Here is a 230,686-nt window from a genome sequence, read left to right as displayed (position 1 = left end):
TTCTTCTACTCCAAACATCCGAGCGTATCGGAACAACTTATTTACATCTTTTTCTTTGTCTGTAGCATAGCGCTTAAATGCAGGTATAACTTGCTCGAAATCTGCATCATACTTAGGTTTTAATAATTCTGCCAACACCCGTTCGATTTCATAGACCTTTACTAAGGTACCTCCAGGGCGTTTCGCTTCAATGATTCCCATCTCATACTGTTCATTTTTGCTGATGGTTACTGGTCGGATATTATCAGCCTTCATCCTTGTGGTTGAGGTACCTTGCTTAAAGGTCATTACAATCTGTATAGGCACTCGATCTGAATACCCTAACAAATAAAGAGCCGTTTCATGCGAAAAAATCCCCTTTGGATATCTTTGTTGCAACAGAAAAAAATCATCTGCATAGCCATTTTTGGTAACATAAATACCTCGTTGAACTGGAAATATTTTTTCTAGCCTCTCTAAATCTTGTAATACCCATCTGCCTACGCCAAGTTTCTTTAATTCTTTAGTAGTAATAATTCCATTATTTTGATTGGCAAATCTTAAAACTTTTTCTACTTGAGTCATAGTTATCACCTACTTCTATGCTAATATCCTGTGTTTATTATAGCATATTAGCAGGTTTCACTCTACTTACTTTTTCCCGGTATTTTTTTCAAGCAGCACAAAAAAACGCCCCTAGAAAGGAGCGTGGTGGATAGCGCAGCAAGAAAGAACCTGATTCGTTAAAAGTGAAATGTCGAGATTTTCTGCGTTCTGCACTATCAAGGAGCGGAAAGCCGTTTCGAATAATTGGCAAATAAACGGCTTCCCGATGAAAAAGATTTCGTACCTAAAGTATACGTTTAGCGAAAGAAAATTGAAAATGCGTATCGGGATATTTTTCTATTTGTAAAACGGGTGACCCTTCCCGCTGTTCAACTTTCTACTAAGCGTATCTGCACCTATATTAACGATGTTGTCATCCATGCTAGAGAAACGAATTTACAAATTTCCTAAGATTTCTTCCTAACCTCTAACCTTTTTCGCTGAACGCAATTTATCGATTTTTTTCTCTAACGCATGGATGGTGAAAAGAAAATCATTGTAAAATGCGTGGAAAAGCTGTGCTTGGGCATGATATTCGCCGCTGAGTTTTTTCTTGTTTAAGGAATCAGAGCTTTCATCAAAATAGTGTTTCATCACTGTTAACGGTTCTGCCCACGAAGCTAATTTTTCCAACTCACTTTTTAATAAGTAAATTTCTTGATGGGTAATAGCTTTAATCGGCTGCTTATTCTTTGTCTGATATTTTCCTACCTTTACAATATCCATCTAACCTTCCTCCAATTAAGTGAAATTTATTTTTTACATCTTTGCTATCAAAAAATCCATAAAAAAGAGGTACCGGACGACTGTCCAATACCTCTGACATAGCAAATAAACGAGCAGCGGTCTACCTTGATAACTTCCTAACTTCAAATAAAAATTGCACTAAACCGATAGAAATCCAGCATAAAATTAGGTACAATTAACAAGGTTAGTGCTTGCACTAACTATGGCAACTTGATTGATCAGTTCGTCCTGATTTTTCAAGGCCTTGTGGTTTAGCGTCAACTAAACTGCAAGGTGCCTTTTTTTATTCGATTTATCCCGTCAAACGGAAAATATTAAAGAGTACAAATCTAATACAACAATTTCACTTTAGCCACGCACTCATTTATTATCTCTAGAGGCGCTTTTTCTACAAATGAAAAGCCCCTAGATGCTATGTCGATCATTCGATGATGTTCCAAAAGTATTTCACCCTTGCTTTTAAGATCAGTAGTTAAAGGAACATGCAATGGAAAACTTTTTTCTTTAGTAGTTATAGGTGCAATTCCCACCATATAATTTAGGAACTTATTAGGCTTGGAGAGAATAATACAAGGACGTTTCCCCATCTGTTCATGTCCCTTAGTTGAATTTAAGTTCACATAAATGATATCTCCTTGTTCTAAATCACGATAATCCTTTTTAACGACCATTAAACTATTTCCCTTCCCACAGGATTTCCCCAATCAAATTTCTCCTCTTCCCCTAGCGGAGAACCTTCATAGTCTTCAAATAATTCATCCAATGTACTAGGAATATCCTTCTTTGGTGTTAAAACAATTTTTCCATAGTCGATGACCATGTCAAATTTTGTGGCAGAAGGATCTCCCAGTTCACTTAGTTCTTCTTTACTAATCCTAAATCCCTGTGAATTTCCCCATTTCTTTAATTCAATCTCTTTAGCTAACATGGTATCAACTCCTCACTTAAAGTATATACATGTATAAACTCATTGTCAATTAAAAAATTCCTTGTAGAATTTTTTATTTTTCTATTTGTAAAACTGTCGTGGTTTCCCGCTCTCCAACTTTACGAATCCCAACCCCTTTTGGAAAAACAAATTGCAGTATTGTCTGTTTCGGTTTGGTAAGTCCGATTTGAAAACGAATACCGTTCATTTTTTCGCCCTTTAATTTCACCGTATACAAATTTCCCGGTAAGTTTTTAAAGATCACTTTTCCATTTTCATCTGAGTTCACGGCATAAGGCACATCATTTCGCAGCAACGTTTGTTTTCCCTTACGGTCAAACAGCACAACTTGTTGATTTTTTAGCGGTACGCTTTGAGCATCTTCTAAATAAAATACCACGTCGATGGTTTTTTTTCGCAAACGGTAATTTTGACAGACCCGATAAAAAAGATAGCCCAACACCCCTAGCAACAAAACAATGCCCAGCATAATCAACACCTGCTGCAACAGACGAGATTCATTGGTTTTCTTGACGGTTGCCGCCATTTCTTCGGTGTAAGGTACCCGATGCCCACGAACCAGCAAACGGTGGGAATTAATCATATAAGGCGTACAGGTAATCAGTGTCACCAAATCTTCGCCGGACACCAGTTTCAGATCTTCCGTGACGTTTGGTTCCACCACCTTGATCTGATCCACTTCGTACGCCAATTTTTCTCCAAGAATTTCCAAAACAAAAATATCCTTAAGCTTCACATCCGGCAAATCCGTGAACAACTGTCGCTGAGGCAACCCACGATGGGCAGAAATCGCTGAATGCGTATTTTCACCGCCGGTAGGATAAGACGTTCCCTGCAAAACCGTGGCACCACGTTCCAGCAACCGATCATTCGTGGTGTCAAACACCGGCATCACCGCTTGAATGCTGGGAATCGTCAGCGTTCCAATCAAATGTTTTTCGATGTACTGCTGACTGGCAGACTTTTCTTGCGAGGCTTCTTCAAACGGATCGGCATTCGGTGCCGTCCCTTTTTTTGCAATTTCCTCGTTTGCCTGCTGCATCGCCGTTAATTCTTGTTCCTTCGCCTTTTTTTGATACCGCTCAATCATCCGCTGATCGATAAATCCATTGATCGCATCCGAATAAAACGGATAAAGTGCCGTTAAACTTCCCACCAGAAAAAGGAAAATCATGATAATTCTTGTAATCAGTTGTTTTTTTACACCCTTTTTCATACCATCCCTCCATCAAAAAGAACGGTTTGTTTTTCCCGAGATTTCACAACCCGCACTCGTTTTTTTCGGCTGGATAAACGAAACTCTCGGTCACGAACCCGCCAGATTTTCGCTTTTAGTTTTGGTGCCACCTCTCCTTCAGCGACTACCCAATAAATGCCGCCGGGAATTTCTGAGAAAACCACTTCATTTTTCTCCATTGCCGTTGCAAAAATCGGTTCATCCTTTCGCAAAAACGGTGTCCCGTTTTTTGATAATAATTGAAAACGTCGGGGGGATTTCTCCTCGACAAAAAAGCGCAGCGTATACGTTCGTTTTGAAGCCTGAAACAGAACTGCCTTTCGCCACAGCCAATAGCTGAACAAACTAAGGACAGCTACTGCGGCGGCTGACAATACCGCCAATCGCCAAAATTGAAAACGTCGGGTTTGCGTGATGACCGCCCCCATTTTTTCCTCGTAAGGAATACGAAAACCCGTTACCAATAAACGATGAGAATTTACCATGTAGGGCGTACAGGTCAACAACGTTACCAAATCCCGATCCTCTTGAATCGCCAGCACTTCGATATTGTCTGGCAAAACTACCTGAATCTCATCCACCTCATAGGCCAACCGTTCTCCCAGTACATCGATATAAAATTGATCCCCTTTTTCCAGTTTTTCCAAATCAGTAAAAATCATTTTTTCCGGAATTCCGGTGTGTCCGGTAATCACCGAGTGGGTATTATCGCCGCCGATGGGATAGGAGGTTCCCTGCAGCAAAGTCGTTCCTTTTTCCAGCAGTGCTTGATTCGTTTCGTTGAAAATCGGCAAGCTGGCACGGATTTTAGGAATATACAACGCCCCTAATAAATGCTGCTCATAATAATCGGCAGAATAATTTCCATTAAATTCTGTCGTATCGAACAATTCCTCCATCAAACCAATCCCGGCAATACTGTTGGCTTCCTGTCGCTTCGCATTTTCTGCCGCCATTTTTTCCAACGCCTGTTCCCGATTCTTTTGATTTTCCGCCGCCGCTTCCCGCTGATGCTTCTCCACCATTTTTTGATCGATATAATTATTTAAAGAATCCACAAAGAAAGGATAGGAAAAAACGCCGATGCCGGTTAGGAACATCAACACGATCAGACCTTTAATCACTAGATTGGTTCGTTGCTTTTTCGCCTCTGATTGCTGCGGTTTTTTCACTACCGTCACCTCCGTTTTGCTTTTTTTGCTATGTAGATGATTTTAAAAACAGGCTGAAACACTTCTCAACTGAGTCTCTCAGCCTATTTTTATGATAAAAATTAGTCGTTCGTTTGTTTTTCCCGCTTATACCAAACAAATGCCCCCAGCATCAAACCAAGACCAATTGCTAAAAAGGCTAAAATGCCGTTACCGCCAGTCGCAGGCAGAAGCCCCTTGGGTGTGTTGTAAATCGTTGTGAATTTTTTCGGATCAGAGTAGTCGCCAACGTTCACGGAAAAATGTGTTTCTTTTTCGGTGATGATGAAACCTTCTGGAGGGGCGATTTCTTCGAGGACGTAGCCAACTTCAAAACCTTCAATAACCGGCACGGGTGCTAATCCTAAAATTTTTATAACGCCGTTTTCGTCAGTTGTAAGTATCGTTGCCTCGTCTTCATTTTGTGTACCGTCAATAATAAATCCTTCATCCGAAAATATGATGTATTCTTTCTCCTCACCAAAGAAGTAATACATTCGAAACTCGACCCCTGGTAGTGGTGCATTAGTATGCGCGTTTACCTTTTGGAATTTATGACCTAACATGACAACTTTCTCTGAAACCACTGTATCTGGACCAGAACCAAAATCAATTTCTGCTTTATTTTCTAATGCTTTATCAGCTGCATCGGGTGAAATTTTCATATCGTAAAAAATAACAAGCGTTGCACCCTCTAGGCTTCGTACCTTGTCACTTTTTAAATCAAATTCTATTTTAAATCCACCATCACCTTCCAGTGAAATTTGATAATCCTCCCTCTCAGTCAGGCCTCTAATAGATATACTCTGACTTCCATCTTCTTTCAAAATATATTCCAATCCTTCATCAGGTCTATCCGTTACTTCAAATCTTTCTTTATTCTCTAAATTTTTTGGTACATTGACCCAAATACGGTACTCAACCCTATTCCCCAAATTTGGATACGCTAGTGCTCCTCCGATTTCTACAGCAGTTATCCCTTCCGAAACATACAAATACTTTTGATTCCTCCGCTGTATATTCTTCGGATACAAATGAACATGGCTAAGTTCATTCTCTGTATAACTTCCATCTTCCTCCATCTCATAAGCCGGCATTGGAAGAACCATTGGCACCGCCATTTCGGTCACATTCGATGGTGCTTGGGTTTCAATAAAGAGATAAACCGCATCAACACCACCAGATTTTTTCGCCAACTTTTCAAACGTTGCAGTTCCTTCCGTTCCCTCGGTTGTTTTCTCACCAACCTTCGTACCATACGCAGAGACTATTTTTCCTGTGGCATCTTCTTGAATTTTTTTAATTGCTTCCTCACTGGTCATTCCTGTGGCAAATGGCAGAGTTGTCAAATCACCCAAAACATATTCTTGATATTTTTCGGTGACATCATAGACAACAAAGGTTGCTCCCGCCAATTTTGTTCCACCGAAATCTTCCATAATACTTCCGGTGTTTTGTTGATTTTCTGGTCGTTTGACTCCTTCTGTATCGATATTCCACGCTCGTTTATGGATAGTCACATCCACCGTTTCTGATTCTGCCGCCTGTGAAGACCCATTTCCAGTAAATAAAGCTCCTAAAAACATTGGCAAAAGCATCAGAATGATTGCTAAAAGTTTTGGCACTTTCTCTCTTTTCATATTCCCCTCCATGTTCACGTATTTGTTCATCCACAACGTTTATCCTTTTGAGTAAAATGAGCTGAGACAGTTTTACAACGACTGCATCAGCTCATTTCTATTCTACCTTGACTAAAATCTCTTAAACTTGTGCTTGTTTCTTAGAATTTTTGTACCAAACGAAGGCACCTAGCATTAAACCAAGCCCGATTGCCAAGAAGGCAAATATTCCGTTACCACCAGTTGATGGAAGGAGACCTTTAGGGGTGTTGGCTACATTAGTTGCAAGAGTAGTATTACCGTATTTACCATACTCTACTTTAAATCCCACATTTTCTGTTAATAGAACATAACCTTCGGGTGCTTTTGTTTCTTCTAAGAAATAGTTACCATTTTCAAAACCTTTAATATTTAATACACCGGCAGATCCTGAAGTAATCTTTGTGCCAGTTGCATCCTTACTATCTGCCCAAACTCCAGTAAAGGTATACTCCCCAGTTGTGCTTGCTCCAAAAACAGCGTACTTATCTCCATTTTTCACAACAAATTCTGCACCTGCTAAACCTGCACCGGTATGAGCATCCGTTTTCTTGAATTGATATCCACCAGTTACAACACCGGGACCCTTGATTTCATTCGGTTTGCTACCAATAGTAAACAATGCCTCATTTCCATGGATGTCATTTGGATTAATATCCCCTGTTAAGGTCATTTTATAGGTAATTGTGATTGGCTCTCCTGCAAAATCTCTAATACCTTTTTCTGTATCAAATACAATTTCAAAACCATTTGGATTTGAAGTTCCACCTACAGTAAGTGAATAATCATCTGCTTCCAGCGTATTTGGAAGACTAATTGAACCCTGTTTAAGAACTAAGCCTGCACTTGGCGTATCTTTTACACTAAATGTGTTAAAAGATGCAATATCCTTAGGCACATGAATAGTAATTTTATAATCAATTTCATCACCAATGTTTACATTCATACCAACTAAATTTCCTTTATCATCTTCAACTTTAGCTGTAATATTTGTAATTTCTTTCGTATCCTCCATAGTTACATTTTTTGGATACAAGTGAATGTCTGTGTTTAAGGTGGAGTCATCTCCTACAGTATAAATCGGCATTGCTAAGACGATTGGAGCCGCTTTTTCACGAACTTCGACTGGTGCATCTGTTTCTATAAATAGATAAACAGCGTCTTTGCTAATACCTCCAACCATTTTTTTCAGAGGTAAATTTCCAAATTTAACTTCTCCAGTAGTACCCGTAGTTCCTTTTGTATCTGTATTTTCACCGTCTACAATACTAGCTGCATAAGTTGGTTTACCACTTGTTGAGTCATTAACAATGGTATTCACTGCTGATTGCTGTGGGTTCTCTGCTGTGCTTGCGAATATTAATTCATGATATTTTGCAGTCACATCATAGACGGTAAATTCAACTCCACTTAACGTCGTTCCATCCTCAGCAAACTCTGGCATCTGTTTCCCGTCATTCGGTAACTCTCCGGGCATTTCATCTTTCCACGCCAATTTATGCAACGTCACATCTACATCTTTCGGAACCTCTGCTGCATCCACACTAGTTCCTGCTCCCATTGCCCCAAAAAGTAGTGGCAATGCCATCATACCTGCGGCTAGTAAGCCGAATATTTTCTTCGCTTTCATCTCTTTTCCTCCTAATATTTTTAGTGTGCTTGTACCCGAAATCTTGCGCTCAGGTACAAGCCAGTTAATTATTTATCTTCTGAATTCGACTTAATTGCCGCTTTGCGACGATGCCAAATCACTAATCCAATTCCTAGCAATAGGACACCAATCAATGAAATAAATGATTTTGCTTCACCAGTCACTGGAAGAAATGGCTTCTTCGGTGGTATTGGCTCACCCGGTTGTTGCGGTGTTGCTGGATCTTCTGGATCAGTTGGTGGTGTTGGTGTTTCATAGTTGTATACACGGGGTTCTGCTTTTTGATAAGCAGAAGCCGGTACTTCACCACTTTCCAATTCATCCATTTGTTGTCCGTTAACTGTTACATACAACGGATTGCCGTTCTCATCTTCCCAAGAATCAGGAACGACTACCGGAATATCCGTTTTTTCGATCTGATAGCCTTCAACGGATTGAACTTCTTCAAAGAAGAACTCTCCCGATGGCAACAAACGTCCACCTGTAGTAACAACTCCATCTTTATCTGAAGTAAACTTGCTAACATCCGGATTATTTAGCGGATCATCGGATGGAATCCAACTATTTTGTAAATCGGAAACTGGACTTAGATCAAGATAAAGTTTTTGATTGCCTACCATTTGGTACAAGACGAAAATCGCGCCTTCTAATGGAACACCAATTTCTGGTGATTCTGCATTTTCTTTTCCATATTTAAAGAAATACGGATCACGCAAGTACCCGATGTTTTTCGGATAGATGTGAATTTCATCTAATTCTTCTGTTTGATTGGTGGGATTCATGATTGGTAGTGCAACAATGATTGGATTTGCGATTCGCTCCAAATCAATATTGAATTCCACCGTGTCGTTCACCACTTCATTTTCAAAAATCAGATAAAGTGCATAACGTCCATCTTTCTTCCGAGAAACAGGAACACGAGCGGTACCTCGAGGATTATCCTCTGCACCAGTTGAAACTGTTGCTATTTCCTGAATTTTACCGCTCTTAATCAACTCTTTAGCTGCCGTTCGATTACCATACTCTTTCATCAACTCTTCTAATGATTGATCTGCTTTTTCTGCATAGAAGTAATCTGAAATATCGTAGACAGTGAACTCCGCACCATTTAATGGTGTCGGTCCAGTAACGATGTCAAAATCTTCGTCCAATTCAAGTCCGTTATTTTCATACGTGACCTCATCTTTGTTGATATCTCGTATGATTCGTTTATGAAGCACCAAGTCTACGGTATCACCTTGTGCATCCGCCTGTGTTGCTAAACCAAATACGCTAATCATCGGTAGCAGAAGTAAAAGTGTTAGGAGAATTCCTTTTAGTCGTTTCATTTACTTCGCCCCCTTTCGATTGCGGTACACATAGTAGACGGTCGTTCCAATCGCAAAGATGATGAGTGTCGCCGCGGCAATCATAGATGCTTTCCGCCCTTGCCCACCAGTTGATGGCAGTTGACCTTTTGGTTTGTTTAGGACAGTTAACTCATGCGAGACAGTTAACGAATTTGAAGAATCCGAGTTAGAAACTGAAACATAAGGAGATTCGGTTATGGAAATATCCCCATTGATATCAACAGTGAAATCAATCGTGTCAATTAAACCGATATATTTTTCTGGAACTATAGTTTCTCTTAATTGATAAGACTTTCCAATTTGAAGTTTTTGGTTTTCTTCAAAATTGAAGGTTACTTTCCCATCAGTAGTAGATGTTCCAGAAGCAATTGCGGTGGTTAGATTTTCCTTATCGAAAATCTCAAATTCAACATTTTCAATTGGAAGATTGGAATGCTCGTCTAGTTTCAAAACATCAAGAGTTAAGGCTTTGGTTAAGTTATTGATTGTCAGTTCAAAGCTGTTCAATGATTTTTGAACTACATTTTGAGATACACCTTCCAATCCATCAATATCAACTAATATAGAGAATTTTGGATCACCAGATAGTGGATCTTGTCTGACGTTGATCGTCCATGAAATAGGAACTTGAACGCCCCCATGTTCATGCCTTTCAGTTAGTTTATACGTTCCTACACCAAGAGATTCAAAATTAGCTTCCCCTGGAATACTAATTTCATTTGAATAGGATGCTACTGGATTTTCCGTTTTCCCCTCTTCAGATAGACCTGTTAACTGAAGTTTAAATGTTGCTTTAAAGCCTTCCGGCAATTCATTTCCGTCCAGTGTCTTATCAATTTCCAACTCAGCAGTCAGAACTTCTACTGTATGAGTTGCATCTGCTGATTGTTGATTGTTACCGGGATAGTTAGACAAACCGGTTGTATTATCGAATCTCGTTGTTCCATAATTCGTTACATACTCACTAGCACCATCGTCTTCTGATGCTATTCCTGCTTTCGCAGTTAATGGTGCTTTATACTCAACCCTACTTTCAGGATAAAATACATGATCCTTTGAGTATGTTTCATCACCAATAAATTCACCCATTGAGAATGCAGGTTCTACAACTAGTAACTCACCTGCGAAATCTGTCTCCCAAGTGACTTTATCTTTCCATCCATCAAAAATAGTGGGGCCTTCTTCATTATCACTTACTGGTCTTGGCATTGCTTGTTGATTTAGTAAGATAGTTTCCTTTGTGTCTGGACCAATAATCGGTAGAAGTTTGACATCTACATATGGAGTAGAGAGACCTATATACTCTGGTCTTACACCTTCTTCATTTTCTTCACCGACTACAGTAAATTGTTGCAACGTATCTACACCAGGAATTGTAATACCTGATTCAGCACCTATATTCGTCGGAACAACATCAGCACCAACAAAATTTTCTTTTGCTTTGACTAAAATTGTTGTACTCCATGAATAGTGGACAATTTCTCCTCCTTCAGGATCTCTAACTCCCTCTAACTCTATATCCTCAATAACAAAAGAACTTGTTCCGTCAGCATGGGGGGTTAACTGACCAATATCATTCTTTTCTACTTTAAAATATGGACTGATTACATCTTGTAATTGAATTTTTTCAATTTTGATCTGACTTATCAGTGAATCAATCATCAATGGTATTATCTGACCGATATCAATTGGATTCCCATACTCATCTTCTTTTCCTTCATAAAAATAATTTTCTTCTGTAGTCACAGAATACTTTGTCCAATGTGAAGAATCACCATCTGTTTGAGCAGCGAAAGTATTTTCCTTAGAAAGGTAGGATGATTTACTCATAAGCGTTCCAACGTCCTCAGAGTCTGTAATCTCATCTCCAACTGTGAAGACAACAAAAGCCTGATTATCACGGTCTTTTAATAAGTTATTTGCATATGTGACAACACTTAAGGCATCTTTGCTCCCTTTCCTATGTGTCAAAATTGTACTAACTTGAGTATTAAGATTTTTGTAATCCTGATCTTTCCAATATGTCATCGGTTCAAAATGTGTCACAATATTCCCCATTGTGGCGTTAAAATGTCCAGAAGGTCCTAAAGCTGGTAGAACCGCAATATTAATGTTATCTGCAGCCTCACCTAGTTGTTCTGCCAAATAGGTAATCGCATTGATGACATCACCTGCTCGAGTTCCACCATTTGCAGAACTACTTCCATCCACAATAAATACAATATCCGCCGCACCATGAATCAACGGGGCATCCGCCTCCAAATCAAACGTAATTTCATACAATCGCTGATCCCACGCTTCTTGTGGAGTAAGACTAACCCCATTCGCATCTTCCGTCGCCAATCGTGCGCGTTTCGTTGCAGTAACCGGTGGCAACTCTGGTTCCGCCGTACTTCTTCCCAATCCAGCAGCCGGTAAAATCACATTTTCATCTATTGCGACTTCTTCTTCCACATCTGTAGCTTCTGTGGCTTCTTCCGCAACTTCATCCTCCACAGCCGTTTCGGATTCCACAGGTTCTTCCACTTGTAACTGTGCTGTTACTTGGTGAGGGCCCTGTTGCGTTGTTGACAGAATGTTTTCTGTGATGACTTCTTCTGTAACCTGTTCAATTTCCGTAACTGCTTGGGGTTCAGTCACTTCCTCTGTTTCTTCCTCTGTAGCTTCTTGAACAACTGGCATTTCCACCACTGTTTCAATTTCCTTGGTAATAATCTGCTGTTGGTCTAACTGAATATCGATAGCTAAAGTCGCTTCCTCCTTTGGAACTTCGGCTAAAAGCTGTCCTTTAGATGTTGCAGAAAAATCATTTTCTACCAGCCAGCCATCTGCCTGCATGGTCATTCCCGGAGCGTTGGCGTTGTTTACTGTACCAACTCCCGTCGCCGCTTTGTCTAATTTTAGTTTCATCAAACGCTGCACATCATTTGATGAACCACTTTGATACTTTTGATAATCAATTGTCCATGCAACAGTTGCTTCCTTTTCTTCATAGGAAACCTCTACACGTCCATAATTTTCATCATCAAAAATTACTTCTCCCGTCGTGATTGCCTCTGCTTTATCCGGCATTGATAAGGCAATCGTACTAATATAGGGAAGAATGATTGTCAAAATAACCAAGAATGGCACAAGCGACCGCCATTTCTTCTTCATTTTCATTTCATTGTCCACTTCCTTTCCTCTCAATAAATCGATTCCTTCTGCTCCTCATTTAACAGACATCACTTCTTTAAACGAATGAACGCTTGCAATCGATAACCCCCTTATTTTTTCAAACTGTTTTCTAATTTATTACACTTCAAGAGTAACAATTTAATCGTTTTCTCACAAACTATAGAAAAGTCAGACAACTTATTAATTAAATAACGTTAACAAACGTATGAATAGTATGATAAAAGGTAAAACACGGACTTAAATAATTTATTATCACAAATAAATCGTTACATTTATCACAAAACAAAACTTATTTTATGAAAAAAGATTATAAAAACGCACTATTTTACTGACCTATGTAAAAACAACTAGAATTATAATATAATAAACAACGTGCATTATATTAGATTAAGATTATAAAACATCCTGTTTTTTTCGATAATTATTTGATAACAGCAAGCCCTTTCTTTATAATTAAAGTAGAAAGAGGTGGGGTTATGCTGGCGACAATCATGTTATCGAAAAAAGAACAGAAGAAAATCTAAATTTTTCAATTTTTAGAGACATTGCCTGCTGGTGAACATTCTGTGAAGTCAATTAGCGATAGTTTGGGCTTCGTTTATAGCAGCACCCAAAATTTATTAACGGAAATGAAGCTGGAATTTGATGAATTAAGCGAAGATAATATCACTTTTTTTACATTACAAGGACAGATTCATTGGCCAATCATCGGAATAACCTACGATCAGTATTTCTCTCATTTAATCCAACAAGGAGTGCCTTATCAAGCGTTGCTTTATATGCTGGAACGCCCCCGCCATAATTTAAAGGATTTTTGCGCTTCTCATTACATAAGTATCGCTTCAGGGATGCGGCATCTGCAGCCCCTTGCGGAATACCTGCAACAGTTTAATCTCCTATTTAACCGCACCAAGCTTTCATTAAAGGGAGACGAGCGTTTGATTCGTCTGACTTTTTTTAATTTTATTTGGGCAGTATCAAAAGGAGATGAAGAATTATTTCAACATTTTCAACGAGGCGAATTAATGGCAACTTTAGCATCTCTTAGCAAGGAAGTGCCTATGGGTCGAGATTACGTTGGTGCAAAGGAAGTCTATTTGTTTGCGGAAATCACTTATTTGCGAATCAAGGGGGAGTTTTGGGTGGAAGATGATCCGCAGTATGACCCGGTCTTGATTCATTCAAGTTCACTGACCGCTCAATCGTTGCAAGATTTTTTTCCGATTAAAGAAGAACATTTGATAGCAGAATATCGCTTCATGCAGTTTATGCACTTTTATGCGCCGACCTACGCAGATGAACAGGACCCGCGACTGCCAATGATGCAGGAACATTTTCAGCAAAAAAATCAGCTAACCACGATTTTGCGAAACTTTGAAAAATTTTGGAGCAAGGAAATTCTTCGAGGTGATTTTAATCTTTTTGAAAAAAATCCGGCGATTCACGGAAATCTTTACAATATTCTTTTTTGCTACTACGTGTTTCCCCAACGCATTCCGACATTGTTTAATTTGCTGAGCTACTTTCGACAAAACCAGTCTGTACTTTTTGAAGCGTTGCAAAAACAAGTTGCTTCCTTTTTCCAACGTTTCAGTCGGCGACAAGGTTTTGAATGGCTGCAAAGTTGCCAGCAGTGCATCACTGATTTATTTACCTGGTTAACCTTGGAATATTTTGAGGAATCCGGACAACGACAGTCCTTGCTCGTTGCTTTGGTGATGGAATCCAATCAGCTTTTTCTGCAGGATATTAAAAATCACTTGAAGGATCTTTCCTTCATTAAACTGGTCCCCTACTCTATTTACGAAAAAGAGCACTATGACTTTCTGATTTGTTCTTCCGCGCTATTGCTCCCAGAAGAAAATCAGACACCCTTTTTCGTTTTCAATTTTTTCAGCAAGAATACCGATTACGTTACTCTTTACCGGGAATTGCGTTATTGGCACCGGAAGAAGAATCTTTCCTATAAAAACCAGATTCCTGTAAATAGTTAACGTTCATTTGTGTGTAACCAAAAAAAGCTGAACTCACTGGTTTTTCCCAGTGAGTTCAGCTTTTTTCGACTATCATAATTTTCTTGATTCTTACAGGTTTCTAGGTTGCTTTTCTGCCAAAAAAGAAAGACACGATGGCAACTAAGATGACTGCGCCGATAATTGATGGAATGACTGCCATTCCTCCGATGACTGGTCCCCATGTTCCTAACAGTGCTTGCCCGATAGCAGAGCCCACCAAACCGGCGATCACATTTGCGATGATTCCCATTGAACCACCTTTATTTGTGATTGCTCCAGCAATTGCGCCAATAACACCACCTACGATTAATGACCAAATAAATCCCATAATTTTTCTCCTCCTTTACTGAACGTTGCGTTCCTTTTTTTCAACTTCCTACAATAAGATATTTATGAAAAGCAGACATATCTCATGATAAGATACCTTGCTTATTCCCAAAAAATTTTTGTTACTTTGTAAAATCTTTTTTACTCAGATGGACCGCAGCAATCACTGCCAAAATCACAGAAAGCACGATCACGACCCAGAAACCTACCTGTGAACCCTTCCCAGGAAGTCCACCGGTATTCATCCCCCAAATACCTGACACGAGGGCGGGAATCGAAATCACAAGTGCCGCTGAATCCAAATATTTCATCAGATGGTTCAGATTATTGTCCATCATATCGGTGAATAACCCACCGATTGCCTCTAAAAGATCGCGATAAATAGCAATCAATTTATTCACCTGCCGATGGCGCAGCTGAACATCATAGACCAGTTCTGGGTTATCGATTTTTTCGAGAAATTTGGTTTTTTCCCAGAGATAAGTCAGTGTTTCATCCTGATCCTGCAAGGTATGATCGATATACACGATATCCCGTGTCGTATCAGCCAAATTAAACAATTCTTGATTCTCAGTAGTTTTCCGAGCGGCTTTATCCAATTGATCAATCCGCACCTTGATTTCTTCTAAATCTATCAAGTAGTGGTCGTAGATCGACAATAGTGAATAAGCAATTACTTGTTCAAAACAATTGAATTCTCGTGAATACTTGGCGATCATCGAGGGAATAAAATCAGAATCCCGGCAAGAATAGGTCAGCAGCATTTTCTCAGCCACAACAAAAGAGATCGGATGCAGTCGGGATTCAATTGATTGCTCTGTTTGATCCGATAGATTCAAAACCACCAATGAGTAAACCTCTCCTAATTTCTCTGATTGCAGATGTTCTACTCGTGAAACTTCTTCCGGTTCATCAATCCCTGCGAATAAGTCGATTGGTAAATCATATTTTTCTGCGATGTCTTTGATTTCATCCTCAGATAAATTTTGAACATTCACCCAATTCGCTTCTGCAGCATCACTCTTGAGGGTTCCAGCAGCATTCAGCTTGTAGTACTCAATCATTTTGCCCTCCATAAAGATTAATTTTTTCTCATCTTTAATATAATTGTCCTCTTTTGCGGATTTTTTGTCAAAAAATAACTATTATTTTATTTTTATAGAAAAAAATACAACTATAATTAGATTTAATCCCTTGAGTATGAGCATTTCTTTTGAATAGTCGTAAAAAAAAGTAGAAACTAGGAGTAAGAATGAATTTCCCATCACTGGAGGTGTTTCTTTGTTAGTAATCATTGACATGCAAAACCATATTCTTGATCCTGAAAGTGAATTTTACCTTCCAGATTCGGAAGAGCTGGTAAAAAGAATCCAACATCGACTGGAAATAGCTCGAGAAAATCAGGAATACATTCTCTACACCCGAGATATTCCAATCGAGTATAAAAACACTGCCAATGAAGAGCAAAAATCATTGCAACTTATTCCAGAGCTTACGCCAAAGAACGGTGAGCGGGTCGCCAAAAAATATTACTTTAGTATTCCTCCAGAAACTTTGGTGGAAATCAAAAAAGCTCTGTTTGACAGCAAACAAGAGCAAAAAAATATCGAAATTACCGGTGTAGAAACCAATTTGTGTGTTCTTTCAAATGCCATCGAGATACAAAGTGCTTTTCCGGAAGCAGATTTTTTGATTGATCCAGCTTTGGTTTCCAGCAGAAAACACGGAGCGAAGGCACTGGAGTTGTTGAAGGCATTTAATATGCAGGTTGGTGGTAGGGAAAATTAAAAATGAGCGCTATAATTTCTAGGACTGATAGAAATATTCTATCGGTCTTAGTTTTTTTGTAAAAAAACTAAAGAACATACAAAAACCCCCGACAAGCCAAACATCACCGTTTGCCTTATCAGGGGTTTCCTTATTTCTTATTTTTCAAAAAAATCAAAATTAGCGATCTTCTGAAGTAACACCAACTGTTGCCCAAACATTGTAGTCGATGTCGTATGCCCAATCCCAACCAGTTACACGTTCTGAGATAGGTAATACTTCATTACGGTAAAGTGTTGGAATAACGAAGGCTTCATCAGAAGCATATTCTTGCCATGCATCGAAAGCTTCTTTACGTTTGTCATCATCAAAGGAAGCTTTTGAATCGATTGCTTGCAATAATTTTGTGTTTTCTTCTGATTCGAAACGAGTGTAGTTGAAGGCTGAGTTAGGACCATACAATCCGGTTGGTGAAGGATCAGCTCCTGTACCCCAAGCACCTTGGTACACATCGATTTCAGGATCATCATTTTCTAATTTGTCGTAGAATGCTTGGAAGTCGATCAAACGGCCAGTCGTATATTCAACATCTAAACCGATTGCTTTCCATTGTTGTACATAGTAATCTGCTAATGGTTGTGCGGTTTCACCACCGGACATAGAAGCGAAGTTGATGGTTAATTTTTCGCCATCTTTGTTTTCACGGATTCCATCGTCATCAGTATCTTTGTAGCCAGCATCATCCAATAATTTGTTTGCTTTGTCCACATCTTGTGTATAGCCTTTTACTTTTGTATCATGCAAAGTACCAAATACTGGTGGGATTAGGGTTGTCGCATTGCTACGCAAACCGTTGTAGAACTTGTTACCCACGGCATCGTTGTCGATGGCATAACCCATTGCTTGGCGTAGAGATTTGTCAGCCATTTTTGAGTTTTCATCGTATTCAACTTTGTTTTCATCAGCATTCCATTTACCTAATTTGAAACCAAGGTAAGTATAAGATTGTTCTGGACGACCTAAGATTTCATAGCCTTCCACGTCTTTATACGTTGCATAAGCATCTGTTGGCATAGAAAGTGCGATATCGTATTGTTTTGATTTCAACGCTTCTACAATTGATGCAGATGGAACAGATTTAAAGACCATTTTTGAAAGTTTTGGTTTTTCGCCATAGTAATATTCATTTGGCGCAAATTCAACTGATTCGCCTTTTACAATGTTCTTCATGTAGTAAGGACCAAAAGTAACTGGGTTCTTACGAACAGCATCACTTGATTCCATGTCTTTGACTGCAATACCTTCAAAGCTGTGTTTTGGTAACGCGTTACTCCAAACACCACCACCAGCTTGCATCATACCTGGATGCACTTCTTTATAAGTGATCGTTACTGTTTTGTCGTCGTCTTTTTTAATACCGGAAATTGTGTCAGCTTTCCCAGCGTGGTAATCTTCCATCCCTACGATATTCGTAAAGTTGGCATCGTAACGGATACCGGTATAGTCTTTGTCTCCAATTACTTCATAAGAGAAAATCACGTCATCTGCTGTCACATCTTCGCCATCTGACCATTTCAAATTGTCACGCAAAGTAATCGTTGCTGTATTGTTGTCTTGATCAAGTTTCAAGTTTGCGGCACCGCCGTCAACGATTTTGAAGTCATTATCTGTTACAAATAATGATTCAACACTTGCTTGCATAAATTGATAATCATAGTTATCTTGATAGAATTCTTGTTGGAACAAACCTTGGAATTGCGTATCCATAACTACCGCTACATCCAATGTTCCGCCGTCGATTGCTTTTTTGTCATTTGATACTTTTAGAGGTAATTTGCTTGCATCCTCTGTTTCCGTCGCTGAATTTCCACCTGACGAATCTGTTCCCCCGTTACCGCCGCCACATGCTGCCAGTAAAGCAACAGATGCTAAAGCGATTACTCCAAAAATCTTTTTCTTCATCCTATATCCTCCTCTAATCTATTAACCTAGTCGTTGACGGGCATCCGCAGAGCGCTTGAATGCTTGTCCAACGTAATTAATGCTCAACATCAGTACCAAAATCAGTATCGATGCTGGCAACCAGATCCATTGTTTATTCACCAGTACGTCCCCGTTGCTGGCGAAGCTGATCAATGTTCCCAAACTTGGCACATTGGTCGGTAACCCGAAGCCCAAGAAGGTCAGGGTCGTTTCAATTCCGATATTCGCCGCAAAGTTCATGGTCAAGTTGGTAATGATCAATGAGCTCAAATTCGGCATGATTTCCCGGAACATGATTTTAAGATCCCCTGTTCCCATCGTTTTTGATGCAGAAACATAATCTCGACGACCTTCCGATAAGGTTTTACTGCGGAAGAGCCGGGCTTTTCCTACCCAATAAAAGGCACTCATGATCCAAATAAAGGACCAGACATTGTATCGAGGAATAATCGTTACGAAAACGATAATAATCAACATAATTGGTAGAATCATGACAAAATCTACGATTCGCATCAAAATATTGTCAATCATCCCGCCATAGTAGCCAGAAATAATTCCCAAGCCAACACCGATAATCGAAGTAATGATTGTGATGGCAAAACCAATCAAAATCGAATTTCTTGCCCCGATGATCAATTGACCCCAGACATCCCGACCACCTTCATCGGCACCTAAGAAGAATTTTACGCCATCCATGGATACTGAACCAGGAGGAGCGTATTTATCTAAAATACTGACATACATAACCTTGTCTTGATCGATAACGATTGCCGCAATAAAAACGAAAAGCAATACGGCGATCAGTAAAATCAGCGAGAAAATCGCTAATCTATCTTTTAAAAATTCACGAACGATCATTTGAAATCCCATAGGTGGGATACTTTCTTGTTTCAATGCTTCTTCTTTTTTTTCAGCCATTTTCTTTCTCCCTCCCTATTGAATTCTGATCCGTGGATCGACGATACTCATAATGATATCTGATAATAGTGTACCGATCAGTGTTGCGATCCCTAAAATCAGCACCAAGGAGGTGATAACGGCGTAATCCCGTTGAGAGATACTATCGATAAATAATTTACCAACACCAGGATAAGCAAAGATTTGTTCAATAACGACTGATCCAGCAATTAGGGAAGTAATTTCATACCCCATTTGGGAAGCAATCGGTAAGGACGCATTTCTAAAAATGTGTCGAGAAAAGACTTTCTTTGTTGGTACCCCTTTTGATCGCGCTGTCCGTACAAAATCCAGAGATTTCGAATCGATGACTTCGCTTCGCAGGTATTGGATCGTGACTGCGGTTCCTAAGAAAGCTTGTGTTAAGGAAGGTAAGACCAAATGATACGCCTTATTCCAAAAGGCCGCCATGCCAGTCAAACCAGCATTCACAGAGCCGCTGGTTGGGAACCAACCTAGACGATACCCAAAAACAAAAAGCATAATCAAAGCGAAGATAAACAATGGTACAGCGAAACTGAAAAAGTTGTAAACCACTACGACTTTATCCAACCAAGAATTTTGGTAACGACCAGCTAACATTCCCAGCGGTACAGCAATCAAGTAAGTAATGATGACTGTCAAAAGTGACAACCATAATGTATTTACGATCCGACCGGCTAATAAAGAAGCTACTGGCAATTTGTAGATAAAGCTGCGACCGAAGTCTCCTTGCAGTGCATTACCGATCCAACGGAAATATTGGGTGTACCATGGATCATTCAAACCAGCAGTTTCCCGTAATTGTGCAATAACTGCAGGGTCTTGGTTTGGATTGATCAACCCAGTAAACGGATCCCCAGGCATCATTTTTGCCAAAACAAAAATCAAAATACTCAAAATAATTACTTGAGGGATCATCAATAATAAACGACGCAGAATTGTTTTCCACATATTATTTTGCCCCCCCATCTTTTAATGCAACTTGGTGTGTGCCGGTCAATTTTCGCAAATCATAGACACGTCCCGTATTGTCATAATATTCCTTTTGACGTCGAATGTATTCTTCCTCTACCCGGCGGCGTTCATCTTTATGGGCTTCCCGGTTTGGTACATCGATTTGTGGAATAGCAGATAGTAGGCGTTTGGTATAAATGTGGCGCGGGTCATTATAAATATCTTCCCGACTGCCGATTTCAACGAAGCGGCCTTTATACATGATAGCGATATTGTCACACATGTGTTTGACAACACCCAAGTCATGGGAAATGAACAAATAGCTCAAGCCGTATTCTTGTTGGATTCGTTTCATAAAGTTCAAAACCTGTGCTTGAACGGATAAGTCCAAAGCAGAAACCGGTTCGTCAGCTACGATCAATTTTGGATTGGAAGCTACTGCTCGAGCAACTCCTAACCGTTGTCGTTGTCCGCCGGAAAATTCATGAGGATACTTGTACAACGCATCCCCGGGCATCCCAACGATGTCCAACAATTCCCGAACCCGTTTCTTTTCTTCTTGATCGCTCAAGCGTTCAAAGTTGCGTAATGGTTCGGCAATGATGTCGATAACCCGTTTTTTAGGATTCAAACTGGACATGGAATCTTGGAAAATCATCTGTACATCTTTGTTGTAGTTCATTTTCCGGCGATTCGCCCGTTTGGTTACATCTTGTCCGTCAAAAATGATTTCGCCGCTGGTTACTTTTTCTAACCCGACGATGGCTTTTCCGGTAGTCGATTTTCCTGAACCGGATTCGCCAACTAAACCATATGTTTTTCCTTTTTCAATCACGAAGTCCACGCCGTCCACAGCATACACATAATCGGTTACTCGATTGAAGAAACCGCTACGAATCGGATAGTGGATTTTCAGATCTTTGATTGTAATTAATTCTGACATTTACACTTCTCCTTCGTCTCTAAAATGGAAATGCTGATAGCACGTACAACGTACTAAATGATTAGGCGCCACTTCATGAAGGGTTGGATTTTCTTCATGGGCACTTTCCGGAATCCAAGAAATTCGAGGAGCAAAACGGCACCCGGTACGAAGCATATTTTTCAATGAAGGTACTACACCTTCGATAACGTGCAATTCATCATTTTCTGAGTCATCCTGTGGAATCGAGTTCAACAATGAACGTGTGTAAGGATGTTGCGGATTAGCAAATAATTCTTCTGCTGTTGCCACTTCAACAAATTGTCCAGCGTACATTACCGCCACCCGATCTGCCATCTCAGCCACGACCCCTAAGTCATGGGTGATCAGAATAATTCCTGATTGGGTTTCTTCCTGCAAATCTTTTAGCAAATCCAAAATTTGTGCTTGAATGGTTACGTCTAGTGCCGTCGTTGGTTCGTCTGCGATGATGATAGGTGGTTTGCAGGCGATGGCAATGGCGATGATTACCCGTTGCCGCATCCCGCCGGATAATTCATGGGGGTATTGACGACCCACACGAGCCGGATTTGGGATTCCTACTTGACCCAACAATTCCAATGCCCGTGCTTGACGCTGCTCAGCATTCATGTCGGTATGGTAAAACAACCCTTCCTTGATTTGGTCTTCAATTCGCATCAATGGGTTTAAGGCAGACAATGGATCTTGGAAAATCATTCCAATATCATTTCCGCGAATTTTATTATAAAGTGTCTCATTTAAGTTTGATAAGTTCAAATCTTTGTACAAAATTTCGCCGGTGATTTTGGTGTTGTTCGGATCATGGAGCCCCATGATGGTCGTAGCCAATGTACTTTTGCCACAACCGGATTCGCCTACGATCGCTAAAATCTCATTGCGGTCTAATGTAAACGAAACACCGTCTACTGCATCATAATACTCATCTTTAATACGAAAGCCTGTATGTAGGTTTTGAACTTCTAGCAATTGATTATCTCCTGACAATCGAATACCCCTCTCTGCTTCGGATGAAGTTTTTTACTGAAAAATGATTCAAAAAAAGCTGTCCGTTTTTTGCCCATTGGTTTCTTAACATTGTGTAATATTTTCTTAATAATTATATAGAATGAAACGGTATATTGCAAGTTTTATTATTTAAAAAGCAGAATTTTCAGAATACTTTCACTATATTTCCACACATGATTTGCGGGTAAAAAAAAACGCGCCTAATCAGAGCGTTCTAATTAGGCGAAATACTTAGGCTAAATGGCTTGCAATGTAGTCAACTGCTCCGCCAACAGTTTGGATTTGTTCAGCATCCTCATCAGAGATTTCGGTACCAAACTCATCTTCTAATTCTAATACAAACTCCATTACACTAATGGAATCCGCGTTCAAGTCATCTTTAATACTCATTTCATCGGTAACTTTATCCGCGTCGACCTCAAAATGATTGGCGATCACGACGGCTACTTTCTTAAATACTTCATCACGTGTCAATTGCATTCACCTCCACGCTTTTGACCAAAGTTGAAAAGTTAGCTAATACAGATTTTACGTCTTTCTGTTGCGTTTGTCTAGACTTTTTTGCAGTTTCATTACAAAAATGTCAGACTAGTTTCGAATAAACATTCATTTTTCGTCATTTTTTTCATAAAATTCAACCAATTGATTCACAACATCCGTTTCCAACATGGTGTGAATTTGGTGGATTGTATAGGCGACCGCTTCTGGTCCGGTAGCTCCGTGGGTCTTGATGACCGGTGCTTTTAAGCCAAACAAAACGGCACCGCCATGTTTGGAATAATCCAGTTCATTTTTTAGTCCCCGTAGTGAATCTTTCAATAAAACCGCACCTAATTTTCCTTTAACGCCGGCAGATAAAATCGATTCTTTTAATAATGCCATTAAATTCAGCGCTGTTCCTTCGATGGATTTCAACACGGCATTGCCGGTAAATCCATCCGTCACCACAACATCGGCTGCGCCGGTCAATAATTCCCGTGCTTCTACATTGCCGATAAAATGGATGCTTGGTTCGTTTTTCAACAAGTCAAAGGCGGCTTTCGTCAGCTCACTGCCTTTGGTTTCTTCCGTTCCATTGTTCAACAAGCCCACTCTCGGCTCTTGAATTCCCCGAACATTTTTCGCATAGAAGGAACCTAAAATACCGTATTGCAGTAAATGTTCCGCTTTGTTTTCTGCATTGGCACCCAGATCTAGCATATCAAAACCGGTCTCTTTGCCCATCACTGGCAGTGTCGACATCAAGCCGGGGCGTTCCACGCCTTTGATTCGTCCGACGATAAACAGCCCTGCTGCTAATAGCGCGCCTGTGTTGCCGGCAGAAAACACGGCATCCGCTTCTCCTTGTTTCACTGCTTGTGCTGCCAAAACCATCGAAGCATTTTTCTTTCTGCGGATTGCTTTTACTGGTTCATCATCACTGTTGATTTTTTCATCGGTATGGATGATCGTCACATTGGCGTGATCTGTCACGTATTTTGTTATTTCGCTTTCTTTTCCATAAAGTTGAAAGTGGATGTCTGGAAATTCTTTTTTCGCCAGCATGACCCCTTCAACGATTGCTTTGGGGGCATTGTCGCCGCCCATCGCATCAACCGCAATTCTCATCATAGGTATCGTTCCCCGCATTCTTAGGTTAAATTTTATTTTTTCTCTGCCGATTTTCTGAGCAACAAAAAGCAAAAAAGCGGCGATTTTTTTTCATTCTTTTTTAGTATAGCATATTTTTTTAGTCGAAAAACTGGTTTTCTGCCGCTTGCTTTTCGAGGTAATCTGCCAGTGGTGCATAGTCTGGTAAGACCTGCCAATTCTGCTTTTTCCAAATTTCTTGGGCTTCTTGTCGGGCAACTTCCAAAATCGTTGCATCCGCCACAATATCTCCTGCCATAAATTGAGGCAAGCCGGATTGTCGAAAGCCGAATACTTCTCCGGGGCCTCGCAACTCCAGATCTTTTTCGCTCAATAAAAAGCCGTTGTTGGTTTCTGTCATGATTTTCATTCGTTCGACACCCATCTCGTTTTTTGGATCAGCGACCAAAATGCAATAAGAAGCCTGCGCCCCACGTCCCACCCGGCCCCGTAATTGGTGCAGTTGGGCCAAACCAAAGCGATCCGCATCCATAATCAGCATGACGGTCGCATTCGGTACATTGACACCGACTTCAATCACGGTTGTAGAAACCAAAATCTGCGTGTCGTTGTTTTTGAAGGTTTCCATGATGGTTTCTTTTTCTTGGTTTTTCATTTTTCCATGAAGCAAATCCACCTGGTAGTCCGGGGCAAAATACGCCTGCAAGCGTTCATAGATTTCCACAGCATTTTTGACATCCAAGGATTCAGATTCTTCAATCAGCGGACAGATCACATACATTTGATGCCCCTGCTGCAATTCACGAAAACTCCATTCTAAAACCGAATCCAATTGCGGCGGACGAATCCAGCGAGTCTCGATGGGAACTCGCCCGGCCGGCAATTCATCGATGATCGAAACGTCCATTTCTCCATATGCTGTGATTGCCAACGTTCGGGGAATCGGCGTTGCTGTCATAAACAACACATCAGGATGCAGCCCTTTTTCCCGCAAAACCCGCCGTTGGTTAACGCCAAAACGGTGCTGTTCGTCCGTGATGACCAAACCGAGATAGGCAAAATTGACCCCTTCTTGGATCAACGCGTGGGTCCCAACAATAATATCAATCTCCCCATTTGCCAATTGTTCCAAAATCACCCGCCGCTCCTTTGCTTTGGTAGAACCTGTCAGCAAAGCTGTACGAATTTCCAGCGGATCAAAAAGTTGATTCAAACTTTCCATATGCTGCTGCGCCAAAATTTCAGTTGGCACCATCAATGCGCCTTGAAATCCAGCCGTTACCGTCGCGTAAAGAGCAATGGCGGCGACCACGGTTTTGCCGCTGCCGACATCCCCTTGCAACAAGCGCTGCATGTGTCTTGGACTGCGCAAGTCACTGCAAATTTCATTGGTGACTCGTTTTTGGGCATTGGTCAATTCAAAAGGCAGTTTCTGGGTAAATTGCTTTAATCGTTGCACGTCGTATTGAATGGCGATTCCATTGACCTCTGCTTTTTCCTTTTGTTTTAACCCTTGAACCTTCAATTGAAATAAAAAGAATTCTTCAAAGATCACTCGTCGTTTAGCCTGATGGTTTTCTTCGGGATTTTCCGGAAAATGCATCGCAAACATCGCCTGTTTTCGATCGATCAAGCGATATTTTTCCCGCAAAGACAAAGGTAGGTTTTCTTCGATTTCCTCACCAAATTGTGCAAAAGCCTGACGAATCAATTCGATTAAAGTTCGTTGTTTGATTTTCTTATTCACGTGATAAATCGGCGCAAAATCTCCCTGACTTTGACTGCCAAGGATTTTCATTCCTGTCAACGCTTGGCGTTTGGCATCCCATTTGCCATAAACAGCCAGCTCTTCTCCCATAATCGCTTTGTCCTTCAAATACGGCTGATTGAAAAAAGAAACATTGAACACGCCATGATCCTGCATCATCCGAAACTGCAGACGGGATTTTTTATAGCCGAAACGGTTGAGTACTGGTGGAGAAACGACAACACCTTTGATGGTCACCTTTTCCTGATCTTGAATCTCCTGCAAGTCCCGTTCTTGAATGTCTTCATACCGAAACGGGTAATAGCTCATTAAATCCTCGACGGTCAAAATTCCCAGTTCCGCCAAATCCTGTGCTCTTTTTTCTCCGACTCCCTTTAAAAACTGAACTGCGGTCGTTACCATCCAACTCCTCCTTCCCGATGATTTCTCTCTTTGCAAAAAAACAGGATGGTCCATAACTTATAAGTGAAGTTATGGCTCATCCTGTCAGAATCATGTAAAAAACTGCTGATCCGTCTTATTCTGCGGCAAAAAGATAAGGATATACAGGTTGATTTCCCGGATGGATCTCAACTTCCAATTCTTCATGTGCTTCTTGTAATGCGGCGCCTAATTTTTCGGCATCGTCTTGTGTAGCATCATCACCAAAAATAATCGTAACGATTTCGGTTTCATCTGAAATCATTTGATTCAAAGTAGTCAAAGCAGTCGTTGACTGATCTGGATCAGAAACGACAATCTTACCGTCGATCATTCCCAAAAAGTCTCCTTCTGTGATCGTCACTCCATCGATGGCGGTGTTACGAATCGCATGGGTAACGGAGCCGCTGACAACATTTGCCAAGGCATCGCTCATCGTAGTTTTGTTTTCTTCCAGTGTTGCTTGGTCATTAAAGGACAGCATTGCCGTCATCCCTTGTGGAATCGTCCGACTTGGAATTACCGCAACAGGGACCTCTGCGACTTCTGCCGCCTGATCTGCTGCCATAAAGATATTTTTATTATTCGGTAAAATGATAACCTGTTCTGCATTGACTTTATTAATCGCAGTCAAAATATCTTCCGTACTTGGGTTCATCGTTTGACCACCGCTGATAATATAATTAGCACCCAGGCTCTTGAACAATTCGCTCACACCTTCACCGGCTGCGATTGCGATGATTCCATAAGGAACCCGAGGTGCTTCTGCAAATTCTTGAACCTGTTCGTCATGTTCCAAAATCGTTTCGTGTTGTAAACGCATATTGTCGACTTTGACTTTGACTAATGAACCAAATTTTTGCCCGTAGTTCATCACTTCGCCGGGATGCTCTGTATGCACGTGGACTTTGATGATTTCATCATCGTTGACGACAAGCAAAGAATCGCCGATTTCATTTAGATAATTACGGAAAGTTTCATAATCAAAAGTACTGTCGACAGTTGGTCCTTCGCCGATATTTACCATGATTTCGGTACAATAACCGAATTTGATGTCTTCTGTTGCTAATTGTCCTTGGACGCTGCGGTGATGCTCGGCATTTACCATTTCATCCATGGCAGCTGGGGAAGGTTCAAATGTTTCATCTGCTTGATACTCTCCTGTCAAAGCAGCCAAAAAGCCTTCATAAATATAAATCAGTCCTTGACCGCCGCTGTCTACTACGCCGACTTCTTTTAAGACCGGCAATAAATCCGGCGTTTTTGCCAAGGCACGTTTGCCTCCGCGTAAAACCGCCGTCATCACTTCGATACAATCATCACTTTCGCTGGCTTTGCGTTCGCCGTATTCCGCCGCCACTCGGGCAACCGTCAAAATCGTTCCCTCAACCGGCTTCATGACAGCTTTATAAGCAGTTTCTACGCCATGACTAAAGGCTTGCGCTAATTCTTGTGGGTTTAATGTCGTGACGTCAGGGATTTGTTTTGAAAATCCGCGAAACAATTGCGACAGGATAACACCGGAATTTCCTCGCGCCCCCATCAATAGTCCTTTAGATAAAACCGTCGCTAAATCGCCGACTTTTTCAGAAGCGGAATCTGCGACCGCTTTGGCACCGCTGGTCATCGATAAATTCATATTCGTTCCAGTGTCCCCATCAGGAACCGGGAATACATTCAACGAGTTGACATACTCCGCATTTGCTTGCAGACGATTGGCACCAGCCTGGACCATTTCTTGAAATTGACTCGCGCTGATATTCGTTACTTTCACTGATAATCCTCCTTCGAATCGCTGTAGTTACACAGCATCGCTGCCTAATCAGGCAGTACACGTACACCTTGAACAAACACATTTACTGAATTGGCGGCAACGCCCAGCATTGTTTCAAGATTATATTTGACTTTTTCTTGGACATTTCGCGAAACTTCCGAAATTTTTGTCCCATAGCTTACGATTGTGTAAACATCCACCGCAATGCCGTTTTCTTCTTGACGTACAACGACGCCCCGTGAATAATTTTCTTTTCTTAAAATCTCATTGATGTTATCTTTGATTTGATTTTTGCTTGCCATCCCTACGATACCAAATACATCGGTTGCTGCACCGCCGACGACAGTTGCGATCACTTCATTTGTAATTTCGATAGTTCCTGATGCCGTTTTAATTTTTACAGCCATGATAAGCCTCCTTAACAGGCAATTTTGCCTATTTTCTACTACAATAGTTTATCATAGCTGACCCTTAAATAAAAGAAGGATCTACAGAAACAAAAACAGGCGCACCCTTTCACAACGTTGTATAATTTACATGGTTTGCAGGAAAAAGTCAATGTTTCACAGAAAATAAGCTTGCAAAATTACTGCGTTTATGGTAAATTCGTTTAGTATGAGCCAAATAAGCGCTCCAAGATCAAGGCAAAGGAGGAAATAGTCACATGGCAAAGGTTTGCTACTTTACAGGTCGTAAAACAACAAGTGGAAACAACCGCTCTCACGCAATGAACTCAACAAAGCGTACCGTAAAACCTAATTTACAAAAAGTACGTGTTCTTATTGACGGAAAACCTAAAAAAGTTTGGGTGTCAGCTCGTGCTTTGAAATCAGGAAAAGTTGAGCGCGTTTAATCACACAACTACTCAAACCGTTCGTTCATCGAGCGGTTTTTTGTTTTCTCAAAAATCAAAACAAGGCGGCCTCTTTGAAAAGGATCGCCTTGTTTTTTCTTAAATTTTCTATGTGCCGCTTCAACAAAAGCGAGGAAATATGTTCTTTTACATCTAATAAAAAACTACATTATTGATAACAAGGTGTCAATACCATAACGATAATTTATCTGATATTGTTTATATTTTACCAAATAAATTAAAAACTAAAAATAACAACATGAAATAAATTATTAAAAACTTTGGTTATTTTTTAATCAAAGACTTCCTTCTTCTTTTTTCATTGTTTTTGGAACTATGGTAAAATAAAAATCATTATGAAAGAAATTTGGTGGACTTATGTTTTTGACAATCAAACAATTTTGCAAACAACACGCCCGATATATGCTGGCTAGCTTTTTTATCCCACTGGGTATTATGGCCTTCATCTATTTGACGATTGGAATTTTCCCCGGCAGCAGCCGCAGTATTTTAGCCAGTGATGCCTTTTCCCAATTTTCGAATTTCCATGCGAGCTTTCGCAATGCATTACTGGGGAAACAAAGCTTCCTTTACACGTGGAATGCTTCTTTAGGATTGAATTACCTTTCTTTGGTTTCTTATTACCTAGGCGGCCTTTTCACGCCCCTTGTCCTGCTGTTTCCCAATCAATTGATGCCAGATGCCCTATATTTTTTGACTCTGCTGAAAATCGGCAGTGCCGGACTGGCTTTTTGGTTTTATGCTCGACAAACTTTTCACATCGAAAAATGGCAGCACGTGACTCTTGCCGTTTCTTATGCCCTGATGTCTTTTATCACTGCTCATTCTGAAATCATTATGTGGCTAGATGCTTTTGTTTATTTACCTCTTATTATCATGGGTATCGACCGCTTAATCCAACAGCACAAACCGAAGCTGCTGTTTTTCAGCTATCTGCTATTGTTTCTCTCCAGCTTTTATATGGGTTTTATGATTGCCATTTTTTCGGCACTGTATTTTTTGGTCCGCTTATTGGACAATTGGCGACAAACAAAAAAAGTGATTGTTCCTTATGGGCTAACGGCTTTGCTGTCGGGCGGCGCCTCCATGATTATCATTTTGCCAGCAATTTTAGATCTGCGGGCAAACGGGGAGGAATTAAGTAAAATCACCACCCTAAAAACCGAAGCAACTGATTTTCTCGATCTTGTCCTAAAAAATCTCGTGGGCGTTTACGATACCACCAAATACGGTTCGATTCCCTTTATTTATGTGGGTTTGCTGCCGTTGGTCCTTTGTCTTTTTTACTTTGTCTCTAAAGCACCCTTGAAACAAAAACTGCTGTATGCCGGCTTTTTTGCCCTATTGACTGCTAGTTTTTATCTGGTACCTCTGAATTTATTTTGGCACGGTATGCACGCTCCAAATATGTTTTTATTCCGCTATGCCTACCTGTTTTCTTTTCTTGTTATCATGTTGGCAGGTTACGGGTGGGAACGAGTGGATCAAAAATCCAACGGCAAACTACTGGGAGTCATTCTGATTCAAATGGCGTTGTTTTGCTTGGCCTTTGGAATTCGTCCTGCTGGTAGTTATGAATATATCAAATTTTCTTCCTTTGCCGTCAGCATTTTTTTCCTATTGCTCTACTTATTGGCCTTTGGTTTGTACCGACTACGAAGCTATCCTAAGCATTTATTCGTAGTGTTAATTCTGCTTGTAGTAAGTTTTGAAGCCATCGTGAACACCAATGGCATGGTGCGGGGAATTTTGAACGATTGGAATTATGCCTCCCGCAGTTTGTATACCGAACCTTATCCTGCCATCGATGAATTGGTTCAAAAAACCAAATCTGCGGATTTTTCTCGAGTGGAAAATCTTGATCCGGTTTCTTCCAATGACAGCTTTAATTATGGGTACAGCGGTGTCAGCATGTTTTCTTCCATCCGCAACCGCCATTCTTCCAGCTACTTGGATCAGTTGGGCTTTCGTTCACGGGGAACCAATCTAAACATCCGCTACCCCAACAATACGTTGTTGATGGACAGTTTTTTAGGAATCAAATACAATCTCAGCAAAACACCGATTAATAAATACGGCTTTACAGAAACCGCCCGCTCGAAGGATTATCAATTGTACAAAAACGAAAATGCACTGCCTCTGGCTTTTCTAGCGAATCCGGACGCCGCAAAGGTTCCTCAACCGTCAAATGACAATTTGACCAGTCAAACCAATCTAATCAACGGTTTAGCTGATCTGCAACAGACTTATTTTCAATTTTGGCCGCTGACGATTTCAGAAACGGATAACACAACGGTCACCTATGACGGAATGTACACGATTTTTACCGAAGAAAAAGGCAATCTCGCCAAGGAAGTAACATGGAAAGTCGCCGTTCCCGCTCATTCTCAGGCATACCTTAGTTTGTATCCGCAAGATTTTGCACAATTGGAAAGCTCGACAGCCACGATTACTGTCAACGGAGAACAGCGAAAGTCTCAAATCAACATTACGGGGCAATATTACGACCTCGGGTATTACGAACAAGCAACTGAAATTGAATTTACCGCCAGCTTCTATGGCACACAAAAAGTCGGCTTCCAAAATCCACAAGTGGTCACTTTGAACACCAAAGCCTATCAATCCGCTATGGATCAGATCAAGGAACAAGGTGTGAATCTAAATGTCGGCAAACGCTCCGCAGAGGGGCAGGTAACGACGAAAGAAGAACAACTGCTCGTTACGACGATTCCATACGAAAAGGGCTGGCAGGCAACCGTAGACGGCAAAAAAGTCCCTGTCTCCGCCTTTCAAGATGCTTTTGTCAGTTTGACGCTTCCAAAAGGCAAACACACCATTCGCTTGTCCTATTTGCCACAAGGATTTTTACCGGGGGTACTGCTCTTCTTCAGCTGTCTTCTTCTCTTCTTCCTATTTGATTATTTCTACCGCAAACAAAAAAGATAAAAAAATACCGAACAAGCCCTCTGACTTGTTCGGTATTTTTTAGGCTTTTGTTTCATAGCTAACTTTCATTAAGTAGAGCCCTTCTGGATGAGCAGTGGGTCCTGCCAAATCACGGTTTTTCGCTTCAATAATTGCTGGAATACTGTCGGCCGGCATCCGACCATTGCCGATTTTCAGCAACGTACCCATCATGATCCGAATCATTTTATACAAAAATCCGTTTCCACGAAAAGTAAACACCAACTCATCATCTGCTACCTGTTCCACCGTCGCTTCATAAATCGTTCGCACCTTGTCCTCCACTGAACTGCCGCTGGCGCAAAACGATGTAAAATCGTGAGTACCCAAAAAATCTGTCAATGCCCGCCTTATTTTTTCTAAATCTAAAGGATAAGGATAGTAGCTGGCATAGTGCCGCAAAAATGGACTACGGGGTTTGCCAATATTCAATCGAAATTGATAGGTTTTTTCCTGTACAAGATAGCGGGCGTGAAACGTGTCATCCACGATTTCCACCGATTTGACCGCAATATCCTCCGGCGATTGGGTATCCAAGGCAAAACGCATTCTTTCTAACGGACGTTCTTGGGGATAATCAAAATGGATGACCTGTCCCACTGCATGGACTCTTGCATCCGTTCTTCCTGAACCATGGACTTCGATAAATTGCCCATTCGCCATTTTTTGTATTGTTTTTTCTAATTCTCCTTGGACTGTCCGGCCAGTTTCCTGTCGTTGAAAGCCATTAAAATTTGTTCCATCGTAAGCAATGATTGCTTTGTAACGCACCACTGAAATTCCCCATTTCCTTCTTTTACTAAAACAAAAAGAAGCAGAAACGCTGCATCGCTGCTTGTTTCTGCCTCACAAAATCAGCTCTTTAAAAAAATCAAGATTGCTGTAACTGCCGCAAAAATCACTACGACCCATGTATCACGGGTATGCCAAGCCAGCTTGCGGTATTTGGTCCGTCCTTCGCCGCCAGTATAGCCGCGAGCTTCCATGGCGGTAGCCAGATCCTCCGCCCGATTAAAACTGCTGACAAACAGCGGAATCAGCAAAGGAACCACTGCCTTCATTTTTTGGATCAAACTGCCTTCCCCAAAATCGACCCCGCGAGCTCGTTGTGCGTTCATGATTTTTTCCGTCTCATCCATTAACGTAGGAACGAAACGCAACGCAATTGACAGCATCAAAGAAACTTCATGAACCGGAAATCGAACCGCTTTTAACGGTCGCAAAATATATTCGATTGCATCGGATAACTCTAAAGGAGCAGTGGTCAGTGTCAGTAAGGTAGACATGAAAATAATCAAAATAAAACGGCAAAAAATGAAAATCCCATTCATCACGCCAAACTCCGTGATATTAAAAATTCCCCATTGCCAATAAACCGCCCCACCGGTAGTAAACAGGACCTGCAATGCAACGGTAAATAAAATCAGCCAAATCAGCGGCTTGACGCCACGGATAAAGAACTTCAGCGAAACCCCAGACAAAAGAATACTGCCCAAAGTAAAGATACCTAAAAACAAATAGCTTTGCCAATTATTTGCTAAAAAGATAATACCAATAAAATAGAAACTGGCAAGTAATTTTACCCGCGGATCCAGATTGTGAATAATGGAGTCCCCAGGAATATAACGACCAAAAATCAATTTATTCATCATGGGCAATTCCTCCTTGCGCCACGATTTGATTTGCCAATTCATCAGCGGTTATTGGTAACTGCTCAAAGGAAAAGCCCTTTTTCGCTAACTCTAAAGCAAAGGATGTCGCAGTTGGCACACCGATTTTTTTCTCATTTGCCCACTCGACTTCTTGAAAGACCGCTTGCGGTGTTCCGCTTTTAACCAGGTGGCCTTTTTCCAGAATGTACATGAAATCTGCATATTCAGCGACATCATCCATTAAATGAGTTACCAAAATGATGGTCATTTTTTTGTCTCGATGAAGACGATCAAACATTTCCATCATATCCTTGCGGCCTTTAGGGTCCAAGCCGGCTGTTGGTTCGTCTAAAACGAGAACTTCCGGTTCCATTGCCAAAACACCGGCAATCGCCACCCGTCGCATTTGTCCCCCAGATAGATCAAAAGGGGAACGATTCAAATACTGGTCATCTAATCCCACCAGATTCAAATATTCCTTCGCTAAAGCCATCGCTTTTTCTTCCGGTACACCAAAATTCTTTGGTCCAAAGGCAATGTCTTTAGCCACTGTTTCTTCAAACAACTGTGCTTCAGGAAATTGAAAAACAATCCCGACTTTTTTTCGAATGGGTTTCAAATTTTTATTATCGGTTTCCGGTGTAATGGTGCGTTCACCAATCGTCACTGTTCCATCTGTGGGCTTTAACAAAGCATTCAAATGTTGCAGTAAGGTAGACTTGCCACTGCCGGTATGGCCAACAATCGCCGTATAGGTTCCTTCTTTGATAGCTAAATCAATCGCAAACAATGCCCGCTGTTCAAAAGGTGTGTGGGGCTGATAAGTAAAATCTACTTTTTCAAAACGGATGTCCATAACCAGTCCACCATCCTTTCTTCAGTCAAGTACTCGCTTGGCACCGTAATGCCCCGTGCTTTCAATGCCGCCTTTAATTTTTCAGGAAAAGGCAAATCCAAGCCCAATTCGATCAATTTCGGTCCCGCAGAAAAAATCTTCTCCGGTGTTCCTTCATCCACCAATTGTCCCTGACGCATAACCAAGACACGATTGGCATTGGCAGCTTCATCAATATCGTGAGTGATGGATAAAACAGTCAAATTATTTTGTTCCTTTATTTTTTTGATAGTAGCCAATACTTCTTCCCGACCTTCCGGGTCCAGCATACTGGTGGCCTCATCCAAAATAATGATATCCGGACGCAGCGCAACGATACCGGCAATTGCTACCCGTTGTTTTTGTCCACCAGAAAGACGGGCAGGTTCCCGTTTCTTGAATTCCGACATTCTTACCTGTTCTAATGCTTCTTGTACCCGAACCAGCATCTCTTCCCGGGGGACGCCCTGATTCTCCATACCAAAGGCAACATCATCTTCCACTGTTGATCCGACAAACTGATTGTCAGGATTCTGAAAGACCATGCCCACCATTTTGCGGATATTCCAAACGTTTTCTTCATTTAATGCCAGCTCACCGACAGAAACGGTTCCTTCTTGAGGTAAAATCAATCCATTGATGGTCTTAGCCAAGGTGGATTTTCCCGAACCATTATGACCAACGATCGCCACCCATTCCCCTTTCTCAATCGAAAAAGAAATGTCATTTAAAGCCGGTTGCGGTTCATCTGGATCATAGCTGAACTTGATATTGTTTAATTCAATAATTGGCTTCATGTTTGCTCCCTATCTCTGTTTTCATTCTTACTAAATCTATCAAAAAAACTTAGAGATTTCAATCATTCTTATCCTTTGTTTTTCTTTTACGCGCCATCAACTGTCAAGACAGTTGATCGAGGGTAAAAAAAAAGCACTTTATGATGAGTGCTTGCACCCCGAAAGAATCGGGATGCAGCGCTGAGCTAGACTCGGAAGTTGCCCTCCAACATCATAACACTCTTAAAAGAACATCTATAAAGTGATGAAAAGTGTGATTTTAAACAAGTTCTAGGATAACCATTGGTGCAGCATCTCCGCGTCTTGGTTCTGTTTTCAAGATACGAGTGTAGCCACCTTGGCGATCTGCATAACGAGGTGCGATATCACTGAACAACTTTTGTAAAGCTGATTCAACGACAACTTCTTCGTTTTCTTCACGAACACTTGCTACTTCGTTACGAACGAAAGCTGCAGCTTGACGACGTGCATGTAGATCTCCGCGTTTTCCTAAAGTGATCATTTTTTCAGTAGTTGAACGAACTTCTTTCGCACGTGCTTCAGTCGTCACGATACGCTCGTTAATGATTAAATCAGTTGTTAAATCACGCAACATCGCTTTACGTTGGCTAGATGTACGTCCTAATTTACGGTAACTCACGTGGGTTTCCCTCCTTCGTTTTCACTCCGTATACAGTTTATCCTTTGAAAAGGGCAAACTAGCATCCTTCGTAAACAATCTTAATCGTCTTTGCGTAAGCCCAAACCAAGATCATGTAATTTTGCCTTCACTTCTTCAAGTGATTTACGGCCCAAGTTACGTACTTTGATCATTTCTGGTTCAGATTTGTTTGTCAATTCTTGTACAGTATTGATACCTGCACGTTTTAGACAGTTGTATGAACGAACAGATAAGTCTAATTCTTCGATTGTCATTTCCAACATTTTTTCTTTTTGTGTTTCTTCTTTTTCAATCATGATTTCCGCGTTTTTCGCTTCATCCGTCAGATTCACAAAAATATCCAAATGTTCAGTCATGATTTTCGCAGCTAAACTCATTGCTTCCAATGGTAAAATGGAACCATCTGTCCAAATTTCCATTGTTAGTTTATCGAAATCATCTCGACGACCGACACGAGTGTTTTCTACTTGGTAGTTAACACGGCGAACAGGCGTATAGATTGAATCAACTGGAAGAACACCGATCGGCATGTCTTCTTTTTTGTTTTCATCCGCTTGAACATATCCACGGCCAGGTTTTACAGTTAAACGAGCATGGAATGTCGCACCTTCAGAAACATTGCAGATGTACATATCTTTATTCAAGATTTCTACATCGCTGTCAACAATAATGTCGCCAGCTGTTACATTGGCTGGACCGGTAATATCGATTTCAAGGGTTTTTTCTTCTTGCGTGTACATCTTTAATGCAAGACCTTTAATATTCAAGATAATTTGAGCAACATCTTCTCGCACACCTTTAATGGTTGAGAATTCGTGTAACACACCATCGATTTGAATACTAGTGATCGCTGCACCAGGTAAAGAAGATAACAAAATACGACGTAGGGAATTCCCTAAAGTAGTCCCGTAGCCTCTTTCAAGAGGTTCGACGATGAACTTGCCATAATCTTTTTCTTCATCAATTTTTACGATTCTTGGTTTTTCGAATTCAATCATTCTTATCTTTTACCCCTTTCAAAACGAAAAGTGTCTTGTTCAATGACGTAATTGTAAAACTCAAAATGAGCAGCACTCATTAAACACGACGGCGTTTTGGAGGGCGGCATCCATTATGAGGAACTGGAGTCACGTCACGAATTGCAGTCACTTCTAAACCTGTTGCTTGTAAGGAACGAATTGCTGCTTCACGTCCGGAACCAGGTCCTTTAACTGTTACTTCAACAGTTCTCAATCCGTGTTCCATTGCTACTTTTGTTGCAGTTTCTGCTGCCATTTGAGCGGCAAAAGGTGTTGATTTTTTGCTTCCTTTGAAACCTAATGCACCAGCTGATGACCATGATAAAGCATTCCCATGAGTATCAGTGATCATTACGATTGTATTGTTGAATGTTGAATGGATATGCGCGATACCCGCTTCAATATTCTTTTTCACACGGCGTTTACGACTCACTTTTTTTGCTGCCATGAAGTTTTAACCTCCTTCACTTAGGAATTATTTTTTCTTGCCTGCCACTGTTTTAGACGGGCCTTTACGAGTACGTGCATTGTTCTTTGTGTTTTGTCCGCGAACAGGCAAGCCACGACGATGACGGATGCCACGGTAAGAACCGATTTCCATCAAACGTTTGATGTTCAGGTTGACTTCACGACGAAGGTCACCTTCAACTTTTAATCTATCTACTTCCGCACGGATCGCGTCTGTTTGTTCATTCGTTAAATCACGAACGCGAACTTCTTCAGAAACGCCAGCGTTTGCTAAAATCTTTTGAGCAGTCGTGTTACCAATACCATAGATATAAGTAAGTGAAACGACTACTCGTTTATCACGAGGAATATCTACTCCTGCAATACGAGCCATATTTTGTTACACCTCCGATTATCCTTGACGTTGTTTGTGTTTTGGATTTGCTGGGCAAATCACCATAACGCGCCCTTTACGACGAATTACTTTACAATGTTCGCACATTGGTTTTACTGATGGTCTTACTTTCATGATAATACCTCCTGTGGTTTTACGGAGTACAATTATTTAAAGCGATACGTGATACGGCCACGAGTTAAATCATAGGGAGATAACTCAACGGTTACTTTATCGCCAGGTAAGATACGGATGTAATGCATACGAATTTTACCTGATACGGTAGCAAGAACTTGGTGTCCGTTTTCTAGTTCGACTTTAAACATTGCATTCGGCAAAGTTTCGACGACTGTACCTTCGACTTCAATCATATCTTCTTTTGCCACGCACAGTACCTCCTTGTACTTGTGATTTTCACACGATAAAACGGCGGAAACTGTCTGTTCCCACCTAAGTTTCTCAAAAAATGCTTCTAGGTGAAAGCCTAAAAGTCGGACTGACACATTTTATCATAATTTGTCATACTTAGCAAGAGAAAGTTTCAGCGCTGCAAGTCGGTTACGGGCAATCATTTCGTTACTCGATGATTTTCTTAACATCTGAAAATACAGCATCGATCTCACGATTACCATCAATAGACTGCAGCAAACCTTTTTCTTTATAGTAAGCTAAAATTGGTTCACTACCTTTTACATTGACAGCTAGACGATTTTTGACCGTCTCAGGCTTATCATCTTCTCGTTGGTAAAATTCGTGTCCGCCACAGCGATCACAAGTTCCTTCAACTGTAGTTGGGTTGAAGATTTTATGATACGTTGCACCGCAATTGCGGCAGATAAAGCGACCAGCTAAACGTTCAACGAGTATTTCTTCAGGGACATGGATTTCAACAACGTGATCCAATTTCTTTCCAAGTTCATTAAGCATTTGGTCCAGCGCTTTGGCTTGTTCCAAAGTCCGAGGAAAGCCATCTAATAGAAAGCCTTTGTCGGTATCCGGTTCAGCCAAGCGTTCTTTGACGATGCCGTTCGTTACTTCGTCAGGAACTAGTTCTCCATTGTCCATGTATGATTTTGCTTCCAGGCCAAGAGTTGTTTTGTTTGCCATTGCGGCACGAAACATATCACCTGTTGAAATATGCGGAATTTGGTAAGCAGCGACGATTTGTTCTGCTTGCGTTCCTTTTCCAGCTCCGGGTAATCCCATTAAAACGAGGTTCATACTTACTCCTCCTGTAAAGTTGTAGAATGGTGTTGAGGAGAGCCTCAACACACCTTCTTCACTCTAATTGATAAAACCAGTATATTTCCGTTTCAGCATTAGTCCTTCTAGCTGTTTCGCTGTTTCAAGAGCAACACCGATAACGATCAATAAACTCGTTCCGCCTAATCCGATTGATTGCGGCAAGTTCCAAACCATTTGCGCAACGATTGGAAGCAGTGCAACTAGTCCTAAGAACAGTGCACCAACAGCACTTAAACGCATCAATAGATGTGAGACGTATTCTTCCGTTCCTTTACCAGGACGGACACTTGGAATGTAGCTTCCTTGTTTTTGCAAGTTTTCCGCTAATTTTTCAGGATTGACCTGAACAAACGCGTAGAAAAATGTAAAGGCAACGATTAATACAGTATAGATTGCTGCACCAGGAATAGTGCTGTAATCAAAGATCTGCATCAATGTATCATACCAGCCAACTCCACGGTACGAACCACCCAATGCTTGTAAAATCGCATTAGGAGTTGCAATAAAGGAACTAGCAAAGATAACTGGGATCACTCCGGCAGCATTTACTTTTAACGGTAGATAACTGCTTGTTGGCGCCCCTGCCACTCGTTTAGTATATTGAATCGGAATTTTGCGTTCTGCTTGTTGCACAAAGGTTACCAATGTCACAACGACCAAGATCGCAATCAGCAAGACGAGGATAAAAATCGCCGACTTCCAGATTTCAGATGATTCAATATTGATAAAGTAATCTTCTACTATTTCTTTTACGCCGTTTGGCAAACCGGAAATGATCCCTGCGAAGATGATCATCGATACGCCATTACCAATACCTTTTTCAGTGATTTGTTCTCCCAACCAGGTAACAAACATGGTACCGGCAGTCAAAACCAAACCAATAACGAAAAATGTATTGATGCTAGGATTTTCAACAAAACCTAATTGCGTCCACGCATTAAATCCTGCGGTAATCCCGATTGATTGAACAAAAGCAAGAATCAGCGTTAATACGCGGGTCGCTTGATTTAACTTCTTACGACCGACTTCTCCTTGTTTTGACCATTCAACAAATTTTGGTACAATGTCCATTTGTAACAATTGGACGATGATCGAAGCAGTGATGTATGGTGAAACTCCCATTGCAAAGACAGAGAAATTTTGCATGGCGCTTCCGCTGACCATGTTCAACATACCTAAGAATGGCAAATCAGCCAAACTCAGCAAACGGCTCGCATTTACGCCCGGCACAGTGATCTGCGCACCCAGACGAAACACGAACAGAGCAAATACGGTGAAAAAAATTCTTGATCGAATGTCTTTTACTTTGAAAGAATCTTTCAGTAATTTAAACATTAAATCACCTCGATTGATCCACCAGCAGCAACGATTGCTTCTTCGGCTGCTTTAGAGAATTTAGCTGCTTTCACAGTTAACTTCTTAGTTAATTCTCCATTGGCTAAGACTTTGATTCCAGCTTTTTCGTTTTTAACGATTCCAGCTTCAACTAAAGCAACTGGTGTTACTTCAGCTCCATCTTCAAAGCGATTCAAAGCATCTAGATTAACGACTGCATAGTCTTTACGGTTCACATTTGTAAAGCCGCGTTTTGGTAAACGACGGAATAATGGAGTTTGACCCCCTTCAAATCCTAAACGAACACCACCGCCTGAACGTGCTTTTTGTCCTTTTTGACCGCGTCCAGATGTTTTACCGTTGCCAGATGATGTCCCGCGTCCAACACGGTTCCGTACTTGACGAGAACCTTCTGCAGGTTTTAATTCATGAAGTTTCATAGGTTTGGCACCTCCTTAATCAGAGTAACTTTTTGTTGTTTCTTAGATTTCTTCAACGTCCACTAAATGAGAAACAGTGTTGACCATACCTTTGATTGCTTCATTGGCAGGTTTCACTACACTGCTGTTCATTTTTTTCAGACCCAACGCTTTAACTGTGTCCCGTTGGTTTTGAGGACGTCCGATAATACTGCGCTTTAAAGTAATTTTTAATTCAGCCATTATTTTTGTCCTCCTTATCCGATTAATTCTTCAACTGATTTGCCGCGAAGTTCTGCAACTTCTTCTGCACGTTTCAATTGTTTCAATCCTTCAACAGTTGCGCGAACAACGTTGATTGGTGTGTTTGAACCTAATGATTTAGATGTGATATCAGCTACTCCAGCTAATTCTAAGACGGCACGAACTGGTCCACCAGCAGCTACCCCAGAACCTTCTACAGCAGGTTTCATCAGGATACGTCCACCACCGAATACACCGATGACTTCGTGAGGGATTGTTGAACCAACCATTGGCACTTCAACTAAATGTTTTTTCGCGTCTTCGATTGCTTTACGGATTGCTTCTGGAACTTCTTGGGCTTTCCCAGTACCGAAACCAACGTGTCCGTTTTTGTCTCCTACAACGACTAAAGCTGCGAAGCGCAGACGACGTCCACCTTTAACAACCTTAGTGACACGGTTGATCGCAACCACGCGGTCTTCTAATTCCAAGTGTTTTGGATCAATATAAACCATGAATGGTGTTCCTCCTTTTCCTAAAATTCTAGTCCATTTTCGCGAGCTGCTTCAGCTAAAGCTTCTACACGGCCATGGTAAAGGTATCCACCACGGTCAAAGACTACTACTTTAACACCTTTTGCTGCTGCACGTTCTGCGATTAATTTACCGACAGCTTGTGCTTGTTCTGTTTTTGTTCCACCTGAAATTTCTTTATCCAAGGCAGAGGCACTTGCTAGCGTCACACCCGCTACGTCATCAATGACTTGCGCGTAGATGTTTTTGTTAGAACGGAAAACGTTCAAGCGTGGGCACTCAGCAGTACCAGAGATTTTGTTACGGACACGACGATGTCTCTTTTGACGTGTTTTGTTTTTATCTGGTTTTGTAATCACAATTGTCACCTCTTTATTTAAGCTGGCCTAAGCCGCAAATCGTAGTTGCCTACGATTATTTACCAGTTTTACCTTCTTTACGGCGTACATATTCGCCAACATAGCGGATACCTTTGCCTTTATAAGGTTCTGGAGGACGAACGGCACGAATGTTAGCAGCTAATTCGCCAACGTTTTCTTTGTTTGCCCCTTTAATCATTACTTGTGTATTTGATGGAACTTCGATCGTTACGCCTTCTGGAGCTTCGATCTCAACTTGGTGAGAATAACCTACGCTCAAGACAAGTTTTTTGCCTTGCAATTGCGCACGGTACCCAACCCCGATAAGTTCTAATCCTTTTTGGAATCCTTCGCTGACTCCGACAACCATGTTGTTGAAGTTTGCACGGGTCGTTCCGTGGATTGTTTTCATTTCTTTGCTGTCATTTGGACGAGTGAAAGTTACTTCATTTCCTTCGATATTCATTTTGATATCTGCAGAAAATGTACGAGTTAATTCCCCGTTAGGTCCTTTAACTGTAATGACATTGCCATCTTGCTTGACTTCAACGCCAGCAGGAAGAACGACGATTTTATTACCGATACGACTCACTTGAAGACACCTCCTTGTGTATTATTTAAAATTACCATACATAAGCGACAACTTCGCCGCCGACATTTTTTGCTCGTGCTTCTTTGTCAGTGATAACACCGTCAGAAGTTGAGATGATTGCGATACCTAAACCATTCAATACTTTAGGCACTTCGTCAGCTTTAACGTAAGCACGTAAACCTGGTTTAGAAATACGTTTCAAGTTAGTGATAACACGTTCACCATTTTTTCCGTATTTAAGGAATACGCGGATCACGCCTTGTGTGTCATCTTCGATATATTCAACATCGCGGACAAATCCTTCTTTTTTAAGGATTTCAGCAATGTCGCGTTTGATTTTTGAAGCAGGTACTTCTAATGCTTCGTGTTTTACCATGTTGGCATTACGAATGCGAGTTAGAAAATCTGCGATTGGATCTGTCATGACCATTAGATGATTTACCTCCTTTATGCGAGTTTACTTGTTTACCAGCTAGCTTTCTTCACGCCGGGAATTTGACCTTTATAGGCAAGTTCGCGGAAGCAAATACGGCAAAGTTTGAATTTACGATAAACTGAATGTGGACGGCCGCAACGTTCGCAACGTGTGTATTCTTGTGATGAGAATTTTGCAGGACGTTTGTTTTTAGCAATCATTGATTTTTTAGCCACGTAGTTCGCCTCCTTTTTTTATTTTTGGAATGGCATGCCTAATTGTGCCAACAATTCACGAGATTCTTCATCTGTGTTTGCAGTTGTTACAATAACGATATCCATCCCACGGACTTTATCTACCAAATCATAATCAACTTCTGGGAAGATTAATTGTTCTTTGATACCTAATGTGTAGTTTCCACGTCCATCGAACGCTTTTTTACTTACACCATGGAAGTCACGTACACGTGGTAGAGAAACTGATACCAATTTATCTAAGAATTCAAACATTCTTTCTCCACGAAGAGTAACTTTTGCACCAATCGGCATTCCTTCACGCAAGCGGAAGCCGGCGATTGATTTTTTAGCTTTAGTGATCAATGGTTTTTGACCGGAGATCAAGGTTAATTCTTCAACAGCTTTATCTAAGTTCTTTGCATTTGAAACGGCATCACCCACACCCATGTTGATAACGATTTTTTCAACTTTTGGTGCTTGCATGACAGAACTGTAGCTGAATTTTTCCATTAATGACGGAACAACTTCTTTAGTATATTTTTCTTTAAGGCGGTTCATTCAGTAAGCCCCTCCTTCCTTAATTTGATTATTTGTCTAACACTTCGCCGGTTTTCTTAGAAACGCGGACTTTTTTACCGTCAACTTCTTTGTAGCCAACCTTAGTAGCTTCGCCGTTTGAAGGATCAATCACCATTACATTAGAAACATGAATTGGTGCTTCCATTTCAACGATTCCGCCTTGAGGAGCAGCTTGAGAAGGTTTTTGGTGTTTTTTAACGATGTTCACACCTTCGACAACAACTTTATCTTGCTTAGGAAACGCTGATAATACAACGCCTTCTTTGTTCTTGTCTTTGCCAGTGATAACTTTTACTTTATCGCCTTTTTTAACAAACATTATTGTTTCGCACCTCCTTTGATAATGAACGACTGGTTATAATACTTCTGGTGCTAGGGAAACGATCTTCATGAAATTGTTTTCGCGTAATTCGCGGGCAACAGGTCCAAAGATCCGAGTTCCACGTGGGCTCTTATCGTCACGGATAATAACCGCAGCATTTTCATCAAATTTAATATAAGAACCGTCAGTACGACGAGCTCCTGATTTTGTACGAACGATAACGGCTTTTACAACGTCACCTTTTTTGACAACCCCACCTGGCGTTGCTTGTTTAACCGAAGCAACAATCACGTCTCCGATATTCGCTGTCTTACGGCCTGAACCGCCAAGAACTTTGATCGTCAAGATTTCACGAGCGCCTGAGTTGTCAGCAACTTTTAATCGACTTTCTGTTTGGATCACGATGTGTATCCTCCTTTCAGATTTTGCAATTCAATCTACCTAGGAAAATCTCGTGTGATTAAATAATCACTGCTTTTTCAATGACTTCTACTAGACGGAAACGTTTAGTAGCTGATAATGGACGAGTTTCCATAATTTTCACGATATCGCCAATTTTTGCTTCATTGTTTTCATCGTGGACTTTGTATTTCTTCGAATAGTTCAGACGTTTCCCGTAGATAGGGTGGTTTTTCTTTGTTTCGACAGCAACTGTAATGGTTTTATCCATTTTGTCAGATACCACGCGACCTTGGTAAACTTTGCGTTGATTTCTTTCTTCAGTCATACGCTAATGGCCTCCTTCCACTTTTACTTAGCTTGTTCACGCAATACAGTTTTGATGCGTGCAATCGATTTACGTACTTCTTTGATACGTGCAGTGTTTTCTAATTGACCTGTTGCTAATTGGAATCTAAGATTAAACAATTCTTCTTTTAATTGTTTTTCTTGATCAAGCATTTCGGCAGTGGTTAATTCTCTGATTTCTTTAACCTTCATTCGATTCACCACCCATTTCCTCACGTTTTACGATCTTAGTTTTCATTGGTAATTTGTGAGAAGCAAGACGTAATGCTTCACGAGCAACTTCTTCAGGTACACCCGCAATTTCAAACATGATTTTTCCACGTTTAACTGGTGAAACCCAACCTTCAGGAGCCCCTTTACCTTTACCCATACGTACGCCGATGGCTTTACTTGTATATGATTTATGAGGGAAAATTTTAATCCATACTTTCCCACCACGTTTCATGTAACGAGTCATAGCAACACGGGATGCTTCGATTTGACGGTTTGTAATCCAGTGTGATTCAACTGCTTGTAAGCCGTATTCACCGAAAGCTACTTCTTTTCCGCCTTTGGCTTCTCCGCGCATTTTACCGCGGAATTCACGACGGTGTTTTACACGTTTTGGTACTAACATGTTTATTTCCCTCCTTTCTCAGTGTTCTTTTTAGTTGGAAGAATTTCTCCACGATAGATCCACACTTTAACTCCTAGTTTTCCGTATGTTGTATCTGCTTCTTCCCAAGCGTAATCAATATCTGCACGCAAAGTATGAAGTGGAACTGTTCCTTCTGAGTAACCTTCTGAACGAGCGATATCTGCGCCATTCAAACGGCCTGAAACTTGTGTTTTGATTCCTTTAGCGCCTGAACGCATCGTGCGTTGGATTGCTTGTTTTTGAGCCCGACGGAAAGCAACACGGCCTTCTAATTGGCGTGCAATTCCTTCGCCTACTAATTTAGCATCTAGATCTGGTTTTTTGATTTCCACGATGTTGATGTGGATACGTTTGCCAGTCAATTTATTTAATTCTTTTCTTAGGTTTTCGACTTCAGATCCGCCTTTACCGATAACCATACCTGGTTTAGCTGTATGGATTGAAACATTTACGCGATTTGCTGCACGTTCGATTTCAACTGTTGACACAGCGGCATCAGCAAGTTTCTTCGCGATAAATTTACGGATTCTTAAATCTTCGTGTAGAAAGTCGGCATAATCTTTTTCAGCATACCATTTTGCATCCCAGTCACGGATGATGCCTACACGCATTCCAATTGGATGTACTTTTTGCCCCACTGATTGTCCCTCCTTATTTTTCTGATACGACTACAGTAATATGACTTGTCCGTTTGTTGATAGGAGAAGCTGAACCTTTTGCACGTGGACGGAAACGTTTCATTGTTGGTCCTTCGTTAACATAAGCTTCAGAAACAACTAAATTTTCTACATCTAAATCATAATTGTTTTCTGCATTCGCTACTGCGGACATCAAAACTTTTTCGATGATTCCAGCAGATTTGTTTGGTGTGAACTTCAAGATAGCAATTGCTTCAGCAACGCTTTTCCCTCTAATTAAGTCAATTACAAGACGTGATTTGCGAGGAGAAGTACGAACTGTTTTCGCAACTGCTTTAGCTGATGTGATTTGTTCTGCCATTTGGTTATCCTCCCCTCAAATTAGCGTTTTGTTTTCTTATCGTCGGCAGCGTGGCCACGATAAGTTCTTGTTGGTGCAAATTCACCTAATTTATGTCCTACCATGTCTTCTTGGATGTAAACTGGTACATGTTTACGACCATCATAAACTGCGATAGTAAATCCAATAAAATTAGGAAAGACTGTTGAACGGCGAGACCAAGTTTTGATAACTTTTTTCTTTTCAACGCCTTCTTGTGCTTCGACCTTTTTCATCAAATGCTCATCGACGAAAGGTCCCTTCTTTAAACTACGACCCATGGTGAACCTCCTCTCAAAATATGCGATACATGGTCAGAGAAATTATTTAGTCTTACGACGAACGATAAGCTTGTCTGATTTTGCTTTCTTGTTACGTGTTTTGTAACCAAGAGCAGGTTGACCCCAAGGTGATACTGGAGCTTTACGTCCGATTGGTGCTTTACCTTCACCACCACCGTGTGGGTGATCGTTAGGGTTCATTACGCTACCACGAACTGTTGGGCGTTTACGCATCCAACGAGAACGGCCAGCTTTACCGATATTGATCAATTCGTGTTGTTCATTTCCAACAGCACCGATTGTTGCACGGCATGTTGCCAAGATCATCCGAACTTCGCCTGAATTCAAGCGGATCAATACGTATTTACCTTCTTTACCAAGCACTTGTGCGCTGGTACCAGCTGAACGGATTAATTGTCCGCCTTTGCCAGGTTTCATTTCGATGTTGTGGATAACAGTACCAACTGGAATGTTTTCTAGTGGTAGTGCATTTCCGACTTTGATATCCGCATCTGAACCAGAAACGACAGTCATGCCAACTTCTAATCCTTTAGGTGCTAAGATATATGCTTTAACCCCGTCTTCATAATGAACTAACGCGATGTTAGCAGAACGGTTTGGATCGTATTCAATCGTTTTAACAGTTGCAACAACATTGTCTTTGTTACGTTTGAAGTCGATCACGCGGTATTGACGCTTGTGTCCGCCACCTTGATGACGTACAGTGATACGACCGTTGTTGTTACGACCGGCGTTGTTTTTCAATGGTTCTAACAAAGTTTTCTCTGGAGTTGCTGTAGTGATTTCAGCAAAGTCAGAGCTTGTCATGTTACGACGACCATTTGAGGTAGGTTTGTACTTTTTAATCGCCACGTCTGTTTCCCTCCTATTTAATAGTAGAATTCAATGCTTATTCCGCATCAAAAATTTGGATTTCTTTTGAATCTTCAGTTAATGTCACAACAGCTTTGCGACGTTTTTTGGTATAACCTGTATATTTGCCCATGCGTTTGAATTTAGGACGCACGTTGATGATGTTCACGTTAGAAACCTTCACATCAAAGGCTGCTTCGACAGCTTGTTTTACTAAAGTTTTATTTGCTTTTGTGTCTACTTCAAAAGTGTATTTCTTGTCATCCATGGCAAGCATTGACTTTTCAGTGATCACTGGGCGTTTGATTACGTCTAGTAAGTTCATTATGCAAGCACCTCCTCAATTTGAGTAAGAGCAGTTTGAGTTGCTAACACTTTCTCGCTGGAAACAAGATCTAAAACACTCATGTTCGTAGCAGTCGTAACAGAAACGTTTGGAAGATTACGAGCAGATAATGCTGCAAAATCATTTTCGTTTTCTAGAACTACCAATACTTTAGAGTCAATAGACAAGTTTGCAAGAACTTGTTTGAATTCTTTTGTTTTTGGTGCGTCAAAGCTTAATGCATCAACAGCAACCAAGTTGTTTGAAGCAACTTTTTCTGACAATACAGATTTCATTGCTAAGCGACGAACTTTTTTAGGAAGTTTGTAGCTGTATGAACGTGGTGTTGGTCCGAAGACGATACCACCTCCACGCCATTGTGGTGAACGGATTGAACCTTGACGGGCACGACCTGTTCCTTTTTGGCGCCATGGTTTACGTCCACCGCCACGAACAGCGCTACGATTTTTCACAGCGTGCGTTCCTTGTCTTAATGAAGCGCGTTGCATTAGAATTGCATCATACACAACACTTTCATTTGGTTCGATTCCGAAGATTTCTTCATTTAATGTCAATTCGCCATTTTGGCTTCCATCTTGTTTAAATAATGCTACATTCGGCATTCCTTAGTTCCTCCTTTCTACCTATCTCATTATTTAGCTTTTACAGCTGATTTGATTGTAATCAATGATTTTTTCGCGCCAGGCACGTTACCTTTGATCAAGATAACATTACGTTCAGCATCAACACGAGCGATTTCCAAGTTTTGGATCGTTACGCGATCGCCACCCATACGGCCAGCAAGATGTTTGTTTTTGAATACACGGTTAGGTGCAACTGGACCCATTGATCCAGGACGACGATGGTAACGAGATCCGTGAGCCATTGGTCCGCGGCTTTGTCCGTAACGTTTGATAACGCCTTGGAATCCTTTACCTTTTGTAGTTCCGGTAACATCAACGACGTCTCCAGCTTGGAAAACATCTACTTTAATTTCTGATCCTACTTCTAACCCCTCAAGCTCAACATCTTTGAATTCGCGAATGAAGCGCTTAGGAGCCGTGTTTGCTTTTGCAACATGACCTTTCGCAGGTTTGTTCGATAAAACTTCACGCATATCTTGGTAACCGACTTGAACAGCTTCATAGCCGTCGTTTTCCATTGTTTTCAATTGTAGAACTACGTTTGGCGTAGCTTCAACAACAGTTACTGGAATCAATTCCCCAGATTCAGTGAAGATTTGTGTCATTCCCACTTTTTTCCCTAAGATTCCTTTGGTCATGATTACACCTCCATCTTAATTTAGTTTTATAGTTTGATTTCGATATTCACACCGGACGGCAAGTCAAGCTTCATTAAAGCATCAACTGTTTTTGGTGTTGGGTTCACAATGTCGATTAGACGTTTGTGTGTCCGCATTTCGAATTGTTCGCGTGAATCTTTGTATTTATGTGTCGCACGGATCACAGTGTAAAGACTGCGTTCTGTTGGTAATGGAATTGGACCAGACACGCTAGCTCCAGTTCTTTTTGCAGTTTCTACGATTTTATCCGCGGATTGGTCTAAAATACGGTGTTCATACGCTTTTAAACGGATACGAATTTTTTGTTTTGCCATTTTTTTCCCTCCTTCGCCTATTTTGAAAAGTAGACATAGCTCCACGAAAATTTTCCGTCACGCTCGTCCATGGCAAAGCGTCCGGGCGTGTCGCAACCTCTCGTTTCGTAGCCGGCAGAATTTTTCTTTTCTACCAGTGTGATTTACACTTGAATGTAAACAGCACCTTTATGATTATAGTATAGATGAAACTTGATAGCAAGCATTTTTTATTGAAATTCCAAGGTTTTTCTACTTTTATTTTGGGAGGGTTTTCAAAAAGGACGAAAAAAAATCTCAAGAAATTTTTCTCGAGATTTTTTCTTCCTAGACAAAGGAATGTTTGAACGTTCGATCCATTGCTTGCTTCAGTGGAAAATACAGCAGTGTCACGATAACAATCGTGGTAGCCGTATTGATCAGCGTTGCAGGCAATTTCGTCAACGCCGCCGCAAAGGCACTGGTAAAATCACTACCGACAATCAGCAGCATCACGGTATTTTTGATTTGAGTCATGATAATTTTAGCGATTCCCGTGCCGAATGCGATGACAACAATCTGCCAAATTTTTGTCGGACGCTTTTTAAACAACAGAATCAATCCGTAGGCCACACCGCCAACGATAAAACTTTCTAAAATAAAATAAGGGGCCTCGGTCACATAGCCATTCAACACATCAAAAATTGCAAAACCAAGTCCACCCGCCAACGCACCGCGGAAATACCCCAGCAGCAAAACAGCTAACAGCAAAACAGCATTCCCTAAATGGACAAAGGCTCCCGGCATCGGAATCTTGATGGTGGTGGCAACCACCGTCAAGGCAGTAAATAAAGCAATAAGGACGATACTTTGAATTCGTCGATCCATTTTTACGCCTCCATTCTTTTTTCTGCGTGATTGTATGCTCCGTGCCAAACGTGACCAACATAAGGATTTACCCGCACACCTTCTTGAATTCCTTTGGCAACGAAGGCTTTGGCAGTCGTGACTGCTTTTTCAACAGAGAATCCTTTGGCTAACCCAGCTGTGATTGCCGCTGCAAATGTGCAACCAGCTCCATGATTAAAATCAGTGGCGTACAATTCATTTTCCAATACGTGAAAATGAAGTCCATCAAACAGCACATCGATGGCTTTTTCCGTCCCTAAACGATGTCCGCCTTTGACTACGACATTTTTCGCTCCCAATTGATGGATTTTTTTCGCCGCTTGTTTCATCTCTTCCACCGAGGTCAAATCTCCCATTTCTGACAAGATTCCGGCTTCCACTAAATTCGGCGTCGTTACCAACGCTTGAGGCAAAAGATATTTTTTAATCGCCTCCACACTTTCAGGCTGTAAAATTTCAGCGGTTCCTTTGCAGGCAATTACCGGATCAATCACGATATTCGCAACTTCATACGGTTGGATAAATTCACTGGCAGTTTGAATGTTTTCTTCATTTCCCATCATTCCGGTTTTCAAAGCATCGACTGCTCCACCAGCAAAAACAGATATCAGTTGTTTTTTTAGCAAGTCTGCCGGCAATTCTGTCACTTCATGGGACCAGCCAGCTTCCGGGTCCATCGTCACGACGGAAGTAATACTTGAAAAACCGAAGACCCCATATTCTTCAAACGTTTTTAAATCAGCTTGCAGACCAGCGCCACCTGTTGAGTCAGACCCAGCAATCGTTAATACTTTTTTCATTGCACAACACTCCTTAAATTCAAAATCCCCATAAAATTTCGGATTTTTCTTCTTTAGAGTAGTATAGCGAAACTTTTTCTTGACGAAAACGACCAATTGGTTTATTTTCAAACCAACCAATTAATTTTTGAAAGGAAGGATTCTATGTGGCTTTTAGACAAAAAAGAAAAATTGCCCTTATTTCAGCAGATCATCAATCAAATTATCGAGTATATCCAAAACGGTACTTTGACTGCTGGTGATAAACTGCCGCCGGAACGCAAATTAGCAGAACTGTATCAGGTCAATCGTTCAACAGTCAATCACGCCTTAGAAGAACTGGTCAGTTTAGGCTGGATCACTCGTCGTCAAGGAAGTGGAACTGAAGTCGCAGCAGGGCGTTGGGGAAGTCGTCAACAGCCAATCCAGCAATGGCGCAAATTATTGACGCATTCCATTAAACCTGATCCTTTTATTGAAGGACTTAATTTGCTAAAAAATACTCCGGATGTGCTGGATGTTTTCACTGGAGATTTACCAATGGAATTGATTCCGGATTTTCAATTTCCTGCAATTACTTGGGAGCAAGTGATTGGCGAGGAAGCCATCCTCACCACCACCGGCTATCCTCCACTAAAAGAATACATTAAAAAAAATCTGCAGGAAAATTTTTCCCTTGACTTGAAAGGACAGGAACTTTTGATTACCTCCGGCTCGACACAGGGAATCATGCTGTTATTGCAGACCTTACTGCAAGCAGGCGATCGTATCGCAACAGAGGAACCCTCTTTTTTATTTTCTTTGCCGCTTTTTCAATTTTTAGGAATTCGCGTAGAAGGGATTTCTTGTGATAGCGAGGGCATTCGTCCAGAAGTTTTGGAAAAACAAATTTTGGCAAAAAAAATAAAGTTGCTTTATTTAAATCCCAGTTTTCAGAACCCCACCGGTGGCAGTATGTCCTTAAAGCGACGACAAGAGGTTTTGGCACTTTGCCAAAAGTATTCGCTGCCGATTGTCGAAGATGATGTTTTCAGTGAATTGGCTTTTGATGAACAGTTGCCAAAATTAAAAAAACTTGCTCCCCAACAAGTCATTTACCTTGGTTCCTTGTCCAAAATTTTTGGTGCTTCCATCAAAATTGGCTGGCTGTCAGCACCAGCTCCGCTTATTGCAAACTTAGCAGATGCCAAACAGCGCATCGATGCCGATACCACTATTTTTTCACAATTATTGGCAAACACCGCTTTGCGTGCACCGGATTATCAGCAACAACACCAGTTCCTGCTGAAAGAATTGCAGCACCGTAGTCAGCTTTTTTATCACAGTATGCAACAACTTTCCGAGGACTGGCGCTATCAGCCGATCCACGGCGGCTTGTATTATTGGCTAACCTGGAAGCACAAGAACCTCACCCGTTCTTCTTGGCAAAAATTTCTTGACGAAAAACTGCTGGTGGCGCCGTCTTTTCTTTTTAGCGACGACAGCCTATCGATGCGGATCAATTATACCCGAATGAACGAAGCCCAACTAAAGATTTTTACTGCCCGCCTTCAAAAAATTTCTCAAGAATGGAAAAAGAATAAATGAAAAAAAGCAAAATCCGCAAGGGATTTTGCTTTTTAATTTTCTTAATATAATCTGAGATTAGCTTAAGATTGAAGATACAACGCCTGAACCAACAGTACGTCCGCCTTCACGAATTGAGAAACGAGTTCCGTCTTCGATAGCGATTGGGTGGATTAATTCAACTTCCATTGTTACGTTATCGCCAGGCATAACCATTTCAGTTCCTTCTGGCAGATCAACAACACCAGTTACGTCTGTTGTACGGAAGTAGAATTGTGGGCGGTAGTTAGTGAAGAAAGGAGTATGACGTCCGCCTTCTTCTTTAGTTAAAACATAAACTTCCGCTGTAAATTTTGTATGTGGAGTGATTGTTCCTGGTTTAGACAATACTTGTCCACGTTGGATGTCTTCACGAGCAACCCCACGTAGCAATGCACCGATGTTATCCCCAGCTTCTGCGTAGTCTAACAATTTACGGAACATTTCAACACCAGTAACAGTTGTTTTTGCTGTTTCTTCAGCGATACCAACGATTTCTACTTCGTCCCCAACGCGAACTTGTCCACGTTCAACACGACCTGTAGCAACGGTACCACGACCAGTGATTGAGAATACATCTTCGATTGGCATCATGAATGGTTTGTCATGATCGCGTTCTGGAGTTGGGATATATTCGTCAACTGCAGCCATCAATTCTAAGATTTTTTCTTCGTATGAAGGGTCGCCTTCTAAAGCTTTCAATGCTGAACCAGCGATAACTGGAGTGTCATCTCCTGGGAAACCATATTCAGTCAATAGGTCGCGAACTTCCATTTCAACTAATTCTAATAATTCTTCGTCGTCAACCATATCCATTTTGTTTAAGAAAACAACAATGTAAGGAACGCCAACGTTACGTGACAATAGGATGTGTTCACGTGTTTGAGGCATAGGGCCATCAGCAGCAGAAACTACTAAGATAGCTCCGTCCATTTGAGCAGCACCAGTGATCATGTTCTTAACGTAGTCCGCGTGTCCTGGGCAGTCAACGTGAGCATAGTGACGGTTTTCTGTTTCATATTCAACGTGAGCTGTTGAAATAGTGATTCCGCGTTCGCGTTCTTCTGGAGCGCCATCGATTTGATCGTAAGCTGAAGCTTGAGCCAAACCTTTTTTAGATAGTACAGTTGTGATAGCAGCTGTAAGAGTAGTTTTACCATGGTCAACGTGTCCGATAGTTCCGATGTTTACATGGGGTTTAGAACGGTCAAATTTTTCTTTTGCCATTTTAAAATGTTCCTCCTAATAAATACATTTTTGTTTTTTTCTGATAGGTAAGCAACCGTTGCCGATTGCTCGCCCTTATCATTCGTTAATTATTGTACACGAAACTTTTCAAAAAATACAGTTCTTTTAAGAAAATCTAAGCTTTCAAACTATTCAGCTTTTCCGCCGTTTTTCTTAATGATTTCTTCTTGAACAGATTTCGGTACATCTTCGTAGTGGTCGAAAGTCATTGTAAATACGCCACGACCTTGTGTTGCAGAACGCAGTGTCGTTGCATAACCAAACATTTCAGCCAGAGGAACCATCGCACGGACAACTTGCGTATTACCGCGAGCTTCCATACCTTCAACTCGGCCACGACGTGCGGTTACGTGTCCCATTACATCACCTAAGTAATCTTCAGGGGCAACGATTTCTACAGACATGATTGGTTCAAGGATCACAGGGTTTGCTTTTTTCGCAGCGGCTCTCAACGCCATCGAAGCAGCAACACGGAAAGCTGTTTCACTTGAATCGACATCATGGTAAGAACCATCATGAAGTTTTGCTTTGATATCAACCATAGGATAACCGGCAAGAACACCGTTTTCCATAGAATCTTTCAAACCAGCTTCAACAGCAGGGATGTATTCACGAGGAACGACCCCACCGACGATGGCATTTTCAAATTCAAATCCAGCGCCTTCTTCATTTGGCGTAAATTCGATCCATACGTGACCGTATTGACCTTTACCACCAGATTGGCGTACGAACTTACCTTCTGCATCCGTTGAAGAACGGAATGTTTCACGGTAAGAAACTTGTGGTGCACCAACGTTCGCTTCAACTTTGAATTCGCGACGCATACGGTCAACGATGATATCCAAGTGAAGTTCACCCATTCCGGCAATGATTGTTTCGCCAGTTTCAGGGTTTGTTTCGGCACGGAAAGTTGGATCTTCTTCAGAAAGTTTTTGCAAAGCGATACCCATTTTATCTTGGTCAGCTTTTGATTTTGGTTCAATAGCAACTTGGATAACTGGTTCTGGGAATTCCATTGATTCAAGGATAACTTGATCCTTTTCATCACAAAGGGTGTCCCCAGTTGTTGTATCTTTCAAACCAACTGCCGCTGCGATATCTCCAGCATATACTTCAGAGATTTCAGAACGAGAGTTAGCATGCATTTGCAGGATACGACCAACACGTTCGCGTTTGTCTTTCGTTGCGTTACGGATGTAAGAACCGGATTCTAGAACACCAGAGTACACACGGAAGAATGTCAAACGACCAACGAATGGGTCTGTCATTACTTTAAATGCTAAAGCTGAGAAAGGTGCGCTGTCGTCGGCTGGACGTTCAACTTCTTCGTCAGTTTTAGGATTGATCCCTTTGATTGCAGGGATATCTAATGGAGATGGCAAGTAATCAATAACGGCATCCAATAATAATTGAACCCCTTTATTTTTGAAGGCTGAACCACAAAGAACTGGGTAGAATTCTACGGCAGTCGTCGCACGACGGATACCTTCTTTAAGTTCGGCTTCGGTGATTTCTTCACCTTCCAAATATTTCATTGTTAATTCTTCATCAGTTTCAGCAACTGCTTCAACTAATTTTTCACGCCATTCTTCAGCCAATTCACGGTATTCTTCAGGAATCTCAGTTTCTTCGATTTCTGTACCAAGATCGTTGGTGTACATTTCAGCTTTCATCTTCACTAAATCAATGATTCCTGTGAAGTCGTCTTCTGCACCGATCGGAATTTGGATTGGATGCGCATTGGCTTGTAGACGGTCATGTAACGTTGATACAGAATATAAGAAATCTGCACCGATTTTGTCCATTTTATTGGCAAATACGATACGAGGAACGCCGTAAGTTGTTGCTTGACGCCAAACAGTTTCTGTTTGAGGTTCAACACCAGATTGTGCATCAAGAACGGTAACCGCACCATCAAGTACGCGTAATGAACGTTCTACTTCAACTGTGAAGTCTACGTGTCCTGGGGTATCGATGATGTTGATTCGATGACCTTTCCATTGTGCCGTAGTCGCAGCGGATGTGATCGTGATTCCACGTTCTTGTTCTTGTTCCATCCAGTCCATTTGTGAAGCTCCTTCATGAGTTTCACCAATTTTATGGATTTTACCAGTATAGTACAAGATACGTTCTGTTGCAGTCGTTTTACCAGCATCGATGTGGGCCATGATACCGATATTACGAGTGTTATGAAGAGAAAATTCTCTGGTCATGCTCCTTTTGTCTCCTCTCTTTTTATAAGGTACCTAGAGTATTGCTTGCCTTCTGCTGACAAAAATGTCCCACGCAGAGAGGATCTTACCAGCGATAATGAGCAAATGCACGGTTGGCTTCTGCCATTTTGTGTGTATCTTCGCGTTTTTTCACAGAAGCACCAGTGTTATTGGCAGCATCCATGATTTCTTTTGCAAGACGTTCTTCCATTGTGTGTTCGCCACGCAGACGTGCGTAGTTAACCACCCAACGAAGACCTAAAGTCGTACGACGTTCAGGGCGAACTTCAACGGGAACTTGATAGTTTGAACCCCCAACACGACGAGCTTTAACTTCTAAAACAGGCATAACGTTTTTCATTGCTTGTTCGAAAACTTCCAATGGATCGTTACCTGTAGATTCTTTGATAATGCCAAATGCATTATAGATAATGTTTGAAGCAATCCCACGTTTTCCGTCAACCATTACACGGTTGATTAAGCGAGTTACTAATTTTGAGTTATAAATAGGATCTGGTAAAACATCACGTTTTGCAACAGGACCTTTACGAGGCATCCGTAACTCCTCCTTCCGAAATATTTCTTCTATAAAATAGTTTCATTTGAATAATTTTTTGAAGCGAATTAAGCTTTAGGTCTCTTCGTACCATATTTTGAACGAGATTGTTTACGATCATTCACGCCGGCAGTATCTAATGCACCACGAACGATATGATAACGTACCCCTGGTAAGTCTTTCACACGTCCACCACGTAACAAGACAACACTATGTTCTTGCAAGTTGTGGCCAATACCTGGGATATAAGCTGTTACTTCAATCAAGTTAGACAAACGAACACGCGCATATTTACGTAAAGCGGAGTTCGGTTTTTTAGGCGTCATAGTACCCACACGTGTAGCTACCCCACGTTTTTGAGGTGAGTTCACGTTTGTTTGAGTCTTCTTGAAGCTGTTATATCCTTTGTTCAATGCAGGTGAATTTGATTTTTCAACCTTGGATTTACGAGGTTTACGTACTAATTGGTTAATTGTAGGCATCCCTAGTTTTCCTCCTTCCTTGATTCGCTAGTCTAGTCCCACACATCCAGGTGGTCCTTTTTTTGCGATAAAAAATAATGCAATCGCTGCATCTATTATCAGTTGTACTTTTCTCACAGTCAGCACGTCCCAAAATCGGAACCTGTATACAAAGCACCTTTGATAGAATATCATGATTAAATCAAGGTGTCAACTGACTTTCCTTATTTTTCTGGTTTTCTTTTGGCAAACTTTTTTCTGGTTTTCTGCATTTAGCCACTGTTTTTTTTTGATGATTACCATTAGAATAGAAGCGACTCTGAAAAAAGGCGGGAAAACGATGAATTTGAAAAAAATGGTAGGGATCGAAGCGGCACGACAGATTGAAGACGGCATGATCGTCGGATTGGGCACCGGCTCCACAGCATATTATATGGTAGAAGAAGTTGGGCGTTTGGTAAAAGAAGAAGGCTTATCCATCACCGGAGTGACTACCTCCAACGCAACCAAGATCCACGCACAGAAATTGGGAATTCCCTTAAAAACTATCGACGAGGTTTCCCATGTCGATTTGACGATCGACGGTGCTGATGAAATCAGTCAGGATTTTCAAGGAATCAAAGGCGGAGGTGCAGCTTTATTGTTTGAAAAAATCGTTGCTACCTATTCCAGCAAAGTGATTTGGATCGTGGATCGTTCAAAAATGGTTACTGATTTAGGGGCTTTTCCCCTACCCGTAGAAGTAATTCCTTACGGCAGCCAACAAATCATGCGGATTTTTGAAGAAAAAGGCTACCATCCGGTCATGCGAATGAATTCAGATAGTGAATACTTGCGCACTGACAGCAATAATTACATCATTGATCTGCATCTAGAAAAAATCAGTGCTCCCCATGCTTTGGCCGCAGAATTGGAAAAAATGGTAGGCGTCGTGGAACACGGACTATTTTTGGATATGGTGGACACGGTTATTGTTGGGAACGAAGATGGGCCGAAACTCCTTTACCGTCCATGATTTCTTTTTTAGAAAAAAGATAAACTGGTTATTTTAGTCATAATAAACAAAAAAAATAGATTTTTTTGCGCTAAAAGGGTACCTTTTTGGCTGAAATTATGCTACATTCTTCTTAATTGAAAAAAGGTAAGAGGGGACAGATAATGAAACTTATTGGCTACGTAAGAACAACAATCAATGATGCTGTAACAGATACACAAACCGATATTTTATCAAATTACGGCTGTGACGAAATTTTTCTGGATACCTTTGAAAAAAATGAAACCGATGATCTCCACTGTGATTTAGATACGGTTATCTCCCAATTAACTACTGGGGATACTTTGGTGGTTTCAGATTTGCATCGTCTTGGACGTTCCACCCGGCAATTAACTGACTTGACCCGGCAGTTTCAAGAACGCGGCATCCACTTGGTAAGTATCAATGAAGGTATCGATACCCGCGAACCGATGGGAATGATCTATTTCCGATTGATGGACGGTTTAGCCAACATGGAATGTGCGTTAATCAAAGAACGGACCCTTGTCGGTTTGGATAATGCCCGTAAAAAAGGAAAAATCGGCGGACGGCCAAAGATTGATCCAAAAACCGTTAGAAAAATTCGCCGGCTTTATTATGAAAAGAAAGAAACGATTCAATACATTTCTGCAAAATGCGGCGTTTCTGTCGGTACTTGCTACAAGTACATCAATTTACCGGACGAAGAAGTTTTGAAAATCGTCGACTAAATAAGCAGCGGATTTCTCTCACTATCCTGTGAGAAATCCGCTTTTTTTCTGTTTTCAATGGAAATCTCCCCGAAAACATTGTACAATAAACAAGAAATTGAAAATTTCAGAAACTAGAGAGATAAAGGAGAGTTTTTTCATGCCAAAATTAGTTTTTTCTCGTCATGGATTAAGTGAATGGAACAAATTGAACCAATTTACTGGCTGGGCTGATGTTGACTTAGCTCCAGAAGGTGTCGAAGAAGCCATCGAAGGCGGACGTAAAATCAAAGAAGCCGGCATCGAATTCGATGTTGCGTTTACTTCTGTTTTAACTCGTGCCATCAAAACATGTAACTTGCTTTTAGAATATTCTGATCAATTATGGGTACCTCAAATCAAATCATGGCGCTTAAACGAACGTCATTATGGAAAATTGCAAGGCTTGAACAAAAAAGAAACCGCTGAAAAATACGGTGACGAACAAGTTCATATCTGGCGTCGTTCTTATGATGTTTTGCCTCCATTGATGGATGCAGAAGATGAAGGTTCTGCAGCTCAAGATCGTCGTTACGCAATGTTGGACCCTCGCGATGTACCTGGTGGGGAAAACTTGAAAGTAACTTTGGAACGTGCCTTACCATTCTGGCAAGACCAAATCGCTCCTGCTTTGAAAGACGACAAAACTGTCTTAGTTGCTGCTCACGGTAACTCTTTACGTGCTTTAGCAAAACATATCGAAGGCATTTCTGATGAAGATATCATGGATCTTGAAATTCCAACAGGCAAACCACTTGTTTATGAATTGAATGATGATCTGACCGTTATCAAAAAATATTACTTATAAGAAGTAACTAAAAAACATTCGTCTGCTGGCGGGATGTAAGACTTTTGTCTTGCCTCCCACAGCGATGAATGTTTTTTTAGCTGTTGATGTCTTTATGGCGATAATGATACCACGTGATTCCCAGAAATAGTGTACAACCCATAAGAAATAGCAGCAAATACACCCCTTGGATTTTTCTTTCGACCACCAAATCCTTGGTATTAAAATAGCTGAAGGGTGTCAAAAAGCGGAAAAACGCCAACTTTTCTTGCAACGCTGGAATCAGGCTGATGACATATAAAACCAGAATGCTCCCTAGAACAAGGGAAAGACTCGTTTTGATTGAAATCGTAAACCCAGAGATAAAAAAACCGATACAGGCAAAGAAAAGGTGTAGCAACCAAGTGCCCAGTGTCAGCCAAAGAAAGCTGTCCATTCTAAAATCCGTAAGCTGAAATAGACGCAGTAATACAAAGTTACTGAGTGCAAATATCCCGTTGAATAGCGTGACTAACACAACGACACTGGCAAATTTTCCCATCAGAATATTTCCTCTACTGATAGGTTTAGCCAACAAAAATTCGCTTGTCTGCTCACTTTCCTCTTTCGTAAGCATGGTAGCTCCCAAGATTCCTGCAAAAGCACTCCCTAAAATAGCAGTCAGTAATTGAGCCCGACGGGCATAAAAATGCAGCACATCTGTCATCTCCAATACATCTAAATGCAGTGCTTGGATAAACTCTTGCGGGTACTGCGCCAAAAATGCCTCTGTTGATTGCGCCAGCTCCGCCGTTGCCTGAAAACTGGTCAACAGCAAGATGTTACAAACAATCAGCAAAACCAGCCAAATCAGCGTTGAAAAATAATTTTGTTTCAATTCCTGAACAAAAAGTGTCATCTTCCCTCCCGCCCTTCATAATACTGCATGACAACTTCTTCAAGAGACGGCTCCGTAATCTTTAAATCAAGCAGTCCGGGTTGATTGATTGTTGCTAAAAGAAACGGTAGTTCTCCTTCATATAAGAAAGTCGCTGAATTTTTTGTTTGTTGGAAGTCGCTTTTTTTCAAATCAGAAAAATCCGGTAATTCCTGGTACCTCACGTAAATTCGTTTAAATCGACTCCTTGTCAATTGTTCCATTCTCTCGACTTTCAACAACTGACCATTTTGAATAATCGCCACTCGATCACAAATCCGTTCCACTTCGCTCATCACATGTGAGGAAAACAGGATCGTTACCCCTTTTTTCTTCTCCTCTGCCAACAAATCAAAAAATTGATTTTGGATAAAAGGATCCAGCCCACTGGTGGGTTCATCAAAAATCAAAACATTTGGTTCATGCTGCAATGCTTGAATAATTCCGACTTTTTTCTTGTTGCCGCTAGATAAGGTTTTGATTTTTCTTGTTAGATCCAAATTCAGCCTTTCAGCCAATACCATCATTTTATTGGCGCAGTCTTTCCGATAAAATTTTGCCGAATACCGCAATAGTTCTTCCGCCGTCATCTGTTTATAATAATTGACCGTTGCCGGTGTGTACCCTATCAATTGTTTTACCTCACGACTTTGTGTAAAACAATCTTTACCGTCAATCATTGCCGTACCACTGGTAGGAAAAAGCATCGCCAACAGCAACCGGATCGTTGTAGATTTTCCTGCACCATTTGGACCAATAAAACCAAAAATCTCGCCTTTCTCCACGGATAAGGTGATATCTAAAATCCCCCGCTGTTTCCCATACATTTTTGTCAGCTGTTGCGTCTGAATCATCGCCATAGTTTACACCTCCGTTTTCTTGACACCAAGGAAAGCGTTATCTATTTTAAGTATACGTGCTCTGTAAGGTCTCCGGCAAAAATCGTGCTTACAAAAAAAGCCGGAATCAGGATTCCGGCTTTCTCTCGTACGTTCCTTTAGTTGTTACCCAGTTGCTGTTTCCAATCCAACTTCGATCATTTCATTAAAGGTGGTTTGACGTTCTTCCGCAGATGTTGCTTCGCCGGTCACAATATGATCACTGACGGTGCAAATTGCCAACGTTTGTACATGGAATTTTGATCCTAGGTAATACAAAGCTGCGGCTTCCATTTCCACTCCCATGACACCCAATTCTGCCAGTTGCAAGGTTTCCGTCATATCATCTTTGTAGAACGTATCTTCAGACAAAAGATTTCCTACATGTGTCGTATAGCCTTTTTCTTTTGCGATTTCGTACGCTTTTAACAGCAAATTAAAATCAGCAATAGGGGGGTAATGGAAACTAGAAAAGTTTTTAGCAACCATGGAAGAACTCGTTGCTGCTGCTTGTCCAATGACCAAATCCCGAACGTGGACATCTTTTGAAATTGCACCGCAAGTACCGACACGAATCAATTTTTTCACCCCATAAGAAGTGATTAGCTCTTGCGCGTAGATACTTGCAGAAGGCATTCCCATCCCTGTTCCTTGAACCGAGATGCGCTCTCCTTTATAAACACCGGTATATCCCAACATCCCCCGGACATTATTGTAACAAATCGGATCTTCCAAAAATGTTTCAGCAATATATTTTGCCCGCAATGGATCCCCTGGTAATAATATTTTATCGGCAATCTCGCCTGCTTTTGCTTCAATATGAACGCTCATAAAAATCTCCCTTCTACAATGCCGCCAAAGTTTCTTTGACCAACGCTTTGAATTCTGCCTTCACACGAGTGGTTGTTTCCACAACTTCTTCATGATTCAAACTTGCCTGCATACCGGCAGCTAAATTGGTAATGCAAGAAATCCCAAGAACTTTTAGTCCACTGTGGACCGCAACAATAACTTCCGGAACAGTAGACATCCCAACCGCATCTGCTCCTGCGATTCGGGCAAAACGAACCTCTGCCGGAGTTTCATAAGTTGGTCCAGAAAAGCCCATATACACACCTTCGCGAAGATGTAGTTGGCGTTTTTCAGCAACTTTTTTTGCTGTTTCCCGGTAAGTCAGCGTATATGCTTGACTCATATCAGGAAAACGAGGGCCGATTTTTTCGTCATTACTGCCGATCAACGGATTATTTCCGGTGAAATTGATTTGATCGGTAATCAGCATCAAATCTCCCGGTGTGAAGGTTTCATTTACACCGCCACTGGCATTGGTTACTACCAATGAGTGTGCGCCCAGCGCTGCCATCACGCGAACCGGATAAGTCACTGTTTGCATCGAGTGACCTTCATAATAATGGAAACGTCCTTGCATAGCTAAAACTTTTTTCCCTGCTAGTTCACCATAAACCAATTGTCCGGCATGTCCCACGACTGTTGAGACAGGAAAATGTGGGATTTCTTGGTAAGGAATTTTGATTGGATCGGTGATTTCATCAGCTAATTCACCTAAACCCGAGCCTAAAATCAAGCCAAAGTCTACTTCTTTGACTCCCGCTTCTCGGATAAATTCAATTGTTTGTTTAATCTGTTCAGACATTGCTCCACTCCTTGTTCATTTTAAAGTATTCATTTTTCTGATAGAAAAATGAGTTTGATTTTCACGCCGTATATCATTTCGCTAAACTGCTTAGTAAAAGCGAAACTGACATCCTTGTTCAGTTTAAAGTATTCATTTTTTTAATAGAAAATTGAGTTTGATTTTCACACCGTATATCATTTCGCTAAACTGCTTAGTAAAAGCGAAACTGACATCCTTGTTCATTTTAAAGTATTCATTTTTCTGATAGAAAAATGAGTTTGATTTTCACGCCGTATATCATTTCGCTAGACTACTTGGTAAAAGCGAAACTGACATCCTTGTTCATTTTAAAGTATTCATTTTTCTGATAGAAAAATGAGTTTGATTTTCACGCCGTATATCATTTCGCTAAACTGCTTGGTAAAAGCGAAACTGACATCCTTGTTCATTTTAAAGTATTCATTTTTTCTGATAGAAAAATGAGTTTGATTTTCACGCCGTATATCATTTCGCTAGACTACTTGGTAAAAGCGAAACTGACATTTTTTTCTTAGCTAACTATAGTTTATTTCAAAAATTTCAGGAAGCTGTTGCCGTTTTCTGTAGCTGGTACGCCAAAGTTGTCAGCGATAGTTGCTGAAATATCTGAGTAAAACCCTTGAGGTAATGCTCCTTGTTCTGTCATTTTTTTACTGTAAACCAACAAAGGTACATATTCGCGGGTATGATCCGTTCCTGGGAAGGTTGGGTCATTGCCGTGATCGGCAGTAATCATCAACAAATCATCTTCTGCCATGGAATCAAGCAATTCTGGCAGACGCAAATCAAAATCTTCAATTGCGTGGGCATAACCGACAACATCCCGACGATGACCATACAATGCATCAAAATCAACAAGGTTGGTAAAACTCAAACCAGTAAATTCTTGCTTCATCACCTTCAGCAATTGATCTACACCATCCATATTGCTCTTCGTGCGGATTGCTTGGGTCATTCCTTGTCCATTAAAGATGTCATTGATTTTTCCAACAGCAATCACATCATTTCCGTTTTCTTTTAAAGAATCCAAGACGGTTTTACCAAAAGGATCCAAGGCATAATCGTGGCGATTGCTGGTGCGAGTAAAGTTTCCTGGTTCACCTACGTATGGACGCGCAATAATACGACCAATCATGTAAGGTTCATCTTTCGTAATATCACGCACATATTGGCAAATTCGATAAAGCTCTTCTAAAGGAATAATTTCTTCGTGGGCAGCAATTTGCAAAACAGGATCGGCTGACGTATAAACAATCAGATCTCCAGTTTTCATTTGATGTTCGCCGTAATCATTAATCACTTCTGTACCAGAGTAAGGTTTGTTGCAAACTACTTTACGTCCAGAGAAGTCTTCGATTTGTTTTAATAAATCATCGGGAAATCCATTTGGAAAGACGCGGAATGGTTTCTTGATGTTCAAGCCCATAATTTCCCAGTGTCCCGTCATCGTGTCTTTTCCGACAGAAATTTCTTCTAATTTTGTTGCATACCCTTTATGGCTGTCGACTGCTGCAACACCTTCTAAAGGACGAATCGTTCCTAAACCTAGATTTTCTAAATGAGGGATCGTTAAGCCGGCCTTTTCCGCAATGTGTCCTAAAGTATCTGCCCCAACATCACCGAATTTTTCCGCATCTGGTGCTTCACCGATTCCGACTGAATCCATTACAATCAAATGTACACGTTTAAACATTCTATTCCCTACTTTCTTTATTTGTTATACGTCTATCTTACTAAAGATTGACGAAATTGACTTGTTTGACCATTTACCTCGTACTTGTTCGCTCCGCATACCGTGCAACTAATTTCTTCTTTAAAGTTGCACTTGCAATCCTCTACTCTGCCTTGCTCTGCAAGCCAATCGTAGTGATTCACAGCAAAAGGGCAGGACGAAGAAACATTGTCCCTTAGTCCCACCCTTGAATACGAATTGCTTATTTGGATTTGATATAATTTTTTCCGTTGGCTTTTGGTCCGGAGGCTTTGCCTAGGAAGATGACCAACACTAAAATCGTTAATACATATGGTGCTGCTTGTAAATAAACATCTGGGATTGAGGAAATCAGCGGCAGTTTTGAACCGGCGATACTGATGTTTTGCGCAAATCCGAAGAAGAGGGCTGCACCCATTGCACCTAATGGATTCCATTTACCGAAGATCATTGCAGCCATTGAGATAAATCCTTGTCCGGCAATCGTAGTTACCGCAAAACGACCAGAGATTGATTGGGCAAATAATGCGCCCCCCATTCCTCCTAGAAAACCAGAAATCAAAACGCCGGCGTAACGCATTGCATAAACATTGATTCCCAACGTATCTGCTGCTTGAGGATGTTCTCCCACAGAACGCAAACGCAAACCAAATTTTGTTTTAAAAATAATGAACCAAGCAATCACTGAAATCAAAATTGCTACATAAGCTGGCAATAAAGTATCCGTGAAGAAAATACGACCGATGATTGGGATGTCCTTCAAAATAGGGAAACTATAGTAGCCAAAAATTTCCGTGATATTATCCGTTTGACCTTTGCCATAAATCGCCTTGACTAAGAAAATTGCTAAGGCTGGCGCCATCAAGTTCATTACGGTCCCACTGATAATATGATCTGCTCGGAAATTGATTGTAGCTGCTGCGTGGAGGATTGAAAAAATCATTCCCACAACACCGCCGACCAACACACCAACCCATGGTGTCCACGAGCCTAATTGATCCGCCATTTCGATGTTGAAAACAATCGCGGCAAAAGCTCCCATAACCATGATTCCTTCCAAACCAACATTGACGATCCCGCTTCGTTCTGAGAAAACTCCCCCCAAAGCCGTTAAAATCAATGGTGCAGCGTAAACCAACGTTTGGGTCACAATCGAGGCAATTAAATTAATATCCATTAGATAGCTCCCCCTTCTTTATCTTGGTCGCTAGGTTTTGCTTCTACTTCTTTTACAACGGCAACTTCTTTTTTCGTACCGAAAATTTTTGCCAAAGCAAAACGAATCACAAAACTGATTCCTACAAAGAAAATAATGATGGCGATATCCACGTCCACCAATTCAGACGGAATACCGGCAAATTGCATTCCTTGTCCACCAAGTTTCAAGACACTGAACAACAATGCAGATAACAAGATTCCGATTGAGCTGCCGCTTCCCAACAAGGAAACCGCCATTCCATCAAATCCGATACTCAAAGAGGTTCCTTGAACAAAGAAGTTTTGGAAAGTTCCTAATCCTTGAACAACACCGCCAAGACCCGCCAACATTCCTGAAATAACCATCGAAACGATGATCGTTCGTTTGCTGCTCATACCGGCATATTCAGAGGCAAATGGGTTCAGCCCTACTGAGCGGATTTCATATCCCAATGTTGTTTTCTTCATCAAGAACCAAACAAGAACGAGAAAAATAAGTGCTAAGAAAATACCCATATTTAGTCGTGAGCCATTACTCAATTGACTTAACCAAGATGCCCGCAATGATCCGTTGGCACCAATCATTTTGGTAACACCTTTATTGCTCATCAGATTTTCGTTCATCACATTATTTACAATATGAGTACTGGTATATAACAAAATGTAGTTCATCATAATTGTTACGATGACTTCACTGGTTCCAAATACCGCCCGTAAAATCCCGGGAATTGCTGCTGCAATCGCTCCAGAAACAGCGCCGGCAATAATCGCTAAAGGCAATACAATAGCTTTTGGTGCATCCGGCATCGCTAGTGCGACCCAAATACTTGCTACCCAACCGCACAACGCTTGCCCAGAAAGCCCGATATTGAAAAAACCGGCTGAGTTAGCGACAGAAAAGCCTAATGCGGTAAAAATCAGCGGTCCAGCTGTAACAAAAATTTCACCGATATTTTTAGGATTTAATGCTTTCGTCTGAGGATTTAAAAAGACGGTTTCAATCATTCGTTGATACCCGGCAATCGGACTGTAACCAAATGCCGCCATAATGATTCCACCAATCAAAAAGCCCATTAAAACAGCGATGACCGGGACAAGAATATTTCTAATTTGTTCTGAACGTTTATTCAACTGGCTCACCCGCTTCCGCTTTTTCTAATTCTGCACGAGCTTCTTCTAAGGAATATCCTGCCATCAATAAGCCCAATTCATTTTCGGTGGTTTCTTTCGGATCAACAACTCCGACGATTTCTCCGGCATGAATAACTGCAATGCGGTCAGAAACATTTAAAATTTCTTCCAATTCAAAACTGATTAGTAGAACGGCTTTAAATTTATCCCGTTGTTCAATCAACCGTTTATGGATAAACTCGATTGCTCCCACATCCAGCCCTCGGGTAGGATTGGCAACGACCAGCAAATCAGGATCACGATCAACTTCTCGAGCGATGATAGCTTTTTGCTGATTTCCGCCAGACAGCGCTTTGGCTGGGACTAATTCGTTGGTTGTCCGAACATCAAATTCGGCAATCAAGTCACGTGCCTTTTCATTCATTTCACCATAATCCAGCACACCATGTTTGCTGATTGGTTCACGATAATAGGTTTGCATCGCCATATTTTCTGACAAAGTCATTTCTAAAACTAAACCGTACTTGTGACGATCTTCCGGTACGTGACCGACGCCGCTTTCCGTGATTTGTCTTGGTTTTTTATTGGTGATGTCGTCTCCATTGAGCTTGATCGTGCCACTTTCAACTTTTCGCAGTCCTGTCAATGCCTGAACCAGTTCTGATTGACCGTTGCCATCAATTCCGGCAATTCCTAATACCTCACCAGCACGAACTTCCAAACTCAGGTTCTTCACTGCTTCCAAACCACGGCTTTCCTTTACAACCAACTGATCAATTGCCAACACAACTTCTTGCGGATTGGCTTCTTTTTTCGGTGTTTTAAAGGAAACTGCCCGACCGACCATCATATCCGCCAATTGTTGAGAAGTCACATCTTTCACATCAACAGTACCGATGCCTTTTCCGCGACGGATAACCGTACAGCGATCAGCAACTTTTTTGATTTCATCTAATTTATGGGTAATTAAAATAATCGATTTACCTTCTTTGACCAGTCCCTGCATGATATCGATCAATTCTTCGATTTCTTGCGGCGTCAATACTGCAGTTGGTTCGTCAAAGATCAAAACATTAGCACCACGGTATAAAGTTTTCAAAATTTCTACCCGTTGCTGCATCCCCACGGAGATATCCCGAATGTACGCATCTGGATCAACGGAAAGCTTGTACTTTTCAGAAACCCGTTTGATTTCTTCCCGTGCTTTTTTACGGTCGATAAACCCTAGATGACTCGGCTCACTTCCTAAAATAATGTTTTCAGTGACCGTAAACGCATCCACTAACATGAAATGCTGGTGGACCATCCCGATTCCCAGTTTATTGGCAGCCGTCGGACTTGTGATGGCAACTTTTTTGCCATCCATAAAAATGTCACCGGAAGTTGGCTCCAATAAGCCTGACAAGACATTCATCAAGGTCGATTTTCCGGCACCATTTTCTCCCAGCAGTGCGTGAATCTCACCAGGTCTTACCTTTAGGTTGACATCATCATTGGCCTTGAATGTCCCGAACGCTTTGGTGATGTGTTGCATTTCGATGACATAGTTCTCTTCTTGAGCCAAATTTTTCACATCCTTACTTTTTTCTCTATTCACAACGGTCAAACGTCTAATTTTTGGTTCGTTCTCAAGGAAAATAGTTTCCTTATGAAAAAGCGTTCCGCTCGTTCTTTCATAAAGAACGATTTTCATGAGAACTATGATCTTGCTTTTACAAGCAAGACCATAGATACATGTTGATTCTTAAGGTTTTTCTGGAACTTCAACTTTTCCATCGATAATTTCTTGTTTTGCCGTTTCAATGGCTGATTTTGCATCATCTGAAAGGTAGCCTTCTGTTAAATCAACACCGCCGTCTTTCAAACCATAAATAAGATGTTCCCCACCAGGGAATTTATCTTCCAACGCACGCGTTGAGATATCTTGTACAGCTGCCCCTACTCCTTTAAGAGTAGAACATAAAGTGAAGTTATCGTCTTTGCCATCTGCTGTTTTGTATTTTCCTTCAGCATCTTGGTCGCTATCTACACCGATAACCCAAACTTTCTTTTCGTCGCCTTCATTTAGTTTTTGGTTGATAGCTTTTGCTTCTTGGAAGACACCCGCACCTGTACCGCCTGAAGCATGGAAAATCACGTCCGCGCCACCTTGGAACATTGCTGCGGCTAACGCTTTCCCTTTAGCAGGATCACCAAATGATGCAGCGTATTCAACGCTTACTTCAATTTCTTTGCCTAATTTTTTCGCAGTGTCTTCAACACCTAAAACGAATCCAGCTTCAAAACGGTCGATAACGACCCCTTCTTCACCACCGATAAAACCAACTTTGTCCGTTTTTGTCGTTTCAGCTGCCGCAACACCTGCTAGGTAAGAGGCTTCATTGTCTTTAAATGTTGCAGATACAACATTGTCTTTGTCAGGAATTTCTGAGTCGATGATCCCGAAGTTTGTATCTGGGTTAGCATCAGCTGCTGTTGCGATTGAATCTGCTAGCAAATAACCAATACCAAAGATGGTATGGAAACCATTTGATACAGCAGAGTCAATGTTTGTTGTGTATTCTGATGCATCATTTGATTGGATATAGTCATATCCGCCAGTACCGCGAGCGATATCATGATCTTTCCCCCATGCTTGCAAACCTTCCCAAGCAGATTGGTTAAAGGAACGGTCATCAACACCACCGATATCGGTAACGATGGCTACACTGTGTTCAGCATCTGATTTGCCTTCTGTGTCGCCGCCGCCTGTTGAATCTGTTGATCCGCCGTTACCGCCGCCGCATGCGCCTAGAACTAATGCACTTGCTAAAGCGATTGTCCCAAGACCAAATAATTTTGCTTTTTTCATTTCTGTAAAGCCCCCTAAAATAGTTTTTTATTTTTCAACAGCCATGATGACTGAATGAACCTAGGTTATAAATCTTTGTCTGTAAATGCGTAAGGTAGTAACCCTCTCACGGTCGTTTCTTTTGTCGCGCCATCATCACCGACTAAAGTTACCGGCATCTCCGGGTCACAAAATTCTGCCATCACTTGGCGGCAAGCACCGCAAGGAGAAATAGGATGTGGGGTATGCCCCGCAACAACCAAATGGCTGAATTCCTTTTCGCCTTCAGAAACGGCTTTAAAAAAAGCAGTCCGTTCTGCGCAATTTGTCAAGCCAAACGAAGCATTTTCGATGTTGATTCCCTGATAGGTTTTTCCCTCTTTGGTTACTAGACAGGCCCCCACTGGAAAATGGGAATAAGGAACATACGCTTTGTCCAGTGCATCGGTTGCAATCTCAATCCATTCTTTCTTTGCTTCCATCATTTTCTCCTTCAATACATTTGTTTAATAGCCAGTACCCGTTGATCCAGTAACGATTGCCACACTGGCACTCACACCTAAACGGGTTGCTCCAGCTTCTACCATTGCCATTGCTTCTGCTTCACTGTGGATTCCGCCAGAGGCTTTCACACCCATTTCTGGACCAACCGTTTGACGCATCAAGCGAACATCGGCTGCAACTGCTCCCCCCGTAGAAAAACCAGTCGATGTTTTAACAAAATCGGCACCAGCCGCTTTGGCTAATTCACAAGCTTTTACGATTTCTTCGTTATCTAACAATGCTGTTTCAATGATGACTTTGACCAATGCACGATCTTTTGCCGCTTGAACGACTGCTTCGATATCGCTTTGTACTTTTTTGTATTGTTTTGATTTTAAAGCACCGATGTTGATGACCATATCTACTTCATCTGCACCGTTATTGATAGCGTCGGTGGCTTCATAGGCTTTCACTTCAGAAGTGTTTGCCCCTAAAGGAAATCCGATTACCGTACATACCGCAATTGGTTCGCCGGCTAATTTTTCAGCGGCTAATTTTACCCAAGTTGGATTAATACATACAGAGTAAAAATGATATTTTTTTGCTTCCTCGATAATTCGCAATACGTCTTCTTCTGTTGATTCTGGTTTTAAAATTGTGTGGTCGATCATTCTGTTTAATTCCATTTTTTCCACTCCTATTCTGTTATTATATCATGGATCAATGGTGGTTCATCCCCATTTTCACCAATTTCGATATTTTCATACAGTAATTTTTCTACTTCGCTGATTGTTTCCCGATTGCTGTAAATCGTCAGCAGTGATTCGCCCTTTTTGACAGCATCGCCAATCTTCTTATGAAGCTTTAATCCAACTGCGTGATCAATGCTGTCTTCTTTGGTCTGACGACCAGCACCAAGCATCATCGCCGCAATCCCAATTTCATTGGCAACCAGTTTGGTAACTACTCCGTCTTTTAAGGCAGGCAGTTCTATTTCATAGCTTGCTGTCAAAAGTTCTTCTGGATGATCGATTACCCGTGTATCTCCGCCTTGGTTGCGAACCATTTCTTTGAATTTTTCAAGGGCTTTCCCAGAGGTCAATGCTTCTTCCAACCTCTTCCGTGCTTCTTCCAGATTTGCCGCTTTTTTCGCTAAAACTACCATTTGACTGCCTAATGCATAACACATTTCCACCAAATCAGCCGGACCTTTGCCTTGCAACGTTTCGATTGCTTCCACGATTTCCAAACTATTTCCGATTGCTTCGCCTAATGGTTGAGACATGTCAGAAACCACTGCCATGGTTTGCCGCTCCGCAAGTTTTCCGATTCGAACCATGGTATGCGCCAATCGCCGGGCATCTTCAATGTTTTTCATGAAGGCGCCGTCACCGGTAGTCACATCTAGCACGATGGCATCGGCTCCAGCCGCAATTTTTTTGCTCATAATCGAGCTGGCAATCAGCGGAATCGAATTAACGGTTGCTGTAACATCTCGCAAGGCGTAGAGTTTTTTATCCGCAGGGGCCAAATCACCGGACTGTCCAATGACTGCTACCTTGCTTTCGTTCACGATTTGGATAAAGCGTTCTTCTGAAATTTCTATTTTAAATCCTGGGATCGATTCTAATTTATCCAACGTACCACCGGTAAATCCCAATCCTCGTCCTGACATTTTTGCGACCGGCACGCCGACACTTGCCACTAACGGTGCTAAAATCAAGGTTGTGGTATCGCCTACGCCACCCGTTGAATGTTTGTCGACTTTAATTCCTTCGATTGAAGAAAGATCGATGACTTCCCCGGAATAGGCCATTGCCAACGTCAAGTTTGTGATTTCCTCATCCGTCATATCTTGATAGAAAATTGCCATTAATAACGCGCTCATTTGATAATCAGGAATCGTTCCCGCCGTATATTCAGTAACGATAAAATCAATTTCTTCTTTAGATAACACTTGACCGTCACGTTTCTTTTCGATCAAATCCACCATTCGCATTTTTTTGCCCCCTACTCTTCTTCTCTAGTATACAACAATATTTTATCCGGTAAACCACTTTAGTAAACTAGTTTACCTAATATATTCTTTTTGTTAAAACGCTTACAAAAGGACTATACAGGATTCTTATTCGGTTGTCAACACCGCTACGCTCTCACGAATAATTAATTTAGTATCGAACACTTTATTGGGTACCCGTTTTTCTGGAAACTCAATGGCATCTACTAAAAATTTTGCTGCGTGAAAACCAATGTCAAAACTCGGTTGAAAAACAGTCGTTAATGGCGGAATCACATACTCGGAAAGGCTGAGACCGTCAAACCCCACAACGGAAATATCTTCGGGAACTTTTTTCCCTAATTCATAAATCGCTTGGTAACACCCAATCGCCATCGCATCATTTCCGCAAAAAATCGCCGTAATCTCTTTTTGTTTCAATAATTCTTTAGCGGCTTGGTATCCGCCGTTTACAGTCAAACTGTTGGCAACGATATATTTCCCTTTGTAAGGAATGCCATGATCTTTCAAGGCATGGCGATAACCGTTGTAGCGCTCTTCTAATTGGTAATACCCGGTGCTTTCCTTCAACATTCCAATATGGCGATGGCCGCTTTTTATGAGATACGAAACAGCTTGATAGGAGCCTTCATAATCTTTGACAATCAATCGCCCACTTTCCCGCTGATTGATTCCCCGATCGATCAAAATCATCGGCATTTTATGATAAAACGGACTGCCCAACTCATAGCCTTCCGCTAATTTATTTGGGGTTGCCAGTAAAATACCATCCACTGAACGGTGACTCAATTCTTCGAGATAACTGATTTCTTTTTCCTGATCGTGCTGAGAATTGCAAAGAACAATCATGTACCCCAACGGATTGACGTAGCGCTCGACCCCTTCAACAATTTTGGAAAAGAAAAAATCCGTTACATCCGGTACGATCATTCCAATCGTTTTTGAATGACGATTAATCAAATTAGACGCAAAAAAATCCGGCTTGTACTGATACTTATTAACGATTTCCCAAACGCGTCGCCGGGTATCATCACTAAATCGCGTGCCTTTATTATTTAAAATCTGTGAGACCGTTGTTACGGAAACGCCTGCCATTTCGGCAATCTGTTTGATTGTTAATTTCATTGATTCACCCCTTTTCTTCACGCATTCAGTGTACCAAACTTCTTTCAAAAAAAATAGTTGCTTTTGAAAAGCAACGGGACTGTTGGCGTTGAGAACAAAATTACGTCAACAGTCCCCCAAAGTGTCTTTTCTGTCTTTTCATTGAGCTACTCTTTTACGCTTTGGATGATGTAATAGCCCTTATCTTTATGGATGATGGCCGCATTTCCAAAAACTTCGGTCATTTTTGCTTTGGCGCTGGGTGCCCCTTGTTTTTTCTGGATCACGATTGTCAAAGTTCCTGCTGGCTTCAACAGGTCATACGCTCCTTGTAAAATCTCGTGGACGACTTGCTTGCCGGCACGAATCGGCGGGTTACTGACAATGGCTGCGTAATCTGTTTGATGCAGTGTTTCATAAATATTTGATGAATGAATATCAACGGAATCGATGCCATTGCGCTTAGCATTTTCCTGGGCTAAATGGACTGCTCGTTCATTGATATCCACCATTTCTACCGGACGCTGAAAAGCAGCCGCCAAAGCCAAACCAATCGGTCCGTACCCACAGCCCACATCCAACAATGTCCCATCTGGCAACTCTTCTGCCGTCATCGCATCAATCAGCACCCGTGACCCATAATCCACCGTTTTTTTTGAAAAAACACCGCTGTCGGTAACAAAGTGAAACAGCTTGCCTTTCAATTCAAATTCCCATTGATCAAAATTGTGCGCCGTGTCCGGACGCTCCGTATAGTAGTGATTGTTCATTTTTTTATCCTACCCATTTATTTTTTATATTACGAGCGATCAACGCCCCTAGTAATTCATACCCAAATTTTGACGGATGCAACCCGTCTTCTTGCAAATATTCTGTTGGCGCCGGATAAACCGTCATGTGGTGATACATATCGATGAAATCCACGGCGGTATTTAAAGCCACTTTTTTAGCCGTTGCGATATACGTTTGCAAAATTTCAGAATCTGCCTGTGTTTTCTTACGACTATCCACAAAGCTGGGACCAACAAAAATAACTTTTTCTGCTGGAAAAGCGGTGAGGATTTTTTGTAAATTTTGTTCATACTGTGTTTGATTGTCCCGCAGATTAATGGCATCATTGATTCCCACGTTTACGACGATACTATCCGGTTCTTCTTGCACAGCCAGCGAAAGTTCTGCCAAAGCAGACGCAGTGGAGGCACCACGTTTTCCAAGATTGACGACTTGAAAATCAGAAACGCCCATATTATTGAGGGTCTTTGCAATCGACGTATCTAAAAGAGTCGATTCTCTCCCTTCAAACAATCCGGCGGCAATGCTGTCACCGTAAATTACGATTTTTTTCATTTACTGCCTTCCTTTCTTTTGCTTTTATCTTAGCACGAAGACAATTTCCCTGCATTAATTTCCTGTTCCAAGTCATGTTGAAGGACTTTTTGTGTTAAAATATTCGCGAGTATGGGTAGTGAGAATCGGAAGGGCTTTGAAAAATCCTTTCCTTAGACGAACGAAGGAGCACCATTTAATGGATGATAAAATGAATTTTTACCGGATTCCCCGCGAACAGTGGCAAGGATTTTATACTAATGGCAACATGCCGCTGACACAAGCCGAGTTAGATAGCATCAAAAGTTTGAACGACCGCATTTCCATGCAGGATGTAGAAGATGTTTACATCCCGCTGTGCCATTTGATTCACTTATATATGAAAGAATTTGAATCACTGACTTTAAGCAAAGGCTTATTCCTGCATCGCTACGTCAAAATGCCACCCTTCATTATTGGCATCGCCGGTTCTGTCGCTGTAGGAAAATCAACCACTGCCCGTTTAGTCCAAACATTATTGGATCGCTTATTTCCCCGTCGCAATGTTCAACTGATTACAACAGACGGTTTTTTGTATCCAAATCATGTTTTAGAAGAACGGGGCATCATGGATCGCAAAGGATTTCCCGAAAGCTATGACATGGAACATCTGATCCAATTTTTAAATGAAGTCAAGTCCGGTAAACCAAAAATCGATATTCCGATTTATTCTCATAGTGTGTATGATATTATTGAAGGCGAATATGAAACCATCGAACAACCGGACATTTTAATTGTTGAAGGAATTAATACGTTGCAATTACCGGCAAATCAACAAATTTATATCAGCGATTTTTTTGATTTTTCAATTTTTGTTGATGCCGAACCAAAACTGATTGAGCATTGGTATTTGGAACGGTTTGAACAGCTATTGGATACTGCTTTTCAAGATCCGGAGAATTATTATTATCAATTTGCCACTGGAGATCGCCAAGTTGCGTTGCAAATGGCAGATCAAGTGTGGAAAAATGTGAATTTGAAGAATTTAAAGGAGTATATCTTGCCTACTCGCAGCAGAGCCGATATAATTTTGCATAAAACCACGAAGCATTTGATCGATGAGATCTATCTTCGTAAATACTAAGCTGTTGAGAAAGAGTCATCTTTCATTCAATAAATCTAATAAGGAATAGAGGTAATCATTGTGACAAACGTTGACAATTTGCCAAACGTTGAAAAAATTATCGTACTTGACTACGGTAGCCAGTACAACCAGCTGATCACTCGCCGCATTCGTGAATTTGGGGTTTTCTCAGAATTATTAAGCCACCGAATCACCGCCGAAGAAGTCAAAGCCATGAACCCGAAAGGAATCATTCTTTCTGGTGGACCAAATAGTGTCTACGATCAAGACGCATTTGGTATCGATGAAGAAATCTTCAATTTAGGTATTCCAGTATTAGGTATCTGTTACGGAATGCAACTGATCACCTATAAACTAGGGGGGAAAGTTGAACCGGCAAAAAACCGGGAATACGGCAAAGCAGAGCTTGAAGTTCTTTCTGAAAATGCAGAATTATTCGCCTCTACACCAAAAAAACAAACGGTTTGGATGAGCCATGGTGATTTAGTTACTCAAGCACCAGAAGGGTTTGACGTGGTTGCCACCAGCAAGGACTGCCCAATCGCTTCTATCCAAAACCATGAACGAAAAATGTACGGTATCCAGTTTCATGCCGAAGTTCGTCATTCAGAATACGGCAATGCTTTGTTGAAACACTTTGCCATTGACGTGTGCCAATGCAAAGGCGACTGGAGCATGGACAATTTTATCGATATGCAAATTGCAAAAATCCGAGAACAAGTCGGCACAAAAAAAGTCTTGCTTGGTCTTTCCGGCGGAGTAGATTCCAGCGTAGTCGGCGTCTTGTTGCAAAAAGCAATCGGCGATCAACTGACGTGTATCTTTGTTGATCATGGTCTGTTGCGGAAAAATGAAGCCGATCAAGTAATGGAAAGCCTTGGCGGAAAATTTGGTTTGAATATCATTAAAGTGGATGCCAAAGATCGTTTCCTTAATAAACTAAAAGGCATTTCCGATCCTGAACAAAAGCGGAAAATTATTGGGAATGAATTCGTTTATGTATTTGACGATGAAGCAACCAAGCTAGCTGGACAAGAAGGTGTCTCTTTCTTAGCACAAGGTACTCTTTACACCGACGTGATCGAGTCTGGAACCGAAACTGCTCAAACCATAAAATCCCATCATAATGTGGGAGGACTGCCTGAAGACATGCAGTTTGAACTGATCGAACCTTTGAACACTTTGTTCAAGGATGAAGTTCGAGAATTAGGTACCCAACTTGGCATGCCCGATGCCATCGTTTGGCGCCAGCCTTTCCCAGGACCTGGTTTAGGTATTCGCGTACTTGGTGAACTGACCGAAGAAAAATTAGAAATCGTCCGTGATTCTGATTTGATTTTACGAGAAGAAATTGCTAATGCCGGTCTTGACCGTGATATTTGGCAATACTTCACTGTTCTGCCTGGTATCCGCTCGGTTGGTGTTATGGGGGATGGTCGTACCTATGACTACACGGTCGGCATCCGCGCAGTCACTTCCATCGATGGCATGACTGCTGACTTTGCCCGCATTCCGTGGGATGTCTTACAAAAAATCAGCGTCCGCATCGTAAACGAAGTCGCTCACGTAAATCGTATCGTGTATGATATTACGAGTAAACCACCTGCTACGGTGGAATGGGAATAAAGAGCTAACATAATATGGACGGGGAATGCCTATAAATCAGCACTTTGTTACTTTTAAAATGCTTGATTTCTATTAAAAATAAGAAGGTTCCCTACCTTTTCCCTACCAAAAAGCTTTAATTACAAATTGTAATTAAAGCTTTTTTTGTGAACTACTATGGTTATTGTCATATTTTGATATAATGACATTAGATTAAGTAATATAAAGTAGAAACGGTGTGATATTATGGCAAATTCTCGTCAGAAACATTTAACAAAAGCTAAAAAAGGAAAAAATGATGAATTTTATACGCAATGGTCTGATATTGAAAAAGAAGTAAATGCTTATATTGAATATAATCCGAATGTTTTTAGAGATAAAACAATATTACTTCCAGCTGATGACCCATTTGAAAGTAATTTTTTTAAATTTTTTGCTACAAAATTTAATGAATATGGGTTGAAAAAACTTATTGCAACTTCTTATGCGCCTAGTCCAATTGTTAATACTCAATTAACCTTACTACCGGAGTTGGTACCTGAAAAAGAAATTGAACAAACACGAGATAAACAAATAACTGAAGCCTACAAAATAGAATTGAATGAAGTTGTGGACGAAAACGGAACTGGAACAGTCAATATCGATGATGTTATTACAAGGTTATTAAAGGAAAAGGAAGTAATTGACTCAGGCGGGACTAGCAGTATCCTTTCTTACTTAAAAGGGGATAATAATCCAGATGGAATTAATAATTTTTCAGCAGGCGACTTTAGAAGTCAGGAAGTTTCAAAACTTAGAAAAGAAGCGGATATAATTATTACAAATCCTCCCTTTTCATTATTCCGCGAATTTTTAGAGTGGATAGCTCCTAACGAAAAGCAATTTTTAATTATAGGCAATATGAATGCTATTACTTATAAAGAAGTTTTTCCTTTAATAAAGGATAATAAGATATGGTTGGGAACTGGAATGGGTAGATGGATTTCAGGATTTATTGTTCCTGATAGCTATGAGTTATACGGAACAGAAGCCAGAATTGAAAAAGGACAACGCATAGTATCAACTAATAATGCGTTATGGATGACTAACCTCGATCATGGAAAACGTCACCAACCATTATCATTAATGACCATGGAAGAAAATATTAAATATAGTAAACATAAAAACATTAAAAATATTGGTTACATGAGATATGATGATTATGATGCTATAGAAATTCCATATACTGATGCGATACCAAGCGATTATGAAGGAATAATGGGTGTTCCTATCTCATTTTTAGATAAATTTAATCCGGCGCAATTTGAGATTTTGGGTCTAGATAATCCAACTAATAAATTTATTGGCCATGGCCCTGTACTGAAAGGAAAAACAAAGTATAGAAGAGTTTTTATAAGGGCGATGAAGAGATGAAAACAATTTTAAAACAATATAATGTTGAAGAAATTACTAAAGGATTTGTATACAATGAATATGAAGGAAAAGGTTTATTTGGATTATCAGGTAAGTTAACAATTCAGCCAGAATACCAACGGAACTATATCTATGCAGATGGCAAACGCGATGTTGCATGTATAGATTCTATTCTTAAAGGCTATCCTTTAGGTTTAATCTACTTTAATAAAGTCTCGGATGATTCCTTTGAAGTATTAGATGGACAACAACGAATTACATCGATAGGTCGATTTATCACAGGAAAATTTGCCATTATAGATTCTAATAATAATAGAAATTATTTTTCTGGACTAAGCAAGGATCAACAACAGAAAATTTTAAACTATGAACTTCTAATCTATGAGTGTGAAGGAAGCGAAAGTGAAATTAAAGAGTGGTTTAAAACTATTAATATTGCTGGTATTCCACTTAATGAACAAGAATTACGAAACGCTATTTACTCTGGCCCATTTGTTACTGAAGCAAAACAGGAATTTTCTAACTCCGGTAATGCCAAACAGCAAAAATGGCAAAGTTATATCAAAGGTGTAGTGAATAGACAAGATATTTTACAAGAAGCTCTGAATTGGGTTAGCAGAGGTAATATTGATACCTATATGTCACAGCATAGGTATGACACAAATATTAGTGATTTGAAGAATTACTTTAATACGGTTATTGAGTGGGCTTCTTCTGTATTTGTTAATATTGAAAAGGAAATGCGCGGTCTTAATTGGGGATTATTATATGAAACTTATCACCGCATTTCATATAATCCAAGTGACGTAGAAATACGTGTAAGAGAATTACTTGCAGACCCTGACATCACAAAAAGGGCTGGTATTTTTGAGTTTATCTTGGGTGGTGAAAAAAATACTAGTTTATTGAATATAAGAGCCTTTAGTGAAACTGATAAAAAAGCCAAGTATCAAGAACAAACCAATAATGCTAAAGAAAACGGTACTTCAAATTGTCCAACCTGTAATACTGATTTAGAATATCAACATACTGACTATATCTGGAAATATTCAGAAATGGCTGGCGACCATATTGTGCCTTGGTCTAAAGGTGGGAAAACTGAACGTGATAATTTACAAATGTTGTGCAAGCATCACAACAGCAAGAAGTCTAATAATTAATATAGAGCAAACGTCTCCTCAACAAAAATTGAGGAGACGTTTTTTATTTACTCTTAATTCCATTTTGAAACCCACCGTTGCACAGTCCGTTTACTCACATCATAATATTTTGCAATATCATCCATATCTCTCACTTTTTCTGAAGCAAGTAATTCATTTATTTCTTTTTTTAAAGCATCATCATTTTTTGACCTTTTCGTTAGAACGTGTCCGCATGATTTACATTGATAAACTTGTTCACCATTGTGAGTTCCATACTTAATAGTTTTTGAACCACAGAGATTACATAGCATAACAATCCCCCCTCTATCTTTATTATAAGCAAAGTTATTTTAAATACCAATATTTTTGTCACAACCGAATTTCAATTCTTTTTAGTTGATGAGATACTATCACCATAAGGCGAACCCCTATATTTATGAGTAAAATAATCTCAAAAAAATATACCAATATTTTTGTCACAACCGAATTTCAATCTAATTGGGTTGATGAGATACTCATATCATAAGGCGGAAACCTTATACGAACTAGCTAGTTCAAACAAAATATAATTGAATGGAGGGTTTCAAAATGAAACCATTATTTACAGAAGTAAAGATTAAAGACCAAATTTCAAATCCAGCAGTTCAAGACGCGTTACGGGATAAGGTAACTGTTCCGAGTGTGGTTATTATTAAACAAGTACGTAATCCTTTTGAAAATCAAGATACCCATGAAGTTACACAAAAAATTCACGCTGTCTCAGGCAACTCACTTATAGACATGGTTGAATTAGATTTCACTTTAACCGGTGGACAAACAATTGATGGAAAATCTTCAATCAATAAGAAATTTAAAATTGTAGATTATAACTTTACACTCAATGCTAATATGCGCGGTGGAAATTTTAATGGATATTCTGCGACTGGATTGAAATTGCTAGTAACAAAGATTGAACCTGTTGAAGAATCTAAGTAGGTGAATAGTTATGAAGCGATTACGTATTCGAGTTTCTAACACCGAAAAGATGCAATGGATGGTAATGATTATGTTAGTGGCGTTTTCAATGATGTTATTACCACTATTCATTAATTGGAAATTACCGAATTTATTTCCAACCAAATTATTGCTTACTATTACTTTGATGGGAGTAGTAATTGAATCTGTATGTATTGTTGGAACAATTTTATATTCACGGTTTAGTCCGATCAGAAGTTTGCGTCTTCGCAAGCAATTAATTAGATTTACCGAAATGTTAACTAAACAAACGGAGGATGGAAAAATGAAATATTCTATTGAATGGCGTTATAAGACTGATACTAATAAAACTGTAATTCAATTTTTCTCTGGTGGCTTAGTATCAGATAAAAAAGTGGTTGCAAAGCAATTACAAGAATTTCTTCGTGCAGACCTTTTAAAATATATTGAACATAATAACCATGTTCAATTAATTCTAGGAACTGCTCCAAAGTCCCTTAATGGAATCGAGGTGTTACTAAATGACAAGCTATAAACCTATTCCTTTGTACGATGAAATCGTGTGGAACCTTATTACGGAAGCGTGCCATATTCTATTGCTGGCTCCAAGTGGCGCTGGTAAATCAATGTTACTAAGCTATTTGGCAGGAATGGTCTTAAAACGTGGACATAACCTCTTATTGATTGATGCAAAGAAAACAGCATTTGGTGAAACATATAAAAGTATTGGCGTGCCGGTTGCATCAGATGTAGATGAGATTATCAAAATGTTAACGGAATTAGTTGAATCTATGGAAGACGATTATAACAATTATTTTTCTTCGGATGAAATCTCGTTAGATACTAATTTTGCAACACTTAAATTACCCGCTCATGTCTTGATTTTTGATGAAGTACTTTCTGCTCTAGAATCAGGCGATAAGAAACAGAAAGCAGAAATGGAACGGTTACTAAAATTATTAGCTCTGAAAGGCCGTATGGCTGGATATATTATTGTATTAACATCACAGCGGTTATTAGCTACTGATTTACCAAAAGCAGTTACCGAACAATGCCAAACGCGGATTATTATGGGGGCAAATGTTTCTGATGAGTTATTCCACGTTGCAACTGGAGTATATAAAAAAGATATTGTTACGAATTATGATGGTGGTGTTGGAAAAGGTTATATCCTCACGCCAAAAAATGGATTGACTGCATTTAAAGCACCATATATGGATTTCAGTAATGTTGACTTCCGGAGTTTAATGTATGAATTAAGAAAAGAAGGTGCTAGTTATGGTCCAAGCTATTAAGAGTTTTCAAGTATTAGAATTAGATGACGGTACGGTTCGGGTAATTAGTTCGGATAAACGACAAATGGCGCGTTGGTTTGGATTAGATTACTTGCAAGATAAAGCTAAGCAAACTCAAAATGGTAATTATATTGCTTTGATGTCTTCGAAATACAGATTTACGCCAACTTTCCGGAAGCGTAACTAGAAATTGGCGGTGCGTGACTGAATGGTGCATAACTGCGACAGCCACAGCCCGCCTAATGAGGGCTGCGCGCGTGGATTAATTCAACCGCTTGGACTGGGACTTGTCACAGCCAAGCGGTTACAATCCGCAAGCGCGCATCCTTGATTAGGCGGAGCTGTAGCACTCGCGGTAGTACTTAATTTAGTCAACGCAACCTACTGATTTCTAGCGTCGCCTTACTCGACAATAGGCGACGTTACGACGAATTGCAAAAAATCATAAGTTTTTGATTGGTGGAATTAGAAGATGGATTTGAAAGAATATACGAGAAAAACAACTGATTTTGGAAATGGAATGCTTGAGGTTGTTGCTTACAATCAGGTACAAACTCGTTTAACTGGTGCAAGTCATTTAGGTGGTGCTACTGATAAATCAGAAATTAGTGATGAAGCTCAAGAGGCGCGAACTAAAAAACAAACATATGCTATAAAAAGAAAAATTCGAGGTTACGCTTTGTCTAATCCATTTGAATGGTTTGTAACACTAACGATAGACCCTGAAAAATCTAATAGTTTAGATTACGAGACTGCAAAAACATTACTTTTAAAATGGTGTCGATGGATGAGAGATAAGTACAAAAAATTTGATTATTTAGTAATACCTGAACTTCATAAATCTGGAGCGGTACATTTTCATGGATTATTAGGTGATGTCCCTGCCAATTTTGTTGAAGCTACTAATCCCAAAACTGGACAAGCCATTATTAGAAGTGAACGACAAGTATACAATTTAAGCGATTGGAAACATGGTTTCAGTGATTGCGAGAAAATTATTAGTCGTGAACGAACTGCTAGTTACATGACTAAATATATCACTAAGGAATTAATGACAGATAAATCAATGTTTCGCAAAAAAAGATACTTTAATAGTATAGGTCTAAAAAAACCAGAAGTGAGTTTAGATTTGGTTGATAATGATGATTTAACTAATTTCATTCCTAATTTTGGTGTTATCGGAACAGATGGGTTAGGCAATAATCATCTTGCAAAAGGAATCTATAATCTCACTGTAGATAAAGAAACAGGCACAATTAATCAAACAAGTGATACCTATTTATTAGTAGCAAAAAAAGTAGATTGATAGAAAAGAGGAATGAGAATGAACATTTTTAAGGGTTCATTGGGTCAGGCACTTTTAGCTGCCGAAATCCACAATTTAAAATATAGTAATATCACACTAAAAAGTGTTTGTGATAGTTTGCAAGGATCAATAACTACAGTAGATGTAGCTTGCGAACAAGAGCCCGAGTTAGCAATGTTAGAATTACAAAAGCGTTTATCAAAAATGATACAAGAATTACAGCAACAAGCTAGTGAGTGCTTGGAAATTGAAAAACAAATTAAGTCTGTAATTCCTAAGGAAATTTTTGAGAAATAAAAAGTCTGCCATCTCCCCCGCTAAAGGATAAATGACAGACATTCCTATATAAGTAGCAGACGGCAATCTGCTACTTTCATTATAAGAGTAGTGAAAGGTAGTATGCAACTATGAAAAATTCAAATATGATTTCAAAAGATGAATTAATCGAGATGGGATTTAAGAAACATCAAGCTGAAACGATTATTCGGCAAGCTAAAATTTTAATGGTAAATGACGGGTTCAGCTACTATAATGGAAAGCGAGTGGCGGTAGCCCCTCGTTTCAAAGTGGCTGAGATAATAGGTGTTCCTTTATCAACGGAGGAATAACTATGTCAAAAACAAAATATCCTTGCGTATACCAAGATAAAAACGGTCGAATTTACTATCTAGTTGAGTTAGGAACAGACCAAGTAACAGGTAAGAGGATTCAGAAGAAGGGAACAAAAGATTCGCTAGGCAAACGATTTTCATCAGCTCGTGAAGCACATAAAGAAGTTATGCGTATCAAAAATGAATACATGTTACTGAATGGCTATGCTAACTATGAGCTAACTTATAAGGAATTTATGGAAAAATTCTATACTGCTCATTATAAAGCAAGTGTTCAAAAAAGTACGTGGAACTCAAGAGAATGCGGATTGACTCAAATTACAGATTTCTTTGCAGAAAAGAAACTTCGTGATATTAGTGTTCGTGACTGTGAGAATTATCGAATTTGGTTACTAAACGAGAGTGGTTATTCACAAGCTTATAGCTCTCTTATGTACGGTATGTTCCGTAAAACGCTTGATTATGCCGTTACTCTCCAGTTCTTAAATGAAAATATCTCCAAGAGAACTAAGGCAATTCCAAAAGGCAAAGCCATTGTTCCTTATTGGACGAAAGAAGAGTTTGAAAAAGTTTTAGCAAAAATCTATAAGCATGACTTTTATGAACATATGTGTTTCGTCTTGATTTGGCTATATTATATGACTGGAATTCGGGTAAGTGAAGGCCTAGCGCTGAATTGGAATGATGTCGATTTTAAGCGGAAAAAGCTAAGAATTCACCACACTTTGGAAATGACTAATCAAGAAAACTTCATTCGAAAGCCTTACACGAAAACTGAAAGTGGCCTGAGAATTATTTCATTAGACGATGATACAATTCAAGTTCTCCAAGAGTGGAAGAAAGTTCAAAAGAAACATGGTGTAGAACAATTTATTCTTAGCTACACTGACCTACCGCTCTATCGGTCTACTGTTCAGAGAATCATTCAACGCTACGCTAAATTAGCTAAAGTTCCAATAATCCAAGGAAAAGGATTACGTCATTCTCACGTCAGTTACTTAATCAATGAGTTCAATGCAGACATTCTGGTTGTATCTCAACGGTTGGGACACTCTAGCCCAGAAATCACTCTAAAGCACTATGCTCATCTGTGGAGTCGAAATGATGAAAGCATCGCTGAACAAATGACTGGGAATATCAGTTTTACCTATGCTAATAAATCGAGCGTTGCAAACTTTAACGGAAATCAAGCAGTAAAAATTTAACCCTACCATTTTCCTACCTAAATGAAGAATATGCTGAAAGAAAGCTGATATAACAGCATTTATACGAAGCTACTTACATTGAGTGGGAATAAAAAGTACATGTAAATTGAACCCGGAATGTTGATTTAACGGCATTTTCGGAAGATACAAAGGATACGATTGGCGGGGGAATTATTACGTTCCCCGCCAGAATCCCCGCCAAGTTTGGGCCGATTTAGGGCCGAGCTGGCGGGGATATTTTTGTGCGACGTCTTACAGTCAGCGGCATATTAGGTAAGAGTGTGAAATTTTCTTCGCCGTCCTATCTAGACGATGAAATCTTGTTGTGCTATGCTGTACACAATCAAGGGCTCTTATGATGTAATTACGGACAACTTGTTCGCTATAATTATTTCAAAGGAGTCTTTTATTATGCCTATTAAATCTTCCAATCGATATTCACCTGAATTTAAGTCCCCAATTTTAAAGTCAAGTGCAACGATGATAACGAATCCTTGATAGTGGTCTAGGCTGTTACGCCATGCATCGGTAGTAATCGCATGGGCGAAGATAGTTCAGAATACGTCTTGGACGATGGTTCAGTGCGGATTGGACTGCTTGAATTTCAACCAGGGTAACTGCTCTGAGAGACTTCCCTTTCGGGAAGAATTCCCTAAGCAGTCCATTGGCGTTCTCGTTTGTGCCACGCTCCCAAGGCGAGTACGGATGTGCGAAGTAAATCTGGGTTCCAACAATCTCTGATAACTTGGCAAACTCGGAACCATTGTCAAAAGTGATACTCTCAAACTCCTTGGCCCCGTAGTCGTCGATCGTGTCCTGCAAGGCTTTAAGGCAGGTGCCCGCATGATAGTCAGGAATCTTGACGATGATCTCAGTCCGGCTGTACCGTTCTGTGAGCGTCATTAATGCTGGCTCATCAGCTAAGCGAATACCTTTGACCAAGTCGCCTTCCCAATGTCCCACGCCTGTGCGGTCATTCACGGCCGCAGGACGCAACTCGATTGAGTCGCCGTATATCTTCTTATTCTTGCGCTTGTGGGCGCTCTTATAGCCTTTGATGCGGCGTCGGAGCTTCTTGGGAAGTGTCATGTTGTCTAGCTCAAGCAGCCCGGCGTCGATGTAGCGATACACAGTTGTCGTTGAAGGGCAAGCCTTGCCCTGGTCGCGATAGAAGTGTACGAAGCTATCAACGCTGTGTACGCGCGGCTTACGAGTAAGCTCCCTGGCGAGAGCCTTGAAGAACGCACGGCCGGTCTTAAGAAAGGCGTAGTGACCGGTTCTATCGCGTTTACGGTCGTGCATGGCTTGGGCAGTTTCCGCAAGATAGACTTGATGCGAGTGACACTTCGAGTCGAGCTGAGTTACAGATCCACGCGTGATTTCTCGTGAGATTGTCGCTTTACTGCGATGAAGCTTCTGTGCAATCACGGTCGCGGTGTCACCAGCAGCCCGAAGGGCCTGAATTGTAGCACGGTCGCTAAAACTGAGTTGTTGGTAATGCTTGTGGGTGTTAGTCTGAGAGTGGGTCATGAAGATTCCTGCTTTCTTGTTTAGCTAGCACTAACAAGAATAGGTCTTCATGGCCTTTTTGGTCTAGTCGTCAGGGTGTTGCACTTGAATTGTAAACTGGGGACCTGAATTTAAGTCATCTATCGTGTCATTACACAAAAAAGGGCGCTCTTCTAATTCCTTAGCTAAGGAATACAACGTTAGTGTCTCCACTGTTACTAAATGGATTAACCAAGCTGATCCCAATAATACCCAGGTCCTTTCGGACCATGAACGAGCCCTAATCAAGGAAAACCGCCGACTTAAGGAGGAACTTGATATTTTAAAACGAGCAGCGGTGCTGTTGGCAAAAAACTAATAGCTAAAGGACGAGCAGTCGTTTTAGAAATTGTCCAAGCTAATTTGCAAGCAAAGCACCGCATTACTCATATTTTAAGAATGCTAAAGATTCCCCGTTCCACCTATTACAGTTATCGTCATTGGCAACCCAGTAAAACTGCCTGCCGACATCAATTAATCAAAAAACAGTTATTATCACTTTGGTTAAAATATCCCATGTATGGTTATCCTAGATTAACGGTAGCGCTCTACCAAATGCTTGGTTTAAAAGTCAGTCAATGGCTGGTCTACCGCTTGATGAAAGAATTAGGGATACGATCGCGGATGGTCAGAAAGATCAGTAAACCGAAAACCCACACTGAGTATCCGCAACGGCCCAATCTGATTAAAGACTTAGCTGATCAGACCAGGGTACTCGTAACCGATATTACCTACATTCCGCTTCAACGTTCATGGCTCTATTTAGCCAGTGTTTATAATCCGACCACCCGGCGGGTGATCGCTTATAATATCGGATCTGAGATGACCCAGGAACTGGCTACTGCACCAATTAAAACTATTTTAAAGCGTTCAGATCAACCAGTCATCATTCATAGCGATATGGGAAGTCAATACACCAGTGCCTTATTTGAAAGCACTCTGGCTAAAGCTGGTATTAAACATTCTTATTCCCGCCAAGGATGTCCGGGAGATAATGCCCGGATCGAGAGTTTTCACTCACTTTTAAAACGCGAATATGTGAATAACCACTCCTTTAAAAATGTTCATGAAGCTATTGCTGGTATTGATCGCTATATACGCTGGTACAATCAGGACCGTATTTCGTCAGTCGCGTAGCGACTAAGTCTTTATAAGTAGGGCTGAGAAAAAATAATCTTTTTTCGGCTTTTTTGGCATACCCCTAAATCTGTCAGTTCACCATTTTCAACGTAGCACCAATGATTCTCTAAAGATAGTTAGTTGTACCACTGACTATTCGCATTTATTTGTCCGAAATCTTGACATAAGAACCTTATTACCAAGGCGTCAAAGTTGTATCAAATTAACTACAAAGTTACTGGGGATTCGTCATTTACGGCAGCCTAGTTCAGCATTCACTAGCACAACGGGTTGTGGTTATGTTATTATGCGTATATAAATAAACATTTTTTAGTAGAGGTGACAATATGTTTTTAGCTTGGAATGAAATAAAACATGCTAAATTAAGATATAGCTTGGTAATGGGCGTAATGTTCTTAATCGCCTATTTGGTGTTTTTCTTGACAGGACTTGCTTATGGACTTGCACAAGACAATCGAACAGCTATTGATAAATGGCAGGCAGATACGATTTTATTGAGTAAAGAAGCCAATTCAAATTTAAATATGTCAATGATTGCCAGAAAGGAATTAGACAATGTAGATGCCAAAAATAAAGCCTTACTTGCACAAACACCTGGCGTAATCGTTGACAATTCTTCAGAAGATAATGAAAAAATTGACGTTAGTTTTTTTGGGATTGAGGCAGACAGCTTCTTAGCACCTAAAATAGTTGAGGGAAAGATGTTTGCTTCAAATGATGAAGTGGTTGCTGATAGTAGTGTGAAGGAGCAATACGGCATTAAAATAGGTGATGAGCTTTCGCTTTCGGGGAATGAAAAAAAGCTCACAGTAGTTGGTTTTACAGAAAATGCAAAATTTAGCGTTTCACCAGTGTTATACACGAGCATTAACGCGTTTCAAGAAATTCGCTTTGAAAAAGAGGATACGAGTGAGAATGCGCGAATCAACGGCATTGTGATTAGGGGACCTCTTGCCGCATATCCTGATGATTTAGAAAAAATTTCAGTGGGCAATTTCATCAATGATTTACCAGGGTACAGTGCACAAGTACTTACTTTTGGCTTTATGATTGGGTTTCTTATTGTTATTGCGGCAATTGTTATTGGTATTTTTGTGTATGTCTTGACCATGCAAAAGCAAAAAATATTTGGCGTCATGAAGGCACAAGGAATTTCGAGCGGCTACATTGCTAAATCTGTCATTGTTCAAACATTCTTATTGGCTTTTGTGGGTGTTGTAATAGGTGCTTTAACAAGTATTTTGACATCTTTTCTATTGCCAGCCGCGGTTCCGTATCAAAATAATTACTTATTTTTGATAGGTGTTAGTATTTTGATGCTATTGTTCGCAGTTTCAGGTGCGTTATTCTCAGTTAGGACGATTGTAAAGATCGATCCTCTAAAGGCGATAGGTTAGGAGTGATAGTGTGAGCGCAATAGAATTCATTGATGTTAAAAAACAGTTCAAAGACGGCGACACAACAATCGAAGCATTAAAAACAACAAATTTCAAAGTTGAAAAAGGCGAATTTGTCGCAATAATTGGCCCTTCTGGTTCAGGAAAAAGTACCTTTCTTACGCTTGCAGGGGGACTACAGTCACCTACTGAGGGTCAAGTTAAAATCAACGGTGAAAACTTTAGTGAAGAAAAAGAAAAAACGCGGGCCAAGTTGAGGTTTAAAAAAATTGGCTTTATCTTGCAAGCTTCAAATTTGATTCCGTTTTTAAGTGTCGAAAATCAGCTGAAATTGGTCGATAAAATTAGTAGCAAGGAACAGCACTTATCGAAAGATAAATTATTTGATCAACTAGGAGTTTCTAAGTTGGTAAAAAAATATCCAGAGGAATTGTCAGGCGGAGAACGTCAGCGTGTGGCGATTGCACGTGCGTTATATAATGATCCTACAATTATTTTGGCAGATGAACCAACCGCTAGCTTGGACTCAGAACGAGCTTTTGAAGTTGTAGAAATTTTGGCTAAAGAATCAAAGGAAAAAAACAAAGCGATCATCATGGTGACACACGATATTCGCTTGGTTCAGTACTGTGACCGGATTATTGAAATTAGAGATGGGCTGATGGTTGAAAAAGATGCGGAAAAAATAAAGCAAAAATATGCCCGTGAAGAAGACAATGAAAATTAGAAAAAATAAAAACTATGCACGACAGATAACTTTCCAAACTAGAATTGTTGGATTAAGCAAATCAGTGTCGTGGATAGTTTTTTATTGATTTAACCACTCATCTATTCGGTGTGTTGATTCTGTGTATATAGTAAAACCCGTTGTGCTAGTTAATTTTAAAAACGACCAAGTGAATATCTAAGTGTTCCAGAAACGCTGACCTGCGCCTTTTTCAGCATAAAGCTATAGGTCAATAGAATTGCTTCTAAACGTGCTTCAAACCCCGCCAGAGATCGATTTTTAAAGTTTTGAACACCTATTAAACTTAAACTGGAAATAACGGTTTCTACTTTCTTCCGAAATTTCCTTAATAAGCTGTTGTCGATAGTATCATTTGCTTTCTGATTTTTCTTTGAAGGAGTCCATAAATCTACGCCGATGGCGTGACAAGCCTGCTTCAATTTTGTACTAACGTAGCCTTTATCCGCCAATGGCTCTTATGATGTAATTACGGACAACTTGTTCGCTATAATTATTTCAAAGGAGTCTTTTATTATGCCTATTAAATCTTCCAATCGATATTCACCTGAATTTAAGTCATCTATCGTGTCATTACACAAAAAAGGGCGCTCTTCTAATTCCTTAGCTAAGGAATACAACGTTAGTGTCTCCACTGTTACTAAATGGATTAACCAAGCTGATCCCAATAATACCCAGGTCCTTTCGGACCATGAACGAGCCCTAATCAAGGAAAACCGCCGACTTAAGGAGGAACTTGATATTTTAAAACGAGCAGCGGTGCTGTTGGCAAAAAACTAATAGCTAAAGGACGAGCAGTCGTTTTAGAAATTGTCCAAGCTAATTTGCAAGCAAAGCACCGCATTACTCATATTTTAAGAATGCTAAAGATTCCCCGTTCCACCTATTACAGTTATCGTCATTGGCAACCCAGTAAAACTGCCTGCCGACATCAATTAATCAAAAAACAGTTATTATCACTTTGGTTAAAATATCCCATGTATGGTTATCCTAGATTAACGGTAGCGCTCTACCAAATGCTTGGTTTAAAAGTCAGTCAATGGCTGGTCTACCGCTTGATGAAAGAATTAGGGATACGATCGCGGATGGTCAGAAAGATCAGTAAACCGAAAACCCACACTGAGTATCCGCAACGGCCCAATCTGATTAAAGACTTAGCTGATCAGACCAGGGTACTCGTAACCGATATTACCTACATTCCGCTTCAACGTTCATGGCTCTATTTAGCCAGTGTTTATAATCCGACCACCCGGCGGGTGATCGCTTATAATATCGGATCTGAGATGACCCAGGAACTGGCTACTGCACCAATTAAAACTATTTTAAAGCGTTCAGATCAACCAGTCATCATTCATAGCGATATGGGAAGTCAATACACCAGTGCCTTATTTGAAAGCACTCTGGCTAAAGCTGGTATTAAACATTCTTATTCCCGCCAAGGATGTCCGGGAGATAATGCCCGGATCGAGAGTTTTCACTCACTTTTAAAACGCGAATATGTGAATAACCACTCCTTTAAAAATGTTCATGAAGCTATTGCTGGTATTGATCGCTATATACGCTGGTACAATCAGGACCGTATTTCGTCAGTCGCGTAGCGACTAAGTCTTTATAAGTAGGGCTGAGAAAAAATAATCTTTTTTCGGCTTTTTTGGCATACCCCTAAATCTGTCAGTTCACCATTTTCAACGTAGCACCAATGATTCTCTAAAGATAGTTAGTGGTACCACTGACTATTCGCATTTATTTGTCCGAAATCTTGACATAACAACCCGCAATATGAACCATTTGCTCACTGTAAACCATTATCTTTGTGTCTGTACCATGACTCTAGTTGCCATGGTGTACAGGCCTTTTTTGTTACATGTGTCTTGTTTCAGCGGAAATCGTGTAAAATGGCTCGTCATTTTGCACCATGCAGCTGATATTGTTAGCGAGTGAATTTTCATAGCATGGCTTCGGGGCAGTAGTCACGTAATTCGGTAATGAACATTAAGATCCCGTTACAGTTCAACTTTCAGTTTCAAAACGCGTCCTACAAACCGTCTGTATATGTTGAGAGCGAAAGTTCTCACAGACCTTCCGGAAGGGTCTTGCAACGTACGCCGCCGTGCGCGGCGTGCAGCGCGAAAGCCGCTAGCGCGAGCGGTGGCGGTCAGCGTTAGCCGGCCGCCACAAGCCCCCGGTCTCTAATAGGGGGGCAAATATTAGAGACAAAATACACGTAAGTAGGACGAAAGCGCCGGTGGCAAGCCACTTTGCGTAAGCAGAAAGGCGGCTTTGCTGTCAGGTTGCTTCGAAAGGAGCTAACATGCTGAAAGATTTGAACTTAGTCGGCGGGATGACGAATACCGACTGGCTAAACCAGTTTCATGATGAGATGCGCACGTATAAGATTACTCAAGGTCAATTAGCGAAGACGGCTGATTACAGTCGATCACATCTGAATCAGTTGCTGACAGGGAGGAATCCGATTAACAAGCAAGCACGATTGCGGTTGACGTTAGCGCTGCGGTCACTGACCGGCCAGAACAACATTGACGTATGTATTGATTACTTGGGCGTCACATTCAAGTCGCACGACTATGAGGAACTGGTGACGGAATTGTTCCAGATCAACCCGAATCACTTCAACCTTAAGGAAGGAGCGCGATACGGGTACGCGGCGACCTTGAAATGCGGTGAGATTGACGTGCTACTGTCGCCATATCAAGATGTGAATGCAGACGGTTATGATCCAAGCGAAGACAGCGGCACGATGATTGAGCTGAAAGGTCAGGGTTGCCGCTACGTTGAATCTTATTTGCGCCAGCAGGATCGCACCTGGTACGACTTCTTGGAGACCTGCATTGCGCTTGATGGTCACTTCACCCGCGTTGACCTTGCTATCAATGATCGTAATGGTCTGCTCGATGTGCCGACCTTGATTGAGAAGTGTGACCGCGATGAATTCACCTCGCGTTTTCATGGTTTTCGTGATAATCGCACCAAGCAGTGGGAGGTATCCGGCAGAACTTTGTATCTGGGGTCGCCGCAAAGTGAAGTTTACTTCTGTATTTACGACAAAGCCTTTGAGCAACACCAGAAGCACCCTGAGATTGCGATTGAAGACCAGCCGATACGCACGCGCTTTGAAGTCCGGCTACGTCGCAAGCGCGCCGCTGCGGCAATTAAGAACCTGTTGGCAGAGCGTGATCCAGAGAAAGTTGTGTTCGGCATCATCAACCGTTATTTGCGATTCTTGACGCCGAGCCACAAAGCCAAAAGTCAGTGGGCGACAGATCCGCGTTGGGATGCTTTCATCGGCAATTATCGCGACAAGCTGCGGTTATCTACTAATCCTGAACCATTGAGTTACGCGCACATTACCCGCTGGCTGAAGAAACAGGTCGCGCCGTCACTGAAGATGTTGCAGCTGATTGATCAATACAATGGCACCACCGAGCTGAAGGCGATTATTGACGGCGGCAAGCTGACGCAACGGCACTGGGATTTAATTCACCACTATCAGCACCACCGCAATGGCGTTTTGACGGATGCAGCACCAAGTGAGATATCAAAAAAGAGTGACTACGCCGACCAAAGCAAGTAGCCACCCTTCACAGATAAGATATGGGTTCTATCTGGTTTGATTATCTCACTTCAATCAACGAGAAGGAAGTGACGTAATTGGATAAGAGTTTTGTCTGCTATCAAGATCTGATGGCATTAGGCTTCAAGCAGCACACCGCGCGCGATATCATTAGACAAGCGAAGCAAAGGATGGTACAAAAGGGTTATCCCTTGTATCTCAACCGAAACTTAGGGCGCGTGCCGCGTTCTGTCGTTGAGTCCATTCTCGGATCACCGATGAATGGAGCTGTTGAGAATGAGTAAAACCAAATATCCAGGCGTATTCATAGACGCCAAAGGTAACTTCTACTATGAAACCGAGTTAGGTACCGACAAGATGAGTGGCAAGCGCGTCCGCAAGAAAGGGCGGAAGGACAGTCAAGGAATGCCATTCAGTACCGCGTTTGCTGCAAACAAGGAGCTGACACGGGTAAAACGTGAATATCATGAGGCGCATGGATTTACGAACTTCCGCATGACTTACCGCCAATTCATGAAGGACGCGTATATCCCAGCGTACAAAACTGACGTGGAGGAAAGCACCTTTGCCGTCCGTAATCGCAGCTTTGACATCTGTATTGCACGGTTTGGCGACCAGTTGCTGCGCGATATCGACATCACTGACGTGCAGAACTTCCGCACGTGGTTGCTCACGGATGAGAAAGACGGTGGTGCGGGCTACTCGCAAGGCTATGCTGGATTAGTGTTCGGCTGTTTCCGCAAGTCCCTTGACCACGCGGTACAGATGCAGTACCTGTCCAGCAATGTGTCAAAGCGAGTTAAGGCGATTCCTAAGGCCAAGAGCAGTGTGCCGTTTTGGACGAAAGCTGAGTTTGAACAAGTTATCGCGCAAATCTGCATTGATGATGTATACGGGCACCTGAACTTCGTGATGTTGTGGCTGTACTTCCTGACTGGCGTGCGGGTCAATGAAGGAACTGCGCTGTGGTGGCGGGATGTTGATCTCGCCAAGAAGCAGCTACACGTTGACCACATGCTGGTGATGAAGAACCGGCATGACTGGGAACGCCACGACTACACGAAGACGGACAGCGGCAAGCGGATCTTGACGCTCGATGATGACACTGTGGCGATTCTGCGGCGATGGCGCGAGATACAGACGAGTTTCGGGCTGGGTGGGATTGATGACTTCATCATGACCTATGACGGCTTGCCGATGACCAAGTCGACGATTTCGCGGATTATCCACCGCTACGCCAAGTTGGCGCAGGTGCACCCGGTCGAAGGCAAAGGGCTGCGCCACAGTCACGCGTCGTATCTCATCAATGAGTTCAACGTCTCGGTGCTGGTGTTGTCAAAGCGCTTAGGCCACTCGTCACCTGAGATTACGCTCAAGCACTACTCGCACTTGTGGGGCGGGCTGGATGCTGACATCGCCGAACAGATTGCAGGCAACATCACGATCAAAACGGCGGGTCAGAATCAGGTGCGGTTCGTGGGGAATCAGGCTGTTAAGTACGATCAATTAAGCCCCGCCAAACTCCCCGCCAAAATGGCAGTCGAGGCATAGAAAACTAGTGATGACGCGGGTTAGCGCCGCTGAAGATACGCTTGAGTGGGAATAAAATCCTAATATAATAAGATAGTTTCCTACCAAAAGGGCTACAAATCTACTCCATACTTCCCCGAGAACAATTATTCGTCTTTTTGAAAAAATCATGGTAAAATCCTGACAAGTTAAAAATAAAAAACCATCTATTTTAGATAGAGATCAAAGGAGGTCAATTAGTTTGAAAAAAATCGGATTTTTAAGTTTTGGTCATTGGATGAACCAAGGATCACTTGTTAAAACGGCGCAAGATGCCTATTTGCAATCGATTGAATTAGCGGTTGAAGCAGAAAAAATCGGGATCGACGGTGCGTATTACCGGGTCCATCATTTCGCTCCGCAAATCGGTTCTCCTTTTCCGCTGCTTTCAGCAATCGGTGCAAAAACCAGCAAAATCGAAATTGGAACAGGACTTATCGATATGCGTTATGAAAATCCTGCCTACATGGCGGAAAATGCTGGATTGACGGATATTATTACACAAGGAAGAGTCCAATTAGGGGTAGGTCGTGGTTCACCAGAGCAAGTTCTGGACGGTTGGAAATATTTTGGCTATGACTACAGTGAAGAAGAAATCAAAGAAATCACTCGTGAACGAACCCTTGAATTTTTGAAATTGATTGAAGGAAAACCATTTGCGGAACCCAATCCACAGCCAATGTTCCCACAAGGATCTGGAAAATTACGTATCGAACCTTATTCAGAAGGCTTGCGTCAACGAATTTGGTGGGGTGCTGGTTCGCAACAAACTGCTGTTTGGGCCGCACAACAGGGAATGAATTTACAATCTCCTACGTTAGTAAACTATGAATCCAACGAACCGTTCCATATTCAACAAGCCAAGCAACTGCGGGCATATAAAGAAGCATGGAAACAAGCGGGACATGATTTTGAACCAAGAACCCTTGTGACCCGCTCCATTCAGCCAATTACAACAGATTTGGATCGTCGCTTATTCGGTCAAGATGGACAACCTCAACAAGATCAAGTGGGTTATCTGGCTTATCATCGAAACCCAACAATCTTTGGCAAAACCTTTGCCGGAGAACCTGACAAACTGGTTAAAGAATTGGCAGAAGATGAAGCAATCAAAGAAGCAGATACCGTTCTGATTACTATTCCAAATACCTTGGGAGTAGAATATAACATTCATTTGCTGGAAACTCTTGTAAAAGAAGTTGCACCTGATTTAGGCTGGCGCTAAAAACCGGGAATGCTCCGCAAACAAGCCTCCTGCACCACTATTTTGTTGGTGCAGGAGGCTTGTTTTTTAACAGAATATTGATTCTTCATTTTTAAACCGCCAAATGACACAAATTTCCTTCTTTGCTGTACAGTAGAAGTAGTTTCAAATCAAAAACTGGAGGGAATTCCATGAAAATTTTTGTAGTAGGTGGTTCTGGTCGGGTAGCAGCCGACTTGATTACTGCGCTGAAAGAACAAGGCCATGAGGTGATTGCTGGTGCTCGTCATCCAGAAAAAATCGTTTCTCAGGAAGTCACTGCTGTCCACTTGGATTTGCATGAATCTGTAGAAAAAATTGCCGAAATCATCGGGTCTGTAGACGTCATTTATTTTGTTGCCGGCTCTCGGGGAAATGATTTATTGCAAACAGATGCTTTTGGCGCAGTCAAAACCATGCAAGCCGCTGAAAAAAACGGTGTGTCTCGCTATATCATGCTTAGCTCGATTTTTTCCCTGCAACCGGAAGAATGGTATCGTGAAGGCTTAAAGCAGTTGATGGATTATAACATTGCCAAATTTTTTGCCGACAATTACCTAATCACCAACACTTCTTTGGATTACACCATTTTACAGCCTACAGGTCTGACCACTGAAAAAGGAACAGGAAAAATCCATATTGGTGAAGGTTCTGTATCGACGAATCCGATTCCTGATGTAGCCAAAACGCTTGCGGCAATCATCGACCATCCAAATACCAGCAAAAAAATAATCATGATGCGCAGTGGAGATACTCCAATCCATGATGCCTTAGCTCAGATCTAATTTTTAATACGAATCATAAAAAAATCCGAACATTGCAGAAAGCATGTTGTGCTTTTCTGCATCGTTCAGATTTTTTTCTTTATTTAGTCCTATCATGTTAGGACTTTTTTCCCCGACTTTTTTCCACCGGATATTTCTGTGCGTTCTTTTGCAATTTTTCTTCAATGATTTCATCGATATCAAAGTTGAGATTGTCCGCCATCATGTACGAATAAATCAGCACATCTGCCAGTTCCTCTTTTAAACGCTCTGGATTTTCTTTGGCTTCCTCTGAGGTTTTCCATTGAAACAATTCCAGTAATTCTGCTGCTTCCAAGGAGATAGAAAGGGCCAAATCTTTTTCATTGTGAAATTGCCGCCAGTCCCGTTCTTCGCGGAACTGATTAATTTTTTCCATGCTGTTCATTGTACTCATCTCTTTCTTTACTCTGTCAGATAATTTTCAACGATTTTTAGCGTTGGACCCTCCGCAACAAGATTCAATGAGGCTTTTTTCTCCTGTGAAGGTGGTGCAAAGCTACTGTCAGGTACCAGCAAAACGCCTAAACCGGCTCTTGTCGCAGCTGTTGCACCGATGATGGAATCCTCCACCGCAAGGGCTTCCGTGGGGTGTAATTGACTTTTTGCCAGAGCTGTCAGATACACGGTTGGTGCTGGTTTATGCTCCATCACTTCATCGCCAAAGGTCATTTCATCAAAATAGTTCAGCAAATCAAAGTGGGTCAGCAAATCCACCGCACGTTTTTTAACAGTTGACGTAGCCAACCCTACTGCTAAATTTTTTTGTTTACAAAAAGCAAGGGTTTCTGCTGCAAAGGGTTTTGCCTTTAAGGTGCCGCTTGCCAACTGACGGTAAATAAATTCTTCTCGTTTCCTGCGGATCTCAGGTACCTTTTCTTTGCCGACGATGGACGCAATATATGCTGCCGTCTGCAACCAGCTACGACCGCTCCAAGAATCAACTTCGGTTTCTGAGATTGGCAGATCATACTGCTTAAAGGTCCACAACCATCCCTCCCGATAAGTCTTTTCTGTATCGACAAGCAAGCCGTCCAAATCAAATATGATTCCCTTAATCACCAAATCCCTGCTTTCTGTTTTTCTATCGTTACTCTTTTTTTGAAACGGCATGCCCGCCGAATTCATTTCTTAAAGCGGCAACGACTTTTCCGGTAAAAGTATCTTCTTCCAATGAACGGTAACGCATCATCAATGAGGTTGCAATGACCGGCATTGCTACTTCTCGCTTCAAGGCTTCTTCGACGGTCCATTTGCCTTCGCCGGAAGAATACATGATTCCTTTGATCTCATCCAGCTGACCATCTTTTTGGAAGGCATTCGCGGCAAGTTCCATCAACCAGCTGCGAATAACTGATCCATGGTTCCACATTTCAGCTACTTTTTCGTTGTTATAATTGTAGGGGCTGTGTTGCAATAAATCAAACCCTTCCCCGATTGCCTGCATCATACCATATTCAATTCCATTATGAACCATTTTCAGGTAATGACCACTACCGGAAGGTCCAGTATACAAATAGCCTTTTTCAGCGGCAATTTTTTTAAATAAGGGTTCAATTACAGGAAAAATCTCTGCTGGCCCACCAATCATGAAATTGCCGTCCTTCAAAGCGCCCGCCATCCCGCCGGAGGAACCAACATCGAAGAAATGGATTTGTTTTGCTGCCAATTCTTCTCCTCTTTTGATGGAATCCTCATAAAAAGAATTTCCTCCATCGATCAAAATATCTCCCGGTTGCAAAAGATCCCCCAATTTTTTTACGGTTTCTTGTGTTGGGGCACCCGCTGGGATCATCACCCAAATGATTCTAGGTGCTGACAGTTTCGCTACCAGCGTTTGAAAATCTTTTGCTGGTTCTGCGCCTAATTGTTCCGCTTCCTCAACAGCCTTTGCAGTAACATCGTAAGCCACTACCTCTACTTGATTGTGCAACATATTCTGGGTCAAATGCAACCCCATTTTTCCTAAACCGATCATCCCTATTTTCATAACTAGTCTCCTTCCCTTTTTTTATTCACTCTCAGTATATGTAATTTATTTACAAAATACAAGTGCAATTATGTATATTTTTTACATATACGTTTTATTTTGTTGTAACTCGTGGTATGATAGGCTTAATAAAAGTCCTTCTATACCTGTTCCAGTCACTTTTTGGTAACAAAAGAAAGAATCAGACTTGAAAATTCAGTGGAAAATAAGAGGAGGAGAACGAATGGGCGCCGCATTTCGAAGCCGTATTAAAAGTTACTATGATGATCTCAGCAAAGGAGATCAGCGATTAGCTGATTACCTTTTAGAAAATTCTAAAGAATCCAGCCGCTACTCCATTCAAGAATTAGCGGAAGCAACCGCCTTATCTACGGCTACGATTTCACGTTTCGCAAAAAAAGTCGGCTACCAGAATTTTCAAGAGTTGAAGCTGACCCTGAATCAAGCCGGAGAAGAAAAAAATGATTTCTTTTTATCCCTGACTGCAGAGGATTCTTATCTGACAATTGCTGAAAAAACCTGCCAAACCAATATTCATTCCATTGAAGCCACTCAGGCGATGTTAACTGAAAAAGATTTACAAAAAACTATGGCAATTTTGTTACAATCAACCACCTGCGGCTTTTTTGGGATGGGGGGCTCTGCTGTCGTTGCGCTAAATGCCTACCATAAATTTTTGCGGATGCCGATTCATTGCTTCCATCACGAAGATTTTCATATTCAATTAATGCAAGCCGCCAAAATGACCAAAGAAGATTGTGCATTAGTCATTTCCCACACCGGACGCAACAAGGATACTATGGAGTTGATGGCTGTTTTGAAAAAAAATGGCGTACCAATCATCGGCATCACCAGCTATGCCGGCTCTCCCGTTGCCCAAGCCAGTGATGTTGCCTTGATTTCAATCTCGGAAGAAACCTTCTACCGTCCCGAAGCAATTTCTTCTGTCGTCTCTCAACTGAGTATTATTGACACACTCTTTTTGATTTATGGAATCAAAATGAAAAGCGCCGCTAAAGAAACCATCAACGAAATCCGCGAAGTCATTCAAGACACGCGGATGTAAAAAAGAGCCGAAATTAAAACGAACCCTAAGAGTTAGATTTTTGGTCTGACTCTTGGGGTTCGCTGTTTTCTATAAAGATTCCTTCCCAATAATCACTTCATAAGGAGCAAGAAGTAATTCTCTTGGTAACTCTGTTTGCTTTTCTGCATCAATCAGTGAACGTGTAATCTCAATCGATTGAATTTCTGTCGAGAAGTTCATAAAAAAGTGATAGCTGGCTGTTTTACTGTAGCGGCTTTGTATGGATACCACAGGTGACATTCGTTTGATCAACGTATTTTTCAATTGTAGTTTCTCAATAAGGTCCTCATAAAAAGCTCTAAGAAAATCGGTATTCGTTCGAGCCGCCAAATAATACGTATCGCCCTTCCCAAAAGCGTGCGTAACTACTGCTGGGGTTCCTTCATAAAATTCTTCATGATACCGTCCCAAAACCTGAGCCTCTTTAATAGCTAAAATAGCTGAATAATCCTTTGTTTGATACATTTTCCCCTGATAATCCAACATATTATGCTCATTTTCGTATAAAGTGTCTAATTCTAAAACATCGATTCCAAATAACGCTTGGAGTTTTTTTGGTAGTCCACCTAAATAAACAAGATCTGTTTCATTGACCATTCCTGTAAAATAACTTGCTATCAAAGTTCCTCCTGCAGCAACATACTCCTGCAATTTTGTCATCGTTTCACCAGTCATCAAATACAACATTGGAGCAATCACTAAATCATACTTAGAAAAATCTTGCGTGACGGAAAGAATATCAACAGAGATATCTTTTTCCCAAAAAATAGAATAGTGTTCTTGCAGTGTTTGGGGGTAACGGCGTGTAGGTCGACCAAAGCCGCCACCACGTTTCAACGCCCAATTGCTCTCCCAGTCAAAAAGGATTGCCACTTTCGATTTTTTTGTTGTACCTTTGACTTCACTCAGTTTTTCCAATCGTTTTCCATATTCGGAAACCTCTTGAAAAACTCTATTTTTTGCAGAACCATCATGCCCAACGACTCCACCATGAAATTTTTCTGAATTTCCACGTGATTGTCGCCATTGAAAATACAAAGTACTGTCTGACCCATGGGCAATTTGCTGCATGGCGCTCAAAATGTGCATGCCTGGTCGTTTTGATTTGTTGAATGGGTGTGAATTAACTTCACTCGGTGTTGATTCCATCACTAAAAATGGTTGTTGTTTCAACGACCAGTATTGATCATGAACATAAGCTGATTTCATTGCCGTTTTTTCTAGTGACTCATAATTATTGTGCCAATCAGGATAACTATCCCAACTGACGATATCTACGTACTTAGAAAACTTTCCATAATCCAATCCTTCTAGTGGAATGAAGTCACGTGTGTCATACCCTTCTGCCATAAAGTTCGTTGTTACCGGTATATTTGGTGTTATCTCCCGTAGTGGTTCAATTTCTGCTTGATAGAAATCAATCGTCCTATCCGTAACAAATCGTTTCCAATCTAAATCCATTCCATGAACTTTATGTTCCCCCAAAGGAGAAGGTGGTAAAACTTGTGCCCAATCTGAATACGTGCTTCCCCAAAAGGACATCAACCATGCCTGATTGATTGCTTCAAGAGAGCCATATTTTTTCTGCAACCACTTACGCCAGCTTTCCTGACAATAGGGACAGAAACATTCTCCAGAGTATTCATTGGATACGTGCCACATAGAAAGCGCAGGATGAGAACCATAGCGTTCTGCTAATTTTCGGTTAATTCGTTGAACTTTTTCCCGATAAATAGGCGAAGAATAGCAATGATTGTGTCGAAACCCATGAGTATGCTTTTGTCCCAATGCATCGGTACGATTCACTTCTGGATACGCCTGACTTAACCATTGGGGACGTCCGCCACTCGGAGTTGCCAAAATAATATTTCCACCAAATTCAGAAACCTGATCAAAAATTTCATCCATCCAATCAAAACAAAATTTACCTTCTTTTGGCTCTAGGGCACTCCAAGCAAATACTCCTAGTGTAACCGTGTTGACATGCGCCTGTTGCATCAGCTCGATGTCCTTTTTTAAAATATCCGGATAATCGAGCCATTGATCGGGATTATAGTCGCCGCCATGCAATAAACGATGATCAAGATCAAATCTGACCATTTTATTTTCCTCCCGCTACTTTACTAATTCAATTTGATAAATATAGGATTGAAAGTCTCCCTTGACTTGTGCTTGTTCATGATTTGCTCCGTTAAATTGATACGGTTCTCGAATACCGATCTCCCTTAATACTTGACCGCTAAGTACCTTTCCGTTTACTTGATACTTTTTGTGAGGATTCAAGAAAGGTAGTGGTAAAAAGGCATCTGCTGTTGCATTTGGTTTTGCCAATATACGGTAAAATCCTACAATAGCTTTTCCTTTTTTATGATCGTAAACAGCCCAAGCTACTTCATTTTTATCTCCCGTATTTAGTTGATAGAAAGTGCCAAAAGTCAGCAATTCACGATGTTCCCGATAAAACGCGATCCGGGTACGAATCTCCTGTCCTTCTTCTTGTGAAAGTTTTGTGATATCAAGTTCATACCCTAAAGGACCAAACATTGCGACGTCTTGACGCATTTTTAATGAGGTATTTCGCAAAACTTGATGGTTCGGACTAGCAGAAACATGATTACTAAAAGAGGACAATGGATAAGCCAGCAGTGTTCCCGTTTGAATGGCTAAACGTTCGACTGCATCGCTATCATCGCTTGGCCAAATTTGCGGACTATAAAAAAGAATCCCCAGATCATACCTGCCACCACCACCTGCGCAACCTTCAATCAAGATAGCGGGAAAATCAGTTAGAATTTTGGTGTATAATGCATAGACGCCCAAAATATAGCGATGGAAAAATTCTGTTTGATCAACCTTGTTTTGCTCAAGATACATCGAATAGGCTTCTGTAATATTGCGATTCATATCCCATTTTATATAGTCTAATTTCGTAGCCTGAATAATCTCCTTCATTTGTTTATAAATCGCTTCGACAACTTCCGGATTGGCAAAATCCAACACATATTGTCCACGACCAATCGAAATTCTCTCAAATGGATGTCTTACGACCCACTCTGGATGATTTTGATACAATTGGCTGTCGGGAGAAATCATCTCTGGTTCAAACCAAATACCCAATTGTAGATCTAACTCATGAATTTCAGCAGCAAAAGCCGCAATTCCTTTTGGAAATTTTCGTTTATCTACTACCCAATCTCCGAGAGAACTACGATCATCATCTCGCTTACCAAACCAACCGTCATCTACTACAAAACATTCCATCCCAAGTTTTTTTCCTGCTTTGGCTAGAGAAACCAGTTTATCATGGGTAAAATCAAAATACGTTGCCTCCCAATTATTGAAAACAATCGGACGCGGTTTTTCTAACCACTGCGGATCAATCACGTGTTGTTCAATAAATGCTGCTGATTCTTGCGCCAAGCCGTTTAGCCCATTATTCGAATATGAAAGCATCGCTTCCGGTGTTTCGAATTCTCCTCCAGGCACCAATTTCCAAGAAAAATAATTTGGTTGAATGCCTAACAACAAACGGGTATTTCCCCATTCATCCACCTCTGCTTGACCTAGGAAGTTCCCGGAGTAAATAAGATGTGCACCATAAACAGCACCTTGATTGATGGAACTATTTTTTTCTTGCAAGGCGATAAAAGGATTGTGCTGATGCCCGGAAGCCCCCTTCAAAGAAGAAATCGCAACGGTCCCTTGTGCCAATGAATGTCGGGTCAAATGTCGTTCTTTCAGCCATGCGCCTGCGAGGTGCAAGAATTCATAATTGTCTGTCGGCAATTCTAAAACACCGCTCATCATTCGTTGAACTGTTCTGTCTACATTTCCCAAATTCTTAATGACCTGATTTTTAACAATCACACCACTATTCTCAAAAATCGTATAATTAAGCATCAATACTAGGCGTCGTTCTTCGTCAATCAATCGTAATTGGATCGTTTCAGCTTTTCCTTTGTCAGCAAAGGTGGCGGGTTTTGCTAATACTCGTTTTTTCTCATCCGTTATCTGATAGTCACAATAGCGAAAATCCACATACAACGGCGTAGTATTTTCGGTAATCTCAATTGCGCCTTCCCTAAAATCACTACTGCCGTACACTGGGTATTCTTGCAAGTGATCGGCTAAAGTAAATTGTCCATTTTCTTCTGAAAATTTGACCGTTCCGGCTGACTTGTTCTTTTTTTGTGAAAGATAGAAAAGGTCTGTCTCGGAAAGTTCACCGAGGGATTTTCCAAAATACAGATGTCCGATTTGATGATTTGGCATGACATAAAACAAGTAGCTTATCTTGTCATTTTTTAAGTGAAAATATCGATTGTCTGTTACTGTAATCATTCTCTTTACCTCGTCCTTTTGTTTCTTATCAAACAACGGTCAAGGTCAGTGATTTTCTTGACAGAGCTGTTCAATGTATTGCATTCTTTTTTTTATTCCATGATTATAAATGACTTTGTAAAAAATACTTATAAAAAGAAAACTGAATTGATACCTCGGTTGGTTGAATTCATTGCGTTCTGAATAGCGCACCTCCGCTTTTTCTTTCCCCTGAGAAAATTCATATGTCTGCAAAATAGTTCCTTTGTCATAACTAGTTTCCAGTTGAAGACATTTATCAGGTACTAGCTCAGTGATTCGCATCGCTGCTGGAACAGGTAATTTTTCGGTTTTTGTAAAAATATCATGCTGAATTTCTGATCCTTTCTCCAGTTGGGAAACTGAAGGATCTTTACTTTGAAAAAATTTTTGTTGTTCAGCCAACAGGACTTGATACATTTCTGCCGCAGTTACTTTCGTTTTGAATTTAAAACTCAAGGTATCAATTCTCATCTTCAATTCCTCACTATCTAATTTGTTTCTGCTTGATTTTCAAGTGCTTGAGCTTTTTCCTCTTTCAAATATTCACGATCCATTACCAGCAAGAAAGGTATCCAGATCAAAGTCATTACAACTACTGTTACTAATTGTAAAATCGCTCCCGCAATCGAACCGGTACCTAACCAGCCAGATAAAAAGACGGGTGTCGTCCAAACAACTGTTGCGCCGATTGGTCTTGGAACTAACCCAATGGCAATTGCAAAGTAAGAAATTGCTGTACTTACTAATGGACTGACAATCCACGGAATAAAGGCAATTGGATTTAATACGATTGGCAAACCAAATGTCATTGGTTCAGAAACATTGAAAACAGCTGGTGCAATAATTGTCTTCATCAGTTTTTTCATACGAATCGAACGGGCGATGAAAAATGCCATAGTAACTGAAATACCTAATTGTAATCCTTGATTGACAAATACACCCATGAAAGTTGTATTGATGATATGAGGCAATTGTTCTGCCCCGTTTTTGTAGGCTTCATAATTTTCAATTGCTAGCGCACTCATGATTGGATCGATGACTGCATTCACAACTAATGTCCCATGAATCCCAAACCACCAGAAAAATTGCGTAAAGAAGACTGCTATTAGAACAGCTGGTAACGTTCCGCCTAATCCCATCAATGGTTTTTGTAAAAGTTCATAAACAAAATCAACTGCATTTCCCCATGTTGTAAAAGTAAACAAGTAACGAACGACGTTAAAAAGAAATAACGGTGCAGCACCGGGAATGATTGCAACAAAAGACTCGGAAATCATTGGCGGTACAGAATCCGGCATTTTGATAGTTAATCCAGCAGCACTGATTTTACAATAAATTTCTGTAGCAATAATCGCAGTTAGAATACCAACAAACATTCCTTCCGCTCCTAGCTTAGCAACTGGAATAAATGTACCCATGCTTTCATCTTGACCAAATGGCAACAGTAAAATGAATGAAGACAGTGAAATAGCACCCGCAAAAATTTGCGATTGCTTATAATGTCCTGCCAATTGATACCCAATCCCATAAACAATAAAAACGGCAGAAATACTCATTGTTGCATTACCTATTGGACCAAAGAAATCATTTAGGAAGGTATTCACTGCATCCGGCAAATATTTTGCAAAGCCAAATGTCGTTGGTAAATTCTGGATAATGATCATGATCGAAGCAAACATTGTAGCTGGAAACGCCATCATAAAACCGTCCCGCAAACTTAGCAAATATTTATTGTTTGCGATAATCTGTGCAACCGGAACCATTTTTTCTGATAATTTGTCAATAAATTTCATCGTGTGATTCTCCTTTTTTGTATTGCAAACGTTTACGATTTCATTATATTTGTTTAGTTAATGTTTACACAAGAGACAAATTAAAAAAGTTTACAAAAGATTTAGTAATCCTGAATAATTCATAGCTCTAAATTTAAGCTATTTTTTTGAACAAAGTGCCTACATTTAAATTAGGCAGATACATTCTTCCAAAATAATGTGTTTTCGAACAGGATATATACGGAAGAAGGCTATAATAAAAATTATTTGTCTATTTAAGGGCAGACTGACCCCTTGGAAAAATAGGTTAAAAATTTTTACGATAACTAGCCTAAATCCATTGCCTAGATCGCCGTAGGCGTTCAAAAACCTTATAAAATTCAGTTTGATACACATGATAACTCGACAGTTTGAGATAGACTTGTCTACCTGTTTTAACGAGTTTTCCGGCAACTTTAAGCAATGTCAATCGTATAGAATGAATCGTCATCCCCCGATTCACTTGTTCAAATCCAATGGTCTTTAAAAAATTGACGAGGTTGTAAGCCAGGACACTGATCATCATTCTGACATGATTTTCCAGGAAACGCGGACTATCTGTTTTGTCAAAATAAAAGCCTAATTTCGCTTCTTTGATGAAATTTTCCATTGTTCCACGCTTGCCGTAAAGAGAGAATATGACTTCAGGCGAGACATTATCGGATAGATTCGTCACAATGAATGCGTGGTGAAAAAGAAGCTCTCCTGCTTCACGGATTGATCGAATACAAACGCGACGGGGTTTTGACCAGGATTGTGCTTGATAAGGGAGTGAAAAATACTGTATTTCTCGGTCTTCCCATTTTTTATTATCCCCATAAAGAACAGAGTGTTCAGCTAACTGACTTAACCTCCGATTGCTCTTTAATCGGATAACGTACTGGCTTTCAGTTGCTTCACAAGATTCATACACCTCTGGTGTGGCGAAGCCGCTGTCACCCCGAACCAATATCTCGGTATGAGGTAACGTGCTCTTGTAGTGGTGTAACAGCGGGTCGATAAAGGCTTTTACCCCTTTAGACGTGTACTGATTGCCTGAACGCAGTTCAGCTTTTAGGAAATCTCCGGTCAATCCGTCAAATGCAACTAATGGGTGATAGCCGTAGGTTTGATAATGGGCATTATAATCTGTTTGTTCTTGGCGTCCAAAGGTATCCGAATGTGTGGAATCGACATCAATGATTAACTCGGTGTCATTGCGAATCAAACGCGCTTTATCAATCAGCGACTGATTTAATGCTTGGAGTTGATCCATGTTCTCCTCGGTGAAACGATCTAAAAACCGTGAGATTGACGATTGTGAGGCCAACTCTTTTTTACCGAGTACAGCTTGAAAGACTGGATCCTGTCTTAATAGATTAGCTGATGAGTCTGCCGAGTACCCAGCAATTAACTGCATAATGAGTTGTTCTAATATCGCTAAGTTATCATGTGTGAAGTAAACACGTTTGTCTTTAATATGGAGCCACTGTTTAGCTACGTGTGAAAAGTCGAAGGTATTCATCACCTCTTTAACTAAGACCAAACCCGAATCACTCGATAAGCGACCACCTGTATGTGAAATAGTCAAATTTGAATTGAATTTTACCTGGTTTTTGTGTAAGCTAGTCATGAGAAGAACTCCTTTCTTATGGTTGGTTTCGACACCTTTACCATATCAGAATGGGGTTCTTTTTGCATCACTTAACAGGTGAAAATGAAAAAGTAAATGAAGACTGCCGTTAGGCAGTTTCAGACGGTTTGAAGTAAGCGCCGAATAGCTAAAAAAATCTAGCGTACAACAAATAGCCGCTAATCCAAGTGATTTTGGACGAACGGCTATTTTTTACAACAATTTTCAACAACTTTTTGCGACCAAGGTAAATATTCTCTCAGAAATTCCTCTGTCATTATGGGTAAATTAGGAATCTCAACGAACAAATAATTGAGATATTTTTGAATATCTAAACCGTTGAGTTCCGCTGTTTTCATAATGCTAAGGATAACGCCCGTAGAGTAGGCGCCTGCTAGGCTGGTTGAGAAGAGTTGATTTTTTCTACACATGACAAGTTCTTTAATCATACGCTCGGCTTTATTATTTGATAATTCCAAGCGCCCATCTTCGATGATGTTATAAACGTTCTCACGCTGCTTTGCAGAATATTCCACGGCCAAAGCCAGTTTAGATTTATTGAGAGCGTCAAGCTCTCCAATCCAACTGTAAAAGTCATCAAGAATTGGTTTTAACAGAAGTTGTCTCTGTTTGAATCGATCAGAAGGAGATAATTTTTTCTCCCGGAAAGTCAATTCAACCTTAAACATCCTATCCCAAAACTTTAAGCCTTTATAGGCCGGAGACGTTTTATTAGGTTGCTTTTTATTTCCCAATGCTTCATAAAATTTCCTTCGGATATGCGCTCCACAAGCCATTAGTGTAATATCCGGAACTAATGGATAGGCACCCCATCCGTCACAATGCAAGTATCCTGAATAACCTTCTAAAAACTTTTCAGGAATCTCGTGTCCTCGTGATTCGGCATGATGATACAAAACAATTTGTCTCTCTTCAAAATTTCCAGAACAGAACATCCAATAATAAGTTTTGGCCTTTTCGCTTTGAATTACTGTATAACTTGTTTCATCGGCGTGGAGTACTTCTTGTTTAACTAGCTCCTTTTGCAGAAGGGTAAACAAAGGCTGTAAAACTTGCTGAGAAGCAATAATATGCCAATTACAAATATTATCTCGACTGATAGGTAATTGGTGATTCGCCCAAAATTTTTCTTGCCGATAGGCAGGTACTTTTTGCTGGAATTTTTGAATTATTGTCTCTGTAACAACACTTGCCGAACCAAGACTATTGGGAATTAAGGCTTTTGGCACAGTGGCTTTTTTTATGGATGTCTCGCCATGTCTTTCGCAATCCTTACAAACATAACTATGCTGGCGATGGATAAGTTTTTGGATTTTAGCTTGGAGAAATTCTGCCTCTATCCGTATTTCTTTAGATCCCATGTCGACCATGCTTCCTCCACAGTGGTCACATACTCTCTCAGATTCGGACAATTCATGCTCCACATTAACTCCTGGAAGACTCGCTAGTATTGCAGCCTTAGCACCTTTCTTTTTTCTGCGGTGTGCTACAACTTCAGTGGATTCTACTAGTTCTTCATGAGCCGCTGGAATAGACTCTTCTTCGAATAGTGAAAGCTGTCCGTCAATCGTTTCTGAGGAAGATTCTTTGGAACGACCGAACATCCTTCTATTCATTTCTTTTATTAGCTCTGTTAAGTATGACACTTCGTGTTGAAGTTGTTTGTTAAGCTTTTCAGATTGTTCATTCCGTTTGTTGGCTTGTTCAAGTTGGACCATTAACATTTGGTTGTTTTTTTCTAATATTTCTTTGACATCCAACTTAAATCACCTCAATTTCGTATAACTAATTATACCATAAAATAACGATGAATAAGCAGTTTATATTAAATTATCCCTGTGTTTGCAGGCTTTATTGCTCTAGGCTGATCAATATTTAAGCCTTCCATAAGCCAACGCACTTGCTGAAGCGAAAGCTTTTTAACTTCTTCTTTTTTTCGTGGCCATTTCAACTTTCCATTTTCTAATCGTTTATATAATAACAGAAAACCATCACCATCCCAGCAAAGCATTTTAAAGCGATCACTTCCGTTTCCACAAAACAAAAAAACTGCATTCGAATATACGTCTAATTCATATTCAGACACGATAATGGACGCAAGTCCATCAATGCCACGTCTAAGATCAGTTTTCCCACACACAATATAAACATTTTGAATTTGCTGGTAATCAACTAACATAATTTGAACCTCTTCCAGTCAAATGGTTAAAGATTAAATTTGTTTGACTGATCATTCTAGAATTTTCCAATATAAAAAGCCCTCCAATTATTCTTGATAAATCAAGTATAATTGGAGAACTAACATGTGAGTAGGTACTATATTATTCGGCGCTTACCTAACTGCAAATAAAATAAGCGATTACCTTAGATTTGTCTAAAGTAATCGCTTATTTGCCGTACCCCCCAAAAAAAATTATATTGACTTCTCCAAGTTGCATTGTATTCGAGAAACATAAAGTTTGATACCTACTCTATTACTTCCCGCTTACCTTCTTACTATGAGGATACACCATCGCCGTGAGATAAGTCGAGTTAAATCCGCTTGTAATACGGTAACAAGATAACCAGAAATTTTCCACATCCTAAAATTGTCCCTGCCACATATTAATTCGCTAATCAAAAAGAGATGCCGAAGTTATCTCGACATCTCAATAAAAGAGCTACTATTTATTGGAAATAGTTTCCTGGTTTTTAAACCAACGTGCTTGAAAAGCTTGCCACAAATTTTTTTAACCGTTCTAGAATTTCTTCATCAACTACAAAATTTTCTACATATCTATTTTGAGGCACATAGGTAACTGCCTGAGCATCACCTTTAAGCACATATTTCAACCAAATTAAAGAGGCCAAATACTTTCCATAAAAATCAGAGAGGTGATGTTCATCGGTATTCATTATAACCGGAGTCTCTACAAAAAATGGCAACTTCCGGATTGCCTGAACAACTTCGCCGGTTGGAATTAGCGGGAGATTTAATTCTCCACCTATTAGCTGATAGCATTGTGTTAATTTCTCATACATTTCATCTTGGCTATGATGGTAAAAGGCAAAACCCGGATGAGTGCTGGCAGTGCCGTATGACCATGTTTGATGCAAAAATAATTTAGCTTGCGGCGCATTTTCCTGAAGATAATTAAAAATGTTACGAGCAAAAGGTTCATATGAACTCAAAATACCGCTATCGTGGCTCGCTTGCTGGAAAACAACAATATCCCACTTTTCCGAATCAATAATATCCGGGATACTAACTAGCTCACTAGTTTCATTGTAATAACCATTTAATTCATAGCGGTAACTGTGTGCACCAGCTATAATATTTTGCCAATGTTGTGCCATTGAGCAACCACCAATGAATAAATTAACTACTTTGGTAACAATACCTACTGATGCTGCAACTTGGTGCAGATAAAACGTTGCATTTTCTGAGAAGCTATTACCTATTACTAAAATTTTAGGCATCGGATTCTTCCACCCTCAACTGTACTATATTAAAATTTTATTGCAAATCTTCCCAAACCCACTCTTCTACTTCCGGAATATCCGTACCGTTCTCGCGAATAAAATCGTGATGCAAGGCAAGTGTCGCGTCCATTTTAGCGGTGAATGCTGCAGCATCAGCGCCGTATACACGTTCAGCCACATCTTTAGCAATATGGAAACGATCCATTTCACTTAACACGCGCATATCAAACGGCGTCGTGATATCACCATTTTCGCGATACCCATGAATGCTGACATTGTGATTGTGGCGATCAAAGAAAATATCGCGCACTTGACCTTCATACCCGTGGAAAGCAAAAATAATCGGCGTGTCGGTCGTGAAATAATTATCGAACTCGGCGTCAGTTAGGCCGCGCGGGTCAACACTTGGATGACGTAATTTCAACAAATCAACCACATTAATGAAGCGAATTTTCAGCGTTGGGAAAGCTTTGTGCAAAATCGAAACAGCGGCTAAACTTTCTAAGTTTGGCTCAGTCCCTGCTGTGGCAATCACGATGTCTGGTTTTTCATCGGCTGCTGCAGTTGAGGCCCAGTCGATAATTTTCAACCCATCATGCACTAAAACTTCAGCTTCTGCTGCTGAATAAAATTGTGGCCGCGGTTGTTTAGAGCAAACAATCAAATTAATTAATTCTTCAGAGGCAAACGATTTGTCCATGACCGCCAACATCGAGTTGGCATCAGCTGGCAAATATTCGCGCACAAACTCCGGTTTTTTCTCAGCTAAATGAGTTAAGACACCAGGATCTTGGTGCGTGTAGCCATTATGATCTTGTTGGAAAACAGTCGAGGTTGCAATTAAATTAAGTGAAGGATAATGATTCCGCCACGTTTGTTCGCTGGCTTTTCTTAGCCATTTGAAATGCTGGGTAATCATTGAATCCACCACGCGCAAGAAAGCTTCGTAGCTAGCAAAAAAGCCATGGCGCCCAGTCAATACATAGCCTTCTAAAAACCCTTCAGCTTGGTGTTCAGAAAGTTGGCTATCAATCACTCGACCACTTGGTGACAACCATTCATCCGTTGGGAAAGTTGTAGGCTCCATCCATTGCCGATTCGTCACTTCAAAAACATGATTCAACCGGTTAGATTTTGATTCATCAGGTCCAAACACCCGGAAGTTTGTTGGGTTTTTAGTGATGAGTTCAGCGGCATAACTCCCAAATTCAATCATATCTTGCGCAACACGTTTCCCGGGTTTTTCAATTTTCAAAGCGTGCTGTTTCCAATTGCCGTTGTCCAATTTTTGCGGATTAATCCCGCCGTTTGTAATCGGATTTTTTGCCATTCGTTTGTTTCCAGTTGGTGCCAATGCTTTAAGTTCCGGAATTAATTTGCCATCTGACGTAAATAACTCTTCCGGGCGATACGATTTTAACCAAGCAACGAGAGCATCGACGTGTTCCATATGTTTTTGGTCAACCGGAATTGGCACTTGATGTGCACGGAAACTGCCTTCGATTGGCTCATTGTCCCAAACTTTTGGCCCCGTCCACCCTTTTGGCGTGCGGAAAACAATCATTGGCCAACGTGGCATTGTGACTTTCGTTGCGTCATTTTGACGCGCGTCGCTCTGAATTTTTTTAATTTTTTCAATAACTGTATCGAGCACTTTAGCCATTAGTGGATGTACTTCAGCGGGATCAGTCCCCTCAACAAAATAAGGTTCCCAACCCATACCAGTGAAGTAAGCCGTCAAATCTTCATTAGATTTTCGCGACAAAATCGTCGGATTAGAAATTTTTGCCCCGTTCAAATGAAGAATGGGCAATACTGCGCCGTCTGTCACTGGATTGATGAAGGTGTTAGAAAACCACGATGTTGCAAGTGGCCCAGTTTCTGACTCACCATCACCAACAACAGTTGCGGCAATGACCTCTGGATTATCGAGAATCGCGCCAGTTGCGTGCGACAAAGAATAGCCGAGCTCGCCACCTTCATGTATTGAACCTGGCGTTTCAGGTGCCGCGTGTGAGGCAACCCCACCTGGAAATGAAAATTGTTTAAATAATTTTTGCATGCCGGCCGTATCTTCAGTAATCTTTGGATAAATTTCTGTATAGCTACCATCCAAATAAGAGTTTGAGACCATCACTTGTCCGCCGTGACCGGGACCTTCGATGTAAAACATATTCAAATCATATTTATTAATCACGCGATTCAAATGCGCATAAATAAAATTTTGCCCGGCAATCGTGCCCCAATGGCCGATGGGATGAACTTTCAGGTCGGCTGGCTTCAGTGGCGTTTGTAAAAGTGGATTATCTTTCAAATAAAGTTGGCCCACTGAAATATAATTGGCTGCGCGCCACCACGCGTCAACCTTTGCTAAATACTCTTTGGTGTCAAATTGCGTTTGTGTCATTTGTGAATGCTCCTTGCTAAATGTATTTTGTTGAATCATTGTGCTTCCGAAAAAAAGTTGAGTTCTGTTGCAGTGATGCTTTGTTCGTTGCTTTGTTTGAGTAAAATTTACCTAAACAAGTTTGATAAAAAACGGCTAGCTAAGTAGCCGTTTTATTTCTACTATCATTGTACAACTATTCTGTTTAAGACTCTAGCCTATTCCACTTAAAAAAAGTATTTTTTACTAAATCTTTTTTTACTCCTACTAAATTCTCATTTTTATATCATAAATGCCAATGAAATAACTTGGTAAGGCGTTGAAGCAACAGTTACCCAGCTGTCTTCTTCTGCCAAAGTTTCCTTTTCAGTTTCAGCCAAATTGGTCATCGCCACACTCTTATGGGCAAAATTACTCTTAACTTTCACCTGACTTGATTCACCTGAGTAATCATGGAAACGCAAAATAATAGCATCACCTTGTTCACTCAGTTTAATGGCATCAACTGCGATTGGATTTTTTTCATCGGTAAAGGTAAACAGAGCTGTTGGGTCAACATATTTTCCATTAATGAGTTCAACCGAATTATTGAGCTCACTGGCTTCTTTTTCAACTTGTCCGATTACAAAATCACCTTCGTGTGGCAGCAAACTATAAGTGAAGTAATGCTCACCCTGGTCTGCGTTGGCATCAGGCCAAGTGCCAGACTTAATTAAAGACAAGGATAAAGTTTGGCCGTTGACATCGTAGCCATATTTTGAATCATTCAACAATGCCACGCCATAATCGTGTTGCGAAAGATCCGCCCATTTATGGCCGACCGTTTCAAATCGTGCTTCATCCCAAGACGTATTTTGATGCGTTGGCCGACTTACATTTCCATATTGAATATCAAATTGAGCTTTCTCAGCTAAAACATCTACTGAAAAGGCCGTCCGCAAAAGTTCATGATGCTCCTGCCAATCGATTTTATTTTCAAAATCAATTCGGCGTGACGTTTCAGAAAGAATCATTTTTTGTTGAATGGTTGACTGATGATAGTGGTAAGTGAATGTCACTACTGTTTGAAGTGGCGAATTTTCAGTGACCTCAATCGTATCTGCAGAAACTACCGCGGCCTTCGCTAGATAATCTTCATCAATATTCCAGTTATCCCAATCTAGGGGATGATCTTCGTAGATGGTCAACACATTTCCAGGACCCTTCAGTACATTACGAGCATTCACCTTGTCATAGATTTGTATCAGTTGTCCGGCGTCATTCCAACTTATTTGATAATTTTTTGTTGTAATGGTTTGGCTTACAAAATGCTCTACTGACTCAACTTGACGTTTTTTCTCAGCAACAAAATGAATGGTGCTCGTCCCAAGTGCTGCAATACTAGGCACGTTCACTAAATAATTATCTGCTAGCAAGGTGCTCGCCAATTTTTCTCCGGTGGCAGTTTCAAAATAGCCCGAAGTACTTTGTTTGATTTGAACTTTGGCCTCCACATCCCAAGCTAAATTATTTCGTAGCGAATAGTAATTTTGTTCAAGGACCACTTGTTGGTCGTCTAATTTTTGGTTCAACTCAGCAATTTTACTAAAAGCTGCCGTGTATTCCACCAAATTATCTTCATAAACTTCTTTAATTGAGGAGCCTGGCAAAATATCATGGAACTGATTGCGCATTAAAATTTTCCAAAGCTCGTGTAACTCAGTTGTTGGATACGTCATTTTATTAAAGACATAAGCTTCAACACAACGCATTTCCAAATTTCTTAAAGCTGTCTCAAACTGTCGGTTTTGTTTTTTAACACGTGCTTGAGAGGTATAAGTCCCCCGATGGAATTCGAGATAAAGCTCACCTACCCACTCCGGTACTTTTTCTCCACTAGCGGCAATATTTTGATGAAGTTGTTCAAAATAATCATCCACTCGAGCAGCTTTAACAGTCGGCAAACCTGGCAACTGGTTCATAATCTTAATATTTTCGACCATTTCTCGCGTTGGACCACCACCACCATCGCCATATCCAAAGCACAAGAGAAGATTATCATTCAGCGCCTTATCTTGATACATGTGATAGCTTCCTAAAACCGTGTGAGGCGTCAGCATCCCGTTATAAGTCGTCCCAAAGCTTGAATTGCTGTGATAATCATAATTTTGTTCCACCGTGGTAATAAAATATGTCAGCACTTCACTGCCATCAATCCCGCGCCAATTAAACGTATCATGAGGCATGTGATTGGTGTCATTCCAGCTAATTTTAGTCGTCATAAAATTCTTGATGCCAAAATTTTTCATAATTTGCGGGAGAGCAGCTGAATAGCCAAAAACATCCGGCAACCACAGCACCGATTGCTCCGCGTTAAAATTATCTGCAAAAAATTGCTTCCCGTATAAAAATTGTCGCGTTAAAGCCTCCCCAGAAGGAATATTCATGTCCGGTTCAACCCAAGCAATGCCGTCCGCTTCCCAGCGCCCCTCTGCCAAGCGCACTTTAATTTGCGCAAAAAGTTCCGGATAATCTTCTTTAATAAAATCATAAACTTGAGGTGTGCTGTGCATAAAATAATAATCTGGAAATTCCTTCATTAAACTCAGTTCCGTCGAAAATGAACGCGCCGTTTTTCCTCTCGTGTGTTGCAAACGCCACAACCAAGCCACATCAATGTGCGTGTGCCCAATCGCAGAAATTTCGAATTTCTTTTTTTCACCTTCGTGTTCAGCGATAAAAGTATTAATATTTTTTTGAATGTGTTGTACTGTTGTTGAAAATAGCACTGGTGTCATTTGGCCCCAGTCAAACTCTTGAGTCGCTTTTGACAAGAATTTTAGATAGCTATATTTCAGCGGCTCATCATCATCAAATTCCTGCGCTGCTTGAGCCATAACATCTAAATAGCGGTAACAATAATAACCATCCGCGTCAAAAATCCCACCTTTTAATGTGCGGTAAGTGAACGTTGGCTCAGGATAAAGCTCACTGCCCTCAAGCCCCGTCCAAAAACAAATTGCAATTTGTACAGTCTGGTCGGAAAAGTCATTATCCAAAAAAATATTCCGATGATTACCATCCACAGCTTGAGTCGGTGTCCCATTCACAAAAACTAGGCCTTCAGGAATGGAAGTCCCATTATCATTATTGCGCAGAACCCCCACATTAATCATGTAGCGCTGACCGGAAATCAGCTTAGGTACTGGGACAGCAAAGCGAATCCAAAAATAATTATCCCGCCCAGAAAAAATATCATCGACCTCAAAAGCTTCCCACCGACCATCTGCAGGAATAGTAATATGTGTGGGCCGCTCATCATGATAAATATCAATAGCATAGTCATCAGTGAGCTGGTTAAACCAAAAATCATGAACCTGATTAATTTGTTGTTGGATTTTTTTTAGTGTGTACACTTTAATCCTCCTAAAAAATTAGAATTGTTAAAAGATAAATAGCTATCCAGAATTGGATAGCTATTTGAATACAAAAGTTAAAATTTTATCTTCAAAAAATTATCTTGGCTATAGTTAAAAGTAAACTCACTATTAAATTACTTCTAATTCATCGTGATTATCTAATAATTTATTTCCAAAATCAGGGTGGTCTAAATAAAAGAATGCCACCGAAGCAATATCATCTTGGAGCGGTAAATATCTACCTTCAGATCGCCATCCAAGAGCTTGGATTTTTACCGAAATGTCCTGAGTAAATACAAATGGATCAACAAGATGCCAACGATACATCCCAAATCTTTGTTGGCTGAGATATAATCCATCTGGCTTAATAATTTGTGACAAACCAGTATAAGGGGTCGAGTAGTAACAATATTCGCCTTTGGGTTGTTCAAAATCCCAAGCACCGCCAAAATAATCCTCTGTTCCTGTACCACAAATCGTTGGATACTCGTCATCGCCATCAAGATAAACTTTAAGTTCTCCTTCGCCCCACCAACGATTGTTATTAGTCTGATATGCCATATACGTCCCAACATAATGGCCACTACCTGATATTTTATCTAAAATAGTGTGCATCTTCTTATATTCTAATGGGTTACTACGATTCCATTTTGCGCAGAAGTAACAAATATCATCATCAATTTTCTCTTGAGAATAATCAATTTGGTAATATAATGGGAACTCGTCGTTGCCAATATTTCTAATTCTAATCTCAGCAGATTTTTTAAAGGGCATCTCCCAATAACAATTCATTCCCCCAGCCGGATTTACAACAACTGGTAACGAATTCACATTACTTCTTTCGCACCAACCATTACAGAAAAAGTCACCATAAGGAACACTAATTGAAGGTTCAAGAGATCCGTCCCAATAAAAGTCTAATATTAGTTCGCGCCAATGTGCTGGAAAGCAAGTCATCCAAATATGGCGAATTTTCCCAGAATGATTAATCTTGGCAATCACACGATTACTTTGTGGTTGAACCATTATGGATGGAGAAACCTTCCAACCAACACCTAAATCTCGTGCCGCTTCTTTTCCAGTTCCTTCCAAAGCACGAGCCCCACCTGATTTTACGCCCTCAAAATTTTCCGGACTAATTGATCGTAAAGTAAAATTTTGTTTTTTGCTTAAATTATCTAACATTTATTATGCCTTCTCTCTTTAAATTTCTCTCAAGTTCTTCATATGATGTAACCGCTCCACCAGAACCCCAGGAATATATTGAAAATTCTCCTAAAAAAGACAACGTATGCTCACCATGAAATGCATTTTCCATTTCAAACCCATAATCATTTTCATTGAAAAAAGGAAACATTTTTTTATATATTTTACAAACTTTGTCATTCTCTGGTGCAAACATCATGTTAAATGACGCTTTCAATGCCCAAACTCCACGGTAAAGATAATTTTTATCTAGCGTCAATTCATACATCTGATAGTACATTACAGCAAATAAGCTTTGCCGAGCATCATTCCATTCGTCATCAGAATTCATCACACCAAATCCACCTTTAACCGAAATTGGTAAATAAGGAGGATCCCATATAGCCTGATATAAAGAAATTTCTGCAACAATAGATTTAAGATTATCAAGTAATTGTTGCATTGGTTTAACTTTATATGCTTCAATAAACGCCATTGCGGACCAATACATAGATAAATTATTCTGATAATACATACCTGAACGAGATTCTACAACTCCTTCTTGCTTCATTCCCCATTCATGGGAACATGACCAATAGAGCTCAAAATCCTCCCATCGTCCTTCTGGCATCACTTGATTACTTATGAAATTTAGTCCCTTAACAGCACTCTTATAGAAATAATCATTAGTATTAAGTCTATTTACAAGTAAAAGTAACCAGGAATGAATTCCTGTTTCCGCGCTTTCAGAAAGTTCTGAGAGAATTGTCCCATCCTTGCTATTCACCCAAGCAGGGAAACTACCATTATCGCTTTGATAAGTTAATAATTTATTGCAATATTTGAGCACATAATTTAATATCTGAGGATTTTGCTCACAGTCTTGATAATATTTTATCAACCAAATACATGTCCACGACATATCCGCCAAATGATAATTTAAAGTAGCATCACCCGGGCCACGATTGGAGTTCGTCCAAATCCATCCCTCTTTAGACTTTTTAAATACTGAGGGAAATAATCCATCTTTCATAGGCGCTCTCAGTGCTAAATTTATCATTTGTTGAGAACGAATGATTAGTTTTTCATTGTTAGTTTTATTGCCATAGAGAAATAACCCATACGCCACTCTAACGTCTGAAAACCACGCTTGATTCCATATCGATTTTGGCTCGCGCCACTCACTTTTCTTCTTATTATTAGGCGATTGATACCCTGTCACAATAAAACTTGTTCCGCCAAAAATTCCATTTTCATCTTCAAACTCGTTCCATAACAAATTATTCCAACTATCATTTGCCCAACTAACACTGTATCGTTCAAACTGTTCAAAAGGGTATTCTGTTAGTTCTTTCGTCGGTGTGAACTTCTCTTGCGCAAACAAGCTACTGAGGATTATCTCCGCATTACTAAGTGAACGTTGGATTGATTTGGGGCCTTTTACAAGGTAAAAAGAAGCGATATCAGAATTCTTTTCAACCCAAAAATTTTCACCAGTAAATTTATGGTAGACGTGTTTTTCTTTTCTGTAATCTGCTATGCCAAAATAAAATGAATACGGATTTACTGATAAGTCCATAACTTGTCTTAAATTTTTATTTTTTTGTGTGAAGCTTATATCCGGGATTAAATACCATTCCCTATTAGACTGATCTTTTGCAACAATAATTGGAGATCGAAATACCATATCACCAATGGTCATGCCCTCATTAGGCGACAGCAGTGGCTTCCATACACAACTTATATCTCCTAAACCTTCAGGAAGTAGATTAACAATTAATCGATCGATATTTTGACTTTCTCCCATCCACTTCATAAGATAGTGTGAAATATAAAAATCACCTTGTACTCTCGTGTTTATCAACTGTACCTCTAAGTCACTATGACTAGGCTTTAATTTAAACCCGACCAATATAAGATTTCCTCCTACACACCTAAATAATTTATATTTCCAATTACTTTTACCAATATACATTTATTCCCTAATTTACTTAAGACCGCTCAACGCCATGCCTTCAATAAAATATTTCTGTGCGCTAAAGAAGACAATCATAATTGGTAGGGTAATAATTACCGTTGCTGCCATTACTAAAGGCCAACTTTGTACATATAGACCTGAAGATAAAGAAGACAAAAATAGCGGCAAAGTTTTCATACTTTCTTTTGTAATTAAAATTAACGGCCTGAAATAGTCATTCCATGATCCCATAAATGTGAATATAGCTAATGCGGCTAATGGTGCTTTTACCATTGGTAAAATCAATTGGAAAAATATTCTTATTTCGCTTGCCCCATCCATTCGTGCAGCATCAAGTAGCTCATCTGGAAGTGACACCATAAATTGCCTCATCATAAAAATACCAAACGCAGATGCAATACCAGGAATAATTAACCCTGCATAGCTATTTAAAAGATGCATTTCGCGGAAAAGTAAGTATATAGGAATCATTATTACTTGGCCTGGGATCATCATCGTAGCAAGTAATATAATAAACAATACATTTCTGCCCTTAAATTTGAATTTCGAAAAAGCATATGCTGCCATACTATTAAAAAGTAACGCCAGAATTGTAGTAGCCAATGCTACAAAAGTACTATTAAAGAATATTCGTCCAAAATTTCCAATCTGTATTGCCTGTTTGTAATTTTCCCACTTAAAAGATTTGGGTATCCAAGTAACAGGGAAAGTAAAAACTTCAGCTTCTTCTTTCAACGAAGTTGAAATCATCCAAAGGAAAGGAATCAGCATTGATATAGCGCCAAGAATAATTATAACAATGGCGAGTATTTGAGATATACTCCTTTTTTTCATAATAACAAGTCCCCCTTTTTCCAGTTTATTAATAATCAAATTTTCTATTCAACCAGTTATATGCAAGCGTAATAGCTAAAATACAAACAAATAATAATACCGCCAAAACTGAGGCATATCCAAAGTTTGCTTCCTGGAATCCTTTTTGATATATATAGAATACGATTCCATAAGTAGAACGCGCAGGTCCTCCACCGGTCATAATATTGATTTGATCAAATACCTGAAATCCGTTGATGATTAACATTGCAACAACGAAGAAGGTAACTGGAGTTAAAAGTGGCCAGGTAATATCTTTGAATACTTGGAAGCTATTTGCACCATCCATTTTAGCTGCTTCATACATGCTATCATCAATTCCTTGAAGCCCTGCCAAATAGATAACTAGATTAAAACCGATAGATTTCCAAATATTGATAAAAATTAGAATAGGTAGTGCTTGACTACTACTACCCAAGAATTGTTGTGATGGTATTCCTAATTTTATCAATATAGGATTAATCGGTCCCATTTGAGGGTTAAATAGCCATAGCCACACAAAAGAAATAGCAACCATTGAGATAACCGTTGGCATAAAATAAATTGATCTAAAAAGATTAACAAAAGGGAACCATTTTTGATTCAATACAACAGCAATGACTAATGAAATGATTACTGTTGGAATCAGTGATCCGAATGCGTATACAAAAGCAACCCACATCGAATGAGTAAACAAACTATCATTAAGTGCTAATTTATAATTTCCAAGCCCCAAAAAATCTAGAGTACTCGTTCCATCATACTTAAAAAAACTTAAAGCAATACCCATAATTGTTGGTAGAATTACAAAAAGAATAATTATTATTAAAGCTACAGATAAAAATGCCCATGGGGTAAACATTTTTTTTAGTTTGTTTTTTGAAAATTTACTTTTTTTATTAACGATTGCCTGTGAATTAACCATTAAATTTCCCCCTCAACTATTACTGATACTTGCCCAAAAATCTATCACTTTGAGCAAGTATCAACTTGAAATTCTACTTGCTTTGCTCTATTGATTTATTAATATTTTTCGCGGCATCTGTAAGGGCTTTTTTCGGTTTCGCGCCATCAACTAATACTGACTCAATCGCATTTGTTACTTCAGTATGATAAAAATTCATATAAGGGCTAACCCAAGTTTGGTCAATCCACTTATTGTTAATAATAGTTTTTATTGCTGAAGCCTTTTCAGTAAATTCTTGTTCGGAATCGATACCTGGTACTCCAGCGCTCTTAACTCCAACAATGTTTTTAAACGCCTTATCATCATTTAATGACGACAAACGTGCAGGTGCTGCCACCCAAAGATCTTGCCAATATACATCTAATTGTTCTTTGGCTGTTAGGAATTGTACTAATTTCCAAGCAGCTTCTGGATTCTTAGAATCTTTAGAAACACCAAAAGATGAAGACTGAGAACGATCTGTTTTAATTTCTCCTTTAGGGAAGCTTGTAACTTTAAAATCTAATTTTGGAGCGGCCTTTTTAATCGACGGTGCCATCCAAGTTCCACTCATAAACATTGCTGCTTTCCCAGATTGGAAATAAGCATCTGGTCCCATTTGTTTTTGATCGGAAGAACTAGGCGTTAATTGAAAATCAACAACTAAATCTTTCCAATAATCTAATGCTGCAATTGATTCTGGACTATCAACGGCAGATTTACTTTTATCATCTTTATCCCATAAGTTCCCACCCATTGATAATACAAAGTTAATGAAATTATCTGAGTCCCAATATGTTACAAAACCATATTTATCAACATTCCCAGATTTATCCTTCTTCGTTAATGTCTTGGCATCCTTCATCATCTGGTCTAGCGTGTAATTATCATCAGGTTCTGCCAACCCAGCTTCTTTAAAAGATGCTGGATCATAATAAAGTACCATAGCATTAGCATCTTGAGGGATTGCGTATGTTTTTCCATCTTCGCCCTTCATTGCAGGCCAAATCTCTGCTGGAAAATCAGCTGTATCAAAATCACTTTCTTCCATATATTTATCTAACGGAGTATACATCCCGCGATGAATATATTCTTGAACATCTCCACCTGGCGCTCTCATTACATCAGGCAAGTCATTTGCTGCATTTAAAGTTATATATTTATCTCTCAATTTATCAAAGTTGTTAAACTCAACTTCAATGTCTGGATTTTCTTTTTCAAATTCAGGGATATAAGTTTTGGTGTACAAATCACTTTCAAAAGGCATTCCCCAAACTGACATGCTAATTTTGGTTTTACCCTTATCATCTCCATCTTTCTTTCCTGAATCTGATTTACCGCCCCCACAGCCTGTCAACAACAATGCAGAAACTAAACCAATGAAAAGCACCGACAAATTTCTCTTAGTAGTATGTTTCATTTTAACTCTCCTTTAAAATAATATATATCAGGATCAATCACTCGGTCTGTTAATTTTTTTAGTATAAAAATTGAATGTTAAAACTTAGGCGATTCGTATTCTTAAGGCTTTATTACATAAAACAATCAGCCATACTAATCTTGCGCGACTCATCCAATTTGAATGTTCAGTTAGTCTAGCGCCTTACAACCCGCAGAATACTAACAACCCGCTATTGTTATATTTCCCCCTCCAATTCAATTGAGTTTTACTAAATAAAATTTCTGTTTCAGACGAATCCTTTAACCTGATTAATAACCTTGAATTTTTCATTACACAATCTGTAAGTAATATATGCATATATGCTAAAAATTATATACACACAAAACGGGAACAAATATATCAATATTCCTGAACCAACTGCAGTCATCACCATCACTAGTCCCGTAAGTAAGAACTTAAACGAAACTTTTAAAACGGTTACAATTAAACCTTTATTACTAATCTTATACGTTGCAATGATTGGAAATGCAAACAGACTAACCATCAAAAATACCGTAGTAACAATAATTAAAAAAATAGTATCAATTTCTTTTATTGCTCCACTTAAGTTTTTACTAAAAACCCAATCTGCATAAATTAATGTTGCCATCACTAGCCATTGGAGTTCTAAAATTATGCCTTTCTTTAAATTACTTTTAAAAGCTTGAATATATGGCTTAACGACCTCGGTTACTTGATTTTTTTCCCAATCTCGCACTACCGAATACATCGCAATAAAAGCTGGAAAAATTGTAACAACAGGAATACACGAAATTGCAAATAATATATTCAAAATGAATAAATTAAAAATTTTTTCAAAGAAGGCCATAAATAAAGCTTTAGGTTTATTCATTTTAGTTCCCCCCATCAGACACTAGTATCTTGCGCAAGTGCTTACATTTTTTTAGTTCGTCCAATTAGTTATTTAATTATTTTTAATATTTGAGTAATCAAACTAATAATTAAAAAACTGATCAACATCACCCGCTGCATCAGGTGTGATGTTTGGCAGTGGCATTCTGTCTTCCACTGGTAACAAACTGCCAAATTCTTTGTGTGGTTCTGTCTGATACCAATAGGCAGTACTTGAATAATCATCACTTCGATGATTATTATGCCCATGCTCAATCGTGACGCGAATTGACTTATCAAACATTACCGGATCTTCAATGTGATATCTGTACGTAGAAATTTTTCCACCCCAATTCTGGTCTCCCCCCATTAGTAATCCAAAATATGGACTTTGATACTCTTGCTGTGGACACCAGGCAGTATTAAAATAATCTTCCATGCCTGTGCCATGTAGAGATGGTGGCCATTTTTCACCATCAATAAAAATCATGTCATCTCCTTCTCCATACCAATTCCAAGAATCAGTACTTCTTAAATTATGAATATTTAAATTGCAGCCAACATAATGGCCTTTCCCAACAGCATCCAAGATAGTGTAATTATTCGCTCCAGTAATATTCTTACCACCAAATTCATAAAATGGATTCGTAACTTTACTTCCATCAATTCCTTTAGTGATTTCTCTATGCCACTGTGCATGGAAACGTAAATTTGATTCATTCATATTGTTATGAAGCTCATAGTCTATATAAAAGTAAAATTTTATAGGATCATCGGCCTGAGACTCAATTTCAAATCTTGCGCCATTAGAAAACGGCATCGGAAACAAGCAGTTCAAGGCTTGTCCGTCTTCTGGACCCATTTGTAATGGCGCAGAACTATAATTTTTTGTAATGCCATGTCCTATGCCGAAGAAGTCGCCAATTGGCACCTCAACGCTCGGCTGTTCCTCATTATCCCAAAACATTCGAATAACTATTTTCCGGTATAAGAATTCTTCCTTTACTTCCTCAAGTGGCGCCATAGTCATCCAAATATGTGCAACTACTCCAGCACCATCAATTTTTCCGAGCTGAACTTTGTCTCCTGGAAAAATTTTTAGGAAGTCGCGATTTCCCCCAGTCGTATCAAAGCTGGACAATCTTTTTCGTTTGGAATCTTTTGGTTTGCATAAATCCCTTAGTGAGCTGCTACCCAACATTCGTTTTGTCACCCTCTCCCAATTTTTTCCCTAAAGCTCCGCCAGGATGGAATACCTTGAAATCTTGTTTTTTGAATCCTTTTAGCTCTGACAAAACGACACCAATACTATCCCCAATTGATAGCATAGCAATTGCGCTAGTTGTTGGAGCCAAATTATATTGATCGGCCTCTTTTCCATAGCTGTATCCCAAAACATAGTCAGATTCCAAAGCCAAAGCTGAATTTTTGTTGGAAGTAAAAGCAATCAATGTTGTTCCAATTATTCTTAGTGAAGGAATAGTATTTAAAACTTCCTTTGTTGTTCCACTATTAGATAGTAAAATCACAACATCTCCTCGTTCAACCATGCCCAAATCCCCATGAACTGCTTCTGTACTGTGAACAAATATTGCCGGCGATCCCAAACTTGAAAAAGTTGCCGCTAATTTTTCGCCAATGTGGCCAGATTTGCCAACTCCTGTAAAAACAATCTTCCCTTGCCGGTCTTCAAGGACCTTAATACTAGCTAGGTAACTCTCATCTAGAAGATTAATATTTTCTTTTATAGCTTGTTGTTCTTCAGAAATTACTGTTCGTGCGCGTGCTAGAATATCCAACCCCTACTCCTCCTTTAAAATACTTGCTTTAACATATTTTTTTCCCTCGAGTACTTCATTCGTATTCTTATTTTTTTGAAGTATTTTTGCCGTTTCAACACCAATTTGATAGGGATATTGTTCGACAAAGTAAACAATATTACTTTTGAATAAGCCTTGAAGATTAATACGGCCATACGACGAAATTAATATTTCACTCCGTTTTTCTTCTGGGACTTCGGAGTAAATATAATCAATCATCCCAGATGTCATCGCATTATTAAGTGAAATGATGCGACATCCATCCGGAAATTTTTGAAGAATTTCCTTCATGGCTCTTTTCCCACCCTCAGAAGTAAAACCACCATCAATAAATATTGACTCGAGCTTAAGATCACTGATTGCCTTTTCAGCACCATGTTTTCTTTTTTTACCCACAGAAAGGTTAAGAAGTCCACCCACAACAACAACCTTCTCCATTGGAAATTCTGAAATAAATTTATTAGCTAATTCATACGAATTGTTATAATTATCTTCCCCAACGAAGCAGAACTTATCACTTTGCAAGATTCTTCGGTCGATTGAAATAATTTTCTGACCCATAGCTGCTAATTCTTGAATAAAATCTTCATTTCCTCCGCTCGTCGCAATAATTAATCCTTCCGTATTATTTTCAAATAATTTTTGAAGAATCCTTCGTTCATGTTTAGGACTATCATTAGAGCTCACAATGTAAAGGATATAATCTTCATTCTGAAACTGATCCTCAATCCCCTTAATAACCTCCATAAAATAGTTATTGGTGAGCGTTGGAATAACAACACCAACAACATTACTACTATTTCTTTTTAGGTTTGATGCGGTGGTATTTGAATAATACTTAACTTTTTTAATTGCCTCAATTACTTTTTCTTTATTCTCATCAGTAACGGTTCCAATGTTATTAATGACTCGAGATACTGTAGCAATCGAAACATTTGCTTCCTCAGCAACTACTCGAATTGTAGGCCGTGATTGCATTTTCCTCCCCCCAATTTTTTCTATTTTCTATCATTCTCGTTTTGAATAAATGCACGAACATCATTCAATGTAGGCAACGATTGAATAGCACCATTTTTGGTTACTGTCAAAGCCCCTACTGTATTTGCTAAATCTAAAACTTCTCGTTTATCTAAACCATCAATAATGCCACATGCCAAAGCACCATTGAAAGAATCACCTGCAGCAACCGTATCCACAGCTGTTACTTTCTTAGACTTAGCAATAATTACTTCACCATCTTGCGATACCCAAACACTACCCCGATCGCCAAGTGTGACAATTATATTTTTTGTTCCTTGTCGAATTAGTGAATTTGCTGCAGCTTTAACATTTTCAATTGTATCTGTTGGCATACCTGATAAAATTTCTAATTCTGTTTCATTTGGCGTCAAATAGGTTACCTTTTTATAAACATCTCGGCTAAGCTTCCTTGCCGGTGCCGGATTTAATAAGATTAGGACCTGATACGCATACGCCATGTTAATGGCTTCTAATATTAGCGAAAAATCCATTTCAAGTTGTAAAATTAAAATTTTTGCTGACTTAATAACTTTTTCAACTTCATGTAAGTTAGCAGAAGAAAAGGCCAAATTTGACCCAGGAATAATAATAATACGGTTATTCCCATCTTCATCAACCCAGACACTTCCTATTCCAGTTGAAATGGAACTGGAATTTAGTAAATGCTCAGTATCTACTCCAACTCCTTTGAGTACATCTTTAGCCATTTCCCCAAAATCGTCTCGGCCAACCATACCAATAAATGAAACTTCTTTCCCTAATTTTGCTATTGAAGCAGCTTGATTGGCGCCTTTCCCACCTGCATTTCTCTCAAAGGTATTCCCGACAATCGTTTCTCCATTTTGCGGTAAACGTTTACTTCGTGCGACTAAATCCATCATAAAACTTCCCAATACTACAATATCTGCCATTTCCCACACTCCTAGAATCAAAAATCCATTTTTAAAGTAAACGTTTAATTGGTAGGGGCTCCATCCTGTAAACGTTTACTTTTGATATTCACATCATATATTCGAGAGAAAACAATTACAATAGTATCTTTTTGTTTCTTAGATGTTTCTTATGGATAGATTTATTCTCAATAAGATACGTTTGCCCGGAATGAGGAAATTTCGTATCAGCTAATATATTGGTAAGCAAACTAGTCAAAAAAAATCATTTGTACTATTCGCAAAACAATGCTTACTAAAGGATTGTTTTCCGAACAGTACAAATGACCTGTATATAAATTACAAAAGATAGATTTGACTTAATAGAACTCTAGTTACCTGAATTATTCATACTTCTAGATTTTTAACATTAATTTTGAAAAACCATCGGTTTTTCTTTTTCCGTTATTACATTTCAAATGTCGCTAGCGCTATTAGCTCAAAATATGATCTATTCAAGGAATGACGAGTCATTTTTCTTATTTTTGAGCGCAAATATCCCTTAGAATTAATAAGTTTTTAAAATTTCAGTTAGCTCCCAGTTCTACCAGCAGAGTTGCTGAATTTTTTCCAATAGATAATAGAACAGGTTCTGGTAAACATGGGAAGAGCTCGTTTTCAGAAACAATTTTCGACCGCTACGAATTAGCTTACCAGCCACTTTGAAAAGGCGAAGACGTAAGGTGTCTACTTGGAAAACTGCTTCTTTCGCAGGTAAACAGATTGTTTTCATGAAGTTGACCAAGTTGTAAGCCAAGAGGCTTATCATCATCCGAGCGTGGTTTTCCAGAAAAGTGGGACTATCCGTTTTATCGAAATAGAAACCATTTTTGGCTTCCTTGATATAATTCTCCATGATACCACGCTTATGGTAAATACCGAAAATCTCTTGAGGTAAAAGGTTGTGGGAAAAATTGGTAACCAAATATTCATGCCGAAACAACAATTCATTGGCTTCTCTGGTTGATTTGATACAAATCCGTCGTTCTTTTGACCATTTTTCAGCTTGATAGGTAGTTGAATAATAGTGAACTTCCCGTTGATACCACGGATGATCATCTCCTACAAGAACGAGATTCTCTGCAATTTTTTCTAGATTTCTATTCGCCTTCAGGCGAATAACATAGTAACTATCATTGGCTTCACAAGTCTCATATACTTCTGGTGTCGCGAAACCACTATCCCCTCGAACAAGGATATTCGTACATGGAAGAGTCTGTTGATAATGTTCAAGCATTGGTTTCAGAAATTCTTTCACGCCATTTGAAGTGTACACATTTCCAGAACGAAGTTCTGCTTTGAGAAAATCACCCGTCAGACCATCAAACGCTACTAACGGATGATACCCGTTCGTACCATAGTGGGCATTGAAATTAGCATCTTCTTGGTTACCAAAAGTATCCGAATGTGTGGAATCCAAATCAATGATCATTTCTGTAGCGTTCCGTTTTAAACGAACTTTGTCGATTAATGCTTGGTTTAAGAGTTGAAATTGGACAATTGTCTCTTCACTCACGCGATTCCAAAAGCGGGAAAGCGAGGCTTGTGAGGCCAAGGATTCCTTAGCCAGTACCAAACGGAAAATTGGGTCTTCACTCAGAATGTTGACAGAAGAATCCGCAGGATAACCTGCGATGAGCTGAAAAAGTAGTTGTTCCAGAACAGAAATATTGTCATGAATCCAATAGCGACGATTTTCGTTGAAAGTTAAGAGTTGCTTTGCCAGTTTTGTAAAGCCGATGGAATCCATAAATTCTTTAACCAAAATTAAGCCAACGTCTGTGGATAGATTTCCTCCTGTATTAGACACTATCATTTTTGAGTTGAAGTTTACTTGTTTTTCCTGTAATGTAGCCATTGAGAAGAACCCCTTTCTTTGGTTAGGTTTTGGCGATTTAACCATAGCAGATTGGGGTTCTTTTTGTACACTCAAAAGGTGTTGGGTAATAAAACAATAAACAGCGTTAGGACAATGTTTAAATAGCATTTCAAAAAAGCTATGAATTATTCAGGAGTAATCTTTGTAAACTTTCTTTCAATCCTTGCTAATTCTACCAACTGATTCTCTTGCTATCAGTTGGCTGGAACAGATAACCGTGATTGGCATGGTTCGTGTACCTAGAATCCGTTCTTTCGCCATATTGACTGCAATACGTCCCATCTCTTGTGCATTCATACGAACTGTCGACAGCGCTGGACTCATATAACGCGCCATCTCAATATCATCAAAACTGATAACAGAGATATCTTCAGGAATACGTAAGCCATGATCGTTGATTGCGCGATAGACACCCACTGCCATTGGATCGCTTGCCACAACAACCGCCGTCGGTCTTGGGTTTAATTGCAACATCTCTTCGGTGAGCTGTAAGCCGCATTCCGGTGTCCAATTTTTTTGAAAACTATGACTGTATTGTTCTAAGTCTTTTAATTTCATCCATTGCCGATACTGTTCTGCCCGTACTTCCTCTTGATAAAAGCTGACATCCCCTATACGATCCACCTTACTACCAACGCCGCCGATAAAAGCTATATTCCGATGTCCATTTTCAAATAATGTATCCAAAATTTCATGGGTTTTCCATGCAAAATCCGTTTGAATACAATCAAATTGTGAATGGTTTTGGTAATTGTCGACTAAAATGATCTGATCGTTATACTTCTTTACTTCTTCAAGTGCATCCGTGTCCATTTCGCCAATCAAAATCACCGCTTTATATTTTTTCAATTGTTGCCAATCCTTTAGCTTATCTCTCATTCGAAACACACGAACGACCTTTAAGCGCCATTTTGCGGCTTCTTTTTCAATTCCTTTGCGAATATGCTGAAAGTACGGATCATCAGATTCACTTTCTTCACTGTGACGAGTAATCAAAGCAATAGAAAGATCATCTCCTACATTGCGACTTCCCCGTAAATTCTTTTCTTTTGAGTAATTTACTTGGTTGGCAATTTCTATTACTCTTTGACGGGTATTTTCATTGATACTGAAGGTTTGATCATTGTTTAATATTCTTGAGACACTGGCAGCTGATACACCAGCCATCTTAGCAATATCACGAATACTTGCCACATCTCCAACTCCTCTGTTTACTGTTTACATTTTAAACAATAAATTGTTTTGCATGAGAAGTCAAGTTAGGAAAAAATAAGCCGCAAAATTTTACAATTTCACGGCTTATTATTAATCAAACACCTCTAAATTTTTCCTCTTCATAAACCCATACGTAGAGATGCTGAAAAAGAGCAGGACAAAGGCAGCTAGGACCAGCAGATTAACAATGATTTGAGAAAAATCAGCGTTATTTTGCAGTTGTTTGATGGCATCTAATACCCAATATTGCGGTGTGATACGGGCGACTTTTTCCATAAACTCCGGCATTACCTCGCTGGGAATCAATGCCCCGGATAAAATACTTGTAACGGTAAATAGAATACTTTGGACACCGGAAGCAAAATTACTGCTGGGGGAATTCACGCCGATTGCAATCGACCAGGCGACAGCAACCAGTCCAAAGACTGCGAGAACCCCAATCAACTGTATCGCAGGTAACCCGATATCGATACGAAATGCCACCGTCATCAATAAAACCGTAAAAACCACTTCAAAAATCATCGCTAGGAAAGCGAAAATCGCCGTGCCCGTGAAATACGCCCCTTTAGAAACTGGTGTTGTCATGAAGCGATGGTAAATTTTATTTCGCCGTTCATTTTGAATGGCATTTGCCCCAAAAACCCCGGATTGATAAAGCAGCATCATGAGCATAAATCCAAGAATCTGGATACTCATTGCTTTGCTTGTCGCATCCTTTTCAAATTGTTCAAATTTGATTGTTGTATCTCCTTTTACAAATTCAAAGGCTTCTTTTTCACTACCGTTAGCCGCAAATTTTGCAATGGCTAATACTTCATTGTAGGTAGTAAGGGCAATATTTTTGATGGAATCAATGGCCTGCCCTTCCTGAAGGGTACGAAACTTCAACGTTGCCAATTCTCCCTCACCAATTTTTTCTGAAAAATCTGCGGGAATCACAAGATTGGCGGTCACAGATTGGGCAGCCAATGACTTGTCACCGGCTTCCTCATCCTTTAATTCCTTCACGGATAACCGTTTCCCAAGCGTTGCAACAAATTGCTGACTGTACTTGGATTGATCCTGATCAACGACCCCTACCGTCAAAGAGTTAGCGATACCTGTATTGCTGTAGATAAAGAAATACAACGCAATACTCATGATAGGAACCCCCAAAAGAAACAGCACCTGCATAGGATGGTTCCGCCAAAGAATAAACCGTTCCCGAATAATCCATAGTATATCCTTCATTTAGAATTCCTCCCTGCGATTTAATACAACCGACATGCCAATATATAAAACCAATGTACTAATCAAACAATAAAGGACACCTTGCCACTGCAACGCATTTTCGGTCCATAAGGCTTCACGAATCGGTCCCATGACCCAACCCATCGGTGAAAAACGCATCATTTCTTCACCAACTGGGAAGTATCCGCCCCCGAGAAAGGCTGCCACTTGAATGATAACTTGAACCAATGCCATGCCCACACCTTTTCCAACCGTTTCTAAAAAGGCGCCCAAAACTAGAAACAACAGCATTAAGGAAGACAAATTGGCAAAGGAGAAGAACCACTGCAAATGCCACGGAACACCGAAAAGAACTTGCGTGATCACCATCAATGCGAAAACCACACACACGCCCAACAAAGCATGTCCAATAAAAGTAGAGTTGATCAATTTTTGTCGACTGACCGGACTGATTAATTCCCGCTGCAATGTTTTTTGTCTGCGACCTTTATCAAACATCTCCAACCCGTTTTGCGACATATACAAAATAAACAATGCAATCATCGCAACGGAATAATATTGGTAGGAGGTTGCCGGTTTCTTCATTTGACTTTGATCGACCACAATGGCTTTGTCCAACTCAGGTGGTAAGTTGAAGAGCTCTTGCGGTGCTACACCAAATTGTTGCGCTCCTTCCATCAGGCGCATCACCTGAAACATCTCCGCCAAATAACTTTTTAAGAGAGTAAATTGTACGTCTGACAGACTTTCGATTTGAACGGTAATATCTTTTTTAATGAGAAAGTAGGCATTTGCCTGCTTTTTCTTCATCGCTGCAACAGCACTTTCTTCATTCGGACTTTCTTCAAAAATAAGTTTGTCCGAATCGATTTCCTGCAAAACAGCTTCAAATTGCGTTCCCATCGCTGCATCATCCACAACATAACGGACCTGAATCTCATCGATTTTATCTTCGATATCGCCGCCATCAAAAGCTCCCTGCAAGACCGAACCTAAAATCAGCATCAGCGTTAACGGAAACACCAAGAAATAAATATAGGTGGCTTTGTCCCGTATTTGCTGGATAAATGTCCGAATAATAATTGGTAAATTCATTTTCTCACCTACTTATCCCTTAAATTGCGTCCGGTCAGATTCAAGAAGACCGTTTCTAAATCGATTCGTTGCTGATCGACACTGTCGACTTCGACCCCTTGTTTAATCAACTGCATCAACAAGCGGTTCAATGCATTGCTTTCTACTGACACGGTGACCACCAGTTGTTGTTCCTGTAAGCTTGCTTGGATCACACCGGACTGTTCTTCGATTTCTGCCAAATTCACTGCTTGGGGATTTGCCACTGTAATCGTGATATTTTTTTGGTCTGTCACGAGATTGACTAATTCGGCTTCAGTTCCGGTAGCGATAACCTTGCCGTGATCGATCACGACGATTGTATCCGCCAAGCGCTCTACTTCTTCCATATAGTGGCTGGTATAAATCAAGGTTTTGCCCTCTGCCCGCATTTTTTCAATAGTTTCAAGAATATAATTTCGTGATTGGGTATCGATTCCTACTGTGGGTTCATCCATAATAACAAATTCCGGTTCGTGAACGATTGCCATAGCAATATTCAAGCGCCGTTGCATCCCGCCGGAAAACGTGGCTGATTTATCTTTCTTCCGTTCCCATAAACCGACTGCTTTTAACGCTTTTTCAGTAGCATCTTTTAATTTTTGTCCCCGTAATCCATACAACCCGCCAAAATAGCGGACATTTTCTTCCGCGCTCAAATCATGATAGATCGCCAGTTCTTGTGGTACTACCCCGATTTTTTTACGTAAGTCTCGATTTTTTTCGGAAGCTTCTTTGCCAAAAAGTTTGATTTCACCTGCTGTTTTTTTCAATAATCCAGTAATCATATTGATGGTAGTTGATTTTCCAGCGCCGTTTGGTCCCAATAATCCCAAAATCGTTCCCTTATCTACAGAAAAACTCACTTCATCCACTGCTACCTGTGAGCCAAATTTTTTCGTCAGCTGATTAATTTCTACGATACGTTCCATGTTTTCTCCCTCCAAATCTTATCTATATCAAGCATACAAAAAAAAGAGAAACCACACTAGTGTAGTTTCTCATCAGTTAGACATGAGATTTCTCATGTTGTTGGATTGGTAAAATTGTCGTCACGGTAAAATTATGGGAACTGTCGATGAGTAGTTGTCCGGAAAGCATGGCGGTTCGTTCCTCCATCCCCAAAATTCCCAGGCCTTTTTTATATGTCACTGCCTGTTTGCCGTTGTTGCTGACTTCAAACCGCAAAAAACCTTTAAACACATGCAATTTCACCGAAACCTCGGAGGCTTCTGCATATTTTAAAGTGTTGGTCAATGTTTCCTTTAAATTTCCCAACAAGACCTGCCATTGAAAATTGCTCAACTGATCGACTTTTCCAAAATATTGAAAAGAAGTTTTTATCTGATAGCGTTGCATAAAGGTCTGTAATTCCGTTTTAATACGATTAATATTCAGTGTTTCAACTGGCGGCGCTTCGGAATGAAGGGTTTTACGAATATCGTTGATTCCCTCTCGAGTCGTAGCGATAGCTTGCGCCAACAGTTCTTCTGCTTGTTGAGGATTGGAATGATAAACTGCTTTGGCGGCTTCCATTTGGATCAATCCCCCAGACAATTTATGCCCCAGCTCATCATGGATTTCATGAACCAGACGCTGCCGTTCAGACAAAACCGCTTCTTTTTCCCGAGCTTCGCTGTTCATTACACTTTGTTCAAAAAGAGTCGACAGCCGATTGCGTTCGATTCGCAGCATATCGGAAGAATCGCTTAATCCGCGTTTTTCTTGGGTCAGTTTTTCTACCGTCAGATAAACAAAGAACACAAAAACCGTCCATAGCAGTCCACCTAACTGCATGTAGCGATCCGGCAGATAAATGCCATAACTGACTAACAGAATACTACCGATCATCGCTGAGAAAAGTTGATATTTCCCTAAAACCAGAAAATTGGCTACAGTGCCCGGCAACAGGTAAAACAACCATGTCTGGACAAAAGGTGCCACAAGCGCAATCCCCAATTGGCATCCTAAAAAGACCCACTGATACGTGGGAAAACTGATGCTCAATAATAAAAAACTCAACCATAGCAATAATAAAATAATGACTGCTGTCAAAGAGCCGGTCACCTGCAAAAACAAAATCCCTACGATACCCAGTACCGTTAAGACACTGATAAAAAGTTTAAAGGTTTTCATCTGCATTCCCTGCTTTGCCGGTCAAATAATAAATCGCTACCTGTGTTCGATGTTCCAACTCTAATTTGTGGAGGATCGTAGACAAGCTGTTATTAATCGTTCCTTCTGTCAAAAAAAGTTGATTGGCGATTTGCTTGTTGCTTAATCCCGCAGCCACCAACCGTGTAATCTCAATTTCTCGAGGAGTCAATTCAGATAAATCGGCACTTTTTTGTTCAGGATGAAATTGTTGCTTGGCTTTTGCCAAGACATCTTGGGACAAAATACTCTGTCCCTTCATCACGGTGCGAATCGCTTGAGTCAACTGCTCCGGTTCGGTATTTTTCAGCAAATAACCGGAAGCTCCGTTTTTGATTCCTTCCACAATGTACTCATCTTCATCAAAGGTTGTTAAAATAATAACTTTTGCAGCGGTCGTTTCAGTAATTTTTTTTGTCGCTTCTACCCCGCTCATCCCAGGCATCCGCACATCCATCAGCACGATATCAATGGGTTGTTGCTGACACACCGCCACCGCTTTTTCGCCGCGATCCACACAGGCAACGATCTCAAAATCTGCTTCAATTCCCAATAAAATTTTCAAGCCGCCGGTAATTAGCTCACTGTCGTCTACCAATAATAGTTTGATCATGGCTTTTTTCCCATCTTTGTTTTTCTTTCATTGTATCGAAGTCCAGAGAGTTTGCCAACCGCTTCGCTGACATTCAATCACTCACTCTGCTTGCGCTTTCTTCAACATTTCGCAATACACCATAAAAGCGGCGATTCCTTCCAGTTGCTTTGCCAGTTTCTCATCGATCTTGACTTTGGTTTCCAGAAAGTGATGCTTCAATTTCTGAATCGTTTCCGGTTCTTTATTTGCCAGTAATTTTTTGATTTCTTCAATGGCATAGATCGTCTTTCGCAAGGAAGTGACAATCAATGTTTTTTTGATTTCTTTTTCTTCGTAATACCGATACCCGTTTTCTCCCCGTTGGCTGGTAATCAGCCCCCGTTCCTCCCAGTAGCGAATCGCTGACGTCTCCACCTGAGCCAGTTTTGCCAATTCGCCAATACGTAAACGTTGCTGAGGCAACTGTTCTTGCGGGAGAGAAAGAATAAATGTCCGATTTCGTTGCAGAGCTTCTTCATCGGCCACCAACTGCTTTTGGGAATGGGCAATCAGCCAATAGCTTTCGGAAAATGCCCCTGCTTTTGCAAGACGCATTAACGCATAGGCCGTTGTGATTTCAAATCCTTGCAACAATTTGCGAATCGTCAAAAACGCCTGCCGATGGATTTCTTGGTATCTTCGTTGCCCCCCTACCGTTTTTTTGACTTCCGGCAGCAAGTCAAAGTTTTCATAACGCTTTAAAGTCGTATCACTGACCTTAATCAGTGTTGTCATCTGCTTCATAGTGTAGTCCACTCGTTTTACAACCTTCAAGTAATAGTTTTAAGACCTTTGTCTGATTTTAGCGAAAATATTCCCTTTTTCATAATATTTAGCAGAAAAAAACTAGAATATTGCTTCAATCTAGTACACTAGAAATGAGGTGAAGAAAATGAAGATTGAAATTCGTAATGCGTATGAAAAAAATCTTAAACACATTGATGTCGATATTCCTAGAAATAAATTCGTAGTGGTTACCGGTCTCTCCGGTTCAGGGAAAACCACACTAGTCAAAGACACCCTCTACATGGAGGCTCAACGACAATACTTGGAAGCCATGAATTTTCAAGGAATCCAAAAACCCAAGGTCGATGCCATCCACCATTTGTCACCGGCAATTTTGATTGATCAAGAAGATCGTAACGAAAATCCCCGCTCTACTCTAGGTACCCAAACTGATCTTTTTACCGACCTGCGAATGATTTTTGAAAAGCTCCACACCCGTGAATGCCCTGCTTGCCACCAGTTGATCACTGCCAGTGAAGCAAAGGAAACGACTGAAAAAAAAGATGGGCAGTTTAAAGTCTTTATGGATTGTCCCAACTGCGGTCATCGAATGGATAAGCTGACCCGTTCCCACTTTTCCTTCAACACAAAAGCTGGTGCCTGCCTCACCTGTCACGGCTTGGGAAAAACGCTGGCAATTAAAGAAGACGTCCTATACGATCCAAAGAAATCCTTGGAAGAGGGTGCCATTACCATGTGGCCTACGGGATACAATGCCTACCAAGCCGATATCTATTACAAATTACTGGCATTTTTAAAACTACCGGTGCCGAAAAAACTACCTTTAAAGGATTTCTCTGCTGAACAATGGACCTTGCTAAAAGAAGGAATCACCAATAAAGAGTTGCTGGAAAATAAAGCTTTGCCAAAAAAAGTCCAAGAGGGTCGTTTTGAAGGAGTCGAAACTAAAATCTGGCAAAAAATCTCAGAAAATAAAGGCGTACCTGCCACATTGGCTCCTTATATCGGCGAAACGCTTTGTCCTGCCTGTCAGGGGGGAAAATTGAATCCTGAAAGTCGAGCTGCCACTGTTTTGGGTCAATCTTTACCAGTCATCGAAACTTGGGATTTGATTCAATTGATGGACTGGCTGCATAAACTTGATGCTGCCATGTCTGAAGGACAACAGCAAATGGTACAAAATTACACTGGGGATATGCTGACCAAAATCCAGCGCATTCAACAAGTTGGCTTAGCCTATTTGTCCTTAGATCGTCCCTATACAACCTTGTCCGGTGGAGAAGCACAACGAATCAAACTGGCAGCGGTTTTAGCTTCTCCCATGACAGAATTGATTTATTTATTGGATGAACCGACGATTGGTCTGCACACGGCAGATACTCAAGGTGTAATCGAAATGATCAAAAAAATTCGTGACCGCCGCAACACGGTGGTAGTCATCGAACATGATGATGCCGTAATCCAGCAAGCTGATTGGATCATTGAAATTGGACCAAAATCCGGCGAAAAAGGTGGAGAGATTCTATTCACCGGTACTTACCAAGACTTGATGAACAATCCCGATTCGCTGACCTATAAAGCCCAACAAAATCGCTACCAGCAAAACAGCCGACAACGCCCAGTTGCCACGGCCGCCTTGACGGTCACAAATGCAACGAGCAATAATTTGAAGAATCTTTCGTTAACGTTACCTGCAAATAGTTTGAGCGTGGTCACTGGTGTTTCCGGTGCTGGAAAATCCAGTTTGGTTTTTGGCGAAATCGCAGAAGCCAACTTGAAAAATACCGCGACAACCCAATGGGACACGCCGTTTCGTCAGTTGGTCACCATCAGCCAAAAACGCCCCACCCGTAACCGCCGTTCGATTATTGCGACCTATTTGGATCTTTTTGATAAAATTCGCGGTCTCTTTGCCAAAGAAGCACAAAAAAAGGGGAAACTCTTCAAAGCTGGAGATTTTTCTTTTAACTCTGGCAACGGTCGCTGCCAAAATTGCCAAGGCTTAGGTACGATTGAAAACAATCAACTCTTCTTCCAAAATGTTGAAGTCACTTGTCCTGAATGTCACGGTACTCGCTATCAGGAAGATATTCTGGCGGTAAAAATCGGTGACTGTTCAATTTTTGACGTCTTGATGATGGATGTGGCTGCGGCCGAGGATTTTCTTGCAAAACAAGGATTGGACACGAAACCTTTACAGCTTTTGGCAAAAACCAATCTTGATTATGTAACACTTGGACAATCCACCGATACCCTTTCCGGCGGTGAGATGCAGCGGCTGCGGCTGGCGGCAACCATTGCAAAAGAAAAACAGAACAACAATTTATTTCTAATGGACGAACCAACAACCGGAATGCATAAAATCGATGTTTACCATTTTATGACTCTGATCCAACAATTAATCGATGAAGGCAATACATTTATTTTCATTGAACACAATTTAGATGTGATCCGACAAGCCGATTATCTGGTTGAATTAGGGCCAGTTGGTGGTAAAGAAGGCGGGCATTTACTATTCAGTGGAACGATTCAAGAATTTTTGACAAGCACTACAAAAACAGCCAGTTACTTGCAGTAAAGCAAAACAGCGGTCCCCATTTGCAGGACCGCTGTTTTTTTGTTCGTTTAAAAGACTTTTTGGTATTTTCGATAAGATAGGATACCAAAGACCACGACTAACGCAATCAGCCAGATAAAGGCGCTTAACAGATCGCCGTTTTTCAGGGCGATATTTTCCATCAGCAAGCCGCGAGTTGTTTCAACAATCGGTGTCATTGGTTGATGATCGGCAAAAATCGCAATCGGTTTTGCCATCCCACTCGTTGGTACAAATGCTGAGCTGACAAATAGGAGCATAATCAACAGGTAAGAAAAACTACCGGCACTTTCCCAGCTTTTAGCTGAAATCGAAAAGGGAATGGAAATCATTGTCATGGCAAAGGCAAACAGGATGGAAATCAGCAAGAACAACAGCAGATTTCCCGCCGAAAATTCTGGACGAAAGCCCATGATCATTCCCACAACAAAGGTTGTCAGTTCAGACAACAACATGAAAATCACAGAGGCAACGATATGAGAGCCAAGAACAATCCAGCGTTTGATTGGCAAAGTGTGCAAGCGATCTAAGAAGCCGCTGGTTTTATCCATGTTGATCCGCAGAGAAGTATACGCTGAACCCATGGTCATGGTAATCAACATAAATCCTGGCAAGGCGTAGTTCAAGTAATCCACCGTATTGGTTTCTGTTCCATTTAAACTGATGCTGCCTCCAAATACATAGACAAAAAACAGCAACATAAAAATCGGTGTCCCAAAAACGGTGATCAAAGTATCGGTATTCGTTAGGTTTTGTTTTAAGATCCGCTTCGTTAAAGCAGATAATTGAATTAAAGTTTTCATTTTTTCTCCTTTGTAATCGTTAAGAATATTGTTTCCAGACTGACTTCTTCGGCTTTCAAAGCAGTAATCGTTATCTGATGCTCCACAAACAGTGCCAATACTTGTAACTGATCGCTTTCTTCAATCGTCACACCCGTGGCTTGAGCTTCAAAAGAAATCCCAGCTTGAGTCAACAAGGATACTGCTTGGCTTTGTTGCGCCGCTTCTACTGTAATTTCAACTTTTTTATTGGTATTTTTCTTTAATTCTGCCGGTGTGCCGGTCAACACGATTTCTCCTTTATGCAGAAAAGAAATGTGATCTGACAGACGATCGGCTTCATCCAAATATTGTGTCGTTAGAAAAATGGTTTTGCCGGCGTCACTAATTTCCCGAATGATGCGCCAAATTTCTAAACGATTTTTAGGATCAACACCAGTGGTCGGTTCATCTAGAAAAAGAATTTCCGGATCGCCGACTAGGGACATGGCGATATCCAACCGACGACGCATCCCGCCAGAATAATCTGCCACACGTCGATCAATAAATTCTTCCAAACCAAGTCGTTTCGCTAATTGTCGAATCTCCGCTTTTTCATTTTTTACTCCACGTAACTGGGCAATCAACCGCAGATTCTCGTAGCCGCTAAAAAACATATCTACTGTCGCTTCTTGTGAATTTAAACTAATTAGTTCCCGGACTTCATTGGGCTGTTTGGTGACGGATAGTCCGGCAATGGTGATCTCGCCGCTATCCGGCTGCAAAAGTGTCGTCATCATTTTGATCAGTGTCGTTTTTCCAGCACCATTTTCTCCTAATAGAGTGTAAATCTCCCCTTTTTGGATGGTCATGGAAATATCTTTTAAGACACTGACGTTGCCAAATTGTTTTTTTGCGTGATCAATAGTAATCACTGGTTTTGTCTGAAATGTATTCATTTTATTTTTCGATCCTTTCAAATTCATCTTTTAATTTTTTTCGCGTCTTGCTGTACCATAGCACCTCCGGATATTCTGCCATGATGTCATCCGCAAATTTTACTGGATCGTTGCCGACCAACTCGTTGATAGAACGTCCTTCAGCAGCGCCATCGGCAAACAATTGCAGCAAGTCTTCAAAAATTCCCATAAATTCACTGTTGCCAACAAAATTCATCATGTAGTGATCCAGTGCGGTCAGCGCTTTTTCATAATCGTCAGGCAACTGTGCCTTTGCCTTCACATAAGCTTTGTATCTTTTTTTATCGTTACGCATCGATGTATACCAGTTTTTCATATTAATTCTCCCCTTTTAATTCCTGCAAACGGGCCTCTAAAAATGACCACTTCTCCCAAAATTCTGCCAAATAGAGACGTCCAGCTTCATTCAATGTATAAAATTTTCGCGGCGGTCCCATTTCCGATTTGCGTTTTTCAACTGCCAACAAGCCTTTTTTCTCCAACCGTAATAAAACGGTATACACGGTTCCTTCGACGATATCTTCAAAACCCAGATCAACCAAATAATTGGTGATCTCATAGCCGTAGGTCTCACCCTTGGCAATTTTTTGAAGTACGATTCCTTCCAAAACCCCTTTAAGTAATTCCGTTAGTCCTTTCATAACTTTTCCTTTCTCAATTGCTATTTTATCTTGTTATCGTACGTAGTAATACTAGGTAGTCTACAAATAAGAAAACTTTTTTCCACTGGTTGACTTAGGTACTTGTTATCACTAGGTTCTAGTACATATTAATACTATGTAGTGAATTCGTCAAGCAGTTTGTTTGAATTTTTTTAGTTGCCTCCTAAACAACATGCTATAATAAGAAAAACCTTTCTACGATTGGATGATGTCTATGTATGACCAACTAGCGGATGCAATGACTGTTTTTTCAGAGGCCAAGAATATTTTTCCCTATTGGCAAAAGGAGGCCTTGCGCCAATGGGAGGACTGGTTTGAAGGCTTTTTGCCTCAAATTGTTGAGGGAATGTCGGAAAGAGCTTTTTATTTACACCTGATGAAAGGAACCGCCCAATTAAATGATGGCCACACGACTGTTTATCCGCCACAAGCCTTAGCAAGAACGACCTTTTCCCCCATTAGTTTTTGCTGGATTGAGAATCAGTTATGTATTTCAAAGGCCACCGCGGCTTACCAACAATTTCTTTATCAACCGATTCGTTTGATAAACGGCCTGACACCAGAAGACTTCTTGGCAGAAAAAGTCTTGCCGTATTTTTGGCATGAAAAAATTAATTTTGCTTTGCAGGAATTTACTGATTATGCTTTTTTTATTTTGCAGGAAAACTATACGTTAACTTTTACCTCAGAATCGATCGAAATTCCCTTTGAATCGGAGTTTCCAAAATTTGTGGAAAGAAATACTCTCCCGAAAACGGCCAAATGGATTGCAGAAAATTCATCTGCTGCCTTTTATCAACTAGCAGACAAAGCCTATATCCAATTGAAGAATTTTGCTTCAGAAGCAGTCGTTCGCAGTTTTTATGGCCAGCTTCCTTGGCTTTCAAAGCAAACGGCTCTCATTTTTGATCTACGAAACAATCCTGGTGGAAACTCTGGGTATGCCGATCAAATTTGCCAAGCCTTCTTTACTGAAAAGTTCCCCGTTGAGGGGGCCTTTCGCCAAGTCATCGATTTGGAAAAATACGCAAACGGCTCCCAACTTCTTCATCAACAGAAAGAAACATGGGAGGATTCCGAATTAGAGTGCCTGCAAACTTTTCAACATCAGTATTTGGAAAAAAGTGAGGAATACTCCTTTACCCCAGAATATTGTGGAAAATTAGCCGATATGCCGGTAATGATTTTACAAAATGAAGGAACCTATTCTTCTGCAGAAAATTTTTTGATTGCCTTTGATACGCAGCAGCGGGCCACCCTCATCGGAACAGCCAGTGCCGGTTCCACCGGACAACCTGCTTGGATTTCGTTGAAAACGGGCGGTATCTTTCAAATCACAGCAAAAAAAGTTTGTTATCCTGATGGACGTCCCCATCACAATATTGGCGTTTTGCCCCAACGAGTAATCCAAACCGCCCTTGCTGATTACCAGGCCGACCGCGACCCTGCGTTGGAAGAAGCCACGAGAAAATAGTTTTAGAAAGGAAGTTTATCCTGAATAATTCATAGCTTTTTTGAAATGCTATTTAAACATTGTCCTAACGCTGTTTATTGTTTTATTACCCAACACCTTTTGAGTGTACAAAAAGAACCCCAATCTGCTATGGTTAAATCGCCAAAACCTAACCAAAGAAAGGGGTTCTTCTCAATGGCTACATTACAGGAAAAACAAGTAAACTTCAACTCAAAAATGATAGTGTCTAATACAGGAGGAAATCTATCCACAGACGTTGGCTTAATTTTGGTTAAAGAATTTATGGATTCCATCGGCTTTACAAAACTGGCAAAGCAACTCTTAACTTTCAACGAAAATCGTCGCTATTGGATTCATGACAATATTTCTGTTCTGGAACAACTACTTTTTCAGCTCATCGCAGGTTATCCTGCGGATTCTTCTGTCAACATTCTGAGTGAAGACCCAATTTTCCGTTTGGTACTGGCTAAGGAATCCTTGGCCTCACAAGCCTCGCTTTCCCGCTTTTGGAATCGCGTGAGTGAAGAGACAATTGTCCAATTTCAACTCTTAAACCAAGCATTAATCGACAAAGTTCGTTTAAAACGGAACGCTACAGAAATGATCATTGATTTGGATTCCACACATTCGGATACTTTTGGTAACCAAGAAGATGCTAATTTCAATGCCCACTATGGTACGAACGGGTATCATCCGTTAGTAGCGTTTGATGGTCTGACGGGTGATTTTCTCAAAGCAGAACTTCGTTCTGGAAATGTGTACACTTCAAATGGCGTGAAAGAATTTCTGAAACCAATGCTTGAACATTATCAACAGACTCTTCCATGTACGAATATCCTTGTTCGAGGGGATAGTGGTTTCGCGACACCAGAAGTATATGAGACTTGTGAAGCCAATGATAGTTACTATGTTATTCGCCTGAAGGCGAATAGAAATCTAGAAAAAATTGCAGAGAATCTCGTTCTTGTAGGAGATGATCATCCGTGGTATCAACGGGAAGTTCACTATTATTCAACTACCTATCAAGCTGAAAAATGGTCAAAAGAACGACGGATTTGTATCAAATCAACCAGAGAAGCCAATGAATTGTTGTTTCGGCATGAATATTTGGTTACCAATTTTTCCCACAACCTTTTACCTCAAGAGATTTTCGGTATTTACCATAAGCGTGGTATCATGGAGAATTATATCAAGGAAGCCAAAAATGGTTTCTATTTCGATAAAACGGATAGTCCCACTTTTCTGGAAAACCACGCTCGGATGATGATAAGCCTCTTGGCTTACAACTTGGTCAACTTCATGAAAACAATCTGTTTACCTGCGAAAGAAGCAGTTTTCCAAGTAGACACCTTACGTCTTCGCCTTTTCAAAGTGGCTGGTAAGCTAATTCGTAGCGGTCGAAAATTGTTTCTGAAAACGAGCTCTTCCCATGTTTACCAGAACCTGTTCTATTATCTATTGGAAAAAATTCAGCAACTCTGCTGGTAGAACTGGGAGCTAACTGAAATTTTAAAAACTTATTAATTCTAAGGGATATTTGCGCTCAAAAATAAGAAAAATGACTCGTCATTCCTTGAATAGATCATATTTTGAGCTAATAGCGCTAGCGACATTTGAAATGTAATAACGGAAAAAGAAAAACCGATGGTTTTTCAAAATTAATGTTAAAAATCTAGAAGTATGAATAATTCAGGTTTATATGAATACCCGCATTTATCAAGAAAAAAAGGAAAGAATAGTTTTTGCCGAACCCGAAAAAATCATTCAAGATTCGCAGGGTGCATTAGATCTTGCTTTTTCTCTTTCCTTTGCCCATGATACGAATGCTATTATCTTAAAAAAAGAAGCCTTTACGGAGGACTTTTTTGATCTGCGAACCAAATTAGCGGGTGAAATTTTACAAAAATTTGCCCAATACGCTATTCGTTTAGCCATCGTCGGAGATTTCAGCTCCTATACCAGCAAAGCACTGAAGGACTTTATTTACGAGTGCAACCAAGGCACACAGGTTTTCTTCGTTGCTACTGTTGAAGAAGCTGTCACCCGATTGAAATAAGCGGAACTTATTTACTTTTAAAGGAGCTTGCTATGATGAAAATCGAACTATTTATCGGCATTTTCGCCGTTTTGCTGCTAGGTGTCTCCTTCTTCAGCCTGATTGCTCAAGACGTCCTTACGGCGGTGATCACCGGCGTTTTAGGCCTAATTGCTTTTTTCTATTGGTACCAAAAAAGCAAAAACAAAAAACATTGACTAAACACCAAAAAATCTTTGCAAATTTCAGCTATTTCGATTATCCTATAACATGTGGTCTTGAATGAGACGACTTGCGGGAATGGCGGAATGGCAGACGCGTGCGCTTCAGGTGCGTATGAGCTTAGCTCGTGTGGGTTCGACTCCCATTTCCCGCATAGGCAAACCCCTATACAGGCAGCTTTTGATAAGCTGTCTGTATGGGGGTTTTTGGTTAGGATAGGTACTTTTTTGGCTCTTTGTCAATAAGGACTGATGAGTTGTGCAAAATCAAATCTGGGTCAGAATGAACCTCATTCTGGCTCAGATTTTTTTGTTATCTTACATTGATTAATTGATTGATCAAAAAGATTCTAATTCTCATGTTCTCAAATGATTTAAATCCGTAGGATACTCGTTTCATTGTCTTTATGTGGGTATTCTTCGCTTCTATTTTTCCATTGGAATAAGGATAGATCATCGCGTTGGTGATGCCTTCTTCATAGGTCAGAAGGTTTTGAAGCTTCTCCCGAAAGCCGTCATCTAATGTTTCGGGAAGTTCTGCCAATAAGGAGAAAAACAAGTCAGGGTCTTTGTCTCGAAAGGTTTCAACTAATTCATGAAAAATGGGATATGCCTCCTTAAGGGGCGTGGAAAAGCCAAGCAATCGATCGATCATCATCGCTTCAGTAAGAAACGGGTATTTTGGCGCTCGGAAACTTTTCCATGTTTTGTATTCATAATGGTTAATGTTTGCACGATTTTTTAGCAAAAAGCGCCAGTTCTTTTTCAGTTTTTCTGCTTGGCTTTTCTGTCCTGCTTTACGAAGTTCATTCATTTCACGGATACGCAACTCATTGAACGCCTGATTCATGTGTTTGACAATATGAAACCGATCAATCACTACTTTCGCATTTGGTAGAACACGTTTGGTGAGCTGGAAGTAGGCGGCGTTCATGTCTGTAACTAAGAATTCTACTTCTTCTGGATTGGTACAGCCTAAGAAATAGCTTGTTAATCGAGGCAATTTACGCGTAGGCAAGACATCAATTAATTTTCCTGTTTCGCCATCTGCACAAATAAAACTCATTTTATCTTCTATGGAAGTGTGCGAACGAAATTCATCAACCATCAATACTCTGGGGAGAATCTTCTTAGATTGCTTTGGTAAATAGCTTTTAAACTTTTTCAATGTACGAATAACGGTGGTCAAAGATACCTGACAGCTTTTCGCAATAAAAGATAAAGATACTTTTTCAGTCAGTAAAGAAGCAATTTTATATCTAACATGATCTGCGATTGAATGTCTGGGTCGGACAAAATAACTTTGAGCAGTCCAATGGGTTCGACAGTTCTTACAGGTATAGCGCTGCTTTTTTAGGCGCATAACCATTGGCATATGATTGTATTGTTCAAAACGGACAATAGTTTCCTTTTTTCCATTTTTCACTATAATTGCTTTCCCGTTTCCATCTACCACAGTAGAACCACAACTTCTACAAGCACGAGGAGCAGGCGAGAGAACAGCATCGACGATTAACGTCTTTTCCTTCTGAAAGGTCTCGTAAGAGACCTCTTTAATCATCAAATCTTTATCTATTATTCTCAGCATTTTTTTGATAGAATCATTCATATAGCATATCGTCCTCTCAGTCTGTTTATTTTGTGGTGATTTAATCATACTAGAGAACGATATGTTTTTTAATACCTAAAATGAAAATGGGACTGAAGAATCAATTCTGATTCATCAGTCCCATAAATTATAGAGCCACTTTTTTCAGTTCAAGAACCCAATACAAAATCGTTCCTCTTCAATGAGAAACTTATTTTAACAGCTAGCAAATTACTTCTTGAATTCTTCTAAAATGATTTTATTCTTCTCATTAATTCTATAACAGAAAATTTCCCTATACCCCTCTTCCACTTGATTGAACCCTCAAAATAACAAAGCTTGAAACTGAGATCATGCGGCTACAAAACAGTCCTGCGAACAGATTACCATTGTTTAGAAGGAATAATACTTTAGCATCAAAAAGAAAACCAAAATAATCAAACTAGGTAAAAAATTAGATACACGAATATTGGTCAGTTTAATAAGATTTAATCCAATCGCAATAATCAGAAGTCCACCGATCTGACTGATTCCTGCCACTAAAATAGTCAATAATTCTTGTGGCACATACCTAACGACTATACTAGCAAACAGTGTGATGATTCCCTGATAGATGAAAACCGGCAAACTAGAAAAAAGAACACCGATTCCTAATGAGGCTGTCAGCATAATCGCTAAGAATCCGTCCATAACAGCTTTGGTGTATAGCGTCTGGTTGTCGCCGGAAACGCCGCTTTGGATTGCACCGATGATTCCCATGGAGCCAACTACAAAAATCAATGAACTAGTAACAAATCCTTCCGCAAAATTCCCATTAGATTTTGCAAAATGTTTCTGCAAAAAAAGCCCTAGCCGGTTCATGCCATCTTCAATTTTTAGCCCTTCACCAATCAAAGCTCCTACGCATAAGCTGATGATAACCAGTGTGAAGGAATCTGTTTTGATCGCCATTTGAAGTCCCAAAGCAATAACGCCGATCCCAATACCTTTCGTGACGGTATCCTTTGTTTGTTCACTAATATTGCGTAGGACAGCCCCTAGCAGACTGCCGCCAATAATTGCCAATCCGTTGACCAACGATCCCAATAAAATCATACTTCCTCATCTCCCGTTGCTAGAATTCTATCATAGCAAGGAAAAATAACAAGAAGACACGGCAAAGAAGTTAAAAAACGTATAAAACGAACGATTTCTCGTCATTTTATACGTTTTTTATGTTGGTAGTTTTCAAAACAACATAGCTCTAAAACTTACATAAGGGTAAAAAAAGCCGTCAACATTCTGGCTATTTCCAAAATAATTTAGTACTAGCTTAATTCAACTTTGCACCAATTCGTTGCACATCTCTGGCAATCATAACTTCTTCGTCAGTTGGAATAACAAACACTTTGACTTGTGAATCAGGAGAAGTGATTTCTGCTTCTTCGCCGTGGATCAAATTATTTACTGTTGGATTTAATTTAATACCGAACCATGTCATTGGTTTCAAGACAGCTTCACGAACGTAAGCAGCATTTTCCCCAACACCGGCTGTAAAGACAATCGCATCTACACCGTTCATAACAGAAATGTATTGTGCGATATATTTACGGATACGGTCTGCGTACAATTCGATGGTCAGTTCGGCAGCTTCATTGTGGCTGGCAGCCGCTTTTTGAACGTCTCGCATGTCACTGGAAATACCGGACAATCCTAAAATTCCTGATTTTTTATTCAAAATGTCAATCATTTCATTAACATCTTCAATGCCTTCTTTACGCATTAAATAAGGAAGAAGAGAAGCGTCAATGTCCCCAGAACGAGTGCCCATCGTTACACCGGCAAGAGGCGTAAAGCCCATGGATGTATCTACTGATTTTCCACCCTTCACGGCTGTGATCGAAGCGCCGTTTCCGATATGGCAAGTGATGATTTTAGTTTCTTCTGCTGGTTTATTTAAAAATTGGATTGCCCGTTCTGAAACGTAACGATGGCTAGTTCCGTGAGCTCCGTATTTACGGGCTGCATATTTTTCATAATATTCTTTTGGAATACTGTACATGTAGTTCACTTTTGGCATCGTTGTATGGAAAGACGTGTCAAAAACCGCCACACTGATAATATTTGGTAAAATATGTTTGAAGGCTTTAATTCCCATTGCATTTGCTGGATTATGCAATGGTGCCAATTCTGCTAATTCCTCGATTTTTTCCAGAACATCATCCGTAATAATCGTAGAATCCTTGAAGTACTCGCCACCTGCTACCACCCGGTGACCTACACCGGTAATTTCATCGTAGGAACCTAAAATGTGTAATTCAATCAAGTGATCCAATAACATTTGAACTGCGATTTCATGGTCATCGATGTCAACGACCGTTTCGAATTTTTCTCCCTCGCCATATTTGATCGTAAAGATTGAGTCTTTCAAACCGATTCGTTCAACGATTCCTTTTGCGATAACGGTTTCTTCTGGCATTTGATACAATTGCCATTTCAAACTTGAACTACCTGCATTGATTGCGATTGTTTTAGACATAGTACTCTCCTTCATCCGATTGATTTATTTTGAACCCCTTACGACACCTGTCACGAGGATCTTGCAAATTATAGATTTGCCGTTTTCCAAGCTTCAAATTCTTTAAAGAATTCCGCTACTTTTGCCGAATCTTTCAATGTGGCAAGTTTTGCCACTAAAACTTCCGCCTGTTTGGCGTGTTCGCCTTTTTGCTGCAAAATAATAATGCTTTTTCGAGACACTTCATTTTTGAACAATTCATCTGGCAGTTGAATAATTGCTTGCAGATAGACTTTTTCAATAAAAAGCTGCTTCAATGCCTGACTTTGCTCTGTTTCCAAAAAGTTGCTGGGTACCAAAAAGAACCCGAAACTGTTTTCTTTTACATAATTCATTGCTTGTTCCATCAATAGATGATGGGCAAAACTATGATTTTCCTTTGCTGCCGTCAAAAACTTTTCAGCTTTTTCATCATGGGGATAATAGCCCACAGGCAGATCACTGATAACTGCATCCATTGGATCAATCAACAGCTCTTGCAAACCGTCTTGATGAAACAACTGCACCTCTCCATGGGTCCAATCGCTAGTCGCTGCTGCAACCGCTAAAAGAGTCTCATCGATGTCCACGCCGTATCCCTTCATCCGGTATCCGGCATTTTGCAAATTCAATAAAACTGTCAGCAATAAATTCCCCATGCCAACACTTATATCTAAAACAGTCAGATCCCCTTTTTTTGGATAAAGCTGTTCCAGCAAATAGACAAACAAAAAGCCGATACCATCGGGAGTCAATTGGTGGTTTGGTTGAAGTTGTTCAAATTTCCCGCCCTTTAGTAGCAAAAGTTGGGCCAATTTCCGTATTTCTTCGGCTTCTAATGGGATTTCTTGAAGCTGTTGATAGATGGCTTCGACCTTTTTTACAGTCTCTGCATTGGGAACGCCATCAATTACACGCACTTGAAAATGATCAATCATGTTTTCGGCATTCTCGATATAGGCATCAAGAAAAGATGATTCCAATGCATTTTGTAATAATTGAATCGCTTCGAGGGTCAACTCAAAACTTTTTTCGATTTTTTCTGGAAACATCCCGCACCTCGCTTTGTCTTAGTTATAACAACTTTTATACCTGTTTAATTCTAGCTGATTCGCCACGATTTATCAATTGGTTTCACGGGAAATTTTTTAGAAGTACTCCCTGCATTTTTTCTTTCAAGCCAAAAAACAACAGCCGAAAAGCACCAATGAAAGGCTTTTCAGTCTGCTGTGTCAGTCATTTTCCAGAACTGTTTTATCTGTGTCTTTTTTTAGCGATTCCTCAAAATAAAAAGTCCCGCCGCCATGATCAATCCAAATCAGCAGATTCCCCGCCGTCGTCTGATACCGGACAGCCCCCACATTAAACGTCACTACACCTTTTTCCGGTGGATTTTCCTGCTGTTCATACTCATACCAAAACATTTCTTTAATCGTTTTGGCGATATATAATTTTTTCGTTCGGATTGCAAAGGTAACCGCCAAGCGATGATTTTCCAGGGCGGTCAGTAACAGCATGCTAAATAAAGAAACCAGTAAAACTGTCGAAAACATGATACTGCCTTTAGGTTTTTGGAAAAATCCATTTGCCATAATTAATATCTCCATTAAAGAACCACACTTTGATGTCAATTCCCGTATCTGTTTGATGGAACAAAACTTTTTTAACATCTACCAGCAACGGATGGTACCCGCCATTTTCATTTTTGATAATCATCTCATTTTGTACTTTGATCGTCGTACGAATCACCGAAGGAACCGTATCAACAACATACGTCCTAAAATTTATTTCAGTAGCGGTACTTTTTTCAAAGGTTCGTTCCTGTAATTCATTTTCCAGCTGGATTAAAAAAACTTCAAACTCCTGTCGGTTCCGCCGCATCAACAATGGGGCGAGCTGCTTGTGGTGGTGAATCGTTCCGTTTGTTAGCAATAAAAAACCGCTGAGAATTAGCAACGCAAATAAACACTCCAACAGTGTAAAACCGCGATGAATTTGGCGCTTCTTTTGGTTACTCAAAGGAAATCACCAACTGATCCGCGGCTGAACGAACCTCGACTTGCTGAATTCGGTGATTTTTTTGAATAACTACTTGATAGGGATGCTCATATTGAACTTCACGAATCATGGAACCACCATGGTTTGCATACGCCTTCGTTTCCTCATACATGATTCGTGCAGTACGGGCCTTTTCCAACAACCGATCGCTTTGCGCCAGCATCTTCATCTCCCCCAAAAGATAGAAAAACAAGCAACTGCTCAATAATAGGAGAGAAAAAAGTGTTTCCAGCAAAATGAAGCCTTTATTTAACGATTTTTTGATAGTGACCACTCCCAAATTGAAATTTATATTGAATCGTCTGCTGTTGTTTTGGCCAACGAAAAGTGATGGTTCTCATTTCGCTGTTATTTCCTTTTCGGGCAGAAAATGCCATTGGAGTGAAAATGTCTACGGTTATCTCGTTAGGAATTGTCAGCTGCGGCAACTGACTTTCCGGCAGTTTCGATGTTCGGAAAAAAATCGCCGTGTTGTCCCAAGTCAACGCAAACTGTGTCTGGATCTTATCAGTAATTGCTACTTGCTGTGTGACTAAAATACTTTTTTCCAATCGAGAAAAAAATTGATCCACTGCCATCATCTGTTGCCACCGCTGTAAAGCAAAAGCGGGCAAGAGTGAAAAAAAACTAAAAATCAATAACACCAGCAACGTTTCTGCAATAGTGAAACCACGTCTAGTCATGTTGCTTTTCTTTGGCTATTTTGTATTTTGCTAATTGCTCTGAGGTAATATACCTCTCTTTTTCCAGTTCCTCCGCAGTGGGCTTTGACTTATCCGGGAATTCAATCTGATACAGCTCCATTTGAGTCTCCACCACCTGAATGACTGCCCGCTCACTTTCTTTGTTTGCGACTTTTTGGTGTTTTGCCAAATTTGGAACGAATAACAATACCAGCACGCTGATAATTAGCAATACAATCAGCATTTCTATCAACGTAAATCCAGAATATCTACCTTTTTCCTTATTAAAACTACTCTGTTTTTTTAATGTCCATTGCCATTTTTTCATCCTGAAATTCCTCCCATATTACTGTAAATTGGTAAAAACATCGCGCCATATACGCTGATAATCAGCAACGCAACGATCAGAAAAATAATTGGTTGAATCCACTGCAGCATGCGTTCCACCCGTTGTAAAAGCAAATCTCGAGTCAATTCGCTATAAATCAATAATTCCTCTCCCAGCTTGCCCTTAGCTTCTCCTTGAAAAACAATCAACGAAAATTCCCGTGTCAAAAATGGGTATTCTGCTAATTTTTCCGAAAGGGATAGGCCATGATGCAAGGTTTGATGCAGTTCAGCAGCCAACTCATTCATGAGAGAATCAGTAATCGTCTGCCTCATTAAAGAAATAATTTCGCGAATCTCTACACCTTGGGTAAATAACTTCCCCCACTCCAAGGAAAAATAAGCTGCCATGTACAACTGATACAACGTTCCAACAAGAGGCAGTCGGCTCCACATGACAGCCTTTGCTAGTGCAGAGCGTCGTCGATTTTGCCGCTGAAAATAAAGTAGACCGATAGTCAAAAAAAGGACTAGCAACCCCAAACTGTAAGGGGCGACCCGCAAAAATAAGATGCCGGGATGATCGGCTTTCACCATTTCTGTTGCAAGAAGCTGTGGCAGTAAAAACTGCCGCATACTGAGAAGGACTGTCAGTACAAAGACAATCAATAATAACGGATAGGTCGCAACTTTCCGAAAAGCCTGCTGTTGTTTCCGCCAAAGGGTCAAGTGGGTTTCGATCGTTCGCAATGTTCCACAAACATTGCCATGTTCTTCTGCCAATTGAATTTGAGCAATCTCTTGCGGCGAAAAACCAAGCTGACGAAATCCTTCTGCCAGCGATGCACCGGTCACTAAACAGTGTTGAAATCTCTTAATCAAGTGTTGTTCGATTCTTTGACTGCGATCAATTACGCCTAATGCTTCCTGCAGAGTAAACCCATTTTCCAATAAATCTGCCAACGTTTTAGTAAAAAGCAAGCGTTGGCTCGTCTCCCTACCCCAACTGCTTTTACCCTTCCTTTTGAAAAATTGCTTCATCGATTAGACCCTCTTGATAGATTTTCGTTAACGTTTCCTGCCAATCCGTTTTGATTTCAGGTGACTTTTTAAAATCATAAGCCAATAATCCCGCGGTTTGTCCTTTTTGATCCGGTAATAATCGTTGGTAGATGATACCTGTCAAACAATGATTCAGCTCTTGATTTTTACCGATAAAATCCTGCATACGATCCATTGTTTCTGCTACTCCACGCGCATGAACCGTCGCAAAAACTTTGTGTCCTGTCAGTGCAGCCCGAATCGCTGCCTGTGCCGTCTGTTTATCCCGAATCTCACCAATGATCAAAACATCTGGGCGATGCCGCAAAGAAAGCTGAATCAGCCGATCATAGGTCTGCAGTATTTTTTCATTGGTTTGCAGTTGTAAAAATTGCGGTTCCTCGATTTCCACCGGATCTTCAATGGTAATCACTTGTCCCCGTTCTCTTTTAGCCAAATGATACATCAAGGTTGTCTTACCACTGCCGGTGGGACCACTAAAAAGATACAGCCCATTGCGTGTCGTTTGTTCCTCAACCATCGTTAGCTGTTGAGGCAGAAAAAAATGCTGACTTTCCTTTAACGGATACAAGAAACGAATCACCAAACTTTCCCGTTGACGATAATCTCCTACAGTGGAAAGTCGCAGTCGTTGAAAGGTTTCCTGTAAAGGATAAGTGATTGCGCCTAATTGAACTTTCCGCTTCTCTCCCACATCCATTGCTCCCAGATATTTAAAGCGGCTGATAAGTTGTTGAGCAATTTCATATGTCGTTTCTTGATAGGACAACAACTGATTATTTTTACGAAAAACAATCCGAACCTCCTCTCCCCATGGATGGATTGCCAAATCCTGCATTCTTTTCTCACGACCAAAACAGATTAATTCATCAGAAAATGTCTGAATATCCATAAACGTCTCCTTTTTTTCCTTCTCTATTGGTAAATACGCGGTTTGAGCAAAATCATTTTTTAGAAAAAACTTTTTCAATAGGAATAGACGAAAAAAGACCAGAAAACTTCCGGGTCTTGGAATACACAGAGAAATCAACACCAAAAAACCCCCAGGCACGCACCTGAGGGTTTTTGATCCATCAAGAATCTCTTATTGAGGTTTGGTTTCGAAAAGTGGACTTACTGGTTTGTTTTCATGAATTCGTTTGATTGCTTCTCCCATCAAATCGCCAACGCTGATTTCGTCGATTTTTTCTGTTCGACGGTCTTCTGGAAGATAGATTGAGTCAGTAACGACACAACGTTCGATCGCTGAATCTTGGATTCGCTGCAAGGCTGGACCTGATAAAACAGGATGCGTACAAGAAGCATACACACTTTTTGCCCCAGCTTCTTTCAGTGCATTGGCAGCCAGAGTGATCGTGCCAGCTGTATCAATCATGTCATCAATCAAGACACAAATTTTGCCTTCCACATGCCCAATGATGTTCATAACTTCCGCAACATTTGCTTTAGGACGGCGTTTGTCGATGATCGCAATCGGTGATTTCAAAAATTCAGCCAATTTACGAGCGCGGGTCACGCCGCCATGGTCTGGAGATACCACCACTACGTCATCGCCTTTGATTCCTTTTTCTAAGAAATAATTAGCAATAAGCGGAGCTCCCATTAAATGATCAACGGGGATATCAAAAAATCCTTGGATTTGGGCTGCGTGCAGGTCAAGTGTGACCATTCGCGTAGCACCGGCTTTTTCTAACATATTTGCAACTAATTTTGCGGTAATTGGTTCGCGGGAGCGTGCCTTGCGGTCTTGACGAGCATAGCCGTAATAAGGCATGACCACGTTGATTGTTTTTGCACTGGCGCGTTTTAAGGCATCAATCATGATCAATAATTCCATTAAATTATCGTTTACCGGACTGCTGGTTGATTGGATCACATAGACGTGTGCACCACGGATACTTTCCTCGATATTGACTTGGATTTCACCATCGCTGAATTGTTTCACGGTACATTTTCCTAATTCCACACCAACGGCTGCCGCGATTTTTTCTGCCAAAGGACGATTTGAATTCAATGCAAAAATTTTCAATCTTGGATCAAAATAATGATTTGACATGAGAACCTCCACTTTCTTTTCGTACAATAAGAAAACTACTAGTTACTAGCAACTCTTCCTAGTAAATAGTAGTCATTTTTGTCTGAGAAATCAAGTTATTTACCGTTATTCATAAATGTTTCAGCTAAAAAAGGTAATTTTTTGGCATAGTCTGCTTTGTTTTCTTGACGAACCCGACCGATTGCCATCGCAAATTCAGGAACATCTTGAGTCACCGTCGTGCCGGCAGCAATCGATGTATGAGGCGCTACTTCCACTGGTCCGACTAGGTTTGCGTTAGAACCGATAAAGCTGTGGTCGCCAACGTTCGTATGGTATTTTTGTTTGCCGTCATAGTTCACGAACACCACGCCGCAACCGACATTGATTTCTTTGCCAAGGGTCGCATCCCCAACGTAAGTCAAATGACCCACCTTGGTTCCTTCACCGATTTGGGCATTCTTGATTTCAACAAAGTTTCCGATATGGGCTTTTTCATGAATTTCCGCTTTTGGACGCAGGTGAGCAAACGGACCGACATCCGCACCTTTTTTCACCAGACTTTCCTCAATGATCGATGACTTGATGACTACATCGTCTTCAATTGTGCTGTCAACAATTTGTGATTGCGCCGTGATAACACACCCTTCACCGATTACCGTATTGCCTTTTAAATAAACACCGGGTTCAATGACCGTTTCAGCACCGATTTTGATATCTGCATCAATATAGGTAGCTGCCGGATCAATCAAGGATACACCGTTTAACATGTGTTGATGATTGATTCGTTCTCGCATCAAACGATTGGCCTGTGACAACGCTACTCGATCGTTCACACCAAGGGACTCTTCAAAATTTTTGGTTTGATAGGCCGCAACCGTGTTGCCATTGGCCTTCAAAATTTCAATAATATCCGTCAAATAGTATTCTCCTTGGGCATTGTCTGTATCCAGATGTGCCAAGGCATCAAATAATAGTTCATTGTCGAAACAATATGTACCGGTATTGATCTCCGTCACAGCTGCTTCTTCTGGATTTGCATCTTTTTGTTCCACGATTTTTTCAACAATACCGACGTGATCGCGAATAATACGTCCGTACCCGGTAGGATCTGCCGCATCTGCCGTTAAAATTGTCGCACTGGCGTTTTTTCCTTGATGGTATTCAAAGAGATTGTTCAAGGTCTCCGTCGTCAATAACGGGGTATCTCCGCTGATAACCAGCGTAGTGCCCTTCTTGCCTTTTAGAAAAGGTTCTACCTGCAAGACAGCATGTCCAGTGCCTAATTGTTCTGCCTGCAAAGCATACTGGCTCCGAGTGCCTAGTTGTTCTTTCACTTTATCTGCGCCATGTCCAACCACTGTGATGATTTCCTGAGGCTGTGTTTCTGACACTCGATTGATGATATGCTCCACCATTGGTTTACCACAGACTGGATGTAAAACCTTATATAACTTGGATTTCATACGGGTCCCTTTTCCCGCTGCCAAAATAATTGCAAAACGTGCTGTCACACTGTTCACTCCTTACTCCTTTTTATGAATTAAATTTTCTTTTTAGAAAATTTAATTTGATTGTCGTGCCGCATACCATTCCACTACTCAACTTGTATTTAGAGGAACTGGCATCCTTACTCCTTTTTATGAATTAAATTTTCTTTTCAGAAAATTTAATTTGATTGTCGTGCCACATACCATTCCACTACTCAACTTGTATTTAGAGGAACTAGCATCCTTACTCCTTTTTATGAATTAAATCTTCTTTTCAGAAAATTTAATTTGATTGTCGTGCCGCATACCATTCCACTACTCAACTTGTATTTAGAGGAACTGGCATCCTTACTCCTTTTTATGAATTAAATTTTCTTTTTAGAAAATTTAATTTGATTGTCGTGCCGCATACCATTCCACTACTCAACTTGTATTTAGAGGAACTGGCATCCTTACTCCTTTTTATGAATTAAATTTTCTTTTCAGAAAATTTAATTTGATTGTCGTGCCACATACCATTCCACTACTCAACTTGTATTTAGAGGAACTAGCATCCTTACTCCTTTTTATGAATTAAATCTTCTTTTCAGAAAATTTAATTTGATTGTCGTGCCGCATACCATTCCACTACTCAACTTGTATTTAGAGGAACTGGCATCCTTACTCCTTTTTATGAATTAAATTTTCTTTTTAGAAAATTTAATTTGATTGTCGTGCCGCATACCATTCCACTACTCAACTTGTATTTAGAGGAACTGGCATCCTTACTCCTTTTTATGAATTAAATTTTCTTTTTAGAAAATTTAATTTGATTGTCGTACCGCATACCATTCCACTACTCAACTTGTATTTAGAGGAACTAGCATCTCTTCACTTTTTTACTGTCTAAGTGTAGCCCAATTCGCAACTGATTGCAACTGCATCAGCCATTAAACAGCCATACCAATTTAGAAAAAAACGCCCAGTTAAGTAATGGACGTTTCGTTTTGCTTTCTTTATTCGGTGAAATAATTTCCCGGCACTACCGAGATTGTTTTTGTCTGAGTATCTACATCCTGTACGTAAAGCAAAGAGGTATATTCCGTAATTGCCCGGGTTCCTTTGAATTTGGCTTCTGCAAAAACCGTCACGCCCACCAAATCACATTCAAATTCTTCAATCAGGCTTTGCATACCGTTGATTGTGCCGCCGCCCTTCATAAAATCATCCACGACTAAGACCCGAGAGCCTCGTTTTAGACTACGTTTGGACAATTCCATTTTTTCGATTCGTTCAGAAGAACCGGAAACATAATTAACACTAACTGTTGACCCTTCAGTAATTTTGGAGTCCCGCCGTACAATCACAAAAGGTACATTCAAGTAATAGGAAACTGCTTGAGCAATCGGTACGCCCTTTGTGGCTACCGTCATCACCGCATCGATTTTTTGCCCTAGATATTTTGAGGCAATGATTCGTCCCACTTGCCGCAACAAATCAGGCTCTCCCAATAAATCAGATAAATAAACATAGCCGCCTGGCAACAATCGATCTTGTTCCGATAAACGAGCAGCCAACGCCTCAATATAGCGCTTGGCTTCTTCTTTCGGAATCTCAGGAATAAATACCACCCCGCCAGCCGCACCGGGAATCGTTTCTAAAATTCCCGTTCCCCGTTTCTTAAAGGTTTTTTTTGCAATGGCAAGATCCTCACTGATGGAAGATTTCGCAGATTCATAGCGTTTGGCAAAAAAGGTCAATGGAATCAACTCATGAGGATGATCCAATAAATAATGTGTCATGTCGATCAATCGTTCACTACGACGTACTTTCACAAACTTCACTCCTTGTTTAATTTTTAGTCGCTTTATTATAAGGCTTTAGAAGGAAAAATTCGAGTGTTTTCCACTTATTTTAAAAAATAGTTCGTAAATTATCTGTGAAAGCGCAAAAAAAAGGCGAAAACCTTCGCCTCTTGTCACTTTTATTGATTGATTCGCTGCTTGCGCTGCACCACAATGATGAGTCGCTTGAATAAATTGACCAGTAAGAACAATGCGATAAACACAAGAGTGATGGTCGCCCCTGGTGGTGTATCCAGATAAAAAGAGCTGGTCAAGCCCCCCAACATTCCGATCAATCCGATCACAATACTGAGCAAAATCACCGCATTGAAACTTTTTCCAATCCGCATGCTGATTGCTGCAGGTAAAACGATGATTGCTGAAATCAGCAACGCACCGGCAATCGGAATCATTACCGCAATGGCAACCCCAGTCAACACATTAAAGAGCATCGACATCCCGTGGATAGGTAAACCGTCCACGTGAGCCGTGTCTTCATCAAAGGTCAACACGTACATGGGGCGTTTAAACAAGAAGAATAAAATTTCAGTGACTACAAACAAAATGCCCAACAGAACCACCTGTTGTGTCGTGATAGTCACGATAGAGCCAAACAAGTAGGACTGGATGCTGGTAGCAGAATTGCCACCGCTGAGATTCATCAGCACCAAAGCCAGCGCTAAGCCCCCCGCCATCAAAATTGCAATGGAGATTTCTGCGTAACTGCGATACATCGACTGCAAATATTCTAATAGTATCGCCGCAATAACCACTACAATCAGCGTGGTCAAATTAGGGTTCAAATTAAAGAAGAAACCTAGTGCCACCCCGGCCAACGAAACATGGGACAAGGTGTCTGCCATCAAGGATTGTCGGCGAATCACCAGAAATACTCCCAGCATCGGTGCAATTCCGGCAATAAAAATGACTGCCAAGAAGGCTTTTCTCATGAATTCAAATGAAAGCAACGCCATTGAGAATCCTCCTTTCGTACCAAGCGGATCTGCCGATCACAATAGGATTTGATGTCTTCATGGTCATGGGTAATCATTAAAATTGATTTACCATGAACGTGAGCACTGTGGCGCAACAACCGATAAAAATCCATCCGTGATTGTTCGTCCATTCCTGTTGTCGGCTCATCCAGAATAAATAAATCCGGGTCGGTTGCGAAGATTCGTGCCAAACTGATTCGCTGTTTTTGCCCGCCGGACAATTCGCCGATTCGTTTATGACGCATCTCCCACATTCCCACTGCGTCCAATGCTCGTTTGACATGAAGATGATCTTTTTCAGTCAAACGTTTGAACCAGTGACCTCTTGGATAGCGTCCTGATCGAACCAATTCCAACACGGTGCTGGGAAAGCCGACATTGAAAGACGCAATTTGTTGGGGAATATATCCGATACTGATTTTTTCCCCCGCCGCATTGGTTTTTGCCAACGTGACCTCCCCTTTAGTAGGCTTCAGCAAGCCAAGTGTCGCCTTGATCAGCGTTGATTTAGCTGCCCCGTTTTCTCCCGTCAGAATGACAAACTCACCATCGTCAACAGAATAAGTGATGTCTTCTAACACCGGTTCGTCATCATAATAAAATGTTAAATCCTTTACATCGATGTAGCGCAATGTTGCGCCTCCTTTAGTTGATACTTTCTTTTAATGCCTCTAAGTTTTCCTGCATGATGGAAAGATAGGTCTTACCATCTTCCATTTGTTGTTTCGTCAAGCTTTCTACTGGATTCAGCACCGCCAATTTCACACCAGTTTCTTTTGAAAGAGTCTCTGCCACTTTGCTGCTGGCATTTTCTTCAAAATAAATCACTTTCACGCCATGATCCTCAACAAAATGTTTTAATTCCGCCAAACGACTTGGTGAAGGTTCCTGATCTGGTGAAATTCCTGCAATCGATTCTTGGGTCAAGCCGTATTGATTGGCTAAATAGCCAAATGCCGCATGCTGAGTGACGAAGGTCTTGTTCGTTGCATTCGCAAAAGCATCCGTGAAGTCTTGATCTAGTTTCTGTAATTTCTCAATATACGCTGCAGCATTTTTTTCAAAGGCCGCTTTTTTATCAGGGAATTTCTCACTTAGTTCATCCCGGATGGTCTCCACTTCTTTGATCGCCATTATCGGGTCTGTCCAAACGTGGGGATCTTTGTCATGATCGTGATCATGGTCTTCCTCTTCATGGTCGTGGTCATGACCGTCGTCTGTCATTTCCAACAAATCGATTTGATCTGCCGCTTCAATGACCAGTGTTTTTTCTTCATCCAGACTATCTTCGATACTTTCGACCCAAGTTTCCATTTCTTCACTATTATACACGAAGGCATCCGCTTGGGAAATTTTTGCGACATCTTTTGCGCTTGGTTCATAATCGTGAGGTTCCGTTCCAGCAGGAATCAGCAATTCCACCGTGCCCTCATCCCCAATTACTTCTTTTGTAAATTCATACATTGGATAAAAAGTTGCAATCGCCTGTAGTTGTCCCTTTTCGGCTGTTTGTCCATTTTCAGCAGTTCCGCAGGCAGTCAATGCAAACCCGCTCAATAAAAGTCCTAAACCCACTAAATATTTTTTCATTTTCTGTCCTCTTTTCGTTTTGATAGATTAAATCGGAAAACTTCCGATTTACCGGCAGGAATTAATGTATCAAACAATTGAGGAAGCGTCAACCGAAATCGGAAAACTTCCGATTTAAACTGGAAATTTCTCGATAAATCGGAAGATATCGGAGCTTCTGTTCATATTAAAGCTCATTTTCATGAAGACCTCAAATAAAATCAAATGGCAGGATGCTATCTAAAATTTGTACCAATTCTTCTGGTGTTTCCTTTTACCCGCTGTTAATTCATTCCTGCAAAAAAAAACCAAAAACGTATGGCTCAAAAAACGAATCAAATACCGCTTTTCCTGTTCACCTTACTGCTTGATAGCCGTATGAGGGAAGAAATGCCGCAATGTGCGTACCTGCATAAACTTTTTTAATTGGTTCTGAATCTCGACAGAGCTGCGACTGTTACCGGCTCGCAGCTCTCGCTGATCGTACTACTAATTTTATTGTTAGCAGTATTACTTGTCTGATCCATTTTCGCAAAGCCCCCGTTCGCGGCTGATTTTAAAATAAAATAAACCGAACCGCAAAAGTCAGTTTAATAGCTTTTGCGGTTCGATTTTTTATGACTGTTACTCTTCACAACCGGCTGTTTCATTCAAAGAACTCGGCGTTTCGCTTCTTTTCACTTGCACGATCAAAAGAATCGCTAGTAAAACAATCGCTGCACCAAAAATCGGTGTGTAAGCAATGCCCATTTTCCCTGTGACTTGTGCACCGACAGTCGAGCCTAACGTAATCCCGACATTGAAAGCAGCGATATTAAATGCGGAAGCCAACGTAATGTCTTGCGGTACATATTTTTCAGCCAACTGCACAACATATAACTGCAATCCCGGCACGTTCATGAAAGCAAACAGCCCTAAAAGGATCGCTGCCAGCAAACCGAGAAGCGTATTTCCAAGCATGATCGTGATAAACAAGAACAGCAAGGATGCTAGTAAAAGACCAAACATCTTGATCAATGAAGCAAGTGGTTTTTCATTTGCCAAATGTCCACCGACAGTATTGCCAATCGCGACCATCACACCATAAACAATCAAAATGATCACGACTGCATTTGCGGAAAAACCAAAATTTTCTAAGATTGGTGAAAGGTATGTGTAGGCAGCAAACGTCCCGCCGTAACCGAATGCGGTAATCAAGAAAGACATCACTAACGGTTTATTCGTAAAGATTCGAACAAAACCTTTCAAATCGACTTTGCCAGGAATCGGTAATTGACGCGGAACTAAGAAACTGCTGGCGATCAAACCAAGTAAACCAACTGCTGCGATAAAAATAAAGGACATATTCCATGTTGTTTGTTGACCAATAAATGTTCCCAATGGTACTCCTGTTACAGTTGCGACAGTCAAACCGGTAAACATGATGGCGATCGCACTTGCACGACGCGACGGCGCAACGACATCAGCAGCAACAACTGTTGAAACTGACATAAAGATTCCATGTGCCAATGCTGCTAAAATACGACCCAGTAATAAAATCATAAAGGTTGGGGCAAATGCGGCTAATACATTCCCGCCAATAAATAAAAGCATGATCCCGATCATCAAATTGCGCCGGTTCCACTTGCCGGTCAAAATAGTTAATAACGGGGCGCCGATTGTTACGCCTAACGCGTATAAAGAGACGGTCAAACCTGCTTGTGCGAGTGTGACATCGAAACTTTTGACGATCATCGGCAACAATCCGACGCTGATAAATTCAGTCGACCCGATCGTAAAGGCATTGATTGCGAGAGCCAGTAAAGTTAAGTTTGGTGAGAGTTTCTTTTCCATTTTTTTCCTCCAAAAAAATTATTTGTAAGCTACAAGAAGATACTATATACTGTTGATGAACTTTTGATAAGTACCCACTTTTTTGTATCATAGGTACCTTTTAGTGACTTTTGAATTGTATCAAGGGTTTTAAGGAGGAATTTTTTTTGGAAAATCGTGCATATATGATCGGCGTAGAAGCAACAATGGATGTTATCGGTGGAAAATGGAAACCAATCATTCTTTGTAACCTACACCATGGACCCATGCGTCCTAGTGATTTGAAACGCGGCATCACCGGCATCAGCCAAAAAATGTTAACGCAACAACTCCGCGAATTAGAAGATGACAAAATCATCGACCGGAAAGTGTACCAGCAAGTACCGCCGAAAGTTGAATATTCATTAAGCGAATACGGGCGTAGCCTTTCAGATATTTTAGACAGTTTATGCAGTTGGGGTGAACAGCACGTCGCTCATTTGCAAGAAGAAGGACAAGACGTTTATTTGAAGGCAAACTAAAAAGGAGGTGGCAGAAATCTTGTCACCTCCTCTAATTTGATCCAGCATTTAACCGACTGGTCATAAAACCGAAAGGATGTTTTTATGTCGAAACCAGATTTTTCCGCGATTCATCACGTCGCTATCATTGTGTCAGATTATCAAAAAGCGCGACATTTTTATGTGGATATCCTCGGCTTACCGATCATTCGCGAAAATTATCGCCCTGAACGAAACGATTATAAATTGGATTTGCAATTAAATGATGCTGAACTAGAAATTTTTGCGATACAAAATCCGCCGCAGCGTCCAAGTTTTCCTGAAGCAGCCGGACTACGTCATCTAGCATTCAAAACAACTGATATCGCAGCGACCGTTGCTTACTTAGCGAGTTGCGGCGTTGCATGCGAGCCGTTGCGAACGGATGCCTTTACTGGCGAAAAGATGACGTTCTTCTTCGATCCAGATGGACTGCCCTTAGAATTACACGAATAATTAGTAAAGAGGGTGTGACGGATCTGACTGAAGCAACGATACTTGCTCGTCCAGCAGCCTCTCATCCTTTGAAAATTTTGAAACAAGCTAAGCTGATGGATTAGCGCAGTGATGGAACCAAAAATGATTATGACTTATCCCGTGACACGACTGAGATTGATAAACTGACAAACCTATTGATACTTGTCAGTCAAATCGTTGTCTTCAAAAAAACCATTCGCCCTCAAAGACTGACTTTTGAGGACGAATGGTTGTTTAATTATTTTTTTCAAACTCTGCTAAAATTGCGCGGACTTCTGCGGTAGTTTTTGTATTCATCAAGCGAACACGCAAATCATTCGCTCCAGGAAATCCTTTGACGTAGATTTTGAAAAAGCGATGCAAGCCGACAATAGAACGCGGAACTTGCTCCGCATATTTATCTTGCAGATCAAGCTGTAACCGTAATAAATCGATCAAATCTTTTGGCGTATGCGGTTGCGGATTTTTTTCAAAAGCATACGGATTTTTGAAAATCCCGCGGCCAATCATCACACCATCGACCCCATATTTTTCAGCCAGTTCCAGCCCCATCTGGCGATCCAAAATATCGCCGTTGATCGTGATCAGCGTCTGTGGTGCGAGCTCATCGCGCATTTTTATGATTTGAGGAATCAATTCCCAATGAGCCGCCGCTTTACTCATTTCTTTTCGTGTTCGCAAATGGATCGAAAGATTGGCGATATCTTGTTTCAATAAGTGACTGATCCACTGCTCCATTTCAGCCAGCTCCGTAAAGCCGACCCGTGTTTTCACACTGACTGGCAAGCCCCCCGCTTTCGCCGCTGCGATCAATTCCGCCGCCACTTCAGGACGTAAAATCAAACCGCTGCCTTTGCCTCGTTCGGCAACATTTGGAACCGGACACCCCATATTCAGATCAATTCCCTTAAATCCCATATCCGCCAAAGCGATACTCATTTGACGAAAAAATTCTGGCTTGTCGCCCCAAATATGAGCGACCATCGGCTGTTCATCTTCCGTGAAAACTAACCGTCCACGGACACTTTCGATCCCTTCCGGATGACAAAAACTATCTGAATTCGTAAACTCCGTAAAGAAAACATCCGGTGCTCCCGCTTCTTTCACAACATGACGAAACACGACATCTGTCACATCTTCCATCGGTGCCAATATAAAAAAGGGCTTCGGCAATTCTGCCCAAAAATTACTTGCCATTATGTATACTTCCTCCTAGTTCAGCACTTTTTACCGAAACAACGCTATTATACTAAGCTTTGAAAGAAGAAGCAAAACGAAAGATTCATATTAGAGCTGAACCTGTTTATCTATTTGACCAGCAATGATAAAAATTAAAATAATCGTAAATAATCTATCGGCTAAATTTCAGTGTAAAAAATGATAATATTTAATCGAATTCTAGTATTTCTTATCCAACACGACTTTCCTGAAACAACCAATCACATCCTAATAATACTGAAAGATTGGACAGAGATACTTATCACTGGGTTAACCATTCTACTATTTCTTTTTAATCTCTATTTTGAAGGTTTTAAATAGCTTCATAACTTATGATTCTACTGATTCTCTAGTGATGCCGTATCATGCAACTGAAATTTCTCCAACATTTCCATCAGTAACCTCTTACGCTTATGAACCACCACAAACTTTTGGTATTGCACTTCCCATTGTTTTTCTAGATGAAGTTTTTTCATTGTCTCGTGAATTTCTTCTAAAAGATTTACCACATAGGAATAATTATTTCTCTTTCCTTTTTTAGCATAGTAATCAACTTCTTGCCAGTAAAGTGCAAGAATTTCTTGAGGATATTCCTTTATCAGTTGCTTACTATACCGATGATCCTCATCAATAGTACTGTAACTGTAGTAAGAACTGTTTGGATTTTGTAATTTTAAAAGAACCGTAGCTAACTGCCCTCTTTCGATACAAATATCTAGATAATAAGAAGGTTTTTTCTTTTTAATCACTTCAATAAATTGTGGTTCATATTGTGCTAATTCATCTGTCGTTAGCTCTTCTTGACAACGTTCATACCATTTTTTAACATCATTTGTACAGACCATCAGCTTGATTAACATTTCTTTTTGTTTTACTGTCTCTCTTTTTTTCTTGTAATAGTTATACATCTGTTCTGTCATCACATCTATATCCCTCTTTTTCATCAAGGAAAACTGATATAATTTTAATAACGAAGCCTCATCATTTTTTTCTTGATAGTAGGAAAATAAGAATTTGTATAGATCCGTCCAATTATATAAAGATTCATCTAATCCTTTCCAAGCAAGTTGGATAGCTTCGTTTTCTTTTCCTTCTTGTTGATAAAAGGTTGCTAGCTCTACATAATCAGAACTGTACTCCAAATTTTCTTGGAGAACAATTAAATACTTAGTTTTTTCCCCATTTTCTTTATACAGTTGCGCAGCCGCTTTTTTATAATAAGAATTTCCGTACTGTACAAGACAATTCGCTAAATATAAGTTTTCTTCTTTTGTTTGACAAAGTTCAACCGCTACATCCACCAAATTATCCGTGAAACCGCTGTTGTCTATATGAACCTGTTCCATGATTTCATCTAAGATTTTTTTCCTTAGCTTCCAAGAAAAATTCGTTTCTTGTAATAACTCCGCAAGCCGATCTAATTCCAAATACGCATCATATTCATCGTTTTCTGAACCACCTCCGTATTCATTAAATTCATCGATAATATTATAGGCATTTATCCAGGCATTATTTAGTTGTTGCTCAAGAATAAGTAGCTTGTTTTGATTGGGCTTTTCTTTTTGACAAAAAGATAACAATTGCTCTTCTGCTTCTTCATTTTGTGCGACTAGAGTACAGATGAGTTGAATCAATTCTTCTTGATTGAATTTACCGACTAGTTTTTTTGCAGCTTGTTCGTCCAAAGATCTCACTCTTTTCTTTTTGCTTATTATAGCAGATGAAAAATTTCTTTCATCAAAATGTGTAAAGACTGGAATTTTTTATCTTCCAAATTAAATCTGTAGTATTGATTTTAGTTATAAGATTTTTTAAATCAACAGGGAGATTGAGAATGAGTTATTCGACAATCATTTATATTCGTGAATTTTTGTTCGTATATTTAGCAAATTCTGCCTGAGTGACAGTTTTTTCAACTCTTGATAATTGCAGTCTTTCACCGCCATCACCTCTTTTCTCCGTCATTTTTTTTATTTGGTGGAGAAAAGTTGCCAATAAAGAAGACACCTTCCCACAATGAGAAAGTGTCTTCTTGAAGTTGCTGATATGAATGGTACTCGATTTCCAAGAAAATCTCCGTCCCATACTGTTATTCGTAAGCGAATAAATTCGCAAAGACTTTGGCAATTAACGTTTTGAAAATTCCCAAAAGAAAATTAAAGAATACTCAATCCACTTATATCCTTTTATAGCAACAATTCAGAAAGTTGAATTTGCTTTTTCAATGTTACAAATTGATAAAAAAGGAAAGAATTGACACCAATTAACACCATAAAATAGACTAGTCATTTTTTAATTTATTTGTTTGAAACCGTATCTAGTAGCACGATGTTTAAACGCGTCATCTCCACCTTCCATAACTCGACAAATCCTGTTTTTCACTTTTGGCTCATCTACTGAACCACACAGATCAGCTGTTACATTTCTTGAATCCCCCATACAAATTAGCCATTCGGAATCCCCATTCACAGGAATATTTGCGTTATGCGTAACTACGATTATTTGTCTATTCTCTTTTCGTTTCAATATACTTTTGACAATTAAATCATTAATCAGCTGACTATCCAGGTCATCTTCTGGCTGATCCAATACTAGTGGAGAGTTTCCGTATGCCAGTATCATAGATAATATTGCAGATGTTTTTTGACCTGCCGAAGCATTGGACAGATTTACCATCCTTCCATTTAACTCGATTGTTATCGTGATTAAGTCATTTGGGGTCAGAACCTGGATATCAGATAATTGAGTTTTAGACAGCTTTTTAAGAAAATTAATCAACTTTTTGTCTGAAAATATTTCACTTGTACTTTCAACACCAGAATTAACTTTTTCAATATCTTTATAGATTTCTCTATAAGAAAAATTGGTTCTACTCATTTTTTGAAGAAGATTATCAAATTCTGTTTCGAATGTATCTTCTTTACCTAGAATCTCCCTCAATTTCTTAATATAATCCGAAAAATCTCTGTTTGGTTGAATTTGTGCTTTTATTCCGTCAATATCTGAAAAAATTTCATTACAAAAATCTCTTCTTGCACGAGTTAAGTTACCAAGACAGGTATCAACTTGTCCACGATATTGTTTGATTCTCAACTGATTATTATCTAGCTCTTTTTCTTTTTCAATGATTTCTTTCAACAAATTTTCTTTTTCTTCCAACTCATTGTAGAGAACATCTAAATTATCCATCGTCGCAAAATCTTCCGGATCTAACTGTGTCTTAAGTTGAGAATAGGCTTCGAGTGTTTTCTTAAAAGCTTCAATCCATTTTGAATCATTCAGCTGATCTTTGTAGTCCTCAACACTTTTTGATATATTCTTAATACCAATAGATATCGTCTCAATATCTTTCCTCACCTTGCCTATTAAACTATCTCTAAGCAGATCAATTTCGTCAGAAATTTCAAGCTTATTTTCTGGGACCGAAACCAAGTTAACTACATCTTGTAACTTCTTAGGAATACTACGAAAATTCTCTAAATCGTCAGAGATAATTTTTTTGCTCAGTAATTCTTCCTTATTACTTTCAAAAATCTGTTTTATGCTTTCATTTGTTAGCTTTGACTCTTTCTTACGGAGATCTTCGATTTTTAATTCAATAACTCTTTTTTGACTGACAGATTTTTTTAACTCATCATTATCTAGATTTATTTTTAATATTTCACTCTTATAGCCTTCTAGCTCATCATTTATTTCTTCTATTTCTACCGAATTAAATGTATCTACTAGATTAAGAATACTTTTCTGATTTTTTGATATTTCATAAATTTGTTTTTGCATATAAAGGTCAATTTTTGAAGAAACCATATTTAGTCGTTCAATACCGACCTCAACTTCATTATCAGCCTCATCAACAGAGAATACTTGATGTGAATTAGTAGTTCTAACAATTTTGAATTTAGTACCCTTATACAATACCTCAAGGCTGACTCGTGTATTATCCGTAAATATACCTGATTCACCATTCGACTTTTTTGCAAAATTCTTATATTCAGACTCAATTTCAGGATAACTACTCAGAATTTCTTCTTTACCCAACACAAAAAATAGCAATCGAGTAATACATGATTTACCAGTACCTCGTCCTCCGATGATTGTCGTTAAATTTCGGCTAAAATCCACAGTAATTTCCTCATTACTAAGAGTAGTTCCCGAAAATACGAGCGAGTTGATTATTGTTGGCTCCATATTCTTTTGAAATTCAAAAAAATCAGCACAAGTTCTTTCTTTACCAAGCAGCAATGCGTCTCTTAGAGAAGATAAATCCGGATTTTCCTTCATTTTTATAAAAGTACATCGCTGACCTATACCCCAAAGTCCATGTTGACTATTCCCTTCTGCATGTGGATTATCAGAGAAGGTAAGCAAGTTCATCCCATTATCCTTTGCTTCTCTTGCTGATTTGAACCAATTCTTAAGGCTATCATCTCCTAATCCATTGTACCTTTCCATGACCTCATTAAATTTATTTTGTTTTTCTTCACCATTTATATTATTTTCTAAAATATCAAAAAATTCTTTTTGAACAACCTGTACTGCTGGAATATTAGGTGATTCAAAAATGTCTTTCCGAGCACTGTGGCTCAATGAAGATAGCCCGTTGTACTCATCGATATGAGCTGGAATAACAATATATCCGTGTTCCTCAGCGTATCTTACAACATCAATAACAGTTTTTGGGGAGTTTGCTTCTGAGGAGGCAAATTGATTCCTGGAGATTTCCATTGCAAGTATAAAGTCCTCTACCTCCGTGGTTCCCGAATTTCTATCAAATATTACTAACAAGTGTACTTTACTTTCACTACAAGTCAGCTCTACTCCTGGAAAAAGCACAAGATTATTTTTTTCCGCCACTTCCTTGTATTCATCGATGTTTGCGCCAGTATTGTGATCAGTCAATGCAACACAATCCAGTCCTTTTTCTTTACATTCCGCAACCCATTGTTCTGCGGTAACTGACTTATCTCGAAAACACTCACTAGCTGTTGAGTGTAAGTGAAGATCACATTTAAACCATTTATTTCCAACCATTTATTTACTCCTTTTCAAGTGCTATATTGTCTTAACCTTTAATTTGGACATGAAAAAATTTGTTATTCAACCACTTCAAACTCTGGTAGTTCATCAATCAATTCTAGCGTCTTCATACTGACTGTGATAATTGAAAGTAATAGATTCAATATATATTTAGGATCTTCGCTGAAATCATTAGGATCATCCGTAATACCTGACTTCTTATCCGTTTTAACACGATACTGGTCGATAATCCATTCAATTGCTGGACGACCATTAACCACATATTCATATGCCTTTTCAGGAATATTAGTGACAGTTAGCTGATCATTATAAATAATTTTGTCCAACAGGTCTTTTTTTGGATGTTTCATTTTTGATACCTTATAACTAGGATAATCAGTATTGCTTACTACTTCAACGCCCTTCCAGCTTTCTTGTAGCTCATAGTTCAAATGTAGGTCTGCCAATTTATGACCAACCTCAATGTATTTTTCCTTATTCTTAACAAGTGGAATTCGGGGAAGTGCTTTTTGTAAATCAGCTGAATACAATTCGATAAATTGCTTTGAATTCAACAATCCATATACATAATAAAAAATTTCATCCATGTCAATTCCAAGGTGACTATTCACATTGTATATATGAGCCTTGTTCGTATTGTTGATAGCTTCATTATCATATAACGGATAACCTTGGCCACCAGCCGACATCATATTGGCGTCAGGAATTTCTTTTAAGAGGATACTTGAAAATCCTCCCTTTGCACCTGTTCCAGTTGTATATATAACTTGATTCTCTTTGGAAAAAATTTCAGCATATCTTCCTGGCCTAGCAACTACAGCTCTATCATAGTACAACCATTTTTTTGTAAAGGGACGATACATTGTTAACACTAAGTTATCATCATCAACCGTTAAATTCTCGCCTCGTTCAAATTTTCTTTTTAATTCATCGCTCCACTTAATCTTTTGTTCATTTTTAGAAACCATTGAGAATCGGGTATTACCATCAATTATATGGACTAATTTTCCTAATTCTTCATTGTAATTGTCAATCATCCGATGGATATTATCTCTAACTTTTCTTTTGTTAAAACCAATAGCCCATGAATCTCTCTTTGTCTGCACCCCTATTGCTTTGTTACAAAAAATATCCGGGGAAATTGCTTTATAATTCAAGTAATTTCCATCTCGTTGATTAACCCAATCATCGTTCATATCTGGCTCTATTTTATGCCAGTTAATCCCACTGATAGATTCTGAGTCACTCAAAATTTTCAATTTTTCCGTTCGAGATAAATAATCTCCAATATCATGGTAATAAACATTATGGTTATCACTGCCATCTTTTACTAAGATTGAAATAGCAATCGGTGTCCTACTTCCTGAACCGAAAATTTTCCCGCCTTCTCTACGAGAAGTTTCGCCTTGAGTACGCTGATCACCGCGTAAATTAAAAATGTATAAATGATTAAATTCCTCAAATAGTGCTTTTCTAAATCCATCGGTACTTTGATTATCGATAAAAGAACCATTGCTTACAAAAGCAACCACTCCATTTGATATTCTATCCGTTGCCCATCTAAAAGCCTTGATATATGAGTCGTACAATGTATGTGTTGCATTTGCCTTGGATAAACGTACATAAGTATCGTGTATTCTTTTATCTAGATTAATATATCTTAAATTTTGATTATCATCATTTTCACTCCCCTGTTTAGCCGAATAAGGGGGATTCCCTAAGATAACTGTTATAGGTAGTTCTTTCTGTCTTTTCAACCGTTCATCATTGACGCCAAAATATGAATCTTCTAATATGTCCTCTTTCTCTGTACTCTCAAAAGTATCCGTTAATACGATTCCTTCAAATGGTTGATATCTCTCATCCCGGTTACTAATATCATAGAATACTGATTCGATATTGATTGCAGCAATATAGTAACTTAACAGGATGATCTAATTAGCATGCAATTCTCGCGTAAACTTACGAGTAATATCAGCTAGTGAAATTTCACCATGGTTCATTTGCTCATACAAATATGTCAACACGCGCACGACAAATGTCCCTGTACCAGTAAAAGGATCAAGCACATGAACATTCTCACTTGCCACTGACTTTCCAAAATGTTCTTTTAATACATCGTCAACTGATTTAATAATAAAATCCACTACTTCAATCGGTGTAAAGACAATTCCAAGTCTCTCAGTAGTTGATTTAAACGCTGTACTGAAGAATTTATCATATAGCGTCACAATAATTTTCTGCTTATCTTCTGATTTTTCTACTCCTTCGGCTCTCATTCTTACAGACTCATATAGCGGCTCTAAATTCTCTTGTTCTTTCGCAAAACCAGCTTTTTCAAGTTCTCTTATAATGTTTTCCATAGCAGCGGATACAGGATTACTATTTACAAAGCTGTATTCTTCAAACAATGCCTCAAAGATAGGTTTAGTAATCAAATGCTGTGATAACATTTCCGCTGCCTGGTTTTCATCTATACTCTCATTGATATTATGTTGCAATGAAGATATGAACTTTTTAAATTCAATAGTGATAGGATCGTTTTTATCTTTAAGCTTGTTCTTAATCCAGCTAATTTGTCGTTGGGCAATCTTTGCAACATCCGTTGACCAATTTTCGAGATACTTGCGATCCCCAACCTTTTGGACTATCTTCCCGAAAATAGCACCTTCAAATTTGTCCCATTCAAGATCCAGTTTTGTTTGCGTATATGAGTTATCCGAATCTTCATTGATTAAGTCGTTACCTTTAGCCGGTGCACTACCCACACCGATAACTTTTAATTGCTTCGGTTTTGCGATATTAAGTTTATCCACCATCGCCTCAAAACGTTCATCCACAGAGCGCAATGCATTGATTACCTGCCAGACTACCTCATAGTTTTTATTATTGTCTAAAATTGTTTCCGGTGTCTCATCAGCTGGGATTACTATAGGAAGAATAATATATCCGTAATCTTTTTCCTCAGCTTTGCGCATAATACGGCCTACAGCCTGAACAATGTCCACTTGTGATTTTTTTGGTGCTAAGAAAATAACCGCGTCCAAAGTTGGAACATCAATACCTTCTGTTAGGAATCTTACATTTGAAACGATTCTTGCCTCATCAGATGGTTTTTCTGAATCTGCCAGCCAATCTAATATTTCACCTTTTTGTAAAGCGTTCATTGTTCCATCCGCATGACGCATTGATAAATGGATAGATTCATCCTCTATTTCTGATCCAATATAATCATTAACAACTTCTTCAAATTGTTGTGAGACTTTCTTTGAGTCAGCAATTGTTCTTGTAAATGCAATAGCTCGCTCTAATGGTGCTCCGTCGTAAGGAGAATTTTTGATAGGATTCTTGTAACCGTTCCGTCTCATCATCCCATTCCAAATACCAACAATTCGACCAACATCATCAATATTTAACCCATTCTCTGGATCAGCCAAAGTTCGCTGCATATCTTTTTGAATTGCAGTTTCATCTACAGCAAGAACCATAACTTTATAGTCAGTCAAGATTCCATGAGAAACCGCCTGCCCAAAGCCCATACGATAGAAAACTTCACCGTACTTACTGTCATCATCCATCGAAGAAACTAAGATACTTTTCTCCTTAGCGTTCTTTTTAGCACTCTCGCCATAAATTTTAGGGGTGGCGGTTTGATAGATTCTCTTTCGTCCTTGAACATATGTGTTGCTATGAACCCGGGAGAATATACTAGCTTCTTTACTTGATTCATGTGCTCCTGTAGTCCTGTGAGCTTCATCAGAAATAATTAAATCAAACTCTGGAAAGCCTTCTTTTTGTGCGCCGCCAATAACATCAATACTTTGATAGGTACTAAACACAACAACCATATTTGCGGTTTGCTGTGTTTTTTTCACGTCTTCCCAGTTTTTCAACAATTTTTCTTTTGAAGTTGTCGCTGGATAGCCAATATCGCTAGCTTTAATATCTTCAGTTCCGTCCTCGCCTCGGGAGGCGTCACGGTCGGAGGTAACCGCCATACTTGTGATTTTCAATTCGGTATCATTATTCCAGCCACGTAACGTCTGCGTTAATAGCTGAATACTTGGGACTAGATACAAAACTTTGAACTGTCTATTTTCTTTCTTAGCAAATGTCTCTGCAATCTTTAAACTGGTAAAGGTCTTACCTGTTCCCGGTGCCATAATCATTTGTCCACGGTCTTTTGTTGCAAAGTGCTCCAACGCATGTTCTAAAGCCGTTTCCTGATAAGAACGCAACTTCTTAGGTTCCTTGATTGTAACCACTTCTGGACGTTCAAAACTGTATTTAGTCCAATCAATTTGTGAATTTCGTAAATCGGATAACCCGATAATCTCAATACCTTTTTCATTGTGATCAATCGTTTCTCTAGCGTTTTTATTCCAATCGTCAACTGTAGAGACAATTAAGCCGCGCTGGTAGTAGTTTTTCCCTAATTCTGCAACAAATGAGTTAATTTCATTTTTACCAACTTTATTTTGGTAAAACTTCGCCTGAATGGCCACTAAGTCACCATTAAATTGTTCAGCAACAAGATCAACACCAGTATCCTTTTTAGGAATACCATACTCAGAGGGTACATTCCCTAACGTCCAAACATTCTTGTATAACCGTTGATATGTCGGTTCATTACGCAAATAAGATAGAACCAACTTTTCAAACAGAGTGCCTCTTTCCCGTTGTATATCTCCAGCAGTTTGATTTATCTGCTGGATTAAATCATCAAAAGTGTGACTTTCCTTCTCGCCCATAGTTACCTCCAGATTTATATATATACATTAATTTTAGAACAATGATTACTTAAAAGAAAGAGGGAAAATCTTCCTACTTAACCCTCGCACATCTCAAGCCGTCCATAACTAAATAATGATCTTTAATCTCCGACTGAATATATTTTTTTAGCGCTTCTCCAAATTTGTGCCGTATTTGGCCAGATTGAACTAGGAGCTTGTTATCCTCCATTATAAATGTTTCTACCTTTGTACGATTATATATTTCAGATGAATAAATTATCCGAGCTATTTTCGCAGAAGGTGGAAGTTCGTCCTCAGATTTCAGCTTATTTTTTATCTTATTTCTAATCCTTTTAATATCTTGTTTATATGAAATGTCTATATTCAGAATACTTAGCATACTCCGAAAATCTTCGCATAACCCTTCGTTTTTTAGTAGCCGCAGAATTTCGTCAAACTCATTTCTATAAATCTTGCCCCACTCATTAATAAATCCTTCAATCTGATTGAATCGCTGGCGTTCCACGTTACGAGCGGCAATATGTCGAGCAACTAATTCGTTAACCTTGTAGTCAAATTCATCAATTAACTCATCTACAATTTGTATTTTCAAATTATCATCAATCTCACCATCTAGTCGCGCCACCATGTCTGAAGGAGAATGAATATCTAAATAAATATTTTTACTGGGATATTTTCTTCTTTCAATTTCGTGTTTTAAGGCAAACAGGTATGGTTCCGTCATTATGTACGGTGTTTTACCTTTGTTTTCAGTCTTATGGATGCCTTCATATAAATCTCGCATATTTAACTTATCCATATCCTCCAGTTGTTCATCCCAAATTGACAAAACTATACTCTCCTCTCCTTCTGGAAACAAATTGTCATACTTGGGGAAAACATGTACAACTTCTTCTTCGGTAATATAAACATAAGAATCTGTGGCTTTATCTAACGTTAGCAAAGAGGGAATAATCTTTTGTTCCCATCCGTACAATTCTCTGAAAAGCCATTCTTCTTCACTGTAATCTTTTTTGTCAGTATGGATTCCATAATAAGATCCGATAATATCCGAACGCAAAATTGTTTGCAATTGACGCCTTCCTATCTCCAAATAGTCACCATTTATGTCATTCTCTGGTCTCCAGTGTTTTTTAAGTTCCTTTTCTACCTCTTTAAAAGTAAACCACTTATTCATATTTATTTTTCTTTTCATTTCTTCCTTATCCATGATTGTATTCACCTCTACCCAGTTTTTCTAATGACTGCCATAATCCACATTTGCTTTTCTAATCTTATATCATAATTATACAAGATACGTTCTTGAATAAAAAATAAGTCCCTGCGGTGCGCACCAAATGGACGGATTGAAACCAATATGACGACATGTATCTATTTTTGGTCGTACAAAATATTGTTTCTCCGTTTATTTCGTGTGCTCTCAATATTTTTCGTATTAGTTTCTTTTCGTCCTTGGGCGAAAGGATTTATCATGACAAAAACTGATAAAAAACGTGAAGAAGAAATTCAATATTTTGCAAAGAAAGGAGACTGGGATCAAGTTCAGCGTTTACTCGAACAACCATTAGAGAACAGTATGCGAAAGGATCGATATCACAAAACCTTGAGCTTAAATTACAATAATGAAATTAGTGGAGAATTTGGAGATTTCATCGCAGACCCTACGCCAATCGCACTCGAACTTCTTATTCACCGAGAGAAAATTAGTACCTTAAATGATATTCTTGAGCATTTTAGTCCTGAAGAAAAAGCTCTTTTGTATGGTTCTGTAATTTTAGAAAAATCATACTTGCAGCTATCACGAGAATTCAATATCAGTGACAAAACTATTAAAAAGCGTCTCATTACTTTAAAATCTACACTCAAAGAGGCTTTAGAGAAATAAATTAAGAAAATAAGCCAGAGACTTCCGAGTTTCTGGCTGATTTTCTCCTTACATACGAGGAGGCAAATACAACGAATATTCTTTGTTAATGATCAACAAAGAGAAAAAAAGAAATCAAGGAGCTGAATTAGTATGAAAACTAAATATAAAAAAGGTGGATATTCAAGCCAGACAGCCAATGAGTATGTTGACATTAAACAACCTATTCATTCTCTAAGCGCCGAATTAGAAAAACAATTTCGGTTTGAAGATGGCAAGCCAACAAAAGAAATCACCGGTTACAAAGCTTGGTTTACACAAGAAGGACTTCCACCCTTAGTTGTGAAATTTACGGAAGAAATTAAACTTCCTGACTATTTGTCACTCGTACAATTTGATAATTTAGAAGCCGTTGAAGTCAATTATAACGTTTACTTTCGTGCAGCTGGGCTTACTGAGGTCAAATAATGACTAATAAAGAGCTGGCACAATACCTTTTACAAAGTTTGAACATGGCATTAGGTTCTTTAATGCAGGGAGAGACAAGCTATACAAATAGTTTTGATTGTCAGGTTATGGAAGAAGGATTTCTCTTTCTTCCTCGCCTGCCAGCGGGATATATCATTGATGACGATCTATATCAAAAAATTTTCTTGATCGCTAATGCGTCTTTATATCCGCGATTCACTTTACTCAAACAAAATTCTGCTTATTTCGTTCCAATTGATACAACTGACATCCATATCCAGCGCGGTTTGTTTTTTCCGTGGAAAAAAGGAATTTCAGAACGACTTGTAATTTCAAATTTAGACAGTTTCGCTGCTTCAGTAAATACTACACTAATCCCCATTATGAAAAACTTTTCGATCGACTTTAATAAAGTTACTTCAGTTGTAATCGCAGAAAATTCAGGATCTGGAAAATCGTATACACTGACATATTTTCTGAGTATTTTAAAAAATATCTCCGAGTTGATCATTGTAGATCCAAAATTCGATACCCCCAGTCGGTGGGCACGGGAAAACAATATTCCCGTGATTCACCCTCAGAGGAACCGTTCCAAGTCAGACTTTGTATCTGAAATCAACGAGAACTTGAGTAACTGCATGGACGTTATCCAAAATCGCCAAAGTATTCTCTATGATGACCCAGAACATAAGTTTAACCACTTAACCGTTGTTATTGATGAGATTCTTGCTTTATCTGAAGGTGTAAACAAAACTATTAAAGATTCATTTTTCTCATTACTGTCACAAGTTTCCTTACTTGGAAGGGCAACTAAAGTACATCTACTTCTCGTTAGTCAGCGATTTGACCACTCAGCAATTCCGGTATCAGTTCGCGAACAAGCAAATGTGTTAATTCAAATTGGGAATATTAATCAAAAGACAACGCAGTTTTTATTTCCCGATTTAGATCCTGAGGGCATTGTGATTCCAATTGGAAAAGGTACAGGACTAATTCAGGTAATTGATAATGAACACCCTTACCAAGTATTACCACTACTGTGCCCGACCTATTATACAAAGAAGGGGATTTTATAATGAAAAAAAATTATTTTATTCGTAGCTTTAATCTAGTATTAACATTTAAACTCACTTCTATTTTTCTGATTCTTTTAGGTGGGGCAGTGAAATATTTTGTGTCTCTAACCGCAGCCGATCACGCTGGATTATTTCATACGTTAACCATCACATTAAATTATTTTGCTAGCGTTTTTATCCTGGTTGGGTTCTTACTTATTATTGCTGTAATTCTCCTTGTTTCCTTGGAATTAATAAGTCGTTTACTAAATGATAAGGTAGGCAACTACTTTAGATCAGTTTACCGAACTCTCTTATTACGACATTTTCTTTATCAAAGTGAACACCAGGAAAAAATTGTAACCATTGAAGGGCAACCAATTACCACTTACAACCCAGTAAATGCAACATTCAATCGAGCAGTCAGGAAATGCGTGGTAGACGTCAAACAAGACGGAGTAATTGTCTTACTAAAAAAACCAAAGACCCAGCAATCTCAAAAATTGCTAAATGATATGATTGAACAGATAAAGGAAAAAATTTCAAGCCAGAATGAGGATTATTTTTTCTCATCGGCTCAGGGAACAGATTCCATTATCTGGTTTGAAGGAAAAAGAAGATAAGAATTTCTGGCGCCGCGGCTCACAAGGTGAAAGCCGCAGGCGCCATTATTTTTACATACATACTTACAAGTTGGAATGGGGTACTACGACCCCCATTCCAATCAATAATCAATAATCAGAAACTCCGAACTATTAGGGGAAATTCTCCCTATAGATAGAACGATAATTAACTCAAGTCGAAAGGAGAAAAGATGGCAAAAGAAAAGCGGTCAAATAAATGGGCTTTCTTGATTTACAAAGAAAGCGCACCAGACAATTATATAGAAGTATTAGAAGGATTACACGTTCCGTTTGTATTGAGTCCTTGGCACGATAGGGATATTCATTCAGACACCGGTGAAATTAAGAAAGCACACAAACATGGCACTCTTTACTTCGAATCGCTCAAAAGTTATAGCCAAGTTTCCGAACTAATTGCCGAAAAGCTAAATGGCCCTGCTCACGTAGAGGCAGTGATGTCACCAAAAGGTATGTACGATTATTTCATCCACGCAGAAAATCCTGATAAGACACCTTACAACATCGAAGATATTGAATCCGGTGCAGGTTTTGAACTTGAGAAATTTTTACTAGATCAAAATTCAGATAACTTCATGAATGAAGTCATTGATGTGATTGAGGAAAATAATTTCACGGAGTTTGAAGATCTTGTCCGATATGCTCGAGAAAATAATTACTTATTGCTAGGGCTAATTGTCGAACGAACATATTTTTTTGCAAAATATCTTGATTCGCGTCGATATAGTCCCAACAAGAAAAAGTATTCTAAGAAAGAAGCTGATTCAGATGAACTATGATCCCATTTTATTAACTCGTCAGCAGGCTGCCGAATTTCTAGGAATTGACCCCAAATCTTTTGACAAATATATCCGAAACCATCCAGACTTTAAATGTTTTATAGTTGGGCGGCAAGAACGCTATATCAAAACAGAACTTCTAAAATTCATTGAAACTCATTGTGTAAATTAACGTAGTGATTGATAAAAAATGATTTCTCGATTATCCTTTATTCGACTAGTCTATTTTATCAATCACTTTTTAAAAGGACGGATGATAAAATGGCAACAATAACCAAAAGAGGAAATTCTTATCGAGCAACCATCTCACTTTACCAGAAAGGGGAGTATAAACGAGAAACGAAAACATTCAGGGAGAAAAAGGACGCAGAACTTTGGACTTTAGAAATGGAGTTAGAAAAAGGCCGTGGCAAAAACATTGCTGAACGCTCTACCCTTTTTACAGACTTTTATTCTAATTGGGTTGAAACAGTAAAGAAAAGTGATGTTCGCGAAGCAACTTATATCAATTACATGCGAACAATTACTGTTGTTAATGGCTTATTTCGAGGAATAGCTCTAAAAAACTTGGATGATATTGTCGTTCAAAAGAGAATTTATCATTATGCTGAAGATCATTCTAAGAAAACAACAAAAGAATTAGTTCTTAAAATTCGTGGCTCACTAAAATACGCTTATGCCCGTGGACTAATTACAAATGATTTCGGTCACTTGGTAAAAGCTCGGGGAAAAGAATTACCTAAAAGAAATGTTGCTCTTTCTATTACAGAATTTAAAAAACTTAGACAATATTGCCTAAGCAACCAAGAAGAAGAATTTAATATCTTAGTATTACTCGCCTTAGAAACCGGCGCCCGGCGTGGTGAGCTTCTTGGAATTACAACAGAGGACATCTTTGAGGATGGTATTTACATCCGACGCTCTATCAGTCCTACTAACAATGATACTCAATTAAAGACAAAGCACTCAAAACGTGATATTTCTATCAATCATGACGTATATGAAGCTCTAAAAAACTTGGCAAAAGAAAACTATGTATTTGATTGGAACGGATTCCGTCAGGCAGGGCAACTTCAAAAATTACTTAAGAAACTCAATCTAAGTAAAACGACCTTTCACGGTCTGCGTGATACTCACGCTTACTTTCTTTTTTCAAAAGAAATTAGTATTGATTATATCAGTCGCCGACTAGGTCATAATTCTATTCTAACCACACAGAACTATTACCTTGAATTAATGCCAGAAAAAAAGCACCAGCAGGACGCTGACGCTTTAAATCTGTTAAATGAATTATCGTAGCCATTAACACCAACTGACACCAGAAAGTAGCAGTTGAGCTTGACAATACAATAAATTGATTAACGTTTTGAGAATTGTGAAGCTTTACGGGCTTTTTTAAGACCTGGTTTCGCTTATAAATAACGCAAACAGATTGTTTATTGTTTAATTTCAAGGGTTTTATAAATTTTTAAAAGTCTTTACATCAATCAGTTTCAACTGATTTCAAGCAACTCGTACATCACAACGTACATCAAAAAAATACGCAAACCAGAACACGACTACTCAACATAAATAACGAACTAATAATTATTTATGTTTGACATATCATACCTAGAAATATTCAAGATTAATTCTCTACAGCCGCCTTAAACAACATTATATCTCATCAGCTTTCTAACTCAGACGAGTGATATTTCTCAATGACTATTTTTAAAATCTCAACAATTTCAATATTTCCATCTACATATTCTTCTACTAATTTCATCGTCTCTTCGGAAGGCATTACTGCATCTAATGCTGAGTATGCCAAAGCAGTATCTCGAAGTTTTTGCCGCTCAATTTTCGTGGTGTATCTTACATTATGTTCGTCATCAGTCATACCCTACGACTCCTTATGGGTTGCTTACTAATAAAATGCTGACACATTTTTTCTGTATTAAACTACTCCTTTTTGATTACATAATAGTTTAAAATCATTAAAACCATGACAGATCCTTTGAGGGATGGAATTATTATTTAGATTGCAGCAATACTGTTAGCATCTCGTATGTCTGCGTTTTATCAAAAGGAATATCCTCATTTTGAGGAATTTCATTTATTCGTGTCTGTAATTCATCTAAGAACTCCAGCATGTCTTCTTGTACATGTTCATTAACGGACAACGGATCGAGATTTTTCAAAGAACCTAATAGTCTTGCTATATCGTTTAAATGCTTCTTGATGTTTCTACTATCCACGCGCATGGTTCCCTGTTCACGTTTTTTAGTTAAATCCAACCAGGCTTTTGCTTTAAACACAATAAGATATTTACTGTCCAGCACTGAATAGCCATCTACAATAATTTTTCCTTTTACGAGAAGATCATAATAGTCTTCATCCAGTAATAACGCAGATAAACTCGTATCCTCATCAAAATGTACTGGGGCTGTTCTTAATGTACTACTAAACCAATTTGGTGTTACACAAAATAGCTCTATAATTGCTGGATAATCTGGATTATCTGTTTTAGAGCGATATAGTTTTCCCTTTTAATCCATTTTATTTGGTGTGTACCCACCTACATGAATAAAGTCAACAAATGCCTGATAAAACAACCGATCTTTCTTTTCTTCGATAATCACTAAGTCATAATCTTTTGTTGAACGACTGTTCAATCCGTTTTGATGTAAAACAAGTGATGTAGCAGTACCACCAATTATCACATAACGATCCGAATAATCTTTAAAGGCTTCTAGAAATGCACAGTTACTATTTGCGACATGCAAGATGGCATTGCAAGCTTAGTTCCTAGCTACCACCTACATTTTTTTGGCGAGATTTCCACAGGGCTTCAACTTCATCGCTTCGATCAGCGGTCAAACGGTTTTGGTTTGACGGCTGGTCGAAACGATGAGATACTCACCCGCTGGAATCTCGAAAAAATTCTCACAAATCGTGTCCGAGGTATTGACTCAAATCCACTTCATACCTTCTCCTTGCTTATTCTAAATTTCACTTAGAACTATTTTTTTTATAAGTTGAAAAATTTAATAATGGAATATCAATCAAAGAAATCACCTGTATAAAAATTTTCATTACCTAGTTTTTTAACGGTCAGTTTAAACATAACACAACCATCAGGGCATACAAGGTCTTTAGAGAACTCATCTTGACCGCCAATATTTATTAAATTCCCGCCACTTCTAACAGCTTCCATAGTTGGAAACATAATCATCATCATTTTAGAACAGATACCATAGCCATCTTGATTAACAGGACATCCATATGTGCAAGAATAGGTATCTCCAATTTCTTCTCCATTTCTACAATATCGTTCCGTTTGATTTCCTCTTAAAAATCCAGTCACTTCAATGTTAAATTCATATTCTTCTTCGTACCATTTTTTCATTATTATCTCCTTTAGAAATCTCATTTTATTTTTTTTACGGGACGAATATATTTCCAGTATTTACTCGGGTCAAAGTAAAAATACATAATTCGTCCGACAGAAGTGTCATAAGTATAGCCTGTTTCATTAAAATCAAATGTCTCCATAGCTATTTCCATTTTTTCTTCAACACTTCTATTTTCTTGTTCATAATCAAATTCACCATGTTCAAAGACTAAATATTCTGATTCAGGAATATCCATTAATTTCATTTGTGAAGGGATAGCCTTTTGATAATTAGAAGGGAGTCGAGCACCATAACACTCTGTTCTAGAAAATCCCCAATCACACAACCGTCCCTCAGGATTACTGATATAAGCCATGAGTTGTCCACTTCCACTATTTGCTTCTTCACCACTATAATCGTCGAGCTTTCCCTTTACACTATCTAACAATCCACAAATAGTTTCATAATCTTGTCCTTTAATATCTTTTTGCTTATCCCAAAAATCCCAATACCCATTACTTTCTTTATTCTCAATGTATAAAAATTTATGTGCGGAAATTGTAACAAAATAAGTCTTTACGTTATCTGATTTTTTAATTTTACCAATTTCCTCTAAGCCTAAGAAATAACGATCATATGGCGTTAGCTTTGTTCGAAGTACAATAGGTATGGGGTCTTTTCGATAATCGCTAGGAGTTATTCCAAAAGTTGATTTAAAAGCCCTAGTAAAAGCTTCATGCGACGAAAAACCATAGTCAAAAGCAATTTCTATAATAGATTTATTGTTATCTCTAACTTCCTTAAAAGCAAAAGCTAATTTTCTCTGTCTAAGATAGTCCCGAAATGTCATCCCTAGAATCTCTTTAAACTTTTTGGTTGTGTAAAATTCAGAATACCCTAATTTTTTGGAAAGAAATCGAAGTGTTAAAGATTCATTGCTATAATTTGAAATAGATTTATCAATCTCATTAATAATCATTTGAAATGATTTTTCCCACTCATACACTCATCATCACCTCTTTCTAATACTTTTCATTATACTAAGAAAAGAACTTTAATACTTGACTTTATTTGTTAATTTTGTAAAGGGCCATGATAAAATGTAGGAAAAGGGCCATCGAAAATGTAGGTTAGATTTAAAATCTGATATTCTTTTTCATGAAACATTCAAGGAGAGTGACTCATGCGAAAAGATGTCTTAGAAGGAGTCTTACGACACATTATGAACGATATTCAACCTAACTATGCAGCCATGGCCAAGCAATATAATTGTGATTACCGAACAGTCAAGCGTTACTATGAAGCTGGAACTAAAGGGGAAGTAGAACAGATCAAAAAGAGACAATCTTCTGCTCCCCTTTTATTAAGCGGTTTTGAAGAAATTATTAAAGATAAAATGGAGTTAAGCTGTTCCGCTTCTTCAATTTATTATTTTATTAAGAAAAAAGGATATCAAGGTGGCTATACCACCGTCAAACGATATTGTCGGAACTATCGAGAAAAGCGTGTAAAAAAAGCAACCATTCGAATTGAAACGACGCCAGGTCTTTCTGCTCAAGTCGATTGGAAAGAAAATATTAAGATGGTGAGTAAACATGGTGAAGTCTTTTACTTCAATCTTTTTCTATATATTCTAGGCTATTCTCGCATGAAATACTTAGAGGTAACCTTTGATCGAACCCAAGCGAATGTCTTCAATTGTTTGGTCAATGCGTTTGAGTACTGCGGGAATGGTATTCCTCAAGAAATTTGGTTTGACAATATGAAAACAGTTGTTGACAGAAGTAAAAGCCAATTTAGTCAAACCGTTTTTAACGAAAAATTTCGTCAATTTGCTAAAGATGCTGGATTCAATCCGATTGCTTGTCGCCCTTTTCGTCCACAAACCAAAGGCAAAGTTGAAGCTTTAGCTCGTACTGTTAACCGCTTAATGGTCTTTAACTACGAGTTTGAAAATGAGCAGGAGCTAAAACGAATCGTCTATGAGTTTATGAATGACTTAAATAATGAACGTTCTCAAGCAGTGAATAATCATCCCTCTAAGCTTCTTATAGATGAACAATCGGTGTTGCGTCCTTTCAATCGTTTAGAATTAGTCAGATATGTTTCTAGAACCCAACACGTAATTAGAAAAGTTTCCATTGAATCCATGGTCCAATATCAAAACTCAAAGTATTCTGTTCCCGTGAAATATATTGGTAAAGAGGTAACTTTAGATGTCCGTAAGGACAGTCTATTCCTTTGGTATGGCCATCAATGTATTCGCTCGCACCCATTAAGCAAAAAAACCTTAAATTATCAACGTGATGACTCTCTTGAGATTCTTCGATCTGATGTCTTCCAATACTTAGAAGACGAAGAGTTGGAGCGCTTTGTAGAAGAAAATTTAAATGCTTACGATGAATTATAAGGAGGCTCATATGTCAAATTACCATCAGTTATTAAATCAATTATCAGATTTAAATCTTACCTGTATCAAAGAAATTTTACCTGCCCATTTAGATGAAGTAGCTAAAAATGAACAATCTCTAGTTGATTCTTTATTTGAATTAACACATCAAGAAATATTGCTCTGCCAGTTCCTCGACCGATTGGCCAGACTGGTTTAAATCTAAGATCGTCTTCTTAAAGTCTTCATCAAATTTTTTCTTGGCTTTTGCCATCGTGGACACGTCCTTTTCTTAGTAGTTAGATTCTACCAAATCGTGTCCATGAAATCATCCTAACATCACACATACCATGAGAAAAACATTCGGATATAAGTATTATCGACAATTCAGGGATATTCCCACATTGATGAAAATTTTGAATCATTCTAGTCAAGCAGTGACTATCCGATACATCGGATTAGAAGAAGAAATACGAGCTAGCTTGGATAAGTTCAATCCCTTAGATTAAATTGGTGGTTACAAGATATTTTACAACTCACTTAAAATAACGTATAGTTGGATAGTAATCAAAATAAATAGTTAAGAAAGGAGAAAGAATGTCAATATTATCAACAGTATTGATTGTTTTAGTAGCTTTGGAATTTTTCTATATCCTATATTTAGAAACATTTGCTACAACTTCAGACGCTACAAGTCGAGTATTTAACATGACAAAAGAAGAGTTAAAAAGCAAAGCTTTAAACACACTTTTTAAAAATCAGGGTATTTATAATGGTTTGATTGGTGTTGGGTTATTATATAGTGTTTTTCTTTCAAGTAATCCAATCGAAATTAGTAGATTACTATTAATTTATATTATTTTAGTGGCATTATATGGCAGTATTACAAGTGATAAAAAAATTATTCTAACCCAAGGTGGTTTAGCTATTTTAACACTTATTTCAACATTCTTTTAAGCAAATAAAAAGCACAGTCAATTAAGAGTGTGCTTTTTGTTTGTTTCTTTTTATCTGAACCGTATTATATTTCCGTCTATTTGAATCAAACTTTATCATATAACATGATAATTCGCAAAAATATGATAATTATGCTGCTTTTATATATTGTAATTCTTTTGATAATATTCTTTAAAGTAGACTAAATCTCAATATCATAGTAGCTAGTATTGAACAATTATTTCCACTTAATGACTTTTACTCGTCCATTATAGATTATTTTAACTGCCTATATTTCAAGAATACACAATTTATGGCGAAATACCTTTTATCATAATTTAATATCCCATATCGATGCTATATTTTCCTCAGTACTAACGAAGATGGCAATAATTAACCTTCTATTTTTTATACATTTACATTTTTTGAATTATTGTTGTTTCATATCGATGTGATCAACCTGGTTAAAACCCCAAGTTGTTCCAAACAAATTATAGAAAGTTGGAAGAAAAATGAAAGTACAAGTGTTGAATAAGTCTAACTTTATTTGTTTAGGAATGACCTCTGTAGTAGCTTTAGGATTATTCGTCAGTACAGGTACAAGTGTATATGCTAGCGAAATCAATAATACTGTCAAAGCTGACTCTTCATCTCTATCTCTGCATGACATGACAAATCAAGCTTTACCCACCACGGGAGAAGTGTACTTTAATAATTCCGATATTTTGAATTACATCAAAGAGAATGATCCACAAGGTTATAACACGTTATCACAAGATGATATTAACTTTCTTTTGAGAGAAGATATGCTTAGAGCAGGTAGTAATCGTATCACATTTAGTGTATCTGGCTTTAAGATTTATTTAAGCTCTAGTACAGCAAAGTGGGCTAAGGACGCTGGAAGTGTTGCTGTTGCGATCCTATTTGGTGCTATTACAATAGCTACTGGTGCTGCTCTTACCATCACAATTACTAATTGGGATGGTTCAAGTGGAATCTGAATATCACTTAATTGGATAGGTGGAATTACAGGTCAGAGGAACACAATAAACATTTAAAAAATGTTATACAAGCATCTGTTTTGTAATCAATTTACGCTAGAGTAACTCATCCACCCGTGAAAACGGATGGATTTTTAATACCCCTAGAAGGGGGCAACACTCGTGGCCCCTTAAAAGGGCTTTTTAACAGACTGCCACTCGCTCACCTTCGCTCATTTACTTCTCTTCACTTTTTAAATGGGTCTACGTACTCTCTTTTACTTATACTATCCCGAATACGATTATCCGCTTCTTGTTCACGAATATATTTCTCAATTGTCTTTGGATTCAATCCTACTGTGCTCACATAGTATCCCTTTGATCATAAAGATTTGTTTCCATATTTGTACTTGAGATTTGCATATTGTTCATGGGTTAGCATGGCACTCCGACCTTTCAGATATCCCATGAAACTGGATATACTCATTTTAGGAGGGACCCGAACTAGCATATGAATATGGTCTGGCATTGCATGTGCTTCGATGATTTCCATATCTTTCATTTCACATAACTTCCCTAGTATTTTTTCAATGTCTTTTCGTAATTATCCATAAATGACTTTCCGTCTATACTTTGGTGTAAAGACAATGTGATACTTACAATTCCAACGAGTATGTGCTAAACTTTTATCGTCATTTGACATAAAAAAACTCCTTTCCATACGATGAGCGGTTGGTAGCCACTCACTAGTCCATCGAAAGGAGTTTTTTATCGCTAAAGCTACTTCATCCACGCGTAGAAACGCATCGATGGTGCCAGCTTGATACCTGCTAGAGGCTGGCCACAAGAACTAAAAATCAACTGCCCGAGAACAGAGTCGACTAAGCCAGCTACGATACTGGCAAGTCATCCCATTACTTCTCCGGTAATCACACCGCTGATAATGGTCCCATTGATCAATGTATCAAATAATCGTTATACTAATCCCCTTTAGGTTTCTTGCATCAATCTGTGATAACTGTCAGGCACAAGTAGAGTTACATCCTTGCTTTCTTCTTTAATCCAGATTTCTTATCAGTAGCAGGTTTAGGAACTTCTCATAAGCTTATTTACAATCTATTAAAACGATTGCTGGCTGGTTTTACGTAGTAAGATTCTGAAAAAGTGAATTCTATTGAAGAACGTATGGAGCGTTTCATTCGACCATTGTCTTTACTTAATAGACCCTAGGTTCATTATTTTTATCGATTTTTTCTTGGGCTTTGTTGGTTCCCCGATTGACCACTTGTTTGGCTTTATCCGTCTGTTTTGCGGCAAAGCGGCCGGTGGTTTTCGCGGCACTGGTTACTTTGTCTTGCACGGTCTCGCTGTCGGCTTCGTATTCATTTTTGGTTTTGATGTCGACCACATGCACATTGACTTCGATAACATCTAAGTGGGTCATGTTGTTCACTTCGTCATGAATCACTTGTTTAATCTGATTGGCAATCTCGGGGATATCCCGGCCGTATTCGATGACCACGTCCATGTCCACGGCAACTTGTTCTTTGCCCACTTCGGTTTCGATGCCGGAAGTCACATTGTCCGTATTGACTAATTTTTCGGCAATGTTCGAGAAAAAGCCGCCATCCACGGTTAACAAGCCATCGATTTGATCCACGGCGGTGCCGACGATTTTTTGGATAACTTTGTCGTCATAGGTCAACTCGCCACGAATGTCACCGGAGTCGGAAGTAGGCCCGTCTTTTTTCACGCCTGGATGGGTTTCATGGGCGGGTTGCCGGTTTTTTTCGAATTGTTTTACTGTTTCATGTACTTCTTGTTCGTAGTCGTTAATCCCTTCAGCAGGGGGAGGGACCGCTCCCGGTGTTGCCAGTTTGTCGTCAGGACGATTCATTTTGTGTTTGTCTACCATTTTTATTCCTCCTAGTTAGTTTGTGGGGATGATTGCCCCGAAGTTTAGTAGCGCTTATTTCGTTGAAACAGCTGGGTTAAACGTTCATTTTGTTCCAAGTAAAAGCCCAAATAAATGCCTAACAGGGTCAGTAAAAGAATCAAAAGCGTCTTGAAAAAACCGATTGTGACAAGTAAGATGGCGAGAACTAAGCCGATGCTCCCACAGACAATGGGGAGTTTGTATTGGTAAAACAAGTATTTCATGGTACTCCCTCCTTAAATGACTCTGGAATGACTCGTGGCACGCCAATCTTCTTGCTCAAATTCCGTGTACGCCACATTGACTTTGACTTGCTCGGTGGTACCGAGTATTTCTTGGAGTTCGCTTCTGATTTCTTCCATTAATAATTCAGTTTTGCCGATATGAGCAGAAGTTCTGGTCAATTGGCCCTTCACATTGACGTTGATTTTACGTTTGGTGGCGTGTACCCGCACTTTGGGATTGCCCACAAAACCGACACCTATTAGCTTGGAGCGGACGAAACCTTCGATGGCCTTTTTATCCAACGAGAGTTGGCCTTTGTCGTTATTGAGCACAAAGGTCTGCTTAACCCGGGGATAAAAGAGAAAGAAGAAAATCAAGAGTAAAAGCGCGATGAAAAAGACGAGCGCCACCCAGAAAAGATATTGTTGCAAAAGCTGGTTGGTGAAAGTGTTGAACAAGAGGCGATTCCGGTTGAAAAGCGGAAAAGGTAACGCAACACTAGATGAAGTAACGAGCATTACCATGAGTAAAACCGACATCAACAGTAACGAAAGAACGATTCCGAGTGCTTTAAGCCCACGATTCATAGTGCACCTCCTTTCACAAACTGAGAGTGAAGGCGACTAGCCCTAGCTACCAGTTTTTTGTTGGTTTTGCTTGCGGGCCATTAACACATATAGTAAGGGAATGCCCAAAATGACCGCCGCAATTTTTAGAAATTTCTTCATCTGGATTCCTCCTTTTGTAAAAAATCAGCACTTGTGCTAGTCAAAACCTAGGAGAAGCCCTAGGTGTAACCGCGGTTTGCTTATTTTTTGTGCGCCCACTTTCTTTCACGAATCCTCACCTCTTTTTTGTCAGTGACTTGTTTGGTGATTTATTTGGTAAAGTCTTTGCGTTTTAAATAAATGGTGGTCAAGATACTGACAACGACCGCGAGGATCATCACGAAGAAAAAGCCGTTTTTTGTCTCTTTGCCTGGGAGTCCCCCGGTATTCATGCCCCAGATGCCGGCAACGAGAGCAGGTATGGAGACGACTAAAGTAGCGGAGTCCAAGAATTTCATCAAGTGGTTTAAATGATTGCTCATCATATCGGAAAACAACCCGCCGATGGTCTCAAGCAAATCACGATAAATCAGGATTCGTTCCTCTGCATGGGCTTGGCGCAAGCGGATGTTGTACACGAGATTTTCGTCGCCTAGTTGCTGGGCGAAATCGGTTTCTTCCCAGAGGTAATTCAAGGTTTCTTTTTGGCCTTGCAGCGTGTTGTCCAGATACACGACATCCCGCTGCGTGTCTGCCAAGCGAAAGAGTTCTTCGTTTTTCGTAGTGATGCGAGCCGCTGCGTCTAGCTCATCGATGATTTTTTTGATGGTTTTTAATTCCTTTAGAAAATGCGCATAGGCTCGTTTGATGATATAGGCGCAGAGTTGCTCTTTATTCGTGACTTTATGAGCGGAACGGGTCAAAAAAGAAGTCAGAAAATCTGAATTATCTCCCACAAAAGTCAAGGTCATTTCTTTAGCAAAAATCAAGATTAACGGTTCTAAGCGTTTTTCAATGGGGAGCTCGCGATTGTCGCTTAGGTTCATTAAAGAAAGAATCGTCAACTCCCCTAGGCGGTCGTTATTCATTTTTTCATAGTGGTTGATTTCTTCTGCATCGTCACCGCCGAGAAAGATGTCTTTTGGCAATTCGTATTTCTCCACGATTTCGGTGAGTTCGACTTTGGTGGCTTTTTGCAAGACAATCCAGTTACTTACGTCTTGGGTCGCTTTTTCTATGCCAGAATCTGTTATCTTAAAAGTTGAAATCATCTTAATCCCCCTATAATATTTCTAACCAATGGACCACAAGCAATAAATAAAATAAGTAACGATAAGAAAACGCTTACTTTTAGTAAATAACAACATTTCATCCTCGAATCTCAGAATAGAGCATTTGCTTTTTTTCGTCAAATGATGTGCTGTTTTTGCATAAAAAGGCGTAATTCTTTTCAAAAAATGAAATTTATATTAACATAGAATTGTAACATCGACATTATGTTAGGAGTGAGGATATGACAGATCCAGTGTTAAAGGATCCACGGGAGTTATATTATGAATCAGAATTTCCGAAACAGGATCAAGAAACCCCGCCCCTACAGAAGAAGATGAAACCTGTGCCGGACTGTGGGGAAGAGAGCTATGTTGGTCATGAGCGCTTACTTAATCGTCGGGTTTTGATTACCGGGGGCGATTCGGGGATTGGCCGAGCGGCGGCGATTGCGTATGCGCGAGAAGGCGCCGATATTGCTTTGCAGTTTTATCCGGGAGAAGAACCGGATGCCAAGCAAGTGGCCAAGTATGTGGAAGAAGCGGGGCGCAAAGCCGTCTTACTACCATTTGACTTGCGCGACGCTGCGGCACCTGAAAAAATGGTGGCTCAAGCAATGAAAGAACTAGGCGGATTAGACACGCTGGTGTTAAACGCGGCGCAACAGATTACTCAGCCTTCTTTAGCAGAGTTGACCATGGAGCAAGTCCGGGATACTTTTGATGTGAATATTATTTCCATGTTTGCCACGGTGAAAGCCGCCTTACCACACTTGCCGGCAGGGTCCAGCATTATCACGACCACCTCGGTGCAAGCGTTCAGTCCAAGTGGTCATCTCTTGGACTACGCGGTAACGAAGGCCGCGATTGCCAGCTTCACGGTGGGATTAGCCAAACAGTTGAGCAAAAAAGGCATTCGGGTCAACGGTGTCGCACCGGGACCGATTTGGACAGCCTTGCAACTAGACGAAGGCCAACCGGAAGAAAAATTACCGGTCTTCGGGCAAGACTCTTTAATGGAGCGGGCAGGACAGCCGGTAGAATTAGCGCCAGTCTATGTTTTCTTAGCCTCCAACGAAGCAAGCTACGTAACCGCCCAAATTTACGGGGTAACCGGTGGCGAAGCAATCAACTTATAGAAAGGACTTGAAAGCACATGAAAAAGCAAGGAAAAGTCATGATGATTGTCTCGTTGGTGGCGACTTTGCTGCCGGTGTTGCTGAAGGTCAAAGAAATACACGATGACTATCGCAAACAGGAAAAAACGAACAAGTTGTCGTGAAGCTAGGAAAGAAGCAATCTAATTAATAGAGGAGGAATTTATTATGGGTCTTATTTGGTCATTAATTGTCGGAGCGATTATCGGAGCGGTGGCAGGTGCCATCACTGGAAAAGGGATGGGCTGGATTGCGAATATCGTGGCCGGTTTAGTCGGTTCCGCTATCGGACAATCACTCTTTGGTTCTTGGGGACCGTCATTAGCCGGGATGGCATTGGTACCATCGATTATCGGAGCGGTGATTCTCGTTGCCGTGGTGTCATTCTTCTTCAGTCGTAGGACGAGTAATTAAACTGTATTGTAAGTTCTTCCCCAATGACATAAAAAGTCATAGCCTCGGCTAATAGTCGAGGTTTTTTTGATTGGTAAAAGAATTTTTTTACCAATACTTAACTGATCAGTATCAGTTGACTGCTTCAATCTAACCAAAAATTATACCACTTAATATCATAGTTTGAACCGCTCAATCAAGACTAGAAAATATGTAAGTCTCTTTTCAGGAATCGAAATTGAAGCTAGGTTCCTATTTTCTCCTAGGGCACGAATGACCTCTTGTTACAATCAGAGTGGATAAAAAGCCGTTAAAAACGAAACTTGTTTTGTTCCTTCGCCATCTTTACCCTAAGTCTACTTTGAATATGGCTAGCGGCTTGAATTGCAACGACAATGAAGCCGAAGAGGAATGTCGGTTATCCTACATATCTTTCATTTGGACTGAAATGTACTTGCTCTTGATTGATTCTGAAGGTTTCACACATGACGACAGCAACCACTACCTCGTAACATAAGAAAATCGACTGGAGATACAGAGCAAAATGGCTTTATTGTAGGTGATAAAGTACGTCATAGACTCTTTGGTCTGAAGAAGTTGTGTAAATCGATGAAATTTATTTAGAGATTCTTTTCGAAAGTAAAGAGTAGCAACAAATATTGCTCCTAGAAAACTTGAAAAGATTACTGAAGTCTAATGTGAGCGTTACTAATATTGTTCAAAAAATCTAACTCTTTTTTTCAAGTTCAATCCGTTTTTTTAATCAGTAGGGGCTGTGAAAAAAGTCCCTTACAAAAGCCCATGAAATGACGAAATTCCGTTCATTTCACGGGCTTTTTTTGGGTAAAATAAAAGAAGTATAGGTAGCCACCCATACTTCCACTTTAATCCTGAAAGGACTAAACAAATGTATCCTAATTATAACATGAATCAACTTACATTGGACATCAGTACCTCATTCGAGCCAAAAGAAAATCACGTAGCCCTTTTTATCAACGAGTTAGTGGCATCTCTTCAAATCAAACAACCTTACCTTTTTGGAAGACCAAGAGAATATGATTTGGGTGCAATGATGAAGTTGGTTCTTTTTGCCTATACGAGAAAAACGTTTACTATTCGTAAGATTGATCGATTGGCAGAAGAAAATCTTTATGCCCGGTGGTAACACGGGGGTAACACGGGGGTACCGAACTCATTAGAAATCTCTCTGAAGGTTGCTACAAAAGGCCTCATGAGCATTCTTCAAAGATTCGATTTTTGTCAAAATTAGCTAAATAGAAAAGCAAAAGACGTGTGAACGGACCGGCTGCCAGCGGCAGAGCCGAGTTCGTTTACACGTCTTTTTTGTGTTTTCTCAAAAAAGAAACTTTTTCGAAATGAGGCGATTAAGAAGCAAATAGTTTAAGAATCTCTTACAAGTCAATTCAATTGTCTGTTGTTTCGAAAAATTACCCTACTCAGATTGTAGTAGTAATGGAAGGGAAATCATCCATAAAGAAAATTATGAGAAATTCCACATTTTTTGGAAAATAGGGAGTTCCAAATTGTTCTTGTTAGTGAAAGGAGGAAATTTTATGCAACTGATTCGTGCACCCACTCTACTTTGTTTCAACCAATTAAAACAAAGACTAAATTCAAAATCAAAGGAGAAATACACATGTCAAATAAATTAATGATCCAAAAAGGAACCAGCATCTCACTAAACGATTCAGAAACTGTCAATCTAGCCAGCCTACGTTTCGATCTCAAACAATTCAAACTCCCGCAACGTTTTGTTGTAGCCAAAAGTGATATTCAAATGCGCATGGAACGTGAACAGAATCATGTTGGCGAACGTGTAGAGACCGGGCTAATGATCCTCACCTTCAAAGTCTATGATCGGGCTTTTGTCGAACTGGTTCTGAATAACGGCGGAACAGAACTCGGCTCCCCTATCACCATTGTGGTCGAGCATCAAGAAGAACTGCCCATTTTAGATAACTATGAAGACGGCGAGTTGATTCCCATTCGTTTTACTGGTTTAAATGTCTATCCCCGAAAAATTCAGAAAAAATCATTTGTGGGAGAAGGTCAACCAATGATTGATACCTGGCAATTTGCAGCATTGAAAATCAGTGCCACCTCCTATCAACTAGGAGAAGTGAATGAACCAAACACACCGGCAAAGTAACGAATGTCTAATCGATTTTCTACGTTTTTCATTACCAGATTCTTCAATGGAAAAAGTTGCGGACTTATTGGGAATTGCCCTTTCTGACTTCACTTCGGAAAAGAAAGGGAGTCCTTTTCCCACTTACGATTCTCACTATTCCTTTGCAGATATTATCATTCACCAGAGTGATCACCACAATAATCTGTTAGTAAACTTATCGGGTCAAGGGTGTCGCCAATATGAAGAATATATGTCTAGCGTGGAGGGGTGGCATTGGCAGAAATTCTTAGCCACCATTCTAAAAGCCAAAGGAACCATTACTCGTGCCGACTTGGCAATGGATTTATTTGACGGCTCCTCTCCTCCTGTGTCTACCTTGCAAAAATACGTGAAGAACGGCCAACTCAGCTCTCAAAGTCGCCACTTTCGGGAAGTAAACAGTGGGCAACTACAGAAAGGCATTCTAACTGGCCATACGCTTTATATTGGCGCTCAGCCGCAACTACTGCGGATTTATGACAAAAAGCAAGAAATCCGCGATAAAACGGGGGAAATTGCCCAAGTCAACGAGTGGGTTCGCTGGGAGCTGGAATTAACCGATCAGAAAGCTCGGCAAGCCGTAGAAAAGCTTGCGAAAGGAATACCACTCAATACGGTAATTCGTGGCATTTTAGCTTCCCACTACAGCTTCAAGACCAAACCCAAAGGCCCCGTCAACTATCATAACAAAGCTCGTTGGCCGAACATGAAATGGTGGGATAAATTTGTGGGGGACATGCCCAAAATCCCCTTACGTGTAATTCGTGAAAAACCAACCTTTTCCAAGAAGAAAGCTTGGTTAGAAAATGCCACTTCGAAATCGCTCGCCATGATTTACGAAGCTTTTCTACAAGCCTATGGCCCAGAACAAGCAGAAGTTTATTTGAGAGAATTACTAGCCACAGGAAAAGAAAAATTCACGGAAACAGATCAGACCTTTATCGAACAAAAAATACTGGAATTGGAAAATGAAGATTCTTACTAGAGAAAGGAGGTTGCCTATGCACGAAGTTCAATTTTTACTGAACGATGAGCAGATGAAACAGCTAGGAAATAGTGTGTACACACTTCTTCTAAACAATGTGAATCAAGTACGACAAGATACTGCGATTGACAAACGCTATTTAACCAAGAAAGAAACTTGCCAGTATCTCCATATTGCGAACAACACTTTGGACAAATGGGTCGAACAAGGCCTGCCAAAAATTACGATTCAAGGTGTTGTGCGGTTTGATCGGCAAGCTATAGACGAATGGCTCCATTGCTATACTCGCTAGAAGCGGTTTATAATCAGAACGTAGTCATTCCTACGTTCTGGTTTGCGTATAAGAAAGTAGGAAATAACATGGCAATTACTAAACTGAAAAACAACCACTACAAATTGGAGGTGTTTTACCCCAAGGAGGTGCGACAAATTCTCGGTGTCACTACCGAGCGCTACCGCAAAACATTTAGGACGAAAAAAGAAGCGGAACAGGCTGAAAAAGACCTGTCTCAAAAAATTCAACGTGTGCTTAATGAAAAGAGTGCTCGTTCATTTGAATTAAGCGGTCATATCAAATTCAAAGAGTTTTATGAGACAGTTTGGTTGGATATGTATATTGCTGGTTCTACTGGACGATCTAGGCAAATACCAACTGCCACAACCGTTAGCAATACGAAAGATGTCTTCCGTCTTCATATTCTACCGATGTTTGGTGAATATTCCATCAAGTTCTTAAACGACAATAAAGACTTTGTGCTTCGCGCTTTGATGAAAAAATCCCAAACTTACGCCAATATCAAAATCATCAAAAGTTACGTCAATCAGATTTTTGATATTGCGGAGCTATTAGAGTATATCGAATACAATCGGATTGAAAAAGTGATTCGGTACGTGGGTGATCCCAAGAAACAACAACTAAAGGCGGAGCGTCAGCTAAACGGTGAAGCACTGACAGCCGAAGAATTGATTGCTTGGTTAGACGCAGTCAATGAGGATTACAGCAAAGGTTTACTAATCATGCAAGACTATGTTCTCTTGATGCTAACGTTGAACCTAGGTGACCGCAAGAGCGAATCCTATGCCCTTCAGTGGAAGCATATTGATTTTGAAAATGGTTATGTCAGTTTGATTCAAAGTAAGGATAAATTTGGTAATTTAAAATCCACAAAAGGTCGAAAAGCCACGAAGTTCAAGATTCCGACATTCCTTATTAAACTATTGAAAGAATGGAAGCAAAAGCAAAAGGAAGAACTGTTACAACTTGGGATTAAACAGACTAAGGAGCAATTTCTTTTCACTTATGCCAATCGAAGTGGCGAAGTAAATATTCCGGTTCATGTGGATTACTTAAATTATCGGTTAAAATCCATTCGCCGAAGACATGAGGAACTAACCCAGACAAATCCACACAAGCTGCGTCATACGTTTAGTACGTTGGCTCGTGAAGGTGGTGCAACAATGGCGCAAATTTCTCAAGCCTTAACCCACTCGGATATCAAAACGACAGAAATATATGTTAATACTCCAAATGTTGTCGATCTTTCCACTTATGAAAAATTCGAGAAACGTCTAGATGAAGCCCGGCAAGCGAAATAAATAACAGATTAAAATAACAATCAAACAAGATAAAAAGAACGATTAAATAGTATCTGACCTAGGTCTTAAAAACAGCCAATTCAAAATCTCGTACATTTTTTCGTACCTAAGCGTACAAAAAAAGACACTTCCCAAAAATTGGAAAGTGCCTGAAACGTTGATATATAAAGGATATTAACGCTTAGAGAATTGAGAAGCTTTACGTGCTTTCTTAAGACCTGGTTTTTTACGTTCAACCATACGTGCGTCACGAGTAAGTAAGCCAGCGCGTTTAAGAGCTAAACGGAAGTCTGGGTCTACTTGTAGCAATGCACGGGCGATGCCGTGACGGATAGCGCCGGATTGTCCTGCATATCCTCCACCATTTACGTTTACAAACACATCATAAGCGCCTTTTGTTTCAGTAACGCCAAATGGTTGGTTGATAACTTCACGCAAGTCAGCGTGTGGGATGTATTCTTCAACATCTTTGTTGTTTACAGTAATTTTACCAGCGCCAGGTACTAGACGTACACGAGCAACTGCATTTTTACGACGGCCAGTGCCGATATATTGAGCTTGTGCCAATGAAATTCCCTCCTATTAGATTAAGTTTGTGATATCCAAGACTTCTGGTTGTTGTGCAGCATGTGGATGTTCAGCGCCACCATAAACATGTAGCTTCATTCCTTGTTGACGACCTAAAGTATTTTTAGGAAGCATGCCTTTAACAGAAGTTTCGATCAAACGACGAGAATTCTTCGCACGTAATTCACCGGCAGAGACTGATTTCAAGCCTCCGGGGAAATTTGAGTGGCGGTAATAAATTTTATCGCTTGCTTTGTTACCTGTTAATTTAATTTGATCTGCATTGATAACGATCACGAAATCACCAGTATCCACATGAGGTGTGAAAGTTGGTTTATTTTTGCCGCGTAGCACAGAAGCTACAACAGCTGAAAGACGTCCCAACGGAATATCCGTTGCGTCTACTACATACCATTTACGTTCTACTTCGCCTGGTTTGGCCATATATGTTGTACGCAAGATTTTTTCCTCCAATTTCAATTTCGAATGTTTGACAAACACGTGAGTTTCCGGGGCTCTTGTGGGGCAAACAATACCATTTAACATAATACCTTCTACACGCGGTAAAGTCAACGGATTTCTCCGTGTTTTTGGATTTTATCCAGTTTCTCTCCACTAAATTTTTCGTATTTCTTTTTTCTTCTATAATAAATTGATAGTTTTCAGAAATATTTTCAAACCCCTTTAAACTTTCTTAATCAAAATCATGCAATTTTATTGTATATATCGCTATATTTTGTATATTATAGCTAATTTCTACATTTTTTTGTATATTTATTTATAAAACAGTTGATTTTTCATTTTCATTTTGTTACTATATCGTCATCAACTTGATTTACACGCAGAAAGGGCGATTAAGAATGAAAGAAAAAGTGATTTTGGCATACTCTGGAGGACTTGATACCTCTGTTTCAATTAAATGGTTAACAGATGAAGGCTACGATGTAGTGGCTTGCTGCTTAGACATCGGCGAAGGCAAGGATACTGAATTTATTAAAGAAAAAGCACTGCAAGTTGGTGCAGTTGCCTCTTATGCTATCGATGCGAAAGAAGAATTTGCACAGGAGTATGCTTTGATTGCTCTGCAAGGACACACCTTCTATGAACAATCCTATCCCTTGGTTTCAGCACTTTCTCGTCCACTGATTGCAAAAAAATTAGTCGAATTAGCACATACGACAGGCGCTACTACTGTTGCCCACGGTTGTACCGGTAAAGGAAACGACCAAGTTCGTTTTGAAGTAGCCATCAATGCATTGGCACCTGAATTGAAAGTAATTGCACCTGTACGTGAATGGCATTGGTCTCGGGAAGAAGAAATCGCCTATGCGGAAGCAAAAGGCGTGCCGATTCCTGCAAATTTGGATAATCCTTATTCTATCGACCAAAATATTTGGGGTCGGGCTTGCGAATGCGGCATCTTGGAAAATCCTTGGGCAACGCCGCCAAAAGGAGCGTATGAATTAACCGCTGAATTAGAAGATACACCAGATGTTCCGGATATTTTAGAAATCACCTTCGAACAAGGTGTGCCGGTTGCTTTAAATGGCGAAACCTATACCCTTGCCGAATTGATTATGGAATTAAATCTGATTGCCGGCAAACACGGCATTGGTCGGATCGATCACGTGGAAAATCGTTTGGTGGGAATTAAATCTCGGGAAGTTTATGAATGTCCGGGGGCCATCACTTTGATGAAAGCCCACAAAGAATTGGAAGATCTAACATTTGTTCGGGAAGTTGCTCATTTCAAACCAGTTATCGAACAACAATTGAGCCAAATCATTTATGATGGCTTGTGGTTCAACCCATTGACAGATGCGTTAATCGCCTTTTTGAAAGACACACAGCAATACGTTAACGGTGTGGTGCGGGTCAAATTATTCAAAGGCAATGTGATCGTTGAAGGTCGGAAATCAGACAACAGCTTGTACAGCGAAGAATTAGCAACTTATACTTCTGCCGATACCTTCGATCAAGCAGCGGCAGTTGGCTTCATCAAGCTATGGGGTCTGCCAAGTAAAGTTCATTCCGAAGTACAATCAAAACTAAAAGAAGAAACGTTGATTAACTAAACAGGAACGTTTCTACCTGGCAACAGAAGTCATCCGTGATTTGCGGCAGCTTCTGTTTTGCCGTTTTTAAGGAAAATAAAAATCATATGAGGTGGCAGAATGGCAAAATTATGGGGCGGTCGTTTCGACGGCAAAAATGAAGCATGGATCGACGCGTTCGGCGCATCCATCCCCTTCGATCAAAAATTAGCAAAACAAGATATCACCGGCAGCTTGGCTCATGTTAAAATGTTGGCTCATACTGGGATTATTGCTCAAGAGGAAGCACAAACCATCATTGACGGTTTAGAAACATTGCAGGAAAAACTTGCCAACGGTGAATTGACCTTCACCATTGAAAATGAAGACATCCATTTGAATATTGAATCTTATCTTCATCAGGAAATCGGTGCAGTTGCCGGTAAATTACACACTGCCCGCAGTCGAAATGATCAAGTGGCAACAGATATGCACTTGTATCTAAAAGACACGATTCATGAAGTCTTGGAAAAAATCGAGCAATTTCGTGAAGTATTGGTGGCAAAAGCAGAGGAACATGTTTATACAATCATGCCGGGTTATACCCACATGCAGCATGCACAACCGATTTCCTTCGGGCACCATTTGATGGCCTATTACTCCATGCTGACCCGCGACCAACAACGGATGCAGGAAAGCTTGGCACGGGTCGATCTGCTTCCCTTAGGTAGTGCCGCTTTAGCCGGTACGACTTTCCCTATCGATCGGACATTTACCGCAAAAGAGTTGGGCTTTGCCACTAATTACAGCAACAGCTTGGACGCCGTCAGTGACCGGGATTTTATTCTGGAATTTTTAAGCAATGGTTCCCTTTTGATGATGCACCTGTCCCGTTTTTGTGAAGAATTGATTCTTTGGTGCAGTCATGAATTTAAATTTGTTGAGTTGACAGATACCTTTTCTACCGGTAGCTCCATCATGCCTCAGAAAAAAAATCCTGATATGGCAGAATTGATTCGTGGTAAAACCGGCCGCGTTTACGGCAATCTGTTTGGTCTTTTGACCGTAATGAAAGGGTTGCCCCTTGCCTACAACAAAGATTTTCAAGAAGATAAGGAAGGCATGTTCGACACGGCAGAAACAATTTTGACCAGTCTGGAAATCATGGCAGGGATGATCCATACCATGAAGGTCAACGAAGCCCACATGTTGGCATCCACTGAAAAAGATTTCTCCAATGCGACCGAATTAGCCGACTATCTGGCAGGAAAAGGAATTCCGTTTCGTGAAGCCCATGAAATCGTTGGAAAATTAGTCTTGGATTGCATCCACAAAGGTATCTACCTACAAGACATTTCGTTGGAAGATTATCAAGCAATCACCCCGGTAATCGAAGAAGACGTCTATGATAAATTATCCTCCTACAATGCGGTCAAAAACCGTCATTCACTGGGCGGCACTGGCTTTGATCAAGTAGTGGCACAAATTGCCGCAGCAAAAAAAACATTCGCTTAAAAAAAAATCCCGTCAATCTGTAACCAGACTGGCGGGATTTTTTTGTTTAAGCGTCGATTTCGGGTGCTTTGCCAAGGTGTGCTTGGATCATCCAAATTCGTTTTTCGATTGCCGTTTTAAAACCGATAAAGATATCTTGGGTTGGATCGTCGCCTTCTTCACCGGAAACTTCGATTCCTTTTTGGTAAAGATCTGCCAAATAGCGATAGCCTTTCACTAATGTTGCTAAGCGTTCTTCCATCGTCCGATCCCAACGTCCTGTTTCATCAGGGATCTTCGTATGTTCAGCCATTTCTTTTAAGGTTGAATAAGGAGAACCATCTAAGGTAATCAAACGTTCAGAAATTTCGTCTAACTGATCGTTCACATCATCCATGAAATCATCCATCATTGGATGTAGGGTTAAGAAACCAGGTCCTCGCATGTACCAATGGGTTTGATGAATGACCATCGACATTTGACTCAGGTCAGCGACCAATTGGTTCAAGACTTCTTTTGTTTGTTCAAATTTCATATCTATCTTCCTCCTTCAATTGTTTCCATTAAAATCATAGTATGAATAACAGAAAAAGTACAACAAAGCGAACTAAGTGAGAAACCTTTTCAATCTAATCTAATTGTTCCTGTACTTCTTTTGCCGTTTCCTCCATTACGGTGGTCATTTCCGCCAATAGCGCTTCTTGGTCGGAGACACCGGCAACGAAAGCCAAGTACAAGTTATTCAGTTGTTCGGTCTGTCCGACAACAATCTGCCATTTGCCCTTTTCCGGTTTCATTTCTAACATCACATTGATGGCTTTGGTTTTTGCCTTGGTTTGGGGAATCGTTTCCTTTAAAAAGCGGACGGTTTCGCTGACGACTTTGTCTTGGTCTTTACTAATGGTTTCGTCAGCCAATAATTCAGTGACTAATTTTTCAGACGTCGCTGCCATCATTCCTGTGAAGTCCAAGCCCTTTACCCCATAAGTCACATGACGAATCGTATCACTGTCATCAATTTCTTTTATTTCGTAGGTGGCTTCTTTCTGCATTTGGTTCAGCAATAGTTCTGCGATTTCTTCTGCCTCGGCTTGAGGGATCTCGCTGTCAGCCAGCAACCCTTCCGTAAAACTTTTTTGAAAAGCTTGCTCATTCGTTTGAAAGGCATTGCTTAGGTCTTCGCCGTCTTGAAAATTCTCAGTAAACTTCTTTTCAGATTTTTGATAAACGAGATGATCCACCAACAAAGCAGCGGCCTCTTTCTCTGGAATTGCGCGGGCACAGCCGCTCAACAGGAACGTAAAACAAAGGATGGGAAATATCAGCCAAATTTTTTTCATCGTTTTGCTCTCCTTTCTTCTCTATTATCAAGAAAAAAGTTCTTTTTGTCTAGCAAAGGGCTGGCTCTTGCGTACTTGTTAGTAGTAAAGGAAAGGAGTCTCTTTTTTGATGAGAATTTTTCTATTTTTTTGGATTGGCTGTTGTGTCGGTTCGTTTTTCTGTTTGCTGGCACAACGGATTCCTGCAAATCGTTCCGCTATTTTTCCTGCCTCCCACTGTGAAGCATGCGGAACTCCCTTACTGTGGTATGAATTGATTCCACTACTTTCGATTTTATTTTTACGGTTTCGTTGCCGTCACTGCCACATCCGGCTGTCCTTTTGGTATTTTGGTGCCGAGATTTTTTGCGGGGTATTCTTTTTGTTTTCTCCTTTGACTGCAGGTGTTCTGAGCTGGCTACGTTTTTTCTGGTTACTGGCAACCTTTTTACTGGCATTGGCAGATCTTTTCTATCAAATCGTGGAACCAAAATTTTTTTATCCTTGTACGCTGATTCTCTGGTTTTTTCAGTGGCAGCAAACTTCTTTTCAGTGGTTGACGATAGGGTATTGTCTATTTCTCAGCGGCTTCATCTGGCTGTTTTACTCGCAAAAATTTGGCGGTGGCGATCTGTTACTGTTGCTGTCCTGGAGCCCGTGGTTGCCTTTGTATCACTTTTGTCTCTTGTTGCTTTTAGCAAGTCTCTTTGGTTTAGTGCTGTTTAGTTGTTCCTCACTTTTGAAACGTCCGCTAAAGGAGCTGCCCTTCGTCCCCTGCCTGCTGGGAGGCTTGCTGGTGATTTTTCTGCGTTACCCTTTTTAGCTATTCCACTCCATTAATCGGCAGAAATTCTTTCCTCCACAAAAAAAGCGCCGTTGATCTTTCAATCAGCGACGCTTCTTATTTAGTCTTGATTACGCAAGGCATCTTCCGCAGCCATTTGAGCTTCAATGTCTGAAATACTATAAACATTTTCACTTGCAACAGCTACTTCTTTTGGTTCCATGTTCCGGTAGCGAGCCATACCAGTTCCGGCTGGGATGATCTTACCGATGATAACATTTTCCTTCAAGCCAAGCAGTGGATCTTTCTTGCCGCGAATCGCAGCGTCAGTCAGGACACGGGTCGTTTCTTGGAAGGAAGCAGCAGATAAGAAGCTGTTTGTTTCCAAGGACGCTTTTGTGATTCCTAACAAGACTGGACGAGAGGTGGCAGGAACACCGCCGGCAATCAAGGTTTGATAGTTACGGTCTTTGAAGTCCGCAATATCTAACAAAGTACCTGGCAAGATATCTGTATCACCTGGGTCCATTACCCGGATTTTACGCAACATTTGACGAACCATTACTTCGATATGCTTGTCGCCGATTTCTACCCCTTGCATCCGATAAACACGTTGGACTTCTCGCAACAGATAGTTTTCAACAGACAGAACATCACGAACTTGTAGCAATTGTTTTGGATCGATTGATCCTTCTGTCAATGGAGCACCACGATGAATGTAATCACCTTCAGCAACTTTCATACGAGCTGTATAAGGCACTGTGTAGGTACGAGTATCAGTGGTTCCTTTGATGGTTACCTCTTTGCTCCGTGTAGCCGCATCTTCAGAGATGTCGATGACTTCACCAGTAACTTCAGTGATCACCGCTTGCCCTTTCGGATTACGTGCTTCAAAGATTTCTTGAACACGAGGCAGACCTTGTGTGATATCGTCCCCGGCAACCCCGCCGGTATGGAAGGTACGCATGGTCAACTGAGTCCCTGGTTCACCGATTGATTGGGCAGCGATTGTTCCGACTGCTTCACCAACTTCGACTTCATTCCCAGTAGCCAAGTTTCGACCATAACAATGTTTACATACGCCATGTTTAGTATTACATGTGAAGACGGAACGAATTGAAACTGTTTCAATTCCAGCTTCCACGATTTGTTTTGCTAAATCTTCAGTGATAAGTTGATCATTGCCAACAATAACTTCACCGGTTTCTGGATGAATCACTGATTTCCGTGTGTAACGACCCACTAGACGTTCGCCTAATGATTCGATGATTTCATTGCCTTCACGAATTGCTCGGATATCCAACCCGCGGTCTGTGCCACAGTCTTCTTCCCGAATAATTACATCTTGGGCAACGTCAACCAAACGACGAGTCAAGTAACCGGAATCGGCGGTTTTCAACGCGGTATCGGTCATTCCTTTACGAGCTCCGTGAGTAGAGATAAACATTTCCAAGACAGAAAGTCCTTCACGGAAGTTAGAAATGATTGGCAATTCCATGATTTGACCATTAGGAGCCGCCATCAATCCACGCATCCCAGCAAGCTGAGTAAAGTTGGAGATATTCCCACGGGCACCAGAGTCAGACATCATGAAGATTGGATTTTTCGCATCCAAAGATTCCATCAATTTTTGTTGAATTTCGTCTTTGGCAGCATTCCAAACACCGATTACCCGTTCATAGCGTTCATCATCTGTAATCAATCCACGACGGAATTGTTTCGTGATGGTTTCAACTTGTTTGTGGGAAGTATCGATAATATCATGCTTTTCAGCAAGAACCATAATATCGGCAATCCCTACAGTAATCCCGGCATGGGTAGAATGTTTGTATCCTAAATCTTTCATCCGGTCAAGCATCATTGATGTTTCAGTTACTTTGAAACGTTTGAAGACTTCAGCGATGATATTTCCCAGATTTTTCTTCTTGAATGGTCCAACTAATTCTTGTTCCTTGATAAAAGCAGGAATGTCTGTTCCAGCATCAACAAAGTATTTGTCCGGTGTTTGTACCGTCAAGTTGAAATCAGTTGGTTCATTTAGGTAAGGAAATTCCGGCGGCATAATCGAGTTAAAGATGACTTTACCGACAGTCGTTACCATCAAGCGTGTTTTTTGTTCTTCTGTAAATGGTTTTTCACCCAAGGTTCTTGGATCAACAGCGATTCGAGAATGCAGATGGACATAACCATTGCGCCATGCAGTCACGGCTTCGTCCATGTCCCGGAAGAGCATGCCTTCCCCTTCACGACCGTCTTCTTCCATCGTCAAGTAATAGTTCCCTAGAACCATATCTTGAGAAGGTGTAACAACGGGTTTTCCATCTTTTGGATTCAAAATGTTTTGTGCAGCCAGCATCAGCATCCGTGCTTCTGCTTGTGCTTCTTCGTTCAACGGTACGTGAACCGCCATTTGGTCCCCATCGAAATCGGCATTGTAGGCTTCACATACCAATGGGTGCAAACGGATCGCGCGACCTTCAACCAAGACTGGTTCAAAGGCTTGGATACCAAGTCTGTGAAGCGTAGGTGCCCGGTTCAACAGAACTGGATGTTCTCTGATAACATCTTCTAAAACGTCCCATACTTCGTCTTCTTGACGTTCAATCTTGCGTTTGGCATTTTTAATGTTTGAAGCAAGTTCACGAGAAACCAATTCCCGCATAACAAATGGTTTGAACAATTCGATCGCCATTTCTTTTGGCAGACCACATTGATACATTTTTAAGAACGGACCAACAACGATAACGGAACGACCAGAGTAGTCTACCCGTTTTCCTAGTAAGTTTTGACGGAAACGACCTTGTTTCCCTTTCAACATATGAGAAAGAGATTTCAACGGACGATTACCTGGTCCAGTCACGGGACGACCACGACGACCGTTATCGATCAACGCGTCTACCGCTTCTTGCAGCATCCGTTTTTCATTTTGTACGATGATATTTGGGGCGTTCAAGTCTAACAAACGTTTCAAACGGTTGTTCCGGTTGATTACCCGACGGTACAAATCATTCAAGTCAGAAGTGGCAAACCGTCCACCTTCTAATTGCACCATTGGACGCAAATCTGGCGGAATAACTGGAATAACATCCATGACCATCCAGCTTGGTTTGTTGCCGGAAGCCCGAAATGCTTCTAAAATATCCAGACGACGGATTGCACGGGTCCGTTTTTGACCTGAAGCAGTTTTTAATTCTTCCTTCAGTTCAGCAACTTCTCCATCCAAATCAACGGCATCCAACAATTGTTTGATTGCTTCAGCACCCATTGCTGCACTGAATCCTTGACCGTATTGGTCCCGTTTTTCACGGTATTCTCGTTCAGTCAATAGTTGTTTTTTCTCTAAGTTCGTATCGCCGGGTTCAATCACGACATACGACGCAAAATAAATGATTTCTTCCAACGCCCGTGGGCTCATGTCTAAAACAAGACCCATTCGTGAAGGAATACCTTTAAAGTACCAGATATGTGAAACTGGTGCTGCTAATTCAATATGACCCATCCGTTCACGACGGACTTTCGAACGAGTGACTTCCACGCCACAACGGTCACAAACGATTCCTTTATAACGAATCCGTTTGTATTTTCCGCAGGCACATTCCCAGTCTTTCGTTGGACCGAAAATACGCTCGTCGAATAGGCCTTCCCGTTCAGGTTTTAACGTACGATAGTTAATGGTCTCAGGTTTTTTTACTTCCCCGTAAGACCAGCTTCTGATTTTTTCGGGAGAAGCCAAGCCTATTTGCATACTTTCGAATTTATTTACATCGATCAAAAGGGGTTCCCTCCATTTCATTTCATGGCAAGCATCGTGCGCATCATCGTTTTCCCATGGATGGCTCCGCTGGAAAAACGATGGGTGGCACGTTCGTTATGAGCTGGCAAAAATTTTGTCAGTTCCTTCTAGTCTTTTAGATCCTCTGCTGTTTCAATTTCTTGATCCAGCGCTGCTTTATCAGCCTTTGCTTTGTCGGCAGCTTGTTGTTCTAATTCTTTTGCGGATTGTTGTTCAGCAAATTTTGTCAAGGCGTCAACGGTGATCAAATCATCATCGTCATCATCCATGTCCCGCAATTCGATTTCAGCATCATCGATATCCAGCACCCGCATATCCAATCCTAGAGATTGTAATTCTTTCACCAACACGCGGAAGGATTCCGGTACGCCTGGTTTTGGAATTGGTTCCCCTTTGACGATTGCTTCGTAGGTTTTCACCCGACCAACCACGTCATCGGATTTGTAAGTCAAGATTTCTTGCAGCGTATAAGCGGCACCGTAAGCTTCCAATGCCCAAACTTCCATTTCCCCGAAACGTTGTCCACCAAACTGTGCTTTACCACCCAATGGTTGTTGGGTAACTAGCGAGTAAGGTCCAATCGAACGGGCATGCAGTTTGTCATCAACCATATGGGCCAATTTGATCATGTACATAACACCGACAGAAATTCGTCCGTCAAATGGTTCACCGGTCCGACCATCATATAAAACAGTCTTTGCGTCACTGGCCATGCCAGCTTCTCTTACGGTTTCCCATACATCATCATCCGATGCGCCATCGAAAACTGGTGTCGCAACATGAATACCTAATTGACGAGCAGCCATTCCTAAATGCAATTCCAATACTTGTCCAATGTTCATCCGTGAAGGAACCCCTAATGGATTCAGCATGATATCAACTGGTGTACCGTCTGGCAAGAAAGGCATGTCTTCTTCCGGCATAATGCGGGAAACAACCCCTTTGTTTCCGTGACGTCCAGCCATTTTATCGCCTTCATGGATTTTCCGTTTTTGCACGATGTATACCCGAACCAGCATGTTCACGCCAGGAGATAATTCATCGCCGGCTTCGCGGGTAAAGATTTTAACATCGTGGACGATTCCGCCGCCGCCATGAGGCACGCGTAGGGAAGTATCACGGACTTCGCGGGCTTTTTCACCGAAGATTGCATGCAGCAAACGTTCTTCTGCAGACAATTCAGTGACCCCTTTTGGTGTTACTTTTCCGACTAAAAGATCACCGTCGTGAACTTCGGCACCGATGCGGATGATCCCCATTTCATCAAGATCTTTCAGGGCATCTTCCCCAACGTTAGGGATTTCACGAGTGATTTCTTCAGGTCCTAATTTAGTGTCACGGGCTTCTGATTCATATTCTTCAATATGGACAGAAGTGTAGACATCATCTTTGACTAAACGACGGCTCATGATGATGGCATCTTCGTAGTTGTATCCTTCCCAAGTCATGAAGGCTACCAAAACGTTTTGTCCAAGAGCCATTTCGCCATTTTCCATGGATGGTCCGTCAGCTAGAGTATCGCCTTTTTCCACTTTTTCGCCATGAGCGACTAGTGGACGTTGGTTGTAGCTGGTTCCGGAGTTGGAACGGCGGAATTTTGTTACAGAGTAAACATCTAATGCACCATTGTCGCGGCGAACGCGAATTTCTGACGCATCGACGTATTCAACGATTCCGTCATGTTTACATAATAGAGCGGCACCTGAGTCATGGGCGGATTTGTATTCCATTCCGGTTCCGACCCAAGGTGATTTAGGATTGATCAACGGTACTGCTTGACGCTGCATATTGGCACCCATCAAGGCACGGTTGGAGTCATCGTTTTCCAAGAAAGGAATACATGCTGTAGCGACAGCAACAACCTGTTTTGGTGAAACGTCCATATAGTCCACTTTATCAATGGATACTTCCAAGTTTTCTGAGGTTGCACGAGCCATTACGACGTTTTCTGCAAACGAACCATCTTCGTTCAACAAGCTGTTTGCTTGGGCAACAACATAATGGTCTTCGATATCAGCAGTCAGATAATCGATTTGATCCGTCACACGACCAGTTTCCCGATCTACACGACGGTATGGTGTTTCAATAAAGCCATATTTATTGACTTTCGCATAAGAAGCCAAACTGTTAATCAAACCAATGTTTGGTCCTTCAGGCGTTTCAATCGGACACATCCGACCATAGTGGGAATAGTGAACGTCTCGGACTTCATATCCGGCACGATCCCGTGTCAATCCACCAGGTCCTAAGGCAGACAAGCGGCGTTTGTGGGTCAATTCTCCAAGTGGATTGGTTTGATCCATGAACTGTGACAACTGGGAAGAACCAAAGAATTCTTTGATACTTGCGACAACTGGACGAATATTAATCAATTGTTGCGGTGTCAATGTTTCCGTATCTTGGATTGACATCCGTTCACGAACAACACGTTCCATCCGCGCTAAACCGATCCGGAATTGATTTTGCAGCAATTCCCCAACGGAACGGATTCGACGATTACCTAAGTGATCGATGTCGTCCACATTACCGATACTTTCCATCAAGTTAAAGAAATAACTCATAGAAGCAATAATATCAGCAGGACGAACAGTTTTCACTGCAGGATCTGGGTAGCCGTTACCGATGACATTGATTTCTCGTTCAGGGTCTTTTGGTGAAAAGACTTTAATAACTTGAACTGTCATTGGATCCGTCACTACGCCATCTTCTGATGGGTAATAGGTTACTGAATTCAAGCCGTTTACTAAATAGTCCCCTAATGTTTCCATTACTTGATGAGACAAGACGGTTCCTTTTTCAACGATGATTTCGCCGGTTTCTGGATCAACCAACGTTTCTGCTAAAGTCAGATTCAATAAACGGGTACGTAAATCTAGTTTTTTATTTACTTTGTAGCGACCTACATTTGCCAAGTCATACCGTTTTGGATCAAAGAAGCGGGCATTCAGCAAGTTTCTTGAGCTGTCGGCGGTTTTTGGTTCGCCGGGACGCAGCCGTTCGTAAACATCCTTCAAGCCTTCTTCTGTTCGAGAATCGCTGGCATTTTTGTGTAAATCTTTTTCAATCGTGTTTCGTAAAGATTCGCTTTCGCCGAAAATCTCAAAAATTGTATCATCAGAACCAAAACCTAGTGCCCGTACTAAGACGGTCAACGGAATTTTCCGGGTACGGTCAATTCGTACATATGAGATGTCTTTGGCATCGGTTTCCATTTCCAACCAAGCCCCGCGGTTCGGGATGACAGTAGAGCCAAATCCTTCTTTACCGTTTTTATCGACTTTGCCATGGAAATAAACACCTGGTGAACGGACCAATTGGGAAACGATAACCCGTTCTGCCCCGTTGATAATGAAGGTTCCTTGCTCCGTCATTAATGGAAAATCACCGAAGAAAACTTCTTGAGCTTTGATTTCACCGGTTTCGCGGTTGGTCAGGCGCAGGGTTACATGCAATGGTGCGGAGTAGTTCGCGTCATGGGCGCGGGCTTCTTCCACCGTGTACTTTGGTTCTTTCAGTTCATAATCCACAAATTCCAATGATAAATTGCCGTTAAAGTCGTCAATTGGCAAGATGTCTTCAAACATTTCTCTCAAACCTTCGTCTAAGAACCATTGGTAAGAGTCTGTTTGAATTTCAATCAAATTCGGTAATTCCAATACTTCACTGATTCGTGCGAAGCTTCTACGTTCGCGATGCTTTCCGTATTTTACTACGTGTCCAGCCAAGCTCTTCACCCCTCTAAAATTCTTTTCAAAAAGGCTATCCGATTTTCGTTACAAAAAGATGACAAATATTAATTTTTCGTAACAAAAAGTATTTTTTGCGGCTTTTGGGCATAAAAAAAACCAAAAATAGAACGTTCATTTTTGTGGGACCTTCTACTTTTGCTTTGTGTATGTAAGCCGAAACGGACAATATTTCGTTTCTACTTTCTTGTTTGTCAGATAGTTTTTGCAATTAATTATTATATGATAGAAAAGTTATTCTGTCAAGAAAATTTCTGAAAATTATTTTCAAACGGCTATCTCCTTTTTTTAAAAAATTCTCTATCGTTTTTATCCGGTCAGTGCCAACGAAGAAATAATTTGGTACACTAAAGAAAAACGACAGACGAGGCGGACTGAATGACGACCAAAAAAAAATTACTGCACCTATTAAAACAAAGCGACGAGATTCTTTCCGGTGAAAAACTGGCTCAATCGCTGGCGGTTTCCCGTACAGCGATTTGGAAGGCTGTTCGGGAACTGGAAAAAGAAGGCTATCGCTTTGAACATGCTGCCAGCGGCTATCGCTATTTGCCCTCAGATGTTTTAGCTGCCGAGGAAATCAAAAAAGAGGAATTGGATTTTTTAGCTGTCGAGATTTTGAATGCTTCGGAATCCACCATGAAGGATGCAAAGCTGGCCGCCATGCAAAAAGAGGCGGCCCCCCGCTTATTTGTCGCCGATACCCAAACCGGTGCTCACGGTCGCTTTGGTCGTCCTTTTTTTGCCCCAACCGGTCAAATTTACATGAGTCTGCTCCTTAGTCCCAACAAAGCGTTTGCGGAATTGCCTCAGTACACGTTACTAGCGGCCGTTGCTGCCAGCCAAGCCATCGATCGGCTGACAGAAAAAAAGAGTCAAATTAAATGGGTCAACGATATCTATCTGGAGGGCAAGAAAGTTTGCGGTATTTTATCTGAAGCCATCAGCGACTTTGAAAGCGGCACAATCTCCCATGTAATTATCGGCATGGGGATCAATTTTTCGATTCCGCAAGCAGATTTCCCCGAAGAATTACAGGAAAAAGCCGGCTCATTATTTCCTAATGAGGTACCTGCTGTTTTGCGAAATCAACTGATCCATGAAATTTGGCGCAACTTTTTCCAGCTGATTGCTCACTTACCCGCTACTGATTATTTGACGGTTTATCGAGAAAAATCATTGGTACTTGGGAAAAATGTGACCTTCACCCAACAAGACATCACCTATCGTGGCGTTGCCGAAGCCATCACCGATCAGGGGGAACTCGTGGTTTCCACACCAGAAAAACAGTTTGTTCTTTCTTCCGGCGAGATCAGCCTGCAAAAAATTGACTAAAACTGAAAAAGCCCCCTATTTCGTCATCTTCACGAAATAGGGGGCTTTTCATTTAGCTCAACTGTTGCCAAAGAATCGTCAATAAAAGTCCGATGGCATACGCACTGTTGAACAGTACCATATTTTTCAAAGAATAAACAAAGCTGTGGGGATGGGGCAGCTCTTTTCGGTGTGCCCGTAGATGCTGACGCACTTTGGGAAAGGTTCCCAACGCAATCAGAACTGGCCATTCAAATACTCGCAAGAAAACGCCGACAATTAAAACGGCGTAACAGCTCAACATCAGCAAAGAAAACAACTTAATACCGTGTTCCCGTCCGATATAGTAAACCAGCGTGTAGCGGTGGTTTTTGATGTCTGTTTCCAAATCCCGCAGATTGTTTGCCAACATGATATTGGCAATGGTAAAGATCAATGGCAGAGAAGCCCACACCAAAGCGGCAACTTGCCAAAAGTTCCCGGTCAAAGCAAATGTTCCCGCCTTTAGTTGCAGATCAAGATAAAAAACCTGCGGACTGACCGTATTGACGTAGACCACCATTGCAAAAATGCCCAATCCCATCGTTACACCACTGAAAACTTCCCCCAGCGGCATCCGCGATAAGGGAATCGGGCCAAAGGTGTAGAAGACGCCGATAAAGCAGCAAACAAAGCCCATGACCAGCAACAGCCAGCCGGTACGAATCGTTAAAATAATCCCAATCAGTAGCACGAAGACCAACATGCCTAAAATCATCCGCTGTACCAGTTTAGGCGCGACATTTTCCCGTCCAATCACATTTTGCTGGTACTTGTATTCTTCTGATTTGGCTTTTTCAAAATCCATATAATTATTGATAGCAGTGGTCGTCAAATCAAAAATCAGCATTCCGATAAAAAAGAGCAGTGTATTGAGAAAATGAAACCCATGAAAATAACTGATGGAGAACAATACCCCCATCAGAAAGGGAAATACGCTGGCGATTTTGGTTTTGATTTCAACAACCTCTAAAAATACTCTTAGCGACATTGGTTCGCCTCCTACTTCAAGTCACTACGGTTTCCCATGGTGTATCCCGAATCTTTGTCTAACACAAAATTATTCTGGATGCCTTTGGTCACGTATACCTGATCGTCCTTTGTAATGAACACGGCATTGGTTCCATCTTCCATTGCTTCGATGAATTCCAATCCTTTTTTTACACCCATCGCAAAGACGGAGGTTGACAACCCGTCTCCGTCAATCGACTTGTCGGTAATGATGGAGACACCGGCAATATCATTGTCATAGGGATAACCGGTTTTGGAGTTGAAAATATGATGGTAGGTCTTGCCGTCTACTTCCAAATAGCGTTCATAAATACCGGAAGTCACGACCGTTTTATCTTTTTCTTTGATGCTGCCGACAATTGACCCTCGCGCTTGGTTCGGATCTTGGATACCGATATTCCAAGGAGTGTTGTCCCCACGTGGGCTATGGCCCATAACAAACACATTTCCACCTAAGTCCACGATAGCCGAAGTCACGCCATTTTTTTCCAACACTTTAACGACCTCATCGGTGATGTAGCCTTTGGCGATCGCACCAAGGTCCACAATCATGCCTTTTTCTTCCAAAAAGACCGTTTGTTTCTGATCATCAAATTGGATTTTTCGATAATCAATGTGTTTCAAGGCTTCATCGATTTCTGATTGGGCTGGTTTGCGGGCATCATCAAAACCGATTCGCCACAATTGCGTAACAGCACCAATCGCCATGTTGAAGGCCTCGTCTGTTTCCTCCGTATAATCGTAGGCTTCCTTTAATAGGTAATAAATATCTTTGGAAACTTTAACGGGTTTGATTCCGGCCTGAGCGTTCAACTCGTCAATCTCTGAGCCTTTTTGATTGATGGTAATCTTATCTCCTAATTCTTTGATTCGGGCAAAAGCGGGTTTCAACGCCTCTTCTTTGCCTTCATCGTAAATTCGGATACGTGTATAAGTTCCTAGTAAAAATTTTTCCTGATAGTAAGGTTCTTCCAATAGTTTCGGTTCGTCTTTTTTGCCACAGGCACCTAAAACCACCAGCAGCATCAGCAAAACGGCTGCAAATAAACCAAGCTGTTTCTTCATGTCTTTCCCCTTTTCGACTCTGTGTTTTTAACTTCCTTATGATAGCTTCTTTTTAGGAAATTGAAAAGTCTCTCGCCAAAATATTCCCTCATTCTGTGAAAAAATCCTCATAGTTGCGAAAGCTTTCCATTCAAAATGAGAAAAATACTGACTGTTTCCTAAGAAACAGCAAAAAAAAGAGCCCAATCACAAGGACCGGGACTCGTTTCAAGCAACGGTTTATTCCGTTACAAAATTGTCTACTTCGATAACTGCTGTGTCGCCTTTTTCAGCTGCGTTCAACAATTGTTGTGCGTAGATAACGAAAGAATGGAAGCTGTGGGTTGCCCCAGTTACTACATCCATGTTTGCTGGTGATGCTTCTTCTTCGTTCATTGCTGCTACAAAGTCTTTGTTGAATTGTTCGATATATTCTTTTGGTCCGATGCCGCTTTTATCTTTCATGTTTGCTTCGTATTCTGCGTCATCTTTTTTAGATTTGCCGTCTGCATTCACATTGTCGTAATTTGATTCAGTTACTTTACCACCGGCAACAGTAATGGCAAATTCTACGTGGTAACCATTTTTGTCATTCTTTTCTTTCAATGTGTACGTACCGTCTTTCAAATCGGCACCGTTATCGATTTCGATCACATCGGTTTTACCAGCTTGTGCAGCTTGGATCAATTGTTGCGCATAGTTTTGGAAAGAATCAAAAGAATGTGTTGCGCCTGAAACAACTTCCATTGAAGATGGGCTTTGAGCTGCAACTAATTCTTCGTTGAATTTAGGAATAAATTCTTCTGGAGAAATCCCAGCTTTTTCTTTCATGGATTTATTGTATTCGGCATCCTCTGTCTTTGATTTGCCGTCAGCATTTACGTTATCGTAGTTTGATTCAGTAATTTTGCCGTCTGCTACAGTAATAGAAAATTCTACGTGGTAGCCGTTTTTGTCATTTTTTTCTTTCAGAGTATAAGTACCATCTTGCATTGCTTCTCCGGCAATTACTTTTGGTGCTTCGGATTCAGCAGTTGCAGATGATGCTTCAGTCGTTGAGCTTGCTGCTTGTGATGTCGTTGAAGATGCGGAAGAATCATCACTTGCGTTGTCTGCACCGCATGCCCCCAATAATAGTGCAGAAAATGCTAATACTGTAACCCCTGCCATAAACTTTCTTGACTTCATTTTTTGTTCCCCTTTTCCTTTATACTTTTTTTCACAAATTCCTGTGTTGTGCTACACCTTTTATTTTAAATTATAAAAATAATAAGTCAACCGTTTTCTTTATAGGAAAAATGGTCTAGTTGATGTTCAGCAGAAATGCTTGAAAATACTGGCCTTTTTTCTGAAATGAGTTAGACAAATGGGAAAAATGTCTATATAATGTAATAGATTGTGTAATAATTATCAAATCTTATTTATTTTTAAGGAGCGGATTACCAATGGCAAAGAAAAATATTGTCGTTGTCGGTGCTGGTTATGCTGGGGTTTCAGCTACCAAATTTATGGCGAAAAAGCTGAAAAAAGACAATGATGTCGAAATTACGTTAATTGATCGGCATTCTTATCATACGATGATGACAGAGCTTCACGAAGTTGCAGGAGGACGTGTTGAACCAACTGCGATCCAATACGATTTGCAACATCTCTTCTCACGGAAGAAAAACGTGAAGCTGGTTACAGACACTGTAACGGGAATCGACAAGGAACAAAAAGTTGTTCAAACAAAAACAGGCGCTTATCCATTTGATTATTTAGTAATTGGTATGGGTGGCGAACCAAACGATTTCGGAACACCTGGGGTAAAAGAGCATGGTTTCACATTGTGGTCTTTTGAAGATTCGATTCGGATTCGTGAACACATCGAAACAACCGTTGCCAAAGCCGCATTGGAACCTGATGCAGCCAAACGCAAAGCGATGCTGACCTTTGTTGTCTGCGGTTCTGGTTTTACCGGAATCGAAATGATCGGCGAACTAGTTGATTGGAAAGACCGCTTAGCAGCAGACTACAAATTAGATCCAAGCGAATTCACGTTGAAAGTCGTGGAAGCAATGCCGACGATCTTAAATATGCTGAACCGTAACGATGCGGCAAAAGCAGAACGCTTTATGAAGAAAAAAAATGTCGAATTGGTACTTAACTCACCAATCGTGGAAGTTGACCACGACCATATCAAGTTAAAAGATGGGTCCACGATCCCAACCTACACCTTGATTTGGACCGCCGGCGTCAAAGGAACCACCGACGCAGCCGATTTTGGTTTGGAAGCTGCCCGCGGTAACCGCCTGGTAGCCAACGAATACATGCAGGCAAAAGGCTATGAAGACAAAAATATCTACATCATCGGTGACTTGGTTTATTATGAAGAACACCCAAATACACCAACACCACAAATCGTACAAGCGGCAGAACAAACTGGACACTGTGCCGCAGCCAATGTTGTTTCGCAAGTAAAAGGCGACAATGAAAAACATAAATTCAAGAGTAATTATCAAGGCTTTATGGTTTCTGTCGGATCAAAATGGGGCGTTGCCGAATTATTCGGTAAAATTCATTTGAGCGGTTTTATGGCGATCATCATGAAACACATCGTCAATTTGAAATATTTCTTTGACATTCGTTCCGGTTACTATATGTTCCAATACTTGATGCACGAATTTTTCCACATCAAAGACGACCGCAATGTGGCACGGGGACATTCTTCTCGCTACGGCAATGTTCTTTGGAGTGTACCTTTACGAATTTTCTACGGATTAGTTTGGTTCATTGAAGCCTTCAAAAAAATCGTCGGTAACGGCGAAGTTTTGAAACCTAGCACTTGGTTTGGTGAAGGTTCATGGTTCACCGGCAACAGTGTGTTCCCTTGGACGTGGGAATATGCCAAAGAAGCTGCCGCAACCACTGCTTCCAGTGCTGATGCAGTCGGTGGTGCTTCCGCTACCGGTTCTAGTACCGTTGCTTCTACTGTCGCTGATGCGGTCGGTGGTGCTTCTGCTACTGTTTCAAGTTCAGCTGACGCTGCTTCTGGCGCAGCAGCAAGTGGCGGTGAAGCCGCAGCCCATGCTGCCCACTTTGGTTTGAGCTATGCCTATGGAGAAGATCCAATGGTCGTGATTGAAAAATCACCAGGCTGGTTCACAAAAATCATGCAATTCATCATGCCGAACAATGATGTGGCAATGTTCTTCCAAAAATTCATGGTCTTCTTTGAAATTGCATTAGCATTAGCATTGATGGCTGGTTTATTCACTTGGTTGTCCAGTGCAACAACAATCATTTTAGTGGCTACCTTCTGTATGTCAGGGATGTTCTATTGGATTAATATCTGGTTTATCCCAGTAGCCTTTGCCTTGATGAACGGTTCAGGCCGTGCAGTCGGTTTAGACCGTTGGGTAATTCCATGGTTGCAACGTACCTTAGGCAAGTGGTGGTACGGAACGCCGCGATCCTTATATGGAGAAAAATAAAACCAATAACGTGTCCTAGGTTGAAGAACCTAGGACTTTCTTTTGACCTATGCTAAAATAAGAAGGTCAATGTAGAAAGGAGCGGCCTTGTGAAAGCAAAAGAATTTATTCAAAACAGCCGTTTGAAACCTTGGGATATCATTATCATCCTCCTTTTGATCATCGCCTCATTTACACCCCTTCTGATTTTTGGCAATCAACGACAGCCCAGTGCAACGACTGAAGCCGTGCTACGGATCGACGGGGTAGAAAAGAAAACATTTCGCCTTACAGAAGGAAAAAATTATACGTATCGCTATGAAGATGCCGATGGAGATTACAATCTGATCGAAGTCAAAGGCAAACAGATTCGAATCAAAGATGCCAATTGCGGCGATCAAATCTGTGTTCGCCGAGGCTGGGCATCAGAAAACGGGGAAACCATCGTTTGTCTCCCTCATAAATTAGTGATTGAAATCAAAGCCGCAGGAGGTGACGCTGACGATCTGATCTATTGAGCAAATCGTCACCAAGTATGAGTCGTTTGCAAAAACTTATTTTTATCTCCTTGCTGGTTGCACAAGGAGTAGTCATCGGTCTGGTGGAAAACATGATTCCATACCCCTTCGCCTTTGCGCCGGGAGCAAAATTGGGACTGGCAAATCTAATCACCATCATCGCCCTGTTTACCCTGCCGAAAAAAGACAGCTTTTTGCTGGTCTGGTTGCGGTTGATTTTGACAACCCTGTTAGGCGGCACGATTTCAACCTTTCTTTATAGTATGAGCGGTGCTTTGCTGAGTTATTTTGGCATGCTTTTGGTTAAGGCTTTAGGACCCAAACGTGTCAGCATTATCGGCATCAGTGCCACTGGCGGTTTTATGCACAACGTAGGACAACTAGTGACCGCTTCTTGGATTGCGCAATCCTGGAGCGTGCTGCTTTATCTGCCGATCCTGTCTTTTTTCGGGATTTTATCCGGAATCGCCATCGGGATCGCCGCCAACTTTTTACTGCATCGTGTGCAAACCCTGCGCAAATTTCAAACAGAACGTGAACGTGAAACCAAGCAATATTGGCAGTAGCTTTTGAAAAGGAGTCACCATGAAACTTCATCCCATTTGGAACGATTACCCAACTTTACGAAACGAATTGACCGACACGCTGCAATTGATGGAAACTGCGGTCAAATTAAAAAATAAACCCGTGGAACAAGCGATTTTAGCCATGATCCACTCTGGTGGCAAATTGTTGCGACCTGCGTATCAACTGCTTTTTGCCCAATTTGGTCCTGAACAGGATCGAAAAAAAGCCATCGCATTAGCAGCATCAATCGAGATGCTCCACAACGCCACCTTGATCCATGATGATATCGTCGATCAAGCAGACCTTCGCCGCAACCTGCCAACGATTGCAGCTAGCTTCGGTAACGATGTGGCAGTCTATGCCGGCGACTATCTCTTCGTCTGCTGTTTTAAATTAATGGCTGATTATGCCGGTTCTATGCGCAGTCTGCAAATTAATTCCCGCAGTATGGATAAAATTTTAACTGGCGAATTAGGACAAATGGACGATCGCTATTCTTTGGATATGACCATTGACCAGTATATTGAAAATATTTCCGGTAAAACAGCTGAATTGTTCGCATTAAGCTGTTCAGTTGGTGCCTTTGAAAGCGGCACAAGTGAAAAATTTGCTAAAAGCGCAGCAGCTATTGGTCTGAATATCGGTTTAGCTTTTCAAATCATCGATGATATTTTGGATTATAGCCAACCAGAAGCCCAAATCGGCAAACCCGTTCTCGAAGATGTTCGGCAAGGGGTTTACTCCCTGCCGCTGCTCTATGCATTGCAAAAAGGACGGCAACAACTCACCCCTTTGCTGGAAAAACGCTCCGACATGACCGACGAGGATACTCAAGAGGTCTATCGCTACGTACAACACTTCCAAGGCGTAACCAAAGCCCAGCAATTAGCTGAAAAATATACCAACAAAGCCCTAAAAAGTATTCGTCAATTACCGGATACGCCACAAAAAACCAAAGAAACTCTTGAAGAAATCACCAAGATTATCTTGAAACGAACCAATTAAATTCAAAAAGCAACCAACCGGGAGAATCTGATGGATTTTTCCGGCGGATTGCTTTTTTTACTGGTGCAACTTACTGTCTACGTTGATTATAGTTAAGCGAATAGGCACTATTACAATGAATTTGCTCTTGATTAGTAAACGTCAAAAAGGTTAGGAGAAAAGGATGAAAATCGAAACCACAAGAGTATTATTACGAGAAATGAATCAAGATGACTATCTGGATCTTTCTAATATACTACAGGATAAAGCTGTGATGTATGCCTATGAAGGACCTTTTTCAGACGAAGAAGTGCAACAGTGGCTGGATAATCAGAAGGCACGGTACCGCCGCAATGGATTTGGACTATGGGCACTGGTTTTAAAAGATACCAATGAAATGATTGGGCAATGTGGCCTCACCTTGCAAGAATATAAAGATCGACAGGTTCTTGAGATCGGGTACTTATTGAAAAAAGAATTCTGGGGTAACGGCTATGCAACAGAAGCAGCAAAAGCCTGCAAAGAGTACGCTTTTCAAACGTTAAAAGTCAATGAAGTATTTTCGATAATCAGAGATACCAATTTCGCTTCCCAACAAGTAGCGATTAGAAATGGCATGAAGGTGAAGGACACGTTTGTAAAACATTATCGCGGAGTGACTATGCCCCATTTAGTCTTTTCAGTATCTTCGATGGAGGATAAGTAAAAATAAGCGTTCACTAAATATAAAAAAAGCCAAAGATTGTCTGTCAAAAAGGGACAGTCTTTGGCTTTTTTATATGATGCCGTTTTTTCATAAAAATTTCTCAAACTAATTTATCGCATCGTCACAAATTCTTCTGCACCGGTCGGATGAATGGCGACGGTATTATCGAAATCCGCTTTGGTGGCCCCCATTTTGATAGCAACTGCAAAGCCCTGCAGCATTTCATCCACCCCGATCCCGATTCCATGCAGCCCAATGATTTTTTCTTCTTTTCCTAAACAAACCAGTTTCAGTTCGCATTTTTGCCGGTAGTCATTTAGTGCAAAATACATCGGTGTAAAACGAGAACGATATACCTTGATTTGTTCTTCCCCATATTCGGCGATCGCTTTTGCCTCTGAAAGTCCGATTGTAGCAATCGGCGGATGGGTAAAGATCACCGTAGGAATCAGATTATAATCCAAATAAAGATCCTTGCCATTGAATAAACGTTCCGATAAGCGGCGTCCGGCAGCGATGGCAACTGGTGTCAAATCAATTTTGCCAATAACATCTCCAACAGCATAGACTCCTTCAGCCGTCGTATTTTGGTAGCGATCCACCTGAACAAAACCACGTTCATCTACTTGCACCGTTGTATTTTCCAAACCAATCTGCTGGGTATTCGGCAAACGTCCCCCGGCAAATAAGACATAATCTGCTGTCAGCGAAGAGCCGTTTTCAAAATGGACGGTATACTCATTCCCCAGTTTTTCAATCCGAGAGGCGACGTATTGAGGATACACTTCAATCCCGGCTTCTTTATACATCTCCACCAAATTATCACTCAGCATGTCATCAAAGGCCCGCAATGGTCGTTCATTTCGATAGGCCCAAGCGACCTCTACGCCGAATTGTCGCACCATGCCGGCAAATTCCACGGCAATGTACCCAGCCCCTAACACGATCATTCTTTTTGGTTTTTCCGTCAATTGAAAAAAATCGTTGGAGCTTTTGACATACTCACCACCAGGAATTCTCAATTCTCCAGGATGTCCGCCAGTTGCGATCAAAATATGGGGAGCGGTGAATTGTTCTTCTCCAACTGCAATCGTATGATTATCGATAAACTTGCCGTATCCCCGAATCACCTCTACCTGATTGCTGTCCAGTCCTCTTTGGTAGGCTTTGTGCAGGAAGGCAATATATTTTTCCCGCCGAGCCACTAATTCAGCAAAATCAAAGTTGGTGATTGTTGCATCAATACCATAGCTTCCAGCATCTCGTTGAATCATCTCGATCATTTCACTGGCTTGCCACATCACTTTTTTGGGAACACACCCTACATTGACACAGGTTCCTCCCAACTGATTACCTTCAATCAATAAAACTTTTTTGCCATACATCCCGGCACGATTAGCCGAAGCGATCCCGCCGCTGCCGCCGCCAACAACGATATAATCATAGTGCTTCATCTGTTTTTCCTCCATTTAATGAAAGAGGGCACCACTCCGGGTCACCCTCTTTTGGTTCTATTTTCGTTTTCGAATCATATCCCCAGGCGTCACCGGTTGAACCACCGGCATCGTTACCACCATCATTGGATTGGGTGCACGATCAATCATTTCTCCTTCTTCGTTCCACATTTCAGTAATGGTTTGGTCAAAATGTTGGAACCCAGGACCGTAAAATTCAATCTCATCGGCGACTGAAAAATGATTACGTTGGCGAATCGTTGCCAGCTTGGTTGCTTCATCATAAGCCAGTACTTCACCGATAAATTTATATTGCGGAATTTTCCGCCGTGCCCCGAATAATTGTTCATTTTCGGTAGGTGTCCCATAATAAAACCCGGTGGCTAATTCTCGTTGTGCCACTTTCCACAATTCATCGATCCATTCTTGCTTGCAGACATAATTTTCCGGATCTTCCATATAGCTATCCACAGCTGCTTTGTACACATTCGCTACGGTTGAAACATAGTGGATGGACTTCATGCGCCCTTCGATTTTAAAACTATCCACCCCATTTTGAATTAAATCGGGAATATGTTCAATCATGGACATATCAACTGCACTCATGGAAAATTCTTCATTAACAGCACCTTTATCCGTTAGACTTTGGTGTTGTTCCGTTCCAAATGGTAAATCGAATAAATCATATTTCCAGCGGCAGGATTGTGAACAGCCCCCACGATTGGCGTCACGCATCGACATGTGATTCGATAACGTACAACGGCCGGAATAAGAAATGCACATTGCCCCATGAATAAACGCTTCAATCTCGATATCCGTATTCTCCCGGATCGCAGCAACTTCTGCCATCGACACTTCCCGCGCTAATACCACCCGTTCCAAACCTTCTTCTTTCCAAAATTCCAATGTTTCAAAATTTGTAGCTGAAGCTTGGGTGGATAAATGAATCGGTAGTCCCGGAGCTTCTGTGGCACAAATTTCAATCAATGCCGGATCAGAAACGATTACTGCTGAAATGCCGACGTCCCGTAATTCTCGGAAAAAATCTCCGGCGCCTTCTTGATTGCCTTCATGAGTGACCATGTTTGCTGCTACATAGACCTTTGCCTGATGAGCTTTGGCAAATGCCACGCCTTCTGCCATTTCCTCGTAGCTGAAATTCCCTGCCCGACTGCGCAATCCGTAAGCATTTCCGCCAATATAAACGGCATCGGCTCCGTAACGGATCGCTGTTTTTAATTTTTCTAACGTTCCTGCCGGTGCTAATACCTCAGGACGCTTTAATGGTTGTTTCATGTGTATCCACCTTCTTATTTAATCTCATCTGGATCAATATAGTAAAAACCGGTATCCAAGCCCCGCAGCTGCGGATGCTGCTGAATCACCTGCTGATTCAGTTTTTCTGCCAGTTCCAAGGACCATGTCCCAGCATCAATCGCTTGCCGAGCTTGTTGGAAAGCCTTCGCAATCGCCACAAAAGCTTCACCGGGACAAAAAAGACCATCCAATTTCCAAGTAGAAAAATTCTCGGTAGCCAATTCTCCCAATTCCTTCATCAAATCCACATCATTCGTGGCGAACACGTGGGTCCCGTGGCTATCTTCATAAATAGAATAATGCGTTTCTGGCTTCTTAGGTTCAGATAAAAACAACCCTCGACTACGATCCGTTTCTTCTGTTTGCTGAGTATAGTTATAATAATTTTGCAGTAACGGTCGTTTGGATTGATGGATACAGGTTGGACCATACACCAAAACCTCCGCCGGAATCTGCAACTCTTTACCCATAATCTGCATTTCACCAAAAGGAACTTCCCGTGCCAATACCGCACCGATTGCTCCCTTTTTTCCCCAGAAATTGATTTGACGGGCACTGGTTACCAGTGTTTCTCCGTCATAGATATAGGGAAGCTGCCATTCCGGATGTTTTTTTAGCACGTAAACAACCCCGGGATCTCCCACCAGAATCTGATCTGCTTGAATCTCTGCTAAAAAAGCCAAATATTCTGGAATCAGTGTCATTTTTTCCGGATGCATGATTCCATTGACAGCAACTGAGGCTTTTTTCCCCGCCTCATGGGCCAATTGAACCAACGTTTTTTGTTCTTCACGACTAAAAGAATGGGGCAGCCGCAACCCGAATTGTTCTTCTCCAAAAACAATCGTATCGACACCAACTGCCAACAACGCCTGCGCTTGCTCCAGGGAATCGACAGTTGCAATTAATTCACTCATCATGTACCTCCTTGCTTATTCCACAAAATACAAGTGGGACTATAGCTCAAATAATAGTATCACAGGATTTTCCACTTTCCAATAGACAAAGATAGGAAAGGAAGGTTTAACGATTTTTTTCAGCAAAAAAAGCCTACCATCGAAATGATAGACCTTTTTCATTAAACATTTTGTAGTTTTTTGACTGTTTTTGGTTCCTTGACTGTCAACGTGATTTTGCCTTTTTTTGCACCAATTGTCACATGATCCCCTAGATGGATGGCTCCTGACAATAACGCTTCACTCAAACGGTCTTCCACTTCTTTTTGTAATGCTCGTCGAATAGGTCGAGCACCATATTCTGGATCAAATCCCGCTTTGCCGATTACGTCAATGGCTGCCGGTGTGATTTTCAAATGGACTTCCTGCTCGTCCAATCGTTTGACCACTGCCTTGCTCATGATTTTCACGATTTCATGAATCTCTGTTTCTCCCAAAGAACGGAAAACCACCGTTTCATCGATCCGATTCAGAAATTCCGGACGAAATGCTTTTTTCAATTCTTCTAAGATCCGCTTTTGCATGGCACGATAATCTTTGCTGATATCTGTCACATTGAAGCCAACACTTTTTTCCTCACGAATTTGTGTAGCACCAATATTCGATGTCATGATCAAAATCGTATTACGGAAATCAACTTTTCGTCCTTTTGAATCCGTCAAATGTCCATCATCCAAAACCTGCAGCAAAATATTGAAGACATCCGGATGTGCCTTTTCCACTTCATCCAGTAAAATGACCGAATAAGGTTTCGAACGGATTTTTTCCGTCAGTTGTCCGCCTTCTTCATAGCCCACATAACCTGGAGGTGAACCAATCAATCGACTGGTGCTGTATTTTTCCATGTACTCGGACATATCCACTCGAATCAGCGCATCTTCGCTGCCAAACATCGCTTCAGCCAACGCTTTCGCCAATTCCGTTTTACCGACACCGGTTGGGCCTAAGAACATGAAGGAGCCGATTGGACGATCTGGGTCTTTCAACCCACTGCGGGCCCGACGAATTGCCCGCGCCACCGCCTTGACCGCTTCATCCTGACCAACTACCCGTTGATGCAGAATAGCTTCCAATTCCAACAAACGTTCGCTTTCTTTTTTCTCCATCTGTTGCAAAGGAACACCGGTCCATTGGGAAACTACTGTCGCAACATCCTCCGCCGTCACTCGATCTGCAAAACCGGAAGCACCTTTTGTTTCAGCAAAAGAAAGTTCAGCCAACCGTTGCCCGACTTTTTTCTCCCGTGTCCGTAAGCGAGCCGCCGTTTCAAAATCCTGCTTTTGAATAGCCGCTTCTTTGTCCCGCATCAATTTCGCGATTTCTTCCCGCAAATTTGCCAGTTCAGAAGGCTCGTCTGCCTTATCCAAACGCACTTTTGCCGAAGATTCATCCATCAAGTCAATCGCCTTATCCGGCAGCTGCCGTGAATTGATATACCGAACGGAAAGTTGAACTGCCGCATGCAACGCATCATCCGAAATTTCTACACCGTGATGCTTTTCATAGCGTGGACGCAGCCCCTTCAGAATTTCTTCCGCTTCTTCCGGTGTTGGTTCATCAACTTGAACCCGGGCAAAACGCCGTTCCAATGCCGAATCTTTTTCAATGTATTTTTGGTATTCATCCAAAGTAGTGGCACCAATCGTTTGCAATTCCCCTCGAGCTAATGCAGGTTTCAAAATATTAGAAGCATCGATAGCTCCTTCTGCTCCCCCCGCACCAATCAACGTATGCAATTCATCGATAAACAAAATAATCTGACCGTCTTGATAGATTTCGTCGATCACTTTTTTCATACGGTCTTCAAATTCTCCACGGTATTTTGTACCGGCGACCAACGCACCCATATCCAACATCATTAAACGCTTATCCTGCATATCCTCAGGAACTTCCCCTTTAATGATTCGTTGCGCTAAACCTTCCGCAATCGCTGTCTTACCAACTCCCGGCTCCCCAACAAGGACCGGATTGTTTTTTGTCCGCCGACTCAAAATTTGGATCAGTCGCTTCACTTCCTTAGCGCGGCCAACCACTGGATCCAATCGATTTTCCCGTGCCAATTTGGTTAAATCCCGTGCCAAATTATCCAACGTTGGTGTTCCTTGGCTTTGCGGTGCCTTGGTTTGCCGACGACGATTTCCCGCTTGCATCTTGACATCATTTAATCCTAATTTTTGTTTTAATAGCTGCCGCATTTTAGGCAAACTTAATCCAAGATTTGACATGATTCGAGATGCTAAAATCTCTTCATCCCGTAATAAGCCCAACAGCAAATGTTCCGTACCAATTTGGGGTGCTCCTAAGCGCTTCGCTTCATCCCCCGCATAAGCAAAAATTTGTTTTGCCCGTGGCGAATAAGGAAGATAAACCCCTTCCGGATAATTTTTGACAGTTCCATATCCGGTCAAATGTTCGATTTCTTCACGAATATCCGTTTCATCTGCATGTAGCTCCCGCAATGTTTTGCCTGCGATCCCATTTTGTTCCATGACCAATGCCAGCAACAAATGCTCTGAACCAACAGATTGATGTTTAAATGTTTTTGCTTCTTCTTGAGCAATAGTCAAAACCGCTTTTGCCCGTTCTGTAAATAATTCATCCATGGAAAATCACTTCCTATCTTCATAGCTTAATCGTTCCAAGACCGCATGCAATATCCCCGCACGAATCGCGGCTTCATCTGGAAAATCTGCCAGCGTACTCTTTGCCACCGCTGCTAAAAGCAAATTCCCCTCATTTCTCGTTAAAACTGCTTCTTCATAAAGCTTCTGAATAATTGCGAATGCGTCCTTTTCACTGAGTTTTTTTTCAAATAATTGATTGACCTGTTCCAAAAAATGATGTTTATCTGAAATCTTTACTTTTTCGATGCGGATATAACCGCCACCACCACGTTTACTTTCCACCGCGTATCCTCGTTGAATTGTAAAGCGGGTATTGATGACATAGTTGATCTGAGAGGGAACACAATTAAAAAGATCTGCCATTTCAGCTCTTCTGATCTCGATTATTTCACTATCTTCAAGTATTTTTTTCAAATACGCTTCAATCAAATCGGAAGTATTATGATGAGCCATGCTTCATTCCTCCCTTGACTAATACTGACCTTAATTATACCCAATTTTAGCCAATAATCAAAGAAACAGGTGCTCAAGATAAACAAAACTTAGATAAATAAAAAAACGAAACCATTATGATTTCGTTCTAACGCGCCCAAGAGGAGTCGAACCCCTAACCTTTTGATCCGTAGTCAAACACTCTATCCAGTTGAGCTATGGGCGCATAATATTTAATTAATCAATCTTATCCTTAGTATACCGTAAAGTAAAAAATAAATAAAGCAAAATCGGGAAGACAGGATTCGAACCTGCGACCCCTTGGTCCCAAACCAAGTGCTCTACCAAGCTGAGCTACTTCCCGATAATAAAATTAGTCTTAATGCAGTAAAAAGACTACGCGCCCAAGAGGAGTCGAACCCCTAACCTTTTGATCCGTAGTCAAACACTCTATCCAGTTGAGCTATGGGCGCAATGTATGCAATGCCGAGGACCGGAATCGAACCGGTACGGTGATCACTCACCGCAGGATTTTAAGTCCTGTGCGTCTGCCAGTTCCGCCACCCCGGCGTGTATTGTGGCACGAAAGCGGAAAACGGGGTTCGAACCCGCGACCCCCACCTTGGCAAGGTGGTGCTCTACCACTGAGCTATTTCCGCAGCTCTCGATGCCGGCTAAAGGATTTGAACCCTCGACCCTCTGATTACAAATCAGATGCTCTACCAACTGAGCTAAGCCGGCTTAATGCGGGTGAAGGGACTTGAACCCCCACGCCGTTAGGCGCTAGATCCTAAATCTAGTGCGTCTGCCAATTCCGCCACACCCGCATATTCGAAAATGAGCCGTACAGGGCTCGAACCTGTGACCCTCTGATTAAAAGTCAGATGCTCTACCAACTGAGCTAACGGCTCATATGGAGGTTAACGGGATCGAACCGCTGACCCTCTGCTTGTAAGGCAGATGCTCTCCCAGCTGAGCTAAACCTCCATGTTACTATTTAAAATCGCGTGGCGACGTCCTACTCTCACAAGGGGCAACCCCTCACTACAATCGGCGCTAAGAAGCTTAACTTCTGTGTTCGGCATGGTTACAGGTGTATCCTTCCTGCTATCGCCACCACACTATTTT

At 40.3% G+C, this 230,686-nt stretch carries 221 protein-coding genes, 10 tRNA genes, 1 rRNA gene and 6 pseudogenes (1 of these 238 cut by a window edge); 67 read left to right on the top strand and 171 right to left on the bottom strand.

Annotation, left to right across the window (positions count from 1 at the left end; all coding sequences use genetic code 11):
* From BN1875_RS02930 to BN1875_RS02885, 10 genes and pseudogenes are all read right to left on the bottom strand, one after another.
* Nucleotides 1-564: the 5' portion of a type IV toxin-antitoxin system AbiEi family antitoxin domain-containing protein gene (locus BN1875_RS02930; protein WP_048603361.1), read on the bottom strand. 33 nt of this gene lie to the left of the window's left edge; 564 of the gene's 597 nt are visible here — the first part of the coding sequence; the start codon lies at nt 562-564; its stop codon lies beyond the left edge, outside the window.
* 441 nt (nt 565-1,005) lie between these two features.
* The gene (locus BN1875_RS02925; RefSeq protein ID WP_048603360.1) at nt 1,006-1,311 is read right to left on the bottom strand and encodes a hypothetical protein; all 306 of its coding nucleotides are present in this window, start codon (nt 1,309-1,311) and stop codon (nt 1,006-1,008) included.
* A 350-nt stretch (nt 1,312-1,661) separates the two neighbouring features.
* Nucleotides 1,662-2,003, bottom strand: a complete 342-nt coding sequence (locus tag BN1875_RS02920; RefSeq protein ID WP_048603359.1) for a type II toxin-antitoxin system PemK/MazF family toxin — start codon at nt 2,001-2,003, stop codon at nt 1,662-1,664.
* Nucleotides 2,003-2,260 (bottom strand): AbrB/MazE/SpoVT family DNA-binding domain-containing protein, encoded by a 258-nt coding sequence (locus BN1875_RS02915; RefSeq protein ID WP_048603358.1) that lies wholly within the window; start codon nt 2,258-2,260, stop codon nt 2,003-2,005. The genes BN1875_RS02920 and BN1875_RS02915 overlap by 1 nt, the downstream gene beginning before the upstream one ends.
* A gap of 73 nt (nt 2,261-2,333) precedes the next feature.
* Entirely contained in the window at nt 2,334-3,497 is a 1,164-nt protein-coding gene (locus BN1875_RS02910) for a class C sortase (protein ID WP_048603357.1), read from the bottom strand.
* A gap of 457 nt (nt 3,498-3,954) precedes the next feature.
* Nucleotides 3,955-4,618 (bottom strand): annotated as a pseudogene (locus BN1875_RS13910) (class C sortase); the annotation flags it as partial.
* 173 nt (nt 4,619-4,791) lie between these two features.
* Nucleotides 4,792-6,348 carry a SpaH/EbpB family LPXTG-anchored major pilin gene (locus tag BN1875_RS02900; RefSeq protein ID WP_048603355.1) on the bottom strand — a complete coding sequence of 519 codons (1,557 nt, stop codon included), beginning with the start codon at nt 6,346-6,348 and terminating at the stop codon, nt 4,792-4,794.
* 121 nt (nt 6,349-6,469) lie between these two features.
* Entirely contained in the window at nt 6,470-7,996 is a 1,527-nt protein-coding gene (locus tag BN1875_RS02895; RefSeq protein WP_048603354.1) for a SpaH/EbpB family LPXTG-anchored major pilin, read from the bottom strand.
* 68 nt (nt 7,997-8,064) lie between these two features.
* The gene (locus BN1875_RS02890) at nt 8,065-9,345 is read right to left on the bottom strand and encodes a pilin N-terminal domain-containing protein (protein WP_048603353.1); all 1,281 of its coding nucleotides are present in this window, start codon (nt 9,343-9,345) and stop codon (nt 8,065-8,067) included.
* Nucleotides 9,346-12,540, bottom strand: coding sequence for a SpaA isopeptide-forming pilin-related protein (locus tag BN1875_RS02885; RefSeq protein WP_147570563.1), 3,195 nt, complete (start codon nt 12,538-12,540; stop codon nt 9,346-9,348). It lies immediately after the preceding gene.
* Between the two features lie 569 nt (nt 12,541-13,109).
* Here BN1875_RS02885 and BN1875_RS02880 point away from each other — a divergent pair.
* Nucleotides 13,110-14,537, top strand: coding sequence for a helix-turn-helix domain-containing protein (locus tag BN1875_RS02880; protein ID WP_048603351.1), 1,428 nt, complete (start codon nt 13,110-13,112; stop codon nt 14,535-14,537).
* 100 nt (nt 14,538-14,637) lie between these two features.
* Here the strand turns inward: BN1875_RS02880 and BN1875_RS02875 are convergent, their stop codons facing one another.
* Both BN1875_RS02875 and BN1875_RS02870 read right to left on the bottom strand, forming a co-directional pair.
* A complete protein-coding gene (locus BN1875_RS02875) occupies nt 14,638-14,886 on the bottom strand; it encodes a GlsB/YeaQ/YmgE family stress response membrane protein (RefSeq protein WP_048603350.1) in 249 nt (82 codons plus the stop codon).
* A gap of 121 nt (nt 14,887-15,007) precedes the next feature.
* Nucleotides 15,008-15,949, bottom strand: coding sequence for a magnesium transporter CorA family protein (locus BN1875_RS02870; protein ID WP_048603349.1), 942 nt, complete (start codon nt 15,947-15,949; stop codon nt 15,008-15,010).
* A 217-nt stretch (nt 15,950-16,166) separates the two neighbouring features.
* On the opposite strand from BN1875_RS02870, the gene BN1875_RS02865 reads away from it, so the two are divergent.
* Nucleotides 16,167-16,673 carry a cysteine hydrolase family protein gene (locus tag BN1875_RS02865; protein ID WP_048603348.1) on the top strand — a complete coding sequence of 169 codons (507 nt, stop codon included), beginning with the start codon at nt 16,167-16,169 and terminating at the stop codon, nt 16,671-16,673.
* Nucleotides 16,674-16,832: 159 nt separating this feature from the next.
* On the opposite strand, the gene BN1875_RS02860 is transcribed toward BN1875_RS02865, so the two are convergent.
* The 10 genes from BN1875_RS02860 to BN1875_RS02815 all read right to left on the bottom strand — a co-directional run bounded on the left by BN1875_RS02860 (nt 16,833) and on the right by BN1875_RS02815 (nt 28,456).
* A complete protein-coding gene (locus BN1875_RS02860) occupies nt 16,833-18,614 on the bottom strand; it encodes an oligopeptide ABC transporter substrate-binding protein (protein WP_048603347.1) in 1,782 nt (593 codons plus the stop codon).
* Between the two features lie 21 nt (nt 18,615-18,635).
* Nucleotides 18,636-19,553, bottom strand: a complete 918-nt coding sequence (locus BN1875_RS02855) for an ABC transporter permease (protein WP_048603346.1) — start codon at nt 19,551-19,553, stop codon at nt 18,636-18,638.
* Nucleotides 19,554-19,568: 15 nt separating this feature from the next.
* Nucleotides 19,569-20,525: an oligopeptide ABC transporter permease gene (gene opp4B, locus BN1875_RS02850; protein WP_048603345.1), complete on the bottom strand. Its 957-nt coding sequence runs from the start codon at nt 20,523-20,525 to the stop codon at nt 19,569-19,571.
* Between the two features lies 1 nt (nt 20,526).
* On the bottom strand, nt 20,527-21,471 hold the full coding sequence (locus tag BN1875_RS02845; RefSeq protein WP_048603344.1) for an ABC transporter ATP-binding protein: 945 nt from the start codon (nt 21,469-21,471) through the stop codon (nt 20,527-20,529).
* Complete coding sequence (locus tag BN1875_RS02840) at nt 21,472-22,476, bottom strand: ABC transporter ATP-binding protein (protein WP_048603343.1); 1,005 nt, start codon at nt 22,474-22,476, stop codon at nt 21,472-21,474. It abuts the gene before it with no gap.
* 252 nt (nt 22,477-22,728) lie between these two features.
* Nucleotides 22,729-22,971, bottom strand: a complete 243-nt coding sequence (gene acpP / locus BN1875_RS02835; protein WP_048603399.1) for an acyl carrier protein — start codon at nt 22,969-22,971, stop codon at nt 22,729-22,731.
* 132 nt (nt 22,972-23,103) lie between these two features.
* The gene (gene plsX / locus BN1875_RS02830; protein ID WP_048603398.1) at nt 23,104-24,105 is read right to left on the bottom strand and encodes a phosphate acyltransferase PlsX; all 1,002 of its coding nucleotides are present in this window, start codon (nt 24,103-24,105) and stop codon (nt 23,104-23,106) included.
* A gap of 121 nt (nt 24,106-24,226) precedes the next feature.
* Nucleotides 24,227-26,257, bottom strand: coding sequence for an ATP-dependent DNA helicase RecG (gene recG / locus BN1875_RS02825; RefSeq protein WP_048603342.1), 2,031 nt, complete (start codon nt 26,255-26,257; stop codon nt 24,227-24,229).
* Between the two features lie 115 nt (nt 26,258-26,372).
* Nucleotides 26,373-28,049, bottom strand: a complete 1,677-nt coding sequence (locus BN1875_RS02820) for a DAK2 domain-containing protein (RefSeq protein WP_048603341.1) — start codon at nt 28,047-28,049, stop codon at nt 26,373-26,375.
* 44 nt (nt 28,050-28,093) lie between these two features.
* Nucleotides 28,094-28,456 (bottom strand): Asp23/Gls24 family envelope stress response protein, encoded by a 363-nt coding sequence (locus BN1875_RS02815; RefSeq protein ID WP_048603340.1) that lies wholly within the window; start codon nt 28,454-28,456, stop codon nt 28,094-28,096.
* A gap of 257 nt (nt 28,457-28,713) precedes the next feature.
* Here BN1875_RS02815 and rpmB point away from each other — a divergent pair, with 257 nt between their 5' ends.
* Nucleotides 28,714-28,902: a 50S ribosomal protein L28 gene (gene rpmB, locus BN1875_RS02810; protein WP_048603339.1), complete on the top strand. Its 189-nt coding sequence runs from the start codon at nt 28,714-28,716 to the stop codon at nt 28,900-28,902.
* Between the two features lie 378 nt (nt 28,903-29,280).
* Complete coding sequence (locus tag BN1875_RS02805) at nt 29,281-31,869, top strand: YfhO family protein (protein ID WP_048603338.1); 2,589 nt, start codon at nt 29,281-29,283, stop codon at nt 31,867-31,869.
* Between the two features lie 39 nt (nt 31,870-31,908).
* On the opposite strand, the gene truA is transcribed toward BN1875_RS02805, so the two are convergent.
* The 35 genes from truA to thiD all read right to left on the bottom strand — a co-directional run bounded on the left by truA (nt 31,909) and on the right by thiD (nt 51,173).
* A complete protein-coding gene (truA, locus tag BN1875_RS02800) occupies nt 31,909-32,661 on the bottom strand; it encodes a tRNA pseudouridine(38-40) synthase TruA (protein WP_048603337.1) in 753 nt (250 codons plus the stop codon).
* Nucleotides 32,662-32,741: 80 nt separating this feature from the next.
* Nucleotides 32,742-33,539 (bottom strand): energy-coupling factor transporter transmembrane component T family protein, encoded by a 798-nt coding sequence (locus tag BN1875_RS02795; protein ID WP_048603336.1) that lies wholly within the window; start codon nt 33,537-33,539, stop codon nt 32,742-32,744.
* A complete protein-coding gene (locus tag BN1875_RS02790; protein ID WP_048603335.1) occupies nt 33,529-34,395 on the bottom strand; it encodes an energy-coupling factor ABC transporter ATP-binding protein in 867 nt (288 codons plus the stop codon). The genes BN1875_RS02795 and BN1875_RS02790 overlap by 11 nt, the downstream gene beginning before the upstream one ends.
* Nucleotides 34,371-35,210, bottom strand: a complete 840-nt coding sequence (locus tag BN1875_RS02785) for an energy-coupling factor ABC transporter ATP-binding protein (protein ID WP_048603334.1) — start codon at nt 35,208-35,210, stop codon at nt 34,371-34,373. Before BN1875_RS02785 ends, BN1875_RS02790 begins: the two co-directional genes overlap by 25 nt.
* Nucleotides 35,211-35,469: 259 nt before the next feature.
* Entirely contained in the window at nt 35,470-35,850 is a 381-nt protein-coding gene (rplQ, locus tag BN1875_RS02780; RefSeq protein ID WP_048603333.1) for a 50S ribosomal protein L17, read from the bottom strand.
* Nucleotides 35,851-35,930: 80 nt separating this feature from the next.
* Complete coding sequence (locus BN1875_RS02775) at nt 35,931-36,869, bottom strand: DNA-directed RNA polymerase subunit alpha (RefSeq protein ID WP_048603332.1); 939 nt, start codon at nt 36,867-36,869, stop codon at nt 35,931-35,933.
* Between the two features lie 79 nt (nt 36,870-36,948).
* Nucleotides 36,949-37,338 (bottom strand): 30S ribosomal protein S11, encoded by a 390-nt coding sequence (gene rpsK, locus BN1875_RS02770; RefSeq protein WP_048603331.1) that lies wholly within the window; start codon nt 37,336-37,338, stop codon nt 36,949-36,951.
* A gap of 27 nt (nt 37,339-37,365) precedes the next feature.
* The gene (gene rpsM / locus BN1875_RS02765; RefSeq protein ID WP_048603330.1) at nt 37,366-37,731 is read right to left on the bottom strand and encodes a 30S ribosomal protein S13; all 366 of its coding nucleotides are present in this window, start codon (nt 37,729-37,731) and stop codon (nt 37,366-37,368) included.
* A gap of 18 nt (nt 37,732-37,749) precedes the next feature.
* Nucleotides 37,750-37,866: a 50S ribosomal protein L36 gene (rpmJ, locus tag BN1875_RS02760; protein WP_002288710.1), complete on the bottom strand. Its 117-nt coding sequence runs from the start codon at nt 37,864-37,866 to the stop codon at nt 37,750-37,752.
* Between the two features lie 32 nt (nt 37,867-37,898).
* Complete coding sequence (gene infA, locus BN1875_RS02755; RefSeq protein ID WP_002356224.1) at nt 37,899-38,117, bottom strand: translation initiation factor IF-1; 219 nt, start codon at nt 38,115-38,117, stop codon at nt 37,899-37,901.
* Nucleotides 38,118-38,307: 190 nt separating this feature from the next.
* Entirely contained in the window at nt 38,308-38,952 is a 645-nt protein-coding gene (locus BN1875_RS02750) for an adenylate kinase (RefSeq protein WP_048603329.1), read from the bottom strand.
* Between the two features lie 63 nt (nt 38,953-39,015).
* The gene (gene secY / locus BN1875_RS02745; RefSeq protein WP_048603328.1) at nt 39,016-40,311 is read right to left on the bottom strand and encodes a preprotein translocase subunit SecY; all 1,296 of its coding nucleotides are present in this window, start codon (nt 40,309-40,311) and stop codon (nt 39,016-39,018) included.
* Nucleotides 40,311-40,751, bottom strand: a complete 441-nt coding sequence (rplO, locus tag BN1875_RS02740; RefSeq protein WP_048603327.1) for a 50S ribosomal protein L15 — start codon at nt 40,749-40,751, stop codon at nt 40,311-40,313. Before rplO ends, secY begins: the two co-directional genes overlap by 1 nt.
* A 42-nt stretch (nt 40,752-40,793) precedes the next feature.
* Complete coding sequence (gene rpmD / locus BN1875_RS02735) at nt 40,794-40,973, bottom strand: 50S ribosomal protein L30 (RefSeq protein ID WP_048603326.1); 180 nt, start codon at nt 40,971-40,973, stop codon at nt 40,794-40,796.
* Between the two features lie 14 nt (nt 40,974-40,987).
* Nucleotides 40,988-41,488, bottom strand: coding sequence for a 30S ribosomal protein S5 (rpsE, locus tag BN1875_RS02730; RefSeq protein WP_048603325.1), 501 nt, complete (start codon nt 41,486-41,488; stop codon nt 40,988-40,990).
* Between the two features lie 20 nt (nt 41,489-41,508).
* On the bottom strand, nt 41,509-41,865 hold the full coding sequence (gene rplR, locus BN1875_RS02725) for a 50S ribosomal protein L18 (protein ID WP_082147226.1): 357 nt from the start codon (nt 41,863-41,865) through the stop codon (nt 41,509-41,511).
* Nucleotides 41,866-41,920: 55 nt separating this feature from the next.
* Nucleotides 41,921-42,457 carry a 50S ribosomal protein L6 gene (gene rplF, locus BN1875_RS02720; protein WP_048603323.1) on the bottom strand — a complete coding sequence of 179 codons (537 nt, stop codon included), beginning with the start codon at nt 42,455-42,457 and terminating at the stop codon, nt 41,921-41,923.
* 31 nt (nt 42,458-42,488) lie between these two features.
* Nucleotides 42,489-42,887, bottom strand: coding sequence for a 30S ribosomal protein S8 (rpsH, locus tag BN1875_RS02715; protein WP_048603322.1), 399 nt, complete (start codon nt 42,885-42,887; stop codon nt 42,489-42,491).
* Between the two features lie 35 nt (nt 42,888-42,922).
* Nucleotides 42,923-43,108 (bottom strand): type Z 30S ribosomal protein S14, encoded by a 186-nt coding sequence (locus BN1875_RS02710; RefSeq protein WP_010754753.1) that lies wholly within the window; start codon nt 43,106-43,108, stop codon nt 42,923-42,925.
* An 18-nt stretch (nt 43,109-43,126) separates the two neighbouring features.
* Nucleotides 43,127-43,666: a 50S ribosomal protein L5 gene (gene rplE, locus BN1875_RS02705; protein WP_048603321.1), complete on the bottom strand. Its 540-nt coding sequence runs from the start codon at nt 43,664-43,666 to the stop codon at nt 43,127-43,129.
* A 28-nt stretch (nt 43,667-43,694) separates the two neighbouring features.
* Complete coding sequence (gene rplX, locus BN1875_RS02700; protein WP_048603320.1) at nt 43,695-44,006, bottom strand: 50S ribosomal protein L24; 312 nt, start codon at nt 44,004-44,006, stop codon at nt 43,695-43,697.
* A 36-nt stretch (nt 44,007-44,042) separates the two neighbouring features.
* On the bottom strand, nt 44,043-44,411 hold the full coding sequence (rplN, locus tag BN1875_RS02695) for a 50S ribosomal protein L14 (protein ID WP_048603319.1): 369 nt from the start codon (nt 44,409-44,411) through the stop codon (nt 44,043-44,045).
* 58 nt (nt 44,412-44,469) lie between these two features.
* The gene (gene rpsQ, locus BN1875_RS02690) at nt 44,470-44,736 is read right to left on the bottom strand and encodes a 30S ribosomal protein S17 (protein ID WP_048603318.1); all 267 of its coding nucleotides are present in this window, start codon (nt 44,734-44,736) and stop codon (nt 44,470-44,472) included.
* Nucleotides 44,737-44,759: 23 nt separating this feature from the next.
* Entirely contained in the window at nt 44,760-44,948 is a 189-nt protein-coding gene (rpmC, locus tag BN1875_RS02685; RefSeq protein WP_002288664.1) for a 50S ribosomal protein L29, read from the bottom strand.
* Nucleotides 44,938-45,372, bottom strand: a complete 435-nt coding sequence (gene rplP, locus BN1875_RS02680) for a 50S ribosomal protein L16 (protein WP_048603317.1) — start codon at nt 45,370-45,372, stop codon at nt 44,938-44,940. Before rplP ends, rpmC begins: the two co-directional genes overlap by 11 nt.
* 2 nt (nt 45,373-45,374) lie before the next feature.
* Nucleotides 45,375-46,031 (bottom strand): 30S ribosomal protein S3, encoded by a 657-nt coding sequence (gene rpsC / locus BN1875_RS02675; RefSeq protein WP_048603316.1) that lies wholly within the window; start codon nt 46,029-46,031, stop codon nt 45,375-45,377.
* Between the two features lie 13 nt (nt 46,032-46,044).
* The gene (rplV, locus tag BN1875_RS02670; RefSeq protein ID WP_048603315.1) at nt 46,045-46,392 is read right to left on the bottom strand and encodes a 50S ribosomal protein L22; all 348 of its coding nucleotides are present in this window, start codon (nt 46,390-46,392) and stop codon (nt 46,045-46,047) included.
* Between the two features lie 20 nt (nt 46,393-46,412).
* Nucleotides 46,413-46,691, bottom strand: a complete 279-nt coding sequence (gene rpsS, locus BN1875_RS02665; protein ID WP_048603314.1) for a 30S ribosomal protein S19 — start codon at nt 46,689-46,691, stop codon at nt 46,413-46,415.
* A gap of 42 nt (nt 46,692-46,733) precedes the next feature.
* Nucleotides 46,734-47,564, bottom strand: a complete 831-nt coding sequence (gene rplB / locus BN1875_RS02660; protein WP_048603313.1) for a 50S ribosomal protein L2 — start codon at nt 47,562-47,564, stop codon at nt 46,734-46,736.
* Nucleotides 47,565-47,601: 37 nt separating this feature from the next.
* Nucleotides 47,602-47,889: a 50S ribosomal protein L23 gene (locus tag BN1875_RS02655; protein ID WP_048603312.1), complete on the bottom strand. Its 288-nt coding sequence runs from the start codon at nt 47,887-47,889 to the stop codon at nt 47,602-47,604.
* Nucleotides 47,889-48,512 (bottom strand): 50S ribosomal protein L4, encoded by a 624-nt coding sequence (gene rplD, locus BN1875_RS02650; protein ID WP_048603311.1) that lies wholly within the window; start codon nt 48,510-48,512, stop codon nt 47,889-47,891. Before rplD ends, BN1875_RS02655 begins: the two co-directional genes overlap by 1 nt.
* A gap of 29 nt (nt 48,513-48,541) precedes the next feature.
* A complete protein-coding gene (gene rplC, locus BN1875_RS02645; RefSeq protein WP_048603310.1) occupies nt 48,542-49,171 on the bottom strand; it encodes a 50S ribosomal protein L3 in 630 nt (209 codons plus the stop codon).
* Between the two features lie 26 nt (nt 49,172-49,197).
* Entirely contained in the window at nt 49,198-49,506 is a 309-nt protein-coding gene (gene rpsJ, locus BN1875_RS02640) for a 30S ribosomal protein S10 (RefSeq protein WP_005880808.1), read from the bottom strand.
* Nucleotides 49,507-49,812: 306 nt separating this feature from the next.
* Nucleotides 49,813-50,352: an ECF transporter S component gene (locus BN1875_RS02635; RefSeq protein ID WP_048603309.1), complete on the bottom strand. Its 540-nt coding sequence runs from the start codon at nt 50,350-50,352 to the stop codon at nt 49,813-49,815.
* Between the two features lie 2 nt (nt 50,353-50,354).
* The gene (gene thiD / locus BN1875_RS02630) at nt 50,355-51,173 is read right to left on the bottom strand and encodes a bifunctional hydroxymethylpyrimidine kinase/phosphomethylpyrimidine kinase (RefSeq protein WP_048603308.1); all 819 of its coding nucleotides are present in this window, start codon (nt 51,171-51,173) and stop codon (nt 50,355-50,357) included.
* 144 nt (nt 51,174-51,317) lie between these two features.
* Between thiD and BN1875_RS02625 the strand changes: the two genes are divergently transcribed.
* Nucleotides 51,318-52,739 carry an aminotransferase-like domain-containing protein gene (locus BN1875_RS02625; protein WP_048603307.1) on the top strand — a complete coding sequence of 474 codons (1,422 nt, stop codon included), beginning with the start codon at nt 51,318-51,320 and terminating at the stop codon, nt 52,737-52,739.
* Nucleotides 52,740-52,796: 57 nt separating this feature from the next.
* Here BN1875_RS02625 and tuf read toward each other — a convergent pair whose 3' ends face one another.
* The 4 genes from tuf to rpsL all read right to left on the bottom strand — a co-directional run bounded on the left by tuf (nt 52,797) and on the right by rpsL (nt 57,256).
* Nucleotides 52,797-53,984, bottom strand: a complete 1,188-nt coding sequence (tuf, locus tag BN1875_RS02620) for an elongation factor Tu (RefSeq protein WP_048603306.1) — start codon at nt 53,982-53,984, stop codon at nt 52,797-52,799.
* 149 nt (nt 53,985-54,133) lie between these two features.
* Nucleotides 54,134-56,218: an elongation factor G gene (gene fusA / locus BN1875_RS02615; protein WP_048603305.1), complete on the bottom strand. Its 2,085-nt coding sequence runs from the start codon at nt 56,216-56,218 to the stop codon at nt 54,134-54,136.
* Nucleotides 56,219-56,303: 85 nt separating this feature from the next.
* Entirely contained in the window at nt 56,304-56,774 is a 471-nt protein-coding gene (gene rpsG, locus BN1875_RS02610; RefSeq protein ID WP_048603304.1) for a 30S ribosomal protein S7, read from the bottom strand.
* 68 nt (nt 56,775-56,842) lie between these two features.
* Nucleotides 56,843-57,256, bottom strand: a complete 414-nt coding sequence (rpsL, locus tag BN1875_RS02605) for a 30S ribosomal protein S12 (RefSeq protein WP_010734475.1) — start codon at nt 57,254-57,256, stop codon at nt 56,843-56,845.
* 319 nt (nt 57,257-57,575) lie between these two features.
* Between rpsL and rpiA the strand changes: the two genes are divergently transcribed.
* The 3 genes from rpiA to gpmA all read left to right on the top strand — a co-directional run bounded on the left by rpiA (nt 57,576) and on the right by gpmA (nt 59,804).
* On the top strand, nt 57,576-58,250 hold the full coding sequence (rpiA, locus tag BN1875_RS02600; protein WP_048603303.1) for a ribose-5-phosphate isomerase RpiA: 675 nt from the start codon (nt 57,576-57,578) through the stop codon (nt 58,248-58,250).
* Between the two features lie 143 nt (nt 58,251-58,393).
* A complete protein-coding gene (locus tag BN1875_RS02595) occupies nt 58,394-58,978 on the top strand; it encodes a recombinase family protein (RefSeq protein WP_048603302.1) in 585 nt (194 codons plus the stop codon).
* Nucleotides 58,979-59,117: 139 nt separating this feature from the next.
* On the top strand, nt 59,118-59,804 hold the full coding sequence (gene gpmA, locus BN1875_RS02590; RefSeq protein ID WP_048603301.1) for a 2,3-diphosphoglycerate-dependent phosphoglycerate mutase: 687 nt from the start codon (nt 59,118-59,120) through the stop codon (nt 59,802-59,804).
* A gap of 76 nt (nt 59,805-59,880) precedes the next feature.
* Here the strand turns inward: gpmA and BN1875_RS02585 are convergent, their stop codons facing one another.
* The 15 genes from BN1875_RS02585 to BN1875_RS02515 all read right to left on the bottom strand — a co-directional run bounded on the left by BN1875_RS02585 (nt 59,881) and on the right by BN1875_RS02515 (nt 75,072).
* Nucleotides 59,881-60,681, bottom strand: a complete 801-nt coding sequence (locus BN1875_RS02585; RefSeq protein WP_048603300.1) for an ABC transporter permease subunit — start codon at nt 60,679-60,681, stop codon at nt 59,881-59,883.
* The gene (locus BN1875_RS02580; protein ID WP_048603299.1) at nt 60,678-61,559 is read right to left on the bottom strand and encodes an ABC transporter ATP-binding protein; all 882 of its coding nucleotides are present in this window, start codon (nt 61,557-61,559) and stop codon (nt 60,678-60,680) included. Before BN1875_RS02580 ends, BN1875_RS02585 begins: the two co-directional genes overlap by 4 nt.
* 144 nt (nt 61,560-61,703) lie before the next feature.
* Nucleotides 61,704-62,408 carry a purine-nucleoside phosphorylase gene (deoD, locus tag BN1875_RS02575; RefSeq protein WP_048603298.1) on the bottom strand — a complete coding sequence of 235 codons (705 nt, stop codon included), beginning with the start codon at nt 62,406-62,408 and terminating at the stop codon, nt 61,704-61,706.
* Nucleotides 62,409-62,421: 13 nt separating this feature from the next.
* On the bottom strand, nt 62,422-63,231 hold the full coding sequence (locus BN1875_RS02570; RefSeq protein WP_048603297.1) for a purine-nucleoside phosphorylase: 810 nt from the start codon (nt 63,229-63,231) through the stop codon (nt 62,422-62,424).
* 547 nt (nt 63,232-63,778) lie between these two features.
* Nucleotides 63,779-64,945 (bottom strand): phosphopentomutase, encoded by a 1,167-nt coding sequence (gene deoB, locus BN1875_RS02565; RefSeq protein WP_048603296.1) that lies wholly within the window; start codon nt 64,943-64,945, stop codon nt 63,779-63,781.
* Nucleotides 64,946-65,186: 241 nt separating this feature from the next.
* Nucleotides 65,187-66,140: an ABC transporter permease gene (locus BN1875_RS02560; RefSeq protein WP_048603295.1), complete on the bottom strand. Its 954-nt coding sequence runs from the start codon at nt 66,138-66,140 to the stop codon at nt 65,187-65,189.
* Complete coding sequence (locus BN1875_RS02555; protein WP_048603294.1) at nt 66,140-67,291, bottom strand: ABC transporter permease; 1,152 nt, start codon at nt 67,289-67,291, stop codon at nt 66,140-66,142. The genes BN1875_RS02560 and BN1875_RS02555 overlap by 1 nt, the downstream gene beginning before the upstream one ends.
* Complete coding sequence (locus BN1875_RS02550) at nt 67,284-68,825, bottom strand: ABC transporter ATP-binding protein (protein ID WP_137604973.1); 1,542 nt, start codon at nt 68,823-68,825, stop codon at nt 67,284-67,286. The genes BN1875_RS02555 and BN1875_RS02550 overlap by 8 nt, the downstream gene beginning before the upstream one ends.
* Nucleotides 68,826-69,035: 210 nt before the next feature.
* Nucleotides 69,036-70,142: a BMP family lipoprotein gene (locus tag BN1875_RS02545; protein ID WP_048603293.1), complete on the bottom strand. Its 1,107-nt coding sequence runs from the start codon at nt 70,140-70,142 to the stop codon at nt 69,036-69,038.
* A gap of 65 nt (nt 70,143-70,207) precedes the next feature.
* On the bottom strand, nt 70,208-70,606 hold the full coding sequence (locus tag BN1875_RS02540; protein WP_082147224.1) for a cytidine deaminase: 399 nt from the start codon (nt 70,604-70,606) through the stop codon (nt 70,208-70,210).
* Between the two features lie 21 nt (nt 70,607-70,627).
* Nucleotides 70,628-71,290, bottom strand: coding sequence for a deoxyribose-phosphate aldolase (gene deoC, locus BN1875_RS02535; RefSeq protein WP_048603291.1), 663 nt, complete (start codon nt 71,288-71,290; stop codon nt 70,628-70,630).
* A gap of 11 nt (nt 71,291-71,301) precedes the next feature.
* Nucleotides 71,302-72,603, bottom strand: coding sequence for a pyrimidine-nucleoside phosphorylase (locus tag BN1875_RS02530; protein WP_048603290.1), 1,302 nt, complete (start codon nt 72,601-72,603; stop codon nt 71,302-71,304).
* Nucleotides 72,604-72,729: 126 nt separating this feature from the next.
* Complete coding sequence (locus tag BN1875_RS02525; RefSeq protein WP_048603289.1) at nt 72,730-73,746, bottom strand: LacI family DNA-binding transcriptional regulator; 1,017 nt, start codon at nt 73,744-73,746, stop codon at nt 72,730-72,732.
* Between the two features lie 146 nt (nt 73,747-73,892).
* Nucleotides 73,893-74,495 carry a class I SAM-dependent methyltransferase gene (locus tag BN1875_RS02520; RefSeq protein ID WP_048603288.1) on the bottom strand — a complete coding sequence of 201 codons (603 nt, stop codon included), beginning with the start codon at nt 74,493-74,495 and terminating at the stop codon, nt 73,893-73,895.
* Nucleotides 74,496-74,499: 4 nt separating this feature from the next.
* The gene (locus BN1875_RS02515) at nt 74,500-75,072 is read right to left on the bottom strand and encodes an SGNH/GDSL hydrolase family protein (RefSeq protein ID WP_048603287.1); all 573 of its coding nucleotides are present in this window, start codon (nt 75,070-75,072) and stop codon (nt 74,500-74,502) included.
* 178 nt (nt 75,073-75,250) lie between these two features.
* On the opposite strand from BN1875_RS02515, the gene coaA reads away from it, so the two are divergent.
* The 4 genes from coaA (at nt 75,251) to BN1875_RS02495 (ending at nt 80,352) form a co-directional block, all read left to right on the top strand.
* Nucleotides 75,251-76,174, top strand: a complete 924-nt coding sequence (gene coaA, locus BN1875_RS02510; RefSeq protein WP_048603286.1) for a type I pantothenate kinase — start codon at nt 75,251-75,253, stop codon at nt 76,172-76,174.
* A 60-nt stretch (nt 76,175-76,234) separates the two neighbouring features.
* Nucleotides 76,235-77,800 (top strand): glutamine-hydrolyzing GMP synthase, encoded by a 1,566-nt coding sequence (gene guaA / locus BN1875_RS02505; RefSeq protein WP_048603285.1) that lies wholly within the window; start codon nt 76,235-76,237, stop codon nt 77,798-77,800.
* Between the two features lie 225 nt (nt 77,801-78,025).
* The gene (locus BN1875_RS02500; RefSeq protein WP_048603284.1) at nt 78,026-79,192 is read left to right on the top strand and encodes an adenine-specific methyltransferase EcoRI family protein; all 1,167 of its coding nucleotides are present in this window, start codon (nt 78,026-78,028) and stop codon (nt 79,190-79,192) included.
* On the top strand, nt 79,189-80,352 hold the full coding sequence (locus BN1875_RS02495; RefSeq protein WP_048603283.1) for an HNH endonuclease family protein: 1,164 nt from the start codon (nt 79,189-79,191) through the stop codon (nt 80,350-80,352). The genes BN1875_RS02500 and BN1875_RS02495 overlap by 4 nt, the downstream gene beginning before the upstream one ends.
* Nucleotides 80,353-80,405: 53 nt before the next feature.
* Here BN1875_RS02495 and BN1875_RS02490 read toward each other — a convergent pair whose 3' ends face one another.
* The gene (locus BN1875_RS02490) at nt 80,406-80,645 is read right to left on the bottom strand and encodes an IS1/IS1595 family N-terminal zinc-binding domain-containing protein (protein WP_048603282.1); all 240 of its coding nucleotides are present in this window, start codon (nt 80,643-80,645) and stop codon (nt 80,406-80,408) included.
* 277 nt (nt 80,646-80,922) lie between these two features.
* On the opposite strand from BN1875_RS02490, the gene BN1875_RS02485 reads away from it, so the two are divergent.
* From BN1875_RS02485 to BN1875_RS02450, 8 genes are all read left to right on the top strand, one after another.
* Nucleotides 80,923-81,309 (top strand): hypothetical protein, encoded by a 387-nt coding sequence (locus tag BN1875_RS02485; RefSeq protein ID WP_048603281.1) that lies wholly within the window; start codon nt 80,923-80,925, stop codon nt 81,307-81,309.
* Nucleotides 81,310-81,319: 10 nt separating this feature from the next.
* Nucleotides 81,320-81,844: a hypothetical protein gene (locus BN1875_RS02480; RefSeq protein ID WP_048603280.1), complete on the top strand. Its 525-nt coding sequence runs from the start codon at nt 81,320-81,322 to the stop codon at nt 81,842-81,844.
* Nucleotides 81,831-82,604, top strand: a complete 774-nt coding sequence (locus BN1875_RS02475; RefSeq protein ID WP_048603279.1) for an AAA family ATPase — start codon at nt 81,831-81,833, stop codon at nt 82,602-82,604. Before BN1875_RS02480 ends, BN1875_RS02475 begins: the two co-directional genes overlap by 14 nt.
* Nucleotides 82,588-82,791, top strand: coding sequence for a hypothetical protein (locus tag BN1875_RS02470; protein ID WP_048603278.1), 204 nt, complete (start codon nt 82,588-82,590; stop codon nt 82,789-82,791). The genes BN1875_RS02475 and BN1875_RS02470 overlap by 17 nt, the downstream gene beginning before the upstream one ends.
* A gap of 285 nt (nt 82,792-83,076) precedes the next feature.
* Nucleotides 83,077-83,910: a rolling circle replication-associated protein gene (locus BN1875_RS02465; protein ID WP_048603277.1), complete on the top strand. Its 834-nt coding sequence runs from the start codon at nt 83,077-83,079 to the stop codon at nt 83,908-83,910.
* An 18-nt stretch (nt 83,911-83,928) separates the two neighbouring features.
* A complete protein-coding gene (locus BN1875_RS02460) occupies nt 83,929-84,207 on the top strand; it encodes a hypothetical protein (protein WP_048603276.1) in 279 nt (92 codons plus the stop codon).
* A gap of 110 nt (nt 84,208-84,317) precedes the next feature.
* Nucleotides 84,318-84,518 (top strand): DUF3173 family protein, encoded by a 201-nt coding sequence (locus tag BN1875_RS02455; RefSeq protein ID WP_048603275.1) that lies wholly within the window; start codon nt 84,318-84,320, stop codon nt 84,516-84,518.
* A 2-nt stretch (nt 84,519-84,520) separates the two neighbouring features.
* Nucleotides 84,521-85,726 (top strand): tyrosine-type recombinase/integrase, encoded by a 1,206-nt coding sequence (locus BN1875_RS02450; protein WP_048603274.1) that lies wholly within the window; start codon nt 84,521-84,523, stop codon nt 85,724-85,726.
* A 513-nt stretch (nt 85,727-86,239) separates the two neighbouring features.
* Here the strand turns inward: BN1875_RS02450 and BN1875_RS02445 are convergent.
* Complete coding sequence (locus tag BN1875_RS02445; RefSeq protein ID WP_048603273.1) at nt 86,240-87,256, bottom strand: IS30 family transposase; 1,017 nt, start codon at nt 87,254-87,256, stop codon at nt 86,240-86,242.
* A gap of 88 nt (nt 87,257-87,344) precedes the next feature.
* On the opposite strand from BN1875_RS02445, the gene BN1875_RS02440 reads away from it, so the two are divergent.
* The 3 genes from BN1875_RS02440 (at nt 87,345) to BN1875_RS02430 (ending at nt 90,538) form a co-directional block, all read left to right on the top strand.
* A protein-coding gene (locus BN1875_RS02440) for an IS3 family transposase (RefSeq protein WP_147570562.1) occupies nt 87,345-88,411 on the top strand; the annotation gives its coding sequence in 2 pieces (ribosomal slippage) (nt 87,345-87,558 and nt 87,558-88,411; 1,068 coding nt in all).
* A gap of 329 nt (nt 88,412-88,740) precedes the next feature.
* Nucleotides 88,741-89,811: an ABC transporter permease gene (locus BN1875_RS02435; protein WP_048603272.1), complete on the top strand. Its 1,071-nt coding sequence runs from the start codon at nt 88,741-88,743 to the stop codon at nt 89,809-89,811.
* 10 nt (nt 89,812-89,821) lie between these two features.
* Nucleotides 89,822-90,538 (top strand): ABC transporter ATP-binding protein, encoded by a 717-nt coding sequence (locus tag BN1875_RS02430; RefSeq protein ID WP_048603271.1) that lies wholly within the window; start codon nt 89,822-89,824, stop codon nt 90,536-90,538.
* A 155-nt stretch (nt 90,539-90,693) separates the two neighbouring features.
* On the opposite strand, the pseudogene BN1875_RS02425 reads toward BN1875_RS02430, so the two are convergent.
* Nucleotides 90,694-91,008, bottom strand: a pseudogene (locus BN1875_RS02425) (IS982 family transposase); the annotation flags it as partial.
* Between the two features lie 64 nt (nt 91,009-91,072).
* Here BN1875_RS02425 and BN1875_RS02415 point away from each other — a divergent pair.
* The 6 genes from BN1875_RS02415 (at nt 91,073) to BN1875_RS02390 (ending at nt 97,745) form a co-directional block, all read left to right on the top strand.
* A protein-coding gene (locus BN1875_RS02415) for an IS3 family transposase (RefSeq protein WP_147570561.1) occupies nt 91,073-92,154 on the top strand; the annotation gives its coding sequence in 2 pieces (ribosomal slippage) (nt 91,073-91,301 and nt 91,301-92,154; 1,083 coding nt in all).
* 713 nt (nt 92,155-92,867) lie between these two features.
* Nucleotides 92,868-94,148, top strand: a complete 1,281-nt coding sequence (locus tag BN1875_RS02410; RefSeq protein WP_048603268.1) for a replication initiation factor domain-containing protein — start codon at nt 92,868-92,870, stop codon at nt 94,146-94,148.
* 77 nt (nt 94,149-94,225) lie between these two features.
* Nucleotides 94,226-94,432: a DUF3173 domain-containing protein gene (locus tag BN1875_RS02405; protein ID WP_003575700.1), complete on the top strand. Its 207-nt coding sequence runs from the start codon at nt 94,226-94,228 to the stop codon at nt 94,430-94,432.
* Nucleotides 94,425-95,699, top strand: a complete 1,275-nt coding sequence (locus BN1875_RS02400) for a tyrosine-type recombinase/integrase (protein ID WP_082147222.1) — start codon at nt 94,425-94,427, stop codon at nt 95,697-95,699. The genes BN1875_RS02405 and BN1875_RS02400 overlap by 8 nt, the downstream gene beginning before the upstream one ends.
* A 220-nt stretch (nt 95,700-95,919) precedes the next feature.
* Nucleotides 95,920-96,942 carry an LLM class flavin-dependent oxidoreductase gene (locus BN1875_RS02395; RefSeq protein ID WP_048603266.1) on the top strand — a complete coding sequence of 341 codons (1,023 nt, stop codon included), beginning with the start codon at nt 95,920-95,922 and terminating at the stop codon, nt 96,940-96,942.
* A 170-nt stretch (nt 96,943-97,112) separates the two neighbouring features.
* Complete coding sequence (locus BN1875_RS02390; RefSeq protein WP_048603265.1) at nt 97,113-97,745, top strand: SDR family oxidoreductase; 633 nt, start codon at nt 97,113-97,115, stop codon at nt 97,743-97,745.
* Nucleotides 97,746-97,842: 97 nt separating this feature from the next.
* On the opposite strand, the gene BN1875_RS02385 is transcribed toward BN1875_RS02390, so the two are convergent.
* Genes BN1875_RS02385 through gnd form a run of 3 tightly spaced genes read right to left on the bottom strand, consistent with a single transcriptional unit; the run spans nt 97,843 to nt 99,753 of the window.
* A complete protein-coding gene (locus tag BN1875_RS02385) occupies nt 97,843-98,151 on the bottom strand; it encodes a nucleotide pyrophosphohydrolase (protein ID WP_048603264.1) in 309 nt (102 codons plus the stop codon).
* A gap of 17 nt (nt 98,152-98,168) precedes the next feature.
* Nucleotides 98,169-98,822 carry an HAD family hydrolase gene (locus tag BN1875_RS02380; protein ID WP_082147230.1) on the bottom strand — a complete coding sequence of 218 codons (654 nt, stop codon included), beginning with the start codon at nt 98,820-98,822 and terminating at the stop codon, nt 98,169-98,171.
* Nucleotides 98,823-98,853: 31 nt separating this feature from the next.
* Nucleotides 98,854-99,753, bottom strand: a complete 900-nt coding sequence (gene gnd / locus BN1875_RS02375) for a phosphogluconate dehydrogenase (NAD(+)-dependent, decarboxylating) (protein ID WP_048603262.1) — start codon at nt 99,751-99,753, stop codon at nt 98,854-98,856.
* Between the two features lie 223 nt (nt 99,754-99,976).
* On the opposite strand from gnd, the gene BN1875_RS02370 reads away from it, so the two are divergent.
* Entirely contained in the window at nt 99,977-100,819 is an 843-nt protein-coding gene (locus tag BN1875_RS02370; RefSeq protein ID WP_048603261.1) for a MurR/RpiR family transcriptional regulator, read from the top strand.
* A 69-nt stretch (nt 100,820-100,888) separates the two neighbouring features.
* On the opposite strand, the gene BN1875_RS02365 is transcribed toward BN1875_RS02370, so the two are convergent.
* The 28 genes from BN1875_RS02365 to BN1875_RS02230 all read right to left on the bottom strand — a co-directional run bounded on the left by BN1875_RS02365 (nt 100,889) and on the right by BN1875_RS02230 (nt 137,884).
* Nucleotides 100,889-102,940, bottom strand: coding sequence for a beta-galactosidase (locus tag BN1875_RS02365; protein ID WP_048603260.1), 2,052 nt, complete (start codon nt 102,938-102,940; stop codon nt 100,889-100,891).
* A 15-nt stretch (nt 102,941-102,955) separates the two neighbouring features.
* Nucleotides 102,956-105,181 (bottom strand): alpha-galactosidase, encoded by a 2,226-nt coding sequence (locus BN1875_RS02360; RefSeq protein WP_048603259.1) that lies wholly within the window; start codon nt 105,179-105,181, stop codon nt 102,956-102,958.
* Between the two features lie 45 nt (nt 105,182-105,226).
* The gene (locus BN1875_RS02355) at nt 105,227-105,673 is read right to left on the bottom strand and encodes a DUF3284 domain-containing protein (protein ID WP_048603258.1); all 447 of its coding nucleotides are present in this window, start codon (nt 105,671-105,673) and stop codon (nt 105,227-105,229) included.
* A 17-nt stretch (nt 105,674-105,690) separates the two neighbouring features.
* Nucleotides 105,691-106,995, bottom strand: coding sequence for a PTS sugar transporter subunit IIC (locus BN1875_RS02350; RefSeq protein WP_048603257.1), 1,305 nt, complete (start codon nt 106,993-106,995; stop codon nt 105,691-105,693).
* Between the two features lie 310 nt (nt 106,996-107,305).
* Nucleotides 107,306-108,625 carry an IS1380 family transposase gene (locus BN1875_RS02345; protein WP_048603256.1) on the bottom strand — a complete coding sequence of 440 codons (1,320 nt, stop codon included), beginning with the start codon at nt 108,623-108,625 and terminating at the stop codon, nt 107,306-107,308.
* Nucleotides 108,626-108,831: 206 nt separating this feature from the next.
* A complete protein-coding gene (gene tnpC / locus BN1875_RS02340) occupies nt 108,832-110,406 on the bottom strand; it encodes an IS66 family transposase (RefSeq protein WP_048603255.1) in 1,575 nt (524 codons plus the stop codon).
* Nucleotides 110,407-110,471: 65 nt separating this feature from the next.
* The gene (gene tnpB / locus BN1875_RS02335; protein WP_048603254.1) at nt 110,472-110,825 is read right to left on the bottom strand and encodes an IS66 family insertion sequence element accessory protein TnpB; all 354 of its coding nucleotides are present in this window, start codon (nt 110,823-110,825) and stop codon (nt 110,472-110,474) included.
* 512 nt (nt 110,826-111,337) lie between these two features.
* Nucleotides 111,338-112,105: a DUF4886 domain-containing protein gene (locus tag BN1875_RS02330; RefSeq protein WP_048603253.1), complete on the bottom strand. Its 768-nt coding sequence runs from the start codon at nt 112,103-112,105 to the stop codon at nt 111,338-111,340.
* A gap of 37 nt (nt 112,106-112,142) precedes the next feature.
* Complete coding sequence (locus BN1875_RS02325) at nt 112,143-114,515, bottom strand: phosphoketolase family protein (RefSeq protein WP_048603252.1); 2,373 nt, start codon at nt 114,513-114,515, stop codon at nt 112,143-112,145.
* Nucleotides 114,516-114,775: 260 nt separating this feature from the next.
* Nucleotides 114,776-117,889, bottom strand: a complete 3,114-nt coding sequence (locus tag BN1875_RS02320; RefSeq protein WP_048603251.1) for an alpha-mannosidase — start codon at nt 117,887-117,889, stop codon at nt 114,776-114,778.
* A 132-nt stretch (nt 117,890-118,021) separates the two neighbouring features.
* On the bottom strand, nt 118,022-119,077 hold the full coding sequence (locus tag BN1875_RS02315; RefSeq protein WP_048603250.1) for a glycoside hydrolase family 172 protein: 1,056 nt from the start codon (nt 119,075-119,077) through the stop codon (nt 118,022-118,024).
* On the bottom strand, nt 119,067-120,989 hold the full coding sequence (locus tag BN1875_RS02310) for a prenyltransferase/squalene oxidase repeat-containing protein (RefSeq protein WP_048603249.1): 1,923 nt from the start codon (nt 120,987-120,989) through the stop codon (nt 119,067-119,069). The genes BN1875_RS02315 and BN1875_RS02310 overlap by 11 nt, the downstream gene beginning before the upstream one ends.
* Before the next feature lie 75 nt (nt 120,990-121,064).
* On the bottom strand, nt 121,065-121,889 hold the full coding sequence (locus tag BN1875_RS02305; protein ID WP_048603248.1) for a carbohydrate ABC transporter permease: 825 nt from the start codon (nt 121,887-121,889) through the stop codon (nt 121,065-121,067).
* 28 nt (nt 121,890-121,917) lie between these two features.
* Complete coding sequence (locus tag BN1875_RS02300; protein WP_048603247.1) at nt 121,918-122,832, bottom strand: carbohydrate ABC transporter permease; 915 nt, start codon at nt 122,830-122,832, stop codon at nt 121,918-121,920.
* Nucleotides 122,833-122,905: 73 nt separating this feature from the next.
* On the bottom strand, nt 122,906-124,273 hold the full coding sequence (locus BN1875_RS02295; protein WP_048603246.1) for an ABC transporter substrate-binding protein: 1,368 nt from the start codon (nt 124,271-124,273) through the stop codon (nt 122,906-122,908).
* A 268-nt stretch (nt 124,274-124,541) separates the two neighbouring features.
* Nucleotides 124,542-125,147 (bottom strand): YesL family protein, encoded by a 606-nt coding sequence (locus BN1875_RS02290; protein ID WP_048603245.1) that lies wholly within the window; start codon nt 125,145-125,147, stop codon nt 124,542-124,544.
* A 102-nt stretch (nt 125,148-125,249) separates the two neighbouring features.
* Nucleotides 125,250-126,347: a glycoside hydrolase family 172 protein gene (locus BN1875_RS02285; protein WP_048603244.1), complete on the bottom strand. Its 1,098-nt coding sequence runs from the start codon at nt 126,345-126,347 to the stop codon at nt 125,250-125,252.
* Entirely contained in the window at nt 126,337-126,945 is a 609-nt protein-coding gene (locus BN1875_RS02280) for a KpsF/GutQ family sugar-phosphate isomerase (RefSeq protein ID WP_048603243.1), read from the bottom strand. Before BN1875_RS02280 ends, BN1875_RS02285 begins: the two co-directional genes overlap by 11 nt.
* 3 nt (nt 126,946-126,948) lie before the next feature.
* A complete protein-coding gene (locus BN1875_RS02275; RefSeq protein WP_048603242.1) occupies nt 126,949-127,944 on the bottom strand; it encodes a LacI family DNA-binding transcriptional regulator in 996 nt (331 codons plus the stop codon).
* A gap of 20 nt (nt 127,945-127,964) precedes the next feature.
* The gene (rbsK, locus tag BN1875_RS02270; RefSeq protein WP_048603241.1) at nt 127,965-128,897 is read right to left on the bottom strand and encodes a ribokinase; all 933 of its coding nucleotides are present in this window, start codon (nt 128,895-128,897) and stop codon (nt 127,965-127,967) included.
* A gap of 562 nt (nt 128,898-129,459) precedes the next feature.
* Nucleotides 129,460-130,773: an IS1380 family transposase gene (locus BN1875_RS02265; protein ID WP_048603228.1), complete on the bottom strand. Its 1,314-nt coding sequence runs from the start codon at nt 130,771-130,773 to the stop codon at nt 129,460-129,462.
* A gap of 177 nt (nt 130,774-130,950) precedes the next feature.
* Nucleotides 130,951-131,988, bottom strand: a complete 1,038-nt coding sequence (locus BN1875_RS02260) for a LacI family DNA-binding transcriptional regulator (RefSeq protein WP_048603240.1) — start codon at nt 131,986-131,988, stop codon at nt 130,951-130,953.
* A 111-nt stretch (nt 131,989-132,099) separates the two neighbouring features.
* Nucleotides 132,100-133,239 carry an ABC transporter permease gene (locus tag BN1875_RS02255; RefSeq protein WP_048603239.1) on the bottom strand — a complete coding sequence of 380 codons (1,140 nt, stop codon included), beginning with the start codon at nt 133,237-133,239 and terminating at the stop codon, nt 132,100-132,102.
* Nucleotides 133,240-134,334: an ABC transporter permease gene (locus BN1875_RS02250; protein WP_048603238.1), complete on the bottom strand. Its 1,095-nt coding sequence runs from the start codon at nt 134,332-134,334 to the stop codon at nt 133,240-133,242.
* 8 nt (nt 134,335-134,342) lie between these two features.
* Nucleotides 134,343-135,284: an ABC transporter ATP-binding protein gene (locus BN1875_RS02245; RefSeq protein ID WP_048603237.1), complete on the bottom strand. Its 942-nt coding sequence runs from the start codon at nt 135,282-135,284 to the stop codon at nt 134,343-134,345.
* A gap of 76 nt (nt 135,285-135,360) precedes the next feature.
* Entirely contained in the window at nt 135,361-136,488 is a 1,128-nt protein-coding gene (locus BN1875_RS02240) for a sensor histidine kinase (RefSeq protein WP_048603236.1), read from the bottom strand.
* Nucleotides 136,475-137,119, bottom strand: a complete 645-nt coding sequence (locus tag BN1875_RS02235; protein WP_048603235.1) for a response regulator — start codon at nt 137,117-137,119, stop codon at nt 136,475-136,477. The genes BN1875_RS02240 and BN1875_RS02235 overlap by 14 nt, the downstream gene beginning before the upstream one ends.
* Nucleotides 137,120-137,200: 81 nt before the next feature.
* A complete protein-coding gene (locus tag BN1875_RS02230; RefSeq protein WP_048603234.1) occupies nt 137,201-137,884 on the bottom strand; it encodes a MerR family transcriptional regulator in 684 nt (227 codons plus the stop codon).
* A gap of 148 nt (nt 137,885-138,032) precedes the next feature.
* Between BN1875_RS02230 and BN1875_RS02225 the strand changes: the two genes are divergently transcribed.
* Complete coding sequence (locus BN1875_RS02225; protein WP_048603233.1) at nt 138,033-140,465, top strand: ATP-binding cassette domain-containing protein; 2,433 nt, start codon at nt 138,033-138,035, stop codon at nt 140,463-140,465.
* A gap of 47 nt (nt 140,466-140,512) precedes the next feature.
* Here the strand turns inward: BN1875_RS02225 and BN1875_RS02220 are convergent, their stop codons facing one another.
* Genes BN1875_RS02220 through BN1875_RS02205 form a run of 4 tightly spaced genes read right to left on the bottom strand, consistent with a single transcriptional unit; the run spans nt 140,513 to nt 142,865 of the window.
* Nucleotides 140,513-141,286 (bottom strand): ABC transporter permease, encoded by a 774-nt coding sequence (locus BN1875_RS02220; RefSeq protein ID WP_048603232.1) that lies wholly within the window; start codon nt 141,284-141,286, stop codon nt 140,513-140,515.
* Entirely contained in the window at nt 141,283-142,203 is a 921-nt protein-coding gene (locus BN1875_RS02215) for an ABC transporter ATP-binding protein (RefSeq protein WP_048603395.1), read from the bottom strand. The genes BN1875_RS02220 and BN1875_RS02215 overlap by 4 nt, the downstream gene beginning before the upstream one ends.
* Nucleotide 142,204: 1 nt before the next feature.
* Complete coding sequence (locus tag BN1875_RS02210; RefSeq protein WP_048603231.1) at nt 142,205-142,540, bottom strand: DUF1048 domain-containing protein; 336 nt, start codon at nt 142,538-142,540, stop codon at nt 142,205-142,207.
* 1 nt (nt 142,541) lies between these two features.
* The gene (locus BN1875_RS02205) at nt 142,542-142,865 is read right to left on the bottom strand and encodes a PadR family transcriptional regulator (RefSeq protein ID WP_048603230.1); all 324 of its coding nucleotides are present in this window, start codon (nt 142,863-142,865) and stop codon (nt 142,542-142,544) included.
* Between the two features lie 235 nt (nt 142,866-143,100).
* Here BN1875_RS02205 and BN1875_RS02200 point away from each other — a divergent pair, with 235 nt between their 5' ends.
* From BN1875_RS02200 to BN1875_RS02185, 5 genes are all read left to right on the top strand, one after another.
* The gene (locus BN1875_RS02200) at nt 143,101-144,360 is read left to right on the top strand and encodes a S41 family peptidase (RefSeq protein ID WP_048603229.1); all 1,260 of its coding nucleotides are present in this window, start codon (nt 143,101-143,103) and stop codon (nt 144,358-144,360) included.
* Nucleotides 144,361-144,534: 174 nt separating this feature from the next.
* Nucleotides 144,535-145,848, top strand: a complete 1,314-nt coding sequence (locus BN1875_RS02195; RefSeq protein ID WP_048603228.1) for an IS1380 family transposase — start codon at nt 144,535-144,537, stop codon at nt 145,846-145,848.
* 211 nt (nt 145,849-146,059) lie between these two features.
* On the top strand, nt 146,060-146,416 hold the full coding sequence (locus tag BN1875_RS02190; RefSeq protein ID WP_048603227.1) for a DUF4180 domain-containing protein: 357 nt from the start codon (nt 146,060-146,062) through the stop codon (nt 146,414-146,416).
* Nucleotides 146,417-146,451: 35 nt separating this feature from the next.
* Nucleotides 146,452-146,613, top strand: a complete 162-nt coding sequence (locus BN1875_RS13605; protein WP_156171197.1) for a hypothetical protein — start codon at nt 146,452-146,454, stop codon at nt 146,611-146,613.
* 76 nt (nt 146,614-146,689) lie between these two features.
* Nucleotides 146,690-146,771, top strand: a tRNA-Leu gene (locus tag BN1875_RS02185).
* A 158-nt stretch (nt 146,772-146,929) separates the two neighbouring features.
* Here the strand turns inward: BN1875_RS02185 and BN1875_RS02180 are convergent.
* From BN1875_RS02180 to BN1875_RS02095, 18 genes are all read right to left on the bottom strand, one after another.
* Nucleotides 146,930-148,225: an ISL3 family transposase gene (locus BN1875_RS02180; protein ID WP_048603109.1), complete on the bottom strand. Its 1,296-nt coding sequence runs from the start codon at nt 148,223-148,225 to the stop codon at nt 146,930-146,932.
* Nucleotides 148,226-148,597: 372 nt separating this feature from the next.
* Nucleotides 148,598-149,299, bottom strand: coding sequence for a DUF554 domain-containing protein (locus BN1875_RS02175; RefSeq protein ID WP_048603226.1), 702 nt, complete (start codon nt 149,297-149,299; stop codon nt 148,598-148,600).
* Nucleotides 149,300-149,516: 217 nt separating this feature from the next.
* A complete protein-coding gene (locus BN1875_RS02170) occupies nt 149,517-150,722 on the bottom strand; it encodes an acetate/propionate family kinase (RefSeq protein WP_048603225.1) in 1,206 nt (401 codons plus the stop codon).
* A 68-nt stretch (nt 150,723-150,790) separates the two neighbouring features.
* Nucleotides 150,791-151,792 (bottom strand): class I SAM-dependent methyltransferase, encoded by a 1,002-nt coding sequence (locus BN1875_RS02165; protein ID WP_048603224.1) that lies wholly within the window; start codon nt 151,790-151,792, stop codon nt 150,791-150,793.
* Between the two features lie 180 nt (nt 151,793-151,972).
* Nucleotides 151,973-152,332 carry a competence type IV pilus minor pilin ComGG gene (gene comGG / locus BN1875_RS02160; RefSeq protein WP_048603223.1) on the bottom strand — a complete coding sequence of 120 codons (360 nt, stop codon included), beginning with the start codon at nt 152,330-152,332 and terminating at the stop codon, nt 151,973-151,975.
* Nucleotides 152,304-152,759, bottom strand: a complete 456-nt coding sequence (gene comGF / locus BN1875_RS02155) for a competence type IV pilus minor pilin ComGF (RefSeq protein WP_048603222.1) — start codon at nt 152,757-152,759, stop codon at nt 152,304-152,306. The genes comGG and comGF overlap by 29 nt, the downstream gene beginning before the upstream one ends.
* Nucleotides 152,752-152,961: a hypothetical protein gene (locus BN1875_RS02150; RefSeq protein WP_048603221.1), complete on the bottom strand. Its 210-nt coding sequence runs from the start codon at nt 152,959-152,961 to the stop codon at nt 152,752-152,754. The genes comGF and BN1875_RS02150 overlap by 8 nt, the downstream gene beginning before the upstream one ends.
* Before the next feature lie 82 nt (nt 152,962-153,043).
* Complete coding sequence (gene comGD, locus BN1875_RS02145) at nt 153,044-153,481, bottom strand: competence type IV pilus minor pilin ComGD (RefSeq protein WP_048603220.1); 438 nt, start codon at nt 153,479-153,481, stop codon at nt 153,044-153,046.
* The gene (comGC, locus tag BN1875_RS02140; protein ID WP_082147218.1) at nt 153,474-153,809 is read right to left on the bottom strand and encodes a competence type IV pilus major pilin ComGC; all 336 of its coding nucleotides are present in this window, start codon (nt 153,807-153,809) and stop codon (nt 153,474-153,476) included. Before comGC ends, comGD begins: the two co-directional genes overlap by 8 nt.
* Nucleotides 153,806-154,849 carry a competence type IV pilus assembly protein ComGB gene (gene comGB / locus BN1875_RS02135; RefSeq protein WP_048603219.1) on the bottom strand — a complete coding sequence of 348 codons (1,044 nt, stop codon included), beginning with the start codon at nt 154,847-154,849 and terminating at the stop codon, nt 153,806-153,808. Before comGB ends, comGC begins: the two co-directional genes overlap by 4 nt.
* Nucleotides 154,821-155,762, bottom strand: a complete 942-nt coding sequence (comGA, locus tag BN1875_RS02130; RefSeq protein ID WP_048603393.1) for a competence type IV pilus ATPase ComGA — start codon at nt 155,760-155,762, stop codon at nt 154,821-154,823. Before comGA ends, comGB begins: the two co-directional genes overlap by 29 nt.
* A gap of 192 nt (nt 155,763-155,954) precedes the next feature.
* Nucleotides 155,955-156,926: a ribose-phosphate diphosphokinase gene (locus BN1875_RS02125; RefSeq protein ID WP_048603218.1), complete on the bottom strand. Its 972-nt coding sequence runs from the start codon at nt 156,924-156,926 to the stop codon at nt 155,955-155,957.
* 95 nt (nt 156,927-157,021) lie between these two features.
* Nucleotides 157,022-158,419: a bifunctional UDP-N-acetylglucosamine diphosphorylase/glucosamine-1-phosphate N-acetyltransferase GlmU gene (gene glmU / locus BN1875_RS02120; RefSeq protein ID WP_048603217.1), complete on the bottom strand. Its 1,398-nt coding sequence runs from the start codon at nt 158,417-158,419 to the stop codon at nt 157,022-157,024.
* Between the two features lie 971 nt (nt 158,420-159,390).
* Complete coding sequence (gene purR, locus BN1875_RS02115) at nt 159,391-160,209, bottom strand: pur operon repressor (RefSeq protein WP_048603216.1); 819 nt, start codon at nt 160,207-160,209, stop codon at nt 159,391-159,393.
* Nucleotides 160,210-160,358: 149 nt separating this feature from the next.
* The gene (locus BN1875_RS02110; RefSeq protein ID WP_048603215.1) at nt 160,359-161,192 is read right to left on the bottom strand and encodes a metal ABC transporter permease; all 834 of its coding nucleotides are present in this window, start codon (nt 161,190-161,192) and stop codon (nt 160,359-160,361) included.
* Nucleotides 161,165-161,845 (bottom strand): metal ABC transporter ATP-binding protein, encoded by a 681-nt coding sequence (locus BN1875_RS02105; protein ID WP_048603392.1) that lies wholly within the window; start codon nt 161,843-161,845, stop codon nt 161,165-161,167. Before BN1875_RS02105 ends, BN1875_RS02110 begins: the two co-directional genes overlap by 28 nt.
* Nucleotides 161,846-161,858: 13 nt before the next feature.
* Complete coding sequence (locus BN1875_RS02100; protein ID WP_048603214.1) at nt 161,859-162,803, bottom strand: metal ABC transporter substrate-binding protein; 945 nt, start codon at nt 162,801-162,803, stop codon at nt 161,859-161,861.
* Between the two features lie 603 nt (nt 162,804-163,406).
* Nucleotides 163,407-164,615: an MFS transporter gene (locus BN1875_RS02095; protein WP_048603213.1), complete on the bottom strand. Its 1,209-nt coding sequence runs from the start codon at nt 164,613-164,615 to the stop codon at nt 163,407-163,409.
* A gap of 146 nt (nt 164,616-164,761) precedes the next feature.
* On the opposite strand from BN1875_RS02095, the gene BN1875_RS02090 reads away from it, so the two are divergent.
* On the top strand, nt 164,762-165,115 hold the full coding sequence (locus BN1875_RS02090; RefSeq protein WP_048603212.1) for a winged helix-turn-helix transcriptional regulator: 354 nt from the start codon (nt 164,762-164,764) through the stop codon (nt 165,113-165,115).
* An 84-nt stretch (nt 165,116-165,199) separates the two neighbouring features.
* Nucleotides 165,200-165,589, top strand: a complete 390-nt coding sequence (gloA2, locus tag BN1875_RS02085) for an SMU1112c/YaeR family gloxylase I-like metalloprotein (RefSeq protein ID WP_048603211.1) — start codon at nt 165,200-165,202, stop codon at nt 165,587-165,589.
* 255 nt (nt 165,590-165,844) lie between these two features.
* Here gloA2 and BN1875_RS02075 read toward each other — a convergent pair whose 3' ends face one another.
* From BN1875_RS02075 to BN1875_RS02050, 5 genes and pseudogenes are all read right to left on the bottom strand, one after another.
* Complete coding sequence (locus BN1875_RS02075; protein ID WP_048603210.1) at nt 165,845-166,807, bottom strand: tRNA dihydrouridine synthase; 963 nt, start codon at nt 166,805-166,807, stop codon at nt 165,845-165,847.
* A gap of 359 nt (nt 166,808-167,166) precedes the next feature.
* Nucleotides 167,167-168,513: a hypothetical protein gene (locus BN1875_RS02070; protein ID WP_048603209.1), complete on the bottom strand. Its 1,347-nt coding sequence runs from the start codon at nt 168,511-168,513 to the stop codon at nt 167,167-167,169.
* A 607-nt stretch (nt 168,514-169,120) separates the two neighbouring features.
* A complete protein-coding gene (locus BN1875_RS13470) occupies nt 169,121-171,859 on the bottom strand; it encodes a TrlF family AAA-like ATPase (protein WP_082147217.1) in 2,739 nt (912 codons plus the stop codon).
* A gap of 62 nt (nt 171,860-171,921) precedes the next feature.
* Nucleotides 171,922-176,616, bottom strand: a pseudogene (locus BN1875_RS02055) (DEAD/DEAH box helicase).
* Nucleotides 176,617-176,689: 73 nt separating this feature from the next.
* A complete protein-coding gene (locus BN1875_RS02050) occupies nt 176,690-177,829 on the bottom strand; it encodes a hypothetical protein (protein WP_048603208.1) in 1,140 nt (379 codons plus the stop codon).
* A 261-nt stretch (nt 177,830-178,090) separates the two neighbouring features.
* Here BN1875_RS02050 and BN1875_RS02045 point away from each other — a divergent pair, with 261 nt between their 5' ends.
* The 7 genes from BN1875_RS02045 (at nt 178,091) to BN1875_RS02015 (ending at nt 182,725) form a co-directional block, all read left to right on the top strand.
* Nucleotides 178,091-178,504 carry a sigma-70 RNA polymerase sigma factor region 4 domain-containing protein gene (locus BN1875_RS02045; protein ID WP_048603207.1) on the top strand — a complete coding sequence of 138 codons (414 nt, stop codon included), beginning with the start codon at nt 178,091-178,093 and terminating at the stop codon, nt 178,502-178,504.
* Nucleotides 178,505-178,636: 132 nt separating this feature from the next.
* Complete coding sequence (locus BN1875_RS02040; RefSeq protein WP_048603206.1) at nt 178,637-178,951, top strand: hypothetical protein; 315 nt, start codon at nt 178,637-178,639, stop codon at nt 178,949-178,951.
* Nucleotides 178,951-180,027 carry a cell division protein FtsK gene (locus tag BN1875_RS02035; protein ID WP_048603205.1) on the top strand — a complete coding sequence of 359 codons (1,077 nt, stop codon included), beginning with the start codon at nt 178,951-178,953 and terminating at the stop codon, nt 180,025-180,027. The genes BN1875_RS02040 and BN1875_RS02035 overlap by 1 nt, the downstream gene beginning before the upstream one ends.
* On the top strand, nt 180,027-180,629 hold the full coding sequence (locus tag BN1875_RS02030) for a hypothetical protein (RefSeq protein ID WP_053082142.1): 603 nt from the start codon (nt 180,027-180,029) through the stop codon (nt 180,627-180,629). Before BN1875_RS02035 ends, BN1875_RS02030 begins: the two co-directional genes overlap by 1 nt.
* 191 nt (nt 180,630-180,820) lie before the next feature.
* Nucleotides 180,821-181,426 (top strand): replication protein, encoded by a 606-nt coding sequence (locus BN1875_RS02025; protein ID WP_048603204.1) that lies wholly within the window; start codon nt 180,821-180,823, stop codon nt 181,424-181,426.
* The gene (locus BN1875_RS13780) at nt 181,416-181,598 is read left to right on the top strand and encodes a helix-turn-helix domain-containing protein (RefSeq protein WP_048603203.1); all 183 of its coding nucleotides are present in this window, start codon (nt 181,416-181,418) and stop codon (nt 181,596-181,598) included. The genes BN1875_RS02025 and BN1875_RS13780 overlap by 11 nt, the downstream gene beginning before the upstream one ends.
* 89 nt (nt 181,599-181,687) lie before the next feature.
* The gene (locus tag BN1875_RS02015; protein WP_048603202.1) at nt 181,688-182,725 is read left to right on the top strand and encodes a site-specific integrase; all 1,038 of its coding nucleotides are present in this window, start codon (nt 181,688-181,690) and stop codon (nt 182,723-182,725) included.
* 367 nt (nt 182,726-183,092) lie between these two features.
* Here BN1875_RS02015 and BN1875_RS02010 read toward each other — a convergent pair whose 3' ends face one another.
* The 5 genes from BN1875_RS02010 to BN1875_RS01995 all read right to left on the bottom strand — a co-directional run bounded on the left by BN1875_RS02010 (nt 183,093) and on the right by BN1875_RS01995 (nt 185,806).
* Complete coding sequence (locus tag BN1875_RS02010; protein ID WP_048603201.1) at nt 183,093-183,305, bottom strand: hypothetical protein; 213 nt, start codon at nt 183,303-183,305, stop codon at nt 183,093-183,095.
* 133 nt (nt 183,306-183,438) lie between these two features.
* The gene (locus BN1875_RS13600) at nt 183,439-183,747 is read right to left on the bottom strand and encodes a hypothetical protein (RefSeq protein WP_053082141.1); all 309 of its coding nucleotides are present in this window, start codon (nt 183,745-183,747) and stop codon (nt 183,439-183,441) included.
* 207 nt (nt 183,748-183,954) lie between these two features.
* On the bottom strand, nt 183,955-184,191 hold the full coding sequence (locus BN1875_RS13595; protein ID WP_053082140.1) for a hypothetical protein: 237 nt from the start codon (nt 184,189-184,191) through the stop codon (nt 183,955-183,957).
* 275 nt (nt 184,192-184,466) lie between these two features.
* The gene (locus BN1875_RS02000; protein WP_048603200.1) at nt 184,467-184,814 is read right to left on the bottom strand and encodes a TIGR04076 family protein; all 348 of its coding nucleotides are present in this window, start codon (nt 184,812-184,814) and stop codon (nt 184,467-184,469) included.
* A gap of 20 nt (nt 184,815-184,834) precedes the next feature.
* A complete protein-coding gene (locus BN1875_RS01995; protein WP_048603199.1) occupies nt 184,835-185,806 on the bottom strand; it encodes a helix-turn-helix domain-containing protein in 972 nt (323 codons plus the stop codon).
* A gap of 177 nt (nt 185,807-185,983) precedes the next feature.
* Here BN1875_RS01995 and istA point away from each other — a divergent pair, with 177 nt between their 5' ends.
* The 5 genes and pseudogenes from istA to BN1875_RS01975 all read left to right on the top strand — a co-directional run bounded on the left by istA (nt 185,984) and on the right by BN1875_RS01975 (nt 189,126).
* Nucleotides 185,984-187,210 carry an IS21 family transposase gene (istA, locus tag BN1875_RS01990; protein ID WP_048603198.1) on the top strand — a complete coding sequence of 409 codons (1,227 nt, stop codon included), beginning with the start codon at nt 185,984-185,986 and terminating at the stop codon, nt 187,208-187,210.
* 10 nt (nt 187,211-187,220) lie between these two features.
* On the top strand, nt 187,221-187,409 hold the full coding sequence (locus BN1875_RS01985; RefSeq protein WP_048603197.1) for a hypothetical protein: 189 nt from the start codon (nt 187,221-187,223) through the stop codon (nt 187,407-187,409).
* A 121-nt stretch (nt 187,410-187,530) separates the two neighbouring features.
* Nucleotides 187,531-187,698 (top strand): annotated as a pseudogene (locus tag BN1875_RS13460) (site-specific integrase); the annotation flags it as partial.
* Nucleotides 187,699-187,786: 88 nt separating this feature from the next.
* Entirely contained in the window at nt 187,787-188,146 is a 360-nt protein-coding gene (locus BN1875_RS01980; RefSeq protein ID WP_048603196.1) for a DUF1304 domain-containing protein, read from the top strand.
* Nucleotides 188,147-188,637: 491 nt separating this feature from the next.
* Complete coding sequence (locus BN1875_RS01975; protein WP_048603195.1) at nt 188,638-189,126, top strand: hypothetical protein; 489 nt, start codon at nt 188,638-188,640, stop codon at nt 189,124-189,126.
* Nucleotides 189,127-189,352: 226 nt separating this feature from the next.
* Here BN1875_RS01975 and tnpA read toward each other — a convergent pair.
* From tnpA to BN1875_RS01950, 5 genes and pseudogenes are all read right to left on the bottom strand, one after another.
* Nucleotides 189,353-189,808, bottom strand: a pseudogene (tnpA, locus tag BN1875_RS13455) (IS200/IS605 family transposase).
* A gap of 513 nt (nt 189,809-190,321) precedes the next feature.
* A complete protein-coding gene (locus BN1875_RS01965; RefSeq protein ID WP_231586060.1) occupies nt 190,322-191,020 on the bottom strand; it encodes an Asp23/Gls24 family envelope stress response protein in 699 nt (232 codons plus the stop codon).
* Nucleotides 191,021-191,064: 44 nt separating this feature from the next.
* Nucleotides 191,065-191,265, bottom strand: a complete 201-nt coding sequence (locus BN1875_RS01960) for a DUF2273 domain-containing protein (protein WP_048603193.1) — start codon at nt 191,263-191,265, stop codon at nt 191,065-191,067.
* 12 nt (nt 191,266-191,277) lie between these two features.
* Nucleotides 191,278-191,853 (bottom strand): alkaline shock response membrane anchor protein AmaP, encoded by a 576-nt coding sequence (gene amaP, locus BN1875_RS01955; protein WP_048603192.1) that lies wholly within the window; start codon nt 191,851-191,853, stop codon nt 191,278-191,280.
* A 290-nt stretch (nt 191,854-192,143) separates the two neighbouring features.
* Nucleotides 192,144-193,085 carry a magnesium transporter CorA family protein gene (locus BN1875_RS01950; RefSeq protein WP_048603191.1) on the bottom strand — a complete coding sequence of 314 codons (942 nt, stop codon included), beginning with the start codon at nt 193,083-193,085 and terminating at the stop codon, nt 192,144-192,146.
* A gap of 242 nt (nt 193,086-193,327) precedes the next feature.
* Here BN1875_RS01950 and BN1875_RS01945 point away from each other — a divergent pair, with 242 nt between their 5' ends.
* From BN1875_RS01945 to BN1875_RS01915, 8 genes and pseudogenes are all read left to right on the top strand, one after another.
* Nucleotides 193,328-194,221, top strand: a complete 894-nt coding sequence (locus BN1875_RS01945; RefSeq protein ID WP_048603190.1) for an SDR family oxidoreductase — start codon at nt 193,328-193,330, stop codon at nt 194,219-194,221.
* A gap of 17 nt (nt 194,222-194,238) precedes the next feature.
* Nucleotides 194,239-194,364 carry a hypothetical protein gene (locus BN1875_RS13875; RefSeq protein WP_007207902.1) on the top strand — a complete coding sequence of 42 codons (126 nt, stop codon included), beginning with the start codon at nt 194,239-194,241 and terminating at the stop codon, nt 194,362-194,364.
* Nucleotides 194,365-194,407: 43 nt separating this feature from the next.
* The gene (locus tag BN1875_RS01940) at nt 194,408-194,653 is read left to right on the top strand and encodes a GlsB/YeaQ/YmgE family stress response membrane protein (RefSeq protein WP_007207901.1); all 246 of its coding nucleotides are present in this window, start codon (nt 194,408-194,410) and stop codon (nt 194,651-194,653) included.
* 886 nt (nt 194,654-195,539) lie between these two features.
* Nucleotides 195,540-195,794: pseudogene (locus BN1875_RS01935) on the top strand (hypothetical protein); the annotation flags it as partial.
* A 495-nt stretch (nt 195,795-196,289) separates the two neighbouring features.
* Nucleotides 196,290-196,802, top strand: coding sequence for a hypothetical protein (locus BN1875_RS01930; protein ID WP_048603188.1), 513 nt, complete (start codon nt 196,290-196,292; stop codon nt 196,800-196,802).
* Entirely contained in the window at nt 196,777-197,808 is a 1,032-nt protein-coding gene (locus tag BN1875_RS01925) for a replication initiation factor domain-containing protein (protein ID WP_048603187.1), read from the top strand. The genes BN1875_RS01930 and BN1875_RS01925 overlap by 26 nt, the downstream gene beginning before the upstream one ends.
* Before the next feature lie 16 nt (nt 197,809-197,824).
* The gene (locus BN1875_RS01920; protein ID WP_048603186.1) at nt 197,825-198,100 is read left to right on the top strand and encodes a helix-turn-helix domain-containing protein; all 276 of its coding nucleotides are present in this window, start codon (nt 197,825-197,827) and stop codon (nt 198,098-198,100) included.
* A 68-nt stretch (nt 198,101-198,168) separates the two neighbouring features.
* Nucleotides 198,169-199,404 carry a tyrosine-type recombinase/integrase gene (locus BN1875_RS01915; RefSeq protein WP_048603185.1) on the top strand — a complete coding sequence of 412 codons (1,236 nt, stop codon included), beginning with the start codon at nt 198,169-198,171 and terminating at the stop codon, nt 199,402-199,404.
* 174 nt (nt 199,405-199,578) lie between these two features.
* On the opposite strand, the gene rpsI is transcribed toward BN1875_RS01915, so the two are convergent.
* Both rpsI and rplM read right to left on the bottom strand, forming a co-directional pair.
* The gene (gene rpsI / locus BN1875_RS01910; protein WP_048603184.1) at nt 199,579-199,971 is read right to left on the bottom strand and encodes a 30S ribosomal protein S9; all 393 of its coding nucleotides are present in this window, start codon (nt 199,969-199,971) and stop codon (nt 199,579-199,581) included.
* A 15-nt stretch (nt 199,972-199,986) separates the two neighbouring features.
* A complete protein-coding gene (gene rplM, locus BN1875_RS01905; RefSeq protein ID WP_053082145.1) occupies nt 199,987-200,433 on the bottom strand; it encodes a 50S ribosomal protein L13 in 447 nt (148 codons plus the stop codon).
* 398 nt (nt 200,434-200,831) lie between these two features.
* Here rplM and BN1875_RS01900 point away from each other — a divergent pair, with 398 nt between their 5' ends.
* Nucleotides 200,832-202,046 carry an argininosuccinate synthase gene (locus BN1875_RS01900; RefSeq protein WP_048603183.1) on the top strand — a complete coding sequence of 405 codons (1,215 nt, stop codon included), beginning with the start codon at nt 200,832-200,834 and terminating at the stop codon, nt 202,044-202,046.
* A gap of 99 nt (nt 202,047-202,145) precedes the next feature.
* Nucleotides 202,146-203,519, top strand: a complete 1,374-nt coding sequence (gene argH / locus BN1875_RS01895) for an argininosuccinate lyase (RefSeq protein WP_048603182.1) — start codon at nt 202,146-202,148, stop codon at nt 203,517-203,519.
* 46 nt (nt 203,520-203,565) lie between these two features.
* On the opposite strand, the gene BN1875_RS01890 is transcribed toward argH, so the two are convergent.
* Nucleotides 203,566-204,033, bottom strand: a complete 468-nt coding sequence (locus BN1875_RS01890; protein ID WP_048603181.1) for a Dps family protein — start codon at nt 204,031-204,033, stop codon at nt 203,566-203,568.
* Between the two features lie 94 nt (nt 204,034-204,127).
* On the bottom strand, nt 204,128-204,838 hold the full coding sequence (locus BN1875_RS01885; RefSeq protein WP_048603180.1) for a DUF5105 domain-containing protein: 711 nt from the start codon (nt 204,836-204,838) through the stop codon (nt 204,128-204,130).
* A gap of 109 nt (nt 204,839-204,947) precedes the next feature.
* Here BN1875_RS01885 and BN1875_RS01880 point away from each other — a divergent pair, with 109 nt between their 5' ends.
* The gene (locus tag BN1875_RS01880; protein ID WP_048603179.1) at nt 204,948-205,640 is read left to right on the top strand and encodes an A24 family peptidase; all 693 of its coding nucleotides are present in this window, start codon (nt 204,948-204,950) and stop codon (nt 205,638-205,640) included.
* 82 nt (nt 205,641-205,722) lie between these two features.
* Here BN1875_RS01880 and rpoC read toward each other — a convergent pair whose 3' ends face one another.
* Nucleotides 205,723-209,373: a DNA-directed RNA polymerase subunit beta' gene (rpoC, locus tag BN1875_RS01875; RefSeq protein ID WP_048603178.1), complete on the bottom strand. Its 3,651-nt coding sequence runs from the start codon at nt 209,371-209,373 to the stop codon at nt 205,723-205,725.
* Nucleotides 209,374-209,501: 128 nt separating this feature from the next.
* A complete protein-coding gene (rpoB, locus tag BN1875_RS01870) occupies nt 209,502-213,119 on the bottom strand; it encodes a DNA-directed RNA polymerase subunit beta (protein ID WP_048603177.1) in 3,618 nt (1,205 codons plus the stop codon).
* A gap of 399 nt (nt 213,120-213,518) precedes the next feature.
* Here rpoB and BN1875_RS01865 point away from each other — a divergent pair, with 399 nt between their 5' ends.
* On the top strand, nt 213,519-214,475 hold the full coding sequence (locus BN1875_RS01865) for a biotin--[acetyl-CoA-carboxylase] ligase (protein WP_048603176.1): 957 nt from the start codon (nt 213,519-213,521) through the stop codon (nt 214,473-214,475).
* A 52-nt stretch (nt 214,476-214,527) separates the two neighbouring features.
* Here BN1875_RS01865 and menA read toward each other — a convergent pair whose 3' ends face one another.
* The 3 genes from menA to pplA form a co-directional block, all read right to left on the bottom strand.
* Nucleotides 214,528-215,484 (bottom strand): 1,4-dihydroxy-2-naphthoate polyprenyltransferase, encoded by a 957-nt coding sequence (gene menA / locus BN1875_RS01860; RefSeq protein WP_048603175.1) that lies wholly within the window; start codon nt 215,482-215,484, stop codon nt 214,528-214,530.
* An 11-nt stretch (nt 215,485-215,495) separates the two neighbouring features.
* Complete coding sequence (locus BN1875_RS01855; RefSeq protein WP_048603174.1) at nt 215,496-216,569, bottom strand: FAD:protein FMN transferase; 1,074 nt, start codon at nt 216,567-216,569, stop codon at nt 215,496-215,498.
* A gap of 219 nt (nt 216,570-216,788) precedes the next feature.
* Nucleotides 216,789-217,736, bottom strand: coding sequence for an extracellular electron transfer flavoprotein PplA (gene pplA / locus BN1875_RS01850; RefSeq protein ID WP_048603173.1), 948 nt, complete (start codon nt 217,734-217,736; stop codon nt 216,789-216,791).
* A 257-nt stretch (nt 217,737-217,993) separates the two neighbouring features.
* Here pplA and BN1875_RS01845 point away from each other — a divergent pair, with 257 nt between their 5' ends.
* The 5 genes from BN1875_RS01845 to BN1875_RS01825 all read left to right on the top strand — a co-directional run bounded on the left by BN1875_RS01845 (nt 217,994) and on the right by BN1875_RS01825 (nt 222,775).
* The gene (locus BN1875_RS01845) at nt 217,994-220,021 is read left to right on the top strand and encodes an NAD(P)/FAD-dependent oxidoreductase (RefSeq protein WP_048603172.1); all 2,028 of its coding nucleotides are present in this window, start codon (nt 217,994-217,996) and stop codon (nt 220,019-220,021) included.
* Between the two features lie 89 nt (nt 220,022-220,110).
* The gene (locus BN1875_RS01840) at nt 220,111-220,518 is read left to right on the top strand and encodes a NusG domain II-containing protein (RefSeq protein ID WP_048603171.1); all 408 of its coding nucleotides are present in this window, start codon (nt 220,111-220,113) and stop codon (nt 220,516-220,518) included.
* A 17-nt stretch (nt 220,519-220,535) separates the two neighbouring features.
* The gene (locus BN1875_RS01835) at nt 220,536-221,084 is read left to right on the top strand and encodes a Gx transporter family protein (RefSeq protein ID WP_048603386.1); all 549 of its coding nucleotides are present in this window, start codon (nt 220,536-220,538) and stop codon (nt 221,082-221,084) included.
* A gap of 19 nt (nt 221,085-221,103) precedes the next feature.
* Nucleotides 221,104-222,090: a polyprenyl synthetase family protein gene (locus BN1875_RS01830; RefSeq protein ID WP_048603170.1), complete on the top strand. Its 987-nt coding sequence runs from the start codon at nt 221,104-221,106 to the stop codon at nt 222,088-222,090.
* 163 nt (nt 222,091-222,253) lie between these two features.
* Nucleotides 222,254-222,775: a GNAT family N-acetyltransferase gene (locus BN1875_RS01825; RefSeq protein ID WP_048603169.1), complete on the top strand. Its 522-nt coding sequence runs from the start codon at nt 222,254-222,256 to the stop codon at nt 222,773-222,775.
* A 110-nt stretch (nt 222,776-222,885) separates the two neighbouring features.
* On the opposite strand, the gene gor is transcribed toward BN1875_RS01825, so the two are convergent.
* The 15 genes from gor to rrf all read right to left on the bottom strand — a co-directional run bounded on the left by gor (nt 222,886) and on the right by rrf (nt 230,679).
* Nucleotides 222,886-224,229: a glutathione-disulfide reductase gene (gene gor / locus BN1875_RS01820; RefSeq protein ID WP_048603168.1), complete on the bottom strand. Its 1,344-nt coding sequence runs from the start codon at nt 224,227-224,229 to the stop codon at nt 222,886-222,888.
* 57 nt (nt 224,230-224,286) lie between these two features.
* Nucleotides 224,287-225,525 (bottom strand): peptidase U32 family protein, encoded by a 1,239-nt coding sequence (locus BN1875_RS01815; protein ID WP_048603167.1) that lies wholly within the window; start codon nt 225,523-225,525, stop codon nt 224,287-224,289.
* Between the two features lie 14 nt (nt 225,526-225,539).
* Nucleotides 225,540-226,463 (bottom strand): peptidase U32 family protein, encoded by a 924-nt coding sequence (locus BN1875_RS01810; RefSeq protein WP_048603166.1) that lies wholly within the window; start codon nt 226,461-226,463, stop codon nt 225,540-225,542.
* 161 nt (nt 226,464-226,624) lie between these two features.
* Nucleotides 226,625-229,105, bottom strand: a complete 2,481-nt coding sequence (locus BN1875_RS01805) for an ATP-dependent Clp protease ATP-binding subunit (RefSeq protein ID WP_048603165.1) — start codon at nt 229,103-229,105, stop codon at nt 226,625-226,627.
* A gap of 6 nt (nt 229,106-229,111) precedes the next feature.
* Complete coding sequence (locus BN1875_RS01800) at nt 229,112-229,579, bottom strand: CtsR family transcriptional regulator (protein WP_048603164.1); 468 nt, start codon at nt 229,577-229,579, stop codon at nt 229,112-229,114.
* A 131-nt stretch (nt 229,580-229,710) separates the two neighbouring features.
* Nucleotides 229,711-229,784, bottom strand: a tRNA-Arg gene (locus BN1875_RS01795).
* 64 nt (nt 229,785-229,848) lie between these two features.
* Nucleotides 229,849-229,922, bottom strand: a tRNA-Pro gene (locus BN1875_RS01790).
* 35 nt (nt 229,923-229,957) lie between these two features.
* Nucleotides 229,958-230,031 (bottom strand) — tRNA-Arg (locus tag BN1875_RS01785).
* 11 nt (nt 230,032-230,042) lie between these two features.
* Nucleotides 230,043-230,128, bottom strand: a tRNA-Leu gene (locus BN1875_RS01780).
* A 17-nt stretch (nt 230,129-230,145) separates the two neighbouring features.
* A tRNA-Gly gene (locus BN1875_RS01775) sits at nt 230,146-230,217 on the bottom strand.
* A gap of 9 nt (nt 230,218-230,226) precedes the next feature.
* A tRNA-Thr gene (locus BN1875_RS01770) sits at nt 230,227-230,299 on the bottom strand.
* A 4-nt stretch (nt 230,300-230,303) separates the two neighbouring features.
* Nucleotides 230,304-230,385, bottom strand: a tRNA-Leu gene (locus BN1875_RS01765).
* An 11-nt stretch (nt 230,386-230,396) separates the two neighbouring features.
* Nucleotides 230,397-230,469 (bottom strand) — tRNA-Lys (locus BN1875_RS01760).
* Between the two features lie 3 nt (nt 230,470-230,472).
* Nucleotides 230,473-230,545: transfer RNA gene (locus BN1875_RS01755), tRNA-Val, on the bottom strand.
* 18 nt (nt 230,546-230,563) lie between these two features.
* A 5S ribosomal RNA gene (gene rrf, locus BN1875_RS01750) occupies nt 230,564-230,679 on the bottom strand.
* Between the last annotated feature and the right edge of the window lie 7 nt (nt 230,680-230,686).

It is taken from the genome of Enterococcus massiliensis, from assembly GCF_001050095.1.
Lineage (GTDB): Bacteria > Bacillota > Bacilli > Lactobacillales > Enterococcaceae > Enterococcus_C > Enterococcus_C songbeiensis.
Note: the sequence above shows the minus strand (reverse complement) of the source record. Positions and strands in the feature narration are given on the sequence as shown.

What these genes read in the sequence shown, in the direction of transcription:
- BN1875_RS13780 (WP_048603203.1), top strand. Translation starts at nt 181,416, where the DNA reads ATGAACTATGATCCCATTTTATTAACTCGTCAGCAGGCTGCCGAATTT.
- gnd (WP_048603262.1), bottom strand. Translation starts at nt 99,753, where the DNA reads ATGAAAATAGGGATGATCGGTTTAGGAAAAATGGGGTTGCATTTGACC.
- argH (WP_048603182.1), top strand. Translation starts at nt 202,146, where the DNA reads ATGGCAAAATTATGGGGCGGTCGTTTCGACGGCAAAAATGAAGCATGG.
- BN1875_RS02750 (WP_048603329.1), bottom strand. Translation starts at nt 38,952, where the DNA reads ATGAACCTCGTTTTAATGGGATTACCCGGAGCTGGAAAAGGAACGCAA.
- BN1875_RS02345 (WP_048603256.1), bottom strand. Translation starts at nt 108,625, where the DNA reads ATGACTAGCTTACACAAAAACCAGGTAAAATTCAATTCAAATTTGACT.
- BN1875_RS02795 (WP_048603336.1), bottom strand. Translation starts at nt 33,539, where the DNA reads ATGATGAATAAATTGATTTTTGGTCGTTATATTCCTGGGGACTCCATT.
- rplO (WP_048603327.1), bottom strand. Translation starts at nt 40,751, where the DNA reads ATGAAACTTCATGAATTAAAACCTGCAGAAGGTTCTCGTCAAGTACGG.
- BN1875_RS01980 (WP_048603196.1), top strand. Translation starts at nt 187,787, where the DNA reads ATGTCAATATTATCAACAGTATTGATTGTTTTAGTAGCTTTGGAATTT.
- coaA (WP_048603286.1), top strand. Translation starts at nt 75,251, where the DNA reads ATGGATGATAAAATGAATTTTTACCGGATTCCCCGCGAACAGTGGCAA.
- BN1875_RS02480 (WP_048603280.1), top strand. Translation starts at nt 81,320, where the DNA reads ATGAAGCGATTACGTATTCGAGTTTCTAACACCGAAAAGATGCAATGG.
- BN1875_RS02530 (WP_048603290.1), bottom strand. Translation starts at nt 72,603, where the DNA reads ATGCGAATGGTGGATTTGATCGAAAAGAAACGTGACGGTCAAGTGTTA.
- opp4B (WP_048603345.1), bottom strand. Translation starts at nt 20,525, where the DNA reads ATGTGGAAAACAATTCTGCGTCGTTTATTATTGATGATCCCTCAAGTA.
- BN1875_RS01950 (WP_048603191.1), bottom strand. Translation starts at nt 193,085, where the DNA reads ATGATTTCAACTTTTAAGATAACAGATTCTGGCATAGAAAAAGCGACC.
- BN1875_RS02900 (WP_048603355.1), bottom strand. Translation starts at nt 6,348, where the DNA reads ATGAAAAGAGAGAAAGTGCCAAAACTTTTAGCAATCATTCTGATGCTT.
- BN1875_RS02165 (WP_048603224.1), bottom strand. Translation starts at nt 151,792, where the DNA reads ATGTTTCCAGAAAAAATCGAAAAAAGTTTTGAGTTGACCCTCGAAGCG.
- BN1875_RS02560 (WP_048603295.1), bottom strand. Translation starts at nt 66,140, where the DNA reads ATGGATATTAATTTAATTGCCTCGATTGTGACCCAAACGTTGGTTTAC.
- rpsG (WP_048603304.1), bottom strand. Translation starts at nt 56,774, where the DNA reads ATGCCTCGTAAAGGTCCTGTTGCAAAACGTGATGTTTTACCAGATCCT.
- rpsL (WP_010734475.1), bottom strand. Translation starts at nt 57,256, where the DNA reads ATGCCTACAATTAACCAATTAGTACGTAAACCTCGTAAATCCAAGGTT.
- BN1875_RS02925 (WP_048603360.1), bottom strand. Translation starts at nt 1,311, where the DNA reads ATGGATATTGTAAAGGTAGGAAAATATCAGACAAAGAATAAGCAGCCG.
- rplX (WP_048603320.1), bottom strand. Translation starts at nt 44,006, where the DNA reads ATGTTTGTTAAAAAAGGCGATAAAGTAAAAGTTATCACTGGCAAAGAC.
- BN1875_RS02570 (WP_048603297.1), bottom strand. Translation starts at nt 63,231, where the DNA reads ATGTCTGAACAGATTAAACAAACAATTGAATTTATCCGAGAAGCGGGA.
- BN1875_RS02125 (WP_048603218.1), bottom strand. Translation starts at nt 156,926, where the DNA reads ATGTCAAATCATTATTTTGATCCAAGATTGAAAATTTTTGCATTGAAT.
- BN1875_RS02190 (WP_048603227.1), top strand. Translation starts at nt 146,060, where the DNA reads ATGAATACCCGCATTTATCAAGAAAAAAAGGAAAGAATAGTTTTTGCC.
- BN1875_RS02595 (WP_048603302.1), top strand. Translation starts at nt 58,394, where the DNA reads ATGAAACTTATTGGCTACGTAAGAACAACAATCAATGATGCTGTAACA.
- BN1875_RS02215 (WP_048603395.1), bottom strand. Translation starts at nt 142,203, where the DNA reads ATGAATACATTTCAGACAAAACCAGTGATTACTATTGATCACGCAAAA.
- BN1875_RS02000 (WP_048603200.1), bottom strand. Translation starts at nt 184,814, where the DNA reads ATGAAAAAATGGTACGAAGAAGAATATGAATTTAACATTGAAGTGACT.
- BN1875_RS02210 (WP_048603231.1), bottom strand. Translation starts at nt 142,540, where the DNA reads ATGAAAAACTGGTATACATCGATGCGTAACGATAAAAAAAGATACAAA.
- BN1875_RS02175 (WP_048603226.1), bottom strand. Translation starts at nt 149,299, where the DNA reads ATGATTTTATTGGGATCGTTGGTCAACGGATTGGCAATTATTGGCGGC.
- deoC (WP_048603291.1), bottom strand. Translation starts at nt 71,290, where the DNA reads ATGGAATTAAACAGAATGATCGACCACACAATTTTAAAACCAGAATCA.
- BN1875_RS01835 (WP_048603386.1), top strand. Translation starts at nt 220,536, where the DNA reads ATGAGTCGTTTGCAAAAACTTATTTTTATCTCCTTGCTGGTTGCACAA.
- BN1875_RS01880 (WP_048603179.1), top strand. Translation starts at nt 204,948, where the DNA reads ATGAGAATTTTTCTATTTTTTTGGATTGGCTGTTGTGTCGGTTCGTTT.
- comGC (WP_082147218.1), bottom strand. Translation starts at nt 153,809, where the DNA reads ATGAAAAAATGGCAATGGACATTAAAAAAACAGAGTAGTTTTAATAAG.
- BN1875_RS02010 (WP_048603201.1), bottom strand. Translation starts at nt 183,305, where the DNA reads ATGACTGATGACGAACATAATGTAAGATACACCACGAAAATTGAGCGG.
- BN1875_RS02245 (WP_048603237.1), bottom strand. Translation starts at nt 135,284, where the DNA reads ATGGAACGTATCGTAGAAATTAATCAGCTGACGAAAAAATTTGGCTCA.
- gpmA (WP_048603301.1), top strand. Translation starts at nt 59,118, where the DNA reads ATGCCAAAATTAGTTTTTTCTCGTCATGGATTAAGTGAATGGAACAAA.
- BN1875_RS02250 (WP_048603238.1), bottom strand. Translation starts at nt 134,334, where the DNA reads ATGAATTTACCAATTATTATTCGGACATTTATCCAGCAAATACGGGAC.
- BN1875_RS02860 (WP_048603347.1), bottom strand. Translation starts at nt 18,614, where the DNA reads ATGAAGAAAAAGATTTTTGGAGTAATCGCTTTAGCATCTGTTGCTTTA.
- BN1875_RS02470 (WP_048603278.1), top strand. Translation starts at nt 82,588, where the DNA reads ATGGTCCAAGCTATTAAGAGTTTTCAAGTATTAGAATTAGATGACGGT.
- rplE (WP_048603321.1), bottom strand. Translation starts at nt 43,666, where the DNA reads ATGAACCGCCTTAAAGAAAAATATACTAAAGAAGTTGTTCCGTCATTA.
- menA (WP_048603175.1), bottom strand. Translation starts at nt 215,484, where the DNA reads ATGTCGCTAAGAGTATTTTTAGAGGTTGTTGAAATCAAAACCAAAATC.
- BN1875_RS01855 (WP_048603174.1), bottom strand. Translation starts at nt 216,569, where the DNA reads ATGAAGAAACAGCTTGGTTTATTTGCAGCCGTTTTGCTGATGCTGCTG.
- BN1875_RS02370 (WP_048603261.1), top strand. Translation starts at nt 99,977, where the DNA reads ATGGGCGCCGCATTTCGAAGCCGTATTAAAAGTTACTATGATGATCTC.
- rpiA (WP_048603303.1), top strand. Translation starts at nt 57,576, where the DNA reads ATGAATTTGAAAAAAATGGTAGGGATCGAAGCGGCACGACAGATTGAA.
- BN1875_RS02785 (WP_048603334.1), bottom strand. Translation starts at nt 35,210, where the DNA reads ATGAAGCCAATTATTGAATTAAACAATATCAAGTTCAGCTATGATCCA.
- rpsE (WP_048603325.1), bottom strand. Translation starts at nt 41,488, where the DNA reads ATGGTTTATATTGATCCAAAACACTTGGAATTAGAAGACCGCGTGGTT.
- BN1875_RS02045 (WP_048603207.1), top strand. Translation starts at nt 178,091, where the DNA reads ATGACAAAAACTGATAAAAAACGTGAAGAAGAAATTCAATATTTTGCA.
- BN1875_RS02255 (WP_048603239.1), bottom strand. Translation starts at nt 133,239, where the DNA reads ATGAAGGATATACTATGGATTATTCGGGAACGGTTTATTCTTTGGCGG.
- BN1875_RS02655 (WP_048603312.1), bottom strand. Translation starts at nt 47,889, where the DNA reads ATGAACTTACTAGACGTAATCAAACGCCCAGTGATCACTGAAAAGTCA.
- BN1875_RS02350 (WP_048603257.1), bottom strand. Translation starts at nt 106,995, where the DNA reads ATGAAATTTATTGACAAATTATCAGAAAAAATGGTTCCGGTTGCACAG.
- BN1875_RS02515 (WP_048603287.1), bottom strand. Translation starts at nt 75,072, where the DNA reads ATGAAAAAAATCGTAATTTACGGTGACAGCATTGCCGCCGGATTGTTT.
- BN1875_RS02910 (WP_048603357.1), bottom strand. Translation starts at nt 3,497, where the DNA reads ATGAAAAAGGGTGTAAAAAAACAACTGATTACAAGAATTATCATGATT.
- tuf (WP_048603306.1), bottom strand. Translation starts at nt 53,984, where the DNA reads ATGGCAAAAGAAAAATTTGACCGTTCTAAACCCCATGTAAACATCGGA.
- deoD (WP_048603298.1), bottom strand. Translation starts at nt 62,408, where the DNA reads ATGAGCGTTCATATTGAAGCAAAAGCAGGCGAGATTGCCGATAAAATA.
- rpsK (WP_048603331.1), bottom strand. Translation starts at nt 37,338, where the DNA reads ATGGCAGCAAAAAAAGTGAGTCGTAAACGCCGTGTGAAAAAGAATATT.
- BN1875_RS01945 (WP_048603190.1), top strand. Translation starts at nt 193,328, where the DNA reads ATGACAGATCCAGTGTTAAAGGATCCACGGGAGTTATATTATGAATCA.
- BN1875_RS02300 (WP_048603247.1), bottom strand. Translation starts at nt 122,832, where the DNA reads ATGGTTAATTCACAGGCAATCGTTAATAAAAAAAGTAAATTTTCAAAA.
- BN1875_RS02040 (WP_048603206.1), top strand. Translation starts at nt 178,637, where the DNA reads ATGAAAACTAAATATAAAAAAGGTGGATATTCAAGCCAGACAGCCAAT.
- rbsK (WP_048603241.1), bottom strand. Translation starts at nt 128,897, where the DNA reads ATGGCAGATATTGTAGTATTGGGAAGTTTTATGATGGATTTAGTCGCA.
- BN1875_RS02220 (WP_048603232.1), bottom strand. Translation starts at nt 141,286, where the DNA reads ATGAAAACTTTAATTCAATTATCTGCTTTAACGAAGCGGATCTTAAAA.
- BN1875_RS02520 (WP_048603288.1), bottom strand. Translation starts at nt 74,495, where the DNA reads ATGAACAATCACTACTATACGGAGCGTCCGGACACGGCGCACAATTTT.
- BN1875_RS02625 (WP_048603307.1), top strand. Translation starts at nt 51,318, where the DNA reads ATGTGGCTTTTAGACAAAAAAGAAAAATTGCCCTTATTTCAGCAGATC.
- rpmD (WP_048603326.1), bottom strand. Translation starts at nt 40,973, where the DNA reads ATGGCTGAATTAAAAATTACTTTAAAGCGCAGTATTATCGGACGTCCT.
- BN1875_RS01920 (WP_048603186.1), top strand. Translation starts at nt 197,825, where the DNA reads ATGCACGAAGTTCAATTTTTACTGAACGATGAGCAGATGAAACAGCTA.
- BN1875_RS02525 (WP_048603289.1), bottom strand. Translation starts at nt 73,746, where the DNA reads ATGAAATTAACAATCAAACAGATTGCCGAAATGGCAGGCGTTTCCGTA.
- BN1875_RS01825 (WP_048603169.1), top strand. Translation starts at nt 222,254, where the DNA reads ATGAAAATCGAAACCACAAGAGTATTATTACGAGAAATGAATCAAGAT.
- BN1875_RS02205 (WP_048603230.1), bottom strand. Translation starts at nt 142,865, where the DNA reads ATGAAAGGACTAACGGAATTACTTAAAGGGGTTTTGGAAGGAATCGTA.
- BN1875_RS02275 (WP_048603242.1), bottom strand. Translation starts at nt 127,944, where the DNA reads ATGCAATCACGGCCTACAATTCGAGTAGTTGCTGAGGAAGCAAATGTT.
- amaP (WP_048603192.1), bottom strand. Translation starts at nt 191,853, where the DNA reads ATGAATCGTGGGCTTAAAGCACTCGGAATCGTTCTTTCGTTACTGTTG.
- BN1875_RS02455 (WP_048603275.1), top strand. Translation starts at nt 84,318, where the DNA reads ATGAAAAATTCAAATATGATTTCAAAAGATGAATTAATCGAGATGGGA.
- BN1875_RS02050 (WP_048603208.1), bottom strand. Translation starts at nt 177,829, where the DNA reads ATGGATAAGGAAGAAATGAAAAGAAAAATAAATATGAATAAGTGGTTT.
- BN1875_RS02500 (WP_048603284.1), top strand. Translation starts at nt 78,026, where the DNA reads ATGGCAAATTCTCGTCAGAAACATTTAACAAAAGCTAAAAAAGGAAAA.
- BN1875_RS02015 (WP_048603202.1), top strand. Translation starts at nt 181,688, where the DNA reads ATGGCAACAATAACCAAAAGAGGAAATTCTTATCGAGCAACCATCTCA.
- BN1875_RS02365 (WP_048603260.1), bottom strand. Translation starts at nt 102,940, where the DNA reads ATGGTCAGATTTGATCTTGATCATCGTTTATTGCATGGCGGCGACTAT.
- BN1875_RS02445 (WP_048603273.1), bottom strand. Translation starts at nt 87,256, where the DNA reads ATGACCCACTCTCAGACTAACACCCACAAGCATTACCAACAACTCAGT.
- BN1875_RS01925 (WP_048603187.1), top strand. Translation starts at nt 196,777, where the DNA reads ATGAACCAAACACACCGGCAAAGTAACGAATGTCTAATCGATTTTCTA.
- BN1875_RS02400 (WP_082147222.1), top strand. Translation starts at nt 94,425, where the DNA reads ATGAGTAAAACCAAATATCCAGGCGTATTCATAGACGCCAAAGGTAAC.
- BN1875_RS02410 (WP_048603268.1), top strand. Translation starts at nt 92,868, where the DNA reads ATGCTGAAAGATTTGAACTTAGTCGGCGGGATGACGAATACCGACTGG.
- BN1875_RS02235 (WP_048603235.1), bottom strand. Translation starts at nt 137,119, where the DNA reads ATGATCAAACTATTATTGGTAGACGACAGTGAGCTAATTACCGGCGGC.
- BN1875_RS02775 (WP_048603332.1), bottom strand. Translation starts at nt 36,869, where the DNA reads ATGATTGAATTCGAAAAACCAAGAATCGTAAAAATTGATGAAGAAAAA.
- BN1875_RS02200 (WP_048603229.1), top strand. Translation starts at nt 143,101, where the DNA reads ATGTATGACCAACTAGCGGATGCAATGACTGTTTTTTCAGAGGCCAAG.
- rplD (WP_048603311.1), bottom strand. Translation starts at nt 48,512, where the DNA reads ATGCCGAATGTAGCATTATTTAAACAAGATGGAAGCCAAAATGGCGAA.
- BN1875_RS02875 (WP_048603350.1), bottom strand. Translation starts at nt 14,886, where the DNA reads ATGGGATTTATTTGGTCATTAATCGTAGGTGGTGTTATTGGCGCAATT.
- BN1875_RS02545 (WP_048603293.1), bottom strand. Translation starts at nt 70,142, where the DNA reads ATGAAAAAAGCAAAATTATTTGGTCTTGGGACAATCGCTTTAGCAAGT.
- istA (WP_048603198.1), top strand. Translation starts at nt 185,984, where the DNA reads ATGCGAAAAGATGTCTTAGAAGGAGTCTTACGACACATTATGAACGAT.
- BN1875_RS02540 (WP_082147224.1), bottom strand. Translation starts at nt 70,606, where the DNA reads ATGATGGAAGCAAAGAAAGAATGGATTGAGATTGCAACCGATGCACTG.
- BN1875_RS02845 (WP_048603344.1), bottom strand. Translation starts at nt 21,471, where the DNA reads ATGTCAGAATTAATTACAATCAAAGATCTGAAAATCCACTATCCGATT.
- BN1875_RS02815 (WP_048603340.1), bottom strand. Translation starts at nt 28,456, where the DNA reads ATGGCTGTAAAAATTAAAACGGCATCAGGAACTATCGAAATTACAAAT.
- pplA (WP_048603173.1), bottom strand. Translation starts at nt 217,736, where the DNA reads ATGAAGTCAAGAAAGTTTATGGCAGGGGTTACAGTATTAGCATTTTCT.
- BN1875_RS02465 (WP_048603277.1), top strand. Translation starts at nt 83,077, where the DNA reads ATGGATTTGAAAGAATATACGAGAAAAACAACTGATTTTGGAAATGGA.
- BN1875_RS02240 (WP_048603236.1), bottom strand. Translation starts at nt 136,488, where the DNA reads ATGAAAACCTTTAAACTTTTTATCAGTGTCTTAACGGTACTGGGTATC.
- BN1875_RS02030 (WP_053082142.1), top strand. Translation starts at nt 180,027, where the DNA reads ATGAAAAAAAATTATTTTATTCGTAGCTTTAATCTAGTATTAACATTT.
- BN1875_RS13605 (WP_156171197.1), top strand. Translation starts at nt 146,452, where the DNA reads ATGAAAATCGAACTATTTATCGGCATTTTCGCCGTTTTGCTGCTAGGT.
- BN1875_RS02915 (WP_048603358.1), bottom strand. Translation starts at nt 2,260, where the DNA reads ATGTTAGCTAAAGAGATTGAATTAAAGAAATGGGGAAATTCACAGGGA.
- plsX (WP_048603398.1), bottom strand. Translation starts at nt 24,105, where the DNA reads ATGAGAATTGCGGTTGATGCGATGGGCGGCGACAATGCCCCCAAAGCA.
- BN1875_RS02100 (WP_048603214.1), bottom strand. Translation starts at nt 162,803, where the DNA reads ATGAAAAAATATTTAGTGGGTTTAGGACTTTTATTGAGCGGGTTTGCA.
- BN1875_RS02920 (WP_048603359.1), bottom strand. Translation starts at nt 2,003, where the DNA reads ATGGTCGTTAAAAAGGATTATCGTGATTTAGAACAAGGAGATATCATT.
- BN1875_RS02170 (WP_048603225.1), bottom strand. Translation starts at nt 150,722, where the DNA reads ATGTCTAAAACAATCGCAATCAATGCAGGTAGTTCAAGTTTGAAATGG.
- BN1875_RS02550 (WP_137604973.1), bottom strand. Translation starts at nt 68,825, where the DNA reads ATGCAACACATCACCAAAGCGTTCGGGACATTCAAGGCCAATGATGAT.
- BN1875_RS02895 (WP_048603354.1), bottom strand. Translation starts at nt 7,996, where the DNA reads ATGAAAGCGAAGAAAATATTCGGCTTACTAGCCGCAGGTATGATGGCA.
- BN1875_RS02805 (WP_048603338.1), top strand. Translation starts at nt 29,281, where the DNA reads ATGTTTTTGACAATCAAACAATTTTGCAAACAACACGCCCGATATATG.
- comGB (WP_048603219.1), bottom strand. Translation starts at nt 154,849, where the DNA reads ATGAAGCAATTTTTCAAAAGGAAGGGTAAAAGCAGTTGGGGTAGGGAG.
- BN1875_RS02475 (WP_048603279.1), top strand. Translation starts at nt 81,831, where the DNA reads ATGACAAGCTATAAACCTATTCCTTTGTACGATGAAATCGTGTGGAAC.
- rpsS (WP_048603314.1), bottom strand. Translation starts at nt 46,691, where the DNA reads ATGGGTCGTAGTTTAAAGAAGGGACCTTTCGTCGATGAGCATTTGATG.
- BN1875_RS02490 (WP_048603282.1), bottom strand. Translation starts at nt 80,645, where the DNA reads ATGCTATGTAATCTCTGTGGTTCAAAAACTATTAAGTATGGAACTCAC.
- tnpB (WP_048603254.1), bottom strand. Translation starts at nt 110,825, where the DNA reads ATGTTAGTTGATTACCAGCAAATTCAAAATGTTTATATTGTGTGTGGG.
- BN1875_RS02855 (WP_048603346.1), bottom strand. Translation starts at nt 19,553, where the DNA reads ATGGCTGAAAAAAAAGAAGAAGCATTGAAACAAGAAAGTATCCCACCT.
- BN1875_RS02360 (WP_048603259.1), bottom strand. Translation starts at nt 105,181, where the DNA reads ATGATTACAGTAACAGACAATCGATATTTTCACTTAAAAAATGACAAG.
- rpsJ (WP_005880808.1), bottom strand. Translation starts at nt 49,506, where the DNA reads ATGGCAAAACAAAAAATTCGTATCCGTTTAAAAGCGTATGAACACCGT.
- BN1875_RS02460 (WP_048603276.1), top strand. Translation starts at nt 83,929, where the DNA reads ATGAACATTTTTAAGGGTTCATTGGGTCAGGCACTTTTAGCTGCCGAA.
- BN1875_RS01885 (WP_048603180.1), bottom strand. Translation starts at nt 204,838, where the DNA reads ATGAAAAAAATTTGGCTGATATTTCCCATCCTTTGTTTTACGTTCCTG.
- secY (WP_048603328.1), bottom strand. Translation starts at nt 40,311, where the DNA reads ATGTTTAAATTACTGAAAGATTCTTTCAAAGTAAAAGACATTCGATCA.
- BN1875_RS13875 (WP_007207902.1), top strand. Translation starts at nt 194,239, where the DNA reads ATGAAAAAGCAAGGAAAAGTCATGATGATTGTCTCGTTGGTGGCGACT.
- rpsH (WP_048603322.1), bottom strand. Translation starts at nt 42,887, where the DNA reads ATGGTCATGACAGATCCAATCGCAGATTTTCTAACTCGCATTCGTAAT.
- thiD (WP_048603308.1), bottom strand. Translation starts at nt 51,173, where the DNA reads ATGAAAAAAGTATTAACGATTGCTGGGTCTGACTCAACAGGTGGCGCT.
- rpsQ (WP_048603318.1), bottom strand. Translation starts at nt 44,736, where the DNA reads ATGACTGAAGAAAGAAATCAACGCAAAGTTTACCAAGGTCGCGTGGTA.
- BN1875_RS02450 (WP_048603274.1), top strand. Translation starts at nt 84,521, where the DNA reads ATGTCAAAAACAAAATATCCTTGCGTATACCAAGATAAAAACGGTCGA.
- fusA (WP_048603305.1), bottom strand. Translation starts at nt 56,218, where the DNA reads ATGACCAGAGAATTTTCTCTTCATAACACTCGTAATATCGGTATCATG.
- BN1875_RS02285 (WP_048603244.1), bottom strand. Translation starts at nt 126,347, where the DNA reads ATGTTGGGTAGCAGCTCACTAAGGGATTTATGCAAACCAAAAGATTCC.
- BN1875_RS02325 (WP_048603252.1), bottom strand. Translation starts at nt 114,515, where the DNA reads ATGACACAAACGCAATTTGACACCAAAGAGTATTTAGCAAAGGTTGAC.
- BN1875_RS01915 (WP_048603185.1), top strand. Translation starts at nt 198,169, where the DNA reads ATGGCAATTACTAAACTGAAAAACAACCACTACAAATTGGAGGTGTTT.
- BN1875_RS02315 (WP_048603250.1), bottom strand. Translation starts at nt 119,077, where the DNA reads ATGTTAGATAATTTAAGCAAAAAACAAAATTTTACTTTACGATCAATT.
- rplP (WP_048603317.1), bottom strand. Translation starts at nt 45,372, where the DNA reads ATGTTAGTACCAAAACGTGTAAAACACCGTCGTGAATTCCGCGGTAAA.
- BN1875_RS01930 (WP_048603188.1), top strand. Translation starts at nt 196,290, where the DNA reads ATGTCAAATAAATTAATGATCCAAAAAGGAACCAGCATCTCACTAAAC.
- gloA2 (WP_048603211.1), top strand. Translation starts at nt 165,200, where the DNA reads ATGTCGAAACCAGATTTTTCCGCGATTCATCACGTCGCTATCATTGTG.
- BN1875_RS02495 (WP_048603283.1), top strand. Translation starts at nt 79,189, where the DNA reads ATGAAAACAATTTTAAAACAATATAATGTTGAAGAAATTACTAAAGGA.
- BN1875_RS02295 (WP_048603246.1), bottom strand. Translation starts at nt 124,273, where the DNA reads ATGAAACATACTACTAAGAGAAATTTGTCGGTGCTTTTCATTGGTTTA.
- BN1875_RS02305 (WP_048603248.1), bottom strand. Translation starts at nt 121,889, where the DNA reads ATGAAAAAAAGGAGTATATCTCAAATACTCGCCATTGTTATAATTATT.
- BN1875_RS01810 (WP_048603166.1), bottom strand. Translation starts at nt 226,463, where the DNA reads ATGAGTGAATTAATTGCAACTGTCGATTCCCTGGAGCAAGCGCAGGCG.
- BN1875_RS01965 (WP_231586060.1), bottom strand. Translation starts at nt 191,020, where the DNA reads ATGGTAGACAAACACAAAATGAATCGTCCTGACGACAAACTGGCAACA.
- BN1875_RS01960 (WP_048603193.1), bottom strand. Translation starts at nt 191,265, where the DNA reads ATGAAATACTTGTTTTACCAATACAAACTCCCCATTGTCTGTGGGAGC.
- BN1875_RS02355 (WP_048603258.1), bottom strand. Translation starts at nt 105,673, where the DNA reads ATGAGAATTGATACCTTGAGTTTTAAATTCAAAACGAAAGTAACTGCG.
- rplV (WP_048603315.1), bottom strand. Translation starts at nt 46,392, where the DNA reads ATGGCAGAACAAATCACATCAGCTAAAGCAGTTGCGAAAACAGTTCGT.
- rplC (WP_048603310.1), bottom strand. Translation starts at nt 49,171, where the DNA reads ATGACCAAAGGAATCTTAGGGAAAAAAGTGGGAATGACACAAATCTTC.
- BN1875_RS01800 (WP_048603164.1), bottom strand. Translation starts at nt 229,579, where the DNA reads ATGGCTCATCATAATACTTCCGATTTGATTGAAGCGTATTTGAAAAAA.
- deoB (WP_048603296.1), bottom strand. Translation starts at nt 64,945, where the DNA reads ATGTTTAAACGTGTACATTTGATTGTAATGGATTCAGTCGGAATCGGT.
- BN1875_RS02870 (WP_048603349.1), bottom strand. Translation starts at nt 15,949, where the DNA reads ATGATTGAGTACTACAAGCTGAATGCTGCTGGAACCCTCAAGAGTGAT.
- BN1875_RS02485 (WP_048603281.1), top strand. Translation starts at nt 80,923, where the DNA reads ATGAAACCATTATTTACAGAAGTAAAGATTAAAGACCAAATTTCAAAT.
- gor (WP_048603168.1), bottom strand. Translation starts at nt 224,229, where the DNA reads ATGAAGCACTATGATTATATCGTTGTTGGCGGCGGCAGCGGCGGGATC.
- comGA (WP_048603393.1), bottom strand. Translation starts at nt 155,762, where the DNA reads ATGGATATTCAGACATTTTCTGATGAATTAATCTGTTTTGGTCGTGAG.
- BN1875_RS01975 (WP_048603195.1), top strand. Translation starts at nt 188,638, where the DNA reads ATGAAAGTACAAGTGTTGAATAAGTCTAACTTTATTTGTTTAGGAATG.
- comGD (WP_048603220.1), bottom strand. Translation starts at nt 153,481, where the DNA reads ATGACTAGACGTGGTTTCACTATTGCAGAAACGTTGCTGGTGTTATTG.
- recG (WP_048603342.1), bottom strand. Translation starts at nt 26,257, where the DNA reads ATGGTAACGACCGCAGTTCAGTTTTTAAAGGGAGTCGGAGAAAAAAGA.
- BN1875_RS02580 (WP_048603299.1), bottom strand. Translation starts at nt 61,559, where the DNA reads ATGGCGATGATTCAGACGCAACAGCTGACAAAAATGTATGGGAAACAG.
- BN1875_RS02265 (WP_048603228.1), bottom strand. Translation starts at nt 130,773, where the DNA reads ATGGCTACATTACAGGAAAAACAAGTAAACTTCAACTCAAAAATGATA.
- BN1875_RS01815 (WP_048603167.1), bottom strand. Translation starts at nt 225,525, where the DNA reads ATGAAACAACCATTAAAGCGTCCTGAGGTATTAGCACCGGCAGGAACG.
- BN1875_RS13470 (WP_082147217.1), bottom strand. Translation starts at nt 171,859, where the DNA reads ATGGTTGGAAATAAATGGTTTAAATGTGATCTTCACTTACACTCAACA.
- BN1875_RS01900 (WP_048603183.1), top strand. Translation starts at nt 200,832, where the DNA reads ATGAAAGAAAAAGTGATTTTGGCATACTCTGGAGGACTTGATACCTCT.
- BN1875_RS02025 (WP_048603204.1), top strand. Translation starts at nt 180,821, where the DNA reads ATGGCAAAAGAAAAGCGGTCAAATAAATGGGCTTTCTTGATTTACAAA.
- BN1875_RS01940 (WP_007207901.1), top strand. Translation starts at nt 194,408, where the DNA reads ATGGGTCTTATTTGGTCATTAATTGTCGGAGCGATTATCGGAGCGGTG.
- BN1875_RS02330 (WP_048603253.1), bottom strand. Translation starts at nt 112,105, where the DNA reads ATGCCTAAAATTTTAGTAATAGGTAATAGCTTCTCAGAAAATGCAACG.
- BN1875_RS02195 (WP_048603228.1), top strand. Translation starts at nt 144,535, where the DNA reads ATGGCTACATTACAGGAAAAACAAGTAAACTTCAACTCAAAAATGATA.
- BN1875_RS02790 (WP_048603335.1), bottom strand. Translation starts at nt 34,395, where the DNA reads ATGGACATCCGTTTTGAAAAAGTAGATTTTACTTATCAGCCCCACACA.
- rpmB (WP_048603339.1), top strand. Translation starts at nt 28,714, where the DNA reads ATGGCAAAGGTTTGCTACTTTACAGGTCGTAAAACAACAAGTGGAAAC.
- BN1875_RS02385 (WP_048603264.1), bottom strand. Translation starts at nt 98,151, where the DNA reads ATGAACAGCATGGAAAAAATTAATCAGTTCCGCGAAGAACGGGACTGG.
- BN1875_RS01985 (WP_048603197.1), top strand. Translation starts at nt 187,221, where the DNA reads ATGTCAAATTACCATCAGTTATTAAATCAATTATCAGATTTAAATCTT.
- BN1875_RS02890 (WP_048603353.1), bottom strand. Translation starts at nt 9,345, where the DNA reads ATGAAACGACTAAAAGGAATTCTCCTAACACTTTTACTTCTGCTACCG.
- BN1875_RS02585 (WP_048603300.1), bottom strand. Translation starts at nt 60,681, where the DNA reads ATGACACTTTTTGTTCAGGAATTGAAACAAAATTATTTTTCAACGCTG.
- BN1875_RS01865 (WP_048603176.1), top strand. Translation starts at nt 213,519, where the DNA reads ATGACGACCAAAAAAAAATTACTGCACCTATTAAAACAAAGCGACGAG.
- BN1875_RS02230 (WP_048603234.1), bottom strand. Translation starts at nt 137,884, where the DNA reads ATGAAGCAGATGACAACACTGATTAAGGTCAGTGATACGACTTTAAAG.
- BN1875_RS02435 (WP_048603272.1), top strand. Translation starts at nt 88,741, where the DNA reads ATGTTTTTAGCTTGGAATGAAATAAAACATGCTAAATTAAGATATAGC.
- rpmJ (WP_002288710.1), bottom strand. Translation starts at nt 37,866, where the DNA reads ATGAAAGTAAGACCATCAGTAAAACCAATGTGCGAACATTGTAAAGTA.
- comGG (WP_048603223.1), bottom strand. Translation starts at nt 152,332, where the DNA reads ATGGCAAATGGATTTTTCCAAAAACCTAAAGGCAGTATCATGTTTTCG.
- BN1875_RS02225 (WP_048603233.1), top strand. Translation starts at nt 138,033, where the DNA reads ATGAAGATTGAAATTCGTAATGCGTATGAAAAAAATCTTAAACACATT.
- BN1875_RS02150 (WP_048603221.1), bottom strand. Translation starts at nt 152,961, where the DNA reads ATGCTGGCGCAAAGCGATCGGTTGTTGGAAAAGGCCCGTACTGCACGA.
- BN1875_RS02180 (WP_048603109.1), bottom strand. Translation starts at nt 148,225, where the DNA reads ATGAATGATTCTATCAAAAAAATGCTGAGAATAATAGATAAAGATTTG.
- BN1875_RS02035 (WP_048603205.1), top strand. Translation starts at nt 178,951, where the DNA reads ATGACTAATAAAGAGCTGGCACAATACCTTTTACAAAGTTTGAACATG.
- BN1875_RS01845 (WP_048603172.1), top strand. Translation starts at nt 217,994, where the DNA reads ATGGCAAAGAAAAATATTGTCGTTGTCGGTGCTGGTTATGCTGGGGTT.
- rpsM (WP_048603330.1), bottom strand. Translation starts at nt 37,731, where the DNA reads ATGGCTCGTATTGCAGGAGTAGATATTCCTCGTGATAAACGAGTAGTC.
- BN1875_RS01805 (WP_048603165.1), bottom strand. Translation starts at nt 229,105, where the DNA reads ATGGATGAATTATTTACAGAACGGGCAAAAGCGGTTTTGACTATTGCT.
- BN1875_RS02390 (WP_048603265.1), top strand. Translation starts at nt 97,113, where the DNA reads ATGAAAATTTTTGTAGTAGGTGGTTCTGGTCGGGTAGCAGCCGACTTG.
- BN1875_RS02075 (WP_048603210.1), bottom strand. Translation starts at nt 166,807, where the DNA reads ATGGCAAGTAATTTTTGGGCAGAATTGCCGAAGCCCTTTTTTATATTG.
- BN1875_RS02095 (WP_048603213.1), bottom strand. Translation starts at nt 164,615, where the DNA reads ATGGAAAAGAAACTCTCACCAAACTTAACTTTACTGGCTCTCGCAATC.
- BN1875_RS02110 (WP_048603215.1), bottom strand. Translation starts at nt 161,192, where the DNA reads ATGGCGTTGCTTTCATTTGAATTCATGAGAAAAGCCTTCTTGGCAGTC.
- BN1875_RS02290 (WP_048603245.1), bottom strand. Translation starts at nt 125,147, where the DNA reads ATGAATAAACCTAAAGCTTTATTTATGGCCTTCTTTGAAAAAATTTTT.
- BN1875_RS02635 (WP_048603309.1), bottom strand. Translation starts at nt 50,352, where the DNA reads ATGGATCGACGAATTCAAAGTATCGTCCTTATTGCTTTATTTACTGCC.
- BN1875_RS01890 (WP_048603181.1), bottom strand. Translation starts at nt 204,033, where the DNA reads ATGAAATTTGAACAAACAAAAGAAGTCTTGAACCAATTGGTCGCTGAC.
- rpmC (WP_002288664.1), bottom strand. Translation starts at nt 44,948, where the DNA reads ATGAAGGTTAAAGAAATCAGAGAATTAACCACTGCCGAAATGCTTGAT.
- BN1875_RS01830 (WP_048603170.1), top strand. Translation starts at nt 221,104, where the DNA reads ATGAAACTTCATCCCATTTGGAACGATTACCCAACTTTACGAAACGAA.